Source organism: Paenibacillus alvei DSM 29 (assembly GCF_000293805.1).
Classification (GTDB): domain Bacteria; phylum Bacillota; class Bacilli; order Paenibacillales; family Paenibacillaceae; genus Paenibacillus_B; species Paenibacillus_B alvei.
The window spans coordinates 1-230,686 of record NZ_AMBZ01000006.1; the positions used below are offsets into that span (position 1 = coordinate 1).

A 230,686-nucleotide genomic window follows, 5' to 3' on the forward strand; every position below is an offset into this window, starting at 1 on the left:
TTGCTCCGGTCGCTCCTGTTACTCCTGTCGCTCCTGTTGCTCCAGTCGCTCCGGTGGCTCCTGCCACTCCAGTCGCTCCTGTCGCTCCGGTCGCTCCGGCTGCTCCTGTTACTCCTGTTGCTCCTGTTGCTCCTGTTACTCCTGCCACTCCAGTTGCTCCGGTCGCTCCTGTTACTCCTGCCGCTCCTGTGGCTCCGGTCGCTCCTGTGGCTCCAGTTGCTCCGGTGGCTCCAGTAATACCAGTACTAGGGCCAGTTGGGCCTGTTGGACCTGTTGGTCCTGTTGGTCCGACAGATATCGGTATAGACAAGATGCTTTCTAGTTTGGACTGTAGAATTAATTCCTTTTTTGTTATGTCTCGTATTGTATCTCTTACACTTTCGTTTACAAGTAAAATGTCGCTAATTGTAGCAGATGGAGAAGTAACACCTGGTAGAGTTCCTAAAGCAAACTGAATTTTTTCACCTTCGGCATTAATAATGTGGCTTAACCCAATCTCTTCCAAAGCTATAGAAGATAACAATAAATTAATTGCATTATCTCTAGTTACTGAAATAGTAGGAGTGATGTTGGGTATACTAGATTGTGACAAATAAACCCCTCCCTCAAGTTGTATTTTCTACCACTCTATAATTATATGAACATATGGAGAAAGGGCTTGGATAAAGATCGAGAGGTAAAGACATAAAATAATAAAGCCTAGTACCGGTTGGTAGATCATTGCGACTGTTCCCAGAAGACTTGTGACCTGCACATAAAAAGGCCAGTAATACGCATAATATCGTTCCGAGTATCAGGAGCACTGTACATATGTATAATTCCCTTGTGCTTCCCTTCTTCGAAATTGTTGGAGTTTCAATAAGGAAATGAATCCTATGGAATAACGTCTATCAACTATCCGCGAATCGCGAATATGGTAATGGAATAGGTTTGACTTGAATCATGAATTAAAATACAATTACGTTAGCATGAATAGGCGATGGAGTTCGCCATAACCGCCGATGAGGCTAATGACTCCTACCAGAGAATTTTCATTTCCCTGGTAGGAGTCTGTTTTTTGTCCACAATAGAAGGAGAGGAAAGGACGTTGAGGAAGTTATGTATGTAAATAATCAGAAAGGCAAGCTGCAACGGCTATTAGAAACAACTACATACCCCGCCATTATAGTATCTTTTTTGAAATGGATTGTACTGGGAAGCCTTGTTGGACTATTATCAGGTACGGCTTCTGCGTATTTTTTATTAAGTTTGGATTATGTCACAATCACGAGGCTGGAGCATCCCTGGTTATTGTACTTATTGCCGCTCGGCGGAGCGCTGGTAAGCTTTCTATATTGGAAGTTCGGCAAGAACAGTGCTAAAGGGAACAATTTAATCCTGGAGCAAATTCACGATGGCAAGGAAACGATTCCGCTGCGCATGGCCCCGTTAGTTCTTTTTGGCACACTTGTTACCCATCTGTTCGGCGGATCGGCTGGACGTGAAGGCACGGCAGTTCAAATGGGAGGCAGCTTGTCAGAATGGCTTGGAAAGTTGTTGAAGGTGGATGCAGTAGATCGCAAAATTTTGCTCATATGTGGAATAAGCGGCGGATTCGGCTCTATATTCGGCACCCCGCTTGCAGGTACGGTATTCGGTCTTGAAGTGCTTGCGATTGGTCTTATTCGGCATGAGGCTCTTATCCCTGCATTTGTAGCAAGCTTCGTAGGCAATATCGTCACCTCGAATGTATGGGGAATTACTCATATTCACTATGCGGTACACGAGTTTCCTGGGTTGTCGGCAATCGTACTAGGTAAGGTTATACTAGCATCGATTCTCTTTGGACTAACAAGCCGACTGTTCAGTCAACTCACTCACTTTTTAAAAAAAGGCTACACCAAGCTGTTTGCTAATCCGATGATAAAAAGCGCAGTAGGCGGTCTTGTCATTATCGGATTTGTGTATATCGTCGGATCGCGTGACTATTTAGGTCTAGGTATACCATTAATTCAAAGTTCTTTTACGGAGAACGTATCCCCTTTCGCCTTTCTTGGCAAGCTCATTTTCACCTCCTTCACATTAGGAGCAGGCTTTCAGGGCGGTGAGGTTACCCCGCTATTCGCGATTGGGGCTACGTTGGGCAACACCTTGTCAGGCCTGCTGCAACTGCACGCTCCCTTTCTGGCAGCATTGGGCTTTATCGCTGTATTTTGCGGTGCTACGAATACGCCTATCGCCTGTTTTCTGATGGGAATAGAGCTATTCGGTTCGGAAGGCGCATTATATATGTTTATTGCTTGCTTAGTCAGTTATTTATTTTCTGGCCATACAGGAATCTACACGTCCCAACACATCGAGGTATCAAAATCAAAACTGATTCAGGTCGATGCTGGTACTGCATTAGGTGCAATTAAAAAAGACAGAAGGCAACAACTCGATTCTAACCAAGGTAAATAACTCAAATAGGAATCAAAAAATACTTGATCATTAACCGCGGCTGGCATGGCTGCGGTTTTTTGTATTTCCTTCCTGCCCTAGATATGAGCATCAGGATAAATTGTATAAAATAGATGCATGTAATCGGCAAAATATGTAAATGAATGATCACGATTAGGGATCTAGCCAACAAATGACGTAAAACACACGCTGCGGGTGGTGTCAACGACGCTGGTACGACTGGGATAAGTTAACTCCTTACTGAACACAAAAAAAAGCTCCTTCTGGTCGGGACTGACCCCCGTTTGTGAGACAGGGATCAAAACACCTTACAAGTTTAAGCAGCCAGTCGTCGAAAATTAATCGGCGACTGGTTATTTAGTTTCGTTTGAATGCGAATTGAGTTATAGTAAGTAATGTAATCTCGAACGATCTGCTCAACGATGGCGGTCGTTGTACAGGTAATTTTTTCGAGATAGAACGTTTCAGACTTTAGTGTGGAATGAAACGATTCGATGGGGGCATTATCAGCGGGCGTTCCCTTGCGGGACATGCTCATGGTAATGCCTTTTGCTTTTATTGCTTCTTGATAAACCTGAGACGTATATACACTTCCTTGATCGCTGTGAAGCATCATATCTGAACGTAGCGGAAGCTGATTCAGCGTATCAAGAACAAAAGAAGTGTCTTGCTTGTCTGCTATACTGTAAGCCACGATCTCTCCGTTATACAAGTCTAAAATACTTGATAAGTATAGTGTTTTTCCGCCGTAAGGCAAATACGTAATATCAGTCACGAGTTTTTGCATCGGAGCAATTGCTTGAAATTGACGCTTTAACAGGTGTTCCGCGACATGTGCTGGCTGTCCAGTAGGTTTGCGTTTCTTCACTTTAACTCGGCATTGTAGTCCTTCACGTTGCATAATTCGCTGTACACGTTTGTGATTAATTTGTTGTTCCATTCGAAGGAGTGACGTGATCTTTCGGTACCCATAACGGAATTTATGTTCCGTACAGAGCTCTCGAATTTTCCCTACGGCATTATCTACACGCTTAGCTCTGCAAGATGATTTCCAACGATAATAATTAGATCGAGGAATCCCTAACCATGCACAGGCTTGAGTAATACTTATTTCTCCTCGAATGGACTCCATCCAAGCGATAACTACTTCAGGTGACACCTCCTTTCCAAATCCTTGTACTTTTTTAGAACCTCTAACTGCTGCTTAAGAAAATGATTCTCTGCTTTCACTTTTTCAAGCTCTGATAGATATTCTGGGCCTTTGCCGTAGCTGTATTGCTTACCTACTGGCTGCTCCAGGCGATAGAGTTCACCTTCCCGATACCATTTCATCCAGACTTTTAACTGAGTCTCATTTTTGATGTTTAGCTCGTTCATTACTTCTTTCACAGGAATACCAGCTAATCTCATTTCGATTGCTTTCAATTTCACTTCCGCCGGGTAACTCACTCTAGTTGCCAACGCAAAAACACCTCCAAGATTGTCTCCCTTATCTTACGATATAAGGATATTTCTCTTAAAGGTGTTTTGATTTGTCTCACGTTATGGGGTCAGTCCCGTCACACGACACTCGAAAAGAGCTCTTTTTTGTTTGTGTTGAGTTCGTTTTTACTTTATTAATAATATACAAATTCCTTTTGAATGGTAGTTTTTATTCAAAGCAAGAAGAATAGATGTCCCCTATACTAAAAAAACCAATTGCCGACTAATTAATTCAGGGCCTGCATCTTGTGCAGCGGTTTTAACAGCATATCCAATTGCTTCACTTATGCTGTAACCCCACTCACTTCTAGCAACTTTAAAAGCAGGAACCAAGTTACCAATAAATTTTGTTACTCCTCCACCTGCTTTAATAACGTCTTTAATTTTTTTGCAATCTTTGTAAATGAGAACAGGTTTTCGGCAATAGCCAGTCCTACTGCTGAAATACACCCAATTACCCCTAAAGTCTCTACTTTTGATGTATTATAGAATTTCTCTCCATCTGTAATATACATATCACCTGTGTAAGCACTCAGCCATTCGGCAGTTGTTTGGGATCCTTGTTCAATTACTTCATCAGGTATAGCTTCAATTAGGTATAGGTTTTTTTCCAACTCAGCAAATTCAGTTTGGCTAAATTGGTATGTGTTTTCGTTACTAGCACTTGCCGAACCAACTCCTATTAAATTTAACAACAGCACCAAAGCTACGACCCAGAAATAGTCTTCTTGAAAAAATAATTCATGGGTGTACTAACCCTACTTTACCAATATATAGCGTATATTATACTAATGAGTATGTTATTCTGTAATATATTTTTCGCCGGTAGGAGGGGTTAATTTGAATAAAAAAAATATCTTTTTGGGTTAGTGGTTCTAATTATTGCTATTATGGGTTTTATTATTTCTCGGACACAAGTTGGAACATTTCAAGTGATCTTTAATATTTTAGCAATTCTAGTAATTATCCTGATTTCTCTTCTGTTTTTTAGAAAAAAATCTTAAAGCTGGCGCGGACTTGTAGCACAATTACAAAGAAAGCCTGGGGATCCTTGGGCTTCTTTCAATTACAACTCCGATTCGTCCAGCAGCCGTAATTCCAATTGTATACTGCACTACGCGCGGTTCGTGAACAAATGCTTTTATCTCGTGCTCGCTGCCCTCAATTGGCTGTGTCATTACGTTGAACACCCCTTATTGCGTAATTAACAAAGAAAGCCCGCTTCCCACAAAAGGGGATAACGGGCTTCAATAGAATTAATTTTAGCGGGAGATGTATGCTACTCCTTTAGTTGTTTTATCACCTAAGTTGTGAGCCACTACATAGTGTTTCTTATTTTTATTAACTAGAACATCTTCAAACACAAGTTTCTCATCATGGTTTCTCCGCACTGTCTTACTGGCTATTTCAGTATCACTATCACGATTTGTTTCTTCATAAAGCGTATATTCAATTTTTGTGTTTCCGTCACTGGATTGCTTCGCCTGTAAAGTTATTCTGTCACCAGTTGGATAGAATGAGCCAGAAGACTCTGTTTTACCTGCTCTGACTTCAAAACCCCACGTGTAATTTACTGCTTTAACAGAGCTTTTAGCTTGAGTCACATTTGAAATAGATGGTTGTGCATATGCTGGGATAGCCATCAAGAGCGTAGCAGCCGCAGTCATAAGAATTAATGACTTTTTCATTAAATGTTCCTCCTAATTTAATGTTGTTTGCATCAATAAGTTTGAAGTGTACTACTGAAGTTGAATTTATTGTAGCTATAAATAAATCAAATAAACAGGGGAGTATCATTACTATTTCTAGTGGTAAAATGATTATTTGTACGCAAAAAAAGACAGCATTAATTGCTGTCCCTTATACGTTATGTATGCCGTTAAATGCTATATAAAACACTTATGTGATCAAAAAAGGCACAATGCGCCCAAAAAGAATCCAATTCAGCTCTTCATCTCGTTTACATAACGGAAAAACATCAGACGCTCCATTCCATTCGATAAGATCGACAGTCTCTTCTCCGTATGCATATGTACGTCTCAGAACGGCTTGAACCTTAGCGAACAGCACTTCAATATGGAATGGCTTCTGCATATAATCATCAGCCCCCAAATTCATTGCCATCACCATGTCCATTGGATGATCACGAGAAGAGAGAAACAGATCGGCATCTGGATACGGCGCGAATTTCCCTACAACAGACTGGAAAGATACTAGTATACTGCTTACGTAACGATTCGTAAAAACTTCTTCGATCCTGTAGCTGTGATATGCCGTTGTGTTAAGGATATTTTAATAATTTCGCGTAAAAGCGAAATGCTTATCCTAGTTGTTATTTTGTATAGATTGTTCAGATTCGGTGAAACTACCCGAAAGGAAATTTTTCAGTGTTTGGGGAATGGAGATGTTAATGAGTGTATATCGATTGAAAATAACATGCTTACGATTACTGTCCATTTTTTTGCTTATCCATCTTGGAATAGATATGCTTGACCATAATCTTGCCCGCGCCCAGCCTATACGTACAGTACAGTCCGATCCAAATGCTTTTTCAATTGTCATATTCCCTCACTTGCACCGCCTTGTCGTAATGAAGAACGGGATTTCCACTAAGTCTTATCACATTGCTGTCGGCAATCCCACTACTCCTACGCCTGCTGGGGAATTTCGGATTATCTTTAAGGGAGAGAATTGGGGCCCATCATTCGGCCCACGTTGGCTTGGCTTAAATGTGTCTTGGGGGCACTATGGAATTCATGGTACGAATAAGCCCCATTCCATAGGTCGGCATGTTAGTCACGGATGTATACGGATGCGCAATAAGGATGTTATGGAATTATATGAAATGATTCCGATCGGCACGAAAGTGGTCATCATGGGTCATGTGTTAGGGGACTTGAAGCATGATCCGCGTAACTTAGCGGAAGGTGATGCTGGAGGAGATGTGCAGTTGATCCAATCCCGTCTGCAGAGTGCCGGCTATTTTACCGGAAGGTGCGACGGCAAGTTTAGATCTAACACTACCTCTGCCCTTAAGCGTTACCAACGAGATCATCAATTGACTCAGGATGGAGTAGTTACATTTGCAATATATATTCATCTTGGATTGATCGAATAATGGATAGCTTCCATATCATGATGATCCGGGATTACTAAATTGAATGAAGCGTTAGTCATTCGTACGGTTGCAAATAGCACGAATGACTAACGCATTTTTTACGAGGTGAAAGATTTTAGCATTTGTACAATTTAATCTTCAACCACTTCATTACCAATTGGCACCTGTTAACCACCTAGACGTTCTATTGCATCTAGCACATTTTCCAGCTTATCTAACAGTACCAATTCTTTTTTAGTAATGGCCGATATGGTTTGTTGTACACTTGCATTTACAGCCAGGATATTACTAATGGTTGCTGGCGGACTGGTAACTCCCGGTAATGTTCCAAGTGCGAACTGAATCTTTTCCCCTTCTGCATTAATAATATGGCTAAGCCCCAACTCTTCCAACGCAATCGACGCAAGTAACAGGTTAAATGCTTCACCACGAGTAAGGGTTATTACAGGCGTTATATTTGGCACATTCGCTTGAGACATACAATCACTCCTCATACATTTTTAAAGTGTAAAAAAGGAAATAATCGAACTAATCATATACTATGAGTGCCTGTTATCTACGGTATAGTGCATATTCATCTATTGTGTAAAAATGGGCGCTGACTCGTTCGATGTATGAGGGGTTTTAAATCATTGATATTCCAAGCAATTTGCCTTTAAACGCAAGCCAATGTGATAAGCTAAATGACAACTTTCCAACTATTGCATTGCACAGCGGTAATCGTTCCTCGCTTCATAATATAATCCGCAATTAACTCAGCCATATCCGTCGGCAGATCGCGAACAACAGGTTTATTGGCAAACATGTGGTAATTCCCCCCGCCCCCTGCTCGGTAATTGTTCATGGCGACGTCATACAATGCATGCAGTTCAATTGGCGCCCCACTGACCGTTAGCTTTGTCACGCGCTCCCCGATTGGTTGAGACACCTGAATTTCATACTCGATGCCTGACCACATGTCATAGTTATAATGCTGCGGCTTCGGGTATAAAAATGATTCACTCACCTGTATGCTGTCACCTTGTTCTGACAACGTAAAATAAGTAGCAGATTGCTCCAGGGCGTCCTTAATATCTTGACCCGAAATGCGAATGACCCGCAGAGTATTCGGATACATGTAATTGGCCATTACATGTCTCATTGTAATGCTGCCGAGGAATCCGGGCGCACTGTCATCGAAGAGGGCTGTATTGGATATGTCGGTGTGACCGTATTCCATCTGCACGCGGTTGATGAATGTGATCAAGGGATGATCGGCAAGGCGTGTTCGTGCGGGATCGTCAATTGCCATACTGCCCTCTACCCTGCCAATCGGTTGATCCAGCCAGGCCTGCACTTTACGTTCAGTATCAGCAATAGCATCTAAAATCCGCTCGTCAGAAGCCGCTCCATCGACATCCATAAATTCAGAGCGACAGCTTGCCAATGACCATCCCTCCTCAGTTTTGGTCATGCTGATTTCCATGTAACCCATCCCTTGAGCATGAGAACTCGGCTGAGCAACCCATACTCCGTTCACCTGCTCGTTTACAATCAAGCGGTGCTGGTGTCCAGTAAGCAAAATATCGATTCCTGGCACATCCATACAGATTCGGTACCCCTGATTCTCGCCGGTATCAGCCTCTGCTTGCATTCCGCTGTGTAAGTCTCGCTCAAATCCACCGTGATAGGATACGATGACGAGATCGACCAGCTCTTCGTTCCGCAGGATGTCGACCCAGCGCTTCGCAGCGGTTACCGCATCTTCAAAATAAATACCCGCTATGTTCTGCGGCAGTTCCCAATTCGGAATATAAGGAGTAGTTACGCCTAGAATACCTATTTTCAGACCATTTGCACATTCCTTCACGATGTAGGGACTGCCGAAAAATGGCTCCCCCTCCTCACCTCGGAGCAAATTGGCGCTTAGCCATGGGAAGTGAGACTCCTTGATCGCCTGCTGTAAATAAGGCAGTCCATAGTTAAATTCATGATTGCCGATCACGGCAGCGTCTGCCTTCATAATGTTCATGCAGGCGATTAATGGATTAGGCAGCTCTGGCTGCATGCGTGCATGATAATACGAAAGCGGTGTACCTTGAATCAGATCGCCATTATCGATATAAATCGTATCCGAATATTGCTGCCGCAATAGGTCAAGTGCTGTTGAGATTTTGGCTAGCCCTGCTTCGATCGGTTGCTGATCGGCATAGCGGTACGGCATAACAGTGCCGTGAATGTCACTCGTATGTATGATTGCGAATGGAAATGTAAGATTAGTTGCTTGTGAATGATTCGAAATATCTTTGTTCATCGTCAAACTCCTTCTCATTCTTGCTGTATAAGTGAAATCACAGAGAGCCCCTGCTGCGTGAAGCGGCGGGGGCTGCTCGATATGTTTTGTTTGCGTGCAGTATCGGTTAAGGCGTAATCGTTACCGAATCGGTTTGGTACACATTGCTGCTATCCTTGCGCAGACGAATATTGGCTGCACCGCTTTTACCGGACTGTGTGCGCATTTGAATCGTTTGCACCGCAGTTCCGCTCCCATCGGCTGAAAGCGTCACATTCTGATATCCATATCCACTCGGCCATGATCCGTTCGGGTGTTGAACTTGGCCTACCTGCAGCCCGCCTGTTAAGTATACTCCAATTTGCAGCGTGATCGTGCTGTTCGGTGTTAAGCCGCTTGCTGAAATAGTCACGTCGAATGGCGTTCCGGCAGTCAAGGAAGCAGGGTGTGTCATGGAAGGATTGCCGGAAGGATTCTGTCCGCCGCTTGAAGCACCATACGATCCACTCTTGAACGTTGATGCATCCCACCATTTATATCCTGCTGCTGGGGCTGCCCAAGGCTCAGGCTGCGGTTCCGTGCTTAGCTGCGGTGTTTCGAATGGAAGAAGTGCTGTCGAAGTGTCAAGTTGAAGGCCAGGAACCTGGGTAAAATTGGTATAGGATTCCTGATTCGACAGCCAGTCGATGAGATTCATTAGCAGGATGGCATCATCCTGTTCTTTGAAGCCGTCATATGTTTTTTCTTTTGGCCGTTCTCTTCACGCAAGTACTTAGGCGTCGCATCTTCAACAGGAGATGAATCACCAATGACTGCTGCCTTGCCCAATCCGACCTTCGCGATGGCAACATAAGCGCCCTCAGCTACGCCACCGCCATTATAAACTCCTTGATCGACTGCGTTTGGCCATTTCTGGCTGCTGGTAAGAGCCGGAACATATACAATGCCCTTAGCGATTTGAGGATTCGTAATCGCAATTGTCGAGCCTGCATGCATTGCTACACTATTTACTTGATTCGTTATGTCTAATGCTTGCTGCGGAGGGACGATGATATTCGCGTTAATGTCACCCAACGCATTATAGCGAATCCGCATACCGAAGTTATCTGCCAGCCAATCGGAGTTGGCTACGTCCTGCATGGCAAATGAATTTGCTTCTTCCGTGCTCATTCCTTGCGCTGGATTGCTCCATGCACCACGGCGATAGCCGTTAAATACCTCTGAAGCATCCCAACGATTCTTATTACGATCTGCATTATAATGATCTGCGATGAAGAAAATGCTGCCCCCGTTGTTCACATACTGCAGCATAGCTGCTTGCTCTGATGTTTTGTATGGAATGTTTGCCTCGCCAATGACAAATATCTGATAATCCTTCAGATCGTTGTACGTAATTGGCGTTGATTTACGCAGTTCCTTTACGTCATAGCCTTTGTTTGCAATCGCATTAGCAAAATCAGAGAAGCCGCCGTCAATAACCCAGTCTGCTGCGCCTGCTGTCTGTCCATGTGTATTGTCAAACAATACTTTCTTTCCGTTCGGTGTACCTTTGGCAGAAATAAACGGCGCCGGATCGGCAGGGCCTTCTGCATAAGCTTGTGAACCTGCTCCAGTAGACAATACAGGTACTGCAATCATGGCAGCAAGTACGACCTTCAACCATTTGCTCTTCAACATTGTAAGCATATTCACTTCTTCTTCGCCTCCTCATCATGAACTATTGGGATTAGAATCGTTTCGTTCAAAAATCATTATGCAACTGAAGTATTAATGGAAGTGCATGTTCATGCGAAGATTATGTGAATAAGCCCAATTTTATGAATACGTTCATAAAAAAATGCTTCCACTAGCAAAAATGCTATGGAAGCGAAACTTTTTTGTCACTGCACGTATGTTGTCGGCTAATATTCATAGATACGCATAATGATATCCCAAGCCTTAAAGCCTTATGCCCCATCCAACTGTGTTCCGTCAGACACCTGCACTCTCCCTCCTCCATCCGACTACCGGAACAGGCCGATATGTTCTTGTAAAAAAGCATCAAGCGTTCGAGGTTCCTGGCCGAGCAAGTTAGCTACTGTTCTTGTCGGTTGCTCAGGAATGGCTGCCGACATCGCTTGAATTTCTACAACATGATTTGCAAGCCATGCTGGCATTTGTTCATATTCCATTAAATTGCGAAGATGGGTTTCTCTATCCAGATCAATGTAGCGGACGGCTCGTCCGAGTAGAGTTGTAAATTTTGCCGCTATTTGTTCATAATTGAATAATTCCGAGCCGGTAAGCGTGTAGGTTCTTCCTGCCTTCTCTCGATTCGTTAATGCTACAGCAGCGACGGCCGCAATATCGCGACAATCGATGAAGTTGCACACAGCGTCCCCCATAGATCCGTAAAAGGCATTTTGCTTGGAAATAGATCCCTTCATTCTCAGCAGGTTCTGCATAAATGCGTACGGACGCAGTATCGTATGCAGCATATTCGAATCATGAATAATTTGCTCGATTTCTTGGTGCCATCTGGCTACTTCAACAGGTGTATGTTGACGATATTCAGGACTTGATATTTTTACAATGTGCTCAATCCCAACTTCGGCTGCTGTGCGAATTACGTTGCTTTCGAGTTCGACCTGTAACGGACTATTGGACATAGCTACAAAAAGCTGATCAGCTCCTTGTAGAGCACAGTGCAGAGAATGTATGTCGGAAGCATCCGCTTGTGCGACCTCAATATCTGCTTGGTTTACCTTTCCTAATTGTGTTTTTAATTTCTCCGTTTCTCTGCTTATTGCACGAACAGGTGTGTTTGACTGAACCAGTTGAGTGAGCAGTGCATTTCCAATTGTTCCTGTTGCTCCTATGATCACGATCATTTTGACACGCTCCTTTTCATTGCAACCTGTTTCTGCATGGATAAGTGCCATCGACAGGCTGTGCTTATACAGGCAATCGTCGTAGACAGCGGAATATCGAACCATATTCGATTCAGCCATGATAGCTGTTCAGGTGTGTACACTAGGCCCAGCATTCCAAAAACAACCACGACTACTACAATGCCTGTTAAGCAGCCAAATAAGGCGAAGGCAATTGCTACAATGACAAGCTTCGATTTGTACAGCCAACGCAAATGAACACTTCGCTTTTGCAACCAATAACTAAGGATCCAAGCTGTAAATGCCGATGTTCCGCCTATCGATGTCAGAGCCGCGATGAATAGGCTCCTGTCCCCGCTCACTATGCCGCCGATTCCCGCCATTGCTGCAGGGGCAGCATAGGCTACAAGCATCTCGCGCCATAGTACATACGGATGAGGCTTCATGTCGTTGACTTTTTCAATGCAGCTTGTTCGCATCGGCTTGTTCACTGTGATATGCGCACCCTCTCTGTGAGTATTTTTCTTCACCCTATATAATTAGGTTCCTAATTATATAGGGTGAAGAAAGGCTAGTTTTTCACTAGCCCATTTTCATACGTTTCTCATGTGCCTATACATTCAGTTTTGGTTCCTCAGTCAGTGCTGAGATGCCTTGTGTTACCCTGCCAAGCAGATCGAGAAACACACTTCGTTCTTCAACTGTGAGCAAGCCAACCATGGCTTCCAACCTTGCAAAATGCTCGGGAGCCATTTCGCGCAGCTTGTTAGCTCCCTGCTCTGTCAGCATGACCGATTTTTGCCGGCCATCGACTGCACTTGCACGGCGTGATACGAAACCATCCCGTTCTAAGGTGTCAATTAACCCGGTGACAGTCGCACGTGTTACACCGAGATTGTTGGCCAATTGAGAGGGCAGCTCTTCTCCGCCATTGTCTTCAAGATCTGCCAGCAAGCGATAACGCCCTGTTGATAGACCGAAGCGGGAGAAATGAACCTCTGCCGCCTGTCCCAGCTTGGCGCCTGCCTCCAGCAGTCTGGCAGCAACGAGGATAGCTTGTGCGTCAGCATCCAGTTTATAACGTTCGATCTGGCGCTTGGACTGAATGAGTGAAGGTACAGCATCATTGGATTTGGGGATTATTGGATGATTGGTCATGTATATAGTATGGTTCCTAACTACTTTTTTGTCAATCCGTTTTAGTATGATTTTTTATGTGTATTTTTCATGATTACTTTTCAGAGATGTGCGGCTGCTTGTCAATGACAATAACATCTATGACTGTGACATAAGACAAAAAATTTATTTTGGAAATGGGCTATTGCCGTGAGCCATATAGGGATCCGCGGATAGACTAATGCTGAGAAGATTTATTTCCAAGGAGGCTATTATGGATCCAAATTATTATCACCAAGTGAGTTGGAACTGTGTCAATAATTATGTAGGTATTCGGACAAAGGACAATATGTGTCATGATGGATTTATTGCTCATGTTGATCAAGATGGTTTAACACTTGCGATTCCAAGCGATCAAATGATGACACAAATGAGCGGAATGCCAGCTCAAACGTCAACGTACAGACAGTTCGGCTTCCACCCTGGATTTTTCCCTAGACGCCGATTCTTTTTTCGCCGTATCCCATTTCCCTTTATAGCAGATTTTTTCCTACTCCCGTTCTTTCTGTAGCCTCGTAGCCAAAAACAGGATAACGAGTCCCTATGCTGATTCTCTTGAATGATGTTCGAGTGGGGAGGCATAGGGTGCTTTCTGCTACGGATTATGTAAGTTACTTATTTCGGTATCGCATTCCGATTAGAAGTGAAGCACATATCCAGAAAAACACCGCAGTCAGCACGATTGTGACGAGATGTTGTTCACCTTGAAGTAGTGGTGGAACGAAGAGAAGCATAACACAGCAAAAGAAAGGTAAATCCAAACCGACCCACTTGAATGAAAACAAGGTGCACCCCGTATTGTGTAGTGCACGCAAATTCCACAGCGTTGCTATAGCTTCCAGCAAGAGAATGCCAATAGAGGCTCCAGTATAGCCGAACCCTGGAATTGCGATAACAATGTATTGGAGCAGTACAGATATGCAAATCCCTATAACTAGGCCGAATAATGGGGTATGCTTACGTTCTTGGGCCCAAAGAATACTAGTGGTAAGTTCCCGCAAGCCTACGATTAGCGGGATAGCGGATAAGTAGCGGATTGGTTCTGCTGCTTCCTTTACCCCAAATATAAGCCCAGCTGCTTCTTCTGCATAAATAAAAATAAATAGTCCGCTTATGATTCCCCATGTCCATACAAATCGGAGCACTTTCTCAATATCGCGTCGGCTCTGCTTGCCTTCTTCATAGTTCGCGGCTATCTTCATCGTGACGGTATGTGAAATTGCCGCGGTTATCATGGTGGGCATATAGACAATAACAGCAGCCATGCCAGTGATAATGCCGTACATGGCAATTGACTCTGATAAGGAGTGACCGGCAACCTGCAGCCGGTGTGGAATAAGGAGAGAATCAATAAAATCAGAAAATGGGACAAGCATTCTTGTGCCGCCAATAATCACTGAGGTTCTGAGCATGATTCCCAGGCCAACCTTGTTCATCGGAGAGTAAATAATCATCATTGTAGACTGCTTCGAGGTTATCGCAAAAATCGTTAATACGAGAAATGCGCCGATTGCTGCGATTGTTGTTCCGTATAGTCCCATTCCTACTGCATATCCAATCCCTTGAGATGCATGTAGGCTTATAAGTATGATCAAAATGGCGATACGCAAAGCTTGTTCGGTCAATTCAGACACGGAAATAGCCTCATAGCTCCGAACTCCCTGCATATATCCGCGTGCCAGTTGCAGCAGCGGTACAGCAATTAAAGCAGGAGACAATGCGCGTATCGCCCAAATCAATTCATGATTGCCGACGAACGCCGCAATATCTCCTGCATGATTATGCATCCAGTACGAGAGGACTAATCCGATAACTATGGTATACACGGATAGAAGCTGAAGCGCTCTCCACCCTCGATTTGGCTGCTTGGCCGTAAATAAAGCAAGTGCAGTTGGCACTCCTCCTGAAATGGTCATTAAGATCAAACCGAAGAAGGAGTATGCCATTTGATATAACCCAATGCCCTCAGCACCAAGTATTCTGGATAATCCAACTCTACCTGCTAGTCCAATACATTTTCCGACGATGAGTACGGCGCTCCGCAGCGCCGTTTGCTTCACGAGAGAAGATAACACATTTTTTCACCTACCGACCAATCCATCTTGTCCTCATCATTGTATGAGCAGAACGGACGGGGTATGTGTTGGAACAAGATTATTACAAGTTGAGTGATTCAATCACGGATATGAATGAGCCAGTAAACCGTGTATTGATCCCATCCTAAGTCAAATGGAACGCGATAGCGATCAGCAGTATGAGAATTCACTAATGGATAACCGTTGGCGTCGAAGCCAACCACAATTGAAAAATGATCCACATCACCATCGAGCTCATGACCGATAAGATCACCTGGTTGCAACTCTGCCCAAGCTCCTTGTGGATGCTTATTGCGCGCTTCTGTAATGTCCGAGAAAGTTCCCCGCTTAATAAGTTTTCCGTATCCACTATATAACAGAAAGTTTTTGAAAGCATCGGTTTGAACCCATAATCTGCTTCCCCCCGAACGATAGTGATGCCACCCTCCCTTCATCTTCAAGCCGCCTCCTTCTTTGTCGCCGAGGCATTGAGAAGCAAAATTCGTGCAATCACCGCCTAATCCGGTATAATCACGGTATTTTTTGTTGTACCGATTGTTATTCCCCGCTCCCCATGCTAATCCTGCATATGTGTTGGCATAGTGGACCGCATTTATTCGATTGTATCTTTTAGTGGATTTGGCGGAGCTAGAAGGGTTGATATCCTTCGAGCTATGATGCTGCCTAGATACGGTGCGAGGAATATTCTTGCTTAAACTAGGAATCAACTTTGGGTTTTCTTCCAATGGATCCAAATACCATTCTCTGAGAACATGCCAGTTTCCGTTGTTACGTGTCAGTGTCAGTGCATGACGAGTTCCAATCCCGAATTGTTCAATCGTATTGGAGCTCCCCTTATAAGAATAAGCGAGCCGTAAGGAATCAACCGCCGATATAAATACGTTATCGCCCCTCTTATTTATGCGAACCACCTTGGCATTACTGCCGGCTTCCACGAAGCGAACCCCTCTATGTTCGGCCCATGCTTGTACGTATTTTGCTCGCAATTGTTCATGCTTCATCGCTCTCATACTTGATGAACGCTCAGGCAAATAAAAATTTCGAAGCACGTCATCGTTCTGTGACAGCAAATATTGAGCTCGATTCGCGAACAGCTTCTGTATATACATGGTGATCTCCTGATCAACAACCTGCTGAGCTGCCGAGCATACAGGCTGCCATGCGATGGATGCAAAGAAGAAACCGATAACCAGTATAGCTGTACACAGCCGTCCATACATGTTAACGTTGATCACCCCTTGCCATTTATTTCATCGTGCATGGAATTTCAGCTATAGCTATCTAATCTCTTCAGCTTACTATGCCCTGCATCGAATAACTGATACTGCTAAAAAATAATCAGCATGGAATATTGATTCCGATGAACAATGATAGTAAGGAAGTCATTGAAGCAAGAAAGCAGGTGCTGATGTGAGAAATCGAAAAAACGTTTTTAGTCCGTAGAATACTGTGCATTATCTTGGCATTTCTCATCCTGCCGATGTTACCTGAAGGTATTCATTCCTTACCGGTTCAGCAGCAGGGTCAAAAAACAGCCATGATCATCATTGATGATTTTGGAAATAATGCCAAAGGAACAAAGGAAATCATGGAGCTGCCCTTTAAAGTGACAGCTGCTGTCATGCCCTTTATGCCAAGTACAGAGAAAGACGCAAAACGTGCACATGCCGCAGGGCATGACGTGATTGTTCATATGCCTATGGAAGCATTGTCAGGCAAAAAACACTGGCTTGGACCTGGAGCGATTACAACAGATTTGAGTGATGCCGAGATTCAAAAACGGGTTCATGCGGCGATTGATAATGTTCCTCACGCGATCGGCATGAATAATCATATGGGTTCAAAGGCAACAGTAGATGAACGGGTAATGCGTAATGTATTGAAGGTATGCAAAGAACGCGGACTATTCTTCGTAGACAGCCATACCAATTTCCGCAGCATTGTCGGTAAGGTGGCAAACGAGATGCAAGTGCCTAGCCTTGAAAATCACATTTTCCTGGATGATGTACATACGAAGGCGGCTGTTCATAAGCAATTCATGTTAATGCGCGAGCATTTTCGTCGTCATGATGTATGTATTGCAATTGGTCATGTAGGCGCCGGCGGAAGAATTACTGCTGAGGTGCTAAAGGAACAGATGGAAAAGATGAGCAAAGAAAATATCCAATTTAAAAAAGTGGCTTCGGTATTAAAAACTGGTATTCCTCTAAAGTAACAAAGTTTATTGATTTGAAAATGGAGATAATTAAAAAGAGGATGCCTGTATTGGCATCCTTCTTTGCGTATATTGCGATCTAGCCATTAATGGTGCGAATGAACATTTCTAATGCAGACGTGTCTGTAATGTTCTGATTGCAGACATGGCTATTCATGCACATATAGTTCCCAATGGCCTTGTAATAATCAGAAGAAGCATTCGCAGGTTTAGATTTCGTTTCAGCCGTAAATAAGGCCACCTCTTCCTGACGATTGCATAAGAAGCACGTACTCTTCTTCTTTGCTTGGGTGAATTTCCCCTCAATACCGACAAGTCGCCCGTCCAGCTGATGGATTAGATACATGCGATTCGTTCCAATGTCCGTCCATCCAAGATACGTCGTATGGCGGAGATCCAGTTCCTCCATATTCGGAAGCTTCAGCTTCTTACTCTTCGGAAAGAGCTTCTTCAGCTGCTTGTCTGTTACCTGTTCGAACTCAATCAGAAATGGTTCCAGAGAAAACAGGAATTGAGAGAATTCTTCCGTTTTGTCCAAGGTTGTAATCCGCTCAAGCAGTTGCAGCTGGTGCTCGTCTGCCTGCGGGAACGCCTCTGTAATCTTGGTATACGCACTGTATCGTACCGTGTCAACAATTTTCGGATCCGCTACTGTCTGACAAGTATGTTGAAGCAAAGTCGCTTGCTTCTTGATCAAGTTATATTGGTGGTTTCTAATAAATGGTGTTGTCATGCTTTACAGCTCCTTATTTTGAATGGTTAGTTAAATAAGGTGCAAAGCCCATTATTAGAAACGATATAAGCGATCTTGGGCGACAATCATTCCTTCGTGTTGTCCAGCCCCATGCAAAGTATCGCCCCTAAATCAGGCTTTGCATGAGTCGTTGCTGATTCTGGCAAAGTTTTTTGCCATCCCTTGCCACCTCCCCTGTTCAGTAAACATTATAAATTAAATTCCGCCTCTGGCGCAACTTGTTATTTGAATTCCTCAGCTTCTTGTTCGATTTATGCTGCTCTACTTTCAGTTGCCGAATAAAATCCTTTTGTCTAATCCAGATTATCATTGACTGTATTCCAAGTTAAGGGGCAATCAGAACATATGAAACTAAAAATGTTTATAATATCCGTATGGAATAGGTTCGATCCAATATATTATTCGTTAACCCGATTAACCTTTCCCGATCAATCGCTTTCGAATATTTTCAGGGTACGATTACTCCGATATCGCGGAAAGGCAGTTATGCTGTCTGACGGAACTCACATCGAACATAGCGATCTATTGTTGAAAATACATCTTCATAATGTACGTTTGCTTACGGAAATTCTCCCCCTGGACAACGACGTCAAGAAGGGACGAATTATTTATCGTACGGTAGAGCAGTCCCTGCCCGGAGTGTGCAGATACATTCAATCCCATCCAAAATTTTCTGAAATTAAAGCCATTATCGGGATTACGATGCTGCATCGAGGATGCACTCATTTGGGATTCGATATCGTACAGATTCATAATCCGTTCTATCGCGCTTTTAAATGGATCAGCCAAATGCCTATTCATTTTTTGTCTGTATCGAGTCCGCTCAAAACCTACAGAAAACAAAATCCAAGATATTTGCTGATGTCTACAGATTTGTTAATGCATAAATACGGAAGAACATGACATACAGGAACACAATATTTTCCGTTTACAGGAAATTACTTGCCATCCCAATACTTCCCATGATAGCTTAAATTGCTTCCTCTTTACTTTGATTGCCTTTTTCGTTGTACGGCATTACGACAACGGCTTCCCATACTTCACGAGTACATGCCATAGCAATTTAAACTCCTGAAGTACTTCCTTGTAGCTTCCACGATCAATCCAGCGCGAGGGCTCGCGCCTCAAGTCCATGGCAGCCTCCCCTATCACGCTGGCATCCACCCTGCTGTTACGAGCAATTCGCATCGCTAAAGACGGCATCGCTGGACCTCTAAAATCGGTAGGAACCTCATGTGCCAACAGAGAGAATCCCCTATGCCAGTATAGATCAATTGCATACTTCAGGCATAAATCCTCGAGTGTTCTGCCGATGGAGGTATGGAGGAAAGAAGGATCAGCTACTAGCATGTCAACGTCATCCATAAGCGATATGTCGCCATGAATTTGCGCTTCAATATAGTAATCTAGATTGCGTTTCGGCTCTCTGTATGAAGGATCTGGAAAAGATTTTGCGAGATTGAAGCGCAAATGATCAATTAGCTTGAGAGAACTGAGATTTTTTTCTCCAAGTGCATATTCATTCCTATGCGCATCTGTCAGGAGTGCCGCCAATATATCATCTAACTCGTCATAATTCCCCTTTTCTGGCGGGCCTTGATGCGAATCCATGTACGTGAAGGTGCAACGTTCAGAAACCTTGGGTGACAAAAGGAAGTAACACGACCCAAAACGTGGAGCGGGGCCATCAGGATGCAGCATCAGGTTAAGCGCCCCATATTTGGGACGCTCGCTATTGGTCACTCCTTCTCGTTGATAGGCGCCGCCAAATAACTTTTGCTCCCAAAGATCGCGTTCACCGCCGGGAAAAGCCGAAACGCTTCCATTGGACAGGCGCGTTTCAAATTGACTTTTGTATAATCCTTGTGCCAAAAGCGCCTCAGCGACACTTTTCATGTTCGGGTCAGGTCTATCTGGGTGGAAGTGAAGGGCCACTCTAGCATATGACTTTATCATCTGTACGGCTTGATCATATTTGTATTGCGAAATGGCGGAACGTTGCAAGATTTCCGCTATTGTATGCTGTGCGTTCATTTTGCGGCCTCTCGCATAGGTAGCGATATAATGCAGTGCAGATCGTTGTGACTTCGATAGTGGTGCAGCCATTCGCTCCCCTCCTCTTTTGATGTCATTATAAAGATGTCACAATAATAATGTAAATCATGCAAATCCTCTATATAAAAATCCACATAAAAAAGCTGTCGTATACAATCGACAGCCAGCTTGTTACTTCAATTATTAACCATCTAAATCAACCATTTGACAAGTTATTGACTAAATCTCTCTTGTGAACCTCAAATGCATAGAGCGGGTAGTATTTATGCGAGTATGTTTTTGAGGTGTCAGCCGGAATGCCTTGGTTCCAATTTTACATGGACGATGCGCATACCGTTCTCTTTGCTTTCTTTCTGTTCGGTCACGTATCCTTCCCCTTCTACTCGAACTTCCCAACCGAGCAATGATGTAATTTCCATTACGTCACGCAGCGATTTGTCTTTGAAATCTGGCAGCGGCAGTTTATCAGGTTCATCTGTCAGCAAATAAATGCGCTGTCTAATAGCCATCGGTTCACCCGGTCTCGGATATTGCCGCTTCACCATATCCCCTGCTCCTATTGTGTCAAATACCCTTCCTTGCTCCGCAAGCCGCTGCTTTGCATCCCGTACTTTCACGTTTTGCATATCCGGTGCCTGCACGGACGGACGAGAGCCCAGCTTGTCGCCGCCTGCGCTGTTCGGCTGCCAAGACGAAGGGACGCCCATATATCGCAAAGATTGCGATACAATCTCCTTGAACATGTAAGGAGCGACGAAGCCCCCGCCTTTATAAAAATCCTTCGGATCATCCACAACAACAAGCAGCACGATGCGCGGATCCTCTACAGGGGCAAAGCCGATAAAGGACACCACAGCCCGGTCATTATCATATTTTCCATCTATGACCTTAATTGCAGTTCCTGTTTTCCCTGCTACACGATATCCATCAATATAGGCATGTCTCCCCGTACCAATTTCTTGATCGGCTACGACTTGCTCTAAATATTCACCCACCTTCTTGGCGGTGCTTTGATCGATGACCTCGCGCACGATTTCTGGCTGTCGCTCCGTGGTTTCGCCGGCAACCGGATCGACCATCTTGCGAATGAGATGCGGCTTCATCAACTTTCCCCCGTTAGCCACGGCTGATACCGCCATTACCTGCTGTATTGGTGTAACCAACACCTGTCCATGACCGTATGATGCAGCAGCAACGTCAGCCGGATACTGAAAACGAATGAGACCGCTGTTTTCTCCAAGCATTTCAATGCCTGTCTTTTTGCCAAATCCGAATTTTTCAATATAGCTCTTTAACTTCTCTTCCTTCAGCATCTCATAACCCAATTTGACAAACGCGACATTACTGGATCGCTTTAACCCCTCTAAATAACTGATCGTTCCCCATGTTTGATTAATGTCAGGAATTCTGACTCCTCCAGCTATAATGGAACCTGATACGAATTTGGCATCCGGGTCAAAGTGCCCTTCTTGAACGGCAGCTGCGAGTGTCACAATTTTGAACGTCGAACCCGGCTCATATCGTGACTGGACAGCATGATTATAGAAAGCGGAGAGATCTTTTGCCTTCCAATATGTATTAGGATCAAAATCCGGCATATTTGCTAATCCTAAAATATCGCCTGTTTTCGGATCGGCAGCAATAACCGTCATGCTTTTAGGTGTATATTTGTCGTACACCTTTTGCATCGCATTTATTATGTATTGTTGAATCGTACGATCGATCGTCAAGTAGATGCTGCTTCCGTCTCGAGATGGCGTAAAGACCTCCGTTGCTCTCGGAAGCTTGTTGCCCAGCCGGTCTTTCTCATATTGCAGAAATCCGACAGAGCCACGAAGCTGTTCGTCATACATTTGTTCAATGCCGCCTACCGGGTTATTCTGTTTATCCGTATACCCAAGAATATGCGATGCTAGCGATTCCTTCACATAGAACCGTTTCACCTCTGGAAGCAAGTAAAGCCCTATATCGTTCAACTCTGTTTCTTTCTTCAGATCCTGAATAAATTCACGAAGCTGCTTTGCCTTTTCATCATCGACCTTCCAACCCTCGCTGCGAACTTCAACCTGTGGATAATACTCTTCCTTATCGTTTTTTCGTCTCGTTTTGCGTGTAAGCTCATATAGTTCCTGTTCGGGCTTTTTCAACACCCTGTGAAGCTTGTCCACGATAATTCGTTCCATATCGATTTGCTGCTCATTTAGCTCCTTATTTTTTCGCAGCTCTTGAATCATCCTTGGGCTCACCGCAACGGTGTATGCGGGGGCATCCATGGCAAGCACATCCCCATTTTTATCATAAATAGTACCTCGAACAGGAATCAGTTCCTTTTTCAAAGCCCATGTGTCTCTCGCCTGTTCCATCCAAAACGGCTGATTGATAACCTGATACCAGAACAGCCTCAATATAATGACAAGAAAAAGAATGAAAATATACCTCCAATCAAAAATGTCCGTAGTTTGATTCGCTTGATCAACTTATCCCTCTTTTCTAAAGTGTTTGCTATGTATAGGAGCAGGCATTTCGATATGGCAGTGAAGAAAATGAAGCGATACCATTCGCGTGCTGACGTTCGGTAAACAAAGAAGCCGTCGACAACTGTTCGACAGCTTGAGATGATACTGCTCTGCTGTATAACTCAAGGAGCTTTGCAAACTCTTCATTTCTATTAGACGCTTGAAAGTGGAAAACAGTTTTCGCTATCATCTAAAACGTCATTCGCCGATTATATTTCGGTTGTAGAACGACTCCGGAAAAATAAAACGATGCGGCCCGATGTGATAATTCGTATTTGTAAATATCCTTTCATGGGCTATGATTATTTCAGAGCGAGCGTGATCTGCAACTATACTCACAAAAAGCAGGTGTATGAGGATGACTACAGAAATAAATCCTAAAATATGTCCCCTTTGCGGCAATGATAATCAATGCGCATACCAGGCAGGCAGACCGCCCCAGGAATGCTGGTGCATGAATATATCCGTACCTAAAGCACTACTGGAGAAAATTCCGTCAGAATTACGCAGAAAAGCCTGCGTATGTAAGCGCTGCGTTCAACAGTTTCTTCAGTCTGAAGGAAATTAAGCTGTTATAAGCTACACTCGAGTAAATTCTGAACAAGTAAGCATACTACCCCTATCAGGTTCAGTAAATCCATGAATTACGCTCCAATTCAGATATGAAAAGGAGCCGGGGGTGCCTACTTATGGATTGGAAATTCACTTGGGAAGCATTGATCGTATTAAGCGTTGGATATGCCCTGCTTCGAATTCTAGGCAAGAAAACAGTTGGCGAAATGACGGGTGTGGAAATCATCACTTTGCTCGCAATGGCTTCTATGATTGGTCATGCCGTATCCGCTTATGGGCTTTTTAAAACATTGATTACCCTATGTATTTATGTAGGACTTCTGGTTACCTTGCAGCGTCTTGCGATTAAGTTTGATTGGGTCGAAAAATTGGTTATGGGGCGATCTACAGTTGTAATCGAAAATGGAGCCATTTTAGAGGCGAATTTAAAAAAGCTGCGCTTAACTGTGGATCAGCTAGAGGCGAAATTAAGAACGAAGGGGATTACTTCCCTAACTGAAGTAAAAACAGCTACGATCGAGATGAGCGGACATATCGGGTTTGAATTGATGCGCCATGCAAAGCCGGTAACGATCGGTGAATTGGAAAAACTGCTAAAGTCTTGGGATAAGCCAATTCCCAAACAGTCTAAAGAGATAGAAAACCTGTTCGACGAGGTCAAACAGGAGGGACACCGGAAAAAGATTTCTCCTGATTTGGATTGATGCTATTTGATTGCATACCCCTTATTTGAGATCACTCAGGCCAGCTCTGCTTTAAGTTATTGAACGAAAACAAAAGGCCGACCCCAAAGGTCGACCTTCTTAACGATTCTTATTCGCTGATTGAGGTTGTGTTGGATTCCGTATGTTCTGCTTTCGCTGCAGCTTTGTTTCTTCTCCGCTTGCGAATAATCAAGTAGATAGCCAAAATGGGAACAGCAATCAGGAAGATATACAGCGAGACGTGCTGAACCATTCCCTCAGCGGATCTTCCGTATAGATAAAATAACAGACCCACCGCATAAAACTTTACTGCTCTCCCAAGAGCCGCATACCCGATTAAGCGCCAAAGCGGAAAGTTCATGCAGCCGGACAAAATCGTGAATACTTTGAACGGGATAGGTGTAAACGATCCAATTAGAATGGCGGCTTCCCCATTTTTTTGAACATTTGGTTTGCGCCGTCAATCCATGATTTTTTAAGGATCTTTTCGAGCACGGAGTGGCCTAATACCTTACCAATCAAGTAACCTACAGGCGTCCCTAATAGACAAGCAACATACCCTGCAGTCGCAAGCCATAATGCATTGGACGGATCGAGCAAGCTTAACGGCACTTGCAAGAAGAAGGCTGGTATCGGAAAAATAACTGCATCTGCGAATGAGTGAATGACAAGCCCCCACACTCCGTAGTTCATTAGAAAATCAATGATATTTTGAAACATAACCTACTCCTATCCGGAAAAAATTCTTCTATACGTTGATTCTACGTACTCATTGTACCCGATCTCAGGCTATGAGTGATTACACTTTGTAATGTTGGCAATCATTACAGAAGCAGCAAGCAAGATGTAACCCCTTCTCCGGAATAGACGATCTTATGTTGCCTGATCCCTTCAAGCAGTCAGCGGTATCCCATGAATTGCACTGATACTTACTATCACTTATTAGTACGAGGCAAAAGAGCTAATCGTTTCAAGTAATAAACAATAAAGCTCTCTTTTCTGCAATTGGTTTTCACTTATCGTATTCCTCACATGAAGCGGTTGCGTAGACGATAATCTCTATTACGTTTATATGTTTATTTCTATTTTAACATGCCACACAAGAGTTTTGGAAAAAAATGACGAAGACCGCTCAGTGGACGTGAGCGGCCTTATAGTACGTGTGGACTTCCTTAGCGCTTTACTTTTGCAAATTATATAACTAATTTATATTTTTTCTTAAAAATAGTTCAAAAAGAGTGAACCAAATTTTCCTGGGCTGTGTTTATATCATTGAAGCTGGTTACAAAGGGATCCCAAAAGATAGAATCCAGTCTTCACATCAAAAACATGCAGAAATGAGAGGAGTCATATTCACATGAAATACGCAAAGAAGGCAGCCGTTGTCGCAACGGGTATCGCGATGCTGTTTGGCACCGCAAATATGACAGAGGCATTTGCAATCCAAACAACCAATAACTCCGCACAGGAAATGGAAACGAAAACGCCGGCGGTTGGTAAGGAAGCTGTTGAAGCGGCAAAAGCAGAACTCTCCCAAAAAGTAAGGGGAAATAATGGTGAGAATACAGGAGATACGTACCTCTTGTACGTAAGCGATCCAAGTCTCAATGGCGGATCTGCATTCTTGTATTACCTGGACATGTTCAAATTCACAAATTATGATGATTATTTAAAACAGGCAGCCAAACTACAGGGTCCTGTGCTTCAAAAGCCTGAAGGTTTGCCTGAAGGTTATAAATTTGAGAATGGAAACATCCAACCCCCAATTGCAAAGAATCTTAAAGAGTTTCAACAAGAAGTGAAAGCGGAAGCGGAAGCTCAAGGAAAAAGCGTATATTAGAAAAATTCGAATGGAACGAAATGGGCGAAATCAATCTTACATTTGCAAATGGAAAAGACAATTTAGAAATGCAAGTCGTGCACAAACTTGGTAGAAATACGGCCAGCAGCGGATACCGGTACATGAAATCAACTGAAGTTGATGCCGAACAAGGCAAGAAGATCCCTGGCCTGGTTCGAAATAAGCTGATTTGGTCAGATCAGGATCATCTTTATAGCATCACAACCAATCCGGGCAATCCGCTCACAAAAGAAGATTTGATCAAGTTTGCAGAAACGGCTGTAAAGAAATAAGGCGGTTGTGCTTAGCCTGCTGACATGAGCAGGTATAGAAGCTGCGATACAAGGTGATAGCAAAGCATACTTTGCAACGGTTCTGAAAAAAGCCGGTCAGATCGAATCATGGATCCGACCGGCTTTTTCGTGTCCAATTCAATTGCATGTATGCGTATAAGACATGACTCAAGCACAGTTATTTCGATAAAAAGACCCCTGTACAAGACGCTTTAAAGCGAGCGATTTGTTCTGGTGTACCGGCCGCTACGATCTGACCTCCAGAATCTCCCCCACCTGGCCCCATGTCAATCACCCAATCCGCTGCCGCAATAAGATCCGTATTGTGTTCGACCATAATAACTGTATTTCCCGCCTCAACAAGCTTATCCAACAGGATATACAGCTTCTGTACATCAATTGGGTGCAAGCCGGTTGATGGTTCGTCCAATAAATATAACGAATGGCCGCTTGTTGGCGTGCTTAACTCGCGAGCTAGCCTTAAACGCTGTCCTTCACCGCCGGAAAGCGTTGTGACAGACTGCCCCCACTGAAGATATCCAATCCCTACTTCGCACAGCAGCTTTAGCAGTTGAGATATCTTCTTTTGTTCGGTGAACAGTGACAGGCTTTCCTCGATACTTAGCTCTAGGATATCGGATATGGTGTAGTTTTTGAATGTTACAGACAGGACCTCATTATGAAATCTCTTACCATTGCATACCGGACATTCCACGCGCAAATGCGGGAGGAAATGCATATCAACTTCAACTTCACCCAATCCCTCACAGCGCTCGCATCGCCCACCTGGCGAATTGAAGGAAAAATGCTTGTCACTTAACCCTAGCCTTTTGGCCTCAGGAAGTGAAGCAAATACCTTGCGCAGCAGCGTATACAAATCCGTGTAGGTCGCGACATTTGACCGCTGCATTCGAGAGATGGGCGACTGATCAACCGTTACAATATGATTGATTTTATTCAAGCCAGTAATTGCACGGCAGCCTGTAATGTGAGAGTGTTCCCCACCGGCATTCGCCAATAGGTCAAAGACTAAGGTTGACTTGCCGGAGCCGGAAGCTCCAGACACTGCAATCAACATTCCGAGCGGGAATGATGCGGTTACCTGCTTCAAATTATGAAGTTCGGCGTCATGAACCGTAATCACATCACCAATGCCAGCTCGACCTTTGGATTTTAACGTCGATTGTTCTCTTAAATATTTTCCAGTTACAGAGGATGGCTGTTCCATAATCTCCCGGAGAGTCCCTTGCCCTACGATTTCCCCGCCGAATCGGCCTGCCCCTGGTCCGATATCAATGATATGATCCGCTTCCTGCATGACCCTTGTATCGTGCTCAATCATAAGCACTGTATTTCCTATGTCCCGGAGCTCCTTCATTACTTGAATTAATCCGTCGGTATCCTTTGGATGAAGACCCGTAGTAGGCTCGTCAAGGATATACAATACGCCGGTAAGTCCTGAACCGAGTATTGAGGCAAGCCGCAGACGCTGAGTTTCTCCGCCAGACAGAGATACGGTCTGTCTATCCAGCGACAAGTATCCGAGTCCTACGAGGATGACTCGTTCTACCTTCACAATGAGCTCATGGAGCGCAGCATCAAGAATTACATCCGCTTCTAGCTGTGATTTTGCATGTACGGATTTCAGCCACTTATACAGTTCATCAAGCGTGCACCGGGCCAAGCTGGGTAAGGTGCGTCCTTCAATCGTAACCAGTCGGCTCTCCAGCTTAAGCCGATCACCATTGCAATCTGGACAGGTCTGTGCCTGAAAATAGGCAGCTTCACTTGACTGCCCTTCCTTCTCTTTATATTTTTGCCACATGGAGGTGAGCACGCCCTTGAACCTGCCTTTTGTTACATGCTTAGGCGCCTCGATCTGTGGAAATTGACGAGCGAATGCTTCACTCTCCACTCCATGTTTTAACAGTTCCCATTGAACAGGACTGAATGTATCCAGAGGCTTGGTCATATCCAACCCGTAATGCCTTCCTGCTGCTTCAATAATACCGGCCTGGTATTCAGCTAGTGAATCATGCCAGATGTTCACAGCACCTTCTCGGATCGTTTTAGCCGTATTAAATACAGCATCCACTTGGATATCGACAACCGAGCCCAATCCACTGCATGAAGAACAGGCCCCATAGGGCGTATTGAAGGAAAAATTCGCCTTCGTCAAAGGGGCATGGGGATGTGAACAAACGGGGGCAATAGATCGTAACTCCCTGTTCTCCTGAATTATTGCCTGCGGGGAATTCCTCGCCGCACGCCATACAGCGTCTGATACCTTTCTTCTCGTATATGATGCGCAAATACGTATACATATCGGTAACCGTACCTACTGTTGAACGAGGATTGCGGTTCGTTACATGCTGCTGTATGGAAATAGATGGCGATAAACCGTTAATAGAGTCTACATTGGGCTTGGAAATGGACTCGGACGATATTCCGCTGGACTCTATATACTGCCGTTGGCATTCACGCTGAAGGATATCCATGGCAAGTGTTGATTTTCCTGACCCGGATGGACCTGTAACAACAATCAGTTGATGCTTAGGAACATCCAATGATACATTTTTCAGGTTGTTCTCTCTAGCTCCTCGAATGTGGATAACTTCTTTCATACAGCACCCTCCATATTGATAATGATGGTGAAATGCGTGTTACATCATCCACTTTACAACATTCATGCAAGTGCTAAAGCAGTTCATAATTCATGTGAATATATCAATATGAGGGATACGAAACCTTAGCATGGTGCTTTAAGGTTTTACTATAAGATTTGCTTCATGCGGAGACGTTCTGATACAGTGGAATCGAAATGATAAGAGGAGGGTGTGCGATGAAGCACTACAAACCTATTGACATAGCCAGGATGCTTCAAATTAGTACGAGTGCGCTGAGGCATTATGAATCATGGGGCGTTGTTCCCTCCCCAGCTCGCGACGACAATGGATATCGGCTGTACACAGATGCTCATTTGGCTTATTTTCGCTGTCTGCGCACGATGTTTCCGGGGTTTGGTGTCGGATTGACTTGCGATGTTCTGAGGCATATTCAGAAAGAGGAAATAAATGATGCATTTTGGCTCGTAAACCGCGAGCAGGCCAAGCTGCACCAAGAGAAGGAAGCTGCCGATCAAACACTAACAATACTGGAACAGATTGAGCTGCCCTCAGTGACCAGCAAAGCGATAAAGGAACATATGACGATTGGTGAAGCTGCTGCATATACGGGTGTCGCTGCCTCTGCGATCCGCCATTGGGAAAAGGAAGGGCTCATTACGCCAGACCGCAACCCTGAGAATGGATATCGGATGTTCAGCCCGCTTCACCTTCGTAAAATATTGCTGCTTCGCACCTTGCGCAGTACGATTTATTTTCTCAAAAGTATGAAAGAAATTGTACAGGCTCTTGACCATCATCGTGTTGAACATGCCAAAAGAGTGACGGAAAAAGCCATCCGCAGCATTCATGAACGAAATCAACAACAATTTCTTGGCGTTCATGAGCTTGTAAAGCTGTGCAAGGTGCTGAAGCTAATGTAATTTTTTGACGAGGGTCGTTACTTAACCTTTTTCACCATATGCTCATAATCTTCACCAGCAATGGAAATAATGATGCCGTCTGCTGCGTAACCTTGTGTTTCATACAGTTGCTTTGCTCGGGTGTTATCGACGTTAACAATCAATGAAGTTGTATGGAATCCAAGCTGCACTGCTTCCTCCTCAAACGCCTTCATTAATTTGGTTCCAACGCCCATACCTCGCTGGGAAGCATGAACAGCTAAGGAATCCAAATAATACTCTTCCCCTTCTGTTTCCTTAACGAGCTGTACAGGCTTGCCTTGCATTGCGCTCAAGCGCGCTTCCAGCGGACGATCCAATTCTACAAGCTTATAGCCTGGATAGGCTAGTCCATACCCAACAGGAACTTGATCCTGTTCCCAGACAATGCAATTTTCCCAGCTCAAGCGATTGCCGGACTGTAAGTAATATTGCTCCAAAATCTCAATTGTATCCTCTATGTTCGTTGTACCTGACAGCTCATAGGCAATAGTGCCTATCGCCTCCATCATTAGTGGAATAATGCTTTTACTATCTTCTGGAATTGCTTTGCGTATCATATAAGAACCTCCAAATGATTAGTGGCAGCCCTTCACCAATCTCACTATATCATTTTTGACCGTGAAATGATGTACGAGCTGTCACCTCTTATTGTACGCTAGTCCAATCAATCGTGATCAACAAAAATACTTTCATGCTAAAATTTCTTTCGTTAGGAACAGATGGTGCAATCATATTGCTTCCGCAAGTATTTCTTTCCACGGAACAATCTTGACTTCACCGTATTGATTTCAAGTGATAGCACGCTAGATATTTCCGCAAGCGAATACTCTGATAGGTAACGGAGCTGAAATACGTCCCGATACGCCTCCGGCAGGCCGTTCATCATGTTCAAGACCTGTTTCTGATTTTCTTGCTCCAGTACTTGCTGCTCAGGTCCGTTATGTTGATCCTGTAGAGATTCCAGTGTGGGATGGTCCTGATTGTCGTAAGCAATGTACTCGACAAAGTGGCTCGTCGGCTTGCGTTTGCGTTGTCGAATAAGATCAATGCATAAATTACGCACAATCATCTGCATCCAAGTAATGATTTTGCAGGAAAAGTTGTACCGATGCAAATTCCGTATGATGCGAATGTACGCTTCTTGAACCACATCTTCTGCATCTTGTTGATTGCGAACAAAGCGATAGGCATGCTGCAGCAGCACTCCTCGATAGTCATTGTATAATTGAATATATATGCCTTCATCTCCGGCAAGCAGTTGTTTTTGAACTTGATCTAGGCTGTATCCCATGATTCCTCCGCATATCCTTATCCCCGACTAAGTTGTTAATTTCATTTTTTTGATTAGGGAGTTTTCTTTCACGAATACGATATCAAAAAGATATGAAGATAATATGAAGATGAAATTAACAATGAATGATTTTCCGCTGTAAATCTGAATATTTTATTAAGAAATACAAAAAAAGCCGCGCTCTAACGGATTAGAGTAACGCGGCTTTGATCGTTTACATATGATAATGTTATTCGATGTAGTCCTTCAAGCGCTTGCTGCGGCTCGGATGTCTTAATTTTCGAAGAGCCTTGGCTTCGATTTGGCGAATTCTTTCACGTGTAACACCGAACACTTGACCTACCTCTTCCAATGTACGGGTACGTCCATCATCAAGACCGAAGCGAAGTCGAAGGACATTCTCTTCTCTCTCGGTTAGTGTATCAAGCACGTCCCCTAATTGGGTCTTTAGCGACTCATATGCTGCCGATTCAACAGGAGACTGCGCATCCTGATCCTCGATAAAATCGCCCAGCTTCGTATCGTGTTCTTCACCGATCGGTGTTTCCAGTGAGATTGGATCCTGCGAAATTTTCATAATCTCGCGAACCTTTTCAACACTTAATTCCATTTCCTTGGCGATCTCCTCTACCTCTGGTTCACGGCCAAGCTCCTGCACCAATTGTCTGGAAACGCGAACAAGCTTATTAATGGTCTCGATCATGTGTACAGGAATACGTATCGTTCTCGCTTGATCGGCAATCGCGCGCGTAATGGCTTGACGAATCCACCACGTTGCATAGGTACTGAACTTAAAGCCTTTTGTATAATCGAATTTATCAACAGCTTTAATTAGACCCATGTTCCCTTCTTGAATAAGATCAAGGAGTGACATGCCACGTCCTGCGTAGCGTCTCGCAATACTAACGACTAAGCGAAGGTTAGCCTCTGTCAGCATCTTCTTCGCTTCTTCATCGCCTTCAGCAATGCGTTTTGCCAAATCTACTTCTTCTTCCGTGCTGAGAAGACCAACTCGGCCAATCCCTTTAAGATACATCCGCACAGAGTCATCTATTTTGACTCCTGGAGGTAGTAAATCAATATCTGCATCTGAATGAGTTTGCTCATTGCGTTCTTCGTTAGTCAATCTGTCGCCCCCCTAAAAATATGCGTACGTATCGAACCGTTAAGTTTACGGAATATGCGTGGATTACTCATATTTGACAAAGAAAAAGGTCTATGATATGATTTATTTTAATTAGATCTGTAAGAAATAAGAGCACACACTATAGTATCATATACCTAATCATTTATCAATACCTATTATTTACAGCGATATACATACAATTAAACCCCCAGCATAACAGCTGGGGGTTATTATGTTTTCTAGCCTATCTTTCTGTTTACTTCATGTGCATGAAAACGACATACAGTCGAAAAAATTACGTTAGCGAATGCCCACCATCCGTATGAATGACCGTTCCGGTCACGAACGAATCCGTAAGTAAATAGAGCACGCTTTGAGCGACATCCTCAGTACTGCCTATGCGTTGTACAGGAAGCTTCTCTGCAATTGTCTCATACAACTGCTGGCGCGCTTCTTCCGGCATCTTGCTGCGGGAAGGAGTGTCAATGATGCCTGGCGATACGACGTTCACCCTTATTGGAGCAAGTTCCAATGCCAGCGTCTTGCCTAAGTTGGATACGGCCGCATTGACTGCGCCAAGAATAGACGAACCAATCATAGCCTTATAGGCTACAACTCCAGAAAACAAAACGATCGAGCTGTTCGTTGAGAGCTTAGGCGCGCCATACTTTACAGCATGATATTGTCCCCAAAACTTATTCTCGAACAATTGTCTCGCTTGATTGGTATCCGACTTCAGGAAGGAGCCGCCAGAAGTCTCGGCCGCACTTACGACAAGATGATCGAATGCATCGACATGCTGGAAGAAAGCCTCTACCTCATGTTCAATCGTCAGGTCAAGTTGATGTGTCTCTGCTTTCGTCCCAAGCTGTTCCTTGGCAAGCTGCAACTTGTTCATAGAGCGGCTCGCAATGACTACTTCGGCTCCATGCGCAATCGCTTGTTTTGCAGATTCAAGTCCGATCCCGGAGCTGCCACCGATAATTACGATCTTTTTATTTTGCAACTGGTTCATTTGTAAGTGCCTCCTTCAAGTGCTGTTCAAGATTGGCAATATATTGTTTGATGTTTGGATTTTTGACTACATCGTAGCAAGAAAAGCTTTTTAACGGCTTCATACCTAAAAATTTGTGTATCCGGTGCAGGTGCTGCAGCGCCTCGTCCAAGCTGTTCCCTTCGAAAAATTGAGTCTCATCCTCAAATGCAGATGCCGGAGCATTCCAGGTTGTGGAGAGCATATATGTTTTATCTGTCAGCAACCCACCAGTTCCGTATTGATCCGTGCCAGTGAAGAATGTTCCGTATGTATAGACCTCGTCCATATACGTTTTAAGCAGTCCCGGCACACTGAACCAATAGATGGGTGTCTGATAAATCACTACATCGGCCCACAAAAATTTCTGCTGTTCTTCTTCTGCGTGGTAACCATTTTGAATGACTGTTGTCTTGACATTGTTGTACGGACTCAGCACTCGAATCATGTTCTCCACTAATGTGTTGTTCAGCTTTCCCTCCGCAGAACGGTATTGCTGATGACCGTTAATAATCAGAATATTTTTCATCGGATTCAGCTCCTTGATTTTGATGTATTGGCTGCAAACTCATTATATGTTCCATTAATTCATTTAGGGAAGTACTGATATTTTATTCACATTATTTCCGTAAATGAAGTATTGTGATATGATGGGACTAAATCGTCATATTTTTAGGAGGATTCGTTATGACTGGTTCATCTGATTCTATTACGTTGACCAAATGAACGCCCGGACAAACTTGTCCGATAGCAAAAACACTCGATGTGATTGGGACAAAATGGACATTTTTGATCATCCGGGATTTGTTGATAGGAGGCACAATGCGATTTAGCGATTTATTGAGAGCAATGGATGGAATCAGCCCGAAAACACTATCGCTGCGGTTAAAGGAACTAGAGGATCACGGCATAGTGGATAGGAACGTATACCCCGAAGTCCCTCCGCGGGTCGAGTATACGCTTACTGACAAAGGCAAGCTCTTAGAAGGAATTTTCATCGAACTAAAGCGATTCGGATTACAGCTATAACAAGATAAAGAAGCCGGAGCAAGGGGGTGGTGTCCCTCCCCTCTCCGGCTAATCGATTTTCTCAACTTACAGAACGATGAGAGTTGATTATTGTAACGTCAGCTTCTTGGTCCACGTAAGTTCCTTGCCTGAATCATTGCGGAATACGAATGTAACTTCCCCAGTCTCTCCCTTTCGTTTTTCATCATAAATAAATCCGGAAAATTGGCCATTGCCACTAATATAAAACCCGTCTTCTCCATTGCCGCCATGTTCGATCGCTTGCTCTGTTGTATTGATAACAGTTGTCTTATCTGACTTCCATCTCATTTCGGCTAAAGAATAACCTTTAGGGATTTGCTCGACTTGGAAATAAAAATGCCGCTCTGGCTGGCCTGGATATTTCGTCTGATCCACAACGACTAAGATGGGCTCCTCAAGCTCAGTCTGCGTTTGCGCTGGTGGAGCTGGCTGTTTTTTTGCGTTAGAGCTTATTTCTCCATTTTTTCCGCACGCTGAAGCTGCTAGAATAGCTGCACAGCATAAGATGAGTCCGCTTAATTTAACAAGGTTCAATATTGTCACCCTCTGATTCATTTAATGAAAAATAAAACACAACTCTTGCATCAGCCGATACACGAAAATCTTCTTGCGCAGTCCAAGCTATGTTGCAGTGTTTCCTGCCCGCTTGTACATCGAACGCCTCAACAACCCTCGTACTTGCTCATTGATGGAATAAGAGCCTCGCTTAAGTTCAATCGCCCTCGCTTCATATCTGGACAGTTCCATCATATCCATGATCAGGGCATTCATCTTATCCACTTCAGACAAAATATGCTGGTAGTAGCGATCTCGTTTCTCTAGTGCGACATTGTCCTGCAATCCCACCGTGAACCCTTTTACAATACCGAGTGGCGTCTTCAGCTCATGAGAGTATGCTTAACTCGTTAGTACAGACATCGTAACCATCGCACCTATAAATAATATTGTTATACCTTTGTTCATGGCAATAGCCTCCTGTAATCAGGTTTACAAAGGCTATTATAGAAACCCAATGTGTTCATCATGTGTACATCGCCTCAACAGCGGACTTCAATGTCAGGACTTTTACATCACATTTAGGGAAGCGCCTAGTCAAGTGAAGTCCATAACACATAAATTATGTTGACTATAGAATGCTTAGCATGCATCCACCAACTTCTTTTTCGGTTTTCAATTCGTGTATTGAATTAACGTAATGGGGATTTCATGGGAATGTTCTCGGAAGGGGGATCAGTCTAACATGAGCAATGATGAACGCCTATGCAAGAGATTCGCACTGATCATCGGTGGACAATCTGGATTCGCCGGCGGAAAGTGCGTGGCAACGATAACTCGAAAGCACCTACGGACTTTCATTTTGGGGAAAAGATTCCGTGTAACCTCTTCTTTCTCGTTTGAATCAAAAAATAATATAACAGGCAAAGCCTTATGCTTAGGAAGAATCGCTCTTTTGCAAAACGAAACCAATCGTTTTCTATCTGCTATTCGCAAACAGGGCATACTCGTCTCTTCTGTTCACAATGAATGGCTGTTTGAACGTCCGCGTTTGATTTATGTCAATATTGAAGCGGTAGAAAAACCGCTAATCTTCGCTAGAAAAGTCAGAAAAGCACTGGATGATTCCAACTAATTAGCTTTAATAAACTTCTTCCCGCTTGATACGTACAAATCCATGTGTGAGATTACGCCCAGCCCGTTCGAGTATGGACTGGGCGCATAATAAACAAGCTAGTCTTTAGATTCCAAAGTCTCATGGATATACAGCCAATTGTTCAATATATCTTGGAACAGCCTTTGTACGATGAGAAGCTCTTCTTCGTTATATTGATCCAGAATGTCCGAAAATCGCTGCTCCAGTTCTTGATGCGCTCGATCATGCAGTACGTTCAATCGCTTCCCTTTTGGATTCAAACGAAAATAAACTTCTTTTTTGTTATCGCTCAGTTGGGTTCTGCGTATGATGTCATTCGACAACAATTTGGAGCAAATTCGTGACACCGTCGCTTTGGAGATCCGTAATCGTTCGGCCAGTGATGTGACATTGATCGGTTCATGCTCCCCAATGCAGGATATCACATGAAGTTCTGTAATATTCAACTGAAGTTCTTGATCAAACTCATCCCCCAGCTTATTTAGCACTTTAGCAATATGCTTTTGAATCATAAATTCGTGCTGCTCTTGTTGATGAATGAGATCAATAAATAATTCGTAAAATGCATGCTTACTGTAAGCAGAATTTACCTGATCCATGCCTATCCTCCGCTTGAATTAATTCTTTTATTATACCCGATCTTGCATCAGCGGAGTAGCAGGAGACATTATAGGCATTCCTGAATCGGGAGCTGATAGCATCCTACTATAATCGAACCAAATTTATAGCGATAGATACTGTTTATCATGTATGCGAGCCTTCGGTCAATTGAAGAATTTATCGTGCGCACCACCGATGTATAGCTTTTTGCAAAAGTGAAGGGAGATCTGGCTGTTGCTTGCTTAATGCCCATGCGACATGTCCGTCAGGACGTATCAGAGCTGCATGGACATCGGCCCATTCAGAGCGCTGCTCAGCAATGGTGGCATGTATCATCTGGAGTGGAGCGGAAGCGCCACAATGTGCAGACTCATCTGTGTGATCTTCCAGCAAGAGGCATACATAACTACCAGCATGAAGAAGTGAGTATAAGGATGTGGCCTCCCGGTTTGCTAACAGGATGTCTAAATCAGGAAGTCTCTTCCCATGAAGAGGATGGATAGGCAGCTGTGAGTCTGGTTCGTAATTTACACCGATTGCAGATATCCGTTCTGATAAGTATCGATTAGCGTCAGGGAATTTCAGCAGATCGGCCATCGTTTTTCTAAGCTCTAAGCCAGCGGGGCTGAAGTCAATTAATTTTGTCTGTACCTCTGTGTTATGCAGTAATTGTTCTGCCACCGGATGCCGCTCGCTATGATAGCTGTCAAGCAGCCATGCTGGAGCCCAGCCCTGAATCTCACCCGCCAGTTTCCAACCAAGGTTCATAGCTTCCTGCAAACCAACATTTAGGCCTTGGCCGCCTGACGGGAAATGGATATGCGCTGCATCGCCAGCCAGTAAAATGCGGCCGTTTCGATAATATTTCGCGATTCGTGTGGCATTGCCGAAGCGCGACATCCATATCGGATCGGATATGCCATAATCCGTGCCGCATAACTGCTGCAGACTAGTGCTTAATTCCATTAGGGACACAGGCCTTTCCTTAGGTGTCTGCGTGCACATCGGATCGACAACAACAATTCGATACTTGTCCTCCGGCAAAGGTATAATGTATGCGTTTCCGCGTTGATTGAATACGAATAATAGGTTGTCACTAGGTGGATTCGAAAGCGTTACATCGCCTAAGGCAGCCGTGATATTGCTATCCGTGCCTTCGAACGGAATTCCCGCTTGCTTGCGAACAATACTGCCAGCGCCATCCGTACCAATAACATAGTGCGATTGGAGTAAAATCATACCCTCTGTACCTACAGCAACGATTTCGGCTATTTCATCATTTTGGCGAACCGCCACGACTTCCATTCCTCTGTAAATTGGAACATTCAAACTGCGAATGTGCTCTTCCAGTAATCGTTCGGTTGTCCTCTGTGGAATCAATAACATATGATTCGAGCCTGTATCCAACACTGAAAAGTCCAGTCTTGTTTCCAAGGCAGAGAAATGACCACTCGGTATGATTTGCCCTTCATCCATAAATCTTTTCAGAAGTCCTCTCATTCCCAGTATCTCCAAGGAACGAGGATGCAGGTTGAATGCTTTTGAAAATGTTCCCGGCTGAGGCAAGCGTTCAACAATGCAAACGGACACGCCAAACAAGGCAAGCTCAGAGGCCAACATCAATCCAACAGGCCCCGCTCCGACGATTATAGCTTGATAATCCATGTTATCAACTCCTTTGAGCATAATGTGAACTGAAAATATATCCATCAACCTATTTTTGTTACATATGTAACAATATGATTGTAAATAAGTTCACCACATACTCCGCTAATCCTCCTTTCTATAATCGAACAATGTTATCTAAAGAGAGTACAAAAAGTGGTCATGTAATTGTTACATACGAAACAATTACATCATAATCCTATCACTCACACATTACAAGATCAAATTTTAAATAAACGGCAAATCGCATAAATAGATAAAGAAAGTTGATATTCAACAAAACAAAAAGGAGAAGGCTGGCCTTCTCCCTATAATTGTTACATTTGTTACAAATGTGATCCCCCGCTTGCATCAATCAACTGTCCGGTTATCCAGCGGCTGTCGGGCGAGGCCAAAAAGGCGGAAATATCTGCTATATCCTCGGGTTCTCCCCATCTGTTAAAGGTGGATAATCCGGCAGCCAGCTTCTGTCCATGAGAATTTCCCAAAGTCCTGGCATTCATCTCCGTATTAACGATACCGGGAAGAATTGCATTTACTGTAATATGACGCGACCCTAATTGCTTAGCCAAGGCGATAGTAAGTGTATTAATTGCCCCCTTGGTCATACTGTAAGCGAACACGCTCGGGGAGGCCGCGCGTGTCACAAATGAAGAGAGATTAATAATTCGTCCATAATCGTTTAGGCGAGGCAGCGCCTGTTGAATAACAAAAAATGGCCCTTTCACATTGACGCTCATCACTTCATCAAATGTCTCTTCCGTTGCGTCCTCAATGGACAGAATTTGCCCAATTCCAGCGTTATTCACCAAAATATCAAATCGAGGATCCCCCGTATATTCTCGAATCGTCTCATCCAAAACTTCATAAAGTTGATTGATCCCGCTAACATTACTTACATCAGCGCCTACCTTGAACGCAGCTCCTCCATATTGTTGGATTTGCCGAACCACTTCTTCTGCTTGCTCTTGTCTTCTCCCATAATGTACAGCGACTAAAGCGCCCTCCTGTGCAAGACGCAGCGCAATGGCTCGTCCGATCCCCCTGCTTGCACCTGTTACGACTGCGACTTTCCCTTGTAATTTGCTCATAAGCTCATCTCCTTGTGTATATGATCCATTATGTTATAGCACAAGGCGATATTCGAAATGTTGCTCTCCCATATCCACACAGGTATCACAAAAAGGGAATACTGTCCTTCCCTTTACCATTTCGTATGGAGGCTCGCAATAGTTACAAACTCCAAAGTGCTTTTCTTCCTTCCCTTCAACCCATTTAGCTAGGTCTGCTCATCCTTTATTTTCTTTGTAGAAGACGGCTTTAACGGCAAATCGGCTGCAAAATCAATTGCCTTCTCTATCTCGATGGCTGGTTTATGAGCCGATGCAGCCATTTCAGGTTATCTGGTTTGAAAACCCTTCATTGTTATTTTTGGGACAGGTATCCCCATAATAGGAGAGCCGTTTGATATCAAGTTAGACATACTGGTTGCCTCCTTAACAAGCTGGATCAGATATCCATTTAATAGCACACAATCTTCGCACAACACAGAATATTATGGTATAAGATGGGATTATTCAGTTTTTTTGCATTTCATCAACTTTTTTCAACATGCACTATTTACCTGCAAACACGAAAAAAGGTTTCTGTAGACCCACACGATTTTCATCTGCTATGTTGGAATTAGCAAACGATGACAATAGTAAGGGTGATGATATTGAACGGTCAAAAAGTTGCATTTCTGTCTGTGCTCAGCAACACGACTGTCGTAATATTAAAGCTGATCGTAGGAATCTTAACGGGATCTATCGCGATAATTTCTGAAGCGATACATTCATTTTTAGATTTAGCAGCATCAGTTATTGCATGTTTCTCTGTACGCATATCGAGTCGTTCTGCGGATCGCAACCATCCCTATGGACATGGGAAAGTTGAGAATATTTCAGGAACAATCGAAACCCTGCTCATATTTGCAGCCGGTATTTGGATTATTTACGAATGTGCCCATAAAATCATGCAGCCTGCGGAAATTGAAATGCCATACTTGGGGATCGCTGTCATGTTTGTTGGAGCGACCATTAATTTTATTGTTGCGAAAAAGGTGCGCAAAACGGCGGATGAGCTTCATTCGGTAGCGATGAAGTCTAATGCCCTGCATTTGCTCACGGACGTATATACATCGCTAGGCGTAGGGGCAAGCTTGCTTCTTGTTACATTGACGGGATGGACAATCTTAGATCCGATTATCGGGATATTTCTTGCGATGTACATTATGAAGGAAGCATTTACACTTATGAAGGAATCCTTTCCTCCCCTGCTCGATGCTAGATTGTCCGAAGAGGAAGAACAGCAGCTTCAGCAGCTGATACTCCTTCATAAGGAGAAGTATATAGAATTTCATGATTTTCGTACAAGACGCTCCGGCCCGGTCGAATACGTAGACTTTCACCTCGTGGTACCCTCTGGCATGGATATCGCCACCGCGCATCATCTATGTGATGAGATCGAACATACCATTCAGAGCTCCTTCGAGCGTGCAGAAGTATTGATTCATATTGAGCCTGAGCATGAACGGAGAGATAGACTCGCTCAGCAATAAATAGATTGGGCAGCTCCCTCACCGGGGACTGCCCTGTCTTTGTGTTCATCATTCAGAATGAGGGACAGTACATGAGGAGGCAGTCAATCCAGGACAATCCTCCAAATTAGATTGATTTCCTCACGTTCCACACCTTCAATAGAGACTCAGCTCCAAGACCGATTAATAACATTCCAGCTATTATATTCATGCTTCGCATAATTGCAGGTGTCACAAAGCTGCCAATCCAGGCTCCGATGCATGCAACCATAGTTAAAAAGAAAAGTGTAGAACATAAAGCACCCAAACTAAATACATAAACCTCCATCTTCTTCAACTCATCTTCAAGCACCCTTGTCGAAAATACACCGGCCCAAAAAACGATGCTGAGCGGGTTTGAAGCGACCAATAGGACAGCAGGCAAAAAGACGCTAGTTGTACGAGAATGAACCCTATCGCCTATACTGTAATAATCATTAGCGTCCAGCGCGTTCGCAACAAAGCTCATCCCAAATAGGCACAAGACGATAGCTCCAAATAGGTTCAATCCCATTTTGATTCGTTTGCACTTTATTACTGCTGCCACACCAAAAATGGCGGCTAACATAAAGATAAGATCAATGAATACAGTAGCTAGCACTGCGGTCTCAGCAGTTAGAAATCCCAGGAACGAAGCTGTTTGAAAGATAAAAATACATACCGGTCCTACAGCGAACTGCAGTGTCATACCAAAGAAAAACCCCTTCTTCAACATCGTACGATCTCCTATAGATTAATATTTTCTTTCAAAGAAGATAGGGAAATAATCGTATTACTGCTATGAACACCGATCATATTTTTCAGCGTATGAGATATAAAATGTTCCAATTCCTGCGTATCTGCAACGATCACCTTCAATAAATAATCGTATTGGCCCGCAACATGATGACATTCAAGTACAGATTTACATGCGACTATTGCTTTCCTGAAATCCTCGATATGCTTGGACTGGTCAATGGTAACAAAAATAAAGGAAAGTAAGTTGCAGCCCATCTTCTCACGACTGATTTTGATCGTATAAGCTTCTATGATATTTGCTTCTTCCAATTTCCTTATTCGTTCTGTTACAGCGGGAATTGAGAGATTCACTCTTTTACTAATTTCTGAAGCAGTCGTTCTGCCGTTTTCTTTTAACGCATTCAAAATTGAGCAATCAATTGTATCCATTCCTCCACTGACCCTTCTTCTTAAAATGATTAATTTTATTATAGTGACTAATCGGTATATTTAAATGAAATTACATAAAATACGTAAATTTTAAGTTACATGTGTTTATATAATTAAATTAGTTAATTTATATAGGTTTCATTTCGCAATGAGACTTAACATTTAAGTTGAAAAAATCGATCGCCTTCATCTCATCATATAAAAAAGAACAGATGGAAAGCTCCCCCTTTCCAATCTGTTCTTATCCATTTCTTAATCGATTTTATTATTGCAAGAGGGAATCTTGTTCGTTGACCCTACACATATTGCTTCATCCAGCCAACAATCCGGTTCAGCCGCTCTACACGGAGCTCTGGATGGCCGTTGCGCGATAAATCATGATTCGCATCTGGGAATCGCACCAACTGTGTGGTCTTGCCTAGGCGCTTCAAGGCCACATATAGCTGCTCAGCCTGCTCGATCGGACAGCGCAGATCTTGCTCTCCGTGCAAAATAAGGAGCGGCGTCTGCACTTTGTCTACATATGCGAGCGGTGAATGCTTCCACAACTTCTCCGGATCTTCCCATGGCTGTGCACAGATCTGATCCTCGGTAAAGAAGTATCCGATATCGCTGACACCATAGAACGAGAACCAGTTCGAGATCGAACGCTGTGTGACAGCTCCCTTGAAGCGGTTCGTATGGCCAACAACCCAGTTCGTCATGAAGCCGCCATAGCTGCCGCCCGTAACGCCAAGCCGATCTTTATCTATGAAGTCGTAGCGGGCAATCGCCTGATCTAGCGTCTCCATAATATCCTCGTAATCCTTCCCGCCGTAATCCCCGCGACAAGCATCAACGAATTTCTGGCCATAGCCATGGCTGCCGCGCGGATTCGAATAGAGAACCGCATAACCTTGGGCGGCAAGCAGTTGGAACTCATGCATGAAGGAGTGCGCGTACATCGTATGCGGGCCGCCATGAATTTCAACAATTGTCGGTACCTTGTCGCCTGCAGACATGCCTGGCGGCTTCATGATCCAAGCTTGCACCTTCCAGCCGTCAGACGTCTGGAACCAGAACGATTCCGGCTGGCTCAGATTCAACTCAGCTAGAAAGCTGTCATTCGGGGCTACTAAGCGCTGCTCTCGCCCTGTGGTCATATCCATCGTGCACAAATTACCTGGCTGCAGCGGATCGGCTGAGATAAAGACAATTTGCTTCCCGTCCTGTGCCACCGTAAATTGAGTAATCTCACGATCACCAGAGCTCAGAATTTCATAGTCTCCATTCAAGGAGAAGCGCGCGAGTTGGACACTGCCCTCCGCCGATACGAGCGAATAAATAGATGAGCCGTCTGGTGTAAAGACAGGAGCCGAAGAACCGAGAGCTTTCATATCGGTCACGGCTGCATTATCGAGATATAGATCCAGGTCAGGATGCATACATTCTGCTGTTCCGCCTGTAACAGACACGGTATACAGAAGAATTAATGTTGCGTTCTCATATTGGCGGTTATGTCCTAGGAAAGCAATCGTTTGCCCATCTGGTGAGAAGGCAATATTTCCAATCACAAGACCAGAGTTTGTCACACGACGACATACTCCGTCTTTGCAATTCACGATGTAGATATCTTGCGTGAAGACCAGATCTTGGTCGACCCTATCTTCCTCGATGCGATTCGCTGAAAAAGCAGCATGAACCCCATCTGGTGACCATGCAAAATCATGGATATCATAATCTCCAGAAGTTAAGGGGACGGTCGAGCCAGATTGAAGATCAAGCACGTGCAAATGCGAACGCTTGCTGTCCAGCAATCCTTTGCCGTCCGCCTTGCATTTTAACCGATCGACAACGATTGCCTGCTTGCCAGGCTTATTCTCACAGTCTCCCTGCGCGTTCACTTTTTCAATCTCTGCTTGATTGGTGCTCGTGGTATACAACAAGCGGGAACCGTCAGGCGACCACAGGAATGCGCTTACACCAAACTCTGTGTCTGTGAGAGCTTCCGCTTCGCCGCCGTCAGCTGCCATTATCCAGATTTGCTGGTACTTCCCCTTCTTGCGAAGAAAGGCCAGCTTTTGGCCGTCAGGCGACCAGATAGGAGCGTTGTCTTGTTCTCCATGTGTAAATACCTTGCTTTTCGTTCCGTCATCTGTCGTAATATGTATGCGCGATCGATAACCGCTCTTTTCTTCATTCACCTGTTTCGCTACATAAGCAATCGTCCCGTCTACTGGATTGACGGCCGGATCAGATAACCATACGAACCGGTACAAATCTTTTGCTGTAATCACGCGACGCTCCATTGACACACCTCCCATGATTGATATACACAGTATGGCATTCCTTTCCTGTAAAAGACAAGTACATTAGGACCTAGTCTCGCCTACCTCTTCCTTCCACGTTACATTTTTTGTAATGTCGAAATTCGTACACCTCTCACTTCCTCATCTAAAGCGATACTGCTCCGACATTCCGTAGGAAAGCGTCAAAACGCCGCCGTCCTTCACCAAATCCGCTCCCTGCTCCCTCGCTTGGCAAATCACGTTGTAAATAGAGCTGACACTTATGTATTGCTTATATACGTCATCATCAAATTCTCCCGTTCGAAAGCCTTCAAACAATGCATTTGAAATCATCGAATAGCTGGCAAATTGAGTCCGGTATACATTGAAAGACTCCTCTCCCCTGTACAAAAGCAATTCTTCGTTATAACAAAGCATATCGAAGGCATGCTCTGCACAGATTTCAGGTAAAAAGGAGTATAACTCCTGAGCTAAATCGCTATCCTGCAATCGCTCGGCTAATATATCTGTGAAATTATCGTACTTCTCCTGCGTATCGCACTCCATAAAGAGGCGAACCGCTGTATGCGTCGCCTCCGCAACATGCTCGGGAGAATAAGGATACGGTGTATATGTTTCCTCCGACTGCAACAAGAAAATAAACTGCTTTTGTGATGCAAAACCTTCCACCTGCCACTTGCTTGCGATCTCCGCTACGATTTGTCCTAGCTCGGGGCTCGGAATATCATTAATGCGACACTCGCCGGTAATGTCGTCCTCGTGCTTCGCAGCATAAATTTTGATATAGCAAAGCTTTTGATCACCGATCCGCTTTGCGATTTCGTCCTTAAGCGTTTCCCAGTATGGGGACTCTTCCATTTCAGGCGACGACTCTCCCAAACCGACGATATTGCTCTTATAAGCCTTCCAGTGATGCACCGTGTCTCCGTATGTCGAATGCAGCGTCTCGGGATTTCGATCCTGCTCCATGGAGGCGATTCCCTCCATAAAGGAAAAGGCAAAGCCGCCTATCGCCGTACCAAATGCATTTTTCAAGCTGCTGCCGATACCAGCCGTCGTTTCATATATATCACGATCCCACTTAGGCGAGCTTACTTGAAATTGAAGCATAACAGTCTGATCCGTCCACTTCGCCACATGCGGGCGTATCGTAAGCTCCCATTCTGGGATAACGATGCAGTCCCCCTCTACCATTTCCTCTGCCTCAAAGATTCCTCTCATCCCATGATGAAGCAAAAAATGCGCAGGGTCATCAATCTTTTCGTCTTCCCAATCCATTGTTTGTTCTTGTTCGCGAGTCATGTTGCCGCTCCTCTCTATAATACCTGCTACTATGTCTTACAATACCATAAAAAAGAATACTATATTTTGACGAAGGCAAGATAAATACGAAAAAAAGACAGCATCATCGCCGACACTGTCTCCTCTCTTGCCGTTTATAGTGAACTGGTGCTAAAAACTATTGTAGACTGCTTCTTCTTGTAGGTTCGCGTACGTTCATCTTCAACAAGTCCGCTCCAGTTCAAGCCGTATCCAAAATCATAGACATTGTTCTCCGTATCAACATGACACTCCATGTCATGCGCCACATCCTCGAATTGCGATTCGACGGTCGCCATGTTTGCCGGCATTTGCATCGGCAATCGTCCAGATGGTTCAGCAGTTCCCGTCAATATATCGAGAATGGCTTGATCCTGGACGCCGAAATGGGCGATGATTCCATCGACATGTGATTCGAACTCTCCCACGATCATAGGCGTAGATAATGAAAGCGAGACTATGACGGGCTTCCCCTTCATTTTCTCTGCCGTGTCCATAACGGCATCCAAATCTGATTCGTTATGCGTTGTCACGGTTTTCCCTAGATAAGTTCGGTTCAGAACCTCATCTGGGCGCGCATCCCCTGCAAGGCTTTGTTTGCGAGCATGTTCAGCGGTGTACGGCTTGTACTGCAAACTGATAGGGACATATCCATTCCCGCCGTTGTCCGCATCTTCTTGACTATAACCGGTTCCCGACTTCGGACTGCTCATAAAGACAAGGCCAAAATCGGCTTCATCCGGGTTATCCGTTACCTTGAAGTATTTAGCAACAACCTCCATATTCACGGGATACTCAACCGTCTCCGGCGTTGGATTGCCAAACCAATCCTTCCCTGCCGGCATATGCCGTTTTGGAATATAAACCGTGCTTTGACGCGGCAGAGGAAGGATTTGCTGCTTATTCTTCAACATGACGATCGATTTCAGTTGCGCTTCATAACCGGCCTGCATATAGCTCGGGTTCCCGACGATATGCGCACTTTCTTCCACATCCAAGTATGGATTTTCGAACAGGCCGAGACGGAAGATGTTCTTCAAGAGGCGCACGGCTGATTGCTCGAAGCGGTTTCGCATATACGTTTCACCATGCTCCGCAACACCCATTCGATACGCTTCCAGTACAGGTTCGATTTCGTTGTTGCCGCCAAATTGATCGACGCCTGCCATGATCAGCTTATAATGGCGCTCCGCAACGGACAGCTCCTCCACCCCCCATGGTTTGCCCGACAGGAAGGTATCCTTGCCTCCCGATTCGTCGGCCGTAATCAGCCAATCGGTGCAGACGACGCCGTCATAGCCGTATCGTTCGCGAAGCAGATCTCGAATCAGGTGCGAGCTGTACGAGTTGCCGACATTCTCCCCGTTCACGGTATCCTGGTTAACGGAGATCGTGTAATACGGCATCACGGCTGAAGCCTTGCCTGTACGGCCATGCAATCGAAATGCGCCTTCAGAGAAAGGCTTAATGTGTTCCGCAAAGTTATTTCCCGGATATACCGCGTACTTTCCGCAGCCGTAATGAGCGTCCCGTCCGCCTTCGCCCGAACCGCCGCCCGGCCAATGCTTTACCATCGCATTGACACTGTCATAACCCCAACCGTCCGCAAGCTCTGATTCACCCGACGAGGTTTGGAACCCGTCAATATAAGCACGCGCCATGTCCGTCGCCAATCGGGTATCCTCACCGAACGTACCGTTGAAGCGGAACCAGCGCGGGTCGGTAGCGATGTCAATTTGCGGGGACAAGGCGGTCGTCAGCCCCAGCGCCCGATATTCCTTAGCCGCGATTTCGCCGAACTTGCGCGTCAATGCCGGGTCGAACGTTGCCGCCAGCCCGAGAGGCTCCGGCCACATGGAGATTGCCCCGCCTGCTCCAGCATTGAATTCGGAGCTGGAGTCCGAGCTGTGCCGCGGATCCGAGCTGTTGTTCGCCGGAATGCCGAGCCCCGTGCTTTCTGCGAAAGCTTGAACCAAATTGCTCCACCGGGCAGCCACTTCCGGAGTTTCCACATTCGTCACGAGAATATGGCGCAAATGATCCTCCGAGAGAAATTTCATTTGCTCGTCCGTCAATTCCCAAGGCTTCGCTCCGCTATCTTCATACGATTTCCCGCCGTATGTGCTGGCGAACCATCCGCCGCTCGCTGCCGGAACGGATTGGTGCCTGCTGTATAGCATCAATCCCGCGATTTGCTCAATCGTCATCTTGGAAGCAAGATCCCGCGCCCGCTCCTCCGGAGACAGGCGCCAGTCTTCATACTTGTCAAGCTTGCCATCTTTGTTCAAATCCTTGAAAAAGTATCCGTCTTGTTCCAAAATCGTTACGCCCGAATGCATGCAATATCCGAGCTTTGGGCCGCCGTCGTTCTGAATATATGAAATAGCATTTCCATGTTGATGAGCCATTGTTTCTATATCTTTCATGTATCCGATTCCTCTCCTATCCCCATGCGATTTTCTATATTTGATTCCACCGCTGCTAAGCAAGCATCCACAGGGATTTATTTCGTCGAAGCGTTCTTTAACCCTAAGGTCTCATTCAGTTGTCCAATTATCTGATTCAGCTGAGCATCCGTCATGCCGCTCCCCAGCATTCCTGTCAGAGAGCGAATTCCATCATATTTCTTCCATTCTTTCATAGCTTTCAGCAGTTGTGCGATGCCCTCATCGCCCATGCCCTCTGCGAAGACGGCTCCCATGTGCTCCAAGCTCGCCATGCTCTCCTTCATCGCATCTTTGGCAAATTGAGTCGTAGCCGGAATTGCCAGCAGCTCATGAAATTTCGTATTTCGGGTTACCTTCGAGAATGGAATTTCCGTCGAACGGACATGAATGCTTGCCGATAACGGCGTGTCTGCGGATGACGGACCGACTACGATTTCATAATCGCCCGTTTCAGCGAACCAATCATGGATATCGGTATTGAAGTAAGCGAAGGATCGTTTATTGAGCGTAAAGCTCACCGTCGTTGCCTCGCCTGCTTCTAGACTGACCTTCGCAAAGCCCCTCAACTCCTTTACCGGACGGACTACAGAGCTTTCCGAAGGCTTGACGTATAGCTGCACAATTTCTTTTCCGGCACGGCTGCCTGTATTGCGCACGGTTACAGTTGCGGTCACGGTATCCGTATCCTTCATGCTCTGTTTGTCGATATGGATCCGTTCATACGCGAACGTCGTATAACTCAGTCCATGGCCGAATGGAAATAGCGGTTTTTCTTTTTCGCTTCATAGTAACGGTAACCGACAAAAATGCCTTCGCCGTAGAATACTTCGTTTTTGCCGCCAGGAAAGTTTAGATAAGACGGTGTCTGCTCCAATGATGAAGGGAACGTTTCCGCAAGTTTGCCGCTCGGGTTCACGAAACCGTAGAGCACGTCCGCCGCCGCGCTGCCTGTTGCTTGTCCACCCAAATAACCTTCGAGCACAGCCTTCACCTTGTTCAGCCACGGCATTGCGATCGGCGAGCCATTGGACAAAACAACGACCGTGTTCGGCTGCACGGCTGCTACACGTTCGATTAACGCACACTGCGAAGCCGGCATATTAAGATGCGTGCGATCCAGCCCTTCCGACTCGAACGCATCCGGCAAGCCTGCAAAAATGATGGCGACATCCTGTTGCGCCGCGATCGATTCGGCCTCCGCAATCATTGCTTCATCGACGACATCCTCCATCAGAGAATACCCTGGCGCATACGCCACTCCCCTTTCGGCTAGCGCAGATATCGCATCCAGCGCTGCATCCAGACGCGTAGGCGTTATATGCGAGCTTCCCCCACCCTGATAACGAGGAGTTGCGGCAAATGCTCCGATCACGGCAATAGATTGCTTGGTGTTGAGCGGCAGCAATGCATTGTCATTTTTAAGCAGCACCATGCACTCACCTGCCGCTCTCCGTGCCAGTTCATGATGCGCTTCCTTATCGTAAATGAAGCCTTCTTTCCTATTGTCGATCGTATGCAAGATAACCTTCAGCAGCCGTTCCACTGCATCATCCAACACGCTTTCTTCCAGCTCGCCGGAGCGGATAGTATCCACGATCATCTGATCGCGTTCCGGACCAGCGTAAGGCATTTCTAGCTCTAGACCTGCCTTCAATCCTTTCATCCGCTCATTAATGGCTCCCCAATCCGTCATGACAAAACCCTCGTGATTCCATCTTTCCTTCAATATCTCTGTAAGCAGATACGGATTTTCCGAACAGAAATCGCCGTTAACCAGGTTGTAGGCACACATGACCGTCCACGCCTTAGCGTCGATGATCGGCCCTTCGAAACTGCGCAAATAAATTTCATTCAATGTTCGTTCGTCGACGACCGCGTTAATGGAATTGCGCAGTGTCTCTTGGTTGTTGGCTGCAAAATGCTTGACTGAGGTTCCGACCCCCTGTCCTTGTACGCCCAATACATGATGGGTTCCCATTTCCGATGAGAGGTACGGGTCTTCGGAAAAATATTCAAAGTTGCGTCCACAAAGCGGAGAACGTTTAATATTAACAGCCGGCCCGAGAATAATGTGAACGCCCTCGGCTTGGCATTCCTCTCCAAGCGCTTGACCTACCTCTTCAATCAATTGTCTGTCCCAAGAAGAGGCAAGACCTGCTCCGCTTGGAAAGCATGTCGACGGTACCGTTTTGCTCGACATGTCCGCAGGATCGGCTTGTTTGCGAAGTCCATGCGGTCCGTCCGTCAGGACGATGGATGGGATGCCGAGGCGTTCTACTGCTTTGGTCTGCCACATGTTCAGCCCCGAACAAAGGCTTGCTTTTTCTTCGAGCGTCATTTGCTTCATGATGTCGTGTACATTTCTATTCATGCGATAAACCTCCCATTTGCGGTGCTGTAATGTGATTATCTGTTTGTATGCGACCATTCGAACTTCCGACTTCAGGCAATGGCTTAACGGCAAGCATGCCGAGCACCACGCAAATCGCTAATACAATGTAGAAAAACGTCCAGCCCCCCACTCCTAGCAGCAGCGGCGCAATCGCAGGCACAATGGACTGCGGCAGTGCATTCGCAACGTTCATCAGGCCGAAGTCCTTGGCGGCATCTTCTTTTCGCGGCAGAATCCGAGCGACCAATGCCATATCGACGGCGCTAAAGCAGCCGAAGCCCAGGCCGATAATAGCGGACGCGATTATATAAGCGGTATACTCCGGAATGAAGGCGTACAACAGTATGCCTACGACCATGATGAAAGCCGAACCATACAAGAACGGTTTCTGTTTCTTGAATTTATCGGACAGAATGCCGCCTACAATGCTGGTAGCAGCCGAAGCGATCAAGCAGACAATATTGAGCGTCCCGACGCTGTTCGTTGCTTGACTTTCCGTGTAACCCATCCGGTTCACGAGCATGACCGTAAGGTATAACGTGCTGCAATAACCCATCATAAGCAGGAATTTCGAGATGATTGCCCACGTAAATGCAGGGAATTTCCTTGGGCTGGGATAAATTTTGCTTATTTTCTCGCCGAACGTTTCTTTTCGTTTTTCGGTCTGGATAATCTCAACCTTCCCGTCGCGAATGACGAATAAACTTATGATCGGACCAACGATGCCGATGATGGAGAGCGACAACCACTTTACGTCAGAGGTTGCGCCGTTCATGAGAATCATGAGCACCATGCCGATGCATACGGCAGCAGGCAGGATAAGTCCGACGATCCCTGAAATCGTACCCTGTCTTTCTTCCTTGACCTGATCCGGAATGAGTGCCGTATAAGCAGCCATGCCAAAATTAAAAAATAGTTGAGCGATCGCCCAGCCGATCATCACTTGCCACACTTCCGTCGCATACCCGACCCAGAATAAGGCGGCACAGCCGACAAGCGGCCCAATGAGCATCCAAGTGCGCCGCCGGCCGAAAGCGTTGTTCGACCGATCGCTAAGCGCCCCGCCCAACGGGTTGCCGATCAAGGCAAAAAACGCGCCCACTCCGGCAATCAGCCCATAAGATGATGTGTATCCATTCGGATCGATCTCTATCATCTTAAAGGTTAACAGCAGCATGGCGGGGGTCATGAGTCCAAGCATCATGCAGCCGTATCCGAGTATAATTCCAAACGTTAATCTGCCTAGCGGGGTTCTGACTTGCCCTTTTACTCTTGGTTCAGTCATGTTATTGCCTCCTAGAGATGTTTGAAATCGCTTACATAAATCATTATAAAGAAAACCACCGGCTTCAGGCAGGTGGCTTTTTGCAGACTTTTATAGCTATTTTTAATGTCTTTTTTGGTAACGCTGTCATGAGATATGCCGCGCAGGTTAAAAATGAACACTAACATCAGTAAATCGAACGAAGTTCCATAAATTCTACGCCATGAGGCTCCAATACGGAGATATGGTTTATCGAGCCGCCGTCGATATCTATTTGCCGCACCTCCAACCGCGGTCGAGAGCCGGCCTTCAGATATTCGATATCATCGGATGTGAGCGATTCGGGCGCCCCCATCCCTACCCAACGGTCGTAGCTGCTTCCATTGTTCCGATCGAGCGCATAGGTCGTCATTCGGTATTTCCCGCTCGGTATTCCTTTCATAACAATGCTAAGTTTGATCGTTTTCTCATCTTTGAAGCCATTGTATCGGTTCGTCATATCGATGAAGGATGTATCTCCCAGCGCGTATAGGTCATCGAAATGGCAATAATTGAAGGTAAGGACTTGATACCCGCCCCGCCCTGCTGTTACGGCATACCCATTTCCGCGTGCAATGAGACGTTCCCCCAGCTTCGATAGCAGCTCGTATGCAATGAGGCCCGCCTTCGGAATGCCGAATTGAGCGATCAGACCGAGTCCCCCATGGAATATGTGCGGCGAGGCCGCTGTCTCCTCGATGTTGTCGCTCAGTACCCAATAGCCGAAACCGTTAATGCTGTCCAAATTATCAATAACATTTTTGACAATATAGGCGGCCTTATATAGGGTGTCATTGGTTAATTCCCGATGATAGGCAGTAGAATTCCATTCCGTAATGTACAGTTTTTTGTCGGTTAGCCCTTGCTCGGCCAGCAATCGCTTTTCCCGAGATAGCATGTCCCGCAGGTAATCCGGATTGGACGATATCCCCCTGAATTCCTCCAGCAGCTTGCGATAAGTCTGCAATGGACACCGTTGATCCAACTGCTCCTTGCTGCGAATATCCTCCAGATTGTCATGCGGATAAAAATGTAGCGGAATAAAATCAGGCAAGCAGTCATGTTCCCTGCAGTATGCAAAAAAGACATCGTTCAGCTCGTTCGAGCGAAAAGTAATAATGCGGCCGGGGGCGCCTATTTGCAGCTGAGAAGATATGCCCTTCAGCGTCCGGTAAGTACGCATGTACAATTCTAAATACTCGGTTATGGTTCCCGGCCAGAATGCCAGCAACTCAGGCTCGTTCCAAAATTCAAACTTCCAGCTTGCCACCTCTTCGAACCCGTAACGATTCATGCAATGGCGCAGGAATCGTTCGACGAGCTCGCACCATATAGCGTTCGACTTCGGAGGGCTAACACAGCTCTTTTTATAAAATACCGTTTTGCTCGGGTTGGCCGCCAAAAGAGATGGCATAAATCCAAGCTCTACAAACGGCTTCAAACCAATGGATAGTAAAAAGTCGAAAAGCTGGTCGACAAATCTGAAATTATAGTGAACCCTGCCCGCATCATCCTCGTCGTAAACCATCATTTCGTCGTCGAATATGCCGTGAAAACGCAAATGTCGAAAAGGACATACGCGTTGAATGTGACGCAAATGCTCCTGTACATCCGCATGAAGTCCTTCTTTGGCTTTTCCGATCGTAATCAGGTTTTTCCATGTATGCTGGACAGGACGACCCAGAGCGGATGCATCCACCTCGTAGGTCTCATGCTCTACCTTGCGTATTTCTGCTGTACCAATGGACGGAGTGCGCCGCAAATATTGATTAATAATCCCAAGGGCATTTGATTGATTAAATGATAAATAGTTTGATGAAAGAGGCTTCTCTTTATTTCCCGTATGCGGCCGATATTGTTTGCGATAATCGCTCGGAGTCATACGATATTTCTGTTTGAAGGCGGCATAAAAGGACTTCGCATTTGGAAAGCCGTGCATCATGGCGATATCCGCTATTGGCGCATCATCATTGCGGAGCAGCTCCTCGACCGCGTTTTTCAAGCGTATGCTGGTTAAGTAAGACTGAAAGTTCACGCCGATATTATCGCCGAAAAATCTGGAAAGATAGGGTACTGACAAATATTCTCTCTCTGCAATCGCCTGAAGTGTTATCGGCTCTTGGTAATGCTCGTCAATGAACGTAATGATCCGCAGCATGCGTTCCATATACTTCTCATTTATTTTCCCTTCCAAGACAGGACGTTTGAACTGCTTGATTAGAATGGAGAATACGCCAAGCATGCATATTTGCATATCAAGCTGGTACCCCTCGCCCTTCTTATATTTCAACTGAACCATTTCCGCCAGGCATTGGCGAAGACGATCCAGAGCGGACTTCTGTTCCTTGCTTGCGCTATGCGAATAACACGCGAAATTGATGCCTTCTATCCCGTTTATATTCTCCTTTATATATTTTAGCGGAATAAGGAACGTGGCAATGATGTTCACGCCAAGCCCGATGACTTCATGTACATGACATTGATTGATCACCAATACATCGCCTTCCGATAAAGAATATTGTTGATCGTGCAAAGTCACCTCCAGGTTGCCTTGCAGCACGAATATGATTTCAATGCTGTTGTGCCAGTGATTGGGCACATAATTCACGCTGTGCAATGAAACGTCGAAGGGCAATGCCTCGTCCGTTTCAATGAGTTCGTATATCGGATTGCTCATCGATGTCTCCTCCATTGCTTTCGCTTTGAGCTAAATCTCATTCTTCATTCTATATTCTTTATTTTATAGAAAATCAGATGCAAATAAAAATCGTGTTCTAACATACACACAATATTGATTCATCCCTATCGATCACTTCCTGACAGGCATAATAAAAAGCGACTTCCCCATAAAGAAGTCGCTTTTGTATACGTCCAACAGTTTTTAATTTCCATGATCAGCAGGGTATGATGTCTTACATTGCTCCAGTACGTTCCCATTGGTGAAGAAAGCCTTTATCCAGCCAGCTTCCGCCGTCCACGGTTATCACGTCGCCCGTTATGTATGAAGCATATCGGGACACCAGGAATGCGGCGACAGATGAGATTTCTTCCTTCGTTCCTAATCGCTTTAGTGCGACGTTATCAATTACGGCTTCCTTCATTTGCTCATTGGCCATCAGCTTCTCTATTCCACCTGTTCCTTCAATTGGACCGGGTGCAAGACAGTTGATGCGTATTCCGTATTTCCCCCATTCCGAAGCAAGCGTGCGCGACATTGCAATAATTCCAGCCTTCGCCGAAGCAGAATGCACGACGCCTGGGCCTCCTGTCCATGCATAGCTGGCAACAATATTAAGCATCGCGCCTCCTTTACCAGCTGCAATCATTTGTTTTCCAACTGCCTGGCTGCAGTACCATGTTCCGTTGAGCACGATATTCTCCACCGCGTTCCAACCATTCACGGACAAATCTTCGGCCCTGCACACGAAATTGCCTGCCGCATTATTTACGAGAATGTCGATGCCGCCCCATGTCTGCACCGTTTCATTCACCATGGATTGCACCATTTCGGGATTGCGTACATCACACTCATAGGCCTGTGCCTTGCCTCCAAGCGATGTGATTTCTTCAACGACTGGACGCAAACGTTCCATACTTCTGCCACAAATCATGACCGAGGCTCCAAGACGTGCAAAATAGAAGGCCATATCCTTCCCCATCCCGGACGATCCTCCCGTGATGATAGCCACTTTACCCTGTAAAAGATCTTGCTCCATTTCTGCTTTCCCCCTTATTTGCTTCATCGTACACAGGTTTCCGCTTCCATGCTGTGCAGATCGGAATTTGGAGCAGCATCTAAGGGGCTGTTAACTTATCCGATCGTTATTACTCCTGCTGTTTATATGCAATCGCATACATTACATATATTTACATTCACCTTACCACATGAAGATTTATCTGTAAACGTTCTCCTTCTCACTTCAATTGAACATCGGTTACATATGCAGTAATATTTCCTTTATACATATTCCCAGACGGCGTTCTTATCGTATTGGCAGCTTTGGCATTGGCATTATTGTAGGCAGCAATGACATAGGCTTCCGAATTGTCCATATGTACTTTATTATTGATAAAGATATTGTTGCTGCCCCATCCCGTGACAACCTCATGAAGCTGGAATGCATCTATGATCGTGTGATTGCCCTCCTGATATCCCACATTATTGCGTATAATCGCATCATTGCCTTTCACATCCATGAAGCTATCTGCATAGTTGGCTCCGCTGATCCCTTCGCCGTTAAAAATACAGTTTTCTACTATTGTTCCTAACGTTCTTTCCTTAATATCAACATGTTCAGCGGTCACTTGCGGGCCAAACACAACATTTCGAATCGTATTGTGATGGGTGGCTTGATTATAGCCTGCGCCGTCGGCAGAACCTACGTATACCCCTTCCCCATATCCTGGTGCAGTTCTGCCGGTATGATGAATGCTTGAATTCTGAATCGTACTGAACGAGCTGCCGTCTCGAAAATGGACGCCTTCCATGCCCGTATTGTACACTTCTACATCAGTGATGAGCGAATAATTGGAATGATCCAGGATGATCCCCTTCTGTGCATTCGTGAATTTAAGATCGCGTATCTCCCAATAATCGCCTCGTACCCGCATGGCATAACCCGATGAGGTTGAATTTCCGGATAGTACAGCAGGATGGCTAGGGTCAGCACTGCGAATTACAATAGGCTGGCCAAATGCTCCGTTAATGTCTGAGGAAAAGCTGCCCTTATATATTCCCGGCGCAAGCACGATTGAGCTCCCTGGAGTAATCCTCTTCAATGCCTTGGATAGACAGGATGTCGTATTGCAAGTTATCTCCTTCGCATCACCCCTGACGGTTGCTGATAATGGTTCCCCAGCAATGCTGCTCCAAGCTAAAGCTTGGGTTGGTGCTAAGCTAATCACAAGTAAAAAATCAGGCCATACAGCCATCCTCGTTCTGGTTTCAGCGAACGCAGATCAGCTATTTGCATCTCCATTCCTCCTCATCGTATTGGTACTTATTTATACTTTTCTGACAGAGGGTTCATTCGATACAATTGCAGCAGATATAGCTAGCTTGGCTGTATTTCGGCTGTAAATCGTGCCATTACGATCGTGTTATAATAATGGCCGTCTGACAAGAGCTTGTCCTTTTTTAAAATTCCTTCTACCTCAAAACCGAGCTTTTTATAAAGGTGAATCGCAACTTCATTCGTTTCCAGTACATTCAACGTAATTTTCTTAATCCCGTTGGCTTCTGCCCATGCAATCGACTGCTGCATCAGGTTTTTGCCAATGCCGTATCCCCAATACTCTTTCAATACACATACTCCGAATTCGACTTTGTGTGAGAATCGCTTCAAATAAGTTCCCGCGCATCTCGAAAAACCGACGATACGATTTTGCACTACAGCAACGAGAAACAAATTTCTTGAGCTCTCGGAGTCCGATTTGATGATTTGTTCAAATCCGCTGGCATCGATGAAAGCCTCACCTTGTTCGCGATCCATATTTTCGGTCTCCCCATCAATTTGCACTCTTGCTGCAGATAACGCTATCGCATCGCTGTTTACCGCAGATCGAATCGTATAACAAAGACCATTCATGTTGAATTCTTTATCATCTATTATCATTTATATCCTCCTTGAATTAAGGTGCAGCATGCTAGAACCAAGCATATTTTCTAACTAAAAACAAACAAGGATGAGTCTTTAAGCAAGGGAAATGACCCTCTCATGACTCATCCTTTTATAAAACTTATTTCCTATCACTAAATGAAATGTGTAATGTGTACTATTATGCCAATGATTACCTTGAAATGCGATTTTGCTGCAGTTTCAAATGCAATATCGGATAAGGACGTCCGCTACTATCCGTTGGCGACTCGTTTACGATCGAAAAACCATTTTTCAAATAAAACATTTTTGCACGCTCATTATCTTTATTGACATCAACTGAATTTACCCCAAACTCCTTGATAAGCAATTGAATGATTTGTGTTCCGTACCCTCTTCCGCTCTTGTCGGGATCTAAAAACAACATCTCCAAATGGTTCTGATGAGTACCCGAAAATCCGACGAAAGAGCCTTCAACAAACCAAAGACGCACATCAAGATGAGGAAAATACAAAGGGATTTCTTCGCGAATTTCCAGCTTATCCTCGAGTTTCAAAAAATGATGGGTAGCGGTTACGGATCTATCCCACAAATTCAAAATAAGCTCATGATCATTTCCTGTCGCTTTTCTGTATTTCATAAAACAATCCTCCTATTTTTTTATCACGCTCCTTTCCCTAATTTATTAATGATCTTAATTACACGGCTCCAACCCATATACGACATCACACATTCTCCCTTTGCCATTCGAATCGATTACAACATCAATTTTCCAGCTACCCATCATTTTACAAGCTATATTTGGAAATAGTCAAATCAGCATCGGCAAGCTTTCATTCCATTAGTTAGCGCTCAAGTTATCTGAATACTTATCTTTTAAATTTCATGTTGATTCTATGCTGTTTGCTGGAATGTCTCATGAAGAGGCGCCTCTCCAGATAATGTCCGCAGCATATGCAGACTAGACGAGTTCAAGCCCGTCAGCATTACTTGCTTCTTATTTTCACGAAACTTGTTAAGCACCTTATCGATTGCATGAACGGCTGAGTCATCCCAAATATGTGCATAAGTGAAATCAATCTCGATATGATTGGATTGGCAATTGAAATCAATCGCCTTCACGAAGCTTGTTGTAGAAGCAAAGAATAGTTGGCCTGTAACCTGAATTCTTGTAGGCTGCCCATCGTTCTCTTGAACAACCTTAATTTTAGAGATTTTCGCAACAAAGAACACGGCACTCAGCAATACGCCTGCAATGACACCTTTGGATAAATCATGCGTAGCTACAACGATGATGACGGTAGCCACCATAACAACAGCATCAGTTATAGGAGCCCTGCGCATATACGTAAAAGATGACCAATCGAACGTGCCTATCGATACCATAATCATAATGCCGACTAGCACCGGCATCGGAATTTGAACGACCAACTCGCCGAGCACGAGAATCAAGAACATTAAAAATGTGCCCGCAACGAATGTAGACAATCGGCTGCGGCCTCCTGATTTGACGTTGATGACCGATTGCCCGATCATGGCACATCCTGCCATACCTCCAAAGAACCCATTTATCATATTGGCAATTCCTTGCCCTCTTGCTTCTCTTGCCTTGTCGCTTCCCGTATCCGTCATTTCATCAATGATCGTGGAGGTTAGAAGTGATTCCAATAACCCGACCAAGGCCATAGCAAAGGAGTATGGTAAAATGATCATCACTGTGTCGAGCGTAAAAGGCACATCGGGAATAAGGAAGGACGGCAAGGATTGCTGAATATTTCCCAGATCCCCAACAGTCCCGAGCTCAACATGGCCGAAAATAGATACGGCTGTCAGTAGTACAATTGCAATTAAGGGAGCCGGCACGGATTTAATCCATCTAGGCAGCATGTATACAAGCAGTAATGTGATACCGACGAATACATAGGTCATCGTTGAAATTCCCCAGAAGTGCGGCACCTGTGCCATAAAAATAAGTATGGCGAGTGCATTTACAAACCCGATCATGACCGCTCTCGGGATAAATTTCATAAGTCTATTAATTTTACAAATACCGAGAATAAATTGAATAACTCCAGTTAGAATGGTTGCAGCAAGCATATACTGCAAGCCATACTCCCTTACTAAAGGCGCCATTACCAACGCCATCGCTCCTGTGGCTGCTGAAATCATGCCTGGTCTTCCACCGGCAAAGGAAATGATGACGGCAATGCAAAAGGAAGCATATAGGCCCACCATCGGATCTACACCTGCGATAATCGAAAATGCGATAGCTTCCGGAATGAGTGCTAGAGCGACCACGATTCCTGACAGCAAATCAGCTCTTACATTAGAAAACCATTGTTGTTTTATTTTTCCCCCACAATTTCACACCTCTTACTTATGTTCACTACAAATCTAGAAACAACTTATAAAACAATAGCAACAGTGTATCACGACAAGCCTCTAAATGGAACCATTTTGGGACTTTTTATTTCAAAATTGAGATATGATATGATGAGAGTAGCTGTGATAAAGGAGCGAATCAGGTGATAATCGGATACATAAGGCCTTATTTTGAAGATGATAGCTGTGAGGAACAGTTGAAGCTGCTGGAGGACAAATGTGATCGAATCGTTCAGGAAGAGCACTCCTCTGCCAAGAGAAGAGTCGCATTATATGATATGGCACATCAACTACAACCTGGTGATACCGTGATGGTGTCGAAGCTGTACAGCTTGGCAGATTCAACGCGACATCTCATGGAAATGCTCGAATTATTCGATGAAAAGCAGTCGTGTTTCTGCTCATTGCAGGAAGAAATCGATACACGAAAGGAATCATGTGCCAATTTCAGATTGATGGTTGCGCATTTACTGGAATTCCAGAGTGACGTAATTAGTGAGAAGACAAGACAGGGCATGTATGAGGCGAAGCGCAATGGAGCAGTTACCGGACGTCCGCGCAAGCCTGATGAAAATGTAAAACGAGCCATTACCATGTACGAGAGCAAGCAATATACTTTGGCTGACATTAAAAATGAAACGGGTATTAGTAAGTCGACCCTCTATCGATATTTAGAGAATTAATGATAGTTCGGTTCCTATAGACGTGCAAAGACGCCTCCGAAACCACTGAATTTGTGGGAATGGAGGCGTCTTTTTTTCATGTATGTTCTTGCCAATTCTATCAATTATATCAGTTCTGCCCCATCGCTTCCAGACACTCTGGAAGAAGCTGACCGCCATCAACGATGATGGTTTGACCCGTAATGTAGCCGGCCTCCTTCGAAGCCAAAAAAAGAGCGGCGTAAGCGATATCTTCGATGCTTCCGAGCCGCTTGAGCGGAACGGACGCCGTCATCGCATTCAGATAATGTTCCCCAAGGCCTTCCAAGCCTTCCGTCATGATGTTACCGGGCATGACGGCGTTAATTGTAATATGGTAACGCGCAAGCTCAAGCGCCGCGCTGCGCATGAATCCAAGCTGAGCGGCTTTACTCGCACCGTAATGCGACCATCCGGCATAACCGGTGGTCGGCCCCGTAATGGAAGAGGTAACAATGATCCGGCCGTACTCCGCTTTCTTCAAAAAAGGCAAGCAAGCTTGAAGAGAAAACAGCGTCCCGCGTGCATTTGTGTCCATCACCTGATCCCACTGCTCTCCGGTCATCTCCTCAATCGACGCATTCGGAAAAATACCGGCATTGGCGCAAAGCACGTCAATCCCCCCGAAAGTACTTGCCGTTTCGTTCGCAACACACTTCATCGACTCCAAATCGGAGACATTGCCTTCGAAAGCATGAGCAATGCCTCCATTTTCTTGGATTTCCGTTACGGTTTCCATCGCTTTTGTCAGGCTGCGTGCAACAACTGCGACGTTCGCCCCCTTTGCAGCGAAGGTTCTTGCAATTCCTTTGCCGATTCCTTTGCTTCCTCCGGTCACAACAACCGTCTTATCCTTCAGTGGCGTTAGCATGTAGATGTGCCCCCATCCTTTTCAATATGTGCTACAATATCCCATCACTTAGATTCCTTGTTATCGTACTATATACCCAAATGCGGGGGCAACTTGACTTATGAACACTTAAACACTCATAAAGAATCCTTCGAAGTTTGAAACCTGCTTCTTATCCAGACATTTGGAGAGGGACGGTATCCTTATGAATGTGCACACTCATCACTAAGCCAATTGTCAGCATATTCGTTAGCATGGAGCTGCCTCCATAACTGATAAATGGCAAAGATAAGCCTGTTAGCGGGACAAGTCCGATATGCATGCCGATATTGACGAACACTTGGAATACGATCATGCCCACTAAGCCAATTACAAGATAACCTCCCGCTAGATTCATGCTTGTATTGGCAATGAGGAAGATACGATAGATCAGCATAAAATACAGCAGCAGCAGAACAGATGAACCTAGAAATCCATATTTTTCACCGATGACAACATAGATGGAATCCGAATATGCATATGGAATGAAGCCTCTATCCATATAAAACCCGTCGCTCCCGCTTAAGCCCCCAGTCCCAATGGCGCTCATTGCATTTTTACACATGCCAAGATTTATCAGGATCGCTCGTCGGATCAAGGAAGGTCTGAATTCTTGACATCTGATGGGGCTTGACGAGCTTCGCGAGCAACTCATAATCCGCAAAATAAAGCCAGCAAATCGTTCCTACTGCAATTGCGATCACGGACAGGCAAATGACCATGTAAAGAGCCTTAACGTTCCCCATCCACAGCATGCTTAGCATAACAGCAATAAATACGAGCGCAGTGCCTAAATCCGGCTGCTTCATAATAATAACGGTGGGCAGAAGGAACACCAGAGCAAACGGCACGATATCGTACAGCAAGCGGAGCTGCTCCCCTCCCCGCTTTTGCAAAAGATGCGCTGCTAGCAGTACCGTTGCGATCTTCATCATTTCAGACGGTTGGAGCTGAAAGCTTCCAATGCTCAGCCACCGAACTGCACCGTTAATATTTTCACCCTTGAACATCACGAGCAGAAGCAGCAGGATCCCTAACCCATATATGACATATGATAGCTTCCCAACTAATAGATTGTAGTCAATGGTTGCAAGCAAGAGCATTGGAATGCAAAATACGCCAAACAGCACGATATTATTCACATGTATGCCATGCAGCTTCGTTTGAAATGTTGCCTCATATACCGCAATTGTACCAATCGCAATAAGACATCCTACAATAACTAGAGTAAACTTATCGATCTTACTAAGTTTGCGCAAAAATATGATCATAGCTCTGTTCCTTTTGATTTCCTTTCCGACCGTAGCCCTGTTGCTGCCGTCTTCGATAGTTATCACGAGAAATGCTGAGGATAATGCCTGTGCTTGCCATACATAAAAGTAAGGAAGATCCCCCGTAGCTAATGAAGGGAAGCGGAACACCGGTTATTGGAAGAAGTCCGGTGACTGCCCCTAAATTAAGCATAACCTGAATAAAGATCATGCTGACAATTCCGGTTCCAAGCATAATGGCAAAGGGATCATCGCTTCGCAGCGCTGTCATGAAGCCTTTTACAACCAAGATGAAAAAGCCGAGTACCACCATACATGCGCCGATAAAGCCGAACTCTTCTCCGATGACCGCAAAAATGAAATCAGTATGCGCTTCTGGAAGATAAAATAGCTTCTGAATACCGTGTCCGAATCCGGTTCCTGTCATTCCACCATGAGCAAGAGCATAAATGGATTGGATCAGTTGATAGCCTGAGCCTTGCTGATCCTCATAAGGATTCATAAAAGACGCGATGCGCTTAAAGCGGTAGCTTTGGCTTACTGCCAAATAGATCATTACAGGCGAAATTCCAATACATAATAAGCCTAACTGACGTAAATTAACGCCGCCAATGATAATAACAGTTAGACAAATAAAGAATAGCATGAGAACAGATCCGAAGTCGGGCTGCTTCATAATAAGCAATGAGATGAAGCTCACTACGATAAGAATGGGCAGCAGCCCCTTCTTAAAGCTTTGGATACGCTCTCCCTTATTGCTAATTAGAGATGATATGTACATGATGAGTGCCAGCTTCGTGAATTCAACCGGTTGAAACTGAAATCCAGCTACAACAATCCATCTTCTCGCTCCATTCATGCTGCTGCCTGCCGCCACAACGACAAGCAGAAGAACAATAGAAACAAGCAGCAAATAAGGCGCTGTTTTCTTCCACACGCGAATGGGAATATTCATCATGACGAACATACCGACGAGTCCAATGCAGGCAAACTTGATTTGCTTGGATGTATAATACCAGGGATTATCATGCTTCACGCTGCCCAATGCGGAGCTTGCGCTGAATATCATCGCCATGCCAAAACATGCAAGCAGCACGACGGTAAATAACAACAGGAAGTCTGGGCGGCCTTTTTTCATTGTCGGTTCCATCAGCTATGCCTCCGTTCTTGCACGGGGGTGAGTTCAATTACTTTTTGGTTCGGGGCTCCATCAGCTTCTCAGCTGTTACCGCAGGATCGAGCCAATTCGCGATAAGCTCGCGCGCATATGCCAGATCCCCTTCGTCCAGGTTGTAATACCAAATATCGTGCTTCATCATCCCCTCTCCATCTAAAGCATAGGTTGTGAATTGAGGGAGAGTGTCCTTCATGAAGATGGATTTGGCCAGATCAATCATATCGGATGGAGAAATGTCTGTTGTAAAGTGCTCGCCCGCAATGCCAAGCAGTTCAGGAATATGGCTGAATTTATCCAACTGAACCGCACGTTCCGCTATGGCCTGTAAAAAAACTTCGATTGCGCATCATGCGATCCATATCGGAATCCTCGCGATATCTTACATAGTTAAGAGCTTCGAGACCGTTGTAAATGGGCTTGTTCGCTTCAATTCTGAATTTGTCATGATTCCAGTTTTTATTGACAATATCTTTTGTTATCGGTAACTCAATCCCACCTAGCGCATCCATAACATTCTTAAATCCTGTGAAGTTGATGGCTGCATAATGGGTCACGGGATGCTGCAGCAGATGCTCTACACTGTCAACGCTCATTTTGGCTCCGCCGAACGCATACGCATGGGCGATCTTGTCTTGTTTGTTCTTTCCTACAATTTCGGTATAGCTGTCACGTGGAATGGACAATAACAGAATCCGATTCTCCTTGCGCCTCACGACAGAATAAATCATTGAATCTGATCGGCCTATTTCCTTGTCCCGCTGATCAATTCCAAGGAGCAGAACCGAGAATGGCTCATCTTGCACCAATGGATTTTTAATTGTTAATGGCTTATACGCTTCCTCCAGCTTCTTCTCCACCTGCTTCGATAAAAACATATCGAAGGTCATGAGGGCAATCTGCTTGCGGCATAGATATCCCACCGTCGCTGTCACTACGAGAAGAAATGCCAGCGAAATGATTATCCATTTTTTATTGATTTTCATTGTTGCCCCTTTCTCTTTCATTCCCTATTTCTTATGTGATTTCTTGCTTTCTCATCGGCATTTACATCGAAATCAATCTGGCCACTGTATGTTTTTTTGTCCCATAACTTCAACGCCTGGTCCTGCCATGTATATACATCAAGACCATTTTCGTCGCCGCCCATTGTCCAGCCTAATACAATCTCGGGCAAGCCGTCCTTGTTGACATCAGTCAAGCTAGCGTAATCAAGTCCGTATCCGTAGCCCTTCGTATCCCACACGATGTTCCATTGCTTATTTTCGTATCTGAGCAAGGCCGCCTTGCGCGTCTTCTCATTACGTACATTCTCTTCATACACGATAACAGCTTCATCGTGGCCATCCCCATCGACATCTCCATACGATATACCGGTGTTCCCTCCCCCATGCTTTGGGATTAATAATCGGGAGCCGTCAGGCAGTGCCCGCCGAACAACAGCTTCATGGCTATGACTTGCGGGAAGTGGTGGCTGAATGAGGTCGATAGGTGCAGCTGGAACTCCACAACCAACTGTCCACATGAGCAACCCCAATATCCATATTTGCCGCATCTTCTGTCTTCTCATTTATCCATATCCACCTTCCTTGCCTGATCGTACTCCATGTATTAGTGTATATTTTCAATTGGATGAAAGGGTTATGAAATCGTTAAAATTCATAATCATTTTTCCTCTTCTCGATCAATGACTTGCTCATTTATGGGCAAATAAATACGAACTGTCGTGCCAGCACCTGGCTCACTATCAATCTCCATCCTGCCATGATGGAGGCGTATAATCTCTTGACAGATAGACAGTCCGAGCCCGCTTCCAGTTGGACTGTTCTTTCCTTTGTAAAATTTCTGGAGCACCAACTTGAGCTCCTCTTCCGCTATACCGCAGCCGGTATCTTGAATATGAATCATAACTTCTCTATGACAAACTTCGGCATGAACAACAATAGTACCGCCTGCATCCGTAAATTTAAGCGAGTTGTCCAACAGGTTAATGAACACCTGTCTCAAGCGATTCTCATCGGCTGTGATCTTAGGAATATCGGAGTCAGCATAAATATCAAGACGTATTCCTAAACGCGCAGCCCTTGGAGCCATCAATATGCCAATCTGCTGGATCAGTTCGGGAACATGCATAGAGCTTCGTACCAATTCGAACCTGCCATTATCCAGCTTGGAGAAGTCTAATAATTCGTCTACTAATTGAGCTAGCCGATCTGTTTCTGATTCAATAATATCCAGTCCTTCCGTCACCAATGACTCATCACGTGCTGCATCTGCCTTCAATGTTACTGTCCACCCCTTAATATTAGTCAGCGGGGTACGAATCTCATGCGAGACCGAGGAGATAAATTCATTTTTATGCTGATCGTTGCGGCTGATTCTGGACGCCATTGCATTCATCGTGTCCGCAAGCGTTCCTAGCTCATCTCGATAATATTTTTTGGCTCGTATAGAAAAGTTCCCATCCGCCATCTGTTCAGCGGCTTTTGTCAGTTCTTTTATGGAGTTGGTTATCGTTCGCGATATGAACAGACTTAACATCGCAACAATGAGGACAACGAGCACGCCCGCTACAATAATTAGACCGGAGACATAACGAATGGCTTCAATTGTTCCCGTGAGAGAACTGATAAAGCGAACGATGCCTACTGTTTTGCCTTTTGATTGGAGCGGATAAGAAACGGCAACTATATTCTCATTGGTGTCGCCATCAACGCCGCGCCATGTGCCTGCTGCACCTCCAGAGGCCTGCTGTACGTCAGCGTATTTGATGAACGAAATGCCTGACCTAGCGCCAAATGAATCTTGTATCATATGTCCGGCGGCATCCAAGATCTGAACCTGTCCGGAAGTATGCTGCGAAAATGCTCTAACGAGCCTTTCCGCTTGCTCATTCACTTCTTCTTCTGAGAAATATTGTTGGAAGAATGAGGCCGAGATTTCAGCTTGATTCATCAGCGCCCGCTCAACATTATAGTGATAGTAATAGTTGACTGAAGTGATCAAAATGACTTCTAATATGCATACGGTTGCTAGGATTACAGCTAAATAACTGCCAACTAACCGTTGTTGAATGCTCAATCTTTATTCTCCTTTCTTCCAACGATACCCCATCCCCCAGACAGTTTCGATCCGTCTCGGATTCGAGCAATCATCCTCAATCTTCTCTCGCAGCTTGCGAACATGAACATCAACCGTCTTCGGATCGCCAATAAAGTCTTCGCCCCAAGCTAAATTCAATAACTCATCTCTTGATAGAGCCTTATCCGGATGCTCAAGAAATGCCTTGATCATGCCGAACTCTTTTGGAGTCAGCTCGATTTTTGCACCGTGCTTGAACACTTTATTTGCTCCCTTATCCAGTCTTATCGGGCCAGATTCGAGTACGGTATTTGATACAGAAGATGTTTGTTTCGTACGACGCAAAACCGTCTTGATTCTGGCAACAAGCTCAAGCGGATTGAACGGCTTCACAATATAATCGTCAGCTCCAAGCTCAAGCCCTTTAATTTTGTCAAAGTCCTGTCCCTTAGCGGTCAAAAAGATAATGACGATATTCGCATCTATTTGTCTAATCTGTTGACAAATATCGAAGCCCTCCATATCAGGCAGCATAATATCAAGAACAACAGCGTCCGGCCGATTATCCGTAAATTGCTTCATCGCCTCTATCCCCATTGCCGCCTCACTCACTTGAAAACCATTACGCTCCAAATTAATCGAAATAAAACGGCGTATATGACTGTCATCCTCAACGACTAGCACATGATTGCGGATTTGTGACTCTATCGAGCTGGTCCATTTATTCATCGAATTCTCCCCCAATCGATTTGCTTATGTAACGAATCGGATTCGTACTTACTCTGAATAAAGTAAACAGCCCTCCCTTCCTCGGGAGAGCTGTTGATGAAAAAGGCTGCTATAATTGCGCACAATTCAAATAAGCACCGTTCCCCCTGGTACAGTTTTGGCACTATACAACGTAAAGAGGCACATGCCTCTTAGCCACATTATGAAAAGCCTTAATCCGGCAATCCCTGTTCTACCCATTGGCATCTCTCGATGTTTCCGGGCAGTGGCCTATATTCGTATAGGAGCCTCACCTAACGAGGACATATTCTACTTCCTGCATCTTACCTTCAATGTTCAGAACTGTCAATGAAGCCGTGCTTGCAATCAAGAGAGGTAAATGAATGATATCTGAGAACATTTCGGACAATGAGAGCAGCGCTGCCTTAAATTATTCCTTAAAATTAAGAAATCACCGAATTCAGACCTAGCAGAAGCGCGTTCAAAGGATGTTTGGGTCAAGCTTTAAAAATTTTCTTCTCATCATACTCGAAGTTAAAGCGTATACATTTTTTGTGTTCTGACTCCAACCCCTTTTCATCCAGTATAGGCTCATAATGAGTTTTTATACATTCATTTCAACTTGAGAAATCAGATTCCAAAAAGGAGGTGTGTACACAGCAGCTGCATGAATAGTAAGCAAGTATTTGCATGCTTTTGAACGTGTCCAATTAAAGGAGGAATTTCATTTTGACAGAAAAAAGTTCGTGGAATTTAGATTTGCGCAAATGGCTGGTCATTGGCGGAATGATGCTTTCCATGGCATTTGTCTTGCTCCTGTTCTCTAGCACCGCATTTGCTCACGGCTATATCGACTCGCCTAGCAGCAGAGCGGATTTGTGTGCGAGAAAGGTAAACAAAAACTGTGGTTTCATCATTTATGAACCACAAAGCTTGGAAGCACATAAGGGCTTTCCGGCAGCAGGTCCTTCAGATGGCAAGATTGCCAGTGCGAACGGCGCTTTTCCTGAATTGGATCAGCAATCAGCTACACGCTGGAGCAAGGTGAAAATTACACCCGGAACGACTACCTTCCACTGGACGATTGAAGCAAACCATGCAACGACAAGCTGGAAATATTACATGACAAAGCAAGACTGGAATCCAAATGCGCCGCTTGGCCGCGCCTCCTTCGACTTAACTCCGTTCTGCAGCGTGGACTATAAAGGCAAACAGCCCCCACATTCTTATTCCGATACGTGCAATGTCCCTAGCCGAACCGGATATCAAGTAATATTAGCGGTATGGGAAATCGCGGATACAGCCAATGCCTTTTACAATGTTATAGATGTTGACTTCGGCGGCGGCTCCCCAGTCGATCCTACTCCGCCTACTGCACCTACGAATCTTGCCGTATCGAACATTACGGCATATACCGCTACATTATCGTGGAATGCTTCCTCAGATAACGTAAGTGTTACCGGCTATACTATTTACAAGGATTCCACACTCGTTGGCTCCACGAACGGAAACACAGTAACGTATGCGTTGACAGGGCTGACACCAAATACATCCTATTCGTACACCGTGCGAGCCTTGGATGCAGCCGGCAATGAATCCACTAGCAGCAATGTCGCTTCTTTCCAAACCTCGGCGCCGCAGCCAGATACGGAACCGCCAACTGCCCCAGCTCAATTATCTGCATCGGATATTACTTCAACCAGTGTGAAGCTGTCCTGGAAAGCTTCGACGGACAATGTAGGCGTCACCGGTTATCGAATATACAATGGTTCGACATTGGCAGCCTCAACAAGCGGTTTGACCTATACGGTAACAGGACTTACACCTCATACGGCTTACACGTTTACGGTTATTGCTTACGATGCCGCGGGCAATGTATCGCCGAGCGGCAATGCGGTTAATGTCACAACTTCACCTGCACCGACTGCTTCTCCTTGGGCGGCTAATACCTCATATGCCGTAGGCGCACTTGTAACTTATAACGGCAAAACCTATGAAGCGCTTGTTGCCCATACGTCTCTAGCTGGATGGGAGCCGCCTAATGTCCCTGCACTGTGGCTATTGAAATCTTGAAATGAACACTACCATTCCACGGGTGCTATCTTTGAATATCCTGCTATGTGCAGCACGTATCCTTTTCCTCTTATGTGCTGCAAGATAGTAGGTTGACTTGGGTTCTCTTCAATCTTTTCGCGGACTTTTTTGATATAGATATAGAGCACACCTTCAGAAGTATCCAAACTATCAGCAAGTTCGTGAGCCGATACCGGTTGGCCGTCTTGTTGAACCAAATGATAGAGCAGCTTAAATTCAAGTGTTGACAATATATGTTCTACTCCGTTCTTCTGAATGGAATGGTTGGCTACCTGAAATAATGTCTGGTTATCATCCAGCACGACAGCATTATCAATTGCATGACAATTCCTTGTGTGTTCTTTTTCGCTTTCGTCACCCAACATTCCAGAAATGGATTGCTCCCACATCATCATCTTCTTCAATGTATCCTTCTCCTCTGGATTCACGATCATGATAGGCACCTTGGTCTCTGTCATCATGCGGGTGAAGCATGTGTCGTCCTCGATCTGATTCGCATCTAATAAGAATACGCTGCGAGATGTTGCGCAAGCGATTGCCTCACGGAACCTGTGGCAATCTTGAATATGAGTAAGCTTCATTTTGTCGTTGAATAAATGACTGACGTATGTAAAGAAAAATGGTTATTCGTATACACGGATAATTCCATGTCGCTTCCCTCTCTTCATTATCCCCTTGTTCGCCATAGAAGCGCTAGATTCTATTGTATACAGGGAGAGAAGCTATGTAAATTGCTGCGGCAGAGCCAACACAAGCCCTCCATCATGAAGAATGTGTGGGCTTGTGTATATTTACGTTATTCTTCGAGAACGAGTTTAATTTGATTCATAGTTGATGCAGATAGAGGAATGCCGCTGGCCTCTGCATTGTTGCGAATCTGTTCTACCCGCTTCCCGCCAGGAATGACTGCGTCGACGCCTGGCTGATGTAGCAGCCAAGCAAGTGCCAAATTCGGCAGCGTGAGCTGCTCCTCGCTTGCAATGGCTTTTAATTTCTCTACTCTAGCTAGATGCCGTGTGAACATATCCGGCTGGAACAATGCCAAATCCTTGCGCCAATCCCCATCGTCCAGTATCATATCGGATTGATACTTTCCTCCTAATATGCCGAACGCGAGAGGCCCATACGGAATAAAGGAAATATCATGTTCCATACAATAAGGAAGCAGCTCCTGTTCAGCTGAGCGATCCAGCATGTGATAAGGGCTTTGCAGCACGTTGAGCTCATTTGTTTCATTTGCTTGCTTTACTTGCTCGATCGTCGCATTGGAAATGCCGATTGCACGTATTTTCCCCTCTGACTTCAGACGAGTAAGTTCTCCGACAGATTCACTAAGCGGGATACTCCCATCGATAAAATGAAGATAGTATAAATCGATATAATCGGTCTGAAGCCGCTTCATGCTCGCCTCCACTGCGCTTCTTAGATAGCGGGGGTCATTATTGAAGCGTATGCTGCCGTTGTCGAGCTTCTCGATCCCTCCCTTGGTAGCAAGCACTAGATTATTCCGGCAATCTCGAATAACCTCTCCAATCAATTGTTCCGAACGACCGAATCCATAGGCATCCGCTGTATCTAAGAACGTTATTCCCTGATCAATGGCTTCTTGAACAGTTTGTTTACCGGTAAGTTCATTTACATTAGCGAAATTGTTATGCCCACCTACCGCATTTGTCCCAAATCCAATTTCTGATACTTCAATTGATGTTTTTTAAAAGTAGTAAACTTCATTCGGTTCTCCCCTTCTCATAATAATCCTCTGTGATTCGGTGTTCCCTTTGCCTTCTCAATAATACGCATTTGCATGGATGGGTATGAATTCTAAATGTTGAGCAGCCCGTTATGACACCTATAACGTTATCAATTTTCAACAGTGTCTGTCTTGAACAAAACGTTAAGGTTCGCCTTAATTTTTGTTAAGATAGAGGATAGAACTAAAATGGATTGATCGATTACATTCACATGTAGATTTGGAGGGATATGTGTTGGAGCCTAAAGAAATCATTCGAAATATTGAAACGATTAGAAACTCCAAACCATTATGGAAAGAGTTCGAATACCAAGAAAAAGACGAAAATTACTTCAAACGATATGCGGCAGCAGTCGCCATTCAATATGACTGGAAGCATGAGGATTATGAGTTCATTCGATTTTTGATGGAAAATGAAGTAGAGAGCCGAACCCATGATTCTTTTCAAGGTTACGGGGATTCCTTGCTGCTCCTTTCTTATTTGTTGGCAAAGTTCCGTAAACCAGAACATGTATGGCTCTATGAAAAAGCTAAATGCGCTAATTTTGATACCTATTGCGGCTATTTTGATGAATTTCTCTTTTCTGCAGGAGTCGAAAATACGTGCAAGTACCTTGAGGAATATGAGCTGACGAAATCGAACGGCTATTTATTCGAGAGGAAAGATCGATTGAGATCCCTTTATTCCGAGGAAGAAATTGAAGCGTTCCTGCAAAGGATGGCCTCATGGTTCCCCGACAGCATCGACAAGGAGTCCACAGATAGTCTGTTGTCCAGAGCAATTGATTTTCAAGATCATGAAGAGGCTGATAAGCTGTTTGCCATCCTTGAACAGGAAGCCGGAGCTGACACAACGTCATTATTTTACCGAGCAAAAGAGTTAAAAAAATATGAAAAAGCCATTTCCTATAAACAAAAGGAATTAGCGTCTATCAGCGACCCAAGTGAGAAGGCATCTGCACTTCTAAATATCACCGAGCTGCATGTGATGAATAACGACTGCAGCCAAGCTTTCGCATCTGCCCGACAATGGGAACAGCTATTATTGCAATTTGATAGTTGGCGGGAAACGGGTCTGGGCCAATCAATGAGTGAGGCTTGGTTCGATATCTGTCTTGGCTTAAGTAAAGAGCAGGATGTGACGAATGCTCTCTTATGCTATGAAAATGGGAAATGGATGATCAGCAAAACGAATTATGTGTACTTAAATCTATTAAAGAAAGTATACGCATGCAGTGAAGCGCTCCAAAAAAAGAAAGACATGCGTTACTATAAAATGAAAATAGAAAAGGAGAAAAAGAAGATTAATCGAATAAAAAACAGATGCTACTAGTATATATTTTATTCTAATTTTAACGAATTGAGGTAATTTACAAATGGAGATTTCGTATTGGAAAGGCAAGCGTATTCGGTTTCGCGCACCTGTTGCAGATGATATCATCATATTTGACAGTTTGGATGACAGCATACTGCAAAATATGGACTCGATCGCATTTCCACGGACACAAGCGCAAATGGAAGAATGGATCGAGCAAATCTCGCAGGGAGCTGATGAAAATAGCCATGATTTCTACTGGATCGCCGAGGATGCCGAACAGGGAAACGTTGTTGGTACCATTGAGATCGATGGCTGCGACTCAAAAAACGGAACCTTCGATTATGCGATTTCTGTCTTCCCTGCTTTTCGGGGCAAGGGCTACGCCAGCGATATGATACTTACCATTTTGAAGCATTATTTCTTCGAGCTGAGATATCAAAAAGCGACCGTTTGCATTTACTCCTTCAACGAAGCTTCTATGAACTTGCATCGCAAGTTGGGTTTCATCCAGGAAGGCAGACTGCGCAACATGATTTACACGAACGGCAGGTACTATGACGAGATTTATTTCGGCATAACGAAAGAGGAGTATGAGGGACTGTACAACAGATAATGTATGACGATCCATTTACCTATACATATCTGACAAAGGAGCTTCGAGCGGTAGTTTTTCTACCTTTCCAACAGCTCCTTTGTTCTGTTTGCAACTTATTGTGATCTTATTATGGTTTCAATCGCTTTTGCAGGTTAATTTTTCAGGCCCTTCATTGGCTGCTGCTCGAATGTATGTAATGTCCCTTTCGGATTGACAAGCGCGCTAACGGTCGGCTGTCCTTGCTTCGTGAACGTATAGCGGTCGAGCTGTATCGCTACCTTCGATCCCTTCAAATCAACGCCAAATAGCTGCTTTGCCGTCGGCGCAGCCTTGGTGATCGCCTGTTCGGACGTGAGTATCGGCTGGGCGAACGTTTGCTTATATTCATCGTCGGATTTATAGTATTCTTTTTCTCGAAGCAATTCGGCCCCCCATACTTTCCCGGTATCCGCTCCGATGTGCACTTTGTGCAGGATAGAATTCTTCAATCCTTCATCAAAGAACTTCAGCACCTTTCCCTCCTTGTTCTGAGGATTATAATTTAGGTTCACCCCATCAAGCACCTTTACGTCCTGTCCGCCGTTTAAGAGTTTCATCGTTTTACGCGCAATATCAACCTTAGATTTATCTGGTGCCTTCGCATAGCTAATGGTTGCATTTGTTACTTTTCCGCTTTTTCCATCAATAGTGACAAAAGTAGCTAAATTCATACCGTGCAGGGTCCACGTATCCTTGCCTCTAGATGCGTCTTTTACCTGCTCCATCTTCGGATCCAATTCTTTCAGTTTATTTTTGCCTGCAGTTAGAATGGACAAAGGTACATCCTTGAGATCCGCTACCAGGCTGAAAAGTACGATTTCTTCGGATTGTGAATTGACGACTATATTTCCACGTTTGTCCCTTAGCTCGAAACGAATGTACTCCCCGTCAGGCAAATCCGGCATTCCTACCTGCGAATAATCGACAATTTCATAAGCCGAATTTGGCATGGCATCCTTTATTGCCTTTTTCACCTTCGCAATCATTTCTTCGCTAACCTCGATTTTGGCCTTCGCTTGCTGGGCAAAAGCCCTTGGCAAATATGCCGCGTCAGTTAAAACTCCTGCAGAAAGTGCACTTACAAGCATTACAGCGACAACTGATTTCTTCACATTCATTTCGATTCCCTCCTAAAATGTGGATCTCAAACTACTCTCTCCGGTTCATTAGATCACGAGAGAAATGATCAGGTTCACGTAATTCGCAAAAAAACGGGCGCAAAAAAAGATTGACTCCCGTTACATTCCAATATAAACTGAAGCAGTAATTTAGTAAATTAGTAATTTAGTAAATACAAAATTGAAAAGAGGGAGAAAATGAAAATACCTGCTACGTTAAAACACAAGCCTGTGGTCGTGTCGGACAATTATGAGCAAGTCGATGGCCCATTCGCCAGGAACACAGATGCAAAAGTTCTTTCCCTGGGATTGGCTCAGCATAATGACAGAGGAAAGGTCGAACTTTCCGCCAAGGTATGGAGACATACGGGAGGGAAAGGGGCGCAGAATTCGGAGGAACTTCCCCTCCATCGTGTGCTTGATTTATCCATTTTGATTTGCCGCTCTGTAGCTCATTTTCACGAAGCATACCGCTATGAGCATTTATATGACCCGCAGCAGCCTGTCATCGACCGGATTGGCCTGCAAGGAGATGCCATGACCGTGGCCATTAATACGGAAAATAAGCAAATCAATGAAGACATTAAATTGTTCAGTCAAGCGCTGAGTGACAATGATGAGATGATCAGCGAGCGCCTTCGCAATCTATCCAAAATTTTAAAGGATATGGGGTATTGACATGTTGTCCAATCGATATGTTCGAACCGTGATTCTCTCCCGGGTGCTGCTCCAACTTGGAATTTGGATCCGGAATTATGCAGTTCTGCTGTATGTTACCGAATTGACAAACAATAATCCGATTTATGTATCGCTAATTTCAGTTGCGGAATTTGCTCCAATTTTTCTATTCGGACTAATTGGCGGAACCTTTGCCGATCGATGGAAGCCGAAGCGAACGATGGTATGGAGCGATCTGCTGTCTTCCTTGTCCGTTGTAGCTGTGCTGATTGCTGTTTTGAACAACGGATGGATTGCCCTTCTCATCGGATCATTTATTTCGGCCAGTCTGTCACAGTTTTCTCAGCCTTCGGCCATGAAACTATTCAAGCGGCATGTACCAAGTGAACAACTGCAAGGCGTAATGGCGATGTTCCAAACGCTTGTCGCCATCTTCACGGTCTTGGGTCCGATTATCGGCACATTTCTATTTATACAGTTTGGAATTCACGTATCTCTAATGTTGACGGCTGTCTTCTTCCTGGGATCTTCGCTCATATTGTCCTCACTCCCACGCGACGAGGAAGAACCGCAATCAAACGATGCAGGCAGCTTCATCAAGGAGCTGACAGCCGGGCTGCGCTATATTGGGTCGAATCAATCGTTACGCACACTTTGCATGACCTTCGCGGCTGTCGGATTAGCGTCAGGTCTGACGCAACCGCTTCAAATCTTCCTTGTCATCGAGAAATTGGGATTGAACAAGCAAGATTTACAGTGGTTTGTAATGGCCAACGGAGCAGCCATGTTCGCAGGCGGAATTGCCATCATGGGGATCGCTAAAAAGGTAAAGCCGCAGTTGCTGCTCATGATCGGCTTGCTTGTCGCGGCCGTCTGTACGATGGGCATTGGCGCGTCTACCATGATTTGGCTAACCGTTGTTCTCTTAGTAATTAGCGGCTTGTTCTACCCATGTATTCATGGCGGCATTCAGACACTTATAGTGCGCAATACAGAAGGTGCATTTATGGGCAGAGTATCCGGCGTGATCACGCCTGTTTTTATGGGCATGATGGTCGTGGGCATGTTTTTATCCGGTTATTTGAAGGAGATGTTTTCTCTGCTTACTGTATTTGTGTTGAGCGGTATATTGATTATTGCGGGGACCCTTTTGCTCACCCCTCTCCTTTTTGAAAAAAAGCAAACGATAAGCGAAGCTCCGCATCATGATGGATAAGGAGAATCATGAAATGAACGTACAAGAAACCTATGTCTTGTCCCCTGCGAGACAACTGACGGATGAAGAGAAAACGCTGGTTTGGAAGAAGCCTTCCTCTCATCAGATCAGTGAAGAAGAACAGCGTATTTGTAAAGAAGTAAAGCGCAACTGGAATCGCGGGGAAATGAAAATTGCCAATATTCTGTTAGAAGGCGATGCCGGTTCCGGTAAAACACAACTAGCCAAAGCGCTATCAGCTAATTTCGGATTGCCGTATACGAAAGTAACCTGCTTTGCCGATATGGATAAATCAGATATTATCGGCGCCATTTTGCCAGTCATTCCTTCTGAGCAATTAGAGAAGGTGGAACCTGCGGAGCAACGCATGTGGCAAGCAATCTATGAGAGCGATAGTATGCATCGCATAACGGAAATTTTAATGGATGCCCTAGAGATTACACAGGAACAGGCTACCTTACAAATGAAGCAGCTAATGAAGCGTGCGGTTGAAAATACCGATGGAGAGACTGTTGAATATCGATTTTACCCATCGGAGATCGTTAGAGCGTTTCAAAAAGGATATCTTCTAGAAATTCAAGAACCTAATGTGATTCGAGATGCAGCGGTATTGATGGCGTTAAACTCTGCTCTGGAACTGGATGGAAGCATGAACCTCCCTACTGAGATCATACACAGACACCCAGACTTTATCGCAGTCATCACAACAAACCGAAGCTATGCGGGAGCCAGACCGTTAAACGAAGCACTACGCGACAGAGTTCAACACTCGGAAAAGATGGATCTGCCCGGCAAAGAGGTCATGATGGAACGCGCGATGTCCAAAACAGGCTATCAGGATGAAAAGGTGCTTAGCTTATTAGCAGATGTCATTATCATTTTGGATCGAACAGCCCGAGTAAATGCGATCAAAGGCGTGGCTGGAATGCGTTCCTTTTTCTACTGGACAGATGCAGTTGCTGGAGGAGCCTCCGTCAAAGCGTCCCTATATCATAAGGTCATCTATAAAATAACAACCGATGACGAAGAAATTAAGATTCTGGAAGAAGCACTTGAGAAGCATGGATTGCTTGCTGCCTTAGAGGACACTGCGAATCAGGTAAAAAAAACAAAAAATCGGTGATACAATAGAAATCAAAACATGGGGAGATATCAACTCGGATCTTGACTATGATGCTGACAACCTAACTGAGGAAAGAGGCATAGCACTGAGAAAGTCTGCGGATAGTGAGGATAGCTCATCACGAACATCTGTGGATCCTCACGACGATACAATGATAAGTACAGATACCGGTGAAGACGGCTCCCCCCACTATCATCAGGCAAATCCGGATCTAATGACTGAGGATGAACAACAAAAAGAGCGCGACTTTCGCAAAAAGCTAAATCGTGCTGCCAGAGACTTAGTGTCCAATACGATTCATGATAAGGTGAAGCTTATCGTTCACCGTCCAGACTATACGCTAGAAGATCAGTACGAATACGATCGTCTCAGCAAAGGACTCATGCCAATCGTGAGGGAGATTGCCCGAAAAACACTCCCGCTGCTGGAACATGAGGTATCTTCCGAATATGTTAGGAATCGTTACTATGGAAGCAAATTTCAGGCGGATAGTGTGGCTTACAGGGATTATCGGTATTTTGCTAAAAAACGCCCTCCATCTGATTCCCCTTCCCTAGGGGTTGGCCTCAGGATTGACGAATCCGCATCGATGTCTGCGTTTGGCAGATTGAAAGCGGCTAAACAAGCGGTAATGGCAGTCTATGAATATTGTCAGATTTGCCAGATCCCCATACTCATCTACGGCGACACGGCTGATGTTTCCAGGATGGAGCAAATGTCGATCTTTGCTTACACCGACTTTGAGAAGCCAGATCCTAGCGACCGATTCAGGCTCATGAACATCCAGGCCAGAAGCAATAATCGCGATGGAATGGCGCTGCGAATGATAGCGGAACGATTAGCCGTATCCCCTCAACAAACCAAGCTGCTCATTAGCATTAGTGATGGACAGCCCAAAGCAATGGACGATTACACAGGGAATAATGCAGTAAACGACATGCAGCAAACGATTGAGGAATACGAGCGACGAGGAGTTCGATTCCTTGCAGCCGCAATCGGTCAAGACAAGGACATCATCCAGGAAATCTACGGGAATGATCGTTTTTTGGATATTTCGGATTTGCATGAGCTGCCTGCTAAGTTAGTTCGGATGATCACTAGATATATATAATTCACATCACTCTTCAACCTTGAAAAGGAGAACAAACAACATGGATATGAACAAGCGCAAGGAGCTTATTGAAGCTTTCAAACAGATCAAGACTTACATGGGAGTTGTCCAGATTAAGAATACCGTCAACGGCAAAATCTATATTGACAGCTATCCTAATTTGAAAAATAAGTGGCTTACGATACAAATGCAGCTGGACATGGGCAGATTCGCAAATGCTCAGCTTCAAAAGGATTGGAAGGAGTTCGGATCGGATGCCTTCACCTATGAGATTCTGGAGCAGAAGGAAGCTGATAAGGTAACCGACATACGCTGGGAAGTGAAGCAAATCATAAAGCCATGGCTTGAAAAATTGCAGCCCTATGGAGACAAAGGGTATAATAAGCCTCCTAAGAATTAAGTTATTGTCGTAATTTACTGCAATTGGCGGGGAAGCTTCCCCGCCGTTTTCTTATATGTCCCAGTATACCCGACAGATTGACTATCATTGAAATCCAAGATAAGATGAAACAGTCATTTAGTAAATTAGTAAATGAAAAGAGGGTCAGAACGTGAAAATACCTACTACGTTAAAACATAAACCTGTTGTCGTGTCGGAAAACTATGAGCAGATTGACGGCCGACTCGCTCCCAATACAGATGCCAAAGGCCTTTCGTTAGGATTGGCCCAATGGAACGATAGAGGAAAGATCGATATTTCTGCCAAAGTGTGGAGATACACGGGAGAAAAATGGTCCAGACAATCCGAAGAGCTCCCTCTGCATCGTGTTCTTGATTTGTCTATTCTGATTTGTCGTTCATTGGAACATTTTCGTGAAGCGTATCGATATGAGCATCTTTATGATCCCGAGCAGCCTATCATCGACCGAGTTGGCCTGCAAGGAGATGCCATGACCGTGGCGGTATGTACGGACAATGAGCGAATTAATGAGGATATTAAGCTGTTCAGCCAAGCGTTAAGCAATGACGATGAGATGATAGGCGAACGTCTGCGCACGTTATCCAAAATATTAAAGGATATGGGGTATTAAGTCTAATTACAGGCAGAAACTAAGCCCTCATCTTACATTATTAGGGGTGTTCCTAGTCGCTCTCAACTTCTGGGACACCCCTTCCTTTTCTATAATCGAATCGTACCTACGGACAATACAGAGTGGTGTAGGCTAGCAGAAAATTGGCTTTATAGCGAATTTGTTAATTCGCCGTAAAGTATCCTGTCCCTGTGCTAGCACCATTACCTACCACATAGATCGTGCCGGTGTCTGTTGTGCGATAATTGCTGATTGGGCCTGTATGATGAACAGGATCTCCTGTAAATGACGTGCCGTAATTCACTGGGGTTGGATAAAGGTTCAGCACATTATTACCAGCGGAATACCAGATATCGCTCCATTGGAACGGAAATCCGTACATGGCTGCCGCCCACCACGCCATTTTAAACTTATCGGTTCCATTATCGGTTGGTTGTGCGCTATTTGCTGCGTTCGTGGCAATAACCGCCGTTTCAATACCTTTGTTACGTTTGTAAGTTAGACATTTGTCAGCTTTAGCTGACCAGTCAGAAATCGATAAATACGAATTGTTAGATATTAGCCAACTTTCGGCAAGATACCAGTCACCAGCACCGATACGGGAAGGCTGGTACACTCCTTTTTCGTTAAGATCTCCTCCAATATCATCCGGATTCCAGGCGTTCATAAACACCTTGAGCCCCTTTCCATGCGCATAATCCGTGACATCATTCTGGATTGTTCTTGTTACCCCATAATCAAATCCAGCACAATCAAGGAACACACCATATATGTTCATACCACTCCATTTGTTGATTTTTTGCTTAATCGCTGTTGTATCAGGGTTCGGAGTGCATCCTAAATTCACGTACCCAAACACCTTCTTGCCGCCGAGTGCATTTAAATTGTTAATAATCGCAACTGTGTTCGAATGATCTCCATGTGTCGTGTCTTCAAGACCTGCCCCAAACACGATGATATCAAACTGTGCAAAGGTGTTCGATGCAGTTGCCACATTTCCAGCCGCACCATTTACGACAGAAGGCTAGCCATAATAGATTGCCAATCGCTTTTGCGGTGAAATGACCTCAGAAGCGCCAGCAGTCGAAATCAAACTGGTTAGTCCTATTAATAAAGCAAGCAATGCCAACCATTTTTTGTTTCTCATGCCATTACCTTCCTTCATATGTTATTGATGATTGTCTTTATGCATTGGTAACACGTCCAAGCCTGTTATTAAGCAGATTCTCCTCTCCCCTCCTGTTTGCACAAATAAAATATTGCCTACACATGCGGCATGCAAAAAGGACCGCTATTCTTATATTAGCGGCCCTCGATTTTCATGAATATATTTTATTTGTTTGGTAAAAAGGCTAATCATTTCACCTTTAAAATGATTTTACCTATATTTTGATTTCTCTCCATGTGAACATGAGCTTCGCTTACTTTTTCGAGTGGATAAGAAGTATCTATAATCGGCTTTATGCTCCCATTTTCGAAGTGCTTCATAATGTTAAGGATGAAATCCTGTGTCAGCTTCGCCTTGTACGCATCGCTTCTTGGCGTCAGCAAGGTTCCTGTAAGTTGCACACATTTTGACATTAAGGCAAATAAGTTCACTTGCGGTACCTTGACCCCGCCGAGCACGCCAATGAGCACCCATCGGCCTTCCTTCTTGATGCTGGCTAGGTTTTTCTCCCAATAATCCGCACCTATAAAATCGAGAATAACATCAGCACCCTGCCCGTTCGTAGCACGAAGCACCTCTTCATCAAAGGATTGCTCCTTGTAATTAATGAGCACATCTGCACCGAGCTCACGGCAGAACTCCAGCTTTTTGGCGGAACCAGCCGTTACAATTACAGTGGCATTGCTAATTCGCTTGGCAAGTTGAATGGCAGCTGTCCCCACCCCGCTTGCACCAGCATGAATAAGAACCGTTTCTCCCTGTTGAAGCTTGCCTAGCCAATAAAGCGTCTGGTATGCGGTCAGGAACACTTCAGGAATCGCCGCTGCTTCAGCAAATGAGAAGGAATCTGGAACAGGAATTGCGCGATCAATTGGCATGACCGCATACTCAGCATATCCCCCGCCATTGACAAGTCCCATTACCTTGTCTCCAACTGAAAAGGTGCTTTTACCATTCACGTTAATGACCGTACCAGCTACTTCTACCCCTAATATCGGATTGGTCGCATACCCAGACTTGCCTTCCCGCGTGACAATATCTGTACGATTCACAGCCGCTGCGTGCACTTCGATTAACAGTTCGCCTGCCTGGGGCTCGGGGATTGGCAAATTTGCCAGCTCCAATTGCTCAGGTCCACCTGGTTTCGTTACGATTACACCCTTCATTCTTGAGCCTCCTTGTATGTAAAATCATATTGTTTGATAGTTATGGAACAATGATATTTTATGCGCGCTGTGAAGTCAAGCTCGCCCTGTCTCGCTGATTTTTAGTTCAGTTTGCACTTACTGCTGATCTGTATGAAGGGATCAATTGTCTGAAAACTGTTGCAGTACAATCATTTTCCCTGTGTATGTGATTACTCTATAGAAACCATTTTTCAATCGTTGCAGAGTTGAGGTCTAAACGTGGCAAGCAAGTGCGCAATCCGTTTTTTGTATGTTTATGTATGTATTACGGGCGCATCTATTATGGCGATTGAGATTGCGGCATCCCGCTTTTTGGCACCCTATTTTGGAACTTCTATGATTGTATGGCCAATATGATTGGTCTCATATTCCTATCACTGTCACTTGGTTTCCAATGTTTACAGCGTTCGGGGGGTGCCAGTGATTAATAATACTACAGCCTCGCCAACAGAATCAGCGACAAAAACATTCTTATTGCTGCTAGCAATTCGTTGTAAAGGTGTAATTGTCATTCGCAGTACCTCTCCAATCAAAACCAACCAAATATCATAACATCATATGTGCGTATCACTATTTTGCAACAGTGATGTTGTAGAACTAAATTTTATTCGTAAAATATGCTGCCAATTTGGTGGAAACTCGTTCGTTTCAATGTGCGAATAACTGTTTATTTTTACAGTGCTCAGAAGGAGCGGTGACAATTCGAGGGTGATTCGATCCTTCCCCACCGCAATATGCGGTCCAACGACCGGTTGAACCTCAAACATAATAAGGAAGTCATACCTTCGGTTCATTGAAGCTCTCGCTGCCTCTATAATGTTGATTTCATAGGGATATACGATGGGGTTGGTCGTCAATATCTTATCGTAATAGTTGTTGACAGCTTTCTGGATGTGCGGAAGCAGCATAAGTAACAGCATATCTTGATACAAAAGAGTATCAGTACTGGATGGGACGTGCCCATTGTGTGCGTATGTTTGTAAAGGCATAAAAAGTACAAAGAGCAATAGCGAAGAGATTGCAATTGCAGGCCACTTCTTTTTCATTGTCATCACCTCAAGGAAACTATCTCCCAAAAACAAGACAGTTATGCTCCTTTTCGCTGTACCATCGCCTTTTATCGTGTATTCCTGAACTCATGCCGCAAGCGCTTCTCAATAACAAAACAAGCACCTTGATCCTTTATTTAGGATGCGAGGTGCTTGTCCATTTATCAACATCTCATGTCAACGCAAAATATTATTTAAACGAAGCGTAGCCTTCATCCGCCATGACTACACTGCCGTTAATCGCGCTGGCCTCATCGAGGGATAGTAAGTATACCGTATCTGCAACTTGTTCCGGCAGGGTCAGCTTATTGCCAATGACCTTTGCCTTCATCGCATCGACCATGCCATTATCCTTGTATCCTTGAATGATTGGCGTGTCGACAGCGCCAGGTGCAACCGCCAGAACACGAATTCCATATGCAGAGAGCTCAAGTGCAGCCGATTTTGTCATCATGATAATTGCTCCCTTAGTCGCATGATAAGCGTATGTGCCGGGAGAAGCTAAAAATCCGAAGACAGAGGCAGTATTAATAATGACGCCCTTGATGCCCAATTCTCTCATTTTGCGCCCAGCAGCAATAATGCCGTAGGTCACACCGTGCTGATTGACATTAATGACATCATGATAATCTTTCAGATTCTGATCAAGTACAGGTGTAATCCGTCCAATCCCTGCATTGTTGAACATAACATCAATACGACCAAACGCTTCAACGGCCTTGTCCACTACCGCTTCTACATCCTCCAGCTTGGACACATCTGTTTTGACGAAGATTGCCTCTCCTCCTTGCTCCGTAATCAGCTTTACGACCTCATTGCCTGCTTGCTCATTGAAGTCGGCGACAACGACACGATCTCCTTTTCTAGCAAATTTCAAAGCCGTCTCTTTCCCAATTCCACTTGCGCCACCTGTAATAATAGCAACTCTTTTTCAGTCATGTTCGTTTCCTCCTCTTTTGATTGTTATTCATGTACATATAGATATGAGGTTGTTCATTGACAGTTGCTTCTTGCTATGCCTATATTGTATCATTGTAATTTATTAACTAAAATTTATTTAATTTAATCTATAATTAAGAAATACTTAATTGAGGTGCATGATTATGAATATCGAACAGTTGGAAAACATTGTTGAGGTTGCCAAATCAGGCTCGCTGACCAAAGCCGCAGAGCAAGCGCACGTAACCCTTTCGGCAATCAGCCAATCTATTTCCCTGCTTGAATCAGAGCTTGGGATTCGCTTATTCCAGCGTGCCCGCGGACAAGGAGCGGTTCCAACGCCTGAAGGTCAAGTGATTATTCGCATTGCAAATGAAGCACTCATGAAAATCAATGAGTTAAAAAAAGAGGCGCAGTTTTATAGCAACACGATAAGCGGACAATTGCGAATTGCAACCATCCCAGGCCCCATGCATCTGCTGATTGACGTCATTTCCAGCTTCAAGCGTGATTTCCCGGGCGTTAAAATCGAAATAATGGAAAAAGGACCAAAAGAAATATTAGATCTCATAAAGCAGGATAAAATTGATATTGGCTTGATTGCATTATCGGAAAGCCTGCTCCAGCAGCAGCGCAATGTAACGTTTCAGAAGCTGCTAGAAGGTAAGCTGGTCGTAGGTGTCAATCAACAATCTCCCCTGCGTTGGGAACAAGCTCTAACACCTGAAAAACTGATCAATCAAACGTTCGTTCTCTATGATGATGAGCATATTCGGAACTTTATGACCCAGTTCATTGAAGTGTACGGGGAGGCTGACATCTTGTTTATCAGCAACAATACACAAGCAATTCATAATGCGGTAAAAGAAGGAATTGGGGTGACCATCGGGATTGATTACTCCTTCAAGGAAGATGGTCTGCATATCATCCCCTTAGCGCTGGAAATACCGAGTATAGAGCGATTTTATTATGGCTGGGTTCACGCTTCGGATAAGCATATTTCACAAGTGGCGAAGCGTTTTTTGAATCGATTGAAATCAGAGCTATAGCAAAGATAACAGAAAAATACGGTTGACAAACGTTTCAAGAGGACTATAATGTGATTTATCACATGAAAGCCCAAAAGCAAGAAAGCAAGAAAGTCAAAAAGCAAAACAGTAGAATATCAAAAAGCGTTGAACTAATACAGTAGCTGTCTGTGGCGGAAAATCAGAGACTTGGTGGTTGGTGCGAACTAAGCCGGGGCATGCAGCGAATTACAATTAGGGAGCTGACTTGCGTCCGGCAATGCCGTTATAGATTAAGTGAACAAAAGCTTATTTTTGTTAATCAGGGTGGTACCGCGGAACTTCCGTCCCTATGTGGGATGGAGGTTCTTTTTTATTTTATAGAGATTGTTCAACAAGTCGACTTATGAACATGAACCATTACATCTACGATATAAAGGAGTGAAACGAACATGAAAAGACAAGTATCCATTGGTCTAGCGCTATTGCCTATTTTTGCGCTAATCGCTGCGGGAGCTGCCTCTATCTCTATTTGGAAAGCTGGCATGTTCATCCCATTAATAATTGGCATCATCTTCACCGTTCTTGTAGGGGTGATTAGCGGATATAAATGGAGCGAGCTGCAGGACATGATGGTAAATGGCGTAGCTAAAGCTTTGCCTGCGATATTCATCTTACTTGTCATTGGGATGATCGTCGGGACATGGATTGCAAGTGGGGTTATTCCTACTATGATCTACTACGGTTTATCATTTATTCATCCCTCTTTCTTCGTTCCGGCTGTAGCTGTCGTTACAGGCATCATTGCCATTACGCTTGGCAGTTCCTTCACTTCGATTGCAACGATTGGGCTGGCATTCATGGTCATCGGTGAAGGAATGGGATTCTCCCCTGGCTTGATTGCGGGCGCGGTTATTTCAGGAGCATTTTTCGGCGATAAGCTATCGCCTTTATCGGATACGACGAATATTGCACCAGCTATGGCAGAAACTGACTTGTTTAGTCATGTGCGCCATATGCTGTGGGATACGATCCCCGCATTTGCTATCGCCGTTGCTTTATACGCACTAGTTGGTACACGCACGGCAGAGGGCGCGGTCGATACAGCCAATATCGATATGATCTTAAAAGGGATTCAACATTCATTCCTTATTCATCCCCTATTGCTATTGTTGCCGATTTTCACGATTTTCTTAATGATCAAAAAGCTTCCGGCTCTGCCAACATTGCTGTTGGTAGGCATTATTGGCGGTGTAATTTCCATTGTTGTGCAGGGAGACACAATCACATCGATGGTCAACACGATGACGAATGGATTCCATGCGGAATCCGGAGTGAAGGCCGTTGATTCCTTGCTGAATCGAGGCGGGCTTGTCTCTATGCTGAATACGATTGGTCTGTTGACTATTGCTACTGCACTAGGTGGATTATTGGAAGGAACAAACATCTTTCATGCTCTTGTTCGGCCCATCGTTGCGAAGATCAAGACACCTGGCTCGTTAATTGCGACGACACTTGCGTCCACCTTCCTTGTTGCCTTTGCCAGCGGAGCGCAATTTCTGGCGATTATTTTACCGACAAGAACCTTTGTACAAACATATAAGGACATGAACATTGACACGAAAAATTTATCCCGATGTGTAGAAGCAGCCGGCACAGTTGGCATCACCTTAGTTCCATGGGGCGTACCTGCCGTATTTGCTGCCAACATGCTGGGGGTAAGCGCGGAGCAATTTATTCCTTACATTTTCTTCGCGTTCCTCGCCCCGCTTATCAATTTATTGTACGGATTAACAGGTTGGACTATCGTGAAGAAGGAATACTCTGTACGCTCAGTTCAAATGAATGTGACTGCAGGAGGAATCGGTCATGAATGAAGTCATCGTTAATATCGTCGGCACTGCACAAGATGCAGGTGTGCCGCATCCCAATTGCTTTTGTCAGCACTGTATGAATGCATTGCAGCATGGGACTCGCAGGTATGCAGCTTCCTTAGCCATTATCGAACCGGAGCGCAAGCAATGGCATCTTATTGATGCTACACCAGACATGCGTGAGCAGATGGCTCATATTCAAAGGAAGTACAATCTTCAAGGGACGATTATGAATACAATTTGGCTAACACACGCCCATATCGGCCACTATCCTGGATTAATGTTCTTGGGAAGAGAAGCCATTGGCGCGAAAGATGTTCCTGTCTTCTGTGGAGAGAAAATGAAGCAGATGCTGGAAAGCCATGCTCCATGGTCACAATTAGTAGAATTGAACAATATTCAATTGAGCCCTATCCAGCATGAACAGCAGGAGCAGATGTCGCCTTCTGTTCGCATTACGCCGATCGAGGTTCCCCATCGCAATGAGCTATCTAAAACGTTCGGTTTTTGGATTGAAGGGCCCACTCGCAAGCTGCTGTATATTCCAGACATTGATCGTTGGGATGAGTGGGATCGCGACATTTATGACATGGCGAAGGAAGCAGATATTTGCTTATTAGATGGCACGTTCCACTCGATCGAGGAGATTGAACGCATGGGCCGCAATTATAAAGAAATCCCCCATCCTGTTATGACAGAAACAATGGATCGATTGCAGGGCTTGGCGGAGCATACAGAGATTTATTTTACACATTTTAATCACACGAATCCTGTCAACGACCGAGCGAGCGCATTTACGAATCTTGTTCAGGAGCGAGCATTTTATATCGCTGAAGATGGGATGGAGCTTAAATTATAAATTGTTGGACGTTCAACAGCACTGCCTTTCTGCAAAGATAAGAAGGCGGTGCTGTTTTTTTATAATCTGACATTCCAGTGCAGGCAGGATCCATTTTTCTGGTATAGGAGGCTTTTTATTTAACGCCGATACCGCATTCATAATATAGGGTTAAACATAGGAGGAAACATGGATGAATTTCTTAACTATGACTCAAAATAATGGTTATACATGATTGAATTGACTACAGATTTGACTAGAGATCGAACAAAGGAGAACAAACATCATGCCGCGTCATTCTATCACCTTTCTGCAAGCCTGCTTTATTGTCATCTTGTCAACAGGTCTAATGAATCACGTTACTATCATTCCTGTTCTGCTGCGTGAAGCGCACAAAGACGGTTGGGTCAGTGTACTGATTGCACTCGTACTCACCTTATGCTGGATTCCGCTCCTTCTGTTTACTGTTCGAGCCAAACCGGATCGTCCCCTCCCCTTGTTCTCATGGGTTTATTCACTGGGTGGCAGCTTTGCTGCATGGTTGGTTACGATTTTGATGATTGCGTATTTGCTTTTTTCGGCATTTGTTACGTTGGAAGACACAGTAACATGGACTAAAATATCGTATTTGCCCACCACCCCAACAACTGTAATCGCAGGTGTATTGATTTTATTGTCGCTCTTCAGCGCCTTAATTGGCATACAATCAATTGCAATTTGCGCTGGTATTCTTTTTCCGGTCGTCATCATTCTCGGATATGTTGTGATGAGTGCCAATTTTCAATACAAGGATTATTCCCTCATTTTCCCGATGTTGGAGCACGGGTTTACTCCCATTATAAATGGGCTGATTCTAATTGGAGCTGGAATGGCCGAGCTGCTTCTTATTATCTTCTTACTGCCGCATATGTCAAATAAACCTCGATTTTGGGGGATGTCTACACTGGCGATCATTCTAGCCGGCCTTACAATTGGCCCTTATCTAGGCTCAATAGCCAACTTCGGAATTGAAAATGCTTCTTACATGCGGTATCCAGCTTTCGAGCAGTGGAGAATTGTAACCGCGGGCAAGTACATTGAGCATCTCGATTTTTTATCGATCTATCAATGGATATCCGGTTCATTCATCCGCATATCGTTGGCCCTGTTCCTCATTATAGACACCATTCCTCATCGCGAAAATCACACGAGAGTTGGTATTGGTGTATTGGTGGCTGTATTATTATGCTTTGCTGTTGTTGCTTATCGAGATGACATTCAATTCGTCAATCTGTTAAGAAACATCTATTTCCCAAGCGTCACTTATGTACTTGTATTTCTGTCCGTAATACTCGCTTTTCTCACCTACTACAGACAGTACAGATACAATGGGGGGATCATTCGTGAAACCAAATAAAACGTTGAATCAGAAACTTGATGTTCAATCAACTGAAAACCAGCCGCTTACCCTTCAACAGTTGTTTCGATCATTGGAGAATTGCGCAGATGTTCAGAAGAAAACGTATTCATTTGGATCAAGCACTCGTTCGTACACTGTATCCTTCATCTATTGCGAAGGATTGGCTGACATTAAACAGTTGAATCAATATGTGATTCCGCTGTTAAAAGCCAATCTAGAGGGTGCCAATTCGCTTCACGATCTATTTCACAATAACTTATTGGCACTCCAGCCTATCGATGCTAAGAATCGTGTGCAAGCCGTGGAGACATTGTTGTTTGCCGGGCATCTCATTATCGAATTCAAAGAATTGAGCGCCTACTATTCTCTCGATATTGCAGATCCGCCCAATCGAGCTCCTGAAGAATCCAATACGGAAATATCCATAAAAGGCCCGAAGGATGGGTTTACGGAGAACTGTGCGGTGAACATTGCGCTTATCCGCAAGCGCTTGCGAACCCGCTCTTTGAAATGCGAATCCTTTGTGATTGGGGTCCGCAGCCAAACTAAAGTTTCCTTGCTCTACATTGAGGATATAGCGAATCCAAGCATGATGCGTGATATTAAGCAACGCATCGAAGCAATCGATACAGATGCAATCGTAAGCGGCTCACAGCTTGGTGAAGCGCTTGGCGACTCGCCTTATTCCTTGTTCCCTTTGCTCGATTACATTGGAAGACCCGATTACGCTGTACAATCCCTCGTAAGAGGAAGATTCATTATTATTGTAGAGGGAATGCCTAGCCCAGCTAACTTAGTATTAACCTTGAAATCGCCGGAAGATATTCATTTTCCGTATTTTTTCGTAGCATTTCAAAGACTGCTGCGAATAATCGGCTTACTTATCTCTATCTATATGCCTGGGTTTTGGATTGCATTAATTGCCTTTAATTTAGAACAGCTTCCGTTCCCTCTTTTGGCAACGGTAACGAACTCTCGCTTAGGACTTCCACTGTCCGCTCCTATGGAAATGATATTGATGCTTGGGCTATTTGAGATATTCCGTGAGGCAGGCATTCGATTGCCAAAGGCAGTTGGGCAGACGATTGCCGTCGTAGGTGGACTAATTGTCGGAGATGCTTCGATCCGAGCAGGTCTCAGCTCTCCGACTACGCTTGTCGTAGCGGCAGTTACTGCTGTAGCTACCTTTACTTTGGTTAACCAGTCGCTGAGCGGCACGGTAAGTATATTGCGTCTCTTTGTGCTAATCGTTTCTTCCATACTTGGCATGTACGGCTTCTTTATTTCTGTCATGGCCATACTGGTCTATTTATCGTCACTGCATTCATTTGGCATGCCCTACTTATCGCCACTGTCACCGCCTATTTTCGGGGATATGCTGAAATCGCTTCTTGCATTGCCTGTCAAGATTGTGAACCGACGTCCCATTATGCTCCGAACAACTGACAAGACTCGCGAAGGAAAGGAGCCAAAATGAGCTTATTTTATCATGAAGGAGAGAGATCTCTATACAGGAGCAGAAAACAACGATTATGGCTGCTTGTCAGCATCCTGTCTCTGGTTCTACCACTTGCAGGCTGTTGGGACATTAAAAATGTCCAGGATATGAACTATGTTACTGCTTTGGGCATTGATTATGTTAATGGTAAATATATCGTGTACACGAACTCGCTGGAGTTCACCAATGTAGCGAAGCAGGAAGGAACCAGAAGCCCGAGCAAACCGCCGACATGGATCGGGAAGGGAGAAGGATACACACTTGATTCAGCGGTAAATGACATATATGCCGCTTCTACCCTGCAAGTCATTTGGGATCATACGACTGTACTCATCTTCAGTGAGCGTGCCTTGCATAAGGACGTAAATAAGATGATTGATTCCCTTCTTCGTTTTTCAGGAATTCGATATACACCATGGGTGTACGGCACCAAAATTCCGATCGCTGACCTATTCGCGGTAACGCCTCCGTTTAATTTGTCGCCCATCGCGTCTATGCTATATGCCCCGGATGAAATATTGAAGCAGCAGACCAACATTCCTCCGCTGCAGCTGCTGAAAATGGTCGCACTGCTGAATGAGCCGGGATGTACTGTATTATTGCCCAGCCTTTCACTCAACAATGAGGAATGGATGAAGGACAAAAAACAATTAGTCAGCACGAACTCAATGGAGTATTCGTCCTTCAAAACGGAAAGTACAAAAATTGGTTGACGCAGGAAGAAGTATTAGGATTGAGGTGGCTGTCAAATCAAATTCATAATATACATATAGGAGTCGGGCGTCCAACCAGCCCTGATGCGATACTTACAATAAATAAACATAAAGTATCCGTTAATGTGTCGCTGCATGGCGAAGTCCCCAAGTTCAACCTCGTAATTGATGTCCGCAGCTCTGTCGAAGAAATTGCCGATAATGCAACCGAAGAAGCTATCATCGCAGCGGCAAAGGAAAAAGTAAGGAATGATGTACAACAAACATTTCAACAGGGGTTGAATAGAAACCTTGACATTTATTCGTTGCAAAATCATGTTTATCGCAAGTACCTCTCCATTTGGAAAAAAACAAAAATGGTTCCCTGCTGCAGCTCACGCCCAACTCTCTTGAACGGATTGACGTCCGCGTCCAGATAGAGGATTCTGGGATGATTCGTCTGAACCGTTAACCAAAGCCCTGACAACCTGTTTGTTGTCAGGGCTCGCTTGTATTATTGAAGCTGCTGTCCCCACACCTCAAACTCATAGATGCGAGCTGCTGTATCGGATTCCTGTGTCGCCTTCGTCACATTCAAACGCGCATAACGCGCTGACATCGGATCGATGCTATGCGTTGTTTTTCCCATCGTATTTCCCGTCACCTGAACAACATCCGTCCAGTTGGTTCCATCCTCGCTAAGCTGGATATTAAACTCTTTCGTGTTGAAGCTCGATGACTCGCCGCCCTCTTGAGCATGCTTAATGATAAATTGATCGATGGAATAGACTGAACCCAGGTCGACTTGCAGCCAGTGCGGCTCGGAGCCGGTTGCACACCATTTGCTGTTGTTCGCTGTTGTGCCATCGAATGCCTTGGCAGGTGTCTCGCCTGGCACAAAGCTGTCTGCAGTCGCTGTCTGATTCAGTGCTAGATTCATCTTAGATGATGCCTGCTTCCATTGGAAACTGGCTTGTGCTGCTGTACTGCGTGCCCCATTCTCCCCTAGCGCAACCACTTCCAGAGTCGTAGATTCTTCACCTCCAAGTCGGCTCATCGGTTGTGCATAATACGCAGTATTAGGCGTTGCGCCTATGAATTCCCGTGTGCCATCAGGCTTCACCCGATAGACCTCATACGCCTGAATCTTATCCCCTGAAGAAGGATTCCAGCTTAAACGCGCATCTGCTGTATTTCCAGAAAAATCAACATCCTCAATGGCCAAGCCCGTTACAGTCTCCGGTGCTGATGATGAACCAGCATTGCGAACAGATAATTGACCGATATTGATCGCATAGTTGCTGAGCGCATTCCCACTGTCGAACTTCAAGGACAACGCATCAATCGTGCGGCCGGCAAAGCTGCCCAGCGAGATGCTTTTTGTATTCCATGCGGAAGCTTCCCCATCGCCCACATCAAAGAACTCAAAATGCTCCGGATTATCGGCGAAGGATACACCAACCTTCATATTTGAAGCAGACTCCCCAGTCTTATATGTAACGGAGACTTCTGTTTCGCTAGACACAGGCAGACTAGTTCTATACAGCTTCAAATGAGTAGCATTCTGCGGACTAAGTGCACCAGATACTTTGAGGGAGCTTCCGCCATAATACGCGTTGTTCCAATCAAAGCTTGGTTTCAGCGCTGTACCCGAGCTTTCCGCAATCCAACGCCATGTAGGAAGGATGTCTTGCAAGCTGCGGTTATTCCATTCCTTCGTGCTCATAATGTTGCCATCAACCGCAAATTGACTGCCATGCCCCGTATTGAAGTTAGTTGTAAAAGGCAACTGCTGTATCGATGATTTATCTGCAAAATAATTCGCAATTCCTTTCCAATTGGAAGAAGTCGCCGTATTGCGCGGATCACTATTCGGTCCTACCCAATATTTCATTTCCTTCGCGTAGAAATCATCATTATTGGAAGAGCTGCGATATGCCCAATCCGGACGATAGATGCCCAATGATGTAGCAGGCGCCTGATTGTTAGGGAAAATCCCTGACCAATTGACGTACGTATTGTAGCCATTCGCTTCTGTATCGATGCCGGCGTACAAATCATACGGATCTCGATTAAGACTGGCTGCTTTATTTTTGGAGTTTTGCAGCATGGATGCAGACCAGTTGAAGTTAAGGAACATACTGTCCGCCACCTTCTGCGCACCATTCTGCAAGAACATCTGATTTCTTGCATTCAATTCATTTTGCCAGCTAATACTTCCGCTGTTCGTCATTGAATCGTACCACATAACATGCATGCCGGATGGCTTATGAGTCTGCAAATACTGCATGAATTGCTGCATCTTCGCAGCATCAGCCGTATTGCCGCCCGACGTCTCTTGATTAATGAACCAGCCGTCAAAGCCAAAATAGCTTGCTGCCTCAAGCAGCTTGTCTGCTACCGGGAAGGAGCCATCCGGTTTTTGCTGCAGCATTTGCTGTACCCATTGATAGTTGCCCCCGTATACATTCGGTGGGAAAAAGATAGTTCCAAGAATCGGCACTCCGTTCTTATGGGACGCATCGATAATGTCCGCGCTCGGAGGTACGATAAGTCCTTCGGAAGCCGAGCCTCCCCAAAGCACCATCATATCGACATACTGCCAATATCCGAACGTATCCGCACGGAATTGACTGGATCCTTGAGACGGAACGCCGCTAGTATTGTCATTTAACGCAGACAAAGCAACAAGCCGCGATTGGGTCTGTGCATTCGGATTCACCTTCTGGCCGGTAAATCGCTCTGCAAGCGGAATCGTTCCCCGATTGAACTTCGCATCCTTGTCGGCTGTAGGGCTCCACTCTAGAAGTGTTGCCGGATGCCAATAAGAGGTGCGCGGCTGCTCCGCATGAGCAGTTGAAGCCATAATCGGCCCAAATGTAGATAGAGCAAGAAGCGAGGTGATGAGTAAAAGCTTCATTTTCTTTTTCATCGTGTTGACCACTATAAGTCTCCTCCTCGCACCATGAGGTGCTATATTCGAGTACAACTTAAATCTACTAGAAATGAAGCGCTTACATAAGTGTAAAAAACTTATATTCAATGTATAAACTATAGTGTGTTTGAATTGAAGTGCTGGTATTTATAAACATATTATCAAGATTGAAAACATACCTCCTTCAAAAATCCACGAGTTATCATTGCGATTGAGAGGATCAAATCGACGCCATATGACTTCGCAAGATTCGAAAAATACACGTTCGGTATAGATGTTGCTTTATGGCTGGCTTACGAGATCAATCCCCTCTTCTATTGGTCTTGCCACCTCTTTATCGTCTTTTAATGTAAATGACCGCAGCAGCTATCATTACTCTAAGCTTTGAAGGATAACATGTAAGGAATTGCGCATAAATAATTCATCCGGACGAGATTTCATCATAACGGTGACACCGATCAGCGAAATGACTAAAGCCTGTGCAATTGCCTTAGCGTTCATATCCGACTTCAGTTCCCCAGACTGTATTCCGCGTTCGATTGACTCCTGAAAAATGGCTGCGAGATACATTTGATGCTCCCTTGTCAGAACTTCAAATTTAGCGTCGTGAGGTGCAAGCTCAACCATTGTATTGATGCAAAAGCATCCTTTGCCGCTTCCCTCATGCAAATCGCTCCCTTCTTGAACAATGCTTTCGAATATGCTCCGGAACGCTTCTTTTACAGAGGGCTTATTCAACAACTGCGCGCGAATGCGGGCGGCATGAGCTTGTGTATATGTTCGCAGCGCAGCTTCGAACAAACCTATTTTATCCCCGAAAGCAGAATACAAACTTGGGCGTTGTATTCCCATATGTGCGGTTAGATCGCTTAAGGAAGTTGCTTCATATCCTTTTTCCCAAAATAATTGCATCGCGGCATGCAGTGCTTTTTCCTCATCAAATTCACGCGGGCGGGCCATGTCCCTCCTCCTTTACTCTCTAAACTCTATTTACAGATCGTTTTTTGTACGATGATGATAGAAGTAGAATAGACATATCATACCTAACGGTACAATAAAAATATACTATAGGACATGATCTGTCAAACGAAATATGATTTCAAGATTTATGTATTGAGCATTATTCAGTTGATTTTCAGAAAAATATTGACAACTCACTTTTTAGCATGGTATTTTTCGGCTATATAACATACCGATCAGTACATAATAAAAATTATAATTAAAAGGAGTTGCAATGATGGGTACGAGTGCGCGAATATCTGAAGTTTCTTTATCCCGCTCCATTGTTCTTTTGCTTGCGACAGCGTGCGGCTTGGCCGTTGCCAATGTATATTATGCGCAGCCGTTATTGGACGCCATAGCTGGCGAATTTGGCATTAGGCATTCTACAATTGGGATCGTCATTACGATCACGCAGCTTAGTTACGCTGCTGGATTATTGTTATTGGTGCCACTGGGCGATATGATGAACCGGCGTAAGTTGATTTCTTTACATATGCTTCTGTCTGTAGCAGCGCTTGTTGCAGTAGGGATTGCTCCGAACAGCACGATTTTGTTTATTGGCATGGCTTGCGTTGGATTGTTAGCGGTAGTGACACAGGTGCTTGTTGCCTATGCGGCGAATTTGGCCGGATCCTTCGAGCGCGGGCAAGTTGTCGGCGCCGTAACGAGCGGTGTTGTAATCGGCATTCTTCTTGCCCGGAGTGTGGCTGGCATTCTCACCGACATTGCAGGCTGGCGTTCGGTCTATCTTGTGTCTGCTGCCTTACTGCTCATCATGTCAATCACGTTATACAACATACTACCGCGACAAGATTCCGTTCGTGCATCTCTGTCATACAAGCAGCTTCTTAATTCTGTCCTCACTTTATTTAAAGAGGAACCGATATTACGGATACGTGCCGTACTCGCCCTACTCATTTTTTCAGCATTCAGTATTTTATGGACATCGCTTGTTTTGCCATTGCGTATTCCTCCCTTGTCCCTCTCCCATAGTGCAATCGGAGCATTTGGGTTAGCTGGTGTAGCCGGAGCGATTGCAGCTGCACAAGCAGGACGCTGGGCCGATCGAGGATTAGGTCAACGTACGACTGGGGCGGCACTATTTCTGCTGTTTGCATCTTGGCTGCCGATTTCTTATGTAGATCAATCTTTGCTTGCGCTTATTGGCGGAATCATCCTGCTTGACTTTGCTGTTCAGGCCGTTCATGTTACCAATCAAAGCATGATATTAGCCGTTCGCCCCGAATCGCGAAGTCGCTTGACGGCCGGTTATATGATTTTCTATTCACTTGGCAGTGCATTAGGATCAATCGCATCAACGAATGTTTATGCAATTTGGGGTTGGAATGGCGTAAGCATATTGGGTGCCATAGTTAGTGCTATAGGAATTGTTTTTTGGTCACTGACACTGCGGTTCTCCGCTTCACGTTCATCTTAATAGTTTGCAATTCAAAAGAACCACTTTACATTTCTGCAACCTATCAATTGTACCTTCATTAACAACTTCTCTACGGCAGTTTTCTCGGCCAGCTATCCGAAAATCAATTCAGCCAAGGGAACTGCCGTAAGAGTTAACTTTATGATTGTTGTGAACCGCGTGAAACTCTGATTGCAAACAAGCCGGAAAGTGCGGCTACTATCCCACAAGCACATAAGATCAGAAATAAATTGATCCGTGCATGATTCATCACCAGTGCTGCAATCATTGGGCCGGCTGCCACGCCGACAAAGCGCATACTGCTGTACAAGGAACTAATCGTGCCTCTATGCTTCTTCTCAATGCTAGCGGTTATAAAGGAATCGAGACATGGCAAGGATGCTCCTATTCCGAGAAAGGCTGCGCTTAGCCAAATGAACAAGGGAACAACCGATGTCATCAGGATGCACATGCCAAGTCCTGCCGCTGTTAAAGCCAAACCGCACACAATGATCCATTTCATCGCGATTTTATTACTGCCTATGCATTTTCCGGCAATAAAAGAGGAAGAGCTTAATACGGCCAGAGGTATTGCTAGCAGCAAACCCTTTATTATTCCCTTATACCCATGCTTGTCTTCCAGCGTTTCTGATAAATAAAATAACGAGCTGAACAGCATGAACATGCAAAGTCCACCGATAACAAATAGGGCGATTAGCCAACGCGAATTCTCTCGAATCAACTGCATCACTTGTTTTAAAAAGTCGCGAATGGGAATCGGTTCAGAATCAGATTCTTTGGGCTGCTTGACAAAAAAAGAACGAGCAGGATCGAAATTAGACACAATACCGGAATGGCCCAAAAAGGAAGATGCCAAACGATCGCTACCAGGGCTGTCCCCAAAATAGGGCTTAATACTTTGCCGCATGTATTGGCCGTTTCGATAATGCCGAGACCGCTGCTCACATCTTTTTCACTGCTGAACATATCCCCTACTAAAGGCAGAACGATGGGCATTGCGCCAGCAGCGCCAATGCCCTGCAGAACCCTTCCCAATAAAATGACTGAATAAGAATGATCCATCCAGACCGCCGCTGCACCGCACACACCGCCTCCAATGCCTGTTATGAGAAGGCTGGGAATGATGACTGCCTTACGGCCAATGCGATCAGATAAATAGCCGGCAATAGGAATGAGGAAAATCGCCATGACCGAGTATACAGTAATGAGCAGACTTGTTTGGAACGAGCTAACCTTCAACTGTCTCCTGATTTCAGGCAATACAGGGATTAGCATTGAATTGCCTAAAGTCATTATCAATGGAATTGAAGAAAGTGCTAATAAGTCAAAACGTTTGTCAGCTTGCACTCGGGCACACCTCCGTGGGATATCCACGTCATTTTAGATTTATTTTACACTTATCCAAACTTTTTATTCTCTAATTCCGATAAAATTAAACGGATTTAAAGCATGGTCATGGTACATCTACAGCAACACTTACGGCTTTAATACAACCTTTACGCATTCATCCTCATGATTATTGAAAATACGGTACGCATGGCTTGCTTGATCCAACGGCATTTGATGCGTAATGATGGCTGAGGGATCAAAACTTCCCTCCTCTATTTTGTTGTACAATTCCGGCATATAATGAATAACCGGTGCTTGCCCCATTTTTAGTGTAATATTTCTTGCAAAAAACACCGAGCGGAAATAAATTATAATTGCCTCCGTATACACCGGTTATTTGAACTGTGCCGCATTTACGAACAGCCTTCGTCGAAAATGACATGAAAAAAGCCGCGCTGACGCGGCCTTTAATTTACCGTATAAATATGAAGAATTAGTGCCATGAAAGGTCTACAACCACAGGCAAATGATCGGATGGAAACTGACCGTTAACCTGATCCGAAAGAATTGCATATTGAAAAACGTCAACATGCTCGTTCACGAATACATAATCGATAGGCGAATCTAGATCCTCTCCGTTATCCCCTTTGAATACTGATCCATTGTAATATAGACAGTCGATTAATTGTGTCAGCTGATAACCGTGGAACGTGAAGGATGGTCCAAAGTGGGAGTTCTTTGCGGCGTACCGCGCATCCCGCAGCACTGCTTTACCGTCCTGGCCAGTCGTGAGAATCTGATAGGGTTCGGACGATTCCGTGCAGTTGAAGTCTCCCGTTACTACTACTGGATCATTACCCGCCAATTCGGGAAGCCGATTTAAGATCATATGGGCACTCTGCTTCATTGCAACGGTTCCAATATGATCAAGGTGCGTATTGAAATGAATGAACTTGGTTCCTGTCAACTTGTCTAAAAACTGGACCCATGTCAGGATGCGTGGACAAGCGGCATCCCATCCTCGTTTTCCTGGGATTTCGGGTGTCTCGGATAGCCAAAACGTTCCATGCTCTAGCGGCTTAACACGATCCTTGCGATAAAATATTGCAACGAATTCTCCTGTGTCTGCACCATCGTCCCTGCCTGCCCCAATCCAGCCAAACTCGGGAAGCATTCGTTCCAAATCGGCAACCTGATGCCTCAATGCCTCCTGCGTTCCTACCACATCTACCTGATGGTATCGAATCATACTAGCCACCATCCCCGCCCTGCGGCTCCAGCTATTCTCGCAATCTTTTTCGTAAGCGTTGTCATATTTGACGTTAAAAGTCATGAATCTGATCTGCTGCTCTCCAACATTGCTCTTCATTCTCTTCTGCACTCCTCACCTGATGTTAAGCTTTACATGCGCACGTATCCAATTCGTAGAGCTGAAAATAACTCCAGAAGTATGTACATTATCGCATGATTGAAATGGGAATGCCAGATTGCTTTGTTCGCAATCAACACTATGCTGTCATGCTTTTAAGAAAGAAAATTTTAATCAATGGATGTTATAATATCCCATGTTCATATGTTATATTTTGTATAAGAGAATTCTAACATGTTGAGAGCTAGCTCCACATTTTTAGCAAGTTATGCCAAGACGAGGTGACTTATGGAAAATAAAATAGTAGAGTTTTACCGCAATGTGCTCGTAGGCTTTGTGGAACCTTCGCCAGTAGAGCAGCTCATCGGGATAAAAGCGATCGAAGTAGTTCCTGGACATGCCATATTTGAAATGGATGTAGATCAGCAGCATTCCAATCCGCAAGGCACGCTTAACGGTGGAATCACCTGTACCCTTGCTGATATCACAATGGGCATGGCCTTCGGCTCCACTCTGTTGCCGGAAGAGACTTTTACGACGATTGAATTAAAAATCAATTTCATGAAGCCTGTATGGAATGGAACCATTAGAGCAGAAGCAAAGAGTGTGAAGAAGGGTAAGACAATTGGACTTATTGATTGTAATGTATATGACGACAATAACAGCCTGGTTGCTTATGCAACGAGTACTTGCATGGTACTGCGCGGAGATAAGGCTGAAGGAAGATAGCGAGGGAAAACGGCACATTCGATCGACTGTGCCGTTCATTCATTTATGCACCCGCAGCCACCACCGTACTTCACTCGAAAGGGAAACACAGAGGTACTCCAGTTCGCGGATCAGGCACAATATCTGCTTCAATGGAGAATACCTCACGCAGCACCTTCTTCTTCATGACCTCGGCTGGCGAACCTTCCCGTACAACTGTTCCCGCCTTGATCGCAACCATGTGCTGCGCATACCTCGAAGCATGATTCAAATACACATGAATGATGAGCAGAGGAAAAATCAATGACAAACAGCCATTTATACGGCTTATAGTATGCAAAAATTCTGCGCAGCAATGGGAAACCTCCCTTCCTCCTTTTTAAAATCCGAAGTTTTATTTATCATGCTTTTGAGCGCGTTAATAAATATAGGAAGTAAGGAGCGCCGATTACAGCGACGACAATTCCCGTAGGCACTTCTGATGGCTGTAATATCCATCGTCCAATCGTATCTGCCGTAATCACAAGCAAGGCCCCGGCTAAAGCCGAAGTTGGCAGCAGGAGTTGGTGTTTGGAACCCACAAGCCGTCTAGCTAAATGCGGGCCAATAAGCCCAACAAAGCCGATGCCTCCGCTTACTGCGACACATGAGCCTGCCAAGCCTACCGCCGCTGCCAGCAGCAAAATTTGTTCTCTTGATACAAATGCTCCCAACCCTGTTGCCGTCTGTTCTCCCAAGTTAAGAACGTTCATGATTCGAGCCTTGTAGAATATGTAGGGTAATAACACAATGATGAACGGAAGAAGTGCAAGCACATACTTCCAATTCGTACCCCAGATGCTTCCGGCAAGCCACGTCGCCATCGTTTGATATTTTTCTGGACTAAGCTTTAATGTCAATACGATCATAGCAGCACTGATACCTGCGGCAACAGCAACACCGGTTAACAGTAATCGCGTAGGAGATATATTCTCATGCCGCTTATAGGATAGCAAACATATGAGCACCGCTGTTAGTCCAGCGCCGAGCCATGCGAACACAGGCAACAAATAGATTGGAGCCTGTGCAGTTGACGGATAGAATGAGATGAACAGCATCACGGCAAGTCCAGCACCTGCATTAATGCCTAAAATCCCCGGATCAGCTAATGGATTGCGCGATATGGCCTGCATAACACATCCGGATACCGCCAGACCCGCACCGATAAGCAAAGAAATAACGATGCGTGGTAACCGGAAGTCGAATAAAATTAGCTCTTCTTTCTTCGTTCCTGAACCGAACAATGTTCGCAGCAAATCCATGGGAGATAAGCGAATAAATCCTGTATTCATGCTGATGATGAACATAATGACAATCAGCACGGCTATCGTGATCATAATCGCGATACTTCGCTGCTTTTTTCGTTTTTGAATCATCGTGATAGATAGATTTGTCACCGCTTACAGCCCCCTCCTTTCCTTACGAGCTAAGAAGAGGAAAAAGGGGACACCAATTAAAGCGATTAATGCCCCAACAGGTGTTTCATATGGCGGATTCACCATGCGAGCAGCAAGATCAGCGAATACAACAAGCAAGCTGCCAAGCAAGGCAGAGCAAGGGATAATCCAGCGATAATCCACACCGACTAAATAACGGGTAACATGTGGAATAATCAAGCCTACAAAGCCAACAGCTCCAACAACAGATACGGCCGCACCAGCCAAAATAAGCACAATGACTGTGCCTGCCAGTTTTACAAGACGTGTACGCTGACCGAGCCCCTTAGCGATCTCCTCTCCAAGACTGAGCATTGTAATCGAACGTGATAATACAATCGCCCCTACAAGAGCAACTGAAATCCACGGGAACATCACTTCTAGCTGCGGCCACTTCGTGCCCGCTACTCCACCAGCGTACCAGAATGCCAAGTCCTGACCAATTCGATAATATAATGCGATCCCTTCGCTCAGTGCGGATAAGAGAGCACTGAGTGCCGCCCCGGCCAATACCATTCGAACAGGGGTTAATCCTCCCCTAGCTAATGATCCAATTCCATACACTAGCCCTGCGCCCAAGCCTGCACCAAGAAAAGAATACAAAATTAAATACATGTAAGGCAGACCTGGAAAAAATGCGAAGCAGATAGCCAGCATGAACCCTGAACCTGCATTCAAGCCAAGCAATCCTGAATCCGCCAGCGGATTGCGAGTCATACCTTGCATAATGGCTCCGGCAACAGCGAAGCAGGCTCCTACCATTGCCCCGCCCAATACGCGCGGCAGTCTAATTTCTTGAATAATTTGATGCTGTGTTACTTCCGGATTGAAGCGAAAAATTGACTCCCATACCGTAGTCACTTGAATATCTGCCGCACCGAACGATACAGATATAGCGATCCCTAACATTAATGCGAAGAAACCGCCAAAAAGAATAAGTGTTGCTGCCAGTGGACGTGAGCGAAATTCAACTGCTCGCGATGCAGCTTCCTTAGGTAAAGATTTAGCCACTTGACTCATACATGCCACCCTTGCTGATTCTTGAATTTAATTGATATTGATTATCATTTGCATCAATATTCATTTTAGGACATTATTCCTCATGTGGCAATGGACAAAATAAATTGATTTATTGTACAAATATTATTTCTCACTCTTTGCTTTGCTGCCTTCTACAAGCATCTCGGTCACTTTTTGTACCTGTGCTTGAACTGCAATCGGATCATACGTCCAAAAGTACTTTCCATCCACATCATAAACTCGGTGATTTTTTACTGCCGGTATCGAATTCCAAAATGCTCCGTCGCGCTCGAATTGTCCCTCATTACCAGTATTTTGCCTTTCTGCATAATCTCCTCCCTACTTAAATCCTTTGAGTATAAAAAGTACTGCATAAATTTGTATTTTCTATGGATCTCCATCATTTCTCCATAATTGTTGCTTATGCTGAGAATGTAATCTACAAAAATGATAATTGAGGAGGCAATGCATTGAAAAGCTTATTCACAACTCGCTATCGAGTCATGCAAACCATGGTCATCACAACAGTAATCGCATTTGTAACAAGCGGATGCTGGAATGGAGGGAACGACAAGGATCAGACAAATATGGATCATTCATCTATGGAGAACAGCCAAAAATCGAAGTTGGAGTCAAATGCCTCACCGGTTAAACGCACAACGCATGCTGCATCTGTCGACGGCACATCGTTAACGATTACTGCCCAACAAAGTAATTTGGAAGTTTCCAATGGGGTTGTACTCCCAGTATGGACATTTAATAATTCTGTTCCTGGGCCGCAAATTCGAGTGAAGGTTGGAGATACCGTCAAGATTGCGCTTGAAAATGAATTGCCAGAGCCGGTGTCGATCCATTGGCACGGCTATCCCGTACCGAATAGCATGGATGGCATTCCTGGCGTCACCCAAGATGCTGTCGCTCCAGGGAAGTCATTCACCTATGAGTTCAAAGCAACAATTCCAGGAACGTATTGGTACCATTCCCATCAAGACAGTGTCAACCAAGTGGATAAAGGTCTATACGGATCTCTCATTGTCGAGGATCCAAAGGAACAATATAATCGTGACTATACGCTCGTCCTCGACGAATGGATGAGTGCAGAAGCGATGAATACAGAACATACGAATGAGAACGAGCCCAAAGATTATTCAGACATGTCTGGAATGGATCACTCAAAGATGAATATGTCGAATAGCAGCAATAACGGCATGGATCACAACACCATGCAGATGGGCGGCCACGATATGAGCATGTATGATTTGTATACAATCAACGGAAAATCAGGCGATGCGATAGAACCGCTTAAGGTCAAACAAGGTGATAAGGTTCGGCTTCGCTTGATCAACGCTGGATATCTCTCGCATCGCATGCACCTGCAAGGACATGAATTCAAGGTAATTGCCACGGATGGGCAGCCTATAAACAACCCAGCTGTCATTCAAGATCAAATATTATCGATTGCGCCCGGCGAACGTTACGATATTGAGTTTATAGCAGACAATCCTGGTACATGGCTGTTGGACGAGCATAGCAAAGAAGAGCGAGTCCGCAATATGAGGGCCGTCATTCAGTATGAGGACATCACAAAACCGGTTGTCCAATCCGACACGGCCGAAACCCTCCCACAATTCAATCTGGCTGCTTATGGAGAAATAGCGAAATCATTATTTACACTTGAACAGACGTATGATCAAAGGGTAACGATGAATTTGAATACGGCAATGAAAAATGGGGAAATGGTGTACACCATCAACGGCAAGGTGTTTCCGGATACGGACAAGATTAAAGTCGCGAAGGGCGACAAAGTAATGGTTACTTTCATCAATCGATCGCCAACTGATGATCATCCGATGCATTTGCATGGACATTTCTTTCAGATATTGAGCAAAAACGGCCAGCCACTACAGGGCTCACCTATCATAAAGGATACATTGAATGTAAAACCCGGGGAGCAATATGTCATCGCATTTGAAGCCGATAATCCTGGAGACTGGATGTTCCATTGCCATGACTTGCATCATGCTTCTGCAGGGATGGTGACCGATGTTACGTACAAAGACTATAAGAGTTCGTATGTCCCCAATCCGAATGTAGGCAATAAACCTGAATAGTGGAAAAAAATGAATACAGCCAAGCCATTGAATCTATTCACAACTGGCTTGGCTGCACATTCGTATGTATCATTTTTCATGATACCTGTCACCTGATTCGCTTATAATTCCAATTGCTCTCGTCTGCCAGCCTTATGCCACTCCTGGTAGATGCCTCCCATTTCTTGAAACGCATGATCGACCATGGTTATCAGTTCATTCATGATCTCTTTGCTATAAGATAAATGAGTATTCACATTGTCTGCCTTATATTTGTGCAGCAGCTTTACATGTGCGATCGTATGAATGGTTTCTTCCGTTCTCTGCTCATTGCCTTACCTTCTGAATCAGATTTTCGCGTATCAAAATCTCCTTTGGCCCTGCATATTCTGATAACGCAAGTACCGAAAATAGCGTCTAGCACATACACTGCCGAGCGGAATCATGACCAGTGCATTACTTACTGATACCAGAGCATGCTCTCTGCCCCAATACCCAACTGCCAATCGAAGGAGAACAGCAGCTAGAAACACGATCACACCTGTTATTGAGCTTTGAGTACTGCAATTTGAAGTCAACCTGCAGATTGAATTTAAAATTGAAAGTCTATCATGACGCCAAGTAGAAATATATAGGAAAGTGGAACCACACGCAATTGGTCTTCTTACTCTATAACCGGAGGAATGCCGGGATATTTTACAACCGGCCATTTCGTTGCCCGCAGGGCGCTCATTAATTCAGGCGATGCATTTAGGTTGGATTGAACAAGAAGCTTCGGCGTAAGGGCCATCCATTGATTTAAGGAAACGTCTGCAAAACGGTCACTTTTGAACATTTCAAGAAACCACAGGCTATCTGTTCCCGTGTTCTGAATGTAGTGTCCGAATGCAAATGGTACATATCCTACATCTCCTGCTCTATAGTTAAATGTGCGTGCAGCGCCGTTACCCGCAAAAACAGTCATTCTCCCCTGTCCGCTCAAGTAGTATTGCCACTCGTCATTGTTAGGGTGCCAATGCATTTCGCGCATGGCTCCTGGCTTAATCTCGACCAGCGCAGCAGCAACCGTGCGCGATGCTGGGAAATTGGAGGAATCGACGATGCGCACTGAGCCGCCCGGCGTGGTAAGTGGGGGCTGTGCCATTAACCGATAGACGAAGGTTGGCTCCACTGTGCCGAACGGATCGGGCACCTGCTGACTCTCAATCGTCCCGGGCACCTGATCCTGATAAATATAAACCTGCCCCTGAGGGATTTGGTCAAAAGCGGACATCGGCACTCCAAAATTAGCGGATAACACCTCTTTCGGTGTATGGGCAAACCAGTCAGAGATCGACAGCGTATTTAAGTCCGAAAAACTGCCATCGTCGAATACAAGCAGGAACTCGCAACCTTCTTCAAGTCCCTGAATCGAATGAGGAATACCCGGCGGAAAATACCACAAATCACCTGGGCCTACATCGGCGATGAAATTACGGCCATTCTGATCGACGGCGGTAATTCGTGCCCGCCCCAATATCATGAACGACCATTCTGCCTGCTGATGCCAATGCAGCTCTCGCACTCCGCCGGGGGTAAGCCGCATATTCACACCTGCTAGCGTTTTAGCAATTGGCAGCTCTCTTATCGTTATTTCTCGTGACCAGCCGCCTCTATTAAGCTGCATATGAGCGTCGGAAAATGAAAACTTCAAATTGGGAATCAAACCCGCATCCGTTATCGGAGGAACGAACATATCTGGATTTTCCATATCTCGCATGACATCGCGTGGGCCAAGATCGGTAGCGCCTGCGCCGTCACTTTCGCGGATGGGCTGCGGAATTTGCATTTGCTTCGAATCATTCCATACCATGATGATTTTACCGCTCCCTTCTTGAAATTAATGGAACAGATGCGTCTCTAAGCCCCCTGCAATCTACATGCACGCTAGATCAACATCCCTGAATACGCAACTATTCCATTGATCAATATGAAAGGGACATGTTGAATATGCAGTAATCGATTTACATCGTTAATTGATGCTTTTTCTCAAGAATTCGATTTGCTTTCTGAAATGATCGCCTGTCGTATAATGACCGTTGAACGGGTACACATGCATTTCCTTAGGCACCAAGATTTGATTGTACACCGCAAATACCGCCTCCGGCATGCATATCGGATCCTTCAGCCCTACAGACATCAAGACAGGCTTGCGGAGACGATCCGTTAGATTCAGAACATCAAAGTAACTTAATGTCCGCATCACTTGTGATTCATATTCTGGGTAAGCGGAAATAAAAGCTGCTGCCTCAGTCAGAGATCCTGTGGAGTGCAATATGCCGAAATCCATATGGCACATGTTCGGAATATCCGCAATTGTCTTGGCAGGAATGTCGCTTAGCGCAGATACGAGCAAGGACAGCCCTCCCCCTTGGCTGGCACCAGCAACATAGATACGCCCCTTATCAATTTCTGGCTGCTGGAACACCCACTCCACGGCTTTAATCGCATCGACGGTGATGGCCTGATAATAGCTTTTTTCCGGATGAAGTATGCCTTGTGTTATCCAGCCCTTTGTCATGCCGAATGAATGAGACAGCTCATTTCCGGTGTCGCCTCCCTGGCCCCGAACATCAACTGCAAATACCGCATAACCCATCAGAAGCCAATCGGCATAGCTCTCCGGATATCGTTTGCTGCCATGGTAGCCATGGTAGATAACCACACAGGGCAGTTTCGCCGCATCCATGAATTTTGGAAGTACATACCATCCATGTATCAGGGTATGATCATATCCTTCATACGTAATCTGGTATGCTGTCATGTACGGGGACAAAGTGTCTGCTTCCTCACGCTTCCCGTTCAGCGGCTTATTCCGCGATGCCCCTAGTGTCCGTTCCCAAAAAAGCTCAAAATCATCTGCCGCTGTTCGCTCGGCCGAATAAGCATATAGCTCTGCTTTTCTTTTCTCTAAAATGTTCATGTATGACTCCTTCCTGCATACGATCGCATGTTCTCTGTCTTTGTTATTTGTTATTTGTCATTTGTTATTTTTCATTTCTCACATGAGCCAAAGATCAAATCAAACTCAAAGTACAATGTAAGTACATGTTCATAGTACAATATAATCACATGCCTACTCTAGCTTTTCCATTTCGAATAACAGGTATGGTATGCACCGCATAAGGAGGAACAAGATGAACAGACAGCGAGGATTAACATATGTTCTCCTGATCGTATTGCTGCTTTCAGGATGTACTGCAGAATCAACGCAGACCTTACCAGATGGCAAATCTGCACCTGCAAAAATAATATTGACTCCCGCAGACCCATTTGAGGGAGAAGCAGCCAAACTAAAGCCTTTTCTCGGTAATATGACAGGAGCATTTACGTTACGCTATGAAGGAAAAAAACCGCATGCAAACCTGGACATTGAGATATGGAAGCATGGAAAGAAAGTTGAAACCGTCGGTGGCGTTGGCGATTTATTCCTCACCCCAAATCAAGAGGAACACAAAGAAATTGAGCTTATAATATCCATAGATACGTTAGGTTCTATTAACGAGCAAGGTAATATGAAACAGATTAAAGTTGGGATAGCCCATGAATCCGGTACAAACTTGTACACCGTTTTCACAAATCCATCGAAGAAAAAGGAGGTTGGAAGTACGCTTATGTCATACAGCAACCCTAAATCCTTCCTTGCAAAGGATTCAATTCCGGTATGGGGTATGCAAATGACAAGTTCTCACAAAATAATAACTTCCGTTTTGTCACCAGAATCGTTGAGCAATATCGAAGAGGCCATTCTATTTACGCTGCGGTTTGAGGACTAATCTTCTTATAGGGCTCAATTAGAACGGAATAACGAAGGAGCGTGTGACCTTTGCAAAAATCCTGTGTTCCGACTGGCGTGAACCTCAAAGATACCGCCTTCGGCTATACATTATCCTTAATCGGCGGCAAATATAAAATGATCATTATGTACTGGCTGGCTCAACAAAAGGTGATGCGGCACAATGAACTGAAGCGCAGCATTGGTACAATATCATTTAAATCGCTAAGTGTCATGTTAAAAGAAATGGAGGCGGACGGCCTAGTTATTCGCAAGGAATATCCGCAAGTACCTCCTAAAGTAGAATATTGCTTATCAGAGCGTGGTCTTTCGCTCATTCCTCTATTAGATATGATGTGCGACTGGGGAGAAAAGAACAGATTGCCTTCCTTAGATACCGTGGAGCGCTAAAATGACGAAAAGAAGTATTTCCCTATAAGGGCAATACTTCTTTTGCTATAAGGATTAATTGCTTACCGGTTGTCAATGATATTCACATTCAGCCAATGCAGCTTTTCGATTTTTTAATTCGTCTCCACCCTTTGAACTATAAACTCATCCATAAGTGAAAACTTCATTGAAGCCGTCTCCTTCTATTTGCTTAACAATCAGCAAGCAGATTTCATAAATATACGATTGTACCTTTCACTTTTGTTCCTATGACATATCAATATACTATGCGCTAATCCCCTTATTAAGGGCGAGCACCAATACAGAGAAGCAAACAGACACCGACCTTAAAAAGAATCAGGGAAAACGTGATAATCCTAGAACAAAGCCGCCTAACAAGAGTCCCATCAAGCCAGCGATTCCTTCATCATCTATCGAGAAATACTGAATAATGAGGGCATGGCATAAGTAATTATTTGATAGATACGGGGCGCATCACATTAGAAGCAATGGCAGACCGGACGAACATCTATGATTCACAGATTCATACCGTACAAATCACAAAAAGCTGAATGTATATTCAATTCCTTTTTCCTATGAGTAACGAATATCAATGTGGAGGGAATGCCGTTGGATCCATTTCAAATACAGCCGTGGGAACATCTAATTGATGCCGTACCGCCAGGAACCATTCTTGAGCAGTATGTGCCTCCAGAGGTGGAAGAGACCGCGCGCCATGTGATGACGAAATATGACATGCAAGTATCCAGCATGGTGCTGATAACCTCTAAACCTGACAAGGGCGGCGCGATTTGGCGAATTGAAACGAATCATGGTTCACGAAGCCTTAAGGTTCTTCATCGTACCCCTGCTCGCAGTTTGTTCAGTATCGGGGCACAGCAGTATCTGGTTGATCAAGGAGCTCGCGTACCAGCACTTATCTCCACGGTTGAAAACAAGGTATATGTTGAAGCAGGAGGAAAGCTATGGATTGTAACGGACTGGATAGAGCAAATGCAGCCTGTTTCTAAGATTGACTTAGAGGGAGCAGCTGCACTATGTTACGGTCTCGGCGAATTCCATCGATTCTCGAAGGGATACGTTCCTCCTGCAGGTGCGGGCAAGTCTTCAAGATTATACACATGGCCAGATTATTACGAGAAAATCATTGCAAAAATCGGATGGTTCCGGGACATTGCCTCAGCCTATCGCGAGTTCCCTGTCAGTCAGCAACTGCTCGATGTTGTTGATGAATTCCAGAATCAAGCGAAGGAGACATTAGATCGATTACTGAACGTATCGAAATACACCAACATGGTGGCTATGGGAGAGCCATATTGGGGGTTGGTTCATCAAGACTACGGATGGTCTAATGGCCAGATGGGACCCGGTGGAATATGGGTTATTGACCTAGATGGGGTAGCGTACGATCTTCCTTTTCGCGATTTGCGAAAATTGATTACGAGTACAATGGATGATATGGGATACTGGGATACAACTTGGATACGCGGAATGATAAGTGCTTACCATGAAGCCAACCCAATGGATCGGGAAATGTTCGAACTGCTTTGCTTGGATATGGCATTTCCGAACGAATTCTATAAGCATGTCAAAGAAATCGTGTTTGACCCAACCACCTTCATGAGTACGGAATTGGAAGGCGTGCTGCAACGCGTACTTGCTACGGAAAGCACCAAATGGCAGGCTTTGAAAGAGCTGGCCAGCGATATTGAAAAGTATGCTCCCGGTGATTATGCTAGCGGTGAATTCGTATATAATGCAATTCCTTCTATCTCCATACAACCAGTATCTGCCCCTGCACTCCATCCAGACAGTAAACCTGCAACTGATACGATATCAAACATCATATCGGATTCTGATATCGTTGATCGAACCGATGCTACAGCATCTAATCCAACAGCAGCTGCAGCCGATTCCGCACCTGAAGCGATCTTTGATAGAAAACGCAGCAGCAAAACTATTCGTCGCAAGCGTAGAAGAACACGCCGACACAGCACAAATAGAGCATTGTCACAAAAAAAGCTTGCGCTTCGCCGCAAGCGTAAAAGAAAATCTTTAGGCCAACGAACAATATCCATAGTCGGCCGAAAAAAGAGATTGTTCCGTTCATTGGTCAGTCGAAAGAAGAGGGCGCTCCGTTCATTGGTCAGTCGAAAGAAGAGATCGCTCCGTTCAGCAAAGCTGCGCAAAAACAGGAAAAAATTACGCTTCCGTAAAACTGGATAAGACAGGAGGACACATACGGCATGAACATATTAATGATCTGTACGGAGAAGCTTCCTGTCCCGAATATAAGGGGCGGCGCCATTCAAACTTATATCGGAGGAGTAGCTTCTTTGTTGAGCCGGAAGCACCACCTTACGGTACTCGGTCGATCAGATCCGGAGCTTCCTGATGTTGAGGTCGCTGAAGGAATTCGTTATGTACGTCTTCCTTCAGAGGGATTGTTCGAGCTTTATGCCGAAGGAGTTATTCGATTTCTCACTCAGCATGGAGAGAAGTACGATCTAATTCATATCTTTAATCGCCCACGCTTGGTCCTCCCCGTGCGGAGTGTAGCACCTCATTCACGAATCATCTTAAGTATGCACAATGACATGTTCCACCCCGGCAAAATTCATCCGGAAGAAGGAAAAGCCGTTGTAGAACAGACGGAAACCATTATTACAATCAGCAAATATATTGGACAGGAAATATGCAGATATCATCCTCACGCCGCAACAAAAATACGAACCATATATTCGGCAGCAGACACCTCTCTGTTCGCACCATGGGTCGAGTCCGATTATGCTCGCAATACTCGCAACAGCCTTCGCGCAGAGCATCAGCTTTCTTCAAAAAAGTCATTTTATTTGTCGGAAGACTATCTCGAAAAAAGGGCCCCACGTGCTTGTACGTGCGATGTCGCATCTGAAACATTCGGATGCCGTGCTAGTTATTGTTGGCGGTGCATGGTACAGCGATAATAAAGTCAGTGATTATATTGGATATGTAAGAGCAATTGCGGCCCGCTCCCCTATTCCAGTTATTACGACCGGATATGTGCAGGCGAACGAAGTACATCGATGGTTTTGTGCAGCGGATATATTCGTTTGTACCTCAATATGGAATGAGCCGTTGGCGAGAGTACATTATGAAGCGATGGCAGCAGGCCTTCCATTTCTCACAACTTCACGCGGTGGTAATCCAGAAGTAGTTCTTCATAATAATGGGCTTCTGATTGAAGATCCCGAGAATCCGATCGAATATGCGGATAAGCTGAACCATCTTCTTTCGAATATGGAAGAATGCAAACAGATGGGATTAAGAGGAAGACGAATTGCAGAGAAACAGTTCATATGGCAGCGTGTCGCCCAAGAAATATTGGAGGTATGGAGCTGAGTCACTGCTTTTGATCAAGAGTGGCGTCGATAACTTCGACGCCACTTCTTACCTATAAACCATATACTTGTCGAAGCGATGCAACTTCCTGCTCAAGCCCTGCAAGCAAATCTACCTGCGGATTGTAACCAAGCAGCTTCTGCGCCTTGCTTATATCAGCCCATGTATGACTTGGCTCCCCATAGGTTTTGCCCATATACTGAATCTGAACCTTATGTGGAATCAGCTTCTGTAGAAAATCAATACATTCCAATATGGAGGCGCGCTGCTTGCCACCGATGTTCAAGGTTTCCCCTAGAATCCCGTTCGCATGAACGGCGGCTGCAACCCCCTCTACACAATCAGACACATAGGTAAAGTCGCGAGTTTGGCTGCCATCTCCATATAAGCTTATCGGTTCACCATGAATCAGTTGACGAATAAAGCGGTGAAAGGCCATATCTGGACGTTGTCTGGGTCCATATACAGTGAAAAAGCGAAGCACCGTGACCGGAATGCCGTCATTGTGCAAATATACCCGACAGAGGTTCTCCCCGGTCAATTTGCTGACGCCATAAGGCGACAAAGGCTCAGTGACTGCACTTTCATCGACTCTCCCGTTTTTTTCTCCATACACAGATGATGTCGAGGCATAAATAAATTTGCGAACGGGGTTCGACTTGCAAGCTTCCAATAATCGCTGTGTTACCACGATATTATGAGAGGCATAATGATAAAAATCTGATCCCCAGCTTGATCTCACTCCTGGCATGCCTGCTAAGTGGCACACTACATCAACATCCTTCAGCAGCAATTCGTTGTTGGATTCTAAAAGATTTGCTTCGTGAAAGGTAAATCTTGAATGATTCCGCAGCGAGTCGAGATTGCATTCCCTATGATGCCGCGGTGTTGATGAATCAATATAGCCATCAACGCCAATTACGTGTACATTTTCGTCCTGGAGCAGTCGTTCACACAGATGGGAGCCGATGAATCCAGCAGCTCCCGTCACCAAGACATACATATTTGTGTGCTCACCTCCCTATCTATTGCTTAAAATAATCTTCTATTTTTCTCTCTATTTGTGCCCGCCCACTCCTAGATAATCGTATCCGAACTCTATCATCTCGGCTGCCTTCAGCATATTCCTGCCATCCAGCAGAATTGGAGTTTGCATGACATCAATGGCCTCTTTCCAATTCATCGCTTCATATATCGGCCATTCTGTGCAAATGATGACTGCTTCCGTATTCTGCAGCGCATCTGAAATATGGGAATATTGTGTCAACCGAGCTGCTGGATCGTTGAAAGGAAGTTTAGCAACGGGATCGTGAACGCTAACGATGGCACCACTGTTCAATAATTGAGTAATGATAGCAAGTGAAGGCGCCTCTCTTATGTCATCCGTTCCCGGCTTGAAAGCTAGTCCGAGGATCGCTATCCTTTTTCCTTCAAGTGTACCGAGCTTGGCTGTCAACTTCGTTAGAAAATATGAAACTTGGCTCTGATTAATTTGTACTACTTTCTCTAGCAAGCTTAGATGAGTGCCATACTGCTCCGCTGTGCTTAGCAATGCGTTAACGTCTTTGGGGAAGCACGAGCCTCCGTATCCGATGCCTGCTCGCAAGAAAGAAGAACCGATTCGGGGATCTAGCCCCATACCTTGTGCAACATCAGAAATTGATACACCACATTGATCACACAATCTGGCTAGTTCATTCATATAAGAAATCTTAGTCGCTAGAAAAGCATTGGAGGCATATTTGATAAGCTCTGCTGTAGAGGGTTGTGTCCGGATTATAGGCCCCGTGTAAGTCCGATAAAGGCTGCTTACAACATCAGCCGCAACTTGCGAATCGGTACCAAGAATAATTCGATCCGGATGAAGCGCGTCATGAAGTGCACTGCCTTCCCGGAGGAATTCGGGGTTAGATACGACATCAAATGATATTGGTTTCCTTTGTTTGCTGCCAATCCATGCTGCGACTTTTTTCTGAGTTCCTACTGGCACCGTGCTTTTCACAACAATGACTTTGTGTTCTTGCATATATTCGCCAATCCATTCTGCTGCCCGTTGTATATATGATAAATCAGCACTTCCATCTTCTCGAGACGGTGTGCCCACACAAATAAAAAGATTTGATGATTTTCAATAGCTTGCTTTACATCCCTAACAAACCTGATGTTCCCCTGCTGTGCATGATTTTGCAGCAGCTCTTCTAGGCCTGGCTCATAGAAGGGAAGTTCTCCCTTCTCCAAGGAGCAGAGCTTGAGATGATCCGTGTCGAATCCAGTGATTTTCCATCCACTTTCAGCAAAAGCAAGAGCAGTAGTTGTCCCGACATATCCAAGACCTATGACCAAAATATCGATGCTATTCACCCCCTCGACGGTGAAGCGATATCATGTTGATTCGCGATCACATTGTTGAGTTGTGCATTTGTAATGCTGACATCCTGCAGCACAATGCTGTTCTTGATGCTGCAGTGACTGATCTTGGCTCTAGGTCCGACAGTTACATAGGGACCAATGATGCAATCCTTCAATTCACTGGTTGGATCGATTACAACCGGCGGGATCAGTCGACATCCCGGATACTGGAAGTGCAATTCACGAAGATTATCATCCCCGATATCATCCAGTACCCAATGGTTCGCCTCTAACCATCGTCCTATCGTTCCGATGTCTGTATGGTTTTTATCCGTAATCGTATAACCAATCGAATATCCTTGGTCTATCAACCACTGAATAGCATGTGTAATCTCATACTCTCCCCGCGCTGACGGAGATATAGAACGAACTGCCTCGAATATGTTAGAAGTAAACACATATGCCCCAAGCGACGCTAAATTCGATTTTGGATTCTCGGGCTTCTCTTCCAGCCCTATTACTTGATCATCGCATATTTCTACAATTCCATAATCCTGCGGTTGAGCTACCTCTCCTAACAGCATACATGCGTCGTGCCTTTTTCGCAGAACGCTTTCACAGAGACCTGCCAATGATTCGGTAATTAGATTATCTCCAAGCATAAGTACAAAATCGTTCAAGCCAATATAGCTTTCTGCCTGCCTAACTGCATCGGCAATTCCTAGCGGTATATGTTGGTATATATACGTTATTTCCACTCCCCAACGTTCCCCTCGTCCCAACTGTTCCGCAAATAACGTATGGTGTCCAGGTTGGATCACAATTCCTATTTCTTGAATCCCAACTTCTACAAGGTTACCGATGCAGTAATAGAGAAGCGGAATATTTGCAACGGGAAGCAAAGGTTTGGGGGTCGTAAAGGAAAATGGTTGTACCCGAGAACCCTTGCCAGCACTGAGGATTAACCCCTTCATTATGCTCGCTCCTTTATTAGTTAAAACCATATACCACTATATGACTGACTACTCTTCCTAGTAAGGGCATCTGGAGCTTCATAGAGAAAATATACGGTTGCCATCTGAACTACAGAGAAATAGTCAAAATTCCACGCAACAGCGGTTTCATTTGTCCATACCTTCCTAAAATATAAACATAAAATAGAAGGAACGTTCATAATGTTACTAATCCAATCTAGAGAGGATGGATCCGAGTGAGTAAGAATGAATATGTGAACAAGATCAAAGAGTTAGCGGATATTGATAGCATCGAAATCGAATATGTTGACGGAGAGAAAGTCGAGTACAATACTGATGAAGGCAACGACCTTAATTCTTTTCTAGAAAACATCGACTGGGAACAAGTTGATGATATCGAGGTCGAGTTTGAGAATGGAGATAAGACTAGCATAGATTTGGACAATGACGATGACGACGATGAAGATGATGAAGATGATTACGATGACGACGACGATGAAGATGAAGACGATGATGAAGATGTCAGTGAAGAGCTCGATATTGACGTTGATGATGAAGATGTCAGTGAAGAGCCCGATATCGACGTTAATGATGAAGGTGTCAGCGAGGAGCTCGATATCGACGATGATGAAGATGATGTCAGCGAGGAGCTCGATATCGACGATGATGAAGATGAAGACGATGAAGATGAATAATAGCGAAATGCTTGTTAGTGATGACGATTTATAAAAGGCATTACAAGTAGGGAAAATCACAAAAGACGAGGAGCAAGCACCTCGTCTTCTTTACATTCGCATTTCCACTTTAATCCTATCCCTAGCCGACCACAACGAAAACTATATATTTTGCTTAAAGAAATTACTGCTTACAGGTTGTCAATGAAATTCACATATTCAAGAGCACTTTGTTCCAACTTGCTTTCGGAAGGGTCATTTTCTGCCCCGTAAAACGCATAGAATGAGCGATAATCTGCTTTACAGTATTGAAAGCTCATTTCAAATGGGGATAAAATTTGTGCAAGTGAATAACGATATTTCCCCTCATCCTCAATATCCTCTTTTTTAATGCCAGCAGACACAGCCAATGCAGCTTTTCGATTTTTTAATTTGTCTCCACCGTTTGAACCATAAGCCCATCCATACGTAAAAACCTCATCCAGCCATTTTTTAAGCAGCGGCGGACAGTTAAACCAATAAATCGGAAACTGCAATACAAGATTCCCGTGCGACTCTATCAACTGTTGTTCTTGCTGCACATCGATGTTGCCATCAGGATATGCCTTATACAATTCGTGAACTGTATATTTGTCTGGATGCTTTTTAAGTTCCTCTGCCAAGCGCTTGTTGACAACGGAAGTTTCAAGGTTTGGGTGTGTTACGATTACAAGAGTTTTCAACGATTTGACCTCCTTAGATAGGTGTGCCTCTTGAGTATAAGATGATCACTATCAAATTGTAAGTACGCACTTTTAGTTCAGGTACTTACATCAAGGTTAGTGTCAAAAACCGTGATTCCCTTTCACTGGTTACATGCTCGCAACCGATCCACCGTCAACCCGAAGATTACTGCCATTAATGAAGGAAGCTTGTTCGGAGGCTAAAAATACGACGAGCATGTAGTTCACCTTCTCATGAATGGATGTCACTGCGATGAATCACAATCAAAAGAGAAGAGCGCATAGCTGCCCCTCTCTCCGCTTCATTATTCATTCAAATAGGTGGTCACACGGTTCTGAATTAATTTTGCTGCTTCCTGTGCTGACTTTCGACCGCTGAAATACGACTTCGATTCTTCCTTAACAATTGAGAACAACTTGTCATCGCCAGATGAGTAGCCATTTGCTGCTGCCAGAAGCTGCTTGGCCTTGGCAAAATACCCATCAGCCACCTTAACGGTTTTTCCCGATTCTAGCTTGAATGCCCCACTGTTCACTTTACTTTGTACATCGCTGAACTTCTTCTCATTCACCGAGGCAAGTACGGAGAACCCGCGTCTCTCCTGCATGGATTGCGCTTCTTCGGATGCTAAAAAGGATAGGAATCTCCATGCCTCCTCCTGAACTTGCGACTTGGCTGAAATAGCAAGCTGATAGGGGGCATAAAAATTAACGCCGCTGTCCTGCTCTGCTGTATGCGGCCGATGCATCAGTACTGGATTGGAATATAAAGTATGCGGCCATTCGACAAAGTCAGCTGAAGACATCAGCATAGTGGAATAGAATAGCTGCTTGCCGATTTCCGCCTCCTTCGATGTAACAACTTGATGATCATACATGCTCTTGATTTGCTCCATCAGTTCGATAAAGCGCGGTGCATCGAAGCTTGCTTTTTGAATGCGACTATCAACAAACTCCGCATATCGACTGCTAACGATCTCTAGCAGCAGATCCTCTGGCGGGTAGTTGGCCAATGCATAACGGATCCCCCCATCATCACTTGAATGTTGTTTCAATTGCTGAGCCACTTGTTCGAATTGCTGCCATGTCCAATTCTTATCATCGACCTGAATATTAGCCTTCTTCAGTACATTTCCATCGCCAATAAAACATAACATGTAAAAGGTAAGCGGCATTGAGTATAGTCCATCGTTGATTTTCATCGAATTTATAATATTGGGATATAAATCCCCTTTTTGCAGGAGTTCCTCTTTGTCTATGAACTCGTTCAAATTGACGAACAACTTTTTATTTACATATTTCCCGACAGGCAGACTCGCTACCTCTAAAATATCTGCTCCGCTTCCAGCCAATAGCTCTGTGTTTATCTTCTGCACATATTTGTCGTGATCATTCTCCTCCCATTTTTCATTCGGTTGTTTATATATGTGTAGCTGCACTTCAATGTCCGGATTTTTTTGTTCGAATTTTTTGACAGCGGCCTTATAGAACGAATCCGTGCCCATCATTGACATCGTAACGATCGTCTTTCCATCCTTTGTTTTTTTCGGCTTTTCCCCTTGCTCCCTAGAGCCGCAAGCCATTGTCATTGTCAATAGCGCCATACAAGCCAACACTATCAGTAGTCGTTTTTTCACCGCTATCTCCTCCTCTTTCTTTTTTCGACATCAGACATATTGCAGATTATTGCAATCGAACTCGGTTGCCATTTTGTATAGGTTCACTGCTATTCATAATAATCAGTTCCTGCTCGTAAATGCCGTCAGGCTGAACCAATGTGACCTTGTCGTTGCTTTCCAAAATCGTAACGAGGGCCTTGCGTACAGTGAATGCATTGCCAAGCAGGCCCATCTGTTCATCCACGACGTACACATACGTTCCTTCCCGATCGCGATGAATCGCTTGATTGGATATGATCATTCCTTCTTGGTGAGATCGCTTCATCAACGTAATTCGTGCTACTTCACCGCCTCTCAAGCTCTTGTCTGTAATTTTGAGACGAACAATCTTATATACCTGTGGGACAGATATCTCCCCCGCGCTGCTCCCCGCTGCGACTGGATCGTTAGAGCTTACCGCCGTATCCTTTATTTCCATTATCGTAGCATCAAGCTGACGTGACTGTTTCTTAGTCTGTTGGGTGACCTGTACTTCAGTTTGCACGATGTCGCCAATCGTTAAAGCAAGGTTTGTCAAGCGCGCTGCATCCATTGTAAGTTCGAAAAAGTAACCGCCGCTGCTGTTAGAAACCACAACATCAGGCTCACCTGCAGATGCCAATCCTTCAACAGCATGAATTTTGGTGACGATCCCATCGAATGGGGCAGCAATACGATTCTGCTTCGCCAATTGTCTGCTTCGTTCATTCACTTTACGTGTTTGAATCTCGATATCCAGCTTGCGTGTATGTATATCTCGGGATGCGCTTCGGAGCTTCATCTCATCCCTATCTACAGTAGAAGAAGTAATAAACTGATCTTGAATGGTTTGCAGCTCAATGTGCTGCTTCTCTAAATTCGCCTTTTCGTCCAGCAATTCACGCTCTGCAGTGATGCTGTCGTAAGTTACTAAAGTCTGCCCTTTTCTGACTTGTGCACCTTCCTTCACCAATACCTTACTTACTTTCCAGCCAGCAGGATTCATCAACTTGACTTCTAAAATAGGACGCAGTATGCCGCCCCCAACCAGCTTATGGTCAAGACTGCCGCTTACTGCCTTTTCGGTTATCACTTTGGGCAGCATCAGTGATTCAAATGTGTTGCTGAACAAGGTGAGTACAGCCAACACGACTATTAATAATATGGATATCCTCTTTACAACCTGCTTGCGTTTGCGATCATGGTTATCTTCTTGCAGCCCAGCAACTGACACTCGCTATTCCTCCTACTCTGAAAGCTACCCTTTAATGCCGGACAATTGAATGCCCTCGATGAAGTATGATTCCGCATATAAAAACAGCAGCACCATAGGAGCCATGTAAAGCATGGAGGCGGCAAATGCAACGCCCTTTGCCCCTTCGTTGATTTTGGACAAATAGACCGACAACGGCTGCTTCAATGGATCATTGAAAAAAATGAGCGGCTGCTCTACCATGTTCCAATAATCGACGAACAGCAGAATGACAAGTCCCGCGATTCCCGGCTTGACCAGCGGCGAAATAATGGTGAAAAATATCCGCATATGACTGGCCCCGTCTATTTTCGCAGCTTCAATGTAGGCATACGGAATATGAAGCATGAACTGCCTGAGCATGAACACACCAAATGCAGCGAAGATTCCCGGTAAAATAATGGAGCTTGAATGATTGAGCAAGCCTAGCCGATCCGCCATAATATAATTTGGTACAAGCGTTACTTGGAACGGCATAAGCATAGTCAACAGGTATATTAAAAATATCGCTTCCCGACCGCGAAATCGCAGCTTGGAGAAGGCATAAGCTGCCAGTGCTGCTATTGCTGTTTGCCCAGCAATGATCGGCACAACCAGAAATACGGAATTCCAAAACATGGACAGGTATTTCGGACTTTTTATCAAAATGTTGAGATACTGTTCTGCTGACACTTGATCCGGTAATAGCTTCAAATTGGCAAACTGATGCGAATGTGGAACGGCAGCATCATTCATCTTGCCGATTAAAACGTAGTTCCGCTCAATTTCCTGCTCTGTCATTATTGAATTTGTGAATGTTATCACTATTGGTGCTAGCATGATGACTGCGATGCATGTCATGACGATCGTTAACAGACATGCGCGAAGCTTATTTTGCGTTGTGTGCAACTCACTCCCTCCATTCTTATTCCATTGACTGTCGGAACCGACGCTCGATCGCATACAGTGCCAGGACAATGAAAAGTATGCAGACCGCCATTATGGTTGCCGCCGCTGTCAGCTTCTGAATGTCAAGAGACATGAACATATTATTCATGTAATGCTGCAGCATGTAGATGCTGTCATGCGGATAATCGCCCGCGACAAGATACGTTTCGCGAAATACTTTAAATGAGTTAATGATGGACATCAGTACAACGAAAAACATCGTCGGAGTCAAATAAACCAACGTTATACTGCTAAACATACGCATGCGACCCGCCCCCTCGATCGCCGCCGTCTCATAATAATCATTCGGAATCTGCTGCAAACCTGCCAGAAATAAAATCATGTTATACCCTATATTTTTCCACATAAAGACAACAATGACGGCTATTCGGGCGGCATCAGACTTCATCCAATCCACACGCTCGAAGGAAAAGGCACTAAGCCAGGCGTTCAGCGACCCATTCCAGTCTAGAAGCACCTGCCAAATTAAGATAATGGATACCGTTGGTACGACAAGCGGCAATACATAAGCTGTCCGCAGTCCTTTTCTCAGATATACATTTTTGTTCAGCAATAGAGCCAGGCCTAATGAAAGTGCAATCATTAGCGGAACACTTAGCGCAGTAAAATAAAAAGTATGTATGGCAGCCTTGCGAAAGGAATCGCTCGTCATCAGATCACGATAATTTGTAAGACCGACAAATTGACCATTGACCGCATTGTCCTGAAACGAATACATGACTCCCATTCCGAATGGAATCAGGTAGAACATGGCGAATCCGATTCCACTAGGCAAAAGAAATAACAGGGCTGCAGCGGCATCTTTGCGAAACCATTTTTTCATCTTCCGATTCATCATCATTCCCATCCTATTTCATAGCTGCACTCTTCATCATTCGACATAAAAAACCACTTCATTTCTAAGGTCTTCTCTTGTCCTGTAATCAGGATAAGGAACACAAATAAAAAGAAGTGGTGGTAAAAATAAAGTTTTTCTTAAATTGGATTATTTAGAAGCAACTTCATTGGAGCCTGCTTCATGAGAGGGAGCTATATACATGGGCAGGCACACCTTGAACTCTGTACAAATCACGTCACTTTGCGCTGTTATGGATCCATGATGCTGCTCAACAATGTTCTTTGCAATAAATAAGCCCAGTCCCGTGCTCCCTTCACGCTGCGTTCGGGATTCGTCACCGATATAAAACATGTCGAAAATGTGAGGAAGCTTCTCAGGCGGGATATATGCGCCGTAGTTCACAACTTGAATGACTACCGCACCTGCTTCTGAGCGTGCATGGATATCGATATACTTGCCGTCACTGCCATAGCGAGTTGCGTTCATCAGCAAATTTTCAAATACGCGGGCCAGCATATCTCCATCACCAAGCACAGTCAAGTGAGGATCTATACTCATTCTGGAAATAAGCTGCTGATTTTCATAGACCGGGTACATCTCCTCATTCAATTGCATCAGGAGCTCGCCAACGTCAATTTGATTTTTGCTTATCGACTGCTTCCCGTAATTCGTTCGGGTCAATTCGAACAGCTCCTCAAGCAGCTTCTCCAGCTTCTTCGACTTGGCAAATGCAATTTCAGTGAAGTGCCTGCGCTGTTCATCTGACAGTGCCTCTTCACGAAGAATGAAGTCCAAATATCCAATCACAGACGTAAGCGGGGTGCGCAGATCATGCGCCAAATTCAATATCAATTGATCCTTGCTTCTTTCGGCAAAGTCTCCTCTTTCTAAAGCCCCTCGCAGCTTTAAGCTGGCTTGATTCAAATCGCGGGCGATTTCTTCAAATTCATCGTTGGAAGTTATTTGGACTTCTCTCGTAAAATCCCCGTCAGCCAAATAGCGAATGCCTGTTGAAATTTCTCGAAAGTAAGCACTATATCGTCTCGTGAACAAAAAGAATAGCGTTATGGTAAGGGGGATGTAAATAATTAAGAAAAAATAGATGTCCCCCACATCGCGCATAAAATATCGGACGGCTGTGAACGGATCTTCCAATCTCGTAGTATGATAATAGAGCTGCATTGCTTTAAAAAGCGAATATGTAATGATTCCGGATAACAGCATGCTGCATGCCAGCAGCAAGATCATTTTGAAGCGAAAGCTTCTCAGCAGCTTACCCATTGAACGAATAGCCTACCCCCCATACCGTTTTGATCAGCTTGTTGTTGGCCTTGTCTTCCTTTAGCTTCTTGCGCAAGGTACGAATATGAACCATAACGGTATTGCTGCCTTCATAGTAGGCTTCTCCCCATACCTGTTGAAAAATAAGCTCTGAGCTGTATACCTTTTTGGGAGAACTCGCTAACAAGTATAAAATATCAAACTCTTTTGGCGTCAGCTCGATTTCTTCCCCATACAGACTGACGGTACGCTGTTCAGCATGTATAACAAGACCACCTGCCTGCAGCACGTTTTTGCCTGTTCCTGTCGTCGGCTGATTTAGCTGGATGGAACGGCGCAGCTGTGCATTGACGCGCGCTACCAATTCCATTGGATTGAACGGCTTTGTCATATAATCATCAGCTCCTCTTACCAAGCCGGTAATTTTATCGAGGTCTGAATCTTTTGCGCTAAGGAAAATAATCGGAATGGTATGCTGCTCTCGAATTTGACGAGTTACTTCATATCCATCGAGCTTTGGCATCATAATGTCCAAGATCGCCAAATCAATTGGATGCTTGCGAACGGCTTGAACGGCTGCTTGACCATCTAATACTTGTATATAGTTATATCCTTCCTTCTGAATGTGCAGGGCAATGAGATCGGCAATTTCCGGTTCATCCTCTGCGATTAAGATCGTAATTGGCTTCATTGCTTCAACTCCCAGTTCTATCTTGCTTTATATATTGTACCAGAGCATCAGTCCCATGTCCGTTATCTAAATTGAATAATGCAGCAAGGAATGGGCATTTTCATGAACTCAAAGCTACTACTTATTCATCTGATGATACTGATGTCTATGTGAGCAGCGTAAGTACATCATCAATTTTTTCTTGTTGGAATTGACCCCTTAATTCATCCATGTCAAAAAATCCACTTCATGCACACAATGATTTTGCACGGCAGGCAGCCCTTTCCACAGTGTACTGTCAAGCAGCTTTTCTGCTTCTTTATTCTCTTCCGAGGACCATGTACCGTTAGACGGGAACACAATGATATGATGTGCATTCAAATCCGGAAGCTTCTCTTCCGACAAGATCGCGTTGAATTCCTTCATATCCCTCGCCAGTGGATGTGGAGTCAGCCCCATTTCCTTATATATGCTGCCGATATATCGGTTTTCGATCCCAAATAGAGCCAACGTTTTATCGCCTACATTCAAACGAATAACGGTAACTGTCTCGTTTCCAACCGCTTTTTGCAGCTTGTCCTTCGTCTCTGTTATCTTTTGGTTGCACTGTGCAAGCACACTGTCCCCTTTTTCCTTCATATTAAGCAAATCAGCAACTTTTTTTAAGATTTCTAGGGGATTTTGCAATATCCCTTCCTGGAGCCGATAAGTAGGAGCGATCCTGGAGTATTGCGCATATTTCGCAGCATCCACACCACCATCAACGATGATGAGATCGGGGCTGGCTGCCAGCAATGCCTCCATGCTGCCGGTAATATCAAATGCCGGTACATCCAGTCCTAGATAATCCTGCTTCCCCCAGCTAGGATGGTACCATTGCATGACTGGTCTCACGCCTAAGGCAGTCATATAATCTTGCAAATACACTCCCATCACACGCTTCGGATTTGCAGGAATCGATACTTTCCCGAACTCGTCCTTCACTACACGGGTATCTGTGTCCTTCGTTTCCGCTTCGCTCTTGGCAGTGGAATGATCCGTTGCCTCAGCCGCTGTGGAAGACTCCTTTTTCGTCTGTGGAGCCCCTGTTGAGCCGCAAGCGGATAAGCCCAATACTGCCGCTACCAATACAATCAGCCAAGCTGATTTCTTCCATGTTCCCCCGATCATGAATCCTTCACCTCTATGAAATAAATAATAAGTATTGTGAATCGAGTCCGCTTATAATAACGATTCTCATTATCACTTATACGTTATCATTCTACGATTCAACTTTTCTTCTGGCAATGCACATTCCCTATCTCTTTTTGAGACATTCATGTACCATTCAATCGATATAAAAAAGCCTTCATTCTTCTTGAATGTCGGCTTATTGAAACAAAACAATCTATTCTTAGATCCAAAATGTTGCATGTATAATGCTGCGCAGCACTTTTCCAATCTTATCAATTTGTACTGGTGTTGTAAGGTTGAAACACTTCACTCCAGTTCCAACGTTCATAATAATTGGTACCGAGCGTTAAATCCGGAATCCATACATGCATGTGCTTGCCATCGGGTGAAGACAGCAGGACTTCTGCTGTAGATCGGTCCGTTCGGATCCATGAAAGCTTGCGGCCATCTTCCACGAATAACGGATAATAGTCCCCAAACCCAGTGGGAGGAGCAGTGAGCTTCGCTTGCACTCCGGTATCGAGATCGATGAACACGAGTTCTGGCAGCGGCCTCTTATCGGGATTGCTCGTCCATTGAGCTTCGGTTGCTCTTGAGGCAATTATCGTATGATTATCCCGCCATGTGAAATCAGTATCTACCCTCCCATCAGGTGTATAAGAACGCTGATTAAGAGGGAATGGCTCCTTGACTACGGTAAGCTTCTTGTTGCTTGTCGCTTCTCTTCCCACTCCTGCTATGTAAGCCAGCTTATCGCTTTTCGGAGCCCAATTGAACCAATTGGTATTGTGAAGCATATTACCGATTTTAATGAAGGTTTTCCCATCTGCAGACAGCAAGCACAGTGTATTGTCGTCAGCGGATAGCGACGCAGTCGGTATCGCGATGAAAGCGATCCATTTCCCATCGGGCGACCATTTGAATGTACTGGTTAATACGGCGAAGAAATCATCGGTTTGATTTGAAATCCGGTACAGCAGTTCTTTATTGGGCGCACTTGATCCCGCTTCAAGCCTTATGTTGTATAAATAGATATCCTCCCACTTCCCATTAGGCAGCAGCTTGGAGAGTGTAGATACTAACAATCCGTTTCCGCTTGGATTCCATGCATAGTTGCCGATTTGATCTGCAATCGTTGTAATAATTGGGGTAGCGGGTGTATCCACATTAGCTATCCGAAGCGTATTATTTGTCTGAAAGGCAAGGATGCTGTACTTGGGCGACCACTGCACATTTTCTCCTTCTCCTATCCGTCTAAGAGATTTTGTAACGGTGTGATATGCCCACACCTCCTGTTGTTCCTTCCCCTTCGTGAAAGCGACCCATTTCCCGTCAAAGGACCATTTCGGATTCCGTATATACTCCCCGGTTGTAATCCGCTTCTCTTGTGTTCCGCTCGTAATCCACAGGTCATTGTCACGAATAAATGCAGCTGTATAAGGCTGTATTTTTGTCCATCCGCTTGAGGGTGCAGCCCATACGAACAGCATCAACAATACAAATAAAGCATGTATATACGATTTCATGACTCACTTCCTTCCTCATTTCCCTTAGTGTGCCACTGAAACCATTCTTCATCACGAAAAAATCAATTTTCCTAAGGCCTCATGTCTATTGCTATTGCATGCCATTTCTTATGCCGAAGTGTATGCGCGAAAGGTTATAACCTGCAAATCCTTTCATACACTCTATAAGAGATACCATGAAAATGGAGGGCAGAACAATGCCGCTTATCCCCCGATTTTCCACGATAGATACAGCGGCTATATCAATTGCAGGTCAATTTGTGAATGGCTCCTCGGAGTGCTTGACCGATCGTGTTGGATTACTGGATCTGATCACAGCATGTGACATCTTGCATGCAGAGCTCACATGGTACGGGACATTTGAACAGCAATTGGAAAAAGAGCATGTGTATTGGGCGCAAGAAGCAAAAGTCATTTTGCATGCTCCTTCGGGTGAGTATGAATTGTCAGCACAAGACTGCTCGACCTGCGTTGCGAAAGGACAAGCAACTCAATTGATATGTACCGCAGACGTTACAATTCGAATAAAAGAATGGACAGCTGGTGCTTATTCCTTACATATTCCTTCATGGGTCCACTGCAAAGAAATGATTCAATGCGGATGGGTATTGCACGTCATCATGAAACATTTCTCCCTGCCCTTGCAATACATTCAATTGGCCGCTGGTCACGAACATATTCATCAACAGAAATCTTATCCCCATATTTTTTGGGGTTCAATCTTCCATACAGTGATGTCCATATAAAGCTGTGGTTTTGCGCGAGCAATGTACAGTCCCTAGTCGGAAAGGCAGGGTCTTATTACTCTGCATGTTCACAGATGTGCGAGGCAGATCCTTTTCCGGGATCTGCTGGGTTCCGGCAATATGAATTATCCCTCGATCGTACTGACTCTACTTACATTCAAGATCAACTGATATGTGCGTTATCTGCCCGAGATGATTCAGCTCATTCAGAACTTTATACGATAGCTGTACAGCTCGATTGCTCAGGAGCGATAATACAGGCAAGCTTGAAGGACATAGAGGGATACAAGGGCAGTGAGGAGCTTCAACCTAGCGATACCGTGTTCTATTCCCTCCAACTGTGCAATATTGGAGACAGGGCAGCTGAACGGATATATGTGACGCTCTATTTGTCGGAAGGGGCAACGCTGCTTGAGCCATATATTTGTGTCCAAGACAGTTGTCACAATTCCATGTCGGTTAACTGCAAGAGCGGAATGCTCATCATACCTTCTTTGGCGCAGGATGCAACGGTCACGATTACTTTTGCCGCTGCTGTTCAAAAAAGTAAGCTTTCACAAGATCAGGTGGTATGCATTGCTTCCGTCACATATGATCCTGCATCTCCATCTAATATGTATCGCACTCGCGTACAGTCCAATCAAGTAGAGGTCACTTTTCCCTCGACTGAATGCGATGTGATCGTAACGCAGCAATGTTCGATGTCGAGAGCATATTGGCAGGATCGAATTTCATTTACAACAACGATTACGCCGAACAGCAACAGAAGACTTGCTAACTTATCCTTTCGAGTTATCGCAGACAATGAATGCTGCTATGTTCCCGGCACATTAACAGTCAACGGGATGCCGATCTCACCAGAGGATCCCTTAGTTGGCTTTTGCATAGAAGATATCCATGATCTTACTCCCCGGGTCATCCAATATGAATTGAACTTGCATCATGTTCCGTCTTCTGGCCGCCTTGAAACAAAAGCTGATTTGACCTATAGTGTCTATCGTTCGAGCAAATATAGAGGGCCCCAAATTACCATTGATAGTAATCCTGTGATCGTTGAAATACATGGCACACAGATCGTAGGCAATCAGGCGATCATTCCGTACAGATATCAAATTGCTCCAAATCGACCATCTATCACGACATCACAACCAAGCAATATGATCCTGGCCCACAATCATGATGATCTCAACATTTACATAACGAAAATGGTAGATCACAGATATGCTGATGTAGGCGATCATCTGATATATACGATTCGTATTGCGAATGAAGGCCGTGTGACCGTAACGAATACAGAGCTGCGCGATAGGGTTGATAACGGAATTAGTATTTTACCAGGCTCAGTTAAGGTGAATGGTATCCCTTGTAAATATTGCAACCTTGCGCGCGGCTATCCATTAGGCCGATTATTGATAGGCACGGTGATTATGGTTACCTTCACCGCATTGATTACCACAAGGCCGATCTCCGGATATATCAGCAATCAAGCTAAGATTACCTACAACTATACGCAGCACGATTCTTGCCGGATACATACGGGAACCACTTATAGCAACAAAACCAAGACGTATGTTCGCTATCATCGCGTCAGTTTGTACAAATATGCGAATACCCGCCTTGCCATGCCAGGAGAGATCATTCGTTTGTATCATCGCCTTGACAATCAAGGGAATGTGACACTAGAACATGCATGGTTTGCTGATCCGCTGCCTTCTCAGCTGCGTTGGATACCATCAAGTGTCCGTATTGACGGCGCTCCTGCGCCGTATGCTGATCCGATCTGCGGATTTCGTCTGCATCGGATCATGCCCGGCGGCAATACATATGTAAGCCTGTTGGCCGAAGTGATGGATATTGCTGTAAACCAGCTTATCTGCCATACCTCCTGGGTAAGCTACTCCACTATGTTCCATAACGGGGGTATATCAAATATGATACGAAGCTATCGAATACGGCATGCATTATGGTACAAGCCACGCTTTTAGACATGTACATGAGTGTGGATCGAGAATGCGTACAACTGGGAGAACAACAGTCATTTACATTTATTTTGCGAAATACGGCGCTTGTTCCATTAAGGGATATTCACTTTATCCACTTGCTACCAGATGTCCTTACCTTCTTATCAGGCAGTCTTCGCATTGACGGAAAGGCATATGTATGCAGAAATGCACTCGAACTCCATCTCGGCACGCTTCACCCTGGCTGCAGCCGTGTCATTTCATATCGCTGCCTAGTCAGAGAAGCTCCTGTAACAGGATGGTTAGCGAACGTGGCAGATGCTGAATATTGCTATCCTTCGCATGATCAGCCTTCTCTAATGAAACGTCGAACCTGCAGCAATACCGTTCATACTTATATCTACCATGGACGCATAATCGTCCATGCAGCCTCGTCACACCGATACATTACGCTCGGTAAAGAGCACGTCATTGAGGCGACCGTGTCGAATGCAGGTACGGCAACTGCTGATGAGGTGTGGTTCTCGACCGCAATACCCGAGGAACTTCGAATCGTTAGCGGATCTGTACATGTAAATGGGGAGCATTGGCCTGAAGTATGTCCCATACGGGGATTTTATATCGGTTCTATTTTTCCTCGAACAACGTTATTGATATCTTTTCGGATACATGTGAATGGTATCCCGAGAACGAAAAGCTTCATCATTCAATCAGAAGTAGACTATCAGTATCGGATTCCCAAATTTTGCGGATGCAAGCAAGGGATTTCAAAGGCTAATCCTGTCCTCATTCAAGCCATTCCTTTCCTGTCCAATTCTTGTATTCCGCTTCTCAAGAACAGAATTCAACCAGCTAAGTTAATCATGCGACTGAGTGGTAAACATAAAGATGTCAAATGTGGCGAGCCTAACCAATACACGCTCATAATCTGCAATATCGGACATTCTTCAGCCGAACAGGTCAGTCTCATGCTCCCGCTTCCTGCCGAAGCCAGACTTATCCGTGCATGTCGATTCGAACAAAATGACATGCGCCATCTTGCTCCAACATCTGCACATCAGATCAAAATTGGACGTATCCATTCTGGCGAAAGTGTAACTGTACGGTTTGAGATTGAAGTGTACACGCCACCAGTGTCGAATTGCTTCATCTATACAGCGACGGCACTCTATCGGATCGACAGCTATTCGCAAGCAGTCCGAGCTAAAATCCATAAAGCATTCAGCAACAGCGTAATGACATTGATCCATTATAGTAAACTTGAGGTGCATACGACGGTTGATAAGACAGTAGCAGCAATTGGCGATGTCCTGCGTTTCCGAACGATCATTCACAATTGCGGCACGATGGGCGCGTTGTCCCTTTGTGTGCAGGATCTTATGGCCTCTCAGAAGCGGTTCTTGTCCGAATCCATGCCTATCCCAACCTCCGTCAATGATGAATGTGTTCCTTCGCATCTCAGCGAATTATGCTTGGAATGCTTGAAGCCTGGAGAAGCAGTTATTTTATATCACGAAGCAAAAATGGTAGACCCGCCTCTCTCAGCACTGTTAAGGAATCAAATTAAGGTGCTGTATTTCTGTCACACAAAGCTTCATGAAGTGAATTCGCTGCATAACGCTTACGGCAATGTAGTGTATGTTCATCTCCACAACCATGCTTTGCAAATCTCATCGCAGTTTGCAGCGTCTTCTCATCAGAATAAGAGAAATGCTCTCCTGACCTTAACAATTATGAATGTGGGCGGAGGTACAGCTTATAATCTTGCACTGAATCTGCCTGCCCAAGCAAAGCTGTATAATATGTCATCCTGTAGCACGATGTTTGCAGCTTCGGGGACTGTTCGTTCACTTTCCAATCAGCTCTTGCTTCCCGTCCTTCATATGGGTCAAACTGCTTCGGTCGAGCTATCCATTCACGTTCCTGAGCATCTCACTTCATTGACGCTACATCACGATACCTTGAAGCATCTTGCTGTATCCTATCATTATCAGTATGACATAAACCAGATGGGCTATTGGGAGCAGACGAAGATTATGCCCCAACCTGAACAAAGTGAGGTTCGCCTAGCTATCCAAGCATTGCACGAGATATTCAAGTATCCGCCACAACGAATACAATGATGACAAAGGTGAATGTTGTCAGACTGAGCAATGTGAAGAGTGTTGACAAAAGTTATGCCAATGTAGGCGATACCTAAATCAACGGAGTTGTACAGCCAACATTAAATCCAGATGTCGGATTTACGCTGGGAAGCTTGCTAGCAAATCACGTAGTTGCCGTCGTATTCAGCGCTAATATTAATTGACTGCCAATCTACAGATTGTGAACAAGTCACAGGTTCGAATTCAGCTAAGCAGAAAGAGAGCGATTCTTAAGGAATCACTCTTCTTTACTTTGTAATTGAGTTAGAGTCAAAAATAATCATTTTCGCAGGAATTCACATCTGAATCATTCGTATGCAAAAAACACTCGATTCACAAGCGATAATCACTTGATGAATCGAGTGTCTGCACATTGTATTTTTCCGATATCAGTAACTTTACTTTCTAATGGATCTTTGGAGCTCTCTAATCATCGAATCGATACTGCCAAAATACTTCCTTGCTGTATTTCGCCCGAAAAGCCGGGTCATCCAATGTTCCATTGTTCAATAAAAACCGTACCTGAGATTGATGGGCATGAATCGCATGAATCTTTTGCTCGACATAGTTACTGACGTCATTCACTACATCCGGCTGACCTAGAGCATCCTTGCGATTGGATGAGAACGCGACGCACCGAACGACCGGCCGACCGCTTACAGGAAGCTTCTTCACGGCCTGCACAACAGCAGCGCCGGTCGCATCATGATCCGGGTGAACACTATGCCCCGGGTAGAACGTATATACGATTTCCGGCTGCAGCTCTAGCAGTAATTCAGCAATTCTCTGCGACAGCTTATCCTGCTCCTCGAACTCAATCGTTTTATCATGATACCCCCACATGCGGACATCTTCGATTCCGATCCGCTTGCACGCCTCCAGCAATTCCTGTTTACGGATGAGCGGCAGTGTCACCCGATTGGCAAAGAGAGGGTTGCCCATGTTCCGTCCCATCTCTCCCAATGTCAAGCATGCATAAGTAACGATCTTGCCTTGATGAATATGTCTCGCCAATGTACCTGCCATAATTCCTTCATCATCGGGATGAGGCAGCACGACGACAATGCGATGTTGTGATTCCATTTGTTGTCCCCTCTTCAGTTGTCTCTATTAATTGAATCATTCGCAATCAGCAGTGAGAAGGCTCGCCTTGCTTAGAATGGCTGCTCACTAAGCATGAAGCTGACAAGCAATCGTCCCTCCGAATCATGGCCCGCCATAATCAGTCGGCGCTCATCGCTTTCTTCCCAATGTGTTAGACCTTCCGCATAAATCCACCCATGCTCTGTTTTTAGACCGATTCGATAGGGGCCTGTTCCTGCTAACGTGCCATGTGAATAGCGGACGGGGGCGTTTTTAAAAAATACGGATGCCGTCATTTTTGATTTATCCCGATGTGCAGCATAAGCACCCGTTGTCATCTCAAGATGCGCATATAAGAACTTATCCTGTAAGCTTTGCAGCTGATGTTGAACGCGATCTGGTTGTATAAGTTGCATGATTCGTTCCTCCATGGATCAAATAACCACTGACTTTATGATATGAATTTCATTTCTCATTATATCATATAAAGTTCTAGCATTACGTACCGAGCATTCGTTCCAGCAGGTCGTTATGGACTTTGCGAGAGGAAGGGGAGAGTTGTGTCTGCGAAGAACTCGGCGCGCCAACATACCCTGATTGTTGGCAGCTCCCTTGCGGGAAACGGCTGTCGTTGCTCTTAGCACGAACGCGTCGGCGTTCGCCTCCTCCCCCCGTGTGGGACTTGCACCCTAAAGATGAATTTGCTCAGTTGAGCGTACAAGAAAAAAATCGGAAGCCCCCACCTTGGGGACGACCGATTTTTTTGATCTCTTTCATTCCGGATCAGGAACGATTATCGACAGACCATCTGATCCAATCTTCCAATTTGATCAGAGCAACAAACTCGAACCCATTCCCCTGGCCTTTCGGTTTTAACACAACCGTACCTACGTTCGGAATTTCACCCTTGATCGATTCATGGAATGGATAACTGTGACCGACAATTACCTTATTTGTGCCGTGCCGAGGTTGGGTTTCAAGCATTTGAATGATGTTTGCTTTTATTTTCTTCTGCTCATCATCTAATTGGCCATCTTCTAAATAATAAATGTAAGCTAAATTCTCATTGACCACCATATTCTGTTTTTCGAAAGCAATTTCGGCAGTTTCTCTGGTACGACAGTAAGGACTTGTCAATACGGGATAGTCAACGGGAATCTTTTGTTTCTCGAAAATGGTACCCTACGCTTTTGCATGTTTTTTCCAATTTCGTTCAAGTTTTTTGGGTTGAGCAGTCATTGAAAGACAGATTAGGTTTATCTTGTCCCGTCGTCTCGCCATGCCGTATATAAAGAATGTAGCCCCCTTCTTGAAGCTTTCGAAGCAACGAATCTTCTACTCGTTCTTCATTCAGACTAAGTGCACCAGTATGACTGACGGACACCAGAAAGAAAAAGATGAGCATTTGGAGTAAAACGGAGAATGTTATTTTTTGAACATGCTGTGCAAATCCTTCCTTATTGTTTTTGGTGTATTTAGTATTAAAAGTAAAATTTTCTTTTATTCTTAAAATCCGAAAGAAATTTCTTGTGAATCAACCCACCAAAAAAATGCACTAAATGAGGCTCAAAACAGAACATTAGTACTTGTGTAATTCATGGCATTATGAAGCCAAATGATCACGGTTAAAAAGGATTGAATCGAAGAATAGCTAGAAATAAAGTTATAGGACTGTAATCACTGATTATGGGGTAGAGTCATTAAAAATGAATTTATATTTATAGAACTAAATTGCGAACTACGGCAAACAGGGACAGGATTCCTTATATTTCCGCAAAAACGAACATTAGAGGGTTTCTCCACACCGGAAGTTGTCTATTTAAATGCTCAGCCCAGTTCTATCCAAGCTGGTCCCGAGGATCATAAAATGTATGTGATTGATGCATTATAAGGGGCTACACATTGTTTACATGTATTCTTTTAATAGTTTGACAATCTATAAAATGAACTTCGTCTTTCATATGACGAAGAGCCATTCCATTGAGGCATTGTCCCAACAATTCCCCCTAAAGTACATGGATTGCTTGAAGCCTGCCTTGGCAATGACAGCCTCATTCTAGAGTGTATAATGCAAAACGACCCACAAGAGGGTCGTTTTTTTTTCTAAGTGTTCTTCTTATGGATCACAGTTCATGAGGGCAGGGCTTTTCTTCATTTTTACTCAAGGTTCGACCACTAACGCCATAACAAAACCGTCATAGCCTTTGCTTCCAACGGTTTGCATCGCTGTCGCACATAAGCGGGGCTCAGCAGCAATCAGTTCAAAGAAGCTGTTCATTCTGCTGCCTTCCGAATGTCCGCAAGCTGTGCTGACGAAGGATGTCGTAACGCCTCCAAAACAGCCTGAGCTTCATACCCATCTCGGAAATCGAAATAATCGGCCCGCTCTCCGTGAATGGCACGAATGACCTGCACCGCCATCGGAACTTCCTCCATATCTTCTACGGCGACATTCGCCAGTGGCTGTCCAATTGCTCCAACATGAAGCCGATTCCAATTTTCGAGAGAAATCGTACCTTCACTGCCATAAATAACGAGAGAAACTCGTTCCTCTCCTGCCATACCCGATAAGCCATCCACATAAATCGGAATTTCACTGTTCAGCAGCATTTTTGCTCGTATCCCCGTTTCGCAGCGTTCTTCATCTGCTGGCAGCTCCAGTTCACTCTGAACATGCGTAATCGTGCCAAACAGCTTCTGAATAACATGAATCCAGTGAACGCCTACCTCTAGAACGAATCCCCCCTGCGCCCGGGTCGAGATCCAACTGTTATGCTGCCAGCTGCGCGGCCATGTTGGAAAATGCAGGATAAGTTCCATGCTGCGGATCGTTCCAATGGCCTGTTCCTTGATCATCTGCTCCATTCGTTTCACAGACGGCTCATGCGGCATCGAGAAATGAATAGCATGAACAACGTTCGCTTCTTCTGCCAGCTTGAGCAATTCAGCAGCTTCTTGTAAATTGTTAGCAAGCGGCTTCTCACAGAAGACATGGATTTTCTTGCGCAATGCCGCGCATACGATATCATAATGATAGGCAGGAGGAACAGATACGTATAGAAGATTGATGTCCATTTCCTCTAGCATCTTGCTATAATCAGCATAGTACTTCACATGCGGGTAATCTTGCTGATACTGCTCTCGCGATTCAGAATTCGCCTCGCATATCGCTACCAATTCCACCTGTTCTGCCAACGCTGGACTGGAAATGGTTCGAATCATGTACCTGCCCATATTTCCTAGGCCGACAATCGCTAGTTTGATTTTGTCCTTCGTCATTGTTCGCTCTCCATTCCATTCCTAGATTGTATGTAAGAATTCCACAATTCCGCAACAGGAGCAGCTTTCCTGCTGCTGTGCTCAGCTGAGCCTTCTTCCGTCCACAACGGCGGGAAATAACTGATGGCTTCATTCCTTTTTAGCGCAGCAATATCGTTCTCCCAGTCATTCCATCTGAATGTACGGTAAAAAAGCGCCAAGTCTCCATTCGCCAGCCACTCACAAAAATCGGAGTACAACAATTCCGTGTCCTCCCACTCTAGCGTATCCGGGGCGAAATAGTAGACGTGGTTTCCTTCGCTCTCAAAGCAGCCTCCATTCAGGGCAAAAAAACCACCTGCCAAGTCATATGCAATCATGCATGCGCCATGCAGCGGCATAATTCCAATATCATCACCGAAGCCATTCCAACTTAGTAAATCGCCGAATACAGCATCATTCCCAGAGCCGAGCAGCTTAATCCATCCGCCATCCACCAGAACGCCTCCCGAACGACGAGCAATCGCACCTATGTAACTGCGTTCGCTGACTTGCAGTATCGCTCCTGTATTCTTTCCTCGTACAGGATCGGCTGACAAAACATTTATGCGATTGTTTCCATTTTCAAATAACTGGAGAATCTCCTTCCATGTCTGCTCATTCACGGCATTACTCATGATCTCATTCCCTTCTGCGACATGATATTCTTGTTGATAGAATGTGCGAATAACCTTCTCTCCATCACGATGTCTACCTGACTTACTATGCGCTATATGTACCAATACCGTCAATCCAAATGAAATCGATATGATAGATTAAGATACCCGTTCCATTCCCTGATAGGACTTGTCTCATTGTCATTGAAAAACAAGGTTAGGTTGCAAGGGACATCCTAGTTCGTTCGGGATGCCCTTCATTTGCAGCCTTGGCAGAAAGTTACAGGTTGTCCTAGCTAAGATACATGGATAACGGAAGTATTATTTGATATCCCTTATTTGCATATCACTTTACAGTCCAAGTTTTGTGGCATAGTTGCCCCAGTGTGGTCTATTCCCATCCTCGTCAACGAAGTCATACCAATCAGAAAGTCCCCAGGAGCTGAGAGTTTGTCCCGTTTTCTCCATTTTCTTCGGATCAGCCGCAAGCGCAGCAATCGCCCTTCCGACATATATGGGTGTTTCCGACATGATGAAATGTGGATCCTGCTTCACCGCATCCTTCCAATTCTCCTTTTTAACGCCGAAAAGGTCGAGCATCGCCTCCGAACGCAAAAATCCGGGAGTAACCGCAACAGCAGTAACCCCATGCGAACGCAATTATTCCGCCATAGCTGCTGCCAAATGAATCGCCGACACTTTTGCTAAACTATAATACAAGTTTCCACGATAACGATAGTCAACGCCATCCGTAATCTCGATAATAAGCCCTTGCTTCCGTTCTACCATCAGCGGTGCGCCATAATAGCTCGTTATCATGTGGGAATGAACCGCCCGTTCCTGCATGAGCAATCCATCTTCAAGTGAATGCTCCCAGAATGACTTGCCCCAATCCGTCAATGGATCACCGCCCCATACATCATTCGCCAGAATATCAAGGCGACCATTTTGTTCGTTCCGCACTTTTTCGAACAGGGCTTTCACTTCATCTTCCTTCGTATGATCCACCTGTACCGGTATCCCGATTCCTCCATATGCCGCTACGATTTCTGCCGTATCCTCGATCGTTTCCGTTCGCTGCATATCGGATTGCACCGCTCGTGTGCTTCTCCCTGTGCAGTATACAGTCGCTCCCGCTTCCCCCAGCATTGCCGCGATCCCGCGCCCTGCCCCTCTCGTAGCTCCCGCTACAACCGCAATTTGATTCTGCAATGGTTTCATGCAGTTACCTCCTCATTAGATTTGACTTTTTCTTTAGTGTAAAGGAAGATATATGACAACCACTGTCATATTAAAATAGATCAGATAAACATTACCTGATATAAGAGAAAGGAGCTGTCACATGCGAGCCGATCGATTAATGTCTATTATGCTCATGCTGCAAAGCTATGGCAAAATGACAACACGAGACCTAGCCCAGCAACTGGAGGTATCTGAAAGAACCATTATGCGTGATATGGAGTCCCTAAGTATAGCCGGTATCCCGGTTTATGCGGAGCGTGGTTCCAACGGAGGATGGTCGTTGTCAGAAGGATATCGAACGCAATTAACGGGAATGAAGCCGCAAGAATTGATGTCATTGCTCTTAATGAAGTCCTCGTCATTAGTGGACGATCTCGGTCTTCGGCAAGAACTCGACAATGCTTATCACAAATTGCTTGCCGCTAGTCCGATTGGAATGAGGAGAGACGCCGACATCGCCAGAGAACGTATACACATTGACGGCGCGGGATGGCGCCAAACGGAAGATACTGCTCAATACTTATCAATTGTGCAGGAGGCCGTATGGATACAGCATAAGCTGCGCATCACTTATGAACGACATGACAGTATTGTGGTTCGAGACATCATGCCGCTCGGATTAGTTGCCAAACGAGGAGTATGGTATGTCGCAGCTCAAGTAGAAGACGGATTCCGCAGCTATCGCATTTCACGGATACGCGATGCAGAAATGTTGAATCAAGCTTTTACTCGTCCTGACGGGTTCGACCTGGCTTTCTATTGGGAGGAATCCACGAAGCAATTTACATCTACCCTGCCTCGCTATCCTGTACGAATTCGTGTAAGAGATGATTTACTTCAGCGACTCAAGCATGAACGATACGCGAAATTACTGCAAATCGAGCCTGCTCATCAAGGCTGGCATTATGCTGATGTGGAGTTCCATACGCTTGATTCAGCTGCCGAGATCATCCTTGGATTTGGTGCTGCTATGGTAGCTCTTGAACCCGCAGAACTGCGAGGCAAAGTCATAAGCGAAATACGAAATATGCTGTCGACATACGAGGGAGAACAATAGAGTAATCCATTGTGATCTCCCTCGCCTCCTGCTAGCTTTCTAAGCATGCCAATATATCGTCACGAGTCAGCTCGTAATGCATCCAGCGCAGCCGCTCGTTGACTTCTTGCCATAGTCCCTCTTCTGCTTTGCGAAGCGTTGTGCCCACTTTATCCATGCGGAATGGCCGAATGATGTTATACAGCATATTAACAGCAGACCGTTCCACATCTGTTAACGAGTATTGCTGGGTGTAGCCGTTATAAAAATGCTTAAAGCGCTGCTCCATATATGCGCATTTTTCCCGATCCAGCCATTCTTCCCGGTAACATTCAAAGCAAAGAAAAATACCCTCCTGCATCATATACGTCACGAATTTATCATTACCAGCTAAATTATAATCAATAATTCCTGCAAATCTCTTCTCTTCATTCACTAAAATATTATTTGTCGAGAAATCTCCTTGTACACCGCCTGCAGGCAAAGATGGAAATATAGCCTCTAATTGCTTGCGCTTGTGATTGTATATCTTCCATATTTCTTCTACCAATCGAACATTTGCTTGCGAATTCCTCAACTGCTCGTACCATGACAGCGCATCACTATAATTTTCCTCATCTGGATCTAGCAGAACATACGGGCTGCCCCATGCATATTCGATCCCCTCACGCTTCGCAGCAGTATGCATACTTCCTATGCAGGCTCCCACTTGATACAGAAATTCGGGGCTCAAATCCTCCAAGTCGATCTCCAAATCATCTAATGTCTTAGCAGGCATGAATTCTTCTGCCCAGTAATGGAACTGTTTATTGTCGATTGTTATGACAGACCCGTAAGCGCCATTCCTCGAACAATAAAATTGTGGCGTAGCAATGCCATTTCGGCGGTACACGGAAGCTAACTGGGCCCATCCCGCGATCTTGCTGCTGTCCGTATACGAATTGTTGTAGCACTTTAAAACGATGTTTTCTCCACTCGTCGTGTTAACGATCGCGACATATCGGTGTTCATCCTCCCAACTATTATCAATTAAGCGATAGGAATCAACTGTATCATCCATATACATCTGTAACATGTTCTCCACATACATTTTCGTAATCATCGTCTGGTCACCCTTGTGAGCAAGATTTTTCAATCATTTTCTAAAACGACACGGAATCCTCTTAATCTGCCTATCTATCTTGAAAATATCTAATTGTTAAACAAGCCTTTTACAGGTACAGCCACATATAAGTGATATATTACCAAATTAAATGCAAATTTTGTTAACAATTCTGTTGACAAGGACTTTTTCGTTTAATTTTATATAACCATACGGTTATATGTGAGGTGAGTATTACGGATATTTATCGTGTTCTAAGTGAACCGACATGGGGGACGATTCTTCATATGCTTGCGCAAGGTGAACGAACGCAGTCGGATTTTGTTCAGTTTTTCCACATCTCTCAACCCGCCGTTAAAAAGCACTTGCAAATTTTATTAGAAGAAGGAGTGATTAGCGAGCAGAAGCAAGGGAAATACCGAATTTACCGTTTTGAGCATGCCTTGCTGCAATCTGCATATCAATCCCTCTTGCAAGATATGGGGTACATATTAGGAGATCGCTTAACTCGACTCAAAACATTTTTGGAAGGTGAGGATAACCAATGAACAGCTTACAATCCGTGAAGATAGATATGCTTATCGAAGCACCCATTGATAAGGTATGGAGCGCATTAACAGAAGCAGGGCAATTAACTCGCTCTGGAACTCTACTTTTCCTTCAAAACTTGAAGTGCGTATATGAGACTGGTCAGGAACACGCGAAAAGATGTGGAGAACATGGATCGGCATTCAGCATATGACGTCCATCCGCAAGACGGGCAGCCGGCTGGCTCCAAAGTATTGACGGTTAAGGGCTCTTCCCCAGCCGCTGCTGCTGGACTCCAACCTGATGACATCATAGTGAACATCAACAACACGACCATTTCCAGCTACTCAGACTTGGAAGCAGCCATCCGTGAACTGGCGATTGATGAGCAATTTAGCCTAACCGTATGGCGTAACGGAGATATCATCAGCATTACTTGCAGCATTGGCAGCTATCCCGTTCCATATTGCGCATAGGCATCATTCTGATCGAATTGAAAAAGAGCAGATCGTTTATCTATCAAACGATCTGCTCTTCCCTTCTTATTGAATGATGCATGGAATATTTACTAATCAGCTTAGCTTTTATAGATTCTATCGATTTACGTGATCGTTGCGACTAACTTGGTTTCATTCGTAACCCTCCCAATACGACTTCCAAGCTATGCAACGCAACGGCCAGCTCCTTCTCTGTATCCGGAGTATTAGCTAACCAAAAGGCTGTGTTCACAAGTCCGCCGTTCAACATCCGCGCTAATGCATGACTATCCGTGACCGCAATGATTCCTTCGTCCATAAATTGCTGAAGCATAGATGCCATTGTCGTCAAGCATTGAGAATGAGATGCATGAGTAAATCCATTGCCTAGGACGGAAGGCGCATCTCTAAGGACGATGCGCTGAATTTCAGGCTCAATTGCCATCTCGATATACGCTCGGCATCGGCCTACAAAGCCTTCCCATGTCGTTGCTGCCGCTTCCGAAATATCGTGAAGACGATTATCCATCTCTAGATCAATTTCTTCAACAACTGCCGCGAGTAAGCCTTTTTTATCGCCAAAATGATGGTACAGCGCACCTCGCGTCAATCCTACGGAAGCGGTTAACTCATCCATGGACGTATTTGCATATCCGATTGTTCCGAAAGCTTCTCTTGCCGCTTCGAGCAGTTTCCTCCTTGTCTCTTCGATCATTTCTTTTCTTGCTTTTCGAACCATGTCCCCTCCTGCACCGTTTGCTGCTTGCACGATGCTAGCTCAGTTTTATATTTCGTTCTATTCTACAACAAAATTTGAAATTAACAAGATTGATAAACTATAGAACCGGGTTATTTCATACCGTATTTTTCCTCATCTTTTTATTGACATACGCAACGTATGTGAATATTATATTTGCATACGCTTCGTATGTAAATGGGAATCACTCTATTTTTAGCAAGGAGGATCATTGTAATATGTTACGTGCTTATCGAGAATTATTCACCGCTCCTGGCTCGTTTATTTTTCTTCCGCTGGATTTATTGCCAGAATGCCGATCTCTATGACTGGAATCGGCTTGGTTACCATGATTGCTCAGATGCGCGGGGAATACGGCCTCGCTGGGGCCATCGCCGCCACCTTTGCCTTGGCTTCGGCGCTGCTTGCCCCGCAAGTATCCCGATTGGTTGACCGGATGGGACAATCACGAGTTCTTCGCCCCGCAGCAGCGCTAAGCATAATCTCCATATTGGCTCTGCTGCTATGTGCCCGATTGGGCGCGCCCGATTGGACGCTCTTCCTGTTTGCGGTTATGGCTGGCTGCATGCCCAGCATGCCCGCAATGGTGCGTGCACGTTGGACGGAACTGTATCGAGGATCGCCCAAACTACACACCGCTTATTCCTTTGAATCCGTCGTAGATGAAATTTGCTTTATTATCGGACCTGTCATTTCAGTTGGATTATGCGTGTCCGTTTTTCCGGAAGCCGGCCCTCTCGCTGCTTGCTTATTTATGGCATTTGGCATTGTTCTTTTTACGCTGCATAAGGGCAGCGAGCCGGCAGTACAGCCGCAGCACAACGCGAGTCAGGGGTCTGTGTTCCAAATCGGCGCACTGCGTTTGCTGGCTCTTACGCTTGCTGCAATCGGCACGATATTTGGAACCGTAGATGTTGTAAGTGTTGCCTTTGCCGAGCAGCAGGGGAACACAATTGCAGCCAGCTACGTTCTGTCTGTCTACGCTATCGGATCATGCTTGGCAGGTCTCATCTTCGGCACACTCAAAATCAGCATGCCGCTAAATCGTCAGTTTGCAATTGCAGTTAGTTTTTCGATGGTAACCTTGCTTCCTCTGTTTATCGTGAACAATCTGACTACACTGGCTATTACCGTCTTCTTCTCAGGTATGTCCGTCGCACCTACGATGATTATTACGATGGGACTAGTGGAGAAAATCGTTCCTGGACATCAGTTGACCGAAGGCATGACATGGGCAACTACAGGACTAGGTATTGGGGTTGCACTTGGCTCTGGGATTGCTGGCTGGGTGGTGGATCATTTTGGTGTACATATGGGTTTCATGGTGGCAATTGCAGCTGGTGTGCTTGCACTTGGAATTATGGCAGGTGGATATAAAGCCCTGTGCTCAGCATACAACCTTGCAGCCGTTAGATATGACAGGGATTCAGGATATCCAATAGATTTGCAGAGCAACAGAACAACTGATTGCTGACGTTCCTCTCCCTTATTGACCAATTATCAAATGGATCTACAATCAAATTAGCAATCATTTCTCATATTTCCAGAAATTAATGACCTTATATTACCGTATGCTACCTCTTTTATTATCATTAATTCAATTAGCAGCAATAAAGACACCATTGCTTCATCACAATCGCTTCGTTTATTCAGCAATAAAAGGAGGAAGTAAAAATGTTGTCAGCAATCAGTTTTATTGCGGCCTGCATGCTATTCGTCATCAGTTTGCTGCATGTGTACTGGGCATTCCACGGTACATGGGGCAAGGGTGCTGTCATTCCAGAGCGAGATGGCAAGCAAGTATTCTCACCCCATTCCGGAATGACCTTGCTCATCGCTGCACTGCTTGCCTTTGCCGGCGTCATTCTGCTCGTGCGTGCATCATTCCTTCCATCATTTATCGACTCAAGTATTATTCAATGGGGAGCATGGGTTTGTGCGTGCATATTTGCACTGCGAGTCATCGGTGAATTTAACTATGTAGGCTTGTTTAAAAAAAATCGAAGCACAACATTTTCGAAAATGGACACCTGCTTGTATATACCCCCTATGCGCATTTTTTATCATTTGCTTTCATTCTCTCGATTCTGTATGGCGTATCGTAAGAACACCATCTAGCCGATGAATAACCAATCAAATGTCCCCCCTCAATAGACTCGCAAGCCAACTGGCTGCGAGTTTTTTGCGCTTAGCGTAATTCCAAACCCCACTATAACCACGAGTCACTCGATCAAAATTCCGAAATAGGCAAATACATGTTGACATGATTATCCATCAGTTATATCGTTAGTTACATGAGTAATTAACCAGTTTGGTGGTGTAGATATGACAATCAAGATGGACGACAGCCGCCCCATTTTTGTGCAAATTGCCGAACGCATTGAAGACGACATCATCGAAGGTCGATTGCCTGAAGAATCGCAAGTGCCTTCAACGAATCAATTTGCTTCATTTTTCCAGATAAATCCAGCTACTGCGGCCAAGGGTGTTAATTTGCTGGTTGATGAGAACATTTTGTACAAAAAGCGTGGGATAGGCATGTTCGTAGCGACAGGAGCGAGAGCAAAACTCATGGAAAAGCGGAAAGAACTTTTTTACGAACAGTATGTGGTATCCATGATTCGCGAAGCAGAGAAGCTTGGCATTTCCAAGGAACAATTAACAGACATGATTCAGAGAGGAGATCGGACGAATTGAGAACCATTGCTGAAGTTAAGGGATTAACCAAGTCATTCGGTGATGTAACTGTCGTACACGATGTAAGCTTTACACTCGAAGCTAACAAAATTTATGGCCTGCTTGGGCGCAATGGCGCAGGAAAAACAACGATTATGCATATGATGACGGCACAGTTATTTCCAACAAGCGGTGAACTGCTTGTATTCGGAGAAGCCCCTTATGAGAATAATCGCGTTTTGAGCAAGATTTGCTTCATTAAAGAAAGCCAGAAGTATCCAGACAGCTTTCGAGTCATTGATGTCATTGGTCTCTGTCCTTCCATCTTCCCGAATTGGGATCAGGAATTGGCAAGCAAACTGCTGTATGATTTCAATCTTCCTTTAAGGAGGCGTATCAAGAAGCTGTCACGCGGCATGCTGTCTTCCGTTGGCATTATTATTGGATTGGCAAGTCGGGCACCGCTGACCATTTTCGATGAGCCATACCTTGGACTGGATGCAGCAGCGCGTAATTTGTTCTATGACCGTTTGATTGAGGATTATGCGGAGCACCCCCGAACGATCGTGCTGTCCACACATTTAATTGATGAAGTCAGTCAACTTTTAGAGCATGTGATTGTTATTGATGGGGGCAAGATCCTTTTGAATGAGGAAAGTGATGCTTTGCGAGGCCGTGCCTACTCCGTCGTTGGACAGAGAGAACTTGTCGAGTCATTCATCGCTGGCCATACAATCATCGATCGCCAGCCGTTAGGCGGACTATTGTCTGCAACCGTACTTGACAATCTAACTCCTCATATCCAGGAACAAGCCGCATCGTTAGGCCTTGATCTCTCAACAGTATCCCTGCAGCAGCTTATTGTTCACCTCACAAAAAGAAAATCTGATCGCAAGGCGGTGGAGTCGCGATGAATCGAGTAACAACCGTTATGAAAATGTACAGCAAGGATCACATACTATGGTTTCTTGCCCCGTGGTGTTTTGTATTGCTACCTAGTTTTCTGATTAATGTGTTGGTCGGCTATTTGCTGAAACCGGAACAAGGATACTACAGCGGTGGGATGGTCTCCATTTTTATCTATCTACTAGTCCTCGGCATCGTAGCCGTAACTCAAACTTTTCCCTTCGCATTTGGCATTAGCATCCGCAGAACAGACTACTATTTTGGAACCAATTTGATGCTCCTGCTATCCAGCGTAACAGTTGCCACGATTGTAATGCTTTTGTCCATTAGTGAAAGTAGCATTACACATAGCTTAAGCGCGAATTTCCATTTTTTAGCCTGCCGTATCTTACAGACGGCAGTCTATTTGAACAATGGTGGACTTACTTCGCTACAGCTATACATCTTTGCTCCTTAGGGTTTGTCACTGCTATATTTTTCCGGCGTTATGGCCGCATGGGAATGTTCATCTTGTTCCCAGTCATGCTTGTCATTTTCTCCATCTTCAGTTATCTCTGCACATCTTTCGGCTGGTGGGGCAGCATATTTACGTGGTTCAGCAGCCATTCGGCTGCGCAACTTGCTTCTTGCTTATTCGCCTTGTCACTTCTCTACTCTTTACTATCCTTCATCATGATCCGCAAAACAACAATTTCTTAGTCTTACAACAAACAAAGCCGCTGGAGTCACACCAGCGGCTTTGTATTGGTTAAGTTATATATTTGTATAATGATTACCAAGCTATAAGTCCCCTAATTCATCTTGATTTCGAATTTTGCTCCCGCTTCGCCTGCGAATACAATCGTGCCGCTGCTTTGCAGCTCAATTCCTTTTTTAGCTGCCGACGATATCATATATTGTACGGGCTGACCCAACTCATTGTATACCGTAAATGAAGCATGCTTAGGCATTGATGTAACTGTCAGCTTCTTGCCAGCAGCTGCTTCAGGCAGTTTGAACCATCTTGCATATCCATTCTCTTGAATCGTTACCGTAGACTGCGAGCCTAGATAAAATGGCTTCAGCGTATCTTCAGATACGAACAATGTCCCAGCTCTGTCTAAATATTCGATGCCATCATTCGTAATGAAATTATACTCCATCGTGTCTCTTCCGTTCATCCCAGGGATTTGTACAGGATTGCTTGCTGAATCTGGCCCTAGAATTTCGTTACCATCAACATAACCAGTCAAACCGTCAATCTTCTTCATTTTTATGCTATCCACAAGCAAGTAAAAAGCAGAATTATATTTTTCGGTAACCGGAAAATACTTCTTCCCGGTACGCTTCGCCCAGGCGGCGTCCACTTCCTTGGAAATCTCATTTCCCGTAATCTTCTCGCCTGAATAATGAGACACGGCCATTTGAGGGAACCCCGGCCTATTCATGTACGAGCTTGCCCATAAATAAGTGCGTCCGTTATCTCTCGTAACAAATCGAACCTTTGCCTTCCCTTCAGCGTTTACAAACGATCCGTCAGCGGTATATACATACTTTTCTTCTGGCATACCCGGCATTTGGTTGTAACGAATAGACAACTCGCCTGTCTTCGTTATCGCTGCCTTCATAATAAGATCATTTGCTGCATAATAGCCTGAATGCTTTGCGACATCAGCCGGCATCGAAGCCTTGACAGGCTTGCCGAATGATTTTGCTGCCTTGAACTCCTTGATCGTTCCCTTCTCCTTCAGCGCTTGCAGTATCATGTCGTTGGCCAGCATCGTATTGGTCATACTGCTTCCACTCGATGACAGCACCGCAGCTGCCATATTCTGTTCTGGCAACACGACAAGTGATGCATGATACATAAATGTATCCCCGCCTTTGTTTTCCGCTTGAATCCCGTAGCTGTTAAATGGATACAGCTCCACACTGTCCCAGCCTAGACCATAGTTGAGTGTTGTGTCAGCATCACCTTCGGGCCACATTCCTTTTTTGAACTCTTCCGCACGCATTGCCTTGACAGAGTCAGAAGACAAGATTTTATCGTTTTGTCCCGTAAAAATTTGCGAGAAGCGAACAAGATCCTCAGCCGTGGAATATATGCCGCCTGAACCAATAAGGTTCGTATTTTCAGTCGGGAGTTGTCCTTCAAAGGCCGGATGATATATTCCAGCGAATTTTTTGGAATCAACCTGATCTAATGGTGTCTTCGTATGGTTCATTGCTAACGGTTCTGTAAAATATTTATGAAGGAATTCGGTGAAGCTCATGCCGCTGACTCGCTCTACGACAATTTCAGCTAACGTAAACCCATCATTGCAATATACAGAATAGGCGCCAGGATCTGCCTTTAGCGTTTGCTTTTGCAGTTGATTCAACAGCGTATCATGAGCTTGCGAGTCGTTATCTCCAAGCAAGAAGGCACTCCCCATCGTAGTGCCTCTCAACCCAGAGGAGTGATTAAGCAGCATCCGGATTGTAATGTTTTTATAGCGTTCGTCCTTCATCGTGAAATCCGGAATGTACTGCACAACAGGCGAATCTAGGCTTACCTTGCCATCATCAACGAGCTTCATGACGGCTGCAGCGGTGAACACCTTACTCGTTGATCCAATTCCATATATGGTGTCTTTTGTAAGCGAAACTTTTCCCAATGCATCATTTTTCCAACTTGGCCGGATACAACGATCTTACCATGATCAATGAGCGCATACTGTACACTTGTTGTGCCGAATGATTCCGTCAGGAGCTTTGCCTTTTCGGCCGCTGCTTTTTTGGTAGCCGCGTAATTCAAGTCCGCTTTTGCATTCGCAGCTAACGCGCTTGTCGGAACAATCATGGTTACCATTAAACACAGTGCCATCAACCAGGATAACCTTTTCTTCATTTAGACGCCTCCCCAATTTATAAACTTAAATATAGTACGGATAAACGTTAAGAAAAGTTCAAATTATTTCCCTTTATGTATGATTTAACCTTATATGCATCCTCCCTCAACAGTATGTTGAATCCCTTGATTTAGCCTCAGCAGCATAGCTTCCGGATTGTCACATCTGAACACTACAGAACGGATTAAAATCGTCTCCCCTAACAAGTTCTTTGTCTCGACAGATTCTTTGAGTACGATTTCAAATTGCGGAGTATCAAAAATAAGGACGGCATAGTGTACATCTTTCGGGATTTTCTCACCCATATTTATTTCTTTCGCTTTCTGTATTTCGGCAACATTGTCCAAACCCACTTCAATACTGTTTAGATAGCCGCAGCGTATAATGATCCGATTTCCTTTGATTAAGTGAGGCAAGTATTTCGCTGAATTATACAATGCCATCATATAGAACAGTCCGTAAATATTTATAGCTGAAAGGAGCCATGCTGCAAGTTGACTCCACATTAAGACGAGAAAATGAAACAGTACACCTTCAATTACAAGTAAAATAGACAAAAAATGGCCATAGTTTTGAACTGAGAGTGTTGATGATACGGAAACAGCTCTCCCCGCTCCTTAGACGGCTTTAACATCCAGATCACAATTAAAAAATAGAACATACGGCGTGCATCCGACACGATGCTAGACATCTTCAACCCCCCTTTCCCATTAAACATAGTGAATACAACATTACCCCCACTTCTAACACGGCTCTCCTCCTCTAAACCCTGTTTTCTGCATGGGATAGGCTTAATTGATTTGCTTCAAATCGGTTGACGGCCTCTTTGATATATTCCTCTACTTCCTTGGAGAAGATAGACACATTTATTTGGGGATGATCATTCAGATCGATTTCTGCGATTTTCTGCTGATAATGTGGTGCAATACGTTCATTCATACTGCTAATCATGTGCTCGATTACACGCTGAACCTCTTCTTCAACTGGTGATATACCTTGCTTGCAGTAATACTGCAATTGATTCACAATCGTAAGCATCTCCCTTTCAAATTCGAGCCGTTCCTGAGGGGAAAGATGCTGTAGAAGGACATGCTCGATCACTGATTTGGATAATCGCGCTGATAGCCACTCCTCTTGCTTCTTTTCATGATGAATCGAGTGAATAATCGCTAATAACAGATCACTGTCCAGCTCCTCATCCTGCATGATCCGCTCAACCCGTGTTATCGTATTGATTACATAATCCAGCTCTTCGCGTTTCTTCTCCAGCATAACCTTCTGCTTTTGCAATGTATCGCGTATCTGATGTGAATCATGGTTCGCAAGGTAATCCAAGATTTCTTGCAACGAGAACCCCAAATATTTTAACGTAATAATTTTCTGCATAGTGGGAATGTCATCCTTACTATAGAGACGATGCCCATGTTCATTGTATCTGGAGGGTGCAAGCAATCCTTTTCGATCATAAAAATGAAGCGTCCGTTCGGTTACACCCGTGAGTTTTGCAAAAGCCTTAACAGTATACATGTGTTTCACTCGAACATCTCCTCTCGCCCTATTACCATCAATGTACACCATGACGTTACGTCATAGGCAAGATTGTTTTTGAAAATAGAAAAAAAGCATTTCACCCTTATACGGAGAAATGCTGAAGCTTGGTAATATCCTATTCCACGAATTAAGAAATAACGGTGTAACTAAACTTCTTCTTACCAAAGTTAATTGCAGCCTGATGGTTAGCCGCGCTGTACTTCCCGAAATAAACATCAATCCAGCGATAGGAAAGTTTGCCCGTATTCTTCAGATCGCCTGTGTCTTCTACAATAAATGTATTCAGGACATTTCCGCCAGGAATCGTAATATGCTCGTTATTATTGAGTACAATCATCGTTCCGAACGGATAAATAGGCTTGTTCCAGTTCCCTGTCCCCCTAGAAGTCGGATGTACAGCAACACCACCAATGTAAGCAGCCTTGCCACTAGCAAATACAGGCTTGTTATCCCCAGATGCCCCTGTAAAGGCGGTAAAATCTTCATTTACATATGTCGCATCCGCCTTCACTGAAGGTACACCGGTAGAAAGTAGCGCAGTTGAGATCATAATGGCCGCCATTCATTTTTTCATCTGAACCACTCCCCTTATTCGGACAATATCCTCCCTGTCCCTGCATCAAAATCAATCTGCCTCAGCTGATTGTGTTCATCTCGTCCGACAATTGTAATCATTGGAACTCCCTCAACGGCCTGAAGAATAAAGTGATATCCATTTGCCCATCCTCTGCCAGGCTTCAGGTTGCTTGCCCGCTTGCTTTGGTCAGCCACAGTCGTACTGTCGATTTTAACCCGATCAGCCGCTACAATATATTCAGGTCTGTAAGGCCCTACTCCGGTTATGATCCTCTCAACCTTTCCATATCGAATGGCAACAACAGCGCGCTGGACTCCTGGAGCAGCAACCTGCAAGTTCCAACGGCCTCTCGTTCCTTCTTGTCCGCTTGCTTCTCCTAAATCGTCATCCACGCTTGTCAAATAAAGGGGAACGGCTTCGGGATTCCATTTCTTTGCCGCGAACATGCCAACATATAGTGCATCGAGAAGCGTCAATTGGCTGCGAGCGCCGATCTGCTTCTCTATCGATGTATCCTCAACAAACCTGTATACCAATAATGAGCACGCCAATACGATGACCGCGCTTAATGTGGCACACCATTTATTCATTTTATGCAGGCACCTTTCTATCTTGTTTTAAAGATATAGAACCAGCATCTTCATCTTATATTTTTATATTGCTGTCTTTACTCTATCAGGCCCATTGAGATTCGCTCCATAGACGATTGTGGATTTTTTCTAAACTCCATGACCCCCCACTCATCCTTGAAATAAACCGAATAGCAGTGCTTCAAGCTGCGCCTCATCATGGTTTGCAATCGTTGACATACTGTTGTCATGTTCTCTATGGCATACTATGAATAATAAGGAAAGTGAAGGAGGAATTGAATTTATGACCGCGATTCGTTATACAAGCAAGGCTGCATTAATCGATGAAATTCACAAAAGATACGGGCTTCTCGACAAGGAGTATCATGACATTGAGGATCATGCAAGGGACATCCGAATAACGGGGGTTGATCGAACTCCTGCTGAAATTATCGCCTATCAATTGGGCTGGCTGAATCTGGTGATGGAGTGGGACAAACAGGAACAGAGTGGAGAAATCGTTCAAATGCCTTCTCCTGAATACAAGTGGAATCAACTGGGGGCTTTATATCAATCTTTCTATGATGCATCTTCACCATACTCTTTAACAGAATTACGCTTTCAACTAAAGGAGACGGTGAAACAATGGATAGAATGGATTGATGGTTGCAGTGAAGAGGAATTATTTACGCAAGGAATGCGCAAATGGACGGGTGACAAGCCAAATTGGCCGATGGCTCGCTGGATTCATATTAATTCTGTTGCACCTTTCACATCATTTCGGACGAAGATTCGGAAATGGAAAAAGAGTTATCGCAATCCTCTCATTCCGTAACCCAGCTGTACAGCGGCATATATCTGTTGTTTTTTATCATCTATTCTCTACTTGCCGCTGTACGAAGCCAGGCCTCATTTCACCTTTTTATATCTTATATTCTATATATCTGTTTTATTTATCTGTTTTATTTTTCATTGATCCATCATTCTATTGATGAGCATGTTTTATAAGAGAGGCAACGTCATGGATTGCGGTCCGTGCAGCGCCGCTTATACCGGCAAGCTGGAAAAACCATGATTGACTCCGTAGTACTTCCTGCATTCCGCACCAACACCCGCTTCTAGCAGCCGCCGATACAGCATTTCTCCCTCATCTGCTAATGGATCGAATTCGGCAAGCAGAATATGCGTATAAGGTAGTCCCTCCAAGTCGTTACGCAGAAGCGGGCTAGCCTCCGGATGATCAACTGGAATATTTCGCAGATAAGCTTCAAACCCGCTAAGCAGCGTATCCCGAGTAATAACGAAATCATCTCCGTATCGTTGATAGCTATTGCTGGAACCGCTTGCGTCTAGCATTGGATAAATCAGGACTTGTCTGGTGGGCATCCATTCCTTTTGAGCCTTAAGCCGCAAGGACGTAATTAACGCTATATGTCCGCCCGCGCTGTCGCCAGCCAATGTAATCTCGTTCGGGTCTCCTCCCCACGACTTGGCATGCTCTCGTACAATATGCGCAGCCTTATAAGCATCATCATGTCCAGCAGGATAGACATGCTCTGGCGCTAAGCGGTAGTCAACAGCTACTATCAGTATCTTCGCTAGATTAGCCAGCGCTCTGAGCTGGCGATCATGCGTCTCTAAATCACCACTAACGAAACATCCGCCATGATAGTAAATCATGACGGGAAGATCCGACTCGTGCGAAGGACGATATATGCGTAAAGGTATAGAATCGATCGTGCAATCCGTGATCTCACTTACGGGTTCCGCTGCACCAGCGAGCGCAACTGAGTCCAAATAGCCTTGACGTCGTTCATTGAAGCTCTGCAGTCTTGCAGAAGGACGTCCTGCTTCAATAAATTGCTTCACTATTTCTCGAATTCCTGGTTCCAATTGATTCAAGATCTCCATTATGCCGATTCTCCTCTGACTGAAGTGCAAGATTTCAGTGGTATTTATCCATCTGTATTTATGTTACACAGGAAAGGTCGAAGATTGCAATTTTTATTTGACCGGTATTCTGAACTCCAGCTCTGGGATATAGTTCTTATCCGAGCCTTTTCTAATAAATGGTTTAATAACGATCAGCTTAGGCTTTGCCTTGAAGGGCTCATATGACGTAGAAAAGATCATGCCTTTACCCTCCCCTGAAGCATTTCCTGCAATCGCATTTTGTAGATTTCCTTGCTCATCCTCGATATCGAACTCGAGATTGAGGAAATCATCCACCTTATATTTGTCCGGTATTGCTTCCAGCATGCTATGATAATCTTCGTCTCCGCTTACCCCGTGGATACCGACGAGCAAGCGGGTTGTGATGGGGGTCATTTCAACGCGATCTATGCTCATATTTATCGAATCATGCATTTTCTTCTCTGCTGTTCTCAAAATGATGTTGCGGGCAGTATCTTTCTTAATCGGGAAGCGGAACTCGTATTTCTGATCAACATCCGCTAAATACACAACCATTTTCATCTCGAATGAATCAGGAAGCTCCAGATCGGCTGAATCCAAGGCCGTAACAATAATCGAATGTGGAGCATGCTCTCCCCCTGGCTGCAGACCCATTGATGTATTTATCTGCTTGTCTTGCATGTAAAAATCGATACTATTCCCCTGAGTTCCCTGCATTCGCTGCTTGTTCCATTTTTGAAAAAAGAGTCCGCAGTTCCTTCCTTATCCTCTCTGCTTAGTACAATAGAGAGCCGGCTGCCGTCATATATCAATTCCGAAATCGATAATGTTACATCCTTGTGGGTAACGCGTTGATTAACGGAAGTAAGCATCCCTTTGTCCTCTGCAGATTGAAGTCCAAGATCCCCAACCAGCTTGAACACACTGTTCATCAGAGGAATCTGCTTCAATGTCTGGGCAATCGCTGGAGAGGCAAGACCTGAAAAAATCAACACAACACCGAGTCCTGCGACACCTGCCGTTGATATCAACATTCGCCGCAGCCATCGGCTCGCCCGTCTTCGCCGATTCCGTAATGGAAGCATGTCTTCAATGATATGATACGTCTGATCCATTCGGCTGCGAATGAATTCTGGCAGCTCATTCTTATATGGTTCTCTAAGTTGTTCGAGCTGCTGCTCGATAGGCAGTTGTATCTGTTTCATCCGTTCATCTTCCTTTCTACAGAGTCATCCAGCCAATCTGCAAGAGTATGTCGGGCTCTGTGCAGCCGGGTCTTTACCGCACTGACGGACATGTCCATCATTTCAGCAATCTGATGCATGGGCAAATCTTGAAAATAAAACAAGATAACAATATTTCGAGACACTTCCTCAAGCCGGTAAATCGCTTGACGCAAATCAAGACGATCGCTGATTTCCGGAGGAGCCTCTCCGATTTCCGGCAGCTCCGCTAACATAATAACACGAGCCTGCTTCCGCAAGATCATATTGCACTCATTGATCAATATACGAAAAAGCCATGTCTTAAAGTAGGCATGATGATTTAAGCTTGGCAGCGCACGGTAAGCTTTGTACACGGCTTCCTGCATTGCATCCGCACAGTCTTCATCCCTTCTGACAATGGATCTGGCCATATTGTACATTTGGACTTCATGCTTCTTGATGAGACGAATGAAAGCCTCTTTATTTCCTTCCTTAGCCAACCTCACATCTGTCTCTATATCGATTTCTATATCGGTATACAAGCCGTTTCTTCTCCCTTCTTTACCCCATACACGCGACTAGCTGTTAATTAGATGCATAAGATTGGCAAAAAGTTTCCTTTCGCGAAAAAAAAAGCTGGCAAATGTTCACTTTCGTGTCATTTGCCAGCTTTTTCTCACCAGTATTACATGTAAACATTTATTTTTCCGTCTCTTTATGTTTCCAGTACAGACGCGTTTCATGAACGACTACGCCAGACAACCCAAGCAGTGCGATCAAGTTCGGCAATGCCATCAACCCGTTTACGATATCTGCAAGCTTCCATATCATATCGAGCTTTATAAATGCACCAAAACCAATGATTGCAATAAAGACAAGCCGATAAGGCAGGATCGATTTCACGCCGAACAAGTAAACCATGCAGCGCTCGCCATAATAGTTCCATCCTAATATTGTCGTAAAGGCAAACAATATCAAGCATAGCGTGAGTACAAAGGAACCATATGGCAATGCTGCATCAAATGCAGCCTGTGTCAAAGCAGCACCTTCCATAGGGCCATTCCAGACTCCGGTTACGATCAAGGTTAAGCCGGTCAGCGAACATACGATAATCGTATCTATGAATGTCCCCGTCATCGAAATAAGACCTTGCTCGGCTGGCCATTTCACCTTGGCAGCTGCTGCAGCAATCGGTGCGCTTCCGAGACCGGATTCATTCGAAAATACCCCTCTCGCGATTCCGTTGCGTATCGCCATCATAACCGTGGCGCCGAGGAAACCTCCTCCAGCTGCAGTCGCATTGAATGCCCCATGGAATATTAAGGACATTGCATGGGGAATCTGATCCGCAAACGTGATGAGCACGACGAAGCTAGCGATGAAGTAAATGATAGCCATAACAGGAACAATCGTAGTCGTCACATGCGAAATACTTTGAATCCCCCCGATTGTAACAAGGGCAGTAACAATTGTAACAATGACCGCAGTTACAATTGCCGGCACACCAAGACTCGTCTCAGTAGAGGTAACAATCGCATTAATTTGCGGGAAGGTACCGATTCCAAGAAGTGCGACCAGCACGCCGCTAATGGCGAAGAACACAGCCAAAGGCTTGAATTTCATGCCTAAGCCCTTCTCAATATAGTACATTGGCCCACCGAGTATTTGTCCATTATCATCAATATTGCGGTACTTAACGGCTAGCAGCCCCTCCGCATATTTGGTAGCCATTCCGAAGAAAGCAGCGACCCACATCCAAAATAACGCACCTGGTCCCCCTACCTTGATTGCAGTCGCAACACCAACAATATTCCCCGTTCCGATTGTGGCGGCAAGTGCAGTCGCAAGCGCACCGAAGCTGGATACATCACCAGCCCCCTCGTTTTTTGACTTAAATATGAGCTTCAAGGCAAGCGGCAAGCGAAACAATTGAAGGACACCTAAACGAATTGTGAGTAATATCCCCGTCCCTACCAACAAAATAAGAAGCGGCGCCCCCCATACGAAACTGTTCAATTTGTCTAACCAATGTTCAATCATTGCAAAATCATTTCCCCTCGTCTTGAATAATAAAAAGAGCCAAATCGTATGATTTGACTCTGGGGACATGCGTGCAGAATTAAAAAAGCTTTCGCCAGGAACATGATAATACAACCCAAATAAAACTTATGTTTCCTATGCATCTGCATCCCTGTCCTTTTACCTGAGAGTTTTAACGATTCGATCAATGCGATTCGTCTTGCCCCTTCGGTGCCCCAATGATGGAGTCTCTCCAGAGTCCTGTCCATTTACGGTCCTGCTTATACATACTCGCAATTGCTGCTCGGTATGCCAAGCGCCTGAGAGCTTACCCCTTCGGCTAGACGTGTTGTCTATCTCCCGCAAACTTCATCCAGTTATAAAGTTGTAGGTTACATTATAGTTGACCTCATCGAATTAAGCAATATGAACTGCTTAGTAAATCATCCCATTATAGGATGGAATTTTCGTCATATACTCCTGCCGAGCCTCGTTCAGTAGGTGAATCAATTCTTTCATATGCTGTTCGGTCGTATCAAAATTGGTAATACAAGCACGAAGCGCCGGGGTATCCTGTATGGTGAAAATCGAGATCCATGCCTTGCCTGTAGCAAGTACCTTCTCATGTATGAATCGCACGAAATCCATATCATGATTTGCTAATGCTGCCTGATCATTAAAACAAACAACTGGCATTATCGTATCATTCATAATCGACCATCCCGATCGTTCAAGCTCCTGCCGCAAAAAATTGCCGCTCTCAATCTGTCGTTGTACGAGTAACCGGTACCCTTCCCATCCCGCCGTTGCAAGCGACATATATAGCTTCAGCCCGATAAATCTGCGTGACCACTGAATGGAATGGGTGTATGGATCAAACGTCTCCAATTCGGTGCCTTCCTTGGGCATATAGTCCGCTGTCATTCGGAAGGTCTGCTGCAATATATGGGGATGACGGGTGAAGTACATACCTGCTCCCATTGGTACAGACAGCCATTTATGTGCATCGAATGTAATGGAATCTGCCCTATTAATTCCTTGCAGCCAATTGGCCAATTCTGGCGCCAATATCATAGCACCGCCATACGCTGCATCAACATGCAGCCATATCATTTCCTGTTCAGCCAGCTCCGCAATATGCGCAATCGGGTCAATGGCCCCTGCACCTGTCGTTCCAGCCGTAGCCACAATCAAAAAAGGGGCAAAGCCAGCTTCGCGGTCTTGCCGTATTTGAAGGGCTAGCGCTTCCGCATCCATCTGCAAAGATGCATTCGATCGTATACTTCGGATAGAATCCGTACCCAATCCGCAGGCACGAGCCGCTTTTACTAAGGAATGATGGCTCTCACTTGAAGCATACATTACAGGGGGCTTATCCAGGCTTGCAAGCCCTTTCGTTGTATATTCCGGGAAATGATCGCTGAGAGCTGTAAGTACGGCTGTCAAATTAGCTTCTGCTCCTCCCGTCGTAAATGTTCCATTTGACGTTTCTCGCGGGTAGCCGAATCGCACAGCGAACTCTCGCAATACATAGTTCTCAATTTCAACTGCCAGAGGAGCATGACTCCAAACAGCCAGCTGCGGATTAAAGGCTGCCGTTATCGTATCTGCCACGATTCCCATAAAGTTCGGACGCGGATTATACAAGCCATAATATCCCGGGTGTGCCGTATGTACCTGATATCTCCGCAACCCTTCTACAATGTAATGTACAGCTTCCTTCGGTGTAACTGGGTTGTGGAAATCGATTTGCTCCGCATACTGTACAATTTCTGTTGGGTTTAACTCGGGAGATACGTTTACCTCATCCGTATGTTCAAGATAATGACAGATTTGATCGATCGCATATTTCCCTAACTCCATCTGTTCTTCTGTTGACAGATCAAGTGTTGGATGTAAATGTACCATAAATCAAAGCTAACCCCCTTCATATCTGAACCGCCTTGTCGGCGCCGTTTCTTTCGTGTTCAAGATTACAAATAATGCGCCTCATTGAAAAGGTACAGTTTTCCATATTGTGATGGGGTCAGTCCCATTGATATAAAAAACTCGTCTCTAGAAAATAGAGACGAGTTCCTGAGCCCGAATTATTCAGGCAATCGATAAGCCGCAAACGGTTCACCGAATCGGAATGGACGACTTATCTGATCCAACCGATCCAATTGCTCCATCTTCAATTCAACATCAACACTGTTTATGTTGTCATGCAGCTGCTCCACCTTCGTCGCTCCTACAATAACGGTCGAGACGCAAGGCTGATGCATGAGCCAAGCTAGTGAAAGTGCACTTGGGGTACATCCTGCACCAGCTGCCAATTCATTCACCTGCTCACTTAACGCGAAACGTTCTTTATTGAAAAATCGGTGGAAGTTTGGATCAGTATCTGCTCTTGATCCTATTGGCCTTTGCTCTTCAATACGATATTTCCCGGTCAGAATTCCCCCTGCAAGCGGATAATACGGAATAATCCCTATTCCTTGATCTTTGCAAAGTGGAACCATCTCCTGCTCTGGGGTTCGATCGGCCAATGAATAGCACGTCTGCATGGACACATAACGATTGAGGCCTAGCCGTTCACTAATGCCTATAGCCTTCATAAGCTCCCAAGCCGCATAATTCGATGCTCCAATATATCGAACCTTGCCGGAACGAACCATATCATCAAGCGTTCTAAGCGTTTCTTCCAGCGGAGTATGCGGATCGAAAGTATGTATTTGATACAAGTCGATATAATCGGTGTTCAGTCGCTTTAAGCTGCTGTCTAATTCCTGCTGCAAGTGAAAACGCGATGAACCCCTCTCATTTGGCCCCTCCCCCCGAATTAACCCGGCCTTCGTTGTTAGCACAATATTATGCCTGACTCCTGAGAGCGCCTCTCCAATAATACGTTCAGATTCAGTACCCGCATAAATATTAGCTGTATCAATAAAGTTAATGCCATAATCTAATGCCTGATGAATGATGCGAGTCGAAGCCTGCTTGTCTGCACGCTTGCCGAATGCATTAGTTCCTAATCCAAGCACAGATACCTTCAATCCACTCTTGCCGAGACGACGATACTGCATGACGATCAACTCCTCATTTTATAATCTGCAGCAATAATTATATCACAAGCGCTGCGTATGATTTGAACTTATCATATGAACTTAGATGAGAAGCAAAATCAGAATCCTGCTCCGGATTCAATCCTGTTGAACAAAAGAAAAACTCATGCGAGCATGAGTTTTCTGCAAAATGTAAGTCCATTATTCTTTTACACAAACGGAAATACTTCTGGGCATTGTTTTGGAAAGCTGATGCTGCATACCTCTGGTATCGGTATTAATGCTCTAGGTTGACAAAATGTAGCTTCAACCATCATCGGTATTATAAATTTCACTACAAGTTCCAAACACCAATCCAATTGCAGCTCAATCGTTAAGCTGTCAGTGAGTCGAGCATCACAATGGATATCGAATATTTGAGAAGCAATGTTGGATTCATCTAATGGGAGTGGTAAGCAGAGTGATACTTTCTCGTTATTCTTGACTAATAGTGTAAACGTACATGTTTCTCCTGTTCCGCTATCCGTTAATGTAATAGTTACTTCTGCAGAGCACGTGGTCAATACAATAGCTGCTTGCGATCCGATAATGGGCAGCGGCAGCCGCTTTACAACCGTGACGCTGCATTCTCCCGAAACTGGCACTACATTGCAGCTCACAAGCACTTGCCTACCGCCAGCAATTGCTTGTTCTACGAAAGCTCTGCAGTCTTCCGGAATAGACTCTTCAACGACAAAATCACTCCGATTGACCACCCAATCGAACAGTTTACTGACAGAAATACACTCTAAAGTACGAACAACGAGCGTCGTAACCGTAGCTGTAACAGGAGGCGTATTATCTGCCTGTGCAGTAGCGCTGTTGGTAACCGTCCCTTCTAACAAAGGAATGACCGTAATGACAATCGTCTGTTCTTGCTGCCCTTCTAATGTACCCAAGAAACAAGTGACGGTCTGCCCAGATACAGAACAGGTACCTCCTTCAGATTGAACACTGACAAATTCGACCGTAGGGGGAATGACATCATTTACGATTACATTCGTTAGAGGAAGCTCCCCTAAATTCGCGACACTGATTGTATATTGCAGCGGACTGCCGAGAAGTGCTGGGTTGCTTGAAGCTTGCTTCGAAATTGCGAGCGGCTGTAATACCGTAACATCTGCAGTTGCTGTTTCAGAGTCTTCGACATTATCTGCGGTCACCACTGCTGTGTTCGTTAATGTTCCTGTTGCAGATACAATGGCTTCAATCGTCAGATTTGCGCATGACCCAGGGGAAAGGGCGCCGAACGATGCTGTTATCGTTTGCCCCGCCTGCACGAATGTGCCTTCAGATACCTGAATGACAGTGACTTCAGCGCCTGTAGGCAATGTGTCCACTACAACCACATTTGTTGCCACTGTCTCTCCCATGTTGCACACCGTCACTTGAAATGTGACTTCATTGCCAAGCGTTACTAGATCCGGTTTGGCAAGTTTCTCAATGGTTAAAAAGGCAGGAGGAAGCGCATTGACGGTTGTATCAATCGTGGATGATACTGGAGGCGTCTGATCAGATGTCGCTGTAGCTGTGTTCGTTACGATGCCCGGAGCTGTAGGAATAACCGTAATCGTGATGATTTCAGACTGACCTGGAGCAAGGGCGCCAATTAATGCAGTTACCGTGCCAGCCACTTCAGCTACGGTTCCTTGCGTAGTTTCGGCAGATACGAAGACGAGACCGGCTGGCAGCATATCTTCAACTTCCACTCCGGTTAATAAATCTGTTGTTTCATTAGACACGACAATCGTGTACACAAGCTCCTCACCGACAGTTGCGGGATCCGGTCCAGCGAACTTTGATATCACTAACTCAAGTATCGGTTGTTCGATAACTTGCGTTTCTGTTGTATCGGATTCCGGCTCAGTCTGATCGGAAAAAGTCGTTGCCGTATTCAAGACCGTGCCTGTAACCGTTGGGATTACGACGATAGTAATGCGCACAGTCTCTCCTGGGGCTAGTGAACCAATGTCATTCGTAATTGTCGTGCCGTCGAACGAAATCGTACCTTGATCCGATTCAGCAGATACAAAGGTGGTTCCCGCCGGCAGCGGATCATTCATAATTACGTTGGTTGCTGTGCTCCCCCCGATATTGGAGACAACTATAATATAGACGAGCTCTGAATTTACGGCGACGATTGGAGGAGAGTCAAATTTCTCAATTTCTAGAATTGGAGGCGGAAGCGGATTTACATTGTTGCTTGCGGATGAGGAAATCATTCCTGTGTCATTTGCTTGGGCCGAAGCTATATTGGTAATGAATCCAGCCGCTGTTGCCAGCACGGTAATATTGACGGTTACATTCTGACCAACAGGGATCGTCCCGATATCTACGGTAACCGTGCCAGCGGCAAACGATGCCGTACCTTGTGTGGTTTGCACGGATTGAAACATTACGCCCGCCGGCAGCGGGTCAGTAAGTACGGTGTTCTCAAGCGGGGAATCTCCATCGTTGCTGACGACAATGGTGTATACGATCTCTTCTCCAACAGTTACTGTATCCGGGATGGAGTTCTTCTCCACCAGCAAGGTTGGCGGGATATTATCAATTTGAATCGCCACCAGATTGATGGCATATCCGTCGCGATTCGTTCCGAATTGAAGGATCGCAGAAGTTTGCCCATTCATAAGGCCTGGAACAATGTCAACGTTGGCAATATCCCAGCCTTGGCGATTACCTTCAATGATATTCGACCCTGGCTGACCAGGTGTCGGATTGCGATCGCCGAATGTAGCAGTCGGGTTAATATTCCCGTTATCATCATAAATTAGGGATTGGAAAAAGTTATTCGTAAATCCTGCGGGCTGCGGAAGCGTTGTAAGGTTAGCCAGAGTGGGTCCGAATCGTAAGAAGTCACCGGCAACTGAAGCCTCTCCTTCTTGCGCGCTAACGAACAATCGCCCACTAATAGGCCCAACTGAAGGGGTTTGGAAGTTCCCAATCATTTCATTCTCTGGCGGAAATCCCACTTGAATCGGCGAATTTGCGACATATAAAGTCATACTGCGGTAAGGTAATGAAGGATTCACGTATACGACCCCGAGTGTCCACCCGGCAAAGCTAGTTCCTCTCGGGTCCGGATCCAGTGTTCCAACGATTCTGCCAGCCCCGTATGTGCCCGCACCGCCTCCCGCAACAAGCGCAGTTACGTTCGCTGATCGCACATAGGCCATATCTCCCTCAGAATTAATCGCATAATTGAAGAATGTCCCTGGCTCGATATTGAACATGCCTGTTGGTGTGCTGAATCTGACGGGGTCATTCAAGCGGGCTGATAAGTCTTCCCCGCCAGCGGTGTTGATTAAATAGGATCCGCCCCATACGAGTTCAGCGTACACAACCGTACTTCCTGAAGGGAGAACGAGCGAATTTGTTGAAAAATTCAGCATATAATTATTTGTCGTTCCCCCGCCAGTTGATGGACTGGACGGAACCGTGCCGCACACCGAGTTCGGATCATTGATAATAAAGGAGCCGATTGCATCAGTCGTACCCGGTGTACAAATACCAGAGCCGCGACTTATTCCAAGTGAGTTCCCGGTGAACGTAATTGCACCTCTCGTTATCGTACTAAAACGCAATAATAATGTCATTGCCTACATCTCCTCTCTTGATCATATCATCATCATATTCTGTACAGGTGCCTTTAGTTCATTGACCTTATTTAGGCTTATCTACTCCTGCTCTATGAGAAAGTCATTTATCCTATCATTCACAGAAGCAATACATTTCAAATTGCTCAAGCTGATTTTTCTCGAAGCGCTGACTTCGCAAAAAACCTTCCAACTGATGATTGTTAGGGAATGATATCGATAATCGTTCAGGCTGTTTCTCCTCTACAAGCTTTGCCAGCATACTTGTCGCAATTCCTTGGTGTCGATAACCGGCATCTACATATAGAAAACTAACCTTGCCAGAATCGCTCATACATACCGTTCCAATGATCATATCGTCCAGATAAGCGACAGCATAGGTATTATTTTCTGACCGCTTCATATAGTCCAAATCATTCTGCCAATTGATATGCTCGATGCGCAAGTTTTGTACGTAGTGTTCGAAGCTGTCAAATGCAATTGGTTTAATTACAAGCCCCTCAACCTTTCGTTCTGTCAAACGCAACGGTTGGTGCAGCGTATAGTAACGAAGGTCATATACTTTGCGGTAACCAAGCTTCTTATAAAATTGAATTGCCCTGTTGTTTCCGACAATAACCTCAAGGAATAATTGTTTACACTCGCATGCAAGCGCGTTCGCTTTATGCAGCTCGAACAATTTTGAGCTGACCCCAGTACCGCGATAATCAGGATGTACTGCAAGTGTACCGCACCGCATCGTCAGCACACCCTCATACCGTTTCAATCCGCCCAAAATTAACCCTATTGGCTTGTCCTCATCCATCGCAATATAGGAATATTCCAATTGGTTCCCCTCAGCGCCAAAGAAGCGTGATATGAACAAATCCTGCGAATGATCCATTTTCACGATGTAGTCAGAAAAACCAACTGTAAACGCTCTGTAAGCCAGAGAAATATCGACTTCTGAGCAATTGTGGTACGTTATCATTTACCATCATCCTCCAGATCAATTCTCTCGGGTGCTATCATACTCCACACAAAGAAAAGAAATCAACCGTAAGGCTGATTTCAATGTAAGGTAGTGGATACGGTTTTTGGCTTTCTTGCCGGAACTGAGTTCGGATTCGTATGCTTGAGAAGCAGCGCAATTTGTCCCGCATGCAGGCTCGTATGATATAGCAGCCGTCCAACCGCTTGCAGCGGTGTGATCGTACCCATAGGAGACTTCACGGGAACATGCCACGATTGTTCAGGCAGAGCACGCATTGCATGGCCAATATGCTCTTGCGATTCGCGGATTAACTGGAGCATTTCGAAAATGCTAGTATACGAGTTCGGGTCTCCCGCTGGGCCCCGACTTGTTCGAATTTCCATATTCATTGGCAATTCTTGACCAAAGTACCATTCCGCAAACAAATATTCCACTTCTGCATTGTGTCTGATCATGTAGCCAATCGTAGCATTGCCCACTCCGTAGCTTAATTCATCATCCGTTAATTCCTTCACCATATGATAGAATCGTTCCTGAATCGTCTCCCATATGACGGATACAGTATCATAAGTCATCGTCCTGGCCTCCTCTTATGTTGGGCTGATCTGATCAGCCTGTTGATGCCCGTCTCTAGCAACATGATCAAATCGCAAAGCTTCCAAATCAATATCATAGGCTTGACCAAAGCCTGCAACGTATCGTCCCTCTGTAGGCATCAGCTCAAATAATGAAAAATCAAGTCCCCTAAGCATTTGAATCATGCTTGCTCCAAATGATGTTTCGAATTGTGTGAAAATCGCATCTTCTGCTACACTCTCCAACTTCGAAGCCAAGCATGCAAACCGGGCACGCTGTCTCGCAAACATATTGTTGGTCTTAGATTCATCCTCAATCATCATAATATCGACACGAGGATTTGCCTCAAGATAACGATAATGCTGAGCAATTTTGCTTATGTAAATATACAGCTTGCCTTTCATTCTCACATAAGGAGCATATGAGACAAACGGACTTCCATCTTCTGCAATCGTACTGAGCGTTACGGATTGCACACTATCAATGAACTCCATATATCGACGCTTCATCTTTTCATTATCCTGCTGCTTCATTGACATTCCTCGCTTCCTTATTCCATTTATTCAACACATGTATTCGAGGATGTTCTCCATCTGGAGAATCCTGAATATCTGTATCTACTCCATATACACTTCTTATTAGTTCGGAAGTGAATACGGTTCGTGGTGTCCCGCACATACGAATCCCGCCTTCTTTTATCACACACACCCGATCACTATATGCACTGGCATGGTTCAAATCATGCAGCACCATGATGACCGTAAGCTTCAGCTCACGATTCAACGTGCGAACCAATTCCAGTACCTCTAGTTGGTGAGCAATATCAAGATAGGTTGTAGGCTCATCGAGCAAAAGCACCTTGGGACGCTGGGCCAAGGCCATTGCCAACCAGGCACGCTGCGCCTCTCCACCGGACAATGTCACTAATCTTCGTTCACGAAATAGAGTCATGCCTGTGAGCTCCATAGCCCAATGAATAATCTCCTTATCCTCCACATTGATTCGTTCATACCATTTCTTGTGCGGCATTCGCCCATACCCTACCAATTCCTCTACAGTCATATCCGCCGGACTCATATTCGATTGGCACAGCAAGCACATGATACGCGACAGTTGTTTTGAGTTGAATTGCTGTAATTCCTGATTTGCAATACAAATTCGGCCGCTCTCACAAGGAATAAGCCTCGTTATGGCCTTCAGTACGGTAGATTTGCCGGAACCGTTGGGGCCGATAATCGTGAGAACCTCCCCCTCGTTTACATCTAGTGTAAAATCACGAATGATCTTCTTTTCCCCATACCTAATGTTTAAAGACGACACTTGCAGCATCAGTCAGGCATCCCCTTTCCGCATCAAATATAAGAAGTACGGACCGCCAACCATGGCCATAACAATACCCGCAGGAATCTCTATCGGGCTGAAGATTGTCCGTCCAATGGTATCTGCCACGAGCAGCACCATCGAACCGAGAAACAGGCTAAGCGGAAGACGATAGCGATAGTCAGATCCGATAAGAATTCTAGCAATGTGCGGTACGAGAAGCCCAACGAAACCGACAAGCCCAACCGTGGACACTGATATCGCAGCCAAGTATATGGCAACAAAAGATAGGATGATCCGAATATGAGTCAAATTCAGTCCTAAATTATGCGCTACCTGTTCACCCAATCGCAAGATGTTCGCATGTCGTATGCAAAGCAGTGCTGCTGCCCATCCGACTATGGAGTATGGCAAAATGACGAGCACATCCGCCATTCCGGTGCTCGATAGGCTGCCGTTCAGCCATTGCAAGGCAGATGGAAGACGATCACTGTACATCATAGACAGCAGGCCAATCATTCCCCCGAAGACAGCATTTACAGCAACCCCTGACAAAATGATCCGTACCGGAGTTAATCCAAAATGCTTTTTCCAAGCTAGCCCATACACCATTAACGCCGCGATACTGCCCCCAATGATAGCGGCAACTGGAACCATCGAATAATAGCCTGGCATCGCCAGCATGATGAACAATACTGTAACAGCCGCACCGCTTGATACTCCAGTCAACCCTGGATCCGCAAGTGGATTGAGGACTACCGCCTGCATTAATGCACCTGAAGCTGCCAAATTAGCCCCTATAAATAAAGCCATCAGTACTCTTGGTATTCGAATGTCCCACAATATCGTATTGGAAACGTCATTTCCGGCTCCAAATACGGCATCTATTGTCTCCTTAGGACTGAACTGTACGCTTCCAATTCCGATGGACAGTAATGTCAGAATGGCAAGCAATATAACAGCTAAGAGGAGAAGAATGGATTTATAACTTGATGTTTTCTTCTTCACGCAGCTGAAACCCCTTATTTATCAAATAAAATGTGCGCCATGTCCTTATATGCTGCTGGAGCCTTCACAATAGACGCAATACCATACAGTTGAGGATCCAGAGCCTTCATTTTTCCGTTTTAAAGGCGTTCATTTTCTCCCATGCTCCATTCTTCTTCACATCATCCTCGAACTTCTTGGCAATTGCATCCGGATCACCGTGTGCAACCAATAAAATAACGTCAGGATTGGCCGCAATTACACTTTCCATATTGATTGGTACATAGTCTTCTGCTTTCTTCATGAATTCAGACAGCACATTCGTCGCACCCAAATTGCGAGCAATGCTGCCAGCAAATGTATTGTCATTCATGAGCATTAATGATTCAGCAGAACCGAATAGTATCATGACTTTCGGTGCAGGCTTGCCCTTCACCGAAGCAAGTATCGCTTGTTCCTCACGGTGAATCTTCTCCAAATAGGCTTCTGCCTTATTCTCGTGTCCAAACACACGTCCAAGTACGGTTGTGCTTAGCTTCAATTGCTCTAAGGAATCCGCAGGCAAATAGGCAGTCGGAATTGATGCTGGCTTCAACTTTTTTCTATGCTGTCCTTAATCGACATTGGTCCTACGATAATATCCGGTTGCAGTTTAGCGATTTGCTCCAAATCAGGCTGGTGAGAGGAACCGATGCGCGGAACATGTTCGAATGCTTCTGGGAGCTTGCTGCTAGATTTAGGGACTCCTGCTGGAACAACACCAATTTCATGCAAGATTTCGGTAATAGACACGGATAAAGTCACAATCTTCTCTGGCTTCTTCGTGCCGAATTGCTGCATTAGCTTCCCTACTTCTCCATGATCCCCTTTTTCCTCAGCTAGGCTATTCGTATCTTGTGAACTTGCGGGAGATTCGGCCGCTGGGTTCGGACTTGATGCGGGAGATGCCCCGTTCGAGTTGCCGCAAGCAGCAAGCACAATGACCATTAGGGCAATGACCCCGTACTGTATAGCTTTCATTGATTATGTATACCTCCTTGATAACTCAATATATGAGAATGATTATCACATTTATGATAACGATTCTCATTATAAAGATATTGATTCTCATTATCAACTTCATTTTTAATCTTATTCTCATCTGTTTATCATAAAGCTCTGTTTTTCCTGTTGTAATGCTGGTTTGCAGATTTCGCAGAAGATTATGGGTGGAATTTGGTGTGCTATGCTAGTCCCAGTCATTCGGCTAATACTATTTTCTCATCCATAAGGAGGATACTATGAACAAATTAATGACAACAAGAATTGGAAAAACATTGCTGAGTATCGGGATTTGCTCAACGGTCGCCTTATCGGGGAGCATTCTGAGCGACGCTACCGTTATGAAGGCAGAAGCCGCATACTCTACTTCAGTAGCGAATAAAGTAATCCAAACAGGGAAAAAATATATAGGCACTCCTTATGTATTTGGTGCAAAGACTGGAAGAACAACTGCGTTTGATTGCTCTTCCTTTACCCAATATATTTTCAAGAAAAACGGTATAAAACTGCCTCGTTCTTCAAGACAACAATCCAAGGTTGGCATAAAGGTTTCTAAAACTAAATTGCTTCCTGGCGACCTTATTTTCTCGGATACAAATCGTGACGGTGTCATAAATCACGTATCTGTATATATGGGCAACAACAAAGTCATCCACACCTATAAAAAGGGTGTAGGTGTAACGATCTCGAACTTCAAAGGCAGCGCTTGGGACAAAACTTTTGTTACGGCTAGACGTGTTATTCGATAAGAACATTCTTTAAAGCAATATGCCGCCAGCTCTGATCTGACACCGTGCGTCATACAACAATTTGTTGTACAATAAAGGAAACTCTACCTGACGTACGGGACAAGCCTAACCCAACAGCCTATATTCAGCTTGGCTGCATATGTGTGACCGTCCTAGGCTAATGTGAACGCGTCAAGTTCTGTTTCTATTGTAGCCTCAACAGATGGATGGAAACATCTACTCCGTTGAGAGCTCCATCCCACTTACAGGAAGGAGAATCTTCAATGAACAAAGAACAACTGGAACGAATTCATACGGGAAAGGGTTTTATTGCAGCATTAGATCAGAGCGGCGGAAGCACGCCAAAGGCATTACTGCAGTATGGCATTACAGAGGATCGTTACTCCAATGACGAAGAAATGTTCGAGCTCGTTCACGAGATGAGAACACGGATCATTACGAGCTCGGCATTTGATTCGAAGTATATTTTGGGGACATCTTATTCGAGAATACGATGGATCGGACGATCGAAGGTCAATTTACCGCAGACTACTTGTGGGAAAAGAAAGGCATCGTTCCTTTCTTGAAGGTCGATAAAGGTTTGGCTGATCTTGAACAGGGCGTTCAATTAATGAAGCCTATGCCTGAGCTTGACGACCTATTAAAGCGAGCAGTTGACAAACATATTTTCGGGACAAAGATGCGCTCGGTCATTAAAGAAGCGAACGAAGTAGGAATACGTAAAGTCGTCGAGCAGCAGTTCGAAGTCGGCAAACAAATCTGGTCGATGGGTCTTGTACCTATAATTGAACCAGAAGTCGATATCTATAGCCCTGATAAACAGCAATCCGAGCAAATCTTGAAGAATGAGCTTCTTAAGCAATTGGCGGCGCTTGATCAAGACGTAAAAGTAATGCTCAAGCTGTCCATCCCTACAGCAGATGATTTCTATCGTGAATTGATTGAAGATCCGCATGTTCTCCGCGTTGTGGCATTGTCAGGCGGATACGATCAAGGAGAAGCAAATGAAAGATTGGCTCGCAACCATGGTTTAATTGCCAGTTTCTCACGCGCCTTGTCCGTTGGATTGACTGCGCAGCAGACATCGGAGCAATTCGATGAGACATTGTCCCGCTCCATCCAATCGATTTACGAAGCTTCCATCAGTTAATCGATATGCACGGCAGCGATTTAGTAATGGCCAGCCTTTACAAAAATGAATCAGAACTCCCGCGGATTCTGGAATTCGCGGGAGTTTTTGCATGCCTGTATATATGTTCTTTGATTAGCATTCTAGTTGATTACTGACAAGGAAAGCTTCTATCGTGGGGCTGCCTATACGATAGGCAAGACAAATAGGTCGACTGGTATCCTGTAAGAGCGGTTTATGGAGCATTTGCTCGTAAGACTGGAACAGCAGCTTCGGCCCGATCGTAACTCCTATTCCTTGCGATGCCATATTGATAATCGTGTCACAATGCAATACTTCCATTAGCACATTAGGCGTCACATTATGATCGGTCAAGCACGCAAGCACTTGCCGTTGATAGGAAGCCCTTGGCATGATGAAATCGATACCCTCTAATTGCTTTATATCGAGCACTTCCAACTGTGCGAATGGATGATTGTGAGGCATACCAACTACCAGTTCATCCTCATGAATGAGAATTTTGTGCAGGTGACCTTTCTCTTCCGTATTCATTACAAACCCGATATCCACCGTTCCATTTGTAAGCCATGTAAGAATTTCATCATAGGTACCTTCAAAAAGGACGACCTTGACACAGGGATGATTTGTTTTAAGTTGTGCGATCATAGGCGGAAGTAATTGAGATGCAGCACTTGTAAAGGCGCCAATCTTTAATGTCCCCTCTAGTTGATGATTCTCCACTGATATTTCCTCACGGATAATTGCTTCGCTGCGCAGGATCTGCATCATGTGCGGAATGAGACGATCTGCCAGTACAGTCGTGCTTATCTTCGCTTGCTTGCTTCGATTCAGAAGCGCATAACCGATCTCCTTCTCCAAACTTGCAATTGCATGGCTGACAGCAGATTGTGTCATATTGAGCTGTTCAGCAGCCTTCGTAAAATTCCCCTGCTCTACTACCTTCATGAATACTTCATAGCGTGCTATCGTCATGAAATGTCCTCATACCTTCCATGCAAAACATTAATTTCACTAATATAAGTATACTCGTTACAATAGGCATTGAACAGCTCATTGCATCAAAAATGTAGATCATATAAAGGTTGGTGCTGAAATGAAAAAAATAACATTACTATTATTCGGCATGTTTGCCTTAGGCGTCGATGCCTATGTCATGGCTGGAATATTGCCGCTTATTGCGGCAGATTTCGGCGTATCGATTGGAACAGCAGGGCAATCGGTAAGCGCGTTTACGTTGTGTTATGCAATCGCGGCTCCCCTATTCGCCGCCATGATGAGCCGAAAGAACACAAAGCATATTCTAATCGCTGCACTATCGATGTTCACCCTTGCTAATATGATGACTGCAGTTACGCAGAATTTCGCCATTTTCCTCCTATCTAGAGGAATTGCAGGAATCGGAGCCGGGCTCTATTCGCCATTAGCATCCTCTGCGGCAGTTCACCTCGCTTCCGAGCAGCATCGCGGCAGAGCTCTAAGTTTGATCTTATTTGGCATGAGTGCCGGTACGGTAATCGGTGTGCCGCTTGGGATTTATATTTCTTCCCTGCATAACTGGAGATTGACAATGTGGTCAATTGTATGTGTTGGTCTTATTGGCATCATTGCAATCGCAAGCCGGTTTCCAGAAATACGGAGCAACAGCTTGCCGACATTGAGCGATAGATTGTCGATGTTCAAAAATAAACAGATTACGCTTGTAATGCTCGTTACGGCAATTTTAAGTTTTTGCAGTCTAGGGCTGTATACATATTTGGATCAGATCATCTCTGCATTCGAATATGAGCATTCGATTTGGTTCATTTGGTTGTGGGGGCTTGGCGGGATCGCCGGCAGCTTCTTCATCGGGTCGATCATGGATCGATATAAGCGTCCGAGAACAATTATGCTTGTTCTTATCATGCTGTTAATGCTGTCGATGATGTTCATGGATATGGTTCATCCATATGCGGCTGGTCTCGGTTTCTTGCTCATGCTGTGGGGAGCTTCGGGGTGGGCCTCCATTGCAACCCAGCAAAAAACACTGGTTGAAATCAGCCCTCGACACGCGACAATTTCTATCGCCTTGCTTAGTTCGATTAACTATTTAGCAGGATCTATCGGTACAATGTCCTTCGGTGCCTTGCTTGAGCGGAATGAAAATCCTGCCAATCTCCCCTATTTTACAGGTGCGGTTCTTGTTGGAGGTTTATTCCTTCAATGCTTTTTCATGTACAAAACAGGCGCCCGTGAAGCTAGCGTTCAATCATAATCCACCATTAAAATTAAGAAGGAAGACCTTCGCGATGAAGACCTTCCTCTTTTCATTTATTCCGATATGCTTGGTGCATTCGCCTCTTGGTGCGGCTTGCCTGCAATACGACTTCCGCTTTCCTTGCCATGAACCGGTACAGCGCCAAATGCCACCCACGACCACGGAGTTGCACGCGATATGATATATACGATGAACCAAGTGCCGAATAACGCGAATATCCAGCCACCTGCAATATACAGTGCATACTCGATTGTATTTCCTTTTACACCTATCTTTCGATAAATAGCGAGCAGCAAAGGATGCAGCAAATAGATACCGAAAGAACAAACTCCCAACGAGGTCGTCCAGGAAGATATTTTTCTCCCACAGCAGTAATATAGTACATATGAGATTTGAATAAGAATAATGCACGACAGTATCGAATGTACATACCAGACGAGCTCATACCACAACGTGTTGACGAATATCTTGCTCACATTCGCGCGGTAAAAGATGTATGCATGATAAATTCCGAGCATGATCCACGCACCCCATAAAACAATCCAGCCCAACAATTGCTTATATCCATTAGTGAAGCGAACGAGCCAATTACGGAGCGATTCGTATTGCAAGGCAATCCATGCCCCTAATATGAAGTAAGACAAATATGAGATTGCCAGATTTCCTCTTGGAATTTGCCAACCGTATTTATTGCCGATAATAAATCCCCATTGCAGCAATGCTGCGGCCAAGAACAGAATTGGGACGGCCTGGCGCATCTTTTGGATTATGGCTAACAAAAGTGGAAACAGTACATAGAACTGCACGATAATAATAATATAATACAGATGCGTATATGCCCTTCCACTCAGTAGATCTCTCACAAAATCATAAGCAACCGACCACGATAAATGGAATAGCACACCATTACGATAAAGCTGCAAGACAAAGTATAATACAGAAAAAACAAGGTATGGCACTAAAATGTAAAGTAATCGTTTCCGGTAAAATTGGCGGATGACACCGCCGCTTAACGGTTTGTCCATATAATTATAAAACAATACGAAACCACTTAAGAAAATAAATACGGGTACTGCAAACTTACTAAAGATATTCACTACTAAATAAAGTGGATATGAACGAGTGCCTATCGTTAATGCTACCGCTTCCGATGTCGCATGTATCGCCAGAACCGCCATGATTGCAAGTGCCCGATAAGCATCGAGCTCTTGTATTCTTTCCTTCAATGTCACGCATTTCAACTCCTCAATGAGTATGATTACAATGCGAAAAGTGCTTTTCACCGTCTATGACGATGCGAATTCCGAAAATGTGACATTAAAATTAAAAAATTGTGAATTTTTCCGATTCAGAACATGCTAAAATAGCATACAAGTAGATAGGTATGATGTAGAAGAGAGGTATGATGTGGATCTAGTGGCGATTTGTATGTAGTGTTTGGAACAATCTCTCTATTATATTTCCATAAAATATATTACATAACCTTTTTCTTCCTTGCAATTACAACTTTCTGGCTGTATTCAATTTGAGTCGTCGGCAATATGGAAGTACCAGCAAAAAAGCACAATACTAGTGTAAACAAAAAAAGATCGAGTGCGGGAACTTTCGTTCCTTCACTCGATCTTTTAGCTTGATCTCTTTTTCATTCATTTATTGATCTTGCTTGGCTTTTTCCCGTGACCGATCCAACATTTCTTGCCCCTTGAGTTGAAGCTCAGCAACTGCCTCATCCAGCGTTTTCTCTTGGTCAATCAAGGATTTCAGCACATCCGACAGTAAAACATCAAATTCGGAATGAAAACCCGCCGGAATACTCTTTTTATCAGACACTCCACTGGCTTGCATTGGCTTTAACAGATAGAACGCATCCGTTTCCCGCCCTCTAAAATCCTTGAAATAGTCTGACCGCGTGGGGAGCGTATCGTTCATAGCCTTCCCTGCAACCTGCGCCATTTCCGGCCCGTTCACGAACTTGACGAATTCCCAAGCCGCCCGCTTGTTCGGAGAATCCGCAGATATGGCATAGATCTCCGATAATTTCACGTAAGCTGATTCATCGGGCTTAGCAGGATTAACAGGCGCGGCCGCGATGCCCCAGTCGATCTCCGGTGTCTTCGAATAGTAGGGAATATCCCGCAAAAAGGAAGCAAACCACGGTGCTTGAATCGTCATTGCAGCTTGACCTATGTAGAACAACTCGTTCGATCGGCTGTATTGTTTCAAGTAGTCTCTATGTTTCTCAAAGTCGCTATCGTCGTATCCATCAAGCTGTTCGCCCTCCTTCATCGGGGGAGGCGCATAGGCTGCATGATTGCGGACGGCATCTGCCGTCATCTTCATCGCTTCCTTCCAACCATCCGAATCGATCAACAGCTTGCTTGATTTCTCGTCAACAAGCTTTAGTCCCGATGCAGCGGCGATATCATACATCAAACTTGCTGGCCCTTTCGTTTGATACAAGCCAAACACTTGCTTCTTTCCTGATTCGACGCTCGCAAATCTCTCTGCCAGATCAAGAAGCTCCTTCCACGTCATTTTCCCGTTAGGCGGCTCGATTTGATACTTCTTGAACAAATTGCGATTATAATAGATGACATTTGTCTCAAAGGATGGAGTAAGCCCGTACAACTTTCCGTTCCCTTTTGCCCGCAGCCTATCGATAAGTCCAGGCATGAATCCGTCCAGCTTGTATTGATCCTGGCTAATGGCCGGCTCTATGTCATACAACCTCCCTTCTTGAGCGAAGGTCTCAAACATGCTTTCATTCAAAAACAGCACGTCCGGCTTATACTTATCAAGGAGCTTCTTTTTTCTTCATTCCAATCGAATGATTCCTCTTTGTCGGCACCGCCGAACATCTCCTCCTGACTAATAACCTCGACGTCAATATCAGGGCTCATCATTTTGAAGAAGTTCCCATAATCCTGATAGAATGCATCTTCACTTTTATAGACGACCCTGATCTTCCCCTTACCATCTTTAAGTGGCGCTAGTTCTGACCGCTCTCCGAAACAGCCGCTTATAAGTGATATCATTGTCAGCAGTACTATACAAATCTTCCACTTTTTTAGCACGTATTTCACACTCTCCCTAGTCTATGTTATAAACAATATCACTCAATCTATTAGATGTTCTTATTGCCCCATAGTGCTCTCGCTTCCCTCAGGATTTGAGAGATCGAACGGCTCACCGGGCTTGACATTTACGAGCGTCATGCATGACGTGCCCCTTAACCATCTTGAGTTATGAACTGCCTGTTGGCTTCTTTTTCGACTTTTCACGCAGCTGCACCAGTGCGTCCTGCGCTTTAATTTCCAATGCGGCAGCCGCTTCGTCCACAGATTTCTTATTATCAATGACGGCCTGAAGTTCTTCCATCAGCGTTTTATTAAACACTCGATAGAATTCAAATCTGGAAACATTCCCCCACATGTTATTGCCTTCCTTGGCCTTCAGCATATAGAACGCTTCCATGCTCTTCCCCTTAAATTCCTTCAAGTAACCAGTTCGTGTTGGCAATTTGCCATCCATTGTACGCGAACGGGCATGCGCCATCTCCGGTCCGCTCGCAAACTTGACGAATTCCCAGGCCGCCCGCTTATTCTGTGAGTTGGCTGAAACCGCGAAGAGCTCGTCAAAATACACGCCTGTTGATTCCTCCCCAGGTTCAATTGGGACAGTGACAATCTCCCAATCAACAGGCTCCTGATATTTATAGCCCCATGAAGTCGGAGGCCCAGATATTGTCATTGCAGCCACGCCATCGTAAAAGTCATTTTGTGAGGAGTACAATTGACTCTCAGGACGGAAATAAACCGCATTGTTGCGTACGGCATCCGTCGCCAACCTCATTGCTTGTTTCCAGCCATCCGAATTGAAGAATACCTTCTCTCCTGTCGGATCGATCAGCTTTAAGCCGGCGGTATCGGCGATGTCATACATCAGTTCACCAATATTGCCATAGCTATGGTAAAAGCCATGCACCGGACGGCCTCCATTCTTGACGGTAGAGAATCTGGCAGCCAAATTGAATACCTCTTGCCAAGTCATCTTGTTCGTAGGCGGATCGATCTGATTCTCCGCGAACAATTTCGTGTTATAATACAGTGCCTTCATTCTCACATATGGAGCCAGCCCATATAGCTTGCCGTCACCTAAACTTTTGATCGTATCGATGAGCCCCGGCATGTAGCCCTCGATATCATAACCGTCCTGCCTTATCACTTCATCTAGACCATAGAGCCTGCCGTCAGTTGCGAATTGCTTGAACGTAGTGTCGTTCAGCATGTATACATCCGCCTCCGAATTCTCGAGCAGTTTCTTAACTTCCGCTTCCCAAGCTTCCGCGCTAATCATCTTCCCGAGATTTTTGAGCACTTGAACCTGTGGGATGACTTCGACTTCAATCTGCGGGTACTTCATATTAAAGTACTTTCCGTAATCGCGGTAGAATGCATCCTCATCCTGGTAGAGCACTTTGATTTTACTTGGCTGCAAAGGCTCCAGCACTTCCTTCTTGCCGAAGCAGCCGCTTATCAGAGAAATGACCGTCAGCATCAGTATTGCTATTTTCCATCTATTATGCATATCTTTCTAGCTCTCCTTCTTTGTTTAAGCGCAGTTCACAATGAACCCTGATTTTTTCTATTGTAAAATTCAAATCCTTTAACATCCGGCTGTCCAGCATATATACATCTGCGTTCGCTTCTTCGAGCAGCTTCTTTACTTCCGCCTCGTATTCATCCGCGCGAATCATCTTTCCGAGATTTTTGAGCACCTGAACCTGCGGAATGACTTCAACCTCAATCTGCGGATATTTCATATGGAAGTACTTTCCGTAATCGCGGTAAAATGCGTCCTCATCTTGATAGACCAGCTTGATCTTGCTTGGCTTAATCGGTTCCAGCACTTCCTTCTTCCCAATACAGCCGCCGATGAGAGACATGACCAATAAAAGTAGAACTGCTATTCTCCAATTTTTGCGCATGCTTCTTCTCCATCTCTGTTCTTTTTCCCCGGGGTTGAAACACTTCTCACATTTACTCTCTTAGAAGCTCTCCTAATATATAACAATCCTCGCGATGTGAAATGTGACACATTGTAAAATTAAATGAAACAGAGACCGTCAACTGATCGACGAACCATATACTTGACGTAAGTCAGTTGCAAGTCATTCGGGTATCAATCGTAAGAGGTGAGCAATAAAAAAATCCGTTAAAGTTTGGGCTTCAACGGATTTTTCCACCTATGTCGGACTATTTTATTTGTTATTTTTCCGTTCAATCGCGTCTTCTGTTGCAGTTCATGCGCAACCCGAAGCGCTTCTTGCCCCTTCATTTGCAGCTCATTTACCGCCTCTTCTACAGACTTTTCATTGTCCAAAATGGCTTGCAGCGCTTCATTCAGCAATGCCTGGAAAGAACTGATATATTCTTCAGGGACGTTCTTGTTGCCCCACAATACATCCATCGAAGAAAACTCTTTCAGCTTCAACGCATAAAAAGCTTCTGTGCTTCTGCCGTCCAGCTCTTTGAAATATTCCGGCCGGGAAGGAATAGAAGGAATCATGCCGACATTCGTCCGAGATGTCACCTTCGCCATATCCTCACCGTTTACAAATTTAATGAATTCCCATGCGGCATCTTTATTCTGGGAATTTGCAGCGATCGCATAAATGTCGCGAAAGTACACATCTCCCGTTTCGTTGGGCGTTAAAGGATCGACCGGAGTCGTCACGACATCCCAATTGATTTTCGCACCTTTCTTGTCTCTTAGAACCCTCAAATCCCATGGATTGCCAAGCTTCATCGCAGCCTGTCCTGTGAAGAAAAGCCCTTTTTCCGGTTCAACAGGTTGAGGGCCTTTTTGGGTCGGAGTATACAGCGCCTTACTCCGCGCCGCATCCGTCGCCTGCCGAATGGCCTCCTTCCAGTCAGCCGAGTCGATTAACAGCTTCTCTCCCTTAGCATCGAACAGCCTTAAGGCGGTTGAAGTAGCAATTCTATACATCAGGCTGTCTGCTCCGCCAATATCCTGGTCTATCGCATATAAATGTTTATCTTTACTGCCTGCATTCGTTACTCTTGCAGCCAGTTCAAAAAATTCCTTCCAGCTCATTTGATTTCGAGGAGGCTCGATATTATGCTCCTTGAATATATCTCGATTGTAGTATAATACAGAGGTATCAATGCTGGGCGTCAACCCGTACAGCGTCCCCTTGCCCAACACTTTGAGCCTGTCGATAAGTCCTGGCATGAAACCTTCAATATCAAAGCGATCCTGCTTAATGGCCCCGTCGATCGCATACAGCTTCCCGCCTTGGGCAAATTCTTTATACTTTTCCTCATCCAACAACAATACGTCCGGCTGATACTTATCCAGCAGTTTTTGCGACTCCTTCCCAAAATCGAAATCGGGCTGGTTGAACTTGGAATACAGCTCCGATTTACTGACAACTTCGACGTCAATTTCGGGGTGCTTCAATTTGAACAATTGCCCATAATCTCGATAAAATGCCTCTTCATCCTGGTAGACGACTTTAATTGTCCCTTTAACCTTCTTGACGGACTCCGATTCCGAGTCGTTCCCGAAACAGCCGCTTACCAAGGACATGATGAGAAGGAGCATTATCCCCATTTTCCAGATTTTTTGCACTCGCAATTCTCTTCTCTCCCCTGTGAAATTTATGCATTTGGCTCCGCATGCACAGAACCAGATTATAAGATTACCTTACGATTTCTTCGCTGCCGCTTCACGCGCTTTTATTAATGCTTGCTGCCCCTTCATATCCAGCTCCATGAGCGCTTCTTCTATCGTCTTCTGTTTATCTATGATCGCTTGCAATGCCTCTGACAACAGCGGGTCAAATAAGTCGTAAAATCCGTGAGGAATGTTCTTGTCTTCCAGCAGCCCTCTGCCTTCTTTCGGCTTTAGGAGATAGAACGGTTCCGTGCTTCTGCCATCCAGCTCCTTAAAATAGCCCGTGCGCGTCGGCATCTTCCCGTTATTCCCCAGTGCGGCAATCTGAGCCATGTCCGTTCCATTTACGAATTGAATAAATTCCCATGCCGCTCGCTTATTTTCTGAATCTGCGGATATCGCATAAATTTCCGATAAGTGTACATAGGCTGATTCATTCGGGCTGGCCGGATCGACCGGAGTTGTGACGATGCCCCAATCAATCTTCGGCGTTTTTTCATACATCGGAACTTCTTTCAAACGAACAGTGAACCAGGACTCTTGAAATGTCATCGCGGCTTTTTCTTGGTGAAAAGGCTCGTAAAAACGATCCATGCGCTCATTGTTTGCGTCTTGCTCTGGTATGTACACGGACTTATTGCGGATTGCATCCGCAGTCATCGTTACAGCTTCCTTCCAGCCCTCGGATTGAATCAGCAGTTTCTGTCCTTTATTGTCAACCAGACGGAGCCCAGAGGCAGCCGCAATATCATACAACAGCTTTTCGGGTTTCTCCGTCTGATACAGTCCATATGCCCCTGCGTTCGCGAATCTGCCCGCTAAGTCCAACAATTCTTTCCAGCTCATTTTATCTCTCGGCGGTTCGATATTATATTCTTTGAACAACCCACGATTGTAATACAACACAGGAGTCTCGAAATAGGGTGCCAATCCGTACAGCTTCCCGTTCCCCTTCTCTTTCAGTCTGTCGATAAGTCCCGGCATGAAGCCGGCAATATCATATTTATCCTGGTTAATGACCATATCGAGATCATATAGCCTCCCGTCTTGGGCAAAGGCTTCGAACATGCTCTCGTTCAGCAGCAATACATCGGGCTTATACTTTTCTATTACTCTCTTCTTTTCCTCGTTCAAGTCAAAGGGGGAATTCTTAGCTTGTTCAAACAATTCATCCTGGGCGATGACTTCAACTTCAATATCCGGATATTTCATCAGAAATAAGTTCCCATAATCTCGATTGAATGATTCCTCATCCTTATACACGATCCTGAGCTTCCCTTTGCCGTCTTTCAACGGCGCCATCTCTGAATTTCCACCAAAGCAACCGCCCAATAGTGACGTGATTGTCAGCAATAGGAGTCCAACTTTCCATTTTTTATACATATTTCTCTCGCTTTCACCTTTTTATTGTCGTTTTTGGGACGACACATATGTTGTATGCTGCCTCATAGCTTCCTATCAACGATACCTTATTTTCTGGTTTCATTGCGTGCTTGCATCAGCACCTTTTGTCCAACTTTCTCCAACACGGCGGCTGCTTCATCAATCGTTTTTTGATTCTCTATCACGGCCTGCATTTCTGCTCGCAGCGGCTCTACGTACATGCGAAAAAAGGGCTCCGGAACATGAGCGTTCCCCCATTTTTTCGCTGTTTCCCTCACTTTCAGCATATAGAAGGCCTCAAGACTTTTGCCGTCATATTCTTTCAAATATCCTGTCCGCGACGGCAACGTCCCGTTGTATGTTTTGGAAAGGGCTTTTGCCATTTCAGCTCCGTTCACGAGCTTGACCAACTCCCAAGCCGCCCGCTTATTGGGAGAATCGGCTGATATGGCGAAGATTTCACGCGAATTTATATTCACGGACTCATCATTGCGAAGCACGGGCATGGTTACGATGCCCCAATTCATATGAATTCCGTTTTGCTTGAGCGACAGCATGAGACCTGGCGAATCGAACGTCATTGCCGCTTCTTTGTTCATAAAATGTTTTTTGCTGCCATTAGAATGTAAAATAATCGACCCGCTGCGGATTCCATCCGTGACGAGCTTCATAACGCTTTTCCAGCCGTCCGTATTGATAAGCACTTGTTCTGCCTTCTCGTCGAATAGCTGTAAGCCAGAGTCGAAGCCGATATTCAGTACCTCGCGTCCGGGATCGGAATAGGTTTCCTCCAAGCCGTACACGTGCCCGCCACTGCCTTGACCCGTAAATCTGCCTGCCAAATCCATTAGCTCCTGCCAAGACATTTTATTTTTCGGCGGTTCAATCTGATATTCCTTGAACAGATCCTCATTGTAGTACAGGGCATGTACGATGACGCGCGGCACAAGGCCGTACAGATCCCCTTTGCCTAACGCCTTGAGCTTGTCGATAAGTCCAGGCATGAACCCATCCACATCAAAGTTATCTTGATGAATGGCTGTCTCCAAGTTATACAGCTTGCCCTCCTCAACGAAGGCTTTGAACATCTCCTCATCTAACAGCAATACATCAGGATTGTATGTATTCAGGAACTTCCTAGTTGCTTCCTTATAATCATTGACATGATTGAATTCGGTAATGAGCTTCGACTTGCTGATCACTTCCACGTCAATTTGCGGAAATTGTAATTTGAAGTATTTCCCGTAATCCTCAAAGAATGATTCCTCATCGAGATAGACGACCTTGATTGTTCCTGCTTGAAGTGGCTCGAGTTCTTCTTTTTGTTCGCCGCAACTGCTCAGCAAGGATAAGATCGTCAGCATGAAAATCCCCGTTCTCCATACCCTTTTCATAGATATCCTCCTACTCTCCTTCTCACCTAATTTACGCAACAGCCCGATGCTTACCGATACGGGTACTCATGTGTTTACTTAGCAGTTGAATCACTCGAACGCGCTTTGTCCCGTAATTGGCGTAATGCAGCTTGCCCCTTCTCCTTTAATTCGGCAGCGGCTTGGTCTACTGTTTCTTCCCGTCAATGACCGCTTGCAGTTCTTCCGACAAGATTGGTTCGAAAACGAGAAAGAAATCACGAGGTACATTCCGGTTGTCCCATATGCCGTCTTTCCTCTGCGGCTTCAATTGATAGAACGGCTCTGTTACTGTTGAATCAAAATCATTCAGATTGCCCATGCGCGTCGGCGCATAGTCATACATAAAGCGTTGGGAATGTGTCGCCATTGTTTTCTTGCCATTGATGAATTTCACGAATTCCATCGCGGCCTGCTTGTTATCGGAATCTGCTGCTACTGCATACACATAGGGCAGCTTCATATTCGCCTCTGCCAACTTCGGATTGCCAGGCGGCGACAGGGCGCCCCATTTTTTGTGTAATTTCCTCTTATCGTCCGGCTGCATCACATCTTTATGAATAAAGGATGGATCACCGATCAACATGGCAGAATCCCCATCTAAAAAAAATCCCATCATGGGTCATGTTGCGCTCTTTCGGATGAACGAGCAGCGCACGGCTTCTCACTGCTTCTGTCATTTTCTTTATGACATGCTTCCATCCGTCTGTATCGATCAGCAGCTTCTCCCCCTTCTCGTCGAACAAGCTCAGTCCGGAAGAAGAACCGATCTGGTACATCATCGCCGGGGCGGCGGAATATGTATGATAAATGCCGTGAAAATCCCGCTTTCCCGAACCGGGATCGGAGATTTGTCCAGCCAGCTCCAGCACCTCATCCCATGTCATATTGCTTCGCGGAGGCGCAACGTGATGCTTCTCGAACAAGTCCTTATTGTAAAATAAGACTTGTCTGTAGAAATAGGGGGCTATTCCATACAGCTCCCCGTCCCCTCTGCTTTTTAATCGCTCGATCAGTCCAGGCATAAACTCGTTTAGATGAAAGCTTTCTTCTTGCAGATCAGCCTCCATGTCATAGAGCTTCCCTTCGCGCGCGGTATCCGAGAACAGGTTCTCATCAACAACAATGACATCCGGCTTGTGCCTGTCTAGAAACTTTTTCTGCCCCTCGTAAAACTCATCGAGTGATTTTCCATCCTTGAACTTGGCAAACTCATTCGTCTGGACAATAAATTCGATTTGATCCAGTGGATAGTTCATCATTTTTATTTTATCGATATCGACGTAGTACGCGTATTCATCCTGATACAGCACCTTGATTTTACTTTCCTGAATGGGCTTATCCTGCTCTTGCATCTTCCCGGCACATCCGCTTATCCATGCGATGATCATAAGCAGCATGATCGCGACTCTCCATTTCCCCATACTTGCTGCCTCTCCTTCCTCGATCCTACGACGTTATTCCTTCTCCAGCTCTATGGTGAACTCTAGCTCTTTCATATAATGCTTTTCTACCTTTCTGGCTTCTAACGATTCATAATCATACAAAAAAGGCTTGATCGTAATCGACTTCGGCCTTTGCGGGAACGGCTCGAACAGCAAATCCAATCCATAATCATTCGACTCTTCGTACTTATTAGCTAATCCTCCAAGGCCCGCATGTACCAGTCCTTTTGCCTTGTTCCCCTGATCATCGAACACGTCTGCACTGAACAGCAGGTTATCGCGCAGTCCAAAGTCTTTTTTCGGACCTATAAATTTATCGGGTACATGCTGCATTTCTCCTATTCCTCTCAGCATCACTCGCGTCGTGATTGGGGTTAACTCCAATTTCTCAAGCGACAGGCTAAGACCGTCATAAGATTTCGTCATATTCTCTGTAAATTTAATATTTTTCGTATTTTTCTTCACCGGAATATTGAACATGAACACCTCCCGAACTCCCGATAATGATACATTCATGCGGATATTGAACTCATCGGGTAGCGGTTTCGGCTCGCTGCTGAGATTTCCGTTTCTCGTTACTGAGGGTTCACTCCAACTAACTGAAATACCCGAATCTGGGTCTCCAGGAATTTGGTACATACTTAAACTTAAGTCGTATGTTATCTCCTCAAGTGAAGAGTCTAAGAAACGAATTCGACGAATTACTCCCCTATCGTCTGTTAAAGAGGGACTGAACAGATAGGAAGACAGATTTTCGCCTTCACGCTCCCACGTAAAAGCCAAGCGGATGCCATCATAAACTATGTTTTTAATTCGAAGCGTAACCCCGTCATGAGTGATGGATTGATTAATTTTCGTAACCAAATTGTTATCAACCGCGTAAGAAAGGCCAAAATCGCCGGTTTGCTGGAACACGACGCCGATGAAGGGCAGCTTGCTTAATGCATGCGCCATCGTTGATGAGACGAACCCGCTTCCAACTAAACCGCCGCTAATAACGGCTGCTAAGGAGGTAGCGATCAATGCTGGCTTCCAGATCGATTTCTTCTTCGCTGCCTTCTCTTCCCGAATCCGATTCATGATCCGATGACTGTATGTATAGACCGGCATTTCGGTATCGTGAATGATTTGTTCAAGCTGATTGATTTCTTGATCGGTCAGCTTAGTTCGATTGGACCATTTCGCCATTCGCAAAGACCTCCTTATCGTTATTCCGAAGCTTCGTGCGCAGCCGCTCATATTTCTTTCGAATCGTGGCCGGGTTGGTGTCCATAATATCCGCTATTTCATTAAAGCTGTATTGCTCAACCGCTCGGAGCAGCAAAATATGCCTCTCCTCCACGGTCAACAGTTCGAGCAGATTCTCAACAATTGCTTCTTGATGTGCTGGAGAAGAACTAGGTTCAAGTTCTCTGCAGCGCAAGAGCAGCCGATACCAGCGATTCCTTTTCTTCAGTACGTTCATGCTGTGGTTATAAGTGATTTTATACAACCATGCTGCAAAGTTTGTGTTCCGTATGTATTGCTTTATATTGCGGTAAGCCTGTATGAAAATTTCCTGCAAAGCATCTTCTGCTTCTTCTCGACTCCCTAATAGATAGTAGCAATAGCTGTATATCTGCTTTTCGAAATGATGAATGAGGATTGCAAAGGCCTCAGCATCTCCTTCTTGCACTTTAACAACAATGGCTTCGATAAATTGCTGCTTTTGTTGTCGTTCCCCCGGGCTGGATAGTTCCACAGGTTCACCTCCCTTGATGCTTTCCAAGCTATATAACAACCATAATCTACGATTTGTGACACCTATCCAAAATAAAAAACAGATAGCGCCAACCGAATAGTTTTTCTACCCGATTGGCGCATACTGCTTATACGATCCGGTATTCAATTTCGTAAGTATTGATATACTTAAAAGGTTAGTATGTAATAAGCTTTTTGCCTGCCTTGAAGCTTAATGGAATACTGGTCATAATGACAACACCGGCAATGATTGTGCTGATAATAAGCTCACTAGCTGTAATTACATTTGCAGTAAGCCCCGCTTTCATAATGAGGCTATTAATCGGAATGATGACCAATAGACCAGTAACTAAACCTGGCGAGTAGCAGCGTTCGATAATCGTTGAGATCAAATGCGGGAAGATGATGTTGAAGATCATTCCGCCCACATAGCCAAAATACGCGTATTTGAACAATGAAATGTCTGGATAGATGATATAGAGAGCCGTAATCAAATAGGCTAATCCGGTAACCCAAAATAAACCGAACAAAAACTGATCCTGAGAAACTGCTTTATGCAGCTTAACCTTCCCTGCTGCGGAAGATTGTCTGGTCAGCCACACTGCCTCTTCTAAATTGTGAATCGTAAAGGCAAATAAAAATAATAGAATAATGGATGTATTCATATTGTAGTCCTCCCTATTGGAACATTCAAGCAATTGCAAGTATTCGTGATGGTAACGATAAGAATTTACTGTAATCCATTCAATAGAAAATGAACGGTGCTAGCCGAAATCTCTTCCATACTCTCTGTGTGTTCTTCCTTCCCCGTTGTCTCGAACAAATCATCAAGTGCAGGTACATTCCGCGTGAAGATTAGCGCTCCTATAATGAAATGCAGTGTCTGCTTCAAGGATGTGAAGTGGAAGCATCCCTGCTCTCTTCCTGCTTCTATTATGTCGCGAAGCTGCTTCCATAGCGTGTACACATAAGCCTGCAATTTCTGCAATTTCTCCATGCGCGGACTCTGCATAATGATCTCCTGCTGCAGTAAATTGATAAGTTCAGGCTCGGACTGGCGCAGCACGACAAATTGATGGATGAAATGCGTAAAATCCGAAACTGGGTCTTTCAACGTATAGGTTGTCGTAACATAGTGGGGAATCAACGATTCAAACAGTGCATAGAACACCTTCTCCTTGCCGCCAAAATGATAGGAAACAAGCGCAATCGCCACTCCTGCTTCCTCGCAAATTTGACGCACTGAAGTGCCTTCGAACCCATTGCGTGCAAACAGCTTCTTCGCTGCATCGAGAATTTTCACCTTCACGTCATTTGTATTTTGTACCATACCTGTTCTCCTCTCATGATGTTATTGATGTATGAGTGCTACGTTGACTTGCCACATTCATTGAATCGCAGTTTTGAACAAACGTTTTGAACAGTTGTTCAATTCTTGATATACCCATCCTACTCCTCTGCTGCTGCACTGTCAACTTCATCGAACAAGATTGAGAATCTAAGCATAGGAAATCGGACACGATAACATTAACGATCTTACGAATACAATCAATCAAGGGAGGCTTCTTCAATGAGTGGCAGCATCAGTATATGGGCACTCAAAAAAATGCCCATGCAGCAAGTGATTCAATATATCGAACAACATAGTTCAACTGATTTTCAGGCACGAATGACAAATATGCAGGTATCTGACTATGAAGCTCTATCTCCTGATCAAGCTCAGGATGAACTTCGTGCCGCAATATCGACAATGAATGAGGAGCATTACACGGATTATTTATTGGAGTTAATTGACGAGTGATATGGGATAATGAATAGGAGACGGCGCTCCACACACAAAGAAGCATGCCCTCGCGAGGAGAGACATGCTTCTTCTATTAATCATGCTAAGACATAGCCTGAACAACAATATGACTATCAACGTATTGCTTGAATGCTGCTATCTTCCCATCAGCAAGCCTCCATACATGTGCGAAGTCTGCACGAATGGATTTCCCTGTAGCCTTGTATGTTCCGGTATAAACGCCCTCTGTAATTACAATCTTTTGACTTGAAACCTCATGGTAGGTGTGTACAGTGGCAACAAAGTTGTCCCATTCTGTTCCTAAGCGATCAAATACGTTGCTCTTGATGCTGGCTGCTCCATGGAACGTGCCACCGTACGGATACCCTTCTGCTTCCGTCCATACTGTGCTGTCAGTTAATGCTTCAAGCAGAAATTCAGGTCCCTCATAGGTGCGGCGGATAATGTCTACATTCGCTTGCTGACTTTCCATATCCAACCCTCCCACTGTAACAATAGGATGCATAATCTTATTTATGGAAACTTACAACTTCTTCAAACGGCAGGAAGCTGCGTTCGCCTGGTTGTTCATTCGGCTCACCGAACGGCATTTGCGCGATCAACGTCCACTCTTGCGGAATATTCCATGTACGCTTCACTTCTTCATCTACAATAGGGTTGTAGTGCTGAAGGGAAGCTCCGATGCCCTCCGCTTCCAACGAAGTCCATACTGCATATTGCAGCATCGCACTGCCTTGATGAGACCAGAACGGGAATTGCTCTTTATAGCTAGGAGCATTTTCTTGCATGCTTTGAATCGTTGCTTGGTTCTCGAAGAACAAGATTGTTCCCACGCCATCGCGGAAGCCTGCCAGTCTTTGTACAGTCGCATCAAAGTTCTCTGCCGGAACGCGAGCACGCAGCGTTTCTTTCACGATGTCCCAGAACTTCTCATGCTCACCGTCCAACAATACGACCACACGGCCGCTTTGCATATTAAATGACGTTGGGGCATGCAAGGATGTTTTCAAAATTTCGCGGATTCGTTCTTCTGTAATAGCTGGATTTTTAGTTACTTTGCGAATGGAACGGCGGTTGATGATTGCCTCTTTTAATGTTGTCATTGAAATTTCCTCCATTTAGGAATGATTTGATTTGTATACTAGATAAACTTAGCAGTTTCCATTGAGGTCGCACTGCATACCTTCAACAGAGTCAAAAGGCTCCTTGGCTGCTGCCTGATCAATTGCATGAGCCAACCGTTCTTTGCTGGCCAGCCCTTGAATGACCTGATCACCGATGATGAATGTTGGCACTGCCGAAATGCGAGCTTCATAGGCATGCTTGATCGCCTCTTGATGCACTTCACGATATTTTCGGGAAACGAGCGCCGTGCGGAATGCTTCTGCATCCAAGCCAAGCTCTTCAGCTAGCTTCGTCAACACATCGATTTCCCCAATATTTTGCTCTTCTTGGAAAAAGGCTGTGAACACGCGATGAATATATTCATTGCCGAGCTCCTGCTCTTTCGCAAATTGATATCCTTCAAAAGCCAAATTCGTATACGGATGTGGAGATACATGCGGCAAACGCATATCTATTCCCAATTTCTCCGCTGTTGGCTTAATGAATGCATCCCATGATCCCAACTTATCCGGTTCGTTCCATGGATCGATCTTCGGATATGGCTCCGGACGCAATTCGAACGGCATCCATTCTACTTCAACATCTTTTTCCTTTACAATCTCATCCAATGGTCCTTTGCCCAGAAAACAAAATGGACATATAAAATCAGAATAGGCTTTAATCTTTACTGTCATTATCGTTTCCTCGCCTTCTGTATATAAACTCGCTGTAACATAAACCGTTACATCTAGCACAAAAAAATATCTCTCTTGATGTAACCATTATAGTTACAACTAAGAGGAAAGTCAACTCTTTCTAGGAAATATCTAAATGTAAGCTAATATTATTTTGAAAGAAACGTAAAGTTTTGAAAATAAATGACATTTACTGTCATAAAAACAAACAATTTTCACAAAGGCTGCAACTTAGCTCAATCAAATGCTCTGCAACGCGTATAAACTATGATCAAAAAGATATCGATTAAATAGAAATTAGGTGAGACCTTATGTGGTTTAGAGCAAATGAAAAAGAGCTGCAGGCTTTGCTAGGAGGAATAAGCAACATCGTCAAGCAAGCATTGCACGATTCCCTGCTTAGCAATGCAAATGAGGATAATCCTATCATTACAAGACTTAAAGCAGAAGTAAAAAAGAAATAGAGAAGCTGAATATGCCATTGCCCACACCCGCCTCTGCCCTGCATGAAATGGTTGAAAGATATGTGAATCGATCCGTATCTATTAATACGCCGGCTGGTATCGTAGAAGGCACAATCACAGAAGTTGGAAGCGATTATGTAGAAATCTTGGAGACGGATGACATGGTCGTTATCGTGCAATTGGCCAATGCGATTTCTCTGCAAGCCGGTTAATCTGAGCAAGGAGGTGATGAATATGATGGACAAGCTTAGACCTTTAATCGGTTCTAACCTGCAAGTTGCGACTGCGTTGGAAACAACAACCGGTACGCTTGTATCGGTGGATGAAAACAAATTAACATTGCGCACGTCAAGCGTGTCTGGCTATGAGAATGGCCAGTACGCCATATTTCAATTGAAATCCATATCTTATATTCGCATTATATAATTTTATTTGGCTACATTATGAAGGTGGAGTGGTATAAACATGACATATTCTCGAATAAAAGGGCTCGTCAGTGTGGTAATCCCGAATTACAACCGTGCAAATTACCTGCAGGATTGTCTGAACGGCATTCTTCAGCAGACGTATACGAATTGGGAAATCATCCTGGTTGATGATGGATCCACTGATGATTCCATTCAACAGATTCATGACTGGCTTCTCAACAACCGCGCATATTTGCCCAATCATAATTCCTTTCTTACAATGACGCTGCCGCGAAATATTGGATATGCTGGAGCAATGACGGTAGGCTTATTTATGGCAAAAGGCGAATATATTGCAATCCAAGACTCTGACGACATTTCCCATGCAGAACGGCTGGAGAAGCAGATTAATTATCTTGAAGAACATCAAAATATTGAAATGCTTGGAACAAACTATTACGTATTCGAAAACGATCCGAATAAGATAGAGACCAAGCCCAAATGGCTGCGCTATGGACAGCATATCCGCACAACCTATAATAACGGCGGACACTGTGTGTGCCATGGTACGGTCATGATGCGTGGCGCTCTATTTGATCGTAAGGGCGGGCATTCAAGACGTATAAAAGGTGCAGAAGATTATGAATTTATTGCGCGTTGTCTGGATCCGAACCATTTAAATATTGAAAATCTCCCCGACGTTCTCTATTACTACCGCAGTCATCCAAACCAACGTTCCCGAAAATATTTTTCAAAAAAGCAGGATCCTAAGAATGAAATCTAATCATATCCGCGTGCTGATGGTGATGGACAGCTTAGCAGTTGGCGGTACGGAAACGCATGTGCTGAGCATTGTCAAAGCGCTGAGGAAACTCGGAATACATTCCATATACGCGGGAGCAAGCGGTAGTATGTATGGAGCTTTTGCCCGAGCAGGCTGTCCAATTCATGCAGTGGATGTATCTCCAGGAGTCCTTCTTCATTTGCAGGATTACAGGCTCCAGAAAATCATCTCCACTTTACAACAAGTAATGAAATCGCGGAAAATTAGCGTCGTTCACGTCCATCAGACACCATCTGGTCTATATGCTGCAATGGCTGCGAAGGAACTGGGAATTCCCGTTGTATTCACCGCTCATGGCATGTATTATCCCGAAGAACAATTATTGCGTATGAATCAATATAGCGACGCCATTATTAGTGTAAGCAAGCCTGTGCAGCAATTTTTAGAGCGCATGAATATACGATCCGAGCTCATTCCAAACGGAGTAAATCCAGACGACTTCTTTGAAGTAGACTCCTCCTCTCTTCGGAGCCAGCTCGGCTTACCAGACAGTGCGGATACCATCGTATACACAAGCAGATTGTCATGGGATAAGGCCTATGTGTGTACAATGCTTATTTGGGCTGCTAGAAGACTGCACTTGGAAGGCAGCTCACAGCTGCATGTTGTCATCGTCGGAGATGGACATCAATATCAGGAAATTTACGAGTTGGCCAACAGCATCGAACATGAAATTGGCAAGAGGTTCATTCATATGGTAGGAAGCAAAAAAACGTTCGCGATTATTTAAGTCTGGCTGATATTGTCGTCGGTACAGGAAGAGTAGCCTTGGAAGCGATGGCTTGCGGTAAGCCGGTGCTTGCTGTCGGCAACCACGGATATTTCGGTCTTGTTACTCCAGCAGCGTATGCACAAGCGTGGGATCAGTATTTCGGAGACCATGCGTCTAAGTGCAAGCCTTCCGAGGAAGTGATCGCCAATGCACTGCGCCAGGCTTTTACTCATAAAGCGACTTTGCGCAAAATCGGTTTTCAGGGTCGTCAATGGACATTAGAACATTTCGATATTCACAAAATCGTGATTCAGCTGGCAGAGCTTTATCAGAAAGTCATCCTGCAAGCTTGCCGACAGGAGGCTAGTCGTTAATGAAAAGAAAAATATTATATCTTGGATGGATTGGTTACAATAATTTTGGGGATGAGTGGATGTGGGACATGTTCCGGCATATGTCCAGCCGTTATCTCGAACAGGATAAGTATGAAATCATTCCTTCATTGCCTGGGGTTGATTTGAACGATATTGACCCGTATGACACCGTTGTGCTCGGAGGAGGATCTCTCCTTATTCCGGGATATGTTGATATCATGTACAATGCGGCCAAGAAGAACAAGACGACAATCATCTGGGGCAGCGGGCATGATCGCCTCAGTCGATTAATGATCAATGACGACCGATCCTTCAGCCCTGAGCCTGCAGCTGATAGTGCCGTATATCGCGCAATGCTGCAGGAAGTTATCCGAAGTGCGGCATATTGCGGCATACGAGGTCCATGGACGCATGAATATTTGTCACACAGCGGCGCACCAATGGATCGGGTCTCCATAAGCGGAGATCCTGCTATGTTGGCTCCACTCCCGTCTTCCGTCCATCAAGCAGAACGAACAGATGAACGCTGGATCGGACTCAATTGGGGAACGTCTTACAACCGCATTTATGGCCGGAATGAGGCAGCATTAGAAGATGAGCTTGCCCATGCAGCGCAGCGCTGGATTCGAGAGGGGTACAAAATCTATATTTATGTTGTATGGGGCCCAGATCGCGAAGCCGCAAAACGATTGCAGCAAAAGATCGGATTTCCGGAACATGTTGTATTCGATCCTGAGCTCCATTCGCTTGATGCCTATTTAAAATTAGCACAAAAATTCGACTTTACGGTAAACTTCAAACTGCACGCCAACGTATTGTCAGCAGCGGCTGGCATTCCATTCATCTGCTTAGGCTATCGATTCAAGTCATACGACTTCGTACACTCTATGAATCTACCAACGATTATCATTCCAACCCATGCCGCTCACATGGAGACAGCATTGCTAGAAACAGCAAGCTACATTCAGAACAATCGCACGGACCTTATAAGAAATATGCAGGATCTCCAAGAACGCGCAGAATTACAACTGGTAACGCCTTTCAGAGATAAATTGCTATAAAAGTTGGACGCAGCACTTGCAAGATAGCCCTGAGATATCATCTTGGGGCCTTCTTGCACTCTGATTTATCTTATGCCGTTATTTACGAAGCAGTCCTTCTGTAACGCATTCCAAAAGTAAATCCTTCACCTGCACGAACTTAGAGCCAATTTCATCTCTGTGCATCGAGAGCATCATGACTGACCGAAGCAACCCGATAATCACCTCTGGATCTTCATCTATGATTACATGCTTCTGTTGCCATTGCTTAATTAGGGCAGCGCCGGCATCATTATCAGCTTGAATATGGGATTCGAGCGTTTCCTTCGGCAGTTTGCGGATTAACAGTTCATATTCTTCTCGTTGCTGAATCCGCTTCAGGAAAGGATTCGTCTCCAGCAGCTCAAAGGACAACTCGAATAAACCCTTTAGCAATTCCTTAGGAGATTGATCACTGGCCAGCATTTCTTGAATCTTTTGCTCCTTGAAAGCCTCTTCCTCCTGCATTATGGCATAATATAGTTCTTCCTTCGATTGGAAAAAAGCATAAAAAGATCCCTTTGCAATGCCGCATGCTTTTACAATTTCATCTACGCTCGTTTTTTCAATCCATATTGAATGAACAGATTCTTGCCCGTAGTCATCAGACAAGCACGAACGGCTTCTTTCTCGGTTTCACTGAACTTTGGAATAATTAATCTCTCCTTTACTTCAAACAGCGATATACCGCTTGGCGCACCGCATTTTCACGCGGATTATTATCCATATATCCACCAATTACATTTAATCCATAAGCATAGCCCAGCTCATAATCCGGATCTGCATAACAGAATGATCCGCCAGCGCCTGGGTGTCCATAAGCTCGATGGCTGCTGCTGAACTTATGCCCTTCAATCGGTTTCCATAAGCCGACAGAATAAGCCAGCTTCGTCCGATTGACATGGTCGTATGCGCCAGTTGACGGCAGCTTCGGCGGTGCCTCTAACGCTTGTTTTGCTGCTTCGGACAGCTTCAATTGCTTGCCCCCAGCAGCAAATTCCCCATATATACAGGCCATTGCCCGCACTTCTCCGATTCCGTTGCCGGATGGGAACTCAATGGCCAGCATTTCGCGGCGATTGAAATGATCATTCGCAACTAAGCGCTTCGGATCTACCATACTGCGCGCTGTCAACGAGCGTGGATTCATGAAAGCCAGCAGCATTGAGAATGGAATCCCACGTAAATGCTTCAATAGTTGAACAGGGCTGTTAATGCCTCTTACTTGAGCCAGCCTTGTATCCGGCACATCCTTTGGCAGCCCGATAAAGAATTCCGCTCCAAGCGGGTTCGCAATTTCCTCTTGAAAAAATCGGCCCAAGCTTCTTCCTCTTGAATCTACTCTCCGAATAAGCTCTCCAATATACCAGCCTAACGTCCAAGCGTGATAACCGTGCATCGTACCTGGTGTCCACTCAGGTTTCAATTGGGCAAGCTTAGGAGCAACCTGAGCAGTGTCTAAATCATCAAACTTCTCCAATTGTAATGTATCCAACGTGCACAGTCCAGCTTGGTGGGACAACAGCTGCCGAACCGAAATATCCTCCTTTCCATGAACTGCAAATTCAGGCCAATAAGTGCAAACCTTCTCATCATAATCCAGCAGCCCACGCGATACAGCCAGTGCCCCAGCCAGCGCAGCAAAGCCTTTTGTACTTGAAAATACCGGAACCATCGTATGCTCTTCCCATGGTGTCCTGCGGTAAGGGTCGGCTACTCCTCCCCATAAATCTACAACCTTCATTCCTCGAACATAGACGGCGCATGCCGCTCCAGTTTCGTTACGCGTCGTAAAGTTCCGCACAAACTCCTTCTCCACTTCTTCGAACCCTGCTGCCACCCAGCCCTGAACATGAACATTTTGCATCGTCATCCACTCCCTTGTCTATATGACTAAAAGAACAATATTAGTCATATAGACAATACCGTATTTCCATCCATTTGTATAGAGGCAAAAAAATAGACAGCTATCGATGACGATAACTGTCTCTACGATGCCTTTCTAGAATGGCGCAAACCCCTTCTGACTCACATAAATGCAATTCGACGGAAATACGCTGCGAAATCGCTCTAGCACAATTCGGAATGCATCGGGCTGATACCACTCCTGCAAACCAAGCTCCCCATACAGCTTGCTTATACCTAACTGTCGAGTTCTTGCTCCTCCGCTTCCATCCCCCATGAAGTAATCGTCAATACAGATTCGCTCTGTTATATTGATCAACTTCTGCGGAAAAGCAGTACTGCTCGGCAAAACTGGCGCAATTGTCGCCTGTGTCGGTATTCCGGCTGTTTGCAATCGCTCCAGCGCTTTCAACCTTGCAGCTATTGGAGGTGCGCCGGGTGTAAAGTACTTTCGTATGTCTTCCCTGTCCGTCTCAATCGTCATACTGACTCGTACGGAATTTTGCATTTGCTGCAGCAAATCTATATCTCGCTGAACGAGAGGGCTGCGTGTTTGCACAAGCAAAAAATCAGGCTGTTCCTCTACTATGGCCTCTAGCAGCGAGCGTGTCACCCGTTCCTTGTATTCCACTGGCTGATACGGGTCTGTGCTGGATGACATAAATATCGTGACCCTTCCTTTTGCTTTCGCTCGCCGCAGCTCCTTGCGCAGCACCTCTGCTGCTTGCTGCTTAATATCAACCCAGCTGCCCCATTCCGTCTTGCGGAACTTAGCTACGGGCATCTGCCGTACATAACAATAGGAACAAGCGAAGGAGCAGCCTGTATATGGATTCAAGGTATGGGTGTAATCAGCCAAAAAACCAGTGCCCTTATTAAGCATGGACTTTGGAGATGTGTACTGAAATTCCATTCGCTTCACTCCTTCCTGAGTAAAGAAATTCATCTGCAATTCTATATGTTTAATCAGAAGATAAGTGCTCTACCTTCAGCAATCGTTTTTTCATATCAAGCCCGCCTCTGTATCCAGTCATGTGCCCATTCTTGCCGATGACACGATGGCAGGGTACCGTAATTAGAATGGGATTTGCGCCAATCGCAGTACCTACCGCACGAGCTGCCATAGGCTTCTGCAAATAAGCAGCGATCTCGGAATAGGTTCTCGTCTCCCCATACGGAATCTCGCATAAGATTCTCCATACTGCACGTTGAAATGGCGTCCCTTGAATATCCAACGGCATCGTGAATCCCTTGCGATCTCCTTGCAAATATTCCGCCAATTCTTCAATATGCGGGTGCAAGCGTTCGTCAGACCGTACGAGCATTGCTTGTGGGTATCGAATAGCCACCCACTCGCTCAAATGGTCAAAGGATTCGTGTTGTCCTCCAATATAACACACTCCCTGTTTCGATGCTGCCACGTATAGCTGCCAATTCCCTCGATTCAACATGGACCAATATATATATTGCTGCTTCTTTACCATTTTAGTTCTCTCCTTCATTTTCCCGCTCCTGCATCAAGCATTTGATGTCTTTTGCGGAAGACTGCCGGCGTATGGCCAGTTATCTTTTTGAACAAGGTAATAAAGTAGGGCGTACTTGGAAATCCGACGGTATGTGCGATGTCGTTAATCGTGAACGTCGAATTTCTCAGCAGCTCCGAAGCACGATTTATACGTTCATGCTGGATATATTCCATTGGAGAAACCCCCATAATTCGCTTAAATGTGCGCTGCAAATGATACGGGCTTCCATGACATAATTCTGCTAGCGAGTGAAGCGTCAACGTATCTGCATAATGGTTTTGGATACATTGTATGATTTGCGCAACCCATTCCTGATCGGGCATTCGATCTCCCGTTGGCTTACATCGCTTACAGGGACGGAATCCGGCCAGGAGCGCTTGTGCGGCATTTGAAAATGTGCATACATTTTCCCTAATCGGAGGCCTGGACTTGCATGAAGGCCTGCAGAAGATTCCTGTTGTTTTCACTGCATAAATAAATCGATGATCATAGGTGGGATCATTATAAAGGATGGCATTCCATTGTTCCTCTGACATGATTCCATCAGCAGAATCCCGCTTTTTCTCATCACCTGAAAAGTCCGTGCGTATATCTTGTTGATCTCCTACTTTGCCCACTAATACTCACCTCCACTTCCAGTATAACCGGTAAGAGCTCTCCATGTACGTGAACAGGAATAGAAACGCAACATATCGAAATCATAGAGCGAACCAGTTATGATACAACTAGATTAGAAGATATTTTCAATTGAATTGGGAGGAAAAGAATGACGAATGAGTATGCCTACGATCCAATCAAGCTAGATGTGCCCCGCGAGTTCAGCTTCACCGAGAACTTGAATTATCTATCTCGTGCATCCAATGAATGCTTATATGAGATTCACAATCAGAAGGTATACAAAGCCATCCCACTCGGAAATCGAACTCCCATAATCGAAATCAGCGCCAATCAGGATCAGTCATTGCGTATGGCCTATATCGGAAATGAGGTTCCTCTTGATTCATCTGAGCATAAAGCTGTTCAACATTACATCCGTGATTGGTTCGACTTAGATACTGATATGTCGCCATTTTATGAGCTTGCGCATCGAGATCCACTGCTGCATGATGCCGTTCATGCATTCTCCGGCTTGCGGATAATGGGTATTCCCGATCTTTTTGAAGCTCTCAGTTGGGGAATTATAGGACAGCAAATTAATCTTACTTACGCGTATACGTTAAAGAGAAGGCTTGTAGAACAATTTGGAAAGCAACTTATTTGTGAAGACCGTTCCTACTGGATCTATCCAACCGCGGAAGATATTGCAGCCTTGTCGATTCAAGATTTGCAGCAATTGCGCATGACAGAACGGAAATGCGAGTATCTTATCCAAACTGCACAATTAATTGCGAATAAGCAGTTGACTAAGGAAATGCTGCTTGGTGCTGGCGGCTGTAAGCAGGCAGAGGAGATGTTAACCCAAATCAGGGGAATCGGGCCATGGACGGCCAATTATGTCTTAATGCGCTGTTTGCGAATGCCATCAGCATTCCCAATTGATGATGTCGGGCTTCATAATGCCGTTCGCCATGTTCTCGCATCAGACAGAAAGCCAACTAAGAGTGAACTGCGAGCAATGTCTGTCAATTGGAGCGGCTGGGAGGCTTACGCAACTTTTTATCTCTGGAGATACCTCTATTGACTCAGCAGCTACAGTAACCTGCAATGACTGGAACGGAACCACTTACAGTATCCGCACCTATTTTGCGCAAAAAGACCCGCTTTGCATATGAAGCAAAGCGGGTCTCGGGTCTAGTATCATTCTTTTTGTATACGATTTTCTTGATGCTATCTATGGATAAGCAATATAGTTCCGATAGCTGATCAATCGATGCACCTTCACGGAAACATTTTCGAATCTTCTCATTCCTCAGTTGAAGCTCTCTTCGAATTCCAGAGTTTTCGCCCCATCTTTTACGAGAACCCACTGGTGCAGGAATGTATATAAACTCTCCGCATACATATTTCTGAATTTCCTGCAATAAATGCTCGGGTAAACATTCATTCGCCTTCACATATTTCATGATTACTCCGCTCCTTAAAAAATCTTGAACTTTTCTAAGGAAGCAAAGCCTACATTATAAACGTATTTTCACCATGAAAGTCAAAATGAAAGTGAACGGTTCGGGTATTACACTCCAGGCTAGCAACCGTTCATGTCCATAATATAGACTTTGCATGGAGTTGATCTAAGTCGATTCTCATGTATAACAAAAAAATCCCTCATTTCAGTATGTAATCAGAATTGGATTAAATTGTACATTAACCAATTGTACCAGTATATACCTGATCAATCAATGATTTGAGCCTAAATGGCATACTGTTCTGCCGTTTTTAATGCAATGTCCCTAAACTAGGAGGGTCCAAATGAAATAGATTCTTACATTCTGAAGTTTACATAGTAATATATTGACATTTCTCCTCTTCTGCTCTATTATTCATACTAATCCTATCAGATTAAAATTTTAGGATTCGAAGATGATGCCCGAGTCTGTGTTGGAAAATATAAGGGCACAGATGTGAACACATCAAGCGCACTCGGCTTCGGATCATCGGCATGTCATTTTTTCGGCATGAGCTCTTTTATTTGTTCATAAAGATATGATATTCGTTATAATCATGCAAAAAATGCAATCTTTTATGCAATAAATAGCTCGAAAGGGTCTTGCAAAATAGATCCGATCACTATAAAGTGTTTATGCATCCTATATATGGGAATGCTCTAAAACCAAAGGAGGATTGATTAATGATTGATTTTTTAAGGAAAAACGTGTGGGCAGCTGCATTGCTCCTTGCTGTACGGCTCTATGTAGGCTATGTATGGGTATCCGCAGGCCTGAAAAAGCTGTTTGGAGGTGGCTTTGACGCAAGTGGATTTTTAAAGGGTGCCGTGGAAAAAGCAAGCGGCGATCGGCCGATCGTACAAGATTGGTGGGCTTCCTTCCTCCAACATGTCGCCATCCCGCATTCGCAAGTGTTCAGCTTTATGGTTCAATGGGGTGAACTGCTCGTCGGCACCGGACTCATTCTGGGCGCTCTTACTCGTACCGCTGCTTTCTTCGCTATCGTCATGAATTTAGCGTTTCTTTTGAGCGGATCCATCAGCAGCAATCCTATCATGATTATTCTTACGATGTTCATACTTGTCGCTTATACAAATGCAGGCCGCTTCGGTGTAGATTATTACTTGCTCCACAGATTAAAGCTGTCTAGACGCCAATCACCTCAAAGCTCCACTTCACCCTCAGTATAACCTCGTGATTTACGCACTGCTCATCAACATGCTCAAACGGAGATCTGCATAACACTTCTCAAATTCGTGCTTTTTTACAAATGCAAACTTATAGCGCATTTATTTCAGGTAGCATATATGTGCATTGACAATCGCACGGAATGTAGTATGTATGATTTTAATCGCTTAATAAATTGATCTATCTGTAGCTAGATCAATTATTCATCATACGATTAACCCAAGTAAACCGTTGGAATTACTTGATATCAACTTTCATCGTTGCTGCCTATCCCATCGTGCACTACCATGCATTCACCAATGTCATTGAGCCGTAAGGACACTGCAATGAAGTGAATCCTTGCGGCTCATATGGGGTGTTGACTTTTTCTGATGATAGTGGGCAGCAGGCAGTTTGTTAGGTTACATAAGGAAGAGTATGTTTTAATATAAAATTCAATTTTCAGACTGAAAGCTGTTTTTAATGATTCCCCCATCAAATCCAAGCTCTTCTTGAAGACGATATTCGACTCCCCCGTATGGAATGCAAGTGGTGGCACCTTTATGAATCTATCTTAACCCTCACTGCAAGCTTCCTGACGGATAGGTTGATACCCTCGAGTAGCTAATTCAAGACTACATGGATCATATGGATCATCATTTTCGTCAAATTTTCAGATGTCAAGATAATACCATTTCACCTTCACCATAGGCATCAAAAAAGGACGGCAAATGCCGTCCTTTTCACTTTTAGCAAATATATATGTGCGATGTATCACTTTGTCCCCACCCGCTTGGCCAGCTCAGCCAAGTCATGCCCCTTCAACGCACCTTCCACCAGCTCCGGTAGCAGACTTGGCGTACAGGCGAAGCAAGGGGTGCCATCCCGCGCCAACACTCGCGCAAGATTCTCATCATAGAAGGGCTGACCTTGGTCGGAGAGCGCGAGCAGGCACATCGTCCTTACCCCTGCCTCTCTAAGCTCTCGCATGCGGCGGATGAGAGCCCCCCGATTGCCGCCTTCATACAGGTCGGAGACGATAATGAACAATGTCTTCTTTGGTTCCGTAATATATTGTTCGCAATACGCAACTGATTTGTTAATATCCGTTCCTCCGCCCAACTGAATCCCGAACAGCATATCTACCGGGTCATTGGCGCATTGCTCTGTCAGGTCCACAACTTCTGTATCGAACACGACGACCCGCGTATCTAACGCCGGAATGGAAGCGAAAATGGAACCAATAACGGAAGCCCATATTACAGAATCCGCCATCGATCCGCTTTGATCAATATCAACGATAACCGTCCATTCTTTGCTGCGCTGCGCACGGTCGAAGAAATAGAATCGTTCCGGGATGATTTGCTTTCGTTCGATGTTATAGTGCTTCAAATTGCGAGCAATCGTTCTCTTCCAATCGATGCCGCTTACGGATGGGAGCGGAGTGTGCTGTCTACGGTTCAGCGCCCCGGTAACCGCTCGACGCAAGTCATTTTCAAGCAGCTTTACGAGTTCATCCACAACTGCCTGCACAAGCATCCTTGCGGTATCCTTCGTCTTCTCTGGGATTTTCCCCTTCAAGGACAGCAGTGTGCCTACTAGCTGTATGTCGGGCTTCACCTGTGCCAAAACCTCTGGCTCGAACAGAAGCTGCTTCCAACCTTTTCGCTCCATCGCATCATGCTGGATGATCGACACAACATCATCAGGGAAAAAGGATCGAACATCTCCAAGCCATTTCGATAAGCGCGGTGCTGATTTCCCGAGTCCAGCCCCCTTGCCCCCCGCTGTTGATCCGTTTCCGCCCGATGCATCACTCGTCTCATCATAAATAGCCGCCAACGCTTGATCCATGATAAGCTCCTCTTCGGTCAGGGGAGTACTGCCGTTCATGGAATAGCTAGAAAGCTGCCCTTCGACTGGCTGGCCAAGTATAAGACGCCAACGCGTCAGTGCTTGTGATTCAGCGAATTTGTTCATATCAAATGTCCCCAAAATCAAAATCGTTCAATTCGTCAATCATGCTCGCTTCTTCCTCCTTTAGCTCACCCATCAACAATTCCTCCGCCTGCTCAGCTTGCACGCCCCACAGCTCACCCAGCAGCTCGGCGATCATTGTCTTCTCCCGCGGAGCGAATGTGCTGAATGCCCGTCGAAGGAAGACAAGCGCTCTCACGAATTCGTTATCGTCGAGAGATAGAATATATTCATTCAACTGCTCCCATAGTGTCATACGGGACAGCAGTGCATATCGATTGCGCATGGACAATCCTTCGAACCATCCTGCGCCTAGATCGGCCGGTATGCCCGGGGATAAACGACGAGACACCTCTTCCGCGCATTGCTGCGGAGATATCACGTTGCGCTCCATCAATATGGCGCATGCGAAGCCGGACAAACGTGGATTCCGATCATCCCGCTCAGCCAAGCGAAGCAATTCTTGCAGCCATAACGATTCATCTACCTGTTCGCTATGATCTATGGCAACACGGTTCAGCTCGTTCATCGCCGAGATCATCGCATTTGCAGCTTCATCATTGCAGCCGCTCGCATCCAGCAAGAAAAGACAAGCACGGACGAACAACTGCTCCAAGAGCGGTATTAACGGAGTCATGTCCATTCGTCTAATGTCCCCATACCGAATAATCGTAGACAGATCTCTGGCTGCCGCTGCAATTTGTACGACGTCACGGCTGTCCACCGCAAGCCGCTGAAGCGCTTGCCGCGCTGCTTCCATCTGCGTCAGCATTCCGCATTCGCAAGCCACGCGTATCAGCTTAGATGCTTCGTCTATCGTTGTGCAGCTATCTAGCCTTTGTTGCAGGACATAAGCGGCAGCTACTTGAACGGTCTCGCCAAGAAGTGTCGATTCAACCACTTCAATCTCTACCTCAGGTGTCCATTGCAGCACCCAATGCTCCGCCCACGCCGCTTGCTCCTGCCCGCTTGGCTTCTGCTTAGCCAGCGATATGCCCAGCAGTGTCAACCGGTGAAATAGGAAGGAGCGATTCAAATCGAGAAATGCTGCGTCCTCAGAAGAAACCCGGCGATTCTCCCGCAGATCTAGCGCCAAATCAGTCGCCACTGTCGTCTTGTACTTTTCCAGCCTCAGCTTCCGCATCCATCGATTCAGATCATCTTGAATCGGCGTCTGACTAACACCATCTGCAAGCATACCGATCGCAGTGCCGACATCGATCCGGACCAATGCTTCGGCGATAACAGACAGGTCGCCGCGGCCAAGCAGCGTAAGCGCCGCATCTCGCAAATCCAGCAAGGTTGGCGCGCTTCCGCCATGGAGGGCCGCGAGCGATTCAGCCATTCGTACAGCCTCGATTACCTCGGCCGTAGAGCGGTGAGTCCCTGACTCTCGAAGTGAGCGGGCGACAGCGGATAAGTAATGCATGCTCAAATCATCCAATGTGCCGTCCAGCATGTGTTCCCACATCATTTGATAGTAACCCGGCGCATTGTTGCCCGCACCGTAGCCAGAACGCGAGGACAAGCGGAAATAGGAATAGGGCATCAGCGTAAGCTTCGAGCTGCGCTTTGGCAGCAGCTCGAATTCTTCATCCGTCATCGCCACCGTAAGATCAGCGAGTGCGGAAGCATGATACGCGCCGCATATGACAACAATTTTGTCAGGCGCATGCCCGGCGTTAAGCGCCTCAACGATCTTTCGACGCATATATGCTTCTCTGATTGCGTTATAAGCGTATTCAGTACGATCGTGAAGTCGCTCCGTCTCCTCGGTTAGCAGCCGCATCTGTTCGGAAAAGGCCAGTATGGCTTCGCGATAGGCACCTGGATTCATGTTGTGCTCATAGTTCCGTTCCCAATAGGTATCATAATCAGGCTCGCCTGCTAGTTGAGCAATTCGATTGTAAATGGAACGCTCGCTGCCTTTTCCCATCTCTTGTTCCAATGACTCGGGCTTGCTGCCTTCGCTGACTTCGCTTCCTTCAGAGCACGATTCTGTGTGATGCCGCTTATCGTGCAAGGCAAGCGTGACGGAGGATGGAAGGTCTATAAATGCTGCAGCCGCGCCATGTTGATCAGCCCATTTCATTGCCTGAAGCTCTGGCGAATAGGAAGCAAACGGCCACATGACCGTTCGTACAGGCAGATCATCGGTAAACGCAAGTATGGCAATAGGCGGTTTTGTTACCTCGTTCGTGAGATGACAGATGGATGCTGTCGCGTCTGAGGGTCCCTCGATAAGCACCACCGTCGGCTGAATACGGTCAAGCTCATCCAGCATATGCTTCGCGCCACCCGGCGATAAATGCCGTACTCCGAAAATGTTCACGGCAGAAGCCGCTGTCAGGCTCATCACTCGTTCAGCTCCTTGCAAGCCGTGTACAGTCCGCGCCATTCCGCCCCGCGCTTCTTCATGACATTGTCGAGGTATTCCTTCCAGACGATTTTGTCTTTGACATCATCCTTTACAATGGCCCCTTGGAGCCCTGCCGCTAAGTCTTCGTCGCTTAGTTCTCCGCTACCGAAGCTGGCTGCTAGAGCCATACTGTTCGTGAGCAGAGAGATCGCTTCCGCCGTTGAAATAACGCCCGCTGGAGACTTTACCTTCTCCTTCCTGTCGATCGTCATGCCGCTCCGCAGCTCACGGAATATCGTAACGACCTTATGCAAGGCTTCGTCGGAAGGCGCAGCTGACTGCAAATCGTATGACGAGGCGATTTCCTGAACACGCTTCTTCACAATCTCTACCTCGGTGTTCATATCCGATGGCGTAGGCAGAACGATAATATTGAAGCGGCGCTTCAAAGCCGCTGACATCTCGTTGACCCCGCGATCTCTTGTATTAGCCGTCGCAATGATAGAAAAACCCTTGCGCGCATTTACTTCCTTGCCGAGTTCAGGCACAGAAATCGTCTTTTCCGATAAGATCGAGATCAATGCATCCTGCACTTCTGAAGCACAGCGGGAGATTTCTTCGAACCGAGCGATCCCGCCCGCTTCCATTGCCCGCATAATCGGGCTTTGCACAAGAGCCTCCGGCGTCGGACCGTTTGCAAGCAGCATGGCGTAATTCCATGAGTAGCGCACATGCTCCTCGCTCGTTCCCGCTGTTCCCTGTACAACAAGTCCGGAATGACCGTAAATGGCTGCCGTCAAATTCTCGGATAGCCATGATTTTGCCGTGCCGGGCTCTCCGATCAGAAGTAGCGCCCGGTCGGTCACAAGTGTTGCAATCGCCATTTCCACCAAACGTTTATTGCCGATGTATTTAGGTGTAATCGACGTTTTGCCTGCCTTGCCCCCTGTAATGAACGTGAGTACCGCTTGCGGCGACATTTGCCATCCAGTCGGTACCTTTCCTTTGTCAGCCTTTCGCAGTGCCGCAATTTCCTCTTCATACAAGCGCTCTGCAGGCAATCGCATTATATCCTGCATTTGTTGTTGGCTCACTGCCATTTCATCATCTCCCATGACGTAATCTAGGCTCGTTCCTGACATTCTATCGTTTTGAGACGTAAGGCTGCTCCAGCGCTTCTTGCAGTTTCGTAAGGAATAACTATACCGATTCTGCCGCAACCGCAGCTTGTTTTGCTTCCATTTGTTCGACGATGTAACGAAGCTGTTCGCCAGCCGTATACCTGAACTTAGGCAGCACAGCGGATAAACGATCATGATACGATGATGGCAGCTCATAGAGCTGTTCAAGCACATATCCATCAAAGACATAGCAACTCGTATTGCGCTTATCTTCGATGGCGGCCACAAGCGCCTCCCATAGAACTTCTTGATCAACGCCGGCTCGTTTCAATCCACATAATATCAAGCCTGCGAACGGATTGCGGAATTCAGGGTTTTTCTCCATCTTGCTTCGCAAAAACTCGATGCATGCCTCATGTCCCGGTCGTGCAAAAGCACATACGAGCGCAAGTTCGTTCTGTTCAATGAAGCAATCCAGCCAACGCTCATCCCACGTATCGCAAATGATTGGCAGCGGCTGCATAACAGTCATATAAATGGAGGTAAGCTCCGTTGAATGATTCCACAATGATGGATATTCCTTATATTCTCTGGATAGCACAATCTCTTCTATGGCACTAAACAGTGCTTTCTTTCTTTTTTGCACGTCTCTGTTCGTCTGCAGCTTCCACTTATTGCGCATCGATGCCACGTAGTCCTCATACATGTCCTCTTTCGTGAGCTGATTGAATGAGGAACGGACAGTATAGGACATGAATCGGACATCATGTTGCTCCATTTCCTTCAAGTAAGCATGGGCTTCCGCCGAATGATGTGCTTCCATATATCGAGCCGCTGCGTGGAGCAGCTCCATCCATTGAAATGACACGAAATCTTGAAATCGGCTTACGACTTTGGCATATACGTCGAAAAGCTCATTGCACTTCTTAAATTCCAATGATCGCACTGCAAACTTCATACTCTCCCAAATCTTTTCTAGCTTTTTCTTATCGTCCGCTTGCTCCAACGCCAAATCCAGGTTATGATCCAAATCCTGTACTAATCGGGCATTCAGCAGCGGATGATCACATCCGGCCGCCGCTTCTGAAACTATCTCGATATCTTTGCCTGAAAAAGCTTCATGCAAGCGTTCCGCCGCTCGTTCCGTTCCATTTGCAGCCAGTGCGTGATAGGCCGCCTCCCGAATTGCCTTCTTCTTCTCCTTCGTCCATTCAAGTACGGATTCTTCATACTGAACATACCCCGCTAAAAGCCGAATTGCCGTCGATCGAACCTCATCCGAACCAGTTTGTGCAGCTTGATAAACGAATGCGGCAGCCTCGTCTCCACCGGCTTTGCCGATAACGCGCAGCTTCCTTGCTTCCAGCTTGCCGCCATCAGCTCGGAACGTCTTCATCAGATGCGGAACAATCTGCGCTCCATAGGATGGAAGAATTTTCTCCATGGCCATATCTGCAATTTCCGTATATGGATCGCCAAGCGCCTCAATTGCGTAGTGCAGCAAACGCATATCGGCAAACATGCCATCTTCGAACGCCTGAACGATTACTTCAAAGCGTCCGCCACCAGTCGTCGTCAACGCCTCTTGGACTGCCGCCAACTTGCGGTAGGACAATCTCGTTGATAAACTGCTCGGATGGCTATCTATGGCCGTAAGTTCACCAGTTGGAGTTGTGCTGCCCTGTGTGTATAAGACGGAATGAAGGAGCATGCCAATATCCTGCAGCATCTCGGCTGAGGATGGTTCCTTCCCCGCAGGCGGTTCGATTAATGCGGCAATCCCCTCACCGAGCCGCTTGAATACAGGCGCCCGCTCCCCAAGCTGCTGGAACTGCGGCAGAAGCCGCTTCAAGCGGAAGTCACCGACTGCCAACTCGCTGCCTGCTATGTATAGGCGTTTCACTTCTTGATGAAGCTCTTGCAACAATGCTGTACTCATCAACCATCCTCCTTAATACAAGAGACGGATCATTTCCGCATCCTTCATTATCGTTAACGGCTGTGCAATCAGTCGTCCGCTTTCCAGCCGATGTTCGAACATAACCAACATCGCTGCATCTTGTGTCCATCCAGTTGGCAGTAGCGGCAGCAAGGACACCGTAGAATGATGGAAACCACATATATCCCTCAGCACGATCTGCTGACCACGCTCATCCTGTAATACAAATTCATCCTGATCCGTCTGTTTCATATCTGATACGTGCAGAAGCACAACCGGATTTTTCTCTCCCAGCGGATTTTTCAATTGATTCTTCACGCTCTTCAATACGTCTGTATAAACACGATGTGCATGACCAGATATGAGATCCACATCCTTAGGCTCAACCGCTCTCGTGATCATTTCATCCCAGCGTACTCTGCGATTCATGTCCCCTGGATAGCGATAAAGCGACTTCACCTGCGCAACATCGAAGAAGCTGTCGTCGGCCCTCATCTGCTTCGCTGCTTTATAGGGGCGGTATTGAATCGTACGATGAATCTCTCCCGACGCTTTTTCTATCCAATAGCCCTGATCAACGTATTCTTGTCTGGCCGGGTCATCATAGCTAAGGAATGAGAGCTGAATGAGCTCCACATCCTCGCTCATCATGCCGCATGCTTTCAATTCGCTAAGCTGCCACGCATGGCCAAGCCACTCTTCTACAGTCGACTCATGATCCAGCGCTAGTTCTGGATCGGCAAGTCTGGCGGTCAAATGACTTCGACCTTTTTTAATGAAGGCGTGCAGGATGGTCAACTGCTCAATCGCATGAGTATAAATATCTTCCATATCCCCATCATTGGATAAATATAAGGCTAATCTGCGCAATTCATGCTGCGCTCCGGGCAAATATTGACTGCCCAGTTGCTTGGCATGATCCTGAATCATCTTAATTGCTTTCTTATCTACCGTGCCTATTCCGCCTCGAACAATTGACAACACTAGCTTTTCCAGGGATTCAAGCCCATCAAGCTGCGCTTGAAGCTTCTTCTTCAATGCAGACTTGTTCACCTTCTTCGGCTTCAATTCGGCGCCCTCCGCAGCCTGCTGCTTCTTCTCTTCCCGTTTCTCCGCTTTTTCCCTTTTAGAGATGATATCCTCAGGCACAGGTGCAGCAGCGAACGCTCCTCCCCCCACATATGCATACAGCAATCCCAGCGCATGCTTGCATGGAAGCTGTCTGCTCGGGCAGGAGCAGCGAAGTATCGGCTTTTCAGGCTGAATGAAGTCTGCCGAGCATTGATAATTGGATTTCCCGCTGCCCGAACATTCCCCGAACAAAAGGGATCCATCTTCCGAACTGTTCAACTGCACGAAACTACGTTTTTTGACCAGCCCCTGCGCGTTTTTGATAGCCGAGGCGTTCGGAGCCAACGAATCTACATATGACTCTGTAATTTCGATCATGGTGATTCCTCCTATCTGTCCAATATCATCTATCCTTTATGTATGCGATCCATGTAACCACTTTCCAAAGTAATCCTCAACCGCTTGCTCGCAATATCCATCCTCGCCGCGCCAGTTTACGACAGCGAAGAAGTCGTTTCTCCCGCCCCTGCCCGGTCTGTTCTCCGAACCGGCTCGCAGCACACCGGCGTAAGCCAAAATTTCCATTAACACATCGCGTTCCTGCTTATTGGATGGCAGTACACTGCTAAGCTTCGCTTCCAACTGGCGTGCGGCATCGTTCGGCTGACAGCTTCTTATCGCTGTAAGTATATGTTCAAGAATGGACACATCCTCTTCCATAACGTCAACTGTCCCTTCGGCAAGGAGCTGCTCCATATCCAATATGCAATAAAGCATATGGTTAAGTCGAACACCTCCCCATTTTATCCGCTCGAAGTTCAGCACATTTATATCTTCATTCGTATAGGCTTCAAGAGTGGCAACCCCATTCTTATCACATTCATAGCAATCCCCATACATGGCATACGTGCTGCTTGTACACCTGCCGATATTGCTCGTAAACATATGGACACTCATAGCATGCGTGAGTGCCCAACTGGAGAGCGCGCTTCGCATGTACACTTTCCGTGTAGACAAGCTGTGCAGAAAAGCTCGAACAGCCATCTCCTTGGTAACCACTTGATGCAGCTCGACTATCCGCATCACACATTTGTCATGACTTTTCGTCACTGGATCGAACATTAGCCCTTTGCTCTTTGCATACTCAAACTCATCACCGGCAAAGGAAATGCTGCGAGTGTCCTTCCATCCCGCGCTGCTCCAGAATGTTTTCATTACGATTTGCTTTGCCTTCTTGTCCATCTTACCCTCCCTGCCGTTCAAAGCTGCTGCATCAATAAGCCTCAAATTATCGAACATATGTTTCGTTCCACTCTGAAAAAAACGCCGAAAGCAAAGCTTCGACGAATCCTTACTATTATCATATCGAATGTTCATAGACATAAAACAGGTCACTTGGTCCCATTCCTATCGTGCTCAGCCTTCATATTTATAGGAATATAGTACCACAAACCCAAATACCCTCATATATTAACATCGAATTCATATATCAACAACATAAAGTCCTGAGTAGACTCCCCCCTCTCGTTTTCAGCTCCAAGATTTCCATTTCGCCTTTCGCAAGTCCGTATGGATAATTCAGAGTAAACTTCTCTAGCTGTTCTCGCGGAAATCAATATTTCAAAACAACATGTTAGCAAACAGTGCAAGGACAGCCGCTATACCTCTCCCCATTTCGTTCCCCTCCCCTATCGGATCTGAACAGCTATAGTACGTGTTACCCTGCGAATTCGTTCATCAAGTAAAACATAAAAAACCCCTCCAACGATCTTGGAGAGGATTTGAATGAAGCTGTTCATCTTGGATCATACCGTATTCGTCCATGCAACTATTGAAGATGATTATGAATCCGTTTTTGAAAAATCAAGATTGTACTCCCTAATTTGTTAACAACTTGAAAAGAGCATTACTACACATGAACTATAGTAATGCTCTTATTTTTCTACTTTACTCCTACCCATCCTTGTCTACATTGATATCGGTCACTTCTTCAGGCAGTTCCTTCGAGGCGCCTGGAATATCCCGCTGCTTGTAGCGAATTTCTTCTGATGAAAATACACCAATGTGAACTGTCCCCCCGTAGGCAAAGGCTCGAATCAATATAGGCTGATTGTAATGATTATGAAAGGTGAAGTCAGGCCCATTCCAACTGACCGTCGCATCACGACCAGGCGGTACATAGGTGACATTTCTGCTGTGGGAATAACGCTTCACGATTTGCAGTCCTGCTCGATCAACTGCATTGAACAGGGTGGATGAGATTTGGCAGATCCCCCCGCCGACCCCTTCTGACATTTCTCCCTTCACGATGATAGGGGCGCTTACATACCCTCTTTCTACTGTACGTTGACCTACGATCTCATTAAAGGAAAAGGTCTCCCCTGGAAATATGACGTGATTGTTGATCGCTTCTGCAGCAAGCTTTATGTTAATGGATCGATTTTTGTTATTCGTATTGTAATAGGTCGTATATTGACCGATTTGTTTCTCGCGGATATGAGACAAAAGTTCGCTGTCCACTTTCGGATAGGCTAGCTGCATAGGCACCTCAATTTTCACAGTGCCTTTCCTGTACATGTAACGATACAACTGCTCTGTGAACATATTTCTGTCCAGCTTTACACCGTTTCGTCCCGATACAATGCCCCCATGTTCATTCAATGACGCATTGAGCGGTGCAACAGCCACTTGGCGATCCAGCGAATCCATGAGCTTATTCAATTTGTGATTATCCACGACGGTCACGCCTGGCAGTGAATAATCGGAACGATGTACAGCTGCTAATTGCCGACCCTGATGTTCAACAAGGAGTTGATCTGCAGCGACAGGTGGATGCAGCAGCCACAGAGCAAGCCATAGATGACGCAAGTACATGAAGTTCTCCTTTTTATCCAATGAATACCGTTCGATTATTATTTTCTTGTTGCAAGCTTACTATTCACGAGTTTCAACAATGAATGTCCACCCTTAGGACACAAGTAGCTTCAAATTATGACAATTCTCACTTTATTGTTCATCATTCATGAAAATGTTATGATATATACATACTTTAAGTTAGTATCATCCTATAGACAGAGAGGATTTGTTGCATGGCTAGAGTTCATAAGAAAATGTCCTTTTTTGACTACTTGAAGAGATTTATCTTCATTACGTCTGGCGCAATTTTAATGGGTATCGCGTTGGAATTATTCCTCGTTCCGAACAATGTAATTGATGGCGGGATAACAGGGATTTCGATCGTAGTGTCCAAGCTTACAGGCTTGCCGCTCGGTGTGTTCATCTTCCTTATTAACGTTCCGTTTCTCATAATGGGGTACAAACAAATCGGGAAAACATTTGCCTTCTCTACCTTATATGGGATCATAGTTATGTCGGGTACGACATTCTATCTGCATCCCTGGAGTGCATTTACGAATGAAAAAATATTGGCGGTATTGTTCGGCGGCTTTATTCTAGGCTTTGGTGTCGGCCTAGTTCTTCGCTTTGGCGGTTCGTTAGATGGTACAGAGATCGTAGCGATTCTCGTATCCAAGAAGACCCGGATTCCTGTTGGTCAAATCATTCTCTTTATCAACGTGTTCATCTTTATTATTGCTGGATCTGTCTTCGGTTGGGATTCGGCGATGTACTCGATCTTTACTTTCTATATTGCTTCGAAGGTAATGGATATCGTCGTTGAGGGCTTGAATGAATCGAAATCGGTAACCATCATATCGCAGGAGTATGAGGAAGTATCGGAAGCAATTCAAAGCCGTTTGGGCCGTAGCACAACCTTCATCTATGGCAGAGGCGGTTATAGCAAGGAAGATACTCAAATTATTTATTGTGTAGTTACGCGTCTGGAGCTGGCAAAGCTGAAGGCAATCGTACAAGAGATTGACAGCAAGGCGTTCATCGCGATCGAAAGCGTTTCGGATGTCCTCGGCGGCAATTTCCAGAAAAACGACATCCACTAACTGACAAATCCCCTGCATGCTTGAGCATCATACAGCTCGTATGCAGGGGATTCTTTATTCATCATTCATAACTAGCTTGTGTAGGCACGATGCATCGCTTCAAGCAAAGTATGCGTATGATCGCAGCTATATTCCCAGAACATAATGCCTGCAAGTTCCTGCTGCTTCACATACTTGCACTTGTGCGTTAATGACTCTGGATCATCATACGTAATAAAGCTGTGACCATCATACAAATACGGCGCTTTCGCTTCATCGTCCCAATGGCGAACAAAACCATTTTTGTTGATATACGCTGCATCCAGCTTCGTGTAATCCGGTCCATATCCACCCGATCCAGCCGTCATTTGCAAATAGCCATTGTTCGTATTCGGAACGTCCTTCCACATTCTAGAGTAGAAGGCCGCACCGATAACGAGCTTCTCGCGCGGAACCCCTGCAGCCGTGAACAGCCGTACAGATGTATCCACACTGATGCGGAACAAGTCACCTGTCGATGTATACAAGTTCGTATGATGTCCGGTCAAAGTTTGGAAGCCGCCGCGCATATCATAGGTCATGAGCTGAATGAAGTCCAAATACGGATAGATAATATCCATCTCTGTCCCATCGATATAGTACTGATCTGCGCCCGCAGCTATCGTCAGCAAATAGTGTTTTCCATCTGCCTGCCCTTTGGCATCAAGCACTTCGCGCAGCTCCTTGAGGAGCAAAGTAAAGTTCTGCTTATCATTTGGGCTGGAGGCAATTCCTGCTTCCGAGTAGCATGGGTACTCCCAGTCAAGATCGATCCCATCGAACGAAGCTGTCTCTAGCACACGCACTGCGGACTCTGCAAATTGTCGTCTTCCCTCTGCAGTTGAGGCTGCTTCAGAGAAGCCTCCCGCACTCCATCCGCCCACAGACAGTAAAATGAGCAGCTCAGGATTGTAAGATTTCAATACTCGCAATTGAGACAAATTCTGCAAATGCTCAATCGTAATCCGGTCATTCTTCACATGGCCGAACGCCACATTCAGATGGGTTAGCTTCTTCGCATCTTCTGCCGTTACCTGCGGCAGTACAGAATCACCAGCATACCCGGCCAATATTAGCTTGTTGCTGCTCATGCTGTCGTCTTCCTCTCTCCATGTTAGTCCTCAATGTTCAACCATCGCTTAGTTGTGCGTAACAACCGCACCAGATCCGCCGTACATATCCAACTCGCCTTCCAGCTCAATTTTCAGTACAGTTACATTTTCATGCGCATCTTCCGGCGTCATATGTATCCACGTTGTACCCGGAATATTGAACCACGGCACACCGCCATGGATATCGTGTTAATTCCTTGCCGGAATGTAATACCGTAATTTTCTTAATTTTATTGGACAGACCCTTCAAGGAAACGCTTTCCTTCGGATCATCGTACACGAACAAATATAAGGTCTGACGATCCTTGGATACGGTGCTGCCGCCCAAATAATAACGAGTGTGAATGCCTTCATCCGTCTCGTAAATTGCCTCTTCGTGCGTACGGATCCAGTTGCCAAGACCAAGGAGAGTTTCTTCTTGACGCTTCGGAATGGTACCGTCCTCCATTGGACCAACGTCCAGCAGCATGTTGCCGCCCATTGTAATGCAGTCGCAGAACATACGGATGATTTGGTTCAATGTCTTATAGTAATCATCATCATGCTGGTAGCCCCAGGAGCTGTTAATGGTCGTACAGAACTCCCATGGCCCTACAGGTCTTGTAATCGGCAAGCCCTGTTCCGGCGTCTTATAATCGCCGTGGCCTTGAAGCCGTGAGTTAATGATAAGTTCAGGATTGAACGATAACAAGTAGTCCTTGAATGCCGGCAGGTTCCACTGTTCGGCACTGCGCTCCCAGTCCCCGTCGAACCAGAGCAAATCCACCTTGCCATAATTGGTGAGCAATTCACGCAATTGGTTGTTGTTGAATTCAAGGAAGCGCTGCCATGCTTCTTCGTCTTGTACACCATCCGTCGGACTGCAGAAGCGGTTGACCTTGCTTAAATCCTCCGGCACCTTGCCGCCCTCGTACACACTTGCATAATCTGGATGTGACCAGTCAATCAAGGAGTAGTACATGCCAAGCTTAATCCCGCGATCCGTAAGCGCCTTGGCATATTCTTTGATCAGATCCCGCTTGGCTGGGGTCTTCTTCACGACATTCAAGTCACTGTACTGTGTATCCCACAAAGCAACGCCATCATGATGCTTCGTCGTAAGAACTGCATATTTCGCACCAGACTTCTCAAAGAGGTCTGCCCACTTCTCTGCATCGAACTTGCTGGCCGTAAATCCGTCGAGCTGCTTCATGTAGTCCTCATACGACACTCTTCCATTATAGAAAGACCAGGATTCAGAAATCCCATCGACCGCATAAATGCCATAATGAATGAAAATTCCAAGTTTCGCTTTCTCAAACCACGGTTGTACCATTGTTGTGCCCTCCCATATTCTAGTTGTACAATTCGTATTATCGCACATTTTGAGAGGAAAGTGTTAGCGAAAACATTCCGCGCCACACCTAACTTTTTCACAGTTAGATGTGGCGCGGAATCCAAGTGGCAAACACGCCTTATTGGGTTGTTGAATCCATTTTATTTCGTAATATCAATGAAGCCTTCTCCGAACACGTCTCGAACATCATGTATCGTAATAAATGCGTCTTTGTCCGTTGCTCTAACGATCTTTTTGAGTGTTGATACTTCCTGCTTGCTAATGACAATATACAGAACCTGCTTCCGATCCTTCGTGTAATAACCATGACCTTCCAGCACCGTCACTCCACGATCCATGACAATGTTCACTTGCTCAGCTATTCGATCATGTTCCTTGGAGATAATGGTGACCGCCTTTTTCGGGTTCAATCCCTCGATAATGAAGTCCATGACCTTGGTTCCCACATACAGCATCGCAATGGTAAGCATTAAGCCTTGCGCACCGATAATAAAGAACGAAGCAAATGCCACGATTAAATCAAAAACAGCAATGCATAGCTGACATTCCAGTCCAGGTATTTGTTCATGATTCGCGCCAAAATCGTTGAGCCTGCTGTCGTGCCCCCAACGCGGATAATGAGACCGATCCCTACACCAGCAAAAATACCGCCGAATATCGCATTGATCATCAATTCATTCGATGCGATGCGCCAGCTCTCTGTCAGATGGAGGAACAAAGAGTTGAATACCACTGCAATGATCGTATATACGGTTGTATTCTTATCCAGGAATTTATAGCCTACAATGAGCAAAACCGCATTCAGGATCAAGTTCATTAAGCCAGGAGACCAGCCAAATACGTAGTACAAAATAATGGTAACCCCTGTTACCCCGCCTTCACCAAAATCATTTGGGATAACAAACAAATTGACTGCTAATGCAAAAATGAAAGCGCCCGCGATAATGATAGCAATATCCGTAATTCTTTTTTTCATGAAAGCCCGTCCTTTATGTATGAAAATCATCTGTCCGAATTATCTCATCAAACGAAAGCATTGAAAAGTGATTCATGAATATACGGTGTTCTTCTATTATGGATATACATACAGCTGGTACATTAGTATTCCGTTCTTACGACACGACAATACAAAAACAACTGAGCGTTCCCCACCCAGTTGTTCTTGCATCATTACTAGCAATCCTAATAATCTTATGCGAAAATATCGGATTGTTTAACACGATCGTTCAGCATCGTAAAGTCTTTGTCTTGCAAAGGCTCAACTTTACCCTTCTGATAACCGCTGCCCTTCGTCGAGAAGAAGTCATGTGTGCTTGTTTCCGTACGAATACCGTTCAAGACGACAGGGTTAACCTCTTCTTCAGGGAAGTACGGCTCAAAGCCCAAGTTCATGAGCGCCTTGTTGCCGTTGTAGCGAATGTACTTCTTCACTTCATGTGTAAGGCCAATCGCATCATACAGCTGCTCTGTATATTCAAGCTCGTTCTCATACAATTCAAGCAACAGCTTGTTCACGAATTGAGACAGCTCCTGCTGCACTTCCGAGCTTTGTTTGTTGTAAATTTCCTGAGCAAGCAAGCCCACGAACACTCCATGGACACTTTCGTCGCGAATGATCAACTTAATAATCTCACCGCTTGCTACCATCTTGCCTTGTCCAGCCAAGTACAGTGGATAGAAGAACCCCGAATAGAACAGGAAGCTCTCCAAGAACACCGATGCCACCATCGCTTTGTACAAGCTAATGGGATCGTTGTCTTGAATTCCCTTATACAGTCCATCAATGATAGCCGTTTTTTTCTGCAAATGCTTATTATCTTTTACCCATTCAAAAGTCTCATCAATCATAGCTGTGCTTGCAACCGTCGTAAAGATGGTGCTGTAGCTCTTCGCATGGATTTCTTCCATCGCAGCCTGAAAGATTAGAATCGCCTTCTTCTGCTTCCCTTCTACATGCTGCGCAATAACTGGCATCCCAACGTTCCCTTGCTCCGTATCCAGCAAAGTCAAGCCGCCAAGAACATGCATATATGCAAGCTTTTCATCTTCGGACATTTTCGTCCAAGACTTCAAGTCCTTCGAAATAGGAATCTCGGTATCAAGCCAGAACTGGGACGTATTCTGCGTCCACAGCATTTCCATATAATCCGATTCAGGTCTGTTCCAGTTTACTGCTTCAAAGTTTCTCATCTACGAATCTCCTTTAGAGGTAATTCAAAAAGGCCGCTTTTGACTTTTTTGAACTCTCATTTATGCAGGTAGCGCTCATTTATAACGGGTAGCACTCATTTAGACTACGCAGCTTACACACTCATCGATCGTTTTCTTCTTCGTACGTGTGTAGTAGAGCGTCTTAAGCCCTTTCTTCTGTGCATAAATGTAGTATTTTGCAAGATCCCGAGTCGTCAGATCATCCTTAACGAACAGTACCGTCGAGATTGCTTGGTCGATATGAACTTGTACATCCGCAACCAGATCAATCAGGTTGAACATGTCCATATCATAAGCTTCTTTGTAGTAGAAGTAGTTTTCATCGTTGATGTACGGCATCGGGTAGATCGTTTTCGAGTCTCCGTATTCACGTTCCTCGATGCGCTGAGTAATTGGCGCGATCGATGCTGTGGAGGACTGCAAGTAAGAAATGGAACCTGTTGGTGCAATTGCCAAACGGTAAGCATGGTACAAGCCATGCTCCATTACTTGCTCCTTCAATCGTGCCCAATCTTCCAATGTAGGAATCGCATGACCATCGAACAATTCTTTCACGCGATCTGTCTTCGGACTGAAGTCTGTGTTCAGGTATCTATCAAAATATGCGCCGCTTGCATATTCACTCTTGTCAAAGTCTTTGAATGTCACGCCGCGCTCTTTCGCAATCAGCATGGAACGCTCAATGGAATAGAAGTTCATCATCATGAAGAACGCGCGTACAAAGTCTCTTGCTTCCTTAGACTCATATGCAATCTTGTTCTTCGCCAAGTATCCATGCAGGTTCATAGCGCCAAGACCTACCGAGTGAAGCTCGCGATTCGCCTTCGCTACAGATGGAACGATGCTGATGTTGCTGCGATCGGTTACTTCGGTCAACGCGTCCATAGAGCGGTGAACCGTATCGCGCATCCGCTTGTTTTTCATCACGTTAACGATGTTAAGTGAACCTAGGTTGCACGAAATATCACGATTGATTTCATCTTCAATGCCATAGTCATTGATTGTCGATACTTCGCTAAGCTGTGCAATCTCGCTGCACAGGTTGGAGAATTTAACCTTGCCGATCTCTTTCAACGCATGGTACTCATTCGTATTGTCTACGAACATAATATATGGGTAACCAGATTCCATTTGAATCTGAGCGATTTTCAAGATCAGGTCGCGAGCGACAATTTTCTTTTTGCGTACCTTCGGATTGTCTACGAGCTCATCGTACATCTCCGAGATATCCATGTCATCCAAATGCTTGCCATACGCTTGGTACACAGTATGCGGGTAGAACAAGTACATGTCCTTATCCTGCTCGACAAGCTCGAAGAACTTGTTCGGAGCAACAACGCCGAGCGACAACGTCTTAATGCGGATTTTCTCGTCACTGTTAATCTTTTTCGTATCCAAAAATTCATGAATGTCAGAATGGAATACGTTCAAGTACACAACGCCGCTTCCATCACGCTGTCCCAATTGGTTCGCATAGGAGAATGCATCCTCGAACAATTTCATAACCGGCAATACGCCGCTTGCCTTGCCGTCAAGCCCTTTAATTTGTTCGCTTGCTCCACGGATTTTGCTCAGATTCAAGCTGACGCCGCCGCCAATCTTACTTAGCTGCAACGCGGAATTGATCGCAAATCCGATCGAGTTCATCGAATCATTCACTTCCAGCAGGAAGCAGCTGACAAGCTCACCTCTGCGCTTCTTCCCTGCATTCAAGAATGTCGGGGTTGCTGGCTGATACTCTTGGGAAATCAACAGCTCTGCATATTCGAAGGCTTTGTTAATGTCTCCACTTGCAAGAAATAGGGACACAACAGCCAATCGATCTTCATAACGTTCCAAGAACTTCGTATCGTCATTCGTTTTCATCGCGTAGTTGTTATAGAACTTGAACGCACTCATGAACGAAGGGAAACGGAATTTTTTGGAATACAAGTATTCGTAAAGCTTTTTAATATCCTTAAATTCATAGTTGTCGAAAAGCTCTTTCTCGTAGTAATCATTTTCGATCAAATAATGAATCTTCTCTTCTAGGTTATGGAAAAACACCGTATTTTGATTGACATAATCGACGAAGTAGCTCTTTGCTGCCTCGTGATCCTTGCCAAATTGAAATTTACCGTCCTTCTGAACCATGATTTCATTGTTAAGCTGTATCCATTTTGGTATCAAAGTCATGAACCTCCCGAATAAAGTTGTCTACATCTCGTTTTGTCCCGCTGAGTTCAAACTTCATCAGTACGGGGACAGAGTATTGTCTGGAAATATGATCAGCTGCAAGTCCATACCTTGTGCCCCAGTTCATATTGCCGCTTGCCGCGACACCTTGGAGTAAATGACTGTGTTCTTCCAGGAACTCTTGCGTGGATTGAGGAACTTGTCCGAACCCGGTTGTGTACGTAATGAGGATAAAGGGTTCTTTAAGCTTCACGTCAGTCGATATGCGGACACACTTCATATTCTCCAATTTATCGACAAACCGTTTCACGTTACCAGTCTTCGAATCGTAAGCGATAAGCACGTGATCCCTCCGTTGTTCGACTCGTTTGCAAATGGAACGGATGATGAATGCAAATGCTCAGTCAAAAAGAAATAAGGATCAAAACGATGGCACGAAGATCATGAAAATCTCGCGTATGCTGTCGCTTTAATCTCTCACTTTCTGAATAGGCATGTCCTAGCATTAGGCGCATTGCCCCGTGATTCCATTTGCTGTCACAATATATAGTGTATGTATCGCAATTCACTAACTATATATAGTTTGCTATAGAATCATATACAATTTTAAGAGAAATGGCAAGGGCCATTTTATGACGATTCCTCTATCATGTTTCATGTCGAGCTGTGACACAAAACATTACTATCGTATCACACCTCAGACGATTATTGGAGATCAATTATTTTGGAATTGTAGAGAAAAAATGATTCAAAAATTCGAATATTCTCCTTTTCAGCCACTGGACAGCGATCTCTTCGCTCCAACTTTTTTATTGTAAACGAGACATATGAATCGAATCAGCACATTATCAGGTATACTCAAACCGAGTGCTGCGTTCCGAGTTTGATAGAAATTGGAGAACAGTTATTTTTAGAAGCGGCTATGTCATTTATATTGCAACTGCGAACCGTGCTAAGGTTGAGGTATTGCTTTCAGGAGGGGTAAACAAGCTGTTGGTGTTACCAAGAGGCGGACGAGTATTGGTAGGCGGCGGAGGAACAAGTCATTATAGCAAACCACATCGTGCAATCACGATCTATTAATGAGCAGCCACTCGCTCGTGTTGTATGAGCATTGTCTGGACAAAGTAAAGAATTTGACTTGTATTGAACACGAAACAGCGGCAGTCCAGTGACACAAAAAGTGCCCGATTGCCGCTGATTCATTTATGTACATAATCGAACCCTCAAATCATGAATTGGATTCTAGAAATGATCGAATATGCGCAGCAAGCTCTTTGGAATGCGTCAATGGAACCATGTGATCCGCGCCCTCTATTACAGCAAAAGCAATCTGTTGCACCCTTTTGAACTCGTTTGCAATCTCGTACATATCGCTCCATTCAACCGTTCCGGACACAAACAGAGAAGGAACAGCGATTTTTTCCAACCGCTTAATTGCCGGCGGCTGTGGCCAGACCACGTCAAAGCTGCGCCACTCCATAAAGACACGTGTAAAGTATTGGGTATGCATTTCAATAAACAGGTCACGGTAGTTGCTCGCCATAACGGTTTGGTATATGGGCCCGCCCAACGAAAACCGTATCATCTTGCTTATATCCGGAGCTAATGAAGAGGGACAAGCTCCATCCATTCCCTTGAGCCCACGCCGCCACTATGGATCAAAACAATTGGATCACCCTTACCACCCATCCCATGTTTATGCCTAATTTGTACGATGCAATTTCCTAAAGCAGCACTCATTCATTTCCCTAGCTTGTACGCTCATTTCCCGGGCAACCGGGCGGATTCGATCCATTGTGACAGTATTGTTCAACATAATAGTGGGAGGATAGAGCGAATTCCATGCCGAACAACGATTCATTTTGTCTCTTCAAGCTGTTACGTGCATATCGATGTAACTAACACATTGAAAATTACAACGAACCGAATCATGGCCTCATTCGTATCACACATTCATACAATGATTTGAAAGGAAAGTATCCCCTATATCATTCACATCATTTAATATCTATCCTGTTGAAATAGACGACGCTTGCCACGAAGCCGATAATCGAAGTCACGCCGATTGCAAGAATCGAATACAGCGGCGGATACTCAGGCACATAACTATGTGACACAATAACATGTGCTGCTGACCATGGAAATATAGCCTTATAATCTGAGCTGATGACCGTCACGTTTCCTAGCGTAATGACAGCCGTGAACATAATCGTCGGGACATAGTTTTTAAATAGAAATGTCACCCATATCGTCAGTGTAGACAACAGGAACATCAGCAGTGCCCCTAGCACATAGTCCTGTATTGATTTCAATAATACAGAAGTACTCAAGCCATCTGTCTTAATCATGAAACCAAGCGCTAAAGTCAGCACCCATGCTACCATCGTTAATAGAAGTATCCATAATAGAAGCATAAGCAGCTTGCTTATCAATAAAGCCACTCGGGACACTGGGATTGTCAGCAAGTTCTTCAGCGTATCCTCGACAAATTCACGGTTGAACAAATAGGCGGTTATTACCCCGTACAGCAGAACACCAAGCAAAAGCATAATATTCAAATTCGTGTTATAGAAGGCCGTTTCGAACGGAATAACTGCATCGGGATCTTTTTTCATTTGGCTCAGGTAGGCGATGAACATCATGATCGGCGCTGCTGAAGCTCCAATCATGCTCACAAGGAACATTTTCGACCTTTTCAGCTTTAACAGCTCGGTATAAAGTAAATTAACCAATCTGGCCACCACCAATCCGCTTCACGAAGTAATCTTCGAGCGTATCTTCATTTACAGTCATGCTATATACATCAATATCATGCTGAACGAACAGCTTATTCAGCTTGTACTGCTCCCCGACAAGCGAATAGACACGCATCCATCCGCCGTCGTGAATTTCGTAATCGTGGATGCCGGCTTGCGACTCCAGCAGCATGGCTGCTTTATTGTCATTCGATACATGGAACTCGATGTATTTTCGATTTCTTTGGTGCAGCTCTCCAATCGAGATTTCTTCAAGCAGCTTCCCTTCGTGGATAATACCTAGCTGATCCGCAAGCTGCTCGACCTCAGATAAAATATGACTGGATATAAGCACAGTGATCTTCCGTTCTTCCGCTAATGATCTGATGAGCTTGCGAATTTCCTTAATTCCTATCGGGTCGAGCCCGTTCGTAGGCTCATCCAGAATAAGCAGCTCCGGGTGATGAAGAATCGCTCTGGCGATGCCAAGGCGTTGCTTCATGCCCATCGAGTATTGACCAACAAGCTTCCTGGTCTCCTCCTGCAACCCTACCGTTTCAAGTGCTTCTTCCAGCGCATTCCGCTTGTATACCCCCATCAGCTTTGCATTGATCAGCAGATTCTCATAGGCAGTCAAGTTCTCATAAAAGCCGGGATGCTCGACCATTGAACCGATTCGAGATAAAATTTCTTTTGGTTTATCCGTCAAACGCTGGCCGAATATTTCCACATCTCCATGCGTAGGCTTGATTAACCCGAGCAGCATTCGAATGGTTGTCGTTTTGCCTGCGCCATTTCGGCCGAGGAAGCCATAAATTTCGCCCTTCTTCACATGCATGTTCAGATCGTGAACCGCTATCTGCTCTCCATACTGCTTCGTAAGACGGGTTGTACGAATGATTGTGCTCATGCAGCACCTCCTGCTAGTCAACTATATCTCCTTCTATCGTAAACAGTTGATTTTAAATGCTGCTTAATGAGTTCTTAACTATCTCTTAACAGATACAGGTTGCGCCATCCTTACTGGAAGGCTCACTGTAAATGCAGTCCGCTCATACGGCTTGCTCACGACTGAAATACGCCCGCCATGCTTGTCAACAAATGCCTTGGTAATCGCCAATCCCAACCCGCTCCCGCCGTACTGCAAACTCCGAGATTGCTCGGAGCGGTAGGTGCGCTCGAATATCCTCGGAATTTCATTCGCTGGAATGCCTGGCCCCGCATCCCATATCGTGAGCTCAATGCTTGTTTCCTTCCTCTCCAGTTCAACGCCTAACTTCCGGCCATCCTTGCCATATCGGATCGCGTTCTTAATCAGGTTGTTCAGAATGCGGATATACCCGTACCGATCAACCTCTGCTGTACACTTCTCATCAGGAATCTGAACCGCTAAGTCCATGCCGTGCTTCTTTAACTCCGGCAAAAATGAGATTATCGCTTCTCGTAACAGCTCTGCAGCGTCAAGCGGCTCTCTTCTAATCTCAATCTCATCTGCGTCCAGCTTCGCCATTTGAAAGATATGGTCGATCAGTTCCTTCAACGTTTGCGCCTTAGCCGAGATAATCGCAATACACTCTTCCTTCTCTTGCTGCGTATCCATATGTTCATCCTGCAAGGCATCAACATACCCGATAATCGAGGTAAGCGGTGTCCGAATGTCATGTGAAATATTCGTGAGCAGCTTCTTGCGAGCTGTCTCGGATCGATGTGCCTGTACTTGCAGCCTGTCCATTTGCTCGATTAATTCATTAATCGAATATAGCAATTCATTATAAGTCTCGAACTCATTTGCTAGCAGCCTCGTGTTGATATTTCCTCGTACTGCACGTTGTACAGCAGCAGCATCGCTTTTTAGTTTTCGTATCAATCTTAAACGGCTGTGCAAGAGCAGCCCCACAGTGGTGAATAGCATAGCAAACAGCCCCCATCTAATGATTCCTAGAGGCTGAATTGTAATACGATCCATAATGAATAAAATTATTAACCCGATTAATAAAGTGACGAACATCAGACTGTGCTTATCATGTCTCATCTTTCTCACCTGCAAACTTATATCCGATTCCCCACACCGTCTGAATCAGCTTCGGCTCAGAAGGATTCGATTCAATTTTCAATCGGAGCTTACGTATGTGAACCATGACCGTGTTATCATCCTCAATATATTGAGATCCCCACACCTGTCTGAAGATTTGCGTCTTCGTAAATACTTGCTCAGGATGAGCAGCGAACAGCTTCAACAGCTCAAATTCCTTTGCGGTTAGATTTACTTCTTGACCGTCACGCATAACCGTATATTTCTTTGTATCAATTATTAACCCTGTAAATCGCAAAAGTGTATCTTCTTCAGCAGAGCCAATGGCCTCACTGCCTAAGATCATGAATCTTCTAAGCTGTGCCTTGCTTCTCGCAATAAGCTCATGGATACTGAAGGGCTTCGTCATATAATCGTCCGCACCAATGCTCAGGCCGACAATTTTGTCCATTTCTTCATCCTTCGCTGTCAGCATCAATATGGGGACGTTGCTTCTCTCCCGAATACGGCGGCACACTTCTATCCCGTCTACGTAAGGCATCATTAGATCAAGCACGACCAGATTATACTTATTCAGCTCGAATAATCGCAATGCTTCCTCCCCATTAGATGCCGTATCCACCGAATATAACTCCCGTTCTAGGTACTTCTTCACTAATTCTCGAATTTCTCGCTCGTCATCAGCGACAAGCACACGAATTGGCTGCATCGTTCCGTTCTCCCCTTATATCTATCTAAACGGTCTACACCGGATTGCATATTTCGATCTAGTAGATAGTGTAACGAATCTATCAGCCAATTGCACGTGTTTGCCAATTCCGTTCTTCACAAATACATGGTTTATTGGATTTGCTGTAAAAATCCCATGACCATTGATCTTGCTGCTGCTGCACCATGAAATTATTCACTGGCGCTTTAAGGTAAGAACGGTTATTTCAGGTTTGCTAAGGAACCGTATTGGCAGCTCGGTAGTTCCAATCCCTCTGTTCACATATAGCTGCATGGGTTTATTCAACGTTGCCGTTCCCTCGATCTGATACATGCCTTCCACATATCGCTTTGCTAAAGGCGGAGTATATATCGCTCCTAGCAACGGCAGCTGGACTTGCCCTCCGTGACTATGACCAGATAATTGCAAGTCGATTGGATAATCAGCGACTTGGTCAGCGACATCCGGCTCATGCACAACAAGCAGATTGAATATGTCCGGCTCCAGGACTGGCAGCGTTCCGTGAATGTCAGGCGTTCCTAATAAGAAATCATCAAGACCGCTGATGGTGATATACTCGTTATAGTTGGGAAGCCGTATTTTTCTCGTAGCATTTACCAGAACCGTGAAGCCCGCCTCTTCCATATAGGACTGATAACTTCCACTCCCCCCTCCACCACGATCATGGTTGCCGAACACCGCATACTTGCCTAATGTTGCTTGCAGCTGCGCCAATAAGCGCTGAGCCCCATGTCTCTTATCTCCATACCTATGGAAATTGTCAACTAAATCTCCGGTAAACACGATGATATCTGGATGCTCGATATTAATTCGATCCACAAGGCCCCTCAACTGCTTTTCATCAAAATGCTCGCCCAGATGGACATCAGAAAAGTGCACAATTTTCATGTTATCAAAGCTCGAAGGGATGTAATGGTTCTCTATCGTTTGCCTCATTATACTTATCCTTTTCGGTTCCATTTCCAAGCCATAAAATAATGCACATACCAGCAGCAGCGATACAGCGATTGACATGCTCATTGCAAGCTTTCTCCACTTCTTATTCTTCATAATCTCACCTCAGCTTCATCATAAGAAGCCAATGTTACGCCAATGTGACGAAATAAAAAAGTGCCATCCCACTTATGGGACAGCACCAGTTAGATATCGTCTCTACCCTTTTTGATTGATCATAAGCAATAGAGAAAGACTGTCACTGTACTGTTCGATAACACAACTTTGAAGCAATATGACCGTATTATCTTTCTTGAGGGCAAAGCGGCAATGCAAAATGAAATTCGATAACGCCTTTCTGCAAGCGCACACCAAATTTTGCTTCATGTTTCTGCAATATCCCATGAACAATAGACAAACCTAACCCAGTTCCGCTGAACTGCTTGCTGCGAGAACTCTCTGCGACGAAGAACGGTCCCCACAACTGTTTGAGCTCTGCTTCTGTCATGGATAGCTCACATCCATTTCGAATAAACAGAGTTAGCTCAATCTGACTCGTTACAAGCACAATCTCTATTTTCCCATTTGTCGTATATTTCACCGCATTCGATATCAAATTGGTAATGGCCATTTCCAGCTTCAACTTGTCGGCCTTCACACAGCATCGTTCCGCATCCTTATGTTTCACGGTCAGTTCAAGCGAATGTTGCTTAAGGGGCAGCTCAAACGCTGAGATAATCCGTTCCAAAAGAGGGATGATAGGAACGGATTCAATATCTAACTGTTCCGCTTGCAATCGAGACCACTCCAACAGGTTTGTAATGAGCTCGGACATATTGTCTGTCTGCTTCTCAATAACATCCGCGTAGGTGCCGTCGTCAAGCCCGTCCTTCATTCCGGCAGCGTATGCCTTAATTACCGCGAGCGGTGTCTTTAACTCGTGAGAAATGTCGCGAATGAAGACGCGCAAATTTCGGTTTCGCTCCTCCAGCTCAGTGTGGGCCTGCTCCAGCTTTGTGCTCATTGAATTGATGCTGTGAGCGAGCTCTTCGATTTCATCGCCCGTTCGAATGTCCACCTTCTGAAAGGTCAGTTCTGCAATTTCCTCAGCCGTTATTTTCAATTGCTCCAAGGGCCGTACGGTTCGCTTGGAAAACCACGCGGCGAGCACAATTGCAAGAAGAAGCGCTCCAACTGCGATCCATAAATTGAACTGATTGACAATTCGTATCGTGTCGCCAGAATTGGCCACAGATTCGCCTGCCGCAAATATTAAGCCTTCCTTCAGAACAAATGTGACGATCACGCTCGATTTCAGTTTTTCTTGCTGGTACGTCTTCGTGACTGTACCTCCGCGCATAAGCTGTGCAACACTGTCTTCTGTCAACCAAAACTTACTCATGGCGAAGCGCTCACGTGTAAATTGCCCCCGGAGTGTCCAATTCAAGCGATCAATGTCATGATCATATGGAGTGTGAATGATCGTCAGTTGATATTCATCTGCTATCCGCTCCGTCTCTTCAAGCAGTTGCTTTGGCTCAATGCTCCGCAGCTTTTCTACAGCCTCAGTCAACGATGCCCGCTTCTTGTAAATAAAATAATTCGGCATAAAAAATGTATTTACGCAATAAGAAAGTCCGAAAACGACAACAAGGATGAGTGCAATATGCACGAATAGCTTTCGACTTAGCTTATTCATGGCGGCGCGGATGCTCGAAGCTATACCCCATCCCACGGTGTGTCAGTATCCATTCTTCACCGATCTTTTCCCGCAGCCTGCGTATATGGGTATCGACTGTCCGCTCTTCGCCGAAATAATCGTAGCCCCACACATGATCGAGCAGCGCCTTGCGGGATAGGATCTGGCCTTTGTTCACGATAAAAAATTTCATAAGCTGAAATTCCTTCTTCGTAACCCGCAAATCTGTTCCAGCCTTGCTAATCTTCTGTCCTTCCATGTCAACTTGAATCTCGCCGAATAGATACTGCGCCTGTAAATTCAACAGCTTCTTGACCCTTGCTAGTAAGATACGTGGATCGAACGGCTTCCTTATATATTCGTCAGCACCAGACTCCAATGCCTTCAACTCGTCTTCATACTCACCCTTCGCCGTAAGCATCAGCACCTTGAGCTTCGAATTCGCCTTCATCTCTTTGCACACATCGATTCCACTCTTAAAAGGCATCATCCAATCCAGAACGGCCAAGTCGAGCGCCTGATGATAATAGATGTCGAGCGCCTTAATCCCATTCTCTGCCGTAAAGGTTTGAAATCCTTCTTTTTCAAAATAAGCAACTAATATGTTGAGCATATGCGGTTCATCGTCAGCAATTAATACATTCATCAGTTTGTAACTCCTTCTATTGTAGCTATTCATTGATGCATTCTATATTATTGCATTTTTAATTGAATAAGGAAAATACTGCGGTTATACTGAATACAACAAATGTAAGGAGGAGTTACGATGAAGTGCGTAATACAAAATGGGGCAGGTTATAATCGGGGATAACGCATCATTCGCCCTGTAAACTGCGCGATTCCCCTTCATGATAGAAAGGGGTTTCCCGTTCGTGGAACAAATAAATCAAGACAATCGCGCATGCGTATCTGCGGAAGAACAATCAAGTCATTCTTTCCGTGATGTAAAGAAATCTTTTGCATGGTTAAGCTTCTTGGCATTCTTCAGTGTATTGAACGAAACCGTGTTTAATGTATCTTTGCCTGATATTTCACATCATTTCGGCGTAAGCCCTTCGGTAGCAAATTGGGTTAACACTTGCTTCATGATTTCCTTTGCGCTCGGATCGGTCATTTACGGGACACTATCCAGCAAACACGGAATTAAGAAGCTTTTGCTGTTCGGCGTGCTCACCTACGGTATCGGCTCCATACTCGGATTCCTTGGCCATTCCTATTTGCCCGCCGTATTTGCAGCCAGATTCATACAAGGAGCCGGCGCATCAGCGGTGCCAGGTCTGATTATGGTCATGGTGACTCGGTATATTAGAGCAGACCACCGCGGCAAGGCGTTCGGCCTCATCGGTTCCATGGTAGCGCTCGGTGAAGGAATTGGACCGGCAGCAGGCGGAGTACTCGCCGGATACATCCATTGGGCTTATCTATTTCTCATTCCGATGATGACGGTGATCAGTCTTCCTTTCTTCTTGACTGCCTTGCCAAAAGAGCCCTCAAAGGAAGGGAACACCGATATTCCGGGCATTTTACTGCTATCGACCGGTATTATTCTGTTTACCTTATTTACGACTACGTACCATTGGCTTTACCTCGCAGCCAGTGTCCTTGTCATATTAGGGTTTGCCCAGCATATCCGCCGTACGAGCGAACCGTTTATTGCACCATCCTTGTTCACCAACCATCATTTTGTGCTCGGTACGCTTGCGGGCTCCATCTTGCTGGGTACGATCGCAGGATTTATCTCCATGGTGCCCTACATGATGCGGAATGTGCATCATTTATCAACAGCATGGATTGGCAGCGCGATCTTGTTTCCAGGGACGATGAGCGTCATCGTGTTCGGTATTCTGGGCGGATCGCTCGTTGACAAGCGTGGAACCTCGTTTGTATTTGCCACTGGTCTCGGGCTTATTACCTGCAGCTTTACGATGCTGATATTGTGGGGTCAGGAGTCGCCATGTTATATGACAGGAGCGCTCGTACTCGTATTCGGCGGACTATCCTTTATTAAGACCGTCATATCGACGACAGTCGCGGAATCACTAAGTGAGGAACAAGCTGGCGAAGGAATGAGCATGCTTAGCTTTGCGTGCTTCTTGGCTGAAGGTATCGGGATAGCTGTAGTAGGCGGTCTGCTTACACATGGCGAGCTGCTCGCCACGTTGCTGCCTGCTTTCACAAGAGGCTCAGTATCCTCCTTATACAGCAGTTTGATGATCTTCTTCATTGCTGTACTCCTTGTCGGCAGTATCGTATATGGCTTGTCACGAAAACGAAAATCCAGTATTTCACGCAGTTAACCATTTATGAAGATCAGGATATTCCTGATCTTCATTTTTATTTTCCACGCTTCTTTCCATAAGATGAGGGTTATCCATCTTCATATCGTAGAGTACGCTGATCCTAACTAGAATTTATGATGCACCATCTTCTGTCTGTTTCTATCTATTTTATGATTTTTTTGTAAACATTTCATTGTCAACTTGACATGGATATTGTATGATATGAGCAATTGCATAGTCATACAAATTCGGGGGCTTGAGGAATCGGGCTGAGATTGTAGCTGACCATACCGCTACTGACCGTTAATCTGATCTGGGTAATGCCAGCGTAGAGAAGATGTATTTGTCGCGTGATCATGCACAAGCTGTGGTCTATGACTCTTTCTACCGTCTGGCTGCCAGACGGTTTTTTTGTATGATCGATATCCAAAAGGAGAGGGTTATGTTGCCAGAACAACAGAGAAGCAGCAACAAATTAAAATTCACGGATATTCTTATTACCGTGATGATCGGTGTCGTATTCGGTGTCATCTTTAAAATGTGGGAGAGCGTCTACAGCCTTGCCAAGCCGTTGTTCCCGCAAGCAGGACAATTAACGTATGGCATGTGGTTTATGGCTGGTCCGTTCGCATACTTGGTCATCCGCAAGCCGGGTGTGTGCTTCCTCGCAAGTCTAGCAGCTGCAAACCTATCTGCCATACTCGGATCTGCTTGGGGATTAGAGACCATTGTATACGGGTGTGTGCAAGGTCTCGCAGCAGAACTGGCATTTGCCTCGACTGGATATCGCAAACACAGCATCTTTCTTGCAGGACTCGCAGGCATTTTATCTGCTATTGGTTCCTTCGTTATTGATCTTGCGTACGGTTATGCAGATTATGAAACTTGGGTTCTCGTACTCAAGTACGGACTTCGTGTGATCAGTGCCTTTATTTTCGCCGGCATCTTTGCTGATCTTCTCGTCCGTGCTTTGGAAGCAACAGGCGTAACCAAATCCATTCGCCCTCTATCCAAAGAAGATTACGCGGTACTTGACCGATAATGTAAAATACGAAACAATGAATACGGAATTTGTGGCTGAACCACAGATTCAGAATAAGGTGGTTACCTATGCAACAAAAGTCTTATACGAATTCGTCTGCATATGTTGACCGTTTGCGCCTAACTTTCCCAGGAGAGGAATCCTTGCTGTTCAAGGACCTCTCCTTCAACATTTCTACTGGTGAGAAGGTTCTGCTCCTCGGGCCAAGCGGCTGCGGAAAGTCTACACTGCTGCAAGTGTTAAGCGGAATTATCCCCCATTCCATCGAAGTTCCGCTCAAATACGATGCGATTAAGCTTCCATCTCGCTGGGGGTTCGTCTTTCAAGATCCAGATAGTCAATTTTGTATGCCATATGTCGATGAAGAGCTTGCTTTCGTGCTGGAAAATCTCTCGATCCCGAAAGAGCATATGCAAGCATACATGACAGACATTCTTGAGCGTGTGGGCTTGCAATTCGCTGATCTTCACATCGAAATCAGCACGCTGTCACAGGGAATGAAGCAGCGGCTTGCACTTGCTTCGGTGTTGCTGCTCGAGCCGGAAGTATTGTTCCTTGACGAGCCATCCGCACTTCTCGATCCAGAAGGCACGAAGCAAATATGGGACACGGTGAAAAGAGCCGCCATTTCCTCCACCATCTTGATCGTGGAACATAAGATTGAGCATGTCATCGATATGATTGATCGGGTTGTATTGTTCGACAACTCTGGGAATATTCTAGCAGACGATGAGCCCAATATTATCTTTCAGCGCCATAAGGATAAGCTCATCGAGTATGGCATCTGGTATCCAGACGTATGGCTGGATTATTTGCAGTCGGAAGCCTACCGAACCATCGTTCAAAGTAGAAATGAAGTTAGAGCACACCAAGACGGAATGAACCCAGCCTGTAAACTCCAGTTCGGGAATAATCGGGCAGAACCGATTCTATCCTTGCAGGATTTCGCGGGATATTACGAAGACATTCGTAAAATATATGTATCTGCATGTGATGTCTATTCTGGAGAATGGATTGCAATCGTTGGAGCAAATGGTGCAGGAAAAAGCACTCTGCTGCTGTCCCTTATGCAGATTATCCGCACAAGCGGAACCTATTATGTCTCAGGCAAAAAGATTGCATCTTCGCGTAAAAAGATGGTTTAAAGCATTATCCAGCAAGGTACAGCGCCCTCCAGCCGAGCTGGCATTCGTCTTTCAAAATCCAGAAATGCAGTTCCTTACTGATTCCATCTATAACGAAATGGCTTATGAATCAAGGCAAGAAAGAATGGATGAGAACGACATTGCACGAAGAATTGAACAGATGTTAACAGCATTCGATCTGAACGTAAGTCACGAACGGCATCCCTATCATCTATCTTTGGGCCAGAAACGCAGATTAAGCGTTGCAACAGCTATGATGCGAGAACGCCCTGTTCTGCTGCTGGATGAGCCCACCTTCGGACAAGATGCCAAAAATACATTTGCAATGCTAGAAAAATTGGAACAACTGCGGTCAAACGGAACTACCATCATTATGATCACACATGATATGCACATTGCCAATAGTTTCGCTGATCGGGTATGGCAAATTGATGACGGCAAATTGTTGAAAATGACCGTGC

Annotated in this window: 212 protein-coding genes, 16 pseudogenes, 3 riboswitches and 1 other annotated feature (1 of these 232 cut by a window edge); of the genes and pseudogenes, 72 read left to right on the top strand and 156 right to left on the bottom strand. The window is 45.0% G+C overall.

All coding sequences use genetic code 11. The features are described from left to right. Positions 1-592, bottom strand: a 592-nt coding sequence (locus PAV_RS35560; protein ID WP_040736289.1) for an alpha-helical endospore appendage domain-containing protein, incomplete at its 3' end; no start/stop codon positions are given. 374 nt (positions 593-966) lie between these two features. Then, positions 967-1,027, top strand: a riboswitch (Fluoride riboswitch). A gap of 71 nt (positions 1,028-1,098) precedes the next feature. Between PAV_RS35560 and PAV_RS19225 the strand changes: the two genes are divergently transcribed. After that, positions 1,099-2,439, top strand: coding sequence for a voltage-gated chloride channel family protein (locus PAV_RS19225; RefSeq protein ID WP_005549081.1), 1,341 nt, complete (start codon positions 1,099-1,101; stop codon positions 2,437-2,439). 316 nt (positions 2,440-2,755) lie between these two features. Here PAV_RS19225 and PAV_RS19230 read toward each other — a convergent pair. From PAV_RS19230 to PAV_RS19250, 4 genes and pseudogenes are all read right to left on the bottom strand, one after another. Next, a protein-coding gene (locus tag PAV_RS19230; protein ID WP_085981350.1) for an IS3 family transposase occupies positions 2,756-3,900 on the bottom strand; the annotation gives its coding sequence in 2 pieces (ribosomal slippage) (positions 2,756-3,627 and positions 3,627-3,900; 1,146 coding nt in all). Between the two features lie 371 nt (positions 3,901-4,271). Beyond that, a complete protein-coding gene (locus PAV_RS19240; RefSeq protein ID WP_005549083.1) occupies positions 4,272-4,622 on the bottom strand; it encodes a hypothetical protein in 351 nt (116 codons plus the stop codon). Between the two features lie 561 nt (positions 4,623-5,183). Further along, the gene (locus PAV_RS19245; protein ID WP_005549085.1) at positions 5,184-5,609 is read right to left on the bottom strand and encodes a hypothetical protein; all 426 of its coding nucleotides are present in this window, start codon (positions 5,607-5,609) and stop codon (positions 5,184-5,186) included. 295 nt (positions 5,610-5,904) lie between these two features. Then, positions 5,905-6,118 (bottom strand): annotated as a pseudogene (locus PAV_RS19250) (response regulator); the annotation flags it as partial. 213 nt (positions 6,119-6,331) lie between these two features. On the opposite strand from PAV_RS19250, the gene PAV_RS19255 reads away from it, so the two are divergent. After that, positions 6,332-7,039, top strand: a complete 708-nt coding sequence (locus PAV_RS19255; protein WP_005549088.1) for a L,D-transpeptidase family protein — start codon at positions 6,332-6,334, stop codon at positions 7,037-7,039. A 167-nt stretch (positions 7,040-7,206) separates the two neighbouring features. On the opposite strand, the gene PAV_RS19260 is transcribed toward PAV_RS19255, so the two are convergent. From PAV_RS19260 to PAV_RS19285, 6 genes and pseudogenes are all read right to left on the bottom strand, one after another. After that, positions 7,207-7,518 (bottom strand): alpha-helical endospore appendage domain-containing protein, encoded by a 312-nt coding sequence (locus PAV_RS19260; RefSeq protein WP_005549089.1) that lies wholly within the window; start codon positions 7,516-7,518, stop codon positions 7,207-7,209. Between the two features lie 200 nt (positions 7,519-7,718). Beyond that, on the bottom strand, positions 7,719-9,332 hold the full coding sequence (locus tag PAV_RS19265; RefSeq protein ID WP_005549090.1) for a bifunctional metallophosphatase/5'-nucleotidase: 1,614 nt from the start codon (positions 9,330-9,332) through the stop codon (positions 7,719-7,721). Positions 9,333-9,438: 106 nt separating this feature from the next. Beyond that, positions 9,439-10,988, bottom strand: a pseudogene (locus PAV_RS19270) (DNA-binding protein). Between the two features lie 326 nt (positions 10,989-11,314). Beyond that, positions 11,315-12,181, bottom strand: coding sequence for an NmrA family NAD(P)-binding protein (locus PAV_RS19275; protein WP_005549095.1), 867 nt, complete (start codon positions 12,179-12,181; stop codon positions 11,315-11,317). Further along, a complete protein-coding gene (locus PAV_RS19280) occupies positions 12,178-12,672 on the bottom strand; it encodes a hypothetical protein (RefSeq protein ID WP_051135166.1) in 495 nt (164 codons plus the stop codon). Before PAV_RS19280 ends, PAV_RS19275 begins: the two co-directional genes overlap by 4 nt. 121 nt (positions 12,673-12,793) lie before the next feature. Next, a complete protein-coding gene (locus PAV_RS19285) occupies positions 12,794-13,339 on the bottom strand; it encodes a MarR family winged helix-turn-helix transcriptional regulator (RefSeq protein ID WP_005549098.1) in 546 nt (181 codons plus the stop codon). A 232-nt stretch (positions 13,340-13,571) separates the two neighbouring features. Between PAV_RS19285 and PAV_RS19290 the strand changes: the two genes are divergently transcribed. Then, entirely contained in the window at positions 13,572-13,868 is a 297-nt protein-coding gene (locus PAV_RS19290; protein ID WP_005549100.1) for a hypothetical protein, read from the top strand. Between the two features lie 100 nt (positions 13,869-13,968). Here PAV_RS19290 and PAV_RS19295 read toward each other — a convergent pair whose 3' ends face one another. Continuing rightward, on the bottom strand, positions 13,969-15,432 hold the full coding sequence (locus tag PAV_RS19295) for an oligosaccharide flippase family protein (RefSeq protein WP_005549102.1): 1,464 nt from the start codon (positions 15,430-15,432) through the stop codon (positions 13,969-13,971). A gap of 98 nt (positions 15,433-15,530) precedes the next feature. After that, positions 15,531-16,673: an amidase domain-containing protein gene (locus PAV_RS19300; RefSeq protein WP_040736295.1), complete on the bottom strand. Its 1,143-nt coding sequence runs from the start codon at positions 16,671-16,673 to the stop codon at positions 15,531-15,533. Positions 16,674-16,933: 260 nt separating this feature from the next. On the opposite strand from PAV_RS19300, the gene PAV_RS19305 reads away from it, so the two are divergent. After that, positions 16,934-17,668 carry a divergent polysaccharide deacetylase family protein gene (locus tag PAV_RS19305; RefSeq protein ID WP_005549105.1) on the top strand — a complete coding sequence of 245 codons (735 nt, stop codon included), beginning with the start codon at positions 16,934-16,936 and terminating at the stop codon, positions 17,666-17,668. Positions 17,669-17,747: 79 nt separating this feature from the next. Here PAV_RS19305 and PAV_RS19310 read toward each other — a convergent pair whose 3' ends face one another. Next, the gene (locus PAV_RS19310) at positions 17,748-18,401 is read right to left on the bottom strand and encodes a FusB/FusC family EF-G-binding protein (protein WP_005549106.1); all 654 of its coding nucleotides are present in this window, start codon (positions 18,399-18,401) and stop codon (positions 17,748-17,750) included. Positions 18,402-18,767: 366 nt separating this feature from the next. On the opposite strand from PAV_RS19310, the gene PAV_RS19315 reads away from it, so the two are divergent. Continuing rightward, positions 18,768-19,325 carry a YkoP family protein gene (locus tag PAV_RS19315; protein ID WP_040736297.1) on the top strand — a complete coding sequence of 186 codons (558 nt, stop codon included), beginning with the start codon at positions 18,768-18,770 and terminating at the stop codon, positions 19,323-19,325. A 114-nt stretch (positions 19,326-19,439) separates the two neighbouring features. On the opposite strand, the gene PAV_RS19320 is transcribed toward PAV_RS19315, so the two are convergent. Further along, positions 19,440-20,528 (bottom strand): DUF3626 domain-containing protein, encoded by a 1,089-nt coding sequence (locus PAV_RS19320; protein ID WP_005549110.1) that lies wholly within the window; start codon positions 20,526-20,528, stop codon positions 19,440-19,442. A gap of 236 nt (positions 20,529-20,764) precedes the next feature. Then, positions 20,765-22,813 (bottom strand): penicillin-binding transpeptidase domain-containing protein, encoded by a 2,049-nt coding sequence (locus tag PAV_RS19325; RefSeq protein WP_238555868.1) that lies wholly within the window; start codon positions 22,811-22,813, stop codon positions 20,765-20,767. Between the two features lie 538 nt (positions 22,814-23,351). Here PAV_RS19325 and PAV_RS33635 point away from each other — a divergent pair. Both PAV_RS33635 and PAV_RS19330 read left to right on the top strand, forming a co-directional pair. Next, entirely contained in the window at positions 23,352-23,561 is a 210-nt protein-coding gene (locus PAV_RS33635) for a cysteine-rich CWC family protein (RefSeq protein WP_005549114.1), read from the top strand. Between the two features lie 121 nt (positions 23,562-23,682). Next, complete coding sequence (locus PAV_RS19330; protein ID WP_005549116.1) at positions 23,683-24,270, top strand: DUF421 domain-containing protein; 588 nt, start codon at positions 23,683-23,685, stop codon at positions 24,268-24,270. A gap of 109 nt (positions 24,271-24,379) precedes the next feature. On the opposite strand, the pseudogene PAV_RS19335 reads toward PAV_RS19330, so the two are convergent. Beyond that, positions 24,380-24,990: pseudogene (locus tag PAV_RS19335) on the bottom strand (YqaA family protein). Positions 24,991-25,627: 637 nt separating this feature from the next. Here PAV_RS19335 and PAV_RS19340 point away from each other — a divergent pair. Together PAV_RS19340 and PAV_RS19345 are read left to right on the top strand one after the other, a co-directional pair. Continuing rightward, positions 25,628-26,110, top strand: a complete 483-nt coding sequence (locus PAV_RS19340; protein ID WP_005549119.1) for a hypothetical protein — start codon at positions 25,628-25,630, stop codon at positions 26,108-26,110. Positions 26,111-26,130: 20 nt separating this feature from the next. Continuing rightward, on the top strand, positions 26,131-26,403 hold the full coding sequence (locus PAV_RS19345; protein WP_005549120.1) for a hypothetical protein: 273 nt from the start codon (positions 26,131-26,133) through the stop codon (positions 26,401-26,403). Positions 26,404-26,581: 178 nt separating this feature from the next. On the opposite strand, the pseudogene uvrA reads toward PAV_RS19345, so the two are convergent. Continuing rightward, a pseudogene (gene uvrA / locus PAV_RS19350) lies at positions 26,582-29,027 on the bottom strand (excinuclease ABC subunit UvrA). A 218-nt stretch (positions 29,028-29,245) separates the two neighbouring features. Between uvrA and PAV_RS19355 the strand changes: the two are divergent. After that, positions 29,246-29,950, top strand: a complete 705-nt coding sequence (locus tag PAV_RS19355; protein WP_005549126.1) for a MerR family DNA-binding transcriptional regulator — start codon at positions 29,246-29,248, stop codon at positions 29,948-29,950. A gap of 17 nt (positions 29,951-29,967) precedes the next feature. Here the strand turns inward: PAV_RS19355 and PAV_RS19360 are convergent, their stop codons facing one another. The 5 genes from PAV_RS19360 to PAV_RS19380 all read right to left on the bottom strand — a co-directional run bounded on the left by PAV_RS19360 (position 29,968) and on the right by PAV_RS19380 (position 33,950). Beyond that, positions 29,968-30,528: a GNAT family N-acetyltransferase gene (locus PAV_RS19360; RefSeq protein ID WP_005549127.1), complete on the bottom strand. Its 561-nt coding sequence runs from the start codon at positions 30,526-30,528 to the stop codon at positions 29,968-29,970. Between the two features lie 152 nt (positions 30,529-30,680). Then, positions 30,681-31,262, bottom strand: coding sequence for an RNA polymerase sigma factor (locus PAV_RS19365; RefSeq protein ID WP_005549129.1), 582 nt, complete (start codon positions 31,260-31,262; stop codon positions 30,681-30,683). 229 nt (positions 31,263-31,491) lie between these two features. Further along, positions 31,492-32,388: an RNA polymerase sigma factor RpoD gene (rpoD, locus tag PAV_RS19370; RefSeq protein WP_005549130.1), complete on the bottom strand. Its 897-nt coding sequence runs from the start codon at positions 32,386-32,388 to the stop codon at positions 31,492-31,494. Between the two features lie 295 nt (positions 32,389-32,683). Then, positions 32,684-33,403, bottom strand: coding sequence for an SDR family oxidoreductase (locus tag PAV_RS19375; protein WP_005549131.1), 720 nt, complete (start codon positions 33,401-33,403; stop codon positions 32,684-32,686). Then, positions 33,384-33,950 (bottom strand): NAD(P)H-dependent oxidoreductase, encoded by a 567-nt coding sequence (locus tag PAV_RS19380; RefSeq protein WP_005549132.1) that lies wholly within the window; start codon positions 33,948-33,950, stop codon positions 33,384-33,386. Before PAV_RS19380 ends, PAV_RS19375 begins: the two co-directional genes overlap by 20 nt. Positions 33,951-34,168: 218 nt before the next feature. On the opposite strand from PAV_RS19380, the gene PAV_RS19385 reads away from it, so the two are divergent. Further along, positions 34,169-34,450, top strand: coding sequence for a winged helix-turn-helix transcriptional regulator (locus PAV_RS19385; protein ID WP_085981373.1), 282 nt, complete (start codon positions 34,169-34,171; stop codon positions 34,448-34,450). 87 nt (positions 34,451-34,537) lie between these two features. Here the strand turns inward: PAV_RS19385 and PAV_RS19390 are convergent, their stop codons facing one another. Both PAV_RS19390 and PAV_RS33640 read right to left on the bottom strand, forming a co-directional pair. Next, a complete protein-coding gene (locus PAV_RS19390) occupies positions 34,538-35,005 on the bottom strand; it encodes a hypothetical protein (protein ID WP_005549134.1) in 468 nt (155 codons plus the stop codon). A gap of 87 nt (positions 35,006-35,092) precedes the next feature. After that, positions 35,093-35,317 (bottom strand): hypothetical protein, encoded by a 225-nt coding sequence (locus tag PAV_RS33640; protein WP_005549135.1) that lies wholly within the window; start codon positions 35,315-35,317, stop codon positions 35,093-35,095. 394 nt (positions 35,318-35,711) lie between these two features. On the opposite strand from PAV_RS33640, the gene PAV_RS19400 reads away from it, so the two are divergent. Further along, positions 35,712-36,101, top strand: coding sequence for a DUF1259 domain-containing protein (locus PAV_RS19400; RefSeq protein ID WP_005549136.1), 390 nt, complete (start codon positions 35,712-35,714; stop codon positions 36,099-36,101). Positions 36,102-36,199: 98 nt separating this feature from the next. On the opposite strand, the gene PAV_RS19405 is transcribed toward PAV_RS19400, so the two are convergent. The 3 genes from PAV_RS19405 to PAV_RS19415 all read right to left on the bottom strand — a co-directional run bounded on the left by PAV_RS19405 (position 36,200) and on the right by PAV_RS19415 (position 39,478). Further along, entirely contained in the window at positions 36,200-36,721 is a 522-nt protein-coding gene (locus PAV_RS19405; protein WP_005549137.1) for a MarR family transcriptional regulator, read from the bottom strand. Between the two features lie 178 nt (positions 36,722-36,899). Further along, entirely contained in the window at positions 36,900-38,387 is a 1,488-nt protein-coding gene (locus PAV_RS19410; protein ID WP_005549139.1) for a monooxygenase, read from the bottom strand. A 326-nt stretch (positions 38,388-38,713) separates the two neighbouring features. Continuing rightward, complete coding sequence (locus tag PAV_RS19415) at positions 38,714-39,478, bottom strand: SDR family oxidoreductase (RefSeq protein ID WP_005549141.1); 765 nt, start codon at positions 39,476-39,478, stop codon at positions 38,714-38,716. Positions 39,479-40,080: 602 nt separating this feature from the next. Here PAV_RS19415 and PAV_RS19420 point away from each other — a divergent pair. Then, the gene (locus PAV_RS19420) at positions 40,081-40,986 is read left to right on the top strand and encodes a cation diffusion facilitator family transporter (protein ID WP_005549143.1); all 906 of its coding nucleotides are present in this window, start codon (positions 40,081-40,083) and stop codon (positions 40,984-40,986) included. A gap of 106 nt (positions 40,987-41,092) precedes the next feature. Here PAV_RS19420 and PAV_RS19425 read toward each other — a convergent pair whose 3' ends face one another. From PAV_RS19425 to PAV_RS19470, 10 genes and pseudogenes are all read right to left on the bottom strand, one after another. Continuing rightward, on the bottom strand, positions 41,093-41,719 hold the full coding sequence (locus tag PAV_RS19425; protein ID WP_005549144.1) for a LysE family translocator: 627 nt from the start codon (positions 41,717-41,719) through the stop codon (positions 41,093-41,095). Between the two features lie 11 nt (positions 41,720-41,730). Beyond that, the gene (locus tag PAV_RS19430) at positions 41,731-42,171 is read right to left on the bottom strand and encodes an Lrp/AsnC family transcriptional regulator (RefSeq protein ID WP_005549146.1); all 441 of its coding nucleotides are present in this window, start codon (positions 42,169-42,171) and stop codon (positions 41,731-41,733) included. 296 nt (positions 42,172-42,467) lie between these two features. Continuing rightward, positions 42,468-44,459 (bottom strand): S9 family peptidase, encoded by a 1,992-nt coding sequence (locus PAV_RS19435; RefSeq protein WP_005549147.1) that lies wholly within the window; start codon positions 44,457-44,459, stop codon positions 42,468-42,470. A gap of 141 nt (positions 44,460-44,600) precedes the next feature. Further along, positions 44,601-45,761, bottom strand: coding sequence for a DUF6348 family protein (locus tag PAV_RS19440; protein ID WP_005549148.1), 1,161 nt, complete (start codon positions 45,759-45,761; stop codon positions 44,601-44,603). Positions 45,762-45,895: 134 nt separating this feature from the next. After that, positions 45,896-48,205: a glycoside hydrolase family 3 protein gene (locus PAV_RS19445; protein ID WP_005549149.1), complete on the bottom strand. Its 2,310-nt coding sequence runs from the start codon at positions 48,203-48,205 to the stop codon at positions 45,896-45,898. Positions 48,206-48,282: 77 nt separating this feature from the next. Then, a pseudogene (locus PAV_RS19450) lies at positions 48,283-50,597 on the bottom strand (beta-glucosidase). After that, positions 50,590-51,903 carry an MFS transporter gene (locus PAV_RS19455; protein ID WP_005549154.1) on the bottom strand — a complete coding sequence of 438 codons (1,314 nt, stop codon included), beginning with the start codon at positions 51,901-51,903 and terminating at the stop codon, positions 50,590-50,592. Before PAV_RS19455 ends, PAV_RS19450 begins: the two are co-directional and overlap by 8 nt. Before the next feature lie 166 nt (positions 51,904-52,069). After that, the gene (locus tag PAV_RS19460) at positions 52,070-54,598 is read right to left on the bottom strand and encodes a GH39 family glycosyl hydrolase (protein WP_005549156.1); all 2,529 of its coding nucleotides are present in this window, start codon (positions 54,596-54,598) and stop codon (positions 52,070-52,072) included. Between the two features lie 235 nt (positions 54,599-54,833). Further along, the gene (gene fadH / locus PAV_RS19465) at positions 54,834-55,637 is read right to left on the bottom strand and encodes a 2,4-dienoyl-CoA reductase (protein ID WP_005549157.1); all 804 of its coding nucleotides are present in this window, start codon (positions 55,635-55,637) and stop codon (positions 54,834-54,836) included. 199 nt (positions 55,638-55,836) lie between these two features. Beyond that, the gene (locus PAV_RS19470) at positions 55,837-56,670 is read right to left on the bottom strand and encodes a right-handed parallel beta-helix repeat-containing protein (protein ID WP_005549159.1); all 834 of its coding nucleotides are present in this window, start codon (positions 56,668-56,670) and stop codon (positions 55,837-55,839) included. Positions 56,671-56,725: 55 nt separating this feature from the next. Here PAV_RS19470 and PAV_RS36375 point away from each other — a divergent pair, with 55 nt between their 5' ends. After that, complete coding sequence (locus PAV_RS36375) at positions 56,726-57,001, top strand: hypothetical protein (protein WP_238555869.1); 276 nt, start codon at positions 56,726-56,728, stop codon at positions 56,999-57,001. Here PAV_RS36375 and PAV_RS19480 read toward each other — a convergent pair. From PAV_RS19480 to PAV_RS19490, 3 genes are all read right to left on the bottom strand, one after another. Then, complete coding sequence (locus PAV_RS19480; RefSeq protein ID WP_005549160.1) at positions 56,976-57,536, bottom strand: GNAT family N-acetyltransferase; 561 nt, start codon at positions 57,534-57,536, stop codon at positions 56,976-56,978. The genes PAV_RS36375 and PAV_RS19480 overlap by 26 nt on opposite strands. A gap of 175 nt (positions 57,537-57,711) precedes the next feature. Next, complete coding sequence (locus PAV_RS19485) at positions 57,712-58,158, bottom strand: GNAT family N-acetyltransferase (protein ID WP_005549163.1); 447 nt, start codon at positions 58,156-58,158, stop codon at positions 57,712-57,714. Between the two features lie 254 nt (positions 58,159-58,412). Beyond that, positions 58,413-59,831 carry a SulP family inorganic anion transporter gene (locus PAV_RS19490; protein ID WP_005549165.1) on the bottom strand — a complete coding sequence of 473 codons (1,419 nt, stop codon included), beginning with the start codon at positions 59,829-59,831 and terminating at the stop codon, positions 58,413-58,415. Positions 59,832-60,043: 212 nt separating this feature from the next. On the opposite strand from PAV_RS19490, the gene PAV_RS19495 reads away from it, so the two are divergent. Then, positions 60,044-60,583, top strand: a complete 540-nt coding sequence (locus tag PAV_RS19495) for a recombinase family protein (RefSeq protein WP_005549167.1) — start codon at positions 60,044-60,046, stop codon at positions 60,581-60,583. Positions 60,584-60,692: 109 nt separating this feature from the next. On the opposite strand, the gene fabG is transcribed toward PAV_RS19495, so the two are convergent. The 9 genes from fabG to PAV_RS19530 all read right to left on the bottom strand — a co-directional run bounded on the left by fabG (position 60,693) and on the right by PAV_RS19530 (position 67,745). Then, on the bottom strand, positions 60,693-61,472 hold the full coding sequence (gene fabG, locus PAV_RS19500; RefSeq protein ID WP_005549168.1) for a 3-oxoacyl-ACP reductase FabG: 780 nt from the start codon (positions 61,470-61,472) through the stop codon (positions 60,693-60,695). Between the two features lie 151 nt (positions 61,473-61,623). Beyond that, entirely contained in the window at positions 61,624-62,040 is a 417-nt protein-coding gene (locus PAV_RS37345; protein ID WP_005549169.1) for an FtsW/RodA/SpoVE family cell cycle protein, read from the bottom strand. A gap of 7 nt (positions 62,041-62,047) precedes the next feature. Beyond that, complete coding sequence (locus PAV_RS37350; RefSeq protein WP_005549170.1) at positions 62,048-62,761, bottom strand: FtsW/RodA/SpoVE family cell cycle protein; 714 nt, start codon at positions 62,759-62,761, stop codon at positions 62,048-62,050. Continuing rightward, entirely contained in the window at positions 62,736-63,911 is a 1,176-nt protein-coding gene (ftsW, locus tag PAV_RS19510) for a putative lipid II flippase FtsW (protein ID WP_005549171.1), read from the bottom strand. Before ftsW ends, PAV_RS37350 begins: the two co-directional genes overlap by 26 nt. A gap of 37 nt (positions 63,912-63,948) precedes the next feature. Beyond that, a complete protein-coding gene (locus tag PAV_RS37355; protein WP_005549172.1) occupies positions 63,949-64,236 on the bottom strand; it encodes an LCP family protein in 288 nt (95 codons plus the stop codon). Continuing rightward, positions 64,229-64,921: an LCP family glycopolymer transferase gene (locus tag PAV_RS19515; protein WP_338010912.1), complete on the bottom strand. Its 693-nt coding sequence runs from the start codon at positions 64,919-64,921 to the stop codon at positions 64,229-64,231. Before PAV_RS19515 ends, PAV_RS37355 begins: the two co-directional genes overlap by 8 nt. A gap of 17 nt (positions 64,922-64,938) precedes the next feature. Beyond that, complete coding sequence (locus PAV_RS19520; RefSeq protein ID WP_005549175.1) at positions 64,939-65,505, bottom strand: hypothetical protein; 567 nt, start codon at positions 65,503-65,505, stop codon at positions 64,939-64,941. 95 nt (positions 65,506-65,600) lie between these two features. Further along, on the bottom strand, positions 65,601-67,016 hold the full coding sequence (locus tag PAV_RS19525) for a sensor histidine kinase (RefSeq protein WP_005549176.1): 1,416 nt from the start codon (positions 67,014-67,016) through the stop codon (positions 65,601-65,603). 3 nt (positions 67,017-67,019) lie between these two features. Beyond that, the gene (locus tag PAV_RS19530) at positions 67,020-67,745 is read right to left on the bottom strand and encodes a response regulator transcription factor (RefSeq protein WP_005549178.1); all 726 of its coding nucleotides are present in this window, start codon (positions 67,743-67,745) and stop codon (positions 67,020-67,022) included. A 135-nt stretch (positions 67,746-67,880) separates the two neighbouring features. Further along, positions 67,881-68,053: riboswitch (M-box (ykoK) riboswitch) on the bottom strand. Positions 68,054-68,474: 421 nt separating this feature from the next. On the opposite strand from PAV_RS19530, the gene PAV_RS19535 reads away from it, so the two are divergent. After that, the gene (locus PAV_RS19535; RefSeq protein WP_005549180.1) at positions 68,475-69,818 is read left to right on the top strand and encodes a lytic polysaccharide monooxygenase; all 1,344 of its coding nucleotides are present in this window, start codon (positions 68,475-68,477) and stop codon (positions 69,816-69,818) included. A gap of 8 nt (positions 69,819-69,826) precedes the next feature. On the opposite strand, the gene PAV_RS32525 is transcribed toward PAV_RS19535, so the two are convergent. Beyond that, positions 69,827-70,234, bottom strand: coding sequence for a winged helix-turn-helix domain-containing protein (locus PAV_RS32525; RefSeq protein WP_238555876.1), 408 nt, complete (start codon positions 70,232-70,234; stop codon positions 69,827-69,829). A gap of 401 nt (positions 70,235-70,635) precedes the next feature. Next, positions 70,636-71,570: pseudogene (locus tag PAV_RS19545) on the bottom strand (aldo/keto reductase). Positions 71,571-71,824: 254 nt separating this feature from the next. Between PAV_RS19545 and PAV_RS19550 the strand changes: the two are divergent. Together PAV_RS19550 and PAV_RS19555 are read left to right on the top strand one after the other, a co-directional pair. Beyond that, a complete protein-coding gene (locus PAV_RS19550) occupies positions 71,825-72,922 on the top strand; it encodes a hypothetical protein (protein ID WP_040736312.1) in 1,098 nt (365 codons plus the stop codon). Positions 72,923-72,965: 43 nt separating this feature from the next. Beyond that, a complete protein-coding gene (locus PAV_RS19555) occupies positions 72,966-73,520 on the top strand; it encodes a GNAT family N-acetyltransferase (RefSeq protein ID WP_005549187.1) in 555 nt (184 codons plus the stop codon). Positions 73,521-73,654: 134 nt separating this feature from the next. Here the strand turns inward: PAV_RS19555 and PAV_RS19560 are convergent, their stop codons facing one another. Next, complete coding sequence (locus PAV_RS19560; protein ID WP_005549189.1) at positions 73,655-74,659, bottom strand: hypothetical protein; 1,005 nt, start codon at positions 74,657-74,659, stop codon at positions 73,655-73,657. Between the two features lie 198 nt (positions 74,660-74,857). Here PAV_RS19560 and PAV_RS19565 point away from each other — a divergent pair, with 198 nt between their 5' ends. The 6 genes from PAV_RS19565 (at position 74,858) to PAV_RS19590 (ending at position 79,818) form a co-directional block, all read left to right on the top strand. After that, positions 74,858-75,337, top strand: coding sequence for a DUF6530 family protein (locus tag PAV_RS19565; RefSeq protein ID WP_005549191.1), 480 nt, complete (start codon positions 74,858-74,860; stop codon positions 75,335-75,337). 1 nt (position 75,338) lies between these two features. Continuing rightward, positions 75,339-76,553, top strand: coding sequence for an MFS transporter (locus PAV_RS19570; protein ID WP_005549192.1), 1,215 nt, complete (start codon positions 75,339-75,341; stop codon positions 76,551-76,553). 13 nt (positions 76,554-76,566) lie between these two features. Beyond that, positions 76,567-77,676: an AAA family ATPase gene (locus PAV_RS19575; protein WP_005549193.1), complete on the top strand. Its 1,110-nt coding sequence runs from the start codon at positions 76,567-76,569 to the stop codon at positions 77,674-77,676. A 151-nt stretch (positions 77,677-77,827) separates the two neighbouring features. After that, on the top strand, positions 77,828-78,787 hold the full coding sequence (locus tag PAV_RS19580; protein WP_005549194.1) for a vWA domain-containing protein: 960 nt from the start codon (positions 77,828-77,830) through the stop codon (positions 78,785-78,787). A gap of 40 nt (positions 78,788-78,827) precedes the next feature. Further along, positions 78,828-79,187, top strand: a complete 360-nt coding sequence (locus tag PAV_RS19585; RefSeq protein ID WP_005549195.1) for a GIY-YIG nuclease family protein — start codon at positions 78,828-78,830, stop codon at positions 79,185-79,187. Positions 79,188-79,338: 151 nt separating this feature from the next. Then, the gene (locus PAV_RS19590; RefSeq protein WP_005549197.1) at positions 79,339-79,818 is read left to right on the top strand and encodes a DUF6530 family protein; all 480 of its coding nucleotides are present in this window, start codon (positions 79,339-79,341) and stop codon (positions 79,816-79,818) included. 163 nt (positions 79,819-79,981) lie between these two features. Here PAV_RS19590 and PAV_RS19595 read toward each other — a convergent pair whose 3' ends face one another. The 5 genes from PAV_RS19595 to PAV_RS19610 form a co-directional block, all read right to left on the bottom strand. Further along, complete coding sequence (locus PAV_RS19595; protein ID WP_005549199.1) at positions 79,982-80,812, bottom strand: hypothetical protein; 831 nt, start codon at positions 80,810-80,812, stop codon at positions 79,982-79,984. Between the two features lie 30 nt (positions 80,813-80,842). Beyond that, positions 80,843-80,965: a hypothetical protein gene (locus tag PAV_RS36925; protein WP_262866762.1), complete on the bottom strand. Its 123-nt coding sequence runs from the start codon at positions 80,963-80,965 to the stop codon at positions 80,843-80,845. A 209-nt stretch (positions 80,966-81,174) separates the two neighbouring features. Continuing rightward, entirely contained in the window at positions 81,175-82,152 is a 978-nt protein-coding gene (locus PAV_RS19600; RefSeq protein WP_005549201.1) for an NAD(P)H-quinone oxidoreductase, read from the bottom strand. Between the two features lie 575 nt (positions 82,153-82,727). Next, on the bottom strand, positions 82,728-83,219 hold the full coding sequence (locus PAV_RS19605) for a DUF3888 domain-containing protein (RefSeq protein ID WP_157267043.1): 492 nt from the start codon (positions 83,217-83,219) through the stop codon (positions 82,728-82,730). Between the two features lie 193 nt (positions 83,220-83,412). Then, positions 83,413-84,141 carry an SDR family NAD(P)-dependent oxidoreductase gene (locus tag PAV_RS19610; RefSeq protein WP_040736317.1) on the bottom strand — a complete coding sequence of 243 codons (729 nt, stop codon included), beginning with the start codon at positions 84,139-84,141 and terminating at the stop codon, positions 83,413-83,415. A 184-nt stretch (positions 84,142-84,325) separates the two neighbouring features. On the opposite strand from PAV_RS19610, the gene PAV_RS19615 reads away from it, so the two are divergent. The 7 genes from PAV_RS19615 to PAV_RS19645 all read left to right on the top strand — a co-directional run bounded on the left by PAV_RS19615 (position 84,326) and on the right by PAV_RS19645 (position 91,909). Next, entirely contained in the window at positions 84,326-85,210 is an 885-nt protein-coding gene (locus PAV_RS19615; RefSeq protein ID WP_005549205.1) for a LysR family transcriptional regulator, read from the top strand. Between the two features lie 117 nt (positions 85,211-85,327). Then, positions 85,328-85,523: a binding site (T-box leader), on the top strand. A gap of 97 nt (positions 85,524-85,620) precedes the next feature. Continuing rightward, the gene (gene nhaC, locus PAV_RS19620; protein WP_005549206.1) at positions 85,621-87,045 is read left to right on the top strand and encodes a Na+/H+ antiporter NhaC; all 1,425 of its coding nucleotides are present in this window, start codon (positions 85,621-85,623) and stop codon (positions 87,043-87,045) included. Beyond that, positions 87,038-87,901 (top strand): MBL fold metallo-hydrolase, encoded by an 864-nt coding sequence (locus tag PAV_RS19625; RefSeq protein WP_005549207.1) that lies wholly within the window; start codon positions 87,038-87,040, stop codon positions 87,899-87,901. Before nhaC ends, PAV_RS19625 begins: the two co-directional genes overlap by 8 nt. A gap of 265 nt (positions 87,902-88,166) precedes the next feature. Next, complete coding sequence (locus PAV_RS19630; RefSeq protein WP_005549208.1) at positions 88,167-89,276, top strand: GerAB/ArcD/ProY family transporter; 1,110 nt, start codon at positions 88,167-88,169, stop codon at positions 89,274-89,276. Further along, positions 89,263-90,756, top strand: coding sequence for a spore germination protein (locus PAV_RS19635; protein ID WP_005549209.1), 1,494 nt, complete (start codon positions 89,263-89,265; stop codon positions 90,754-90,756). Before PAV_RS19630 ends, PAV_RS19635 begins: the two co-directional genes overlap by 14 nt. After that, the gene (locus PAV_RS19640; RefSeq protein ID WP_005549210.1) at positions 90,753-91,490 is read left to right on the top strand and encodes a Ger(x)C family spore germination protein; all 738 of its coding nucleotides are present in this window, start codon (positions 90,753-90,755) and stop codon (positions 91,488-91,490) included. Before PAV_RS19635 ends, PAV_RS19640 begins: the two co-directional genes overlap by 4 nt. Next, positions 91,487-91,909, top strand: a complete 423-nt coding sequence (locus PAV_RS19645) for a Ger(x)C family spore germination C-terminal domain-containing protein (protein ID WP_040736318.1) — start codon at positions 91,487-91,489, stop codon at positions 91,907-91,909. The genes PAV_RS19640 and PAV_RS19645 overlap by 4 nt, the downstream gene beginning before the upstream one ends. Positions 91,910-91,983: 74 nt before the next feature. Here the strand turns inward: PAV_RS19645 and PAV_RS19650 are convergent, their stop codons facing one another. Both PAV_RS19650 and PAV_RS19655 read right to left on the bottom strand, forming a co-directional pair. Continuing rightward, positions 91,984-94,413 (bottom strand): endo-beta-N-acetylglucosaminidase, encoded by a 2,430-nt coding sequence (locus PAV_RS19650; protein WP_005549213.1) that lies wholly within the window; start codon positions 94,411-94,413, stop codon positions 91,984-91,986. Between the two features lie 363 nt (positions 94,414-94,776). Further along, the gene (locus tag PAV_RS19655) at positions 94,777-95,364 is read right to left on the bottom strand and encodes a TetR/AcrR family transcriptional regulator (RefSeq protein ID WP_005549215.1); all 588 of its coding nucleotides are present in this window, start codon (positions 95,362-95,364) and stop codon (positions 94,777-94,779) included. Between the two features lie 277 nt (positions 95,365-95,641). Here PAV_RS19655 and PAV_RS19660 point away from each other — a divergent pair, with 277 nt between their 5' ends. Continuing rightward, positions 95,642-96,844, top strand: coding sequence for an MFS transporter (locus tag PAV_RS19660; protein ID WP_005549217.1), 1,203 nt, complete (start codon positions 95,642-95,644; stop codon positions 96,842-96,844). 139 nt (positions 96,845-96,983) lie between these two features. Here PAV_RS19660 and PAV_RS36930 read toward each other — a convergent pair whose 3' ends face one another. The 4 genes and pseudogenes from PAV_RS36930 to PAV_RS19675 all read right to left on the bottom strand — a co-directional run bounded on the left by PAV_RS36930 (position 96,984) and on the right by PAV_RS19675 (position 99,542). After that, a complete protein-coding gene (locus PAV_RS36930; protein WP_274517671.1) occupies positions 96,984-97,565 on the bottom strand; it encodes an MFS transporter in 582 nt (193 codons plus the stop codon). 14 nt (positions 97,566-97,579) lie between these two features. Then, positions 97,580-98,191 (bottom strand): MFS transporter, encoded by a 612-nt coding sequence (locus PAV_RS36935; RefSeq protein ID WP_005549219.1) that lies wholly within the window; start codon positions 98,189-98,191, stop codon positions 97,580-97,582. 129 nt (positions 98,192-98,320) lie between these two features. Then, positions 98,321-98,615, bottom strand: a pseudogene (locus tag PAV_RS36380) (glutathione-dependent formaldehyde dehydrogenase); the annotation flags it as partial. A gap of 51 nt (positions 98,616-98,666) precedes the next feature. Then, positions 98,667-99,542: an endonuclease/exonuclease/phosphatase family protein gene (locus PAV_RS19675; RefSeq protein ID WP_005549220.1), complete on the bottom strand. Its 876-nt coding sequence runs from the start codon at positions 99,540-99,542 to the stop codon at positions 98,667-98,669. Between the two features lie 288 nt (positions 99,543-99,830). Here PAV_RS19675 and PAV_RS19680 point away from each other — a divergent pair, with 288 nt between their 5' ends. Further along, positions 99,831-100,271 (top strand): PaaI family thioesterase, encoded by a 441-nt coding sequence (locus PAV_RS19680; RefSeq protein WP_005549222.1) that lies wholly within the window; start codon positions 99,831-99,833, stop codon positions 100,269-100,271. 70 nt (positions 100,272-100,341) lie between these two features. Here PAV_RS19680 and fecE read toward each other — a convergent pair. The 3 genes and pseudogenes from fecE to PAV_RS19695 form a co-directional block, all read right to left on the bottom strand. Next, positions 100,342-100,524 (bottom strand): annotated as a pseudogene (gene fecE / locus PAV_RS19685) (Fe(3+) dicitrate ABC transporter ATP-binding protein FecE); the annotation flags it as partial. Positions 100,525-100,651: 127 nt separating this feature from the next. Further along, entirely contained in the window at positions 100,652-101,665 is a 1,014-nt protein-coding gene (locus PAV_RS19690) for a FecCD family ABC transporter permease (protein ID WP_085981374.1), read from the bottom strand. 24 nt (positions 101,666-101,689) lie between these two features. After that, a complete protein-coding gene (locus PAV_RS19695; protein WP_005549228.1) occupies positions 101,690-102,745 on the bottom strand; it encodes a FecCD family ABC transporter permease in 1,056 nt (351 codons plus the stop codon). A gap of 503 nt (positions 102,746-103,248) precedes the next feature. On the opposite strand from PAV_RS19695, the gene PAV_RS19700 reads away from it, so the two are divergent. Beyond that, positions 103,249-104,856: a multicopper oxidase family protein gene (locus tag PAV_RS19700; protein ID WP_040736403.1), complete on the top strand. Its 1,608-nt coding sequence runs from the start codon at positions 103,249-103,251 to the stop codon at positions 104,854-104,856. A gap of 643 nt (positions 104,857-105,499) precedes the next feature. On the opposite strand, the gene PAV_RS19710 is transcribed toward PAV_RS19700, so the two are convergent. Together PAV_RS19710 and PAV_RS19715 are read right to left on the bottom strand one after the other, a co-directional pair. Continuing rightward, positions 105,500-106,687 carry an oxalate decarboxylase family bicupin gene (locus PAV_RS19710; RefSeq protein WP_005549231.1) on the bottom strand — a complete coding sequence of 396 codons (1,188 nt, stop codon included), beginning with the start codon at positions 106,685-106,687 and terminating at the stop codon, positions 105,500-105,502. A 159-nt stretch (positions 106,688-106,846) separates the two neighbouring features. Further along, positions 106,847-107,797, bottom strand: a complete 951-nt coding sequence (locus PAV_RS19715; RefSeq protein WP_005549232.1) for an acetylxylan esterase — start codon at positions 107,795-107,797, stop codon at positions 106,847-106,849. Between the two features lie 214 nt (positions 107,798-108,011). Between PAV_RS19715 and PAV_RS19720 the strand changes: the two genes are divergently transcribed. The 5 genes from PAV_RS19720 (at position 108,012) to PAV_RS37365 (ending at position 112,441) form a co-directional block, all read left to right on the top strand. Continuing rightward, the gene (locus PAV_RS19720; protein WP_005549233.1) at positions 108,012-108,650 is read left to right on the top strand and encodes a hypothetical protein; all 639 of its coding nucleotides are present in this window, start codon (positions 108,012-108,014) and stop codon (positions 108,648-108,650) included. A gap of 50 nt (positions 108,651-108,700) precedes the next feature. Beyond that, positions 108,701-109,060 (top strand): winged helix-turn-helix transcriptional regulator, encoded by a 360-nt coding sequence (locus PAV_RS19725; protein WP_005549235.1) that lies wholly within the window; start codon positions 108,701-108,703, stop codon positions 109,058-109,060. Between the two features lie 609 nt (positions 109,061-109,669). Next, positions 109,670-111,286 carry a CotS family spore coat protein gene (locus PAV_RS19730; RefSeq protein ID WP_005549237.1) on the top strand — a complete coding sequence of 539 codons (1,617 nt, stop codon included), beginning with the start codon at positions 109,670-109,672 and terminating at the stop codon, positions 111,284-111,286. Between the two features lie 20 nt (positions 111,287-111,306). Further along, positions 111,307-112,026: a glycosyltransferase gene (locus tag PAV_RS37360; protein ID WP_338010913.1), complete on the top strand. Its 720-nt coding sequence runs from the start codon at positions 111,307-111,309 to the stop codon at positions 112,024-112,026. Next, positions 111,962-112,441 carry a glycosyltransferase family 4 protein gene (locus PAV_RS37365; protein ID WP_338010914.1) on the top strand — a complete coding sequence of 160 codons (480 nt, stop codon included), beginning with the start codon at positions 111,962-111,964 and terminating at the stop codon, positions 112,439-112,441. The genes PAV_RS37360 and PAV_RS37365 overlap by 65 nt, the downstream gene beginning before the upstream one ends. 52 nt (positions 112,442-112,493) lie before the next feature. Here the strand turns inward: PAV_RS37365 and PAV_RS19740 are convergent, their stop codons facing one another. The 3 genes and pseudogenes from PAV_RS19740 to PAV_RS19750 all read right to left on the bottom strand — a co-directional run bounded on the left by PAV_RS19740 (position 112,494) and on the right by PAV_RS19750 (position 115,764). Continuing rightward, positions 112,494-113,444: an NAD-dependent epimerase/dehydratase family protein gene (locus tag PAV_RS19740; RefSeq protein WP_005549238.1), complete on the bottom strand. Its 951-nt coding sequence runs from the start codon at positions 113,442-113,444 to the stop codon at positions 112,494-112,496. 54 nt (positions 113,445-113,498) lie between these two features. Beyond that, positions 113,499-114,802: pseudogene (locus PAV_RS19745) on the bottom strand (UDP-glucose dehydrogenase family protein). Further along, positions 114,799-115,764: a sugar phosphate nucleotidyltransferase gene (locus PAV_RS19750; protein ID WP_005549243.1), complete on the bottom strand. Its 966-nt coding sequence runs from the start codon at positions 115,762-115,764 to the stop codon at positions 114,799-114,801. Before PAV_RS19750 ends, PAV_RS19745 begins: the two are co-directional and overlap by 4 nt. A gap of 236 nt (positions 115,765-116,000) precedes the next feature. On the opposite strand from PAV_RS19750, the gene PAV_RS34800 reads away from it, so the two are divergent. Beyond that, positions 116,001-116,459: a hypothetical protein gene (locus tag PAV_RS34800; protein WP_005549245.1), complete on the top strand. Its 459-nt coding sequence runs from the start codon at positions 116,001-116,003 to the stop codon at positions 116,457-116,459. 170 nt (positions 116,460-116,629) lie between these two features. On the opposite strand, the gene PAV_RS19760 is transcribed toward PAV_RS34800, so the two are convergent. The 9 genes from PAV_RS19760 to PAV_RS19800 form a co-directional block, all read right to left on the bottom strand. Next, a complete protein-coding gene (locus tag PAV_RS19760; RefSeq protein ID WP_005549246.1) occupies positions 116,630-117,160 on the bottom strand; it encodes an NAD(P)H-dependent oxidoreductase in 531 nt (176 codons plus the stop codon). Between the two features lie 305 nt (positions 117,161-117,465). After that, positions 117,466-118,797, bottom strand: coding sequence for an ABC transporter substrate-binding protein (locus PAV_RS19765; RefSeq protein ID WP_005549247.1), 1,332 nt, complete (start codon positions 118,795-118,797; stop codon positions 117,466-117,468). A gap of 46 nt (positions 118,798-118,843) precedes the next feature. Continuing rightward, positions 118,844-120,031, bottom strand: a complete 1,188-nt coding sequence (locus PAV_RS19770) for an efflux RND transporter periplasmic adaptor subunit (protein ID WP_005549248.1) — start codon at positions 120,029-120,031, stop codon at positions 118,844-118,846. Between the two features lie 24 nt (positions 120,032-120,055). Then, positions 120,056-120,889, bottom strand: a complete 834-nt coding sequence (locus PAV_RS19775; protein WP_051135176.1) for a carbohydrate ABC transporter permease — start codon at positions 120,887-120,889, stop codon at positions 120,056-120,058. 64 nt (positions 120,890-120,953) lie between these two features. Beyond that, positions 120,954-121,820, bottom strand: a complete 867-nt coding sequence (locus PAV_RS19780; RefSeq protein WP_040736408.1) for a carbohydrate ABC transporter permease — start codon at positions 121,818-121,820, stop codon at positions 120,954-120,956. Positions 121,821-121,982: 162 nt separating this feature from the next. Continuing rightward, positions 121,983-123,116 carry a HAMP domain-containing sensor histidine kinase gene (locus PAV_RS19785; RefSeq protein WP_005549253.1) on the bottom strand — a complete coding sequence of 378 codons (1,134 nt, stop codon included), beginning with the start codon at positions 123,114-123,116 and terminating at the stop codon, positions 121,983-121,985. After that, positions 123,109-123,807: a response regulator transcription factor gene (locus tag PAV_RS19790; protein WP_005549254.1), complete on the bottom strand. Its 699-nt coding sequence runs from the start codon at positions 123,805-123,807 to the stop codon at positions 123,109-123,111. Before PAV_RS19790 ends, PAV_RS19785 begins: the two co-directional genes overlap by 8 nt. Before the next feature lie 198 nt (positions 123,808-124,005). Beyond that, a complete protein-coding gene (locus PAV_RS19795; RefSeq protein ID WP_005549256.1) occupies positions 124,006-124,956 on the bottom strand; it encodes an ABC transporter substrate-binding protein in 951 nt (316 codons plus the stop codon). A gap of 275 nt (positions 124,957-125,231) precedes the next feature. Beyond that, positions 125,232-126,485 (bottom strand): PD40 domain-containing protein, encoded by a 1,254-nt coding sequence (locus PAV_RS19800; RefSeq protein WP_005549258.1) that lies wholly within the window; start codon positions 126,483-126,485, stop codon positions 125,232-125,234. Positions 126,486-126,667: 182 nt separating this feature from the next. Here PAV_RS19800 and PAV_RS35345 point away from each other — a divergent pair, with 182 nt between their 5' ends. The 3 genes from PAV_RS35345 to PAV_RS19815 all read left to right on the top strand — a co-directional run bounded on the left by PAV_RS35345 (position 126,668) and on the right by PAV_RS19815 (position 131,315). After that, entirely contained in the window at positions 126,668-127,231 is a 564-nt protein-coding gene (locus PAV_RS35345) for a hypothetical protein (protein ID WP_167549042.1), read from the top strand. Between the two features lie 74 nt (positions 127,232-127,305). Continuing rightward, complete coding sequence (locus tag PAV_RS19810) at positions 127,306-129,216, top strand: DUF11 domain-containing protein (RefSeq protein WP_005549261.1); 1,911 nt, start codon at positions 127,306-127,308, stop codon at positions 129,214-129,216. Beyond that, the gene (locus tag PAV_RS19815; RefSeq protein WP_005549262.1) at positions 129,195-131,315 is read left to right on the top strand and encodes a DUF11 domain-containing protein; all 2,121 of its coding nucleotides are present in this window, start codon (positions 129,195-129,197) and stop codon (positions 131,313-131,315) included. The genes PAV_RS19810 and PAV_RS19815 overlap by 22 nt, the downstream gene beginning before the upstream one ends. Positions 131,316-131,762: 447 nt before the next feature. Here the strand turns inward: PAV_RS19815 and bshB2 are convergent, their stop codons facing one another. The 7 genes and pseudogenes from bshB2 to PAV_RS19845 all read right to left on the bottom strand — a co-directional run bounded on the left by bshB2 (position 131,763) and on the right by PAV_RS19845 (position 137,554). Next, entirely contained in the window at positions 131,763-132,419 is a 657-nt protein-coding gene (gene bshB2 / locus PAV_RS19820; protein WP_005549263.1) for a bacillithiol biosynthesis deacetylase BshB2, read from the bottom strand. A 71-nt stretch (positions 132,420-132,490) separates the two neighbouring features. Beyond that, positions 132,491-132,835: a YojF family protein gene (locus tag PAV_RS19825; RefSeq protein WP_005549264.1), complete on the bottom strand. Its 345-nt coding sequence runs from the start codon at positions 132,833-132,835 to the stop codon at positions 132,491-132,493. Between the two features lie 367 nt (positions 132,836-133,202). After that, positions 133,203-133,496: a histidine phosphatase family protein gene (locus PAV_RS32530; RefSeq protein WP_005549265.1), complete on the bottom strand. Its 294-nt coding sequence runs from the start codon at positions 133,494-133,496 to the stop codon at positions 133,203-133,205. A 1,084-nt stretch (positions 133,497-134,580) separates the two neighbouring features. Then, positions 134,581-134,688 (bottom strand): annotated as a pseudogene (locus tag PAV_RS35565) (O-methyltransferase); the annotation flags it as partial. A 5-nt stretch (positions 134,689-134,693) separates the two neighbouring features. Beyond that, positions 134,694-135,698 carry a Gfo/Idh/MocA family protein gene (locus PAV_RS19835; RefSeq protein WP_005549268.1) on the bottom strand — a complete coding sequence of 335 codons (1,005 nt, stop codon included), beginning with the start codon at positions 135,696-135,698 and terminating at the stop codon, positions 134,694-134,696. Then, entirely contained in the window at positions 135,695-136,354 is a 660-nt protein-coding gene (locus PAV_RS19840; RefSeq protein WP_040736413.1) for a DUF2625 family protein, read from the bottom strand. The genes PAV_RS19835 and PAV_RS19840 overlap by 4 nt, the downstream gene beginning before the upstream one ends. Before the next feature lie 330 nt (positions 136,355-136,684). Beyond that, positions 136,685-137,554 (bottom strand): annotated as a pseudogene (locus tag PAV_RS19845) (SDR family oxidoreductase). A 121-nt stretch (positions 137,555-137,675) separates the two neighbouring features. Between PAV_RS19845 and PAV_RS19850 the strand changes: the two are divergent. After that, on the top strand, positions 137,676-138,632 hold the full coding sequence (locus tag PAV_RS19850) for a helix-turn-helix transcriptional regulator (protein ID WP_005549275.1): 957 nt from the start codon (positions 137,676-137,678) through the stop codon (positions 138,630-138,632). 31 nt (positions 138,633-138,663) lie between these two features. Here PAV_RS19850 and PAV_RS19855 read toward each other — a convergent pair whose 3' ends face one another. After that, complete coding sequence (locus PAV_RS19855) at positions 138,664-139,713, bottom strand: phosphotransferase enzyme family protein (protein ID WP_005549277.1); 1,050 nt, start codon at positions 139,711-139,713, stop codon at positions 138,664-138,666. Positions 139,714-139,940: 227 nt separating this feature from the next. Between PAV_RS19855 and PAV_RS19860 the strand changes: the two genes are divergently transcribed. Genes PAV_RS19860 through PAV_RS19870 form a run of 3 tightly spaced genes read left to right on the top strand, consistent with a single transcriptional unit; the run spans position 139,941 to position 140,717 of the window. Further along, the gene (locus PAV_RS19860; RefSeq protein ID WP_157267046.1) at positions 139,941-140,261 is read left to right on the top strand and encodes an ArsR/SmtB family transcription factor; all 321 of its coding nucleotides are present in this window, start codon (positions 139,941-139,943) and stop codon (positions 140,259-140,261) included. After that, positions 140,258-140,455 (top strand): SRPBCC family protein, encoded by a 198-nt coding sequence (locus PAV_RS34810; protein WP_005549280.1) that lies wholly within the window; start codon positions 140,258-140,260, stop codon positions 140,453-140,455. Before PAV_RS19860 ends, PAV_RS34810 begins: the two co-directional genes overlap by 4 nt. Then, positions 140,433-140,717 carry a PDZ domain-containing protein gene (locus PAV_RS19870; RefSeq protein WP_005549282.1) on the top strand — a complete coding sequence of 95 codons (285 nt, stop codon included), beginning with the start codon at positions 140,433-140,435 and terminating at the stop codon, positions 140,715-140,717. The genes PAV_RS34810 and PAV_RS19870 overlap by 23 nt, the downstream gene beginning before the upstream one ends. A 142-nt stretch (positions 140,718-140,859) precedes the next feature. Here PAV_RS19870 and PAV_RS19875 read toward each other — a convergent pair whose 3' ends face one another. Next, positions 140,860-141,456 carry a TetR/AcrR family transcriptional regulator gene (locus PAV_RS19875; protein ID WP_005549283.1) on the bottom strand — a complete coding sequence of 199 codons (597 nt, stop codon included), beginning with the start codon at positions 141,454-141,456 and terminating at the stop codon, positions 140,860-140,862. Between the two features lie 236 nt (positions 141,457-141,692). Between PAV_RS19875 and PAV_RS19880 the strand changes: the two are divergent. The 5 genes and pseudogenes from PAV_RS19880 (at position 141,693) to PAV_RS19900 (ending at position 145,513) form a co-directional block, all read left to right on the top strand. Continuing rightward, positions 141,693-142,948 (top strand): annotated as a pseudogene (locus PAV_RS19880) (MFS transporter). Between the two features lie 200 nt (positions 142,949-143,148). Continuing rightward, the gene (locus tag PAV_RS19885) at positions 143,149-143,592 is read left to right on the top strand and encodes a DUF3995 domain-containing protein (RefSeq protein WP_005549285.1); all 444 of its coding nucleotides are present in this window, start codon (positions 143,149-143,151) and stop codon (positions 143,590-143,592) included. A 207-nt stretch (positions 143,593-143,799) separates the two neighbouring features. Continuing rightward, positions 143,800-144,171: a GntR family transcriptional regulator gene (locus PAV_RS19890; protein ID WP_005549286.1), complete on the top strand. Its 372-nt coding sequence runs from the start codon at positions 143,800-143,802 to the stop codon at positions 144,169-144,171. Then, the gene (locus PAV_RS19895) at positions 144,168-145,064 is read left to right on the top strand and encodes an ABC transporter ATP-binding protein (protein ID WP_005549288.1); all 897 of its coding nucleotides are present in this window, start codon (positions 144,168-144,170) and stop codon (positions 145,062-145,064) included. Before PAV_RS19890 ends, PAV_RS19895 begins: the two co-directional genes overlap by 4 nt. Then, positions 145,061-145,513, top strand: a complete 453-nt coding sequence (locus PAV_RS19900; protein WP_005549290.1) for a hypothetical protein — start codon at positions 145,061-145,063, stop codon at positions 145,511-145,513. Before PAV_RS19895 ends, PAV_RS19900 begins: the two co-directional genes overlap by 4 nt. Before the next feature lie 334 nt (positions 145,514-145,847). Here PAV_RS19900 and PAV_RS19905 read toward each other — a convergent pair. The 6 genes and pseudogenes from PAV_RS19905 to PAV_RS19925 form a co-directional block, all read right to left on the bottom strand. Next, positions 145,848-147,925 (bottom strand): annotated as a pseudogene (locus PAV_RS19905) (serine hydrolase domain-containing protein). Positions 147,926-148,015: 90 nt separating this feature from the next. Further along, positions 148,016-148,372, bottom strand: coding sequence for a hypothetical protein (locus PAV_RS19910; protein WP_005549296.1), 357 nt, complete (start codon positions 148,370-148,372; stop codon positions 148,016-148,018). Positions 148,373-148,464: 92 nt separating this feature from the next. Continuing rightward, entirely contained in the window at positions 148,465-148,617 is a 153-nt protein-coding gene (locus tag PAV_RS34815; protein WP_005549298.1) for a hypothetical protein, read from the bottom strand. 71 nt (positions 148,618-148,688) lie between these two features. Beyond that, on the bottom strand, positions 148,689-149,453 hold the full coding sequence (locus PAV_RS19915) for a MerR family transcriptional regulator (RefSeq protein ID WP_238555877.1): 765 nt from the start codon (positions 149,451-149,453) through the stop codon (positions 148,689-148,691). A gap of 151 nt (positions 149,454-149,604) precedes the next feature. After that, positions 149,605-150,039: a hypothetical protein gene (locus PAV_RS19920; protein WP_238555871.1), complete on the bottom strand. Its 435-nt coding sequence runs from the start codon at positions 150,037-150,039 to the stop codon at positions 149,605-149,607. 26 nt (positions 150,040-150,065) lie between these two features. Further along, positions 150,066-150,644: a hypothetical protein gene (locus PAV_RS19925; RefSeq protein WP_005549303.1), complete on the bottom strand. Its 579-nt coding sequence runs from the start codon at positions 150,642-150,644 to the stop codon at positions 150,066-150,068. Between the two features lie 283 nt (positions 150,645-150,927). On the opposite strand from PAV_RS19925, the gene PAV_RS19930 reads away from it, so the two are divergent. Beyond that, the gene (locus tag PAV_RS19930) at positions 150,928-151,458 is read left to right on the top strand and encodes a ClbS/DfsB family four-helix bundle protein (RefSeq protein ID WP_005549305.1); all 531 of its coding nucleotides are present in this window, start codon (positions 150,928-150,930) and stop codon (positions 151,456-151,458) included. Between the two features lie 212 nt (positions 151,459-151,670). Here the strand turns inward: PAV_RS19930 and PAV_RS19935 are convergent, their stop codons facing one another. The 15 genes from PAV_RS19935 to PAV_RS36940 all read right to left on the bottom strand — a co-directional run bounded on the left by PAV_RS19935 (position 151,671) and on the right by PAV_RS36940 (position 167,316). After that, the gene (locus PAV_RS19935) at positions 151,671-152,534 is read right to left on the bottom strand and encodes an alpha/beta hydrolase (protein WP_005549307.1); all 864 of its coding nucleotides are present in this window, start codon (positions 152,532-152,534) and stop codon (positions 151,671-151,673) included. Between the two features lie 93 nt (positions 152,535-152,627). Beyond that, a complete protein-coding gene (locus tag PAV_RS19940; RefSeq protein WP_157267049.1) occupies positions 152,628-153,191 on the bottom strand; it encodes a DUF5643 domain-containing protein in 564 nt (187 codons plus the stop codon). A gap of 8 nt (positions 153,192-153,199) precedes the next feature. After that, the gene (locus tag PAV_RS19945; protein ID WP_005549311.1) at positions 153,200-153,742 is read right to left on the bottom strand and encodes a DUF4179 domain-containing protein; all 543 of its coding nucleotides are present in this window, start codon (positions 153,740-153,742) and stop codon (positions 153,200-153,202) included. After that, a complete protein-coding gene (locus PAV_RS19950) occupies positions 153,739-154,284 on the bottom strand; it encodes a sigma-70 family RNA polymerase sigma factor (protein WP_005549312.1) in 546 nt (181 codons plus the stop codon). The genes PAV_RS19945 and PAV_RS19950 overlap by 4 nt, the downstream gene beginning before the upstream one ends. Positions 154,285-154,441: 157 nt before the next feature. Further along, the gene (locus tag PAV_RS19955; RefSeq protein WP_005549314.1) at positions 154,442-155,782 is read right to left on the bottom strand and encodes an alanine/glycine:cation symporter family protein; all 1,341 of its coding nucleotides are present in this window, start codon (positions 155,780-155,782) and stop codon (positions 154,442-154,444) included. Between the two features lie 141 nt (positions 155,783-155,923). Then, a riboswitch (glycine riboswitch) is annotated at positions 155,924-156,028 on the bottom strand. Between the two features lie 168 nt (positions 156,029-156,196). After that, the gene (locus PAV_RS19965; protein ID WP_005549317.1) at positions 156,197-157,669 is read right to left on the bottom strand and encodes a pyridoxal phosphate-dependent decarboxylase family protein; all 1,473 of its coding nucleotides are present in this window, start codon (positions 157,667-157,669) and stop codon (positions 156,197-156,199) included. A gap of 179 nt (positions 157,670-157,848) precedes the next feature. Then, entirely contained in the window at positions 157,849-158,826 is a 978-nt protein-coding gene (locus PAV_RS19970) for an aldo/keto reductase (RefSeq protein WP_005549319.1), read from the bottom strand. Between the two features lie 188 nt (positions 158,827-159,014). Further along, entirely contained in the window at positions 159,015-162,440 is a 3,426-nt protein-coding gene (locus PAV_RS19975) for a BMQ_0737 family morphogenetic spore coat protein (protein WP_005549321.1), read from the bottom strand. 115 nt (positions 162,441-162,555) lie between these two features. Then, positions 162,556-163,410, bottom strand: a complete 855-nt coding sequence (locus PAV_RS19980) for a GNAT family N-acetyltransferase (protein WP_005549323.1) — start codon at positions 163,408-163,410, stop codon at positions 162,556-162,558. Positions 163,411-163,490: 80 nt separating this feature from the next. Continuing rightward, positions 163,491-163,988, bottom strand: coding sequence for a DinB family protein (locus PAV_RS19985; RefSeq protein WP_005549326.1), 498 nt, complete (start codon positions 163,986-163,988; stop codon positions 163,491-163,493). Positions 163,989-164,003: 15 nt separating this feature from the next. After that, on the bottom strand, positions 164,004-164,528 hold the full coding sequence (locus PAV_RS19990) for a HugZ family pyridoxamine 5'-phosphate oxidase (protein ID WP_313903339.1): 525 nt from the start codon (positions 164,526-164,528) through the stop codon (positions 164,004-164,006). Then, the gene (locus PAV_RS19995; protein WP_005549329.1) at positions 164,506-165,318 is read right to left on the bottom strand and encodes an ABC transporter ATP-binding protein; all 813 of its coding nucleotides are present in this window, start codon (positions 165,316-165,318) and stop codon (positions 164,506-164,508) included. The genes PAV_RS19990 and PAV_RS19995 overlap by 23 nt, the downstream gene beginning before the upstream one ends. A gap of 3 nt (positions 165,319-165,321) precedes the next feature. Then, positions 165,322-166,317, bottom strand: a complete 996-nt coding sequence (locus PAV_RS20000; protein ID WP_005549330.1) for a FecCD family ABC transporter permease — start codon at positions 166,315-166,317, stop codon at positions 165,322-165,324. A gap of 106 nt (positions 166,318-166,423) precedes the next feature. Then, positions 166,424-166,891 carry an ABC transporter substrate-binding protein gene (locus tag PAV_RS20005; protein WP_005549332.1) on the bottom strand — a complete coding sequence of 156 codons (468 nt, stop codon included), beginning with the start codon at positions 166,889-166,891 and terminating at the stop codon, positions 166,424-166,426. After that, complete coding sequence (locus tag PAV_RS36940) at positions 166,888-167,316, bottom strand: ABC transporter substrate-binding protein (protein WP_005549333.1); 429 nt, start codon at positions 167,314-167,316, stop codon at positions 166,888-166,890. Before PAV_RS36940 ends, PAV_RS20005 begins: the two co-directional genes overlap by 4 nt. 260 nt (positions 167,317-167,576) lie before the next feature. On the opposite strand from PAV_RS36940, the gene PAV_RS20010 reads away from it, so the two are divergent. Both PAV_RS20010 and PAV_RS20015 read left to right on the top strand, forming a co-directional pair. Next, the gene (locus tag PAV_RS20010) at positions 167,577-168,086 is read left to right on the top strand and encodes a C40 family peptidase (protein ID WP_005549336.1); all 510 of its coding nucleotides are present in this window, start codon (positions 167,577-167,579) and stop codon (positions 168,084-168,086) included. Between the two features lie 263 nt (positions 168,087-168,349). Then, positions 168,350-169,236 (top strand): annotated as a pseudogene (locus PAV_RS20015) (fructose bisphosphate aldolase). 114 nt (positions 169,237-169,350) lie between these two features. Here PAV_RS20015 and PAV_RS20020 read toward each other — a convergent pair. Continuing rightward, a complete protein-coding gene (locus PAV_RS20020) occupies positions 169,351-170,208 on the bottom strand; it encodes a LysR family transcriptional regulator (RefSeq protein ID WP_005549338.1) in 858 nt (285 codons plus the stop codon). A gap of 121 nt (positions 170,209-170,329) precedes the next feature. On the opposite strand from PAV_RS20020, the gene PAV_RS20025 reads away from it, so the two are divergent. Next, on the top strand, positions 170,330-171,487 hold the full coding sequence (locus PAV_RS20025; protein ID WP_005549340.1) for an MFS transporter: 1,158 nt from the start codon (positions 170,330-170,332) through the stop codon (positions 171,485-171,487). Between the two features lie 56 nt (positions 171,488-171,543). Here PAV_RS20025 and PAV_RS20030 read toward each other — a convergent pair whose 3' ends face one another. The 14 genes from PAV_RS20030 to PAV_RS20090 form a co-directional block, all read right to left on the bottom strand. Beyond that, the gene (locus tag PAV_RS20030) at positions 171,544-172,722 is read right to left on the bottom strand and encodes an acyltransferase (RefSeq protein ID WP_005549343.1); all 1,179 of its coding nucleotides are present in this window, start codon (positions 172,720-172,722) and stop codon (positions 171,544-171,546) included. Positions 172,723-173,140: 418 nt separating this feature from the next. Continuing rightward, entirely contained in the window at positions 173,141-174,268 is a 1,128-nt protein-coding gene (locus tag PAV_RS20035; RefSeq protein WP_420798670.1) for an extracellular solute-binding protein, read from the bottom strand. Next, positions 174,256-174,564 (bottom strand): hypothetical protein, encoded by a 309-nt coding sequence (locus PAV_RS36385; RefSeq protein WP_238555872.1) that lies wholly within the window; start codon positions 174,562-174,564, stop codon positions 174,256-174,258. Before PAV_RS36385 ends, PAV_RS20035 begins: the two co-directional genes overlap by 13 nt. A gap of 169 nt (positions 174,565-174,733) precedes the next feature. Continuing rightward, positions 174,734-176,077, bottom strand: a complete 1,344-nt coding sequence (locus tag PAV_RS20040) for an ABC transporter substrate-binding protein (protein ID WP_005549348.1) — start codon at positions 176,075-176,077, stop codon at positions 174,734-174,736. Beyond that, positions 176,070-176,477 (bottom strand): hypothetical protein, encoded by a 408-nt coding sequence (locus tag PAV_RS20045; protein ID WP_005549350.1) that lies wholly within the window; start codon positions 176,475-176,477, stop codon positions 176,070-176,072. The genes PAV_RS20040 and PAV_RS20045 overlap by 8 nt, the downstream gene beginning before the upstream one ends. A gap of 227 nt (positions 176,478-176,704) precedes the next feature. After that, positions 176,705-178,144, bottom strand: coding sequence for an ABC transporter substrate-binding protein (locus PAV_RS20050; protein ID WP_157267105.1), 1,440 nt, complete (start codon positions 178,142-178,144; stop codon positions 176,705-176,707). A 75-nt stretch (positions 178,145-178,219) separates the two neighbouring features. Beyond that, complete coding sequence (locus PAV_RS20055; RefSeq protein WP_005549352.1) at positions 178,220-179,572, bottom strand: ABC transporter substrate-binding protein; 1,353 nt, start codon at positions 179,570-179,572, stop codon at positions 178,220-178,222. Between the two features lie 86 nt (positions 179,573-179,658). Next, positions 179,659-180,966, bottom strand: coding sequence for an ABC transporter substrate-binding protein (locus tag PAV_RS20060; protein ID WP_005549353.1), 1,308 nt, complete (start codon positions 180,964-180,966; stop codon positions 179,659-179,661). A gap of 166 nt (positions 180,967-181,132) precedes the next feature. Beyond that, entirely contained in the window at positions 181,133-181,570 is a 438-nt protein-coding gene (locus tag PAV_RS20065) for a type 2 periplasmic-binding domain-containing protein (RefSeq protein WP_005549354.1), read from the bottom strand. Continuing rightward, positions 181,557-182,408 carry an ABC transporter substrate-binding protein gene (locus PAV_RS20070; protein ID WP_005549355.1) on the bottom strand — a complete coding sequence of 284 codons (852 nt, stop codon included), beginning with the start codon at positions 182,406-182,408 and terminating at the stop codon, positions 181,557-181,559. Before PAV_RS20070 ends, PAV_RS20065 begins: the two co-directional genes overlap by 14 nt. A gap of 33 nt (positions 182,409-182,441) precedes the next feature. Next, complete coding sequence (locus PAV_RS20075; RefSeq protein ID WP_005549356.1) at positions 182,442-183,617, bottom strand: DUF4179 domain-containing protein; 1,176 nt, start codon at positions 183,615-183,617, stop codon at positions 182,442-182,444. After that, positions 183,592-184,170, bottom strand: coding sequence for an RNA polymerase sigma factor (locus tag PAV_RS20080; protein WP_005549357.1), 579 nt, complete (start codon positions 184,168-184,170; stop codon positions 183,592-183,594). Before PAV_RS20080 ends, PAV_RS20075 begins: the two co-directional genes overlap by 26 nt. Before the next feature lie 175 nt (positions 184,171-184,345). After that, positions 184,346-184,834, bottom strand: a complete 489-nt coding sequence (locus PAV_RS20085; RefSeq protein ID WP_005549359.1) for an HXXEE domain-containing protein — start codon at positions 184,832-184,834, stop codon at positions 184,346-184,348. Positions 184,835-184,899: 65 nt separating this feature from the next. Next, positions 184,900-185,499 carry a TetR/AcrR family transcriptional regulator gene (locus tag PAV_RS20090; RefSeq protein WP_005549361.1) on the bottom strand — a complete coding sequence of 200 codons (600 nt, stop codon included), beginning with the start codon at positions 185,497-185,499 and terminating at the stop codon, positions 184,900-184,902. Positions 185,500-185,739: 240 nt separating this feature from the next. Between PAV_RS20090 and PAV_RS20095 the strand changes: the two genes are divergently transcribed. Further along, the gene (locus PAV_RS20095) at positions 185,740-185,970 is read left to right on the top strand and encodes a hypothetical protein (RefSeq protein WP_005549363.1); all 231 of its coding nucleotides are present in this window, start codon (positions 185,740-185,742) and stop codon (positions 185,968-185,970) included. Between the two features lie 85 nt (positions 185,971-186,055). Here PAV_RS20095 and PAV_RS20100 read toward each other — a convergent pair whose 3' ends face one another. From PAV_RS20100 to PAV_RS20110, 3 genes are read right to left on the bottom strand one after another with little or no spacing between them, the layout of a single operon-like run. Further along, a complete protein-coding gene (locus PAV_RS20100) occupies positions 186,056-186,445 on the bottom strand; it encodes a nuclear transport factor 2 family protein (RefSeq protein ID WP_005549364.1) in 390 nt (129 codons plus the stop codon). Positions 186,446-186,482: 37 nt separating this feature from the next. Beyond that, a complete protein-coding gene (locus tag PAV_RS20105) occupies positions 186,483-187,076 on the bottom strand; it encodes a nitroreductase family protein (protein WP_005549366.1) in 594 nt (197 codons plus the stop codon). A gap of 48 nt (positions 187,077-187,124) precedes the next feature. Beyond that, positions 187,125-187,772: a DsbA family oxidoreductase gene (locus PAV_RS20110; protein WP_040736425.1), complete on the bottom strand. Its 648-nt coding sequence runs from the start codon at positions 187,770-187,772 to the stop codon at positions 187,125-187,127. A 311-nt stretch (positions 187,773-188,083) separates the two neighbouring features. On the opposite strand from PAV_RS20110, the gene PAV_RS34820 reads away from it, so the two are divergent. The 7 genes from PAV_RS34820 to PAV_RS20135 are packed head-to-tail and all read left to right on the top strand — an operon-like array spanning position 188,084 to position 191,634. Then, complete coding sequence (locus PAV_RS34820; RefSeq protein ID WP_005549370.1) at positions 188,084-188,236, top strand: hypothetical protein; 153 nt, start codon at positions 188,084-188,086, stop codon at positions 188,234-188,236. 11 nt (positions 188,237-188,247) lie between these two features. Beyond that, positions 188,248-188,448: a DUF2642 domain-containing protein gene (locus PAV_RS20115; protein WP_005549372.1), complete on the top strand. Its 201-nt coding sequence runs from the start codon at positions 188,248-188,250 to the stop codon at positions 188,446-188,448. Between the two features lie 22 nt (positions 188,449-188,470). Beyond that, positions 188,471-188,662, top strand: a complete 192-nt coding sequence (locus tag PAV_RS20120; protein ID WP_005549374.1) for a hypothetical protein — start codon at positions 188,471-188,473, stop codon at positions 188,660-188,662. Between the two features lie 39 nt (positions 188,663-188,701). Continuing rightward, positions 188,702-189,427 carry a glycosyltransferase family 2 protein gene (locus PAV_RS20125; RefSeq protein WP_005549376.1) on the top strand — a complete coding sequence of 242 codons (726 nt, stop codon included), beginning with the start codon at positions 188,702-188,704 and terminating at the stop codon, positions 189,425-189,427. After that, on the top strand, positions 189,417-190,217 hold the full coding sequence (locus tag PAV_RS20130) for a glycosyltransferase (protein ID WP_005549379.1): 801 nt from the start codon (positions 189,417-189,419) through the stop codon (positions 190,215-190,217). Before PAV_RS20125 ends, PAV_RS20130 begins: the two co-directional genes overlap by 11 nt. A gap of 11 nt (positions 190,218-190,228) precedes the next feature. Further along, a complete protein-coding gene (locus tag PAV_RS36390) occupies positions 190,229-190,573 on the top strand; it encodes a glycosyltransferase (RefSeq protein ID WP_238555878.1) in 345 nt (114 codons plus the stop codon). Then, on the top strand, positions 190,573-191,634 hold the full coding sequence (locus PAV_RS20135; protein WP_005549383.1) for a polysaccharide pyruvyl transferase family protein: 1,062 nt from the start codon (positions 190,573-190,575) through the stop codon (positions 191,632-191,634). Before PAV_RS36390 ends, PAV_RS20135 begins: the two co-directional genes overlap by 1 nt. Positions 191,635-191,712: 78 nt before the next feature. On the opposite strand, the gene PAV_RS20140 is transcribed toward PAV_RS20135, so the two are convergent. From PAV_RS20140 to PAV_RS20160, 5 genes are all read right to left on the bottom strand, one after another. Beyond that, positions 191,713-192,264 carry a TetR/AcrR family transcriptional regulator gene (locus tag PAV_RS20140; protein WP_005549384.1) on the bottom strand — a complete coding sequence of 184 codons (552 nt, stop codon included), beginning with the start codon at positions 192,262-192,264 and terminating at the stop codon, positions 191,713-191,715. A 55-nt stretch (positions 192,265-192,319) separates the two neighbouring features. Beyond that, positions 192,320-193,519 carry a serine hydrolase domain-containing protein gene (locus PAV_RS20145; RefSeq protein ID WP_005549387.1) on the bottom strand — a complete coding sequence of 400 codons (1,200 nt, stop codon included), beginning with the start codon at positions 193,517-193,519 and terminating at the stop codon, positions 192,320-192,322. 135 nt (positions 193,520-193,654) lie between these two features. After that, on the bottom strand, positions 193,655-194,470 hold the full coding sequence (locus PAV_RS20150; protein WP_005549389.1) for an SPL family radical SAM protein: 816 nt from the start codon (positions 194,468-194,470) through the stop codon (positions 193,655-193,657). 49 nt (positions 194,471-194,519) lie between these two features. Continuing rightward, the gene (locus tag PAV_RS20155) at positions 194,520-195,059 is read right to left on the bottom strand and encodes a methylated-DNA--[protein]-cysteine S-methyltransferase (RefSeq protein ID WP_005549390.1); all 540 of its coding nucleotides are present in this window, start codon (positions 195,057-195,059) and stop codon (positions 194,520-194,522) included. Then, positions 195,056-195,700 (bottom strand): bifunctional transcriptional activator/DNA repair enzyme AdaA, encoded by a 645-nt coding sequence (locus PAV_RS20160; protein ID WP_005549392.1) that lies wholly within the window; start codon positions 195,698-195,700, stop codon positions 195,056-195,058. The genes PAV_RS20155 and PAV_RS20160 overlap by 4 nt, the downstream gene beginning before the upstream one ends. A gap of 149 nt (positions 195,701-195,849) precedes the next feature. On the opposite strand from PAV_RS20160, the gene PAV_RS20165 reads away from it, so the two are divergent. Continuing rightward, positions 195,850-196,764: a DNA-3-methyladenine glycosylase family protein gene (locus tag PAV_RS20165; protein WP_005549394.1), complete on the top strand. Its 915-nt coding sequence runs from the start codon at positions 195,850-195,852 to the stop codon at positions 196,762-196,764. 1 nt (position 196,765) lies between these two features. Here PAV_RS20165 and PAV_RS20170 read toward each other — a convergent pair whose 3' ends face one another. After that, positions 196,766-197,146: a CD3324 family protein gene (locus PAV_RS20170; RefSeq protein ID WP_005549396.1), complete on the bottom strand. Its 381-nt coding sequence runs from the start codon at positions 197,144-197,146 to the stop codon at positions 196,766-196,768. A gap of 722 nt (positions 197,147-197,868) precedes the next feature. On the opposite strand from PAV_RS20170, the gene PAV_RS20175 reads away from it, so the two are divergent. After that, positions 197,869-198,375 carry a DoxX family membrane protein gene (locus PAV_RS20175; protein ID WP_005549398.1) on the top strand — a complete coding sequence of 169 codons (507 nt, stop codon included), beginning with the start codon at positions 197,869-197,871 and terminating at the stop codon, positions 198,373-198,375. Positions 198,376-199,126: 751 nt separating this feature from the next. Here PAV_RS20175 and PAV_RS20180 read toward each other — a convergent pair. From PAV_RS20180 to PAV_RS20210, 7 genes are all read right to left on the bottom strand, one after another. Next, positions 199,127-200,332 (bottom strand): VWA domain-containing protein, encoded by a 1,206-nt coding sequence (locus PAV_RS20180; RefSeq protein WP_005549400.1) that lies wholly within the window; start codon positions 200,330-200,332, stop codon positions 199,127-199,129. A gap of 1 nt (position 200,333) precedes the next feature. Next, complete coding sequence (locus tag PAV_RS20185) at positions 200,334-202,685, bottom strand: DUF5682 family protein (RefSeq protein WP_005549402.1); 2,352 nt, start codon at positions 202,683-202,685, stop codon at positions 200,334-200,336. After that, positions 202,685-203,788, bottom strand: coding sequence for an AAA family ATPase (locus PAV_RS20190; protein ID WP_005549404.1), 1,104 nt, complete (start codon positions 203,786-203,788; stop codon positions 202,685-202,687). Before PAV_RS20190 ends, PAV_RS20185 begins: the two co-directional genes overlap by 1 nt. A 100-nt stretch (positions 203,789-203,888) precedes the next feature. Continuing rightward, complete coding sequence (locus PAV_RS20195; protein ID WP_005549405.1) at positions 203,889-205,748, bottom strand: HEAT repeat domain-containing protein; 1,860 nt, start codon at positions 205,746-205,748, stop codon at positions 203,889-203,891. 12 nt (positions 205,749-205,760) lie between these two features. Then, positions 205,761-207,197 carry an SWIM zinc finger family protein gene (locus PAV_RS20200; RefSeq protein ID WP_005549406.1) on the bottom strand — a complete coding sequence of 479 codons (1,437 nt, stop codon included), beginning with the start codon at positions 207,195-207,197 and terminating at the stop codon, positions 205,761-205,763. Positions 207,198-207,233: 36 nt separating this feature from the next. Then, positions 207,234-208,061, bottom strand: coding sequence for a hypothetical protein (locus PAV_RS20205; protein ID WP_005549407.1), 828 nt, complete (start codon positions 208,059-208,061; stop codon positions 207,234-207,236). 711 nt (positions 208,062-208,772) lie between these two features. Then, positions 208,773-209,693 carry a VanW family protein gene (locus tag PAV_RS20210; protein WP_005549408.1) on the bottom strand — a complete coding sequence of 307 codons (921 nt, stop codon included), beginning with the start codon at positions 209,691-209,693 and terminating at the stop codon, positions 208,773-208,775. Between the two features lie 215 nt (positions 209,694-209,908). Between PAV_RS20210 and PAV_RS20215 the strand changes: the two genes are divergently transcribed. Beyond that, positions 209,909-210,775, top strand: coding sequence for a YitT family protein (locus PAV_RS20215; RefSeq protein WP_005549409.1), 867 nt, complete (start codon positions 209,909-209,911; stop codon positions 210,773-210,775). A 71-nt stretch (positions 210,776-210,846) separates the two neighbouring features. Here PAV_RS20215 and PAV_RS20220 read toward each other — a convergent pair whose 3' ends face one another. The 6 genes and pseudogenes from PAV_RS20220 to nrdI all read right to left on the bottom strand — a co-directional run bounded on the left by PAV_RS20220 (position 210,847) and on the right by nrdI (position 217,970). Beyond that, positions 210,847-211,884, bottom strand: a complete 1,038-nt coding sequence (locus tag PAV_RS20220; RefSeq protein ID WP_005549411.1) for a glycoside hydrolase family 18 protein — start codon at positions 211,882-211,884, stop codon at positions 210,847-210,849. Positions 211,885-211,932: 48 nt separating this feature from the next. Further along, positions 211,933-213,220 (bottom strand): annotated as a pseudogene (locus PAV_RS20225) (alpha-L-fucosidase). Positions 213,221-213,381: 161 nt separating this feature from the next. Then, a pseudogene (locus PAV_RS20230) lies at positions 213,382-214,217 on the bottom strand (YitT family protein). Between the two features lie 215 nt (positions 214,218-214,432). Beyond that, positions 214,433-215,431, bottom strand: a complete 999-nt coding sequence (gene nrdF, locus PAV_RS20235; RefSeq protein ID WP_005549415.1) for a class 1b ribonucleoside-diphosphate reductase subunit beta — start codon at positions 215,429-215,431, stop codon at positions 214,433-214,435. A gap of 99 nt (positions 215,432-215,530) precedes the next feature. Beyond that, positions 215,531-217,627, bottom strand: coding sequence for a class 1b ribonucleoside-diphosphate reductase subunit alpha (gene nrdE, locus PAV_RS20240; RefSeq protein ID WP_040736335.1), 2,097 nt, complete (start codon positions 217,625-217,627; stop codon positions 215,531-215,533). Next, entirely contained in the window at positions 217,596-217,970 is a 375-nt protein-coding gene (nrdI, locus tag PAV_RS20245; protein WP_005549417.1) for a class Ib ribonucleoside-diphosphate reductase assembly flavoprotein NrdI, read from the bottom strand. Before nrdI ends, nrdE begins: the two co-directional genes overlap by 32 nt. A gap of 488 nt (positions 217,971-218,458) precedes the next feature. Here nrdI and PAV_RS20250 point away from each other — a divergent pair, with 488 nt between their 5' ends. Next, entirely contained in the window at positions 218,459-218,710 is a 252-nt protein-coding gene (locus PAV_RS20250; RefSeq protein ID WP_040736338.1) for a hypothetical protein, read from the top strand. A gap of 148 nt (positions 218,711-218,858) precedes the next feature. Here PAV_RS20250 and PAV_RS20255 read toward each other — a convergent pair whose 3' ends face one another. The 8 genes from PAV_RS20255 to PAV_RS20290 form a co-directional block, all read right to left on the bottom strand. After that, complete coding sequence (locus PAV_RS20255) at positions 218,859-219,215, bottom strand: alpha/beta fold hydrolase (RefSeq protein WP_005549418.1); 357 nt, start codon at positions 219,213-219,215, stop codon at positions 218,859-218,861. Positions 219,216-219,627: 412 nt separating this feature from the next. Beyond that, positions 219,628-220,362: an ABC transporter permease gene (locus PAV_RS20260; RefSeq protein WP_005549420.1), complete on the bottom strand. Its 735-nt coding sequence runs from the start codon at positions 220,360-220,362 to the stop codon at positions 219,628-219,630. Further along, positions 220,355-221,275, bottom strand: a complete 921-nt coding sequence (locus PAV_RS20265) for an ABC transporter ATP-binding protein (protein WP_005549422.1) — start codon at positions 221,273-221,275, stop codon at positions 220,355-220,357. Before PAV_RS20265 ends, PAV_RS20260 begins: the two co-directional genes overlap by 8 nt. 78 nt (positions 221,276-221,353) lie before the next feature. Continuing rightward, the gene (locus PAV_RS20270; protein WP_005549423.1) at positions 221,354-222,397 is read right to left on the bottom strand and encodes a sensor histidine kinase; all 1,044 of its coding nucleotides are present in this window, start codon (positions 222,395-222,397) and stop codon (positions 221,354-221,356) included. Further along, positions 222,387-223,106 carry a response regulator transcription factor gene (locus PAV_RS20275; protein ID WP_005549424.1) on the bottom strand — a complete coding sequence of 240 codons (720 nt, stop codon included), beginning with the start codon at positions 223,104-223,106 and terminating at the stop codon, positions 222,387-222,389. Before PAV_RS20275 ends, PAV_RS20270 begins: the two co-directional genes overlap by 11 nt. 195 nt (positions 223,107-223,301) lie before the next feature. Next, positions 223,302-224,147 carry a metallophosphoesterase gene (locus tag PAV_RS20280; protein WP_238555873.1) on the bottom strand — a complete coding sequence of 282 codons (846 nt, stop codon included), beginning with the start codon at positions 224,145-224,147 and terminating at the stop codon, positions 223,302-223,304. 217 nt (positions 224,148-224,364) lie between these two features. Continuing rightward, entirely contained in the window at positions 224,365-225,759 is a 1,395-nt protein-coding gene (locus PAV_RS20285; protein ID WP_040736340.1) for a sensor histidine kinase, read from the bottom strand. Further along, the gene (locus tag PAV_RS20290; protein WP_005549428.1) at positions 225,752-226,405 is read right to left on the bottom strand and encodes a response regulator transcription factor; all 654 of its coding nucleotides are present in this window, start codon (positions 226,403-226,405) and stop codon (positions 225,752-225,754) included. The genes PAV_RS20285 and PAV_RS20290 overlap by 8 nt, the downstream gene beginning before the upstream one ends. A 226-nt stretch (positions 226,406-226,631) precedes the next feature. Between PAV_RS20290 and PAV_RS20295 the strand changes: the two genes are divergently transcribed. From PAV_RS20295 to PAV_RS37375, 4 genes are all read left to right on the top strand, one after another. Then, complete coding sequence (locus PAV_RS20295) at positions 226,632-228,056, top strand: MFS transporter (protein WP_005549429.1); 1,425 nt, start codon at positions 226,632-226,634, stop codon at positions 228,054-228,056. A gap of 424 nt (positions 228,057-228,480) precedes the next feature. Then, entirely contained in the window at positions 228,481-229,080 is a 600-nt protein-coding gene (locus PAV_RS20300) for an ECF transporter S component (protein WP_005549430.1), read from the top strand. A 68-nt stretch (positions 229,081-229,148) separates the two neighbouring features. Beyond that, complete coding sequence (locus PAV_RS20305) at positions 229,149-230,225, top strand: ABC transporter ATP-binding protein (RefSeq protein WP_005549431.1); 1,077 nt, start codon at positions 229,149-229,151, stop codon at positions 230,223-230,225. Then, positions 230,179-230,686 carry the 5' portion of an ABC transporter ATP-binding protein gene (locus tag PAV_RS37375; RefSeq protein ID WP_005549432.1) on the top strand. It continues 35 nt past the right edge of the window, so 508 of the gene's 543 nt are visible here — the first part of the coding sequence; it begins with the start codon at positions 230,179-230,181; its stop codon lies beyond the right edge, outside the window. The genes PAV_RS20305 and PAV_RS37375 overlap by 47 nt, the downstream gene beginning before the upstream one ends.

What these genes read in the sequence shown, in the direction of transcription:
- PAV_RS19585 (WP_005549195.1), top strand. Translation starts at nt 78,828, where the DNA reads ATGGATATGAACAAGCGCAAGGAGCTTATTGAAGCTTTCAAACAGATC.
- PAV_RS20285 (WP_040736340.1), bottom strand. Translation starts at nt 225,759, where the DNA reads ATGAATAAGCTAAGTCGAAAGCTATTCGTGCATATTGCACTCATCCTT.
- PAV_RS19940 (WP_157267049.1), bottom strand. Translation starts at nt 153,191, where the DNA reads ATGGGTCTGCAGCCAGGGGGAGAGCATGCTCCACATTCGATTATTGTT.
- PAV_RS19675 (WP_005549220.1), bottom strand. Translation starts at nt 99,542, where the DNA reads ATGAAGAGCAATGTTGGAGAGCAGCAGATCAGATTCATGACTTTTAAC.
- PAV_RS19625 (WP_005549207.1), top strand. Translation starts at nt 87,038, where the DNA reads ATGAATGAAGTCATCGTTAATATCGTCGGCACTGCACAAGATGCAGGT.
- PAV_RS19795 (WP_005549256.1), bottom strand. Translation starts at nt 124,956, where the DNA reads ATGATCGGGGGAACATGGAAGAAATCAGCTTGGCTGATTGTATTGGTA.
- PAV_RS19980 (WP_005549323.1), bottom strand. Translation starts at nt 163,410, where the DNA reads ATGATAACGTACCACAATTGCTCAGAAGTCGATATTTCTCTGGCTTAC.
- PAV_RS33635 (WP_005549114.1), top strand. Translation starts at nt 23,352, where the DNA reads ATGACTACAGAAATAAATCCTAAAATATGTCCCCTTTGCGGCAATGAT.
- PAV_RS19225 (WP_005549081.1), top strand. Translation starts at nt 1,099, where the DNA reads ATGTATGTAAATAATCAGAAAGGCAAGCTGCAACGGCTATTAGAAACA.
- PAV_RS19855 (WP_005549277.1), bottom strand. Translation starts at nt 139,713, where the DNA reads ATGATTACGAAAATGTATGTGGAGAACATGTTACAGATGTATATGGAT.
- PAV_RS20150 (WP_005549389.1), bottom strand. Translation starts at nt 194,470, where the DNA reads ATGGAATTTCAGTACACATCTCCAAAGTCCATGCTTAATAAGGGCACT.
- nrdE (WP_040736335.1), bottom strand. Translation starts at nt 217,627, where the DNA reads ATGACTTTGATACCAAAATGGATACAGCTTAACAATGAAATCATGGTT.
- PAV_RS19520 (WP_005549175.1), bottom strand. Translation starts at nt 65,505, where the DNA reads ATGAGAAGACAGAAGATGCGGCAAATATGGATATTGGGGTTGCTCATG.
- PAV_RS20165 (WP_005549394.1), top strand. Translation starts at nt 195,850, where the DNA reads ATGACGAATGAGTATGCCTACGATCCAATCAAGCTAGATGTGCCCCGC.
- PAV_RS19255 (WP_005549088.1), top strand. Translation starts at nt 6,332, where the DNA reads ATGAGTGTATATCGATTGAAAATAACATGCTTACGATTACTGTCCATT.
- PAV_RS20145 (WP_005549387.1), bottom strand. Translation starts at nt 193,519, where the DNA reads ATGCAAAATGTTCATGTTCAGGGCTGGGTGGCAGCAGGGTTCGAAGAA.
- PAV_RS19315 (WP_040736297.1), top strand. Translation starts at nt 18,768, where the DNA reads ATGAAACTAAAAATGTTTATAATATCCGTATGGAATAGGTTCGATCCA.
- PAV_RS19310 (WP_005549106.1), bottom strand. Translation starts at nt 18,401, where the DNA reads ATGACAACACCATTTATTAGAAACCACCAATATAACTTGATCAAGAAG.
- PAV_RS20265 (WP_005549422.1), bottom strand. Translation starts at nt 221,275, where the DNA reads ATGAGCACAATCATTCGTACAACCCGTCTTACGAAGCAGTATGGAGAG.
- PAV_RS19835 (WP_005549268.1), bottom strand. Translation starts at nt 135,698, where the DNA reads ATGACGAAGGACAAAATCAAACTAGCGATTGTCGGCCTAGGAAATATG.
- PAV_RS19600 (WP_005549201.1), bottom strand. Translation starts at nt 82,152, where the DNA reads ATGAAGGGTGTAATCGTAACGAAACCAGGTGGACCTGAGCAATTGGAG.
- PAV_RS20095 (WP_005549363.1), top strand. Translation starts at nt 185,740, where the DNA reads ATGAGTGGCAGCATCAGTATATGGGCACTCAAAAAAATGCCCATGCAG.
- PAV_RS19810 (WP_005549261.1), top strand. Translation starts at nt 127,306, where the DNA reads ATGTGCGAGGCAGATCCTTTTCCGGGATCTGCTGGGTTCCGGCAATAT.
- PAV_RS19690 (WP_085981374.1), bottom strand. Translation starts at nt 101,665, where the DNA reads ATGATTCAAAAACGAAAAAAGCAGCGAAGTATCGCGATTATGATCACG.
- PAV_RS19375 (WP_005549131.1), bottom strand. Translation starts at nt 33,403, where the DNA reads ATGAACCAGTTGCAAAATAAAAAGATCGTAATTATCGGTGGCAGCTCC.
- PAV_RS20195 (WP_005549405.1), bottom strand. Translation starts at nt 205,748, where the DNA reads ATGAGTACAGCATTGTTGCAAGAGCTTCATCAAGAAGTGAAACGCCTA.
- PAV_RS19945 (WP_005549311.1), bottom strand. Translation starts at nt 153,742, where the DNA reads ATGAAACAGATACAACTGCCTATCGAGCAGCAGCTCGAACAACTTAGA.
- PAV_RS19995 (WP_005549329.1), bottom strand. Translation starts at nt 165,318, where the DNA reads ATGCTGCAAGTGTCGTCTTTAAACATTAGGTATGGGGAAAAGAAGATC.
- PAV_RS20125 (WP_005549376.1), top strand. Translation starts at nt 188,702, where the DNA reads ATGACATATTCTCGAATAAAAGGGCTCGTCAGTGTGGTAATCCCGAAT.
- PAV_RS20255 (WP_005549418.1), bottom strand. Translation starts at nt 219,215, where the DNA reads ATGATACGGTTTTCGTTGGGCGGGCCCATATACCAAACCGTTATGGCG.
- PAV_RS19435 (WP_005549147.1), bottom strand. Translation starts at nt 44,459, where the DNA reads ATGGAGCGTCGCGTGATTACAGCAAAAGATTTGTACCGGTTCGTATGG.
- PAV_RS19275 (WP_005549095.1), bottom strand. Translation starts at nt 12,181, where the DNA reads ATGATCGTGATCATAGGAGCAACAGGAACAATTGGAAATGCACTGCTC.
- PAV_RS32530 (WP_005549265.1), bottom strand. Translation starts at nt 133,496, where the DNA reads ATGGTGGTCAATGAGAATTTAGCTTACATTTATTATTTAGAAGATGGC.
- PAV_RS19740 (WP_005549238.1), bottom strand. Translation starts at nt 113,444, where the DNA reads ATGTATGTCTTGGTGACGGGAGCTGCTGGATTCATCGGCTCCCATCTG.
- PAV_RS19700 (WP_040736403.1), top strand. Translation starts at nt 103,249, where the DNA reads ATGCAAACCATGGTCATCACAACAGTAATCGCATTTGTAACAAGCGGA.
- PAV_RS19430 (WP_005549146.1), bottom strand. Translation starts at nt 42,171, where the DNA reads ATGGATACAATTGATTGCTCAATTTTGAATGCGTTAAAAGAAAACGGC.
- PAV_RS20110 (WP_040736425.1), bottom strand. Translation starts at nt 187,772, where the DNA reads ATGACAGTAAAGATTAAAGCCTATTCTGATTTTATATGTCCATTTTGT.
- PAV_RS19285 (WP_005549098.1), bottom strand. Translation starts at nt 13,339, where the DNA reads ATGACCAATCATCCAATAATCCCCAAATCCAATGATGCTGTACCTTCA.
- PAV_RS20305 (WP_005549431.1), top strand. Translation starts at nt 229,149, where the DNA reads ATGCAACAAAAGTCTTATACGAATTCGTCTGCATATGTTGACCGTTTG.
- PAV_RS19615 (WP_005549205.1), top strand. Translation starts at nt 84,326, where the DNA reads ATGAATATCGAACAGTTGGAAAACATTGTTGAGGTTGCCAAATCAGGC.
- PAV_RS19380 (WP_005549132.1), bottom strand. Translation starts at nt 33,950, where the DNA reads ATGAAAAATATTCTGATTATTAACGGTCATCAGCAATACCGTTCTGCG.
- PAV_RS19455 (WP_005549154.1), bottom strand. Translation starts at nt 51,903, where the DNA reads ATGACTGAACCAAGAGTAAAAGGGCAAGTCAGAACCCCGCTAGGCAGA.
- PAV_RS19815 (WP_005549262.1), top strand. Translation starts at nt 129,195, where the DNA reads ATGGTACAAGCCACGCTTTTAGACATGTACATGAGTGTGGATCGAGAA.
- PAV_RS19885 (WP_005549285.1), top strand. Translation starts at nt 143,149, where the DNA reads ATGTTGTCAGCAATCAGTTTTATTGCGGCCTGCATGCTATTCGTCATC.
- PAV_RS19485 (WP_005549163.1), bottom strand. Translation starts at nt 58,158, where the DNA reads ATGAAATACAGAAAAGCGACAGGAAATGATCATGAGCTTATTTTGAAT.
- PAV_RS20270 (WP_005549423.1), bottom strand. Translation starts at nt 222,397, where the DNA reads ATGAGACATGATAAGCACAGTCTGATGTTCGTCACTTTATTAATCGGG.
- PAV_RS19915 (WP_238555877.1), bottom strand. Translation starts at nt 149,453, where the DNA reads ATGTATACTGTTAAGGCTTTTGCAAAACTCACGGGTGTAACCGAACGG.
- PAV_RS19850 (WP_005549275.1), top strand. Translation starts at nt 137,676, where the DNA reads ATGCGAGCCGATCGATTAATGTCTATTATGCTCATGCTGCAAAGCTAT.
- PAV_RS19900 (WP_005549290.1), top strand. Translation starts at nt 145,061, where the DNA reads ATGAATCGAGTAACAACCGTTATGAAAATGTACAGCAAGGATCACATA.
- PAV_RS20200 (WP_005549406.1), bottom strand. Translation starts at nt 207,197, where the DNA reads ATGATCGAAATTACAGAGTCATATGTAGATTCGTTGGCTCCGAACGCC.
- PAV_RS20205 (WP_005549407.1), bottom strand. Translation starts at nt 208,061, where the DNA reads ATGGACAAGAAGGCAAAGCAAATCGTAATGAAAACATTCTGGAGCAGC.
- PAV_RS19320 (WP_005549110.1), bottom strand. Translation starts at nt 20,528, where the DNA reads ATGGCTGCACCACTATCGAAGTCACAACGATCTGCACTGCATTATATC.
- PAV_RS20190 (WP_005549404.1), bottom strand. Translation starts at nt 203,788, where the DNA reads ATGGCAGTGAGCCAACAACAAATGCAGGATATAATGCGATTGCCTGCA.
- PAV_RS19605 (WP_157267043.1), bottom strand. Translation starts at nt 83,219, where the DNA reads ATGAAAAAGAAGTGGCCTGCAATTGCAATCTCTTCGCTATTGCTCTTT.
- PAV_RS20010 (WP_005549336.1), top strand. Translation starts at nt 167,577, where the DNA reads ATGAACAAATTAATGACAACAAGAATTGGAAAAACATTGCTGAGTATC.
- PAV_RS19480 (WP_005549160.1), bottom strand. Translation starts at nt 57,536, where the DNA reads ATGATAATAGATGATAAAGAATTCAACATGAATGGTCTTTGTTATACG.
- PAV_RS19955 (WP_005549314.1), bottom strand. Translation starts at nt 155,782, where the DNA reads ATGATTGAACATTGGTTAGACAAATTGAACAGTTTCGTATGGGGGGCG.
- PAV_RS19990 (WP_313903339.1), bottom strand. Translation starts at nt 164,528, where the DNA reads ATGTCAATGAAGCAGCAGGATAATGAAAAGATGAAGCGTCGATATATG.
- PAV_RS35345 (WP_167549042.1), top strand. Translation starts at nt 126,668, where the DNA reads ATGGAGGGCAGAACAATGCCGCTTATCCCCCGATTTTCCACGATAGAT.
- PAV_RS19910 (WP_005549296.1), bottom strand. Translation starts at nt 148,372, where the DNA reads ATGATGGCATTGTATAATTCAGCGAAATACTTGCCTCACTTAATCAAA.
- PAV_RS19290 (WP_005549100.1), top strand. Translation starts at nt 13,572, where the DNA reads ATGGATCCAAATTATTATCACCAAGTGAGTTGGAACTGTGTCAATAAT.
- PAV_RS19555 (WP_005549187.1), top strand. Translation starts at nt 72,966, where the DNA reads ATGGAGATTTCGTATTGGAAAGGCAAGCGTATTCGGTTTCGCGCACCT.
- PAV_RS32525 (WP_238555876.1), bottom strand. Translation starts at nt 70,234, where the DNA reads ATGATGATGTGGGAGCAATCCATTTCTGGAATGTTGGGTGACGAAAGC.
- PAV_RS19720 (WP_005549233.1), top strand. Translation starts at nt 108,012, where the DNA reads ATGAACAGACAGCGAGGATTAACATATGTTCTCCTGATCGTATTGCTG.
- PAV_RS19420 (WP_005549143.1), top strand. Translation starts at nt 40,081, where the DNA reads ATGACAATAGTAAGGGTGATGATATTGAACGGTCAAAAAGTTGCATTT.
- PAV_RS19365 (WP_005549129.1), bottom strand. Translation starts at nt 31,262, where the DNA reads ATGGGATACAGCCTAGATCAAGTTCAAAAACAACTGCTTGCCGGAGAT.
- PAV_RS19785 (WP_005549253.1), bottom strand. Translation starts at nt 123,116, where the DNA reads ATGGGTAAGCTGCTGAGAAGCTTTCGCTTCAAAATGATCTTGCTGCTG.
- PAV_RS20040 (WP_005549348.1), bottom strand. Translation starts at nt 176,077, where the DNA reads ATGCATAATAGATGGAAAATAGCAATACTGATGCTGACGGTCATTTCT.
- PAV_RS19640 (WP_005549210.1), top strand. Translation starts at nt 90,753, where the DNA reads ATGAGCTTATTTTATCATGAAGGAGAGAGATCTCTATACAGGAGCAGA.
- PAV_RS19305 (WP_005549105.1), top strand. Translation starts at nt 16,934, where the DNA reads ATGTTACCTGAAGGTATTCATTCCTTACCGGTTCAGCAGCAGGGTCAA.
- PAV_RS19355 (WP_005549126.1), top strand. Translation starts at nt 29,246, where the DNA reads ATGAAGCACTACAAACCTATTGACATAGCCAGGATGCTTCAAATTAGT.
- PAV_RS19715 (WP_005549232.1), bottom strand. Translation starts at nt 107,797, where the DNA reads ATGAACATTTTAGAGAAAAGAAAAGCAGAGCTATATGCTTATTCGGCC.
- PAV_RS20180 (WP_005549400.1), bottom strand. Translation starts at nt 200,332, where the DNA reads ATGAACAAATTCGCTGAATCACAAGCACTGACGCGTTGGCGTCTTATA.
- PAV_RS19630 (WP_005549208.1), top strand. Translation starts at nt 88,167, where the DNA reads ATGCCGCGTCATTCTATCACCTTTCTGCAAGCCTGCTTTATTGTCATC.
- fabG (WP_005549168.1), bottom strand. Translation starts at nt 61,472, where the DNA reads ATGCTAACGCCACTGAAGGATAAGACGGTTGTTGTGACCGGAGGAAGC.
- PAV_RS36940 (WP_005549333.1), bottom strand. Translation starts at nt 167,316, where the DNA reads ATGAAAGCTATACAGTACGGGGTCATTGCCCTAATGGTCATTGTGCTT.
- PAV_RS20275 (WP_005549424.1), bottom strand. Translation starts at nt 223,106, where the DNA reads ATGCAGCCAATTCGTGTGCTTGTCGCTGATGACGAGCGAGAAATTCGA.
- PAV_RS19440 (WP_005549148.1), bottom strand. Translation starts at nt 45,761, where the DNA reads ATGACTCGCGAACAAGAACAAACAATGGATTGGGAAGACGAAAAGATT.
- PAV_RS20085 (WP_005549359.1), bottom strand. Translation starts at nt 184,834, where the DNA reads ATGAATACATCCATTATTCTATTATTTTTATTTGCCTTTACGATTCAC.
- PAV_RS19655 (WP_005549215.1), bottom strand. Translation starts at nt 95,364, where the DNA reads ATGGCCCGCCCGCGTGAATTTGATGAGGAAAAAGCACTGCATGCCGCG.
- PAV_RS34810 (WP_005549280.1), top strand. Translation starts at nt 140,258, where the DNA reads ATGAACAGCTTACAATCCGTGAAGATAGATATGCTTATCGAAGCACCC.
- PAV_RS20175 (WP_005549398.1), top strand. Translation starts at nt 197,869, where the DNA reads ATGATTGATTTTTTAAGGAAAAACGTGTGGGCAGCTGCATTGCTCCTT.
- PAV_RS19800 (WP_005549258.1), bottom strand. Translation starts at nt 126,485, where the DNA reads ATGAAATCGTATATACATGCTTTATTTGTATTGTTGATGCTGTTCGTA.
- PAV_RS19415 (WP_005549141.1), bottom strand. Translation starts at nt 39,478, where the DNA reads ATGAGCAAATTACAAGGGAAAGTCGCAGTCGTAACAGGTGCAAGCAGG.
- PAV_RS20185 (WP_005549402.1), bottom strand. Translation starts at nt 202,685, where the DNA reads ATGAGCCTGACAGCGGCTTCTGCCGTGAACATTTTCGGAGTACGGCAT.
- PAV_RS20090 (WP_005549361.1), bottom strand. Translation starts at nt 185,499, where the DNA reads ATGGTACAAAATACAAATGACGTGAAGGTGAAAATTCTCGATGCAGCG.
- PAV_RS20105 (WP_005549366.1), bottom strand. Translation starts at nt 187,076, where the DNA reads ATGACAACATTAAAAGAGGCAATCATCAACCGCCGTTCCATTCGCAAA.
- PAV_RS19530 (WP_005549178.1), bottom strand. Translation starts at nt 67,745, where the DNA reads ATGAATAAATGGACCAGCTCGATAGAGTCACAAATCCGCAATCATGTG.
- PAV_RS19425 (WP_005549144.1), bottom strand. Translation starts at nt 41,719, where the DNA reads ATGTTGAAGAAGGGGTTTTTCTTTGGTATGACACTGCAGTTCGCTGTA.
- PAV_RS19710 (WP_005549231.1), bottom strand. Translation starts at nt 106,687, where the DNA reads ATGGTATGGAATGATTCGAAGCAAATGCAAATTCCGCAGCCCATCCGC.
- PAV_RS19260 (WP_005549089.1), bottom strand. Translation starts at nt 7,518, where the DNA reads ATGTCTCAAGCGAATGTGCCAAATATAACGCCTGTAATAACCCTTACT.
- PAV_RS20065 (WP_005549354.1), bottom strand. Translation starts at nt 181,570, where the DNA reads ATGTTGATCGGTGATCCATCCTTTATTCATAAAGATGTGATGCAGCCG.
- PAV_RS20075 (WP_005549356.1), bottom strand. Translation starts at nt 183,617, where the DNA reads ATGGCGAAATGGTCCAATCGAACTAAGCTGACCGATCAAGAAATCAAT.
- PAV_RS20210 (WP_005549408.1), bottom strand. Translation starts at nt 209,693, where the DNA reads ATGTACTTGCGTCATCTATGGCTTGCTCTGTGGCTGCTGCATCCACCT.
- PAV_RS34820 (WP_005549370.1), top strand. Translation starts at nt 188,084, where the DNA reads ATGTGGTTTAGAGCAAATGAAAAAGAGCTGCAGGCTTTGCTAGGAGGA.
- PAV_RS19560 (WP_005549189.1), bottom strand. Translation starts at nt 74,659, where the DNA reads ATGAATGTGAAGAAATCAGTTGTCGCTGTAATGCTTGTAAGTGCACTT.
- PAV_RS19970 (WP_005549319.1), bottom strand. Translation starts at nt 158,826, where the DNA reads ATGCAGTATCGTCGTCTCGGCAAGAGTGGATTGAAGGTATCTGTGCTT.
- PAV_RS20020 (WP_005549338.1), bottom strand. Translation starts at nt 170,208, where the DNA reads ATGACGATAGCACGCTATGAAGTATTCATGAAGGTAGTAGAGCAGGGG.
- PAV_RS19875 (WP_005549283.1), bottom strand. Translation starts at nt 141,456, where the DNA reads ATGGTTCGAAAAGCAAGAAAAGAAATGATCGAAGAGACAAGGAGGAAA.
- PAV_RS19460 (WP_005549156.1), bottom strand. Translation starts at nt 54,598, where the DNA reads ATGAGCAATCCGATATACGAACTCATTGAAACGGACGAGGCATTGCCC.
- fadH (WP_005549157.1), bottom strand. Translation starts at nt 55,637, where the DNA reads ATGGAGCAAGATCTTTTACAGGGTAAAGTGGCTATCATCACGGGAGGA.
- PAV_RS19870 (WP_005549282.1), top strand. Translation starts at nt 140,433, where the DNA reads ATGGATCGGCATTCAGCATATGACGTCCATCCGCAAGACGGGCAGCCG.
- PAV_RS37350 (WP_005549170.1), bottom strand. Translation starts at nt 62,761, where the DNA reads ATGATCATATTTTTGCGCAAACTTAGTAAGATCGATAAGTTTACTCTA.
- PAV_RS37365 (WP_338010914.1), top strand. Translation starts at nt 111,962, where the DNA reads ATGTCGCATCTGAAACATTCGGATGCCGTGCTAGTTATTGTTGGCGGT.
- ftsW (WP_005549171.1), bottom strand. Translation starts at nt 63,911, where the DNA reads ATGGAACCGACAATGAAAAAAGGCCGCCCAGACTTCCTGTTGTTATTT.
- PAV_RS19515 (WP_338010912.1), bottom strand. Translation starts at nt 64,921, where the DNA reads ATGAAAATCAATAAAAAATGGATAATCATTTCGCTGGCATTTCTTCTC.
- PAV_RS19840 (WP_040736413.1), bottom strand. Translation starts at nt 136,354, where the DNA reads ATGAGTAATGCCGTGAATGAGCAGACATGGAAGGAGATTCTCCAGTTA.
- PAV_RS19400 (WP_005549136.1), top strand. Translation starts at nt 35,712, where the DNA reads ATGAGCAATGATGAACGCCTATGCAAGAGATTCGCACTGATCATCGGT.
- PAV_RS20135 (WP_005549383.1), top strand. Translation starts at nt 190,573, where the DNA reads ATGAAAAGAAAAATATTATATCTTGGATGGATTGGTTACAATAATTTT.
- PAV_RS19935 (WP_005549307.1), bottom strand. Translation starts at nt 152,534, where the DNA reads ATGGAGATCTTGAATCAATTGGAACCAGGAATTCGAGAAATAGTGAAG.
- PAV_RS19965 (WP_005549317.1), bottom strand. Translation starts at nt 157,669, where the DNA reads ATGGTACATTTACATCCAACACTTGATCTGTCAACAGAAGAACAGATG.
- PAV_RS37345 (WP_005549169.1), bottom strand. Translation starts at nt 62,040, where the DNA reads ATGAGCGCCATTGGGACTGGGGGCTTAAGCGGGAGCGACGGGTTTTAT.
- PAV_RS19580 (WP_005549194.1), top strand. Translation starts at nt 77,828, where the DNA reads ATGATAAGTACAGATACCGGTGAAGACGGCTCCCCCCACTATCATCAG.
- PAV_RS19330 (WP_005549116.1), top strand. Translation starts at nt 23,683, where the DNA reads ATGGATTGGAAATTCACTTGGGAAGCATTGATCGTATTAAGCGTTGGA.
- PAV_RS20060 (WP_005549353.1), bottom strand. Translation starts at nt 180,966, where the DNA reads ATGAAAAGGGTATGGAGAACGGGGATTTTCATGCTGACGATCTTATCC.
- PAV_RS37360 (WP_338010913.1), top strand. Translation starts at nt 111,307, where the DNA reads ATGAACATATTAATGATCTGTACGGAGAAGCTTCCTGTCCCGAATATA.
- PAV_RS20280 (WP_238555873.1), bottom strand. Translation starts at nt 224,147, where the DNA reads ATGAGCATGTCAATCGCTGTATCGCTGCTGCTGGTATGTGCATTATTT.
- PAV_RS19695 (WP_005549228.1), bottom strand. Translation starts at nt 102,745, where the DNA reads ATGAGTCAAGTGGCTAAATCTTTACCTAAGGAAGCTGCATCGCGAGCA.
- PAV_RS20120 (WP_005549374.1), top strand. Translation starts at nt 188,471, where the DNA reads ATGATGGACAAGCTTAGACCTTTAATCGGTTCTAACCTGCAAGTTGCG.
- PAV_RS19265 (WP_005549090.1), bottom strand. Translation starts at nt 9,332, where the DNA reads ATGAACAAAGATATTTCGAATCATTCACAAGCAACTAATCTTACATTT.
- PAV_RS20100 (WP_005549364.1), bottom strand. Translation starts at nt 186,445, where the DNA reads ATGGAAAGTCAGCAAGCGAATGTAGACATTATCCGCCGCACCTATGAG.
- PAV_RS19445 (WP_005549149.1), bottom strand. Translation starts at nt 48,205, where the DNA reads ATGAAAGATATAGAAACAATGGCTCATCAACATGGAAATGCTATTTCA.
- PAV_RS20155 (WP_005549390.1), bottom strand. Translation starts at nt 195,059, where the DNA reads ATGAAGGAGAGAACTAAAATGGTAAAGAAGCAGCAATATATATATTGG.
- PAV_RS20025 (WP_005549340.1), top strand. Translation starts at nt 170,330, where the DNA reads ATGAAAAAAATAACATTACTATTATTCGGCATGTTTGCCTTAGGCGTC.
- PAV_RS20055 (WP_005549352.1), bottom strand. Translation starts at nt 179,572, where the DNA reads ATGTATAAAAAATGGAAAGTTGGACTCCTATTGCTGACAATCACGTCA.
- PAV_RS19660 (WP_005549217.1), top strand. Translation starts at nt 95,642, where the DNA reads ATGGGTACGAGTGCGCGAATATCTGAAGTTTCTTTATCCCGCTCCATT.
- bshB2 (WP_005549263.1), bottom strand. Translation starts at nt 132,419, where the DNA reads ATGGAATCACAACATCGCATTGTCGTCGTGCTGCCTCATCCCGATGAT.
- PAV_RS19345 (WP_005549120.1), top strand. Translation starts at nt 26,131, where the DNA reads ATGGGCGAAATCAATCTTACATTTGCAAATGGAAAAGACAATTTAGAA.
- PAV_RS20070 (WP_005549355.1), bottom strand. Translation starts at nt 182,408, where the DNA reads ATGGGGAAATGGAGAGTCGCGATCATGCTGCTTATGATCATCGCATGG.
- PAV_RS20220 (WP_005549411.1), bottom strand. Translation starts at nt 211,884, where the DNA reads ATGAGCAGCAACAAGCTAATATTGGCCGGGTATGCTGGTGATTCTGTA.
- PAV_RS19300 (WP_040736295.1), bottom strand. Translation starts at nt 16,673, where the DNA reads ATGTATGGACGGCTGTGTACAGCTATACTGGTTATCGGTTTCTTCTTT.
- PAV_RS19825 (WP_005549264.1), bottom strand. Translation starts at nt 132,835, where the DNA reads ATGCAACTTATACAACCAGATCGCGTTCAACATCAGCTGCAAAGCTTA.
- PAV_RS19975 (WP_005549321.1), bottom strand. Translation starts at nt 162,440, where the DNA reads ATGACATTATTATTGCGTTTTAGTACGATAACGAGAGGTGCAATTACG.
- PAV_RS19340 (WP_005549119.1), top strand. Translation starts at nt 25,628, where the DNA reads ATGAAATACGCAAAGAAGGCAGCCGTTGTCGCAACGGGTATCGCGATG.
- PAV_RS19920 (WP_238555871.1), bottom strand. Translation starts at nt 150,039, where the DNA reads ATGGCGGCCATTATGATCTCAACTGCGCTACTTTCTACCGGTGTACCT.
- PAV_RS19750 (WP_005549243.1), bottom strand. Translation starts at nt 115,764, where the DNA reads ATGAAGGGGTTAATCCTCAGTGCTGGCAAGGGTTCTCGGGTACAACCA.
- PAV_RS19775 (WP_051135176.1), bottom strand. Translation starts at nt 120,889, where the DNA reads ATGACATGCATCGCAGTCATCATGCTAGCACCAATAGTGATAACATTC.
- nhaC (WP_005549206.1), top strand. Translation starts at nt 85,621, where the DNA reads ATGAAAAGACAAGTATCCATTGGTCTAGCGCTATTGCCTATTTTTGCG.
- PAV_RS19890 (WP_005549286.1), top strand. Translation starts at nt 143,800, where the DNA reads ATGACAATCAAGATGGACGACAGCCGCCCCATTTTTGTGCAAATTGCC.
- PAV_RS20170 (WP_005549396.1), bottom strand. Translation starts at nt 197,146, where the DNA reads ATGAAATATGTGAAGGCGAATGAATGTTTACCCGAGCATTTATTGCAG.
- nrdF (WP_005549415.1), bottom strand. Translation starts at nt 215,431, where the DNA reads ATGAGAAACTTTGAAGCAGTAAACTGGAACAGACCTGAATCGGATTAT.
- PAV_RS19680 (WP_005549222.1), top strand. Translation starts at nt 99,831, where the DNA reads ATGGAAAATAAAATAGTAGAGTTTTACCGCAATGTGCTCGTAGGCTTT.
- PAV_RS20130 (WP_005549379.1), top strand. Translation starts at nt 189,417, where the DNA reads ATGAAATCTAATCATATCCGCGTGCTGATGGTGATGGACAGCTTAGCA.
- PAV_RS19360 (WP_005549127.1), bottom strand. Translation starts at nt 30,528, where the DNA reads ATGATACGCAAAGCAATTCCAGAAGATAGTAAAAGCATTATTCCACTA.
- PAV_RS19930 (WP_005549305.1), top strand. Translation starts at nt 150,928, where the DNA reads ATGACCGCGATTCGTTATACAAGCAAGGCTGCATTAATCGATGAAATT.
- PAV_RS20045 (WP_005549350.1), bottom strand. Translation starts at nt 176,477, where the DNA reads ATGCGCAAAAATTGGAGAATAGCAGTTCTACTTTTATTGGTCATGTCT.
- PAV_RS19410 (WP_005549139.1), bottom strand. Translation starts at nt 38,387, where the DNA reads ATGGATTATCAAGCTATAATCGTCGGAGCGGGGCCTGTTGGATTGATG.
- PAV_RS19565 (WP_005549191.1), top strand. Translation starts at nt 74,858, where the DNA reads ATGAAAATACCTGCTACGTTAAAACACAAGCCTGTGGTCGTGTCGGAC.
- PAV_RS20215 (WP_005549409.1), top strand. Translation starts at nt 209,909, where the DNA reads ATGGCTAGAGTTCATAAGAAAATGTCCTTTTTTGACTACTTGAAGAGA.
- PAV_RS19780 (WP_040736408.1), bottom strand. Translation starts at nt 121,820, where the DNA reads ATGAAAAAATGGTTTCGCAAAGATGCCGCTGCAGCCCTGTTATTTCTT.
- PAV_RS20300 (WP_005549430.1), top strand. Translation starts at nt 228,481, where the DNA reads ATGTTGCCAGAACAACAGAGAAGCAGCAACAAATTAAAATTCACGGAT.
- PAV_RS19790 (WP_005549254.1), bottom strand. Translation starts at nt 123,807, where the DNA reads ATGAAGCCAATTACGATCTTAATCGCAGAGGATGAACCGGAAATTGCC.
- PAV_RS19575 (WP_005549193.1), top strand. Translation starts at nt 76,567, where the DNA reads ATGAACGTACAAGAAACCTATGTCTTGTCCCCTGCGAGACAACTGACG.
- PAV_RS19925 (WP_005549303.1), bottom strand. Translation starts at nt 150,644, where the DNA reads ATGAATAAATGGTGTGCCACATTAAGCGCGGTCATCGTATTGGCGTGC.
- PAV_RS19405 (WP_005549137.1), bottom strand. Translation starts at nt 36,721, where the DNA reads ATGGATCAGGTAAATTCTGCTTACAGTAAGCATGCATTTTACGAATTA.
- PAV_RS34815 (WP_005549298.1), bottom strand. Translation starts at nt 148,617, where the DNA reads ATGTCTAGCATCGTGTCGGATGCACGCCGTATGTTCTATTTTTTAATT.
- PAV_RS36925 (WP_262866762.1), bottom strand. Translation starts at nt 80,965, where the DNA reads ATGAGAAACAAAAAATGGTTGGCATTGCTTGCTTTATTAATAGGACTA.
- PAV_RS19985 (WP_005549326.1), bottom strand. Translation starts at nt 163,988, where the DNA reads ATGACTTATGATACTGTATCCGTCATATGGGAGACGATTCAGGAACGA.
- PAV_RS20115 (WP_005549372.1), top strand. Translation starts at nt 188,248, where the DNA reads ATGCCATTGCCCACACCCGCCTCTGCCCTGCATGAAATGGTTGAAAGA.
- PAV_RS20290 (WP_005549428.1), bottom strand. Translation starts at nt 226,405, where the DNA reads ATGAATGTATTAATTGCTGACGATGAACCGCATATGCTCAACATATTA.
- PAV_RS19570 (WP_005549192.1), top strand. Translation starts at nt 75,339, where the DNA reads ATGTTGTCCAATCGATATGTTCGAACCGTGATTCTCTCCCGGGTGCTG.
- PAV_RS19245 (WP_005549085.1), bottom strand. Translation starts at nt 5,609, where the DNA reads ATGAAAAAGTCATTAATTCTTATGACTGCGGCTGCTACGCTCTTGATG.